Source organism: Sphingomonas profundi, from assembly GCF_009739515.1.
Classification (GTDB): Bacteria; Pseudomonadota; Alphaproteobacteria; order Sphingomonadales; family Sphingomonadaceae; genus Alterirhizorhabdus; species Alterirhizorhabdus profundi.
Window position 1 is genome coordinate 2,580,336 of record NZ_CP046535.1, and the last position, 224,007, is coordinate 2,804,342.

Annotated in this window: 219 protein-coding genes and 2 pseudogenes (2 of these 221 running past the window's edge); 100 read left to right on the top strand and 121 right to left on the bottom strand. The window is 71.1% G+C overall.

The window, feature by feature from the left end:
• On the top strand, window positions 1–1,122 hold the 3' portion of the coding sequence (locus GNT64_RS12280; protein WP_156679781.1) for a bifunctional metallophosphatase/5'-nucleotidase. 657 nt of this gene lie to the left of the window's left edge; the window shows 1,122 of its 1,779 coding nt (coding positions 658–1,779); its start codon lies off the left edge, out of view; it ends in the stop codon at window positions 1,120–1,122.
• 10 nt (window positions 1,123–1,132) lie between these two features.
• Here GNT64_RS12280 and GNT64_RS12285 read toward each other — a convergent pair whose 3' ends face one another.
• A complete protein-coding gene (locus GNT64_RS12285; protein ID WP_156679782.1) occupies window positions 1,133–1,663 on the bottom strand; it encodes a phosphoribosyltransferase in 531 nt (176 codons plus the stop codon).
• Window positions 1,664–1,779: 116 nt separating this feature from the next.
• Between GNT64_RS12285 and GNT64_RS12290 the strand changes: the two genes are divergently transcribed.
• The 18 genes and pseudogenes from GNT64_RS12290 (at window position 1,780) to GNT64_RS12370 (ending at window position 20,620) form a co-directional block, all read left to right on the top strand.
• Entirely contained in the window at window positions 1,780–1,953 is a 174-nt protein-coding gene (locus tag GNT64_RS12290) for a hypothetical protein (RefSeq protein ID WP_156679783.1), read from the top strand.
• The gene (locus GNT64_RS12295; RefSeq protein WP_231638982.1) at window positions 1,950–3,314 is read left to right on the top strand and encodes an AtzE family amidohydrolase; all 1,365 of its coding nucleotides are present in this window, start codon (window positions 1,950–1,952) and stop codon (window positions 3,312–3,314) included. Before GNT64_RS12290 ends, GNT64_RS12295 begins: the two co-directional genes overlap by 4 nt.
• Before the next feature lie 167 nt (window positions 3,315–3,481).
• Window positions 3,482–4,819: an NCS2 family permease gene (locus tag GNT64_RS12300; protein WP_156679784.1), complete on the top strand. Its 1,338-nt coding sequence runs from the start codon at window positions 3,482–3,484 to the stop codon at window positions 4,817–4,819.
• A 9-nt stretch (window positions 4,820–4,828) separates the two neighbouring features.
• Complete coding sequence (locus GNT64_RS12305; RefSeq protein ID WP_156679785.1) at window positions 4,829–6,409, top strand: gamma-glutamyltransferase family protein; 1,581 nt, start codon at window positions 4,829–4,831, stop codon at window positions 6,407–6,409.
• The gene (locus GNT64_RS12310) at window positions 6,406–7,704 is read left to right on the top strand and encodes an allantoate amidohydrolase (RefSeq protein ID WP_422396590.1); all 1,299 of its coding nucleotides are present in this window, start codon (window positions 6,406–6,408) and stop codon (window positions 7,702–7,704) included. The genes GNT64_RS12305 and GNT64_RS12310 overlap by 4 nt, the downstream gene beginning before the upstream one ends.
• A gap of 37 nt (window positions 7,705–7,741) precedes the next feature.
• Complete coding sequence (locus GNT64_RS12315; protein ID WP_156681599.1) at window positions 7,742–8,920, top strand: pyridoxal-phosphate-dependent aminotransferase family protein; 1,179 nt, start codon at window positions 7,742–7,744, stop codon at window positions 8,918–8,920.
• Window positions 8,921–8,945: 25 nt separating this feature from the next.
• Window positions 8,946–9,815, top strand: coding sequence for an allantoinase PuuE (gene puuE / locus GNT64_RS12320; RefSeq protein WP_197276972.1), 870 nt, complete (start codon window positions 8,946–8,948; stop codon window positions 9,813–9,815).
• On the top strand, window positions 9,812–10,192 hold the full coding sequence (hpxZ, locus tag GNT64_RS12325; protein ID WP_156679788.1) for an oxalurate catabolism protein HpxZ: 381 nt from the start codon (window positions 9,812–9,814) through the stop codon (window positions 10,190–10,192). The genes puuE and hpxZ overlap by 4 nt, the downstream gene beginning before the upstream one ends.
• An 8-nt stretch (window positions 10,193–10,200) precedes the next feature.
• Window positions 10,201–10,689, top strand: coding sequence for a 2-oxo-4-hydroxy-4-carboxy-5-ureidoimidazoline decarboxylase (gene uraD / locus GNT64_RS12330; RefSeq protein WP_197277406.1), 489 nt, complete (start codon window positions 10,201–10,203; stop codon window positions 10,687–10,689).
• Entirely contained in the window at window positions 10,686–12,152 is a 1,467-nt protein-coding gene (locus tag GNT64_RS12335) for an FAD/NAD(P)-binding protein (RefSeq protein ID WP_277873224.1), read from the top strand. The genes uraD and GNT64_RS12335 overlap by 4 nt, the downstream gene beginning before the upstream one ends.
• Window positions 12,149–12,481, top strand: coding sequence for a hydroxyisourate hydrolase (gene uraH / locus GNT64_RS12340; protein WP_156679790.1), 333 nt, complete (start codon window positions 12,149–12,151; stop codon window positions 12,479–12,481). Before GNT64_RS12335 ends, uraH begins: the two co-directional genes overlap by 4 nt.
• On the top strand, window positions 12,481–13,992 hold the full coding sequence (gene xdhA / locus GNT64_RS12345; protein WP_156679791.1) for a xanthine dehydrogenase small subunit: 1,512 nt from the start codon (window positions 12,481–12,483) through the stop codon (window positions 13,990–13,992). The genes uraH and xdhA overlap by 1 nt, the downstream gene beginning before the upstream one ends.
• 100 nt (window positions 13,993–14,092) lie before the next feature.
• Window positions 14,093–14,308: pseudogene (locus tag GNT64_RS21915) on the top strand (hypothetical protein); the annotation flags it as partial.
• Between the two features lie 59 nt (window positions 14,309–14,367).
• A complete protein-coding gene (gene xdhB / locus GNT64_RS12350) occupies window positions 14,368–16,320 on the top strand; it encodes a xanthine dehydrogenase molybdopterin binding subunit (RefSeq protein WP_231638983.1) in 1,953 nt (650 codons plus the stop codon).
• A gap of 52 nt (window positions 16,321–16,372) precedes the next feature.
• The gene (gene xdhC / locus GNT64_RS12355) at window positions 16,373–17,335 is read left to right on the top strand and encodes a xanthine dehydrogenase accessory protein XdhC (protein WP_156679792.1); all 963 of its coding nucleotides are present in this window, start codon (window positions 16,373–16,375) and stop codon (window positions 17,333–17,335) included.
• Window positions 17,332–18,621: a guanine deaminase gene (guaD, locus tag GNT64_RS12360; protein ID WP_156679793.1), complete on the top strand. Its 1,290-nt coding sequence runs from the start codon at window positions 17,332–17,334 to the stop codon at window positions 18,619–18,621. Before xdhC ends, guaD begins: the two co-directional genes overlap by 4 nt.
• Before the next feature lie 2 nt (window positions 18,622–18,623).
• Window positions 18,624–19,634 (top strand): adenosine deaminase, encoded by a 1,011-nt coding sequence (locus GNT64_RS12365; protein ID WP_156679794.1) that lies wholly within the window; start codon window positions 18,624–18,626, stop codon window positions 19,632–19,634.
• Window positions 19,631–20,620, top strand: a complete 990-nt coding sequence (locus tag GNT64_RS12370) for a bile acid:sodium symporter family protein (RefSeq protein ID WP_156679795.1) — start codon at window positions 19,631–19,633, stop codon at window positions 20,618–20,620. Before GNT64_RS12365 ends, GNT64_RS12370 begins: the two co-directional genes overlap by 4 nt.
• Here the strand turns inward: GNT64_RS12370 and GNT64_RS12375 are convergent.
• Complete coding sequence (locus tag GNT64_RS12375) at window positions 20,562–21,257, bottom strand: TetR/AcrR family transcriptional regulator (protein ID WP_156679796.1); 696 nt, start codon at window positions 21,255–21,257, stop codon at window positions 20,562–20,564. The two genes, GNT64_RS12370 and GNT64_RS12375, sit on opposite strands and share 59 nt — an antisense overlap.
• Before the next feature lie 152 nt (window positions 21,258–21,409).
• Here GNT64_RS12375 and GNT64_RS12380 point away from each other — a divergent pair, with 152 nt between their 5' ends.
• Window positions 21,410–23,713: a TonB-dependent receptor gene (locus tag GNT64_RS12380; RefSeq protein WP_231638984.1), complete on the top strand. Its 2,304-nt coding sequence runs from the start codon at window positions 21,410–21,412 to the stop codon at window positions 23,711–23,713.
• A gap of 40 nt (window positions 23,714–23,753) precedes the next feature.
• Here the strand turns inward: GNT64_RS12380 and GNT64_RS12385 are convergent, their stop codons facing one another.
• Entirely contained in the window at window positions 23,754–24,968 is a 1,215-nt protein-coding gene (locus tag GNT64_RS12385; protein ID WP_231639541.1) for a NupC/NupG family nucleoside CNT transporter, read from the bottom strand.
• Window positions 24,969–25,152: 184 nt separating this feature from the next.
• On the opposite strand from GNT64_RS12385, the gene GNT64_RS12390 reads away from it, so the two are divergent.
• Window positions 25,153–25,806 (top strand): queuosine precursor transporter, encoded by a 654-nt coding sequence (locus GNT64_RS12390; RefSeq protein ID WP_156679798.1) that lies wholly within the window; start codon window positions 25,153–25,155, stop codon window positions 25,804–25,806.
• Between the two features lie 53 nt (window positions 25,807–25,859).
• Here GNT64_RS12390 and GNT64_RS12395 read toward each other — a convergent pair whose 3' ends face one another.
• The 3 genes from GNT64_RS12395 to GNT64_RS12405 are packed head-to-tail and all read right to left on the bottom strand — an operon-like array spanning window position 25,860 to window position 30,083.
• Complete coding sequence (locus GNT64_RS12395; RefSeq protein ID WP_156679799.1) at window positions 25,860–27,194, bottom strand: aromatic ring-hydroxylating oxygenase subunit alpha; 1,335 nt, start codon at window positions 27,192–27,194, stop codon at window positions 25,860–25,862.
• Entirely contained in the window at window positions 27,191–27,646 is a 456-nt protein-coding gene (locus tag GNT64_RS12400; protein WP_156679800.1) for a nuclear transport factor 2 family protein, read from the bottom strand. Before GNT64_RS12400 ends, GNT64_RS12395 begins: the two co-directional genes overlap by 4 nt.
• A gap of 55 nt (window positions 27,647–27,701) precedes the next feature.
• Window positions 27,702–30,083 (bottom strand): TonB-dependent receptor, encoded by a 2,382-nt coding sequence (locus GNT64_RS12405; RefSeq protein WP_231638985.1) that lies wholly within the window; start codon window positions 30,081–30,083, stop codon window positions 27,702–27,704.
• 177 nt (window positions 30,084–30,260) lie between these two features.
• On the opposite strand from GNT64_RS12405, the gene GNT64_RS12410 reads away from it, so the two are divergent.
• Window positions 30,261–30,833 carry a TetR/AcrR family transcriptional regulator gene (locus tag GNT64_RS12410; RefSeq protein ID WP_156679801.1) on the top strand — a complete coding sequence of 191 codons (573 nt, stop codon included), beginning with the start codon at window positions 30,261–30,263 and terminating at the stop codon, window positions 30,831–30,833.
• Between the two features lie 22 nt (window positions 30,834–30,855).
• Here the strand turns inward: GNT64_RS12410 and GNT64_RS12415 are convergent, their stop codons facing one another.
• Window positions 30,856–32,265 carry an aromatic ring-hydroxylating oxygenase subunit alpha gene (locus GNT64_RS12415; RefSeq protein WP_197276973.1) on the bottom strand — a complete coding sequence of 470 codons (1,410 nt, stop codon included), beginning with the start codon at window positions 32,263–32,265 and terminating at the stop codon, window positions 30,856–30,858.
• A 116-nt stretch (window positions 32,266–32,381) separates the two neighbouring features.
• On the opposite strand from GNT64_RS12415, the gene GNT64_RS12420 reads away from it, so the two are divergent.
• Window positions 32,382–33,266, top strand: coding sequence for an ROK family protein (locus GNT64_RS12420; RefSeq protein WP_231638986.1), 885 nt, complete (start codon window positions 32,382–32,384; stop codon window positions 33,264–33,266).
• 167 nt (window positions 33,267–33,433) lie between these two features.
• On the opposite strand, the gene GNT64_RS12425 is transcribed toward GNT64_RS12420, so the two are convergent.
• Together GNT64_RS12425 and GNT64_RS12430 are read right to left on the bottom strand one after the other, a co-directional pair.
• Window positions 33,434–36,226, bottom strand: a complete 2,793-nt coding sequence (locus GNT64_RS12425) for a TonB-dependent receptor domain-containing protein (RefSeq protein ID WP_156679802.1) — start codon at window positions 36,224–36,226, stop codon at window positions 33,434–33,436.
• A gap of 78 nt (window positions 36,227–36,304) precedes the next feature.
• Window positions 36,305–37,855, bottom strand: coding sequence for a hypothetical protein (locus tag GNT64_RS12430; RefSeq protein WP_156679803.1), 1,551 nt, complete (start codon window positions 37,853–37,855; stop codon window positions 36,305–36,307).
• A 348-nt stretch (window positions 37,856–38,203) separates the two neighbouring features.
• Here GNT64_RS12430 and GNT64_RS12435 point away from each other — a divergent pair, with 348 nt between their 5' ends.
• Window positions 38,204–38,980 (top strand): hypothetical protein, encoded by a 777-nt coding sequence (locus tag GNT64_RS12435; RefSeq protein WP_156679804.1) that lies wholly within the window; start codon window positions 38,204–38,206, stop codon window positions 38,978–38,980.
• 6 nt (window positions 38,981–38,986) lie between these two features.
• Here GNT64_RS12435 and GNT64_RS12440 read toward each other — a convergent pair whose 3' ends face one another.
• Window positions 38,987–39,748: an SDR family NAD(P)-dependent oxidoreductase gene (locus GNT64_RS12440; RefSeq protein WP_197276974.1), complete on the bottom strand. Its 762-nt coding sequence runs from the start codon at window positions 39,746–39,748 to the stop codon at window positions 38,987–38,989.
• A 113-nt stretch (window positions 39,749–39,861) separates the two neighbouring features.
• On the opposite strand from GNT64_RS12440, the gene GNT64_RS12445 reads away from it, so the two are divergent.
• Complete coding sequence (locus GNT64_RS12445) at window positions 39,862–41,376, top strand: acetyl-CoA acetyltransferase (protein WP_197276975.1); 1,515 nt, start codon at window positions 39,862–39,864, stop codon at window positions 41,374–41,376.
• Window positions 41,377–41,407: 31 nt separating this feature from the next.
• Complete coding sequence (locus GNT64_RS12450; RefSeq protein WP_156679805.1) at window positions 41,408–42,169, top strand: SDR family NAD(P)-dependent oxidoreductase; 762 nt, start codon at window positions 41,408–41,410, stop codon at window positions 42,167–42,169.
• A gap of 46 nt (window positions 42,170–42,215) precedes the next feature.
• On the opposite strand, the gene GNT64_RS12455 is transcribed toward GNT64_RS12450, so the two are convergent.
• The 5 genes from GNT64_RS12455 to GNT64_RS12475 all read right to left on the bottom strand — a co-directional run bounded on the left by GNT64_RS12455 (window position 42,216) and on the right by GNT64_RS12475 (window position 46,533).
• Window positions 42,216–42,776: a manganese efflux pump MntP gene (locus tag GNT64_RS12455; protein WP_156679806.1), complete on the bottom strand. Its 561-nt coding sequence runs from the start codon at window positions 42,774–42,776 to the stop codon at window positions 42,216–42,218.
• Entirely contained in the window at window positions 42,773–43,477 is a 705-nt protein-coding gene (locus tag GNT64_RS12460; protein WP_156679807.1) for an NAD-dependent deacylase, read from the bottom strand. The genes GNT64_RS12455 and GNT64_RS12460 overlap by 4 nt, the downstream gene beginning before the upstream one ends.
• Window positions 43,478–43,531: 54 nt before the next feature.
• On the bottom strand, window positions 43,532–44,299 hold the full coding sequence (locus tag GNT64_RS12465; protein ID WP_156679808.1) for a hypothetical protein: 768 nt from the start codon (window positions 44,297–44,299) through the stop codon (window positions 43,532–43,534).
• A 190-nt stretch (window positions 44,300–44,489) separates the two neighbouring features.
• Complete coding sequence (locus tag GNT64_RS12470; protein ID WP_156679809.1) at window positions 44,490–45,944, bottom strand: AMP nucleosidase; 1,455 nt, start codon at window positions 45,942–45,944, stop codon at window positions 44,490–44,492.
• Window positions 45,945–46,023: 79 nt separating this feature from the next.
• A complete protein-coding gene (locus GNT64_RS12475) occupies window positions 46,024–46,533 on the bottom strand; it encodes a Crp/Fnr family transcriptional regulator (protein ID WP_156679810.1) in 510 nt (169 codons plus the stop codon).
• Window positions 46,534–46,674: 141 nt separating this feature from the next.
• Here GNT64_RS12475 and GNT64_RS12480 point away from each other — a divergent pair, with 141 nt between their 5' ends.
• Entirely contained in the window at window positions 46,675–47,511 is an 837-nt protein-coding gene (locus tag GNT64_RS12480; protein WP_156679811.1) for an AIM24 family protein, read from the top strand.
• Window positions 47,512–47,563: 52 nt separating this feature from the next.
• Here GNT64_RS12480 and GNT64_RS12485 read toward each other — a convergent pair whose 3' ends face one another.
• The 5 genes from GNT64_RS12485 to GNT64_RS12505 all read right to left on the bottom strand — a co-directional run bounded on the left by GNT64_RS12485 (window position 47,564) and on the right by GNT64_RS12505 (window position 52,355).
• The gene (locus GNT64_RS12485) at window positions 47,564–48,463 is read right to left on the bottom strand and encodes an iron-containing redox enzyme family protein (RefSeq protein WP_156679812.1); all 900 of its coding nucleotides are present in this window, start codon (window positions 48,461–48,463) and stop codon (window positions 47,564–47,566) included.
• Between the two features lie 98 nt (window positions 48,464–48,561).
• Entirely contained in the window at window positions 48,562–49,098 is a 537-nt protein-coding gene (locus GNT64_RS12490) for a peroxiredoxin (protein ID WP_156679813.1), read from the bottom strand.
• A gap of 105 nt (window positions 49,099–49,203) precedes the next feature.
• The gene (locus GNT64_RS12495; RefSeq protein WP_156679814.1) at window positions 49,204–49,959 is read right to left on the bottom strand and encodes an ABC transporter ATP-binding protein; all 756 of its coding nucleotides are present in this window, start codon (window positions 49,957–49,959) and stop codon (window positions 49,204–49,206) included.
• Window positions 49,956–50,756, bottom strand: coding sequence for an MlaE family ABC transporter permease (locus GNT64_RS12500; protein ID WP_156679815.1), 801 nt, complete (start codon window positions 50,754–50,756; stop codon window positions 49,956–49,958). Before GNT64_RS12500 ends, GNT64_RS12495 begins: the two co-directional genes overlap by 4 nt.
• 87 nt (window positions 50,757–50,843) lie before the next feature.
• A complete protein-coding gene (locus tag GNT64_RS12505; RefSeq protein ID WP_156679816.1) occupies window positions 50,844–52,355 on the bottom strand; it encodes a replicative DNA helicase in 1,512 nt (503 codons plus the stop codon).
• Window positions 52,356–52,541: 186 nt separating this feature from the next.
• Between GNT64_RS12505 and GNT64_RS12510 the strand changes: the two genes are divergently transcribed.
• Genes GNT64_RS12510 through dcd form a run of 3 tightly spaced genes read left to right on the top strand, consistent with a single transcriptional unit; the run spans window position 52,542 to window position 54,064 of the window.
• Entirely contained in the window at window positions 52,542–53,024 is a 483-nt protein-coding gene (locus GNT64_RS12510) for a UPF0262 family protein (RefSeq protein ID WP_156679817.1), read from the top strand.
• Window positions 53,017–53,478: a cytidine deaminase gene (locus GNT64_RS12515; RefSeq protein WP_231638987.1), complete on the top strand. Its 462-nt coding sequence runs from the start codon at window positions 53,017–53,019 to the stop codon at window positions 53,476–53,478. The genes GNT64_RS12510 and GNT64_RS12515 overlap by 8 nt, the downstream gene beginning before the upstream one ends.
• Before the next feature lie 31 nt (window positions 53,479–53,509).
• The gene (dcd, locus tag GNT64_RS12520; protein ID WP_156679818.1) at window positions 53,510–54,064 is read left to right on the top strand and encodes a dCTP deaminase; all 555 of its coding nucleotides are present in this window, start codon (window positions 53,510–53,512) and stop codon (window positions 54,062–54,064) included.
• 15 nt (window positions 54,065–54,079) lie between these two features.
• Here the strand turns inward: dcd and GNT64_RS12525 are convergent, their stop codons facing one another.
• The 5 genes from GNT64_RS12525 to GNT64_RS21920 form a co-directional block, all read right to left on the bottom strand.
• On the bottom strand, window positions 54,080–54,436 hold the full coding sequence (locus tag GNT64_RS12525; RefSeq protein WP_156679819.1) for a tetratricopeptide repeat protein: 357 nt from the start codon (window positions 54,434–54,436) through the stop codon (window positions 54,080–54,082).
• Window positions 54,437–54,531: 95 nt separating this feature from the next.
• Entirely contained in the window at window positions 54,532–56,766 is a 2,235-nt protein-coding gene (locus GNT64_RS12530) for a ribonuclease R family protein (RefSeq protein WP_156679820.1), read from the bottom strand.
• Between the two features lie 66 nt (window positions 56,767–56,832).
• The gene (locus GNT64_RS12535; protein ID WP_156679821.1) at window positions 56,833–57,231 is read right to left on the bottom strand and encodes a PilZ domain-containing protein; all 399 of its coding nucleotides are present in this window, start codon (window positions 57,229–57,231) and stop codon (window positions 56,833–56,835) included.
• A gap of 75 nt (window positions 57,232–57,306) precedes the next feature.
• Complete coding sequence (gene dksA, locus GNT64_RS12540; RefSeq protein ID WP_156679822.1) at window positions 57,307–57,762, bottom strand: RNA polymerase-binding protein DksA; 456 nt, start codon at window positions 57,760–57,762, stop codon at window positions 57,307–57,309.
• A gap of 702 nt (window positions 57,763–58,464) precedes the next feature.
• Window positions 58,465–58,932 (bottom strand): hypothetical protein, encoded by a 468-nt coding sequence (locus GNT64_RS21920; protein ID WP_231638988.1) that lies wholly within the window; start codon window positions 58,930–58,932, stop codon window positions 58,465–58,467.
• A gap of 13 nt (window positions 58,933–58,945) precedes the next feature.
• Here GNT64_RS21920 and GNT64_RS21925 point away from each other — a divergent pair, with 13 nt between their 5' ends.
• Window positions 58,946–59,047 (top strand): PEP-CTERM sorting domain-containing protein, encoded by a 102-nt coding sequence (locus GNT64_RS21925; RefSeq protein ID WP_231638989.1) that lies wholly within the window; start codon window positions 58,946–58,948, stop codon window positions 59,045–59,047.
• A 180-nt stretch (window positions 59,048–59,227) separates the two neighbouring features.
• Here GNT64_RS21925 and GNT64_RS12550 read toward each other — a convergent pair whose 3' ends face one another.
• Window positions 59,228–59,842: a hypothetical protein gene (locus tag GNT64_RS12550; protein ID WP_156679824.1), complete on the bottom strand. Its 615-nt coding sequence runs from the start codon at window positions 59,840–59,842 to the stop codon at window positions 59,228–59,230.
• A 131-nt stretch (window positions 59,843–59,973) separates the two neighbouring features.
• Entirely contained in the window at window positions 59,974–60,417 is a 444-nt protein-coding gene (locus tag GNT64_RS12555; RefSeq protein WP_156679825.1) for a host attachment family protein, read from the bottom strand.
• Between the two features lie 93 nt (window positions 60,418–60,510).
• Here GNT64_RS12555 and serS point away from each other — a divergent pair, with 93 nt between their 5' ends.
• The 4 genes from serS to rimO all read left to right on the top strand — a co-directional run bounded on the left by serS (window position 60,511) and on the right by rimO (window position 65,219).
• Window positions 60,511–61,797, top strand: a complete 1,287-nt coding sequence (gene serS, locus GNT64_RS12560) for a serine--tRNA ligase (RefSeq protein ID WP_156679826.1) — start codon at window positions 60,511–60,513, stop codon at window positions 61,795–61,797.
• Window positions 61,797–62,561 carry a 5'/3'-nucleotidase SurE gene (gene surE, locus GNT64_RS12565; RefSeq protein WP_156679827.1) on the top strand — a complete coding sequence of 255 codons (765 nt, stop codon included), beginning with the start codon at window positions 61,797–61,799 and terminating at the stop codon, window positions 62,559–62,561. The genes serS and surE overlap by 1 nt, the downstream gene beginning before the upstream one ends.
• 125 nt (window positions 62,562–62,686) lie before the next feature.
• The gene (locus tag GNT64_RS12570; protein ID WP_156679828.1) at window positions 62,687–63,805 is read left to right on the top strand and encodes a M23 family metallopeptidase; all 1,119 of its coding nucleotides are present in this window, start codon (window positions 62,687–62,689) and stop codon (window positions 63,803–63,805) included.
• 61 nt (window positions 63,806–63,866) lie between these two features.
• A complete protein-coding gene (rimO, locus tag GNT64_RS12575) occupies window positions 63,867–65,219 on the top strand; it encodes a 30S ribosomal protein S12 methylthiotransferase RimO (protein ID WP_156679829.1) in 1,353 nt (450 codons plus the stop codon).
• Between the two features lie 202 nt (window positions 65,220–65,421).
• On the opposite strand, the gene GNT64_RS12580 is transcribed toward rimO, so the two are convergent.
• Window positions 65,422–66,405 (bottom strand): SGNH/GDSL hydrolase family protein, encoded by a 984-nt coding sequence (locus GNT64_RS12580; protein WP_197276976.1) that lies wholly within the window; start codon window positions 66,403–66,405, stop codon window positions 65,422–65,424.
• 229 nt (window positions 66,406–66,634) lie between these two features.
• Between GNT64_RS12580 and GNT64_RS12585 the strand changes: the two genes are divergently transcribed.
• The 4 genes from GNT64_RS12585 (at window position 66,635) to argC (ending at window position 70,270) form a co-directional block, all read left to right on the top strand.
• Window positions 66,635–68,017: a leucyl aminopeptidase family protein gene (locus GNT64_RS12585; protein ID WP_156679831.1), complete on the top strand. Its 1,383-nt coding sequence runs from the start codon at window positions 66,635–66,637 to the stop codon at window positions 68,015–68,017.
• A gap of 147 nt (window positions 68,018–68,164) precedes the next feature.
• On the top strand, window positions 68,165–68,497 hold the full coding sequence (locus GNT64_RS12590) for a MarR family transcriptional regulator (protein WP_156679832.1): 333 nt from the start codon (window positions 68,165–68,167) through the stop codon (window positions 68,495–68,497).
• Complete coding sequence (locus tag GNT64_RS12595) at window positions 68,445–69,341, top strand: C40 family peptidase (RefSeq protein WP_156679833.1); 897 nt, start codon at window positions 68,445–68,447, stop codon at window positions 69,339–69,341. Before GNT64_RS12590 ends, GNT64_RS12595 begins: the two co-directional genes overlap by 53 nt.
• Window positions 69,338–70,270 (top strand): N-acetyl-gamma-glutamyl-phosphate reductase, encoded by a 933-nt coding sequence (gene argC, locus GNT64_RS12600; protein ID WP_156679834.1) that lies wholly within the window; start codon window positions 69,338–69,340, stop codon window positions 70,268–70,270. Before GNT64_RS12595 ends, argC begins: the two co-directional genes overlap by 4 nt.
• A 17-nt stretch (window positions 70,271–70,287) precedes the next feature.
• On the opposite strand, the gene GNT64_RS12605 is transcribed toward argC, so the two are convergent.
• From GNT64_RS12605 to GNT64_RS12620, 4 genes are all read right to left on the bottom strand, one after another.
• Window positions 70,288–71,052, bottom strand: coding sequence for an SDR family NAD(P)-dependent oxidoreductase (locus GNT64_RS12605; protein WP_156679835.1), 765 nt, complete (start codon window positions 71,050–71,052; stop codon window positions 70,288–70,290).
• Complete coding sequence (locus GNT64_RS12610) at window positions 71,049–71,621, bottom strand: VOC family protein (protein WP_156679836.1); 573 nt, start codon at window positions 71,619–71,621, stop codon at window positions 71,049–71,051. Before GNT64_RS12610 ends, GNT64_RS12605 begins: the two co-directional genes overlap by 4 nt.
• A gap of 22 nt (window positions 71,622–71,643) precedes the next feature.
• A complete protein-coding gene (locus tag GNT64_RS12615) occupies window positions 71,644–72,438 on the bottom strand; it encodes an SDR family NAD(P)-dependent oxidoreductase (protein WP_156679837.1) in 795 nt (264 codons plus the stop codon).
• Between the two features lie 106 nt (window positions 72,439–72,544).
• The gene (locus tag GNT64_RS12620; RefSeq protein WP_156679838.1) at window positions 72,545–73,177 is read right to left on the bottom strand and encodes a TetR/AcrR family transcriptional regulator; all 633 of its coding nucleotides are present in this window, start codon (window positions 73,175–73,177) and stop codon (window positions 72,545–72,547) included.
• 134 nt (window positions 73,178–73,311) lie between these two features.
• Here GNT64_RS12620 and GNT64_RS12625 point away from each other — a divergent pair, with 134 nt between their 5' ends.
• From GNT64_RS12625 to GNT64_RS12665, 9 genes are all read left to right on the top strand, one after another.
• Window positions 73,312–73,797 carry a VOC family protein gene (locus GNT64_RS12625; protein ID WP_156679839.1) on the top strand — a complete coding sequence of 162 codons (486 nt, stop codon included), beginning with the start codon at window positions 73,312–73,314 and terminating at the stop codon, window positions 73,795–73,797.
• A gap of 23 nt (window positions 73,798–73,820) precedes the next feature.
• A complete protein-coding gene (locus GNT64_RS12630; protein WP_156679840.1) occupies window positions 73,821–75,533 on the top strand; it encodes an N-acyl-D-amino-acid deacylase family protein in 1,713 nt (570 codons plus the stop codon).
• A gap of 22 nt (window positions 75,534–75,555) precedes the next feature.
• The gene (locus tag GNT64_RS12635) at window positions 75,556–76,563 is read left to right on the top strand and encodes a threonine ammonia-lyase (RefSeq protein WP_231638990.1); all 1,008 of its coding nucleotides are present in this window, start codon (window positions 75,556–75,558) and stop codon (window positions 76,561–76,563) included.
• 83 nt (window positions 76,564–76,646) lie between these two features.
• Window positions 76,647–77,756: a PepSY-associated TM helix domain-containing protein gene (locus tag GNT64_RS12640; RefSeq protein WP_156679841.1), complete on the top strand. Its 1,110-nt coding sequence runs from the start codon at window positions 76,647–76,649 to the stop codon at window positions 77,754–77,756.
• Window positions 77,753–77,950, top strand: coding sequence for a hypothetical protein (locus tag GNT64_RS12645; protein ID WP_156679842.1), 198 nt, complete (start codon window positions 77,753–77,755; stop codon window positions 77,948–77,950). The genes GNT64_RS12640 and GNT64_RS12645 overlap by 4 nt, the downstream gene beginning before the upstream one ends.
• Window positions 77,947–78,468, top strand: coding sequence for a 2'-5' RNA ligase family protein (locus GNT64_RS12650; protein WP_156679843.1), 522 nt, complete (start codon window positions 77,947–77,949; stop codon window positions 78,466–78,468). The genes GNT64_RS12645 and GNT64_RS12650 overlap by 4 nt, the downstream gene beginning before the upstream one ends.
• Before the next feature lie 47 nt (window positions 78,469–78,515).
• On the top strand, window positions 78,516–79,661 hold the full coding sequence (locus GNT64_RS12655) for a right-handed parallel beta-helix repeat-containing protein (RefSeq protein WP_197276977.1): 1,146 nt from the start codon (window positions 78,516–78,518) through the stop codon (window positions 79,659–79,661).
• Between the two features lie 59 nt (window positions 79,662–79,720).
• Window positions 79,721–81,772, top strand: a complete 2,052-nt coding sequence (locus GNT64_RS12660) for a DUF4214 domain-containing protein (protein ID WP_197276978.1) — start codon at window positions 79,721–79,723, stop codon at window positions 81,770–81,772.
• Between the two features lie 27 nt (window positions 81,773–81,799).
• Window positions 81,800–82,459 (top strand): glutathione S-transferase family protein, encoded by a 660-nt coding sequence (locus tag GNT64_RS12665; RefSeq protein WP_156679845.1) that lies wholly within the window; start codon window positions 81,800–81,802, stop codon window positions 82,457–82,459.
• Between the two features lie 54 nt (window positions 82,460–82,513).
• Here the strand turns inward: GNT64_RS12665 and GNT64_RS12670 are convergent, their stop codons facing one another.
• The gene (locus GNT64_RS12670; protein WP_156679846.1) at window positions 82,514–83,473 is read right to left on the bottom strand and encodes a cation diffusion facilitator family transporter; all 960 of its coding nucleotides are present in this window, start codon (window positions 83,471–83,473) and stop codon (window positions 82,514–82,516) included.
• Between the two features lie 134 nt (window positions 83,474–83,607).
• Here GNT64_RS12670 and GNT64_RS12675 point away from each other — a divergent pair, with 134 nt between their 5' ends.
• The 5 genes from GNT64_RS12675 (at window position 83,608) to GNT64_RS12695 (ending at window position 88,855) form a co-directional block, all read left to right on the top strand.
• A complete protein-coding gene (locus tag GNT64_RS12675; RefSeq protein WP_156679847.1) occupies window positions 83,608–85,002 on the top strand; it encodes an MFS transporter in 1,395 nt (464 codons plus the stop codon).
• Window positions 85,003–85,059: 57 nt separating this feature from the next.
• Window positions 85,060–85,881 (top strand): alpha/beta fold hydrolase, encoded by an 822-nt coding sequence (locus GNT64_RS12680; protein WP_156679848.1) that lies wholly within the window; start codon window positions 85,060–85,062, stop codon window positions 85,879–85,881.
• Window positions 85,882–85,943: 62 nt separating this feature from the next.
• Entirely contained in the window at window positions 85,944–87,221 is a 1,278-nt protein-coding gene (locus GNT64_RS12685) for an MFS transporter (RefSeq protein WP_156679849.1), read from the top strand.
• Window positions 87,218–88,135, top strand: coding sequence for a cysteine synthase A (gene cysK, locus GNT64_RS12690; RefSeq protein WP_156679850.1), 918 nt, complete (start codon window positions 87,218–87,220; stop codon window positions 88,133–88,135). The genes GNT64_RS12685 and cysK overlap by 4 nt, the downstream gene beginning before the upstream one ends.
• A gap of 126 nt (window positions 88,136–88,261) precedes the next feature.
• Complete coding sequence (locus GNT64_RS12695) at window positions 88,262–88,855, top strand: hypothetical protein (RefSeq protein WP_156679851.1); 594 nt, start codon at window positions 88,262–88,264, stop codon at window positions 88,853–88,855.
• An 87-nt stretch (window positions 88,856–88,942) separates the two neighbouring features.
• Here GNT64_RS12695 and GNT64_RS12700 read toward each other — a convergent pair whose 3' ends face one another.
• The 6 genes from GNT64_RS12700 to GNT64_RS12725 form a co-directional block, all read right to left on the bottom strand.
• Window positions 88,943–89,407: a hypothetical protein gene (locus GNT64_RS12700; RefSeq protein WP_156679852.1), complete on the bottom strand. Its 465-nt coding sequence runs from the start codon at window positions 89,405–89,407 to the stop codon at window positions 88,943–88,945.
• Between the two features lie 152 nt (window positions 89,408–89,559).
• Window positions 89,560–91,353, bottom strand: a complete 1,794-nt coding sequence (locus GNT64_RS12705) for an acyl-CoA dehydrogenase C-terminal domain-containing protein (protein WP_156679853.1) — start codon at window positions 91,351–91,353, stop codon at window positions 89,560–89,562.
• A 49-nt stretch (window positions 91,354–91,402) separates the two neighbouring features.
• Window positions 91,403–91,834 carry a MerR family transcriptional regulator gene (locus GNT64_RS12710; RefSeq protein WP_197276979.1) on the bottom strand — a complete coding sequence of 144 codons (432 nt, stop codon included), beginning with the start codon at window positions 91,832–91,834 and terminating at the stop codon, window positions 91,403–91,405.
• A 78-nt stretch (window positions 91,835–91,912) separates the two neighbouring features.
• On the bottom strand, window positions 91,913–92,278 hold the full coding sequence (gene hisI / locus GNT64_RS12715) for a phosphoribosyl-AMP cyclohydrolase (protein WP_156679854.1): 366 nt from the start codon (window positions 92,276–92,278) through the stop codon (window positions 91,913–91,915).
• 45 nt (window positions 92,279–92,323) lie between these two features.
• Window positions 92,324–92,494: a hypothetical protein gene (locus tag GNT64_RS12720; protein ID WP_156679855.1), complete on the bottom strand. Its 171-nt coding sequence runs from the start codon at window positions 92,492–92,494 to the stop codon at window positions 92,324–92,326.
• A 54-nt stretch (window positions 92,495–92,548) separates the two neighbouring features.
• The gene (locus GNT64_RS12725; RefSeq protein WP_156679856.1) at window positions 92,549–92,797 is read right to left on the bottom strand and encodes a DUF7218 family protein; all 249 of its coding nucleotides are present in this window, start codon (window positions 92,795–92,797) and stop codon (window positions 92,549–92,551) included.
• 168 nt (window positions 92,798–92,965) lie between these two features.
• Between GNT64_RS12725 and purF the strand changes: the two genes are divergently transcribed.
• From purF to GNT64_RS12740, 3 genes are read left to right on the top strand one after another with little or no spacing between them, the layout of a single operon-like run.
• Window positions 92,966–94,441, top strand: a complete 1,476-nt coding sequence (gene purF, locus GNT64_RS12730; protein WP_156679857.1) for an amidophosphoribosyltransferase — start codon at window positions 92,966–92,968, stop codon at window positions 94,439–94,441.
• Between the two features lie 21 nt (window positions 94,442–94,462).
• Window positions 94,463–95,206, top strand: coding sequence for an SDR family NAD(P)-dependent oxidoreductase (locus tag GNT64_RS12735; RefSeq protein WP_156679858.1), 744 nt, complete (start codon window positions 94,463–94,465; stop codon window positions 95,204–95,206).
• A complete protein-coding gene (locus GNT64_RS12740) occupies window positions 95,203–95,382 on the top strand; it encodes a DUF2256 domain-containing protein (protein WP_156681611.1) in 180 nt (59 codons plus the stop codon). The genes GNT64_RS12735 and GNT64_RS12740 overlap by 4 nt, the downstream gene beginning before the upstream one ends.
• Window positions 95,383–95,399: 17 nt before the next feature.
• Here the strand turns inward: GNT64_RS12740 and GNT64_RS12745 are convergent, their stop codons facing one another.
• The 6 genes from GNT64_RS12745 to GNT64_RS12770 form a co-directional block, all read right to left on the bottom strand.
• Complete coding sequence (locus GNT64_RS12745) at window positions 95,400–96,701, bottom strand: SAM-dependent methyltransferase (RefSeq protein ID WP_156679859.1); 1,302 nt, start codon at window positions 96,699–96,701, stop codon at window positions 95,400–95,402.
• Between the two features lie 62 nt (window positions 96,702–96,763).
• Entirely contained in the window at window positions 96,764–98,134 is a 1,371-nt protein-coding gene (locus GNT64_RS12750) for a cryptochrome/photolyase family protein (RefSeq protein ID WP_156679860.1), read from the bottom strand.
• Window positions 98,135–98,149: 15 nt separating this feature from the next.
• Window positions 98,150–98,590, bottom strand: a complete 441-nt coding sequence (locus GNT64_RS12755; protein ID WP_156679861.1) for a hypothetical protein — start codon at window positions 98,588–98,590, stop codon at window positions 98,150–98,152.
• On the bottom strand, window positions 98,587–99,621 hold the full coding sequence (locus tag GNT64_RS12760; protein WP_156679862.1) for a 2-oxoacid:ferredoxin oxidoreductase subunit beta: 1,035 nt from the start codon (window positions 99,619–99,621) through the stop codon (window positions 98,587–98,589). The genes GNT64_RS12755 and GNT64_RS12760 overlap by 4 nt, the downstream gene beginning before the upstream one ends.
• Complete coding sequence (locus GNT64_RS12765; protein ID WP_156679863.1) at window positions 99,618–101,618, bottom strand: 2-oxoacid:acceptor oxidoreductase subunit alpha; 2,001 nt, start codon at window positions 101,616–101,618, stop codon at window positions 99,618–99,620. The genes GNT64_RS12760 and GNT64_RS12765 overlap by 4 nt, the downstream gene beginning before the upstream one ends.
• A 122-nt stretch (window positions 101,619–101,740) precedes the next feature.
• Window positions 101,741–102,568: an ATP-binding protein gene (locus tag GNT64_RS12770; RefSeq protein ID WP_231638991.1), complete on the bottom strand. Its 828-nt coding sequence runs from the start codon at window positions 102,566–102,568 to the stop codon at window positions 101,741–101,743.
• A 50-nt stretch (window positions 102,569–102,618) separates the two neighbouring features.
• On the opposite strand from GNT64_RS12770, the gene GNT64_RS12775 reads away from it, so the two are divergent.
• Window positions 102,619–103,941 carry an amidohydrolase gene (locus GNT64_RS12775; protein WP_156679865.1) on the top strand — a complete coding sequence of 441 codons (1,323 nt, stop codon included), beginning with the start codon at window positions 102,619–102,621 and terminating at the stop codon, window positions 103,939–103,941.
• 17 nt (window positions 103,942–103,958) lie between these two features.
• Here GNT64_RS12775 and GNT64_RS12780 read toward each other — a convergent pair whose 3' ends face one another.
• The gene (locus tag GNT64_RS12780) at window positions 103,959–104,321 is read right to left on the bottom strand and encodes a response regulator (protein ID WP_156679866.1); all 363 of its coding nucleotides are present in this window, start codon (window positions 104,319–104,321) and stop codon (window positions 103,959–103,961) included.
• Window positions 104,318–106,291 (bottom strand): sensor histidine kinase, encoded by a 1,974-nt coding sequence (locus GNT64_RS12785; protein WP_156679867.1) that lies wholly within the window; start codon window positions 106,289–106,291, stop codon window positions 104,318–104,320. Before GNT64_RS12785 ends, GNT64_RS12780 begins: the two co-directional genes overlap by 4 nt.
• Window positions 106,292–106,515: 224 nt before the next feature.
• Here GNT64_RS12785 and GNT64_RS12790 point away from each other — a divergent pair, with 224 nt between their 5' ends.
• The gene (locus GNT64_RS12790; protein ID WP_156679868.1) at window positions 106,516–107,907 is read left to right on the top strand and encodes a helix-turn-helix domain-containing protein; all 1,392 of its coding nucleotides are present in this window, start codon (window positions 106,516–106,518) and stop codon (window positions 107,905–107,907) included.
• Window positions 107,908–107,985: 78 nt separating this feature from the next.
• On the opposite strand, the gene proC is transcribed toward GNT64_RS12790, so the two are convergent.
• The 5 genes from proC to GNT64_RS12815 all read right to left on the bottom strand — a co-directional run bounded on the left by proC (window position 107,986) and on the right by GNT64_RS12815 (window position 111,230).
• Window positions 107,986–108,813 carry a pyrroline-5-carboxylate reductase gene (proC, locus tag GNT64_RS12795; protein WP_277873226.1) on the bottom strand — a complete coding sequence of 276 codons (828 nt, stop codon included), beginning with the start codon at window positions 108,811–108,813 and terminating at the stop codon, window positions 107,986–107,988.
• Entirely contained in the window at window positions 108,810–109,319 is a 510-nt protein-coding gene (locus GNT64_RS12800) for a type III secretion system chaperone family protein (RefSeq protein WP_156679869.1), read from the bottom strand. Before GNT64_RS12800 ends, proC begins: the two co-directional genes overlap by 4 nt.
• 105 nt (window positions 109,320–109,424) lie before the next feature.
• Window positions 109,425–109,754: an accessory factor UbiK family protein gene (locus GNT64_RS12805; protein ID WP_156679870.1), complete on the bottom strand. Its 330-nt coding sequence runs from the start codon at window positions 109,752–109,754 to the stop codon at window positions 109,425–109,427.
• A 25-nt stretch (window positions 109,755–109,779) separates the two neighbouring features.
• A complete protein-coding gene (locus GNT64_RS12810) occupies window positions 109,780–110,334 on the bottom strand; it encodes a TspO/MBR family protein (protein ID WP_156681613.1) in 555 nt (184 codons plus the stop codon).
• A 110-nt stretch (window positions 110,335–110,444) separates the two neighbouring features.
• Entirely contained in the window at window positions 110,445–111,230 is a 786-nt protein-coding gene (locus GNT64_RS12815; RefSeq protein ID WP_197276980.1) for a TlyA family RNA methyltransferase, read from the bottom strand.
• A gap of 134 nt (window positions 111,231–111,364) precedes the next feature.
• On the opposite strand from GNT64_RS12815, the gene GNT64_RS12820 reads away from it, so the two are divergent.
• On the top strand, window positions 111,365–112,012 hold the full coding sequence (locus GNT64_RS12820; protein ID WP_231638992.1) for an RBBP9/YdeN family alpha/beta hydrolase: 648 nt from the start codon (window positions 111,365–111,367) through the stop codon (window positions 112,010–112,012).
• A 25-nt stretch (window positions 112,013–112,037) separates the two neighbouring features.
• Here the strand turns inward: GNT64_RS12820 and GNT64_RS12825 are convergent, their stop codons facing one another.
• The 4 genes from GNT64_RS12825 to GNT64_RS12840 form a co-directional block, all read right to left on the bottom strand.
• Window positions 112,038–112,448: a GFA family protein gene (locus tag GNT64_RS12825; RefSeq protein WP_156679872.1), complete on the bottom strand. Its 411-nt coding sequence runs from the start codon at window positions 112,446–112,448 to the stop codon at window positions 112,038–112,040.
• Between the two features lie 38 nt (window positions 112,449–112,486).
• Window positions 112,487–114,406 (bottom strand): 1-deoxy-D-xylulose-5-phosphate synthase, encoded by a 1,920-nt coding sequence (gene dxs, locus GNT64_RS12830; RefSeq protein WP_156679873.1) that lies wholly within the window; start codon window positions 114,404–114,406, stop codon window positions 112,487–112,489.
• Between the two features lie 66 nt (window positions 114,407–114,472).
• Window positions 114,473–114,940: a Fur family transcriptional regulator gene (locus tag GNT64_RS12835; RefSeq protein ID WP_156679874.1), complete on the bottom strand. Its 468-nt coding sequence runs from the start codon at window positions 114,938–114,940 to the stop codon at window positions 114,473–114,475.
• 47 nt (window positions 114,941–114,987) lie between these two features.
• On the bottom strand, window positions 114,988–115,371 hold the full coding sequence (locus GNT64_RS12840; RefSeq protein ID WP_231638993.1) for a MerC domain-containing protein: 384 nt from the start codon (window positions 115,369–115,371) through the stop codon (window positions 114,988–114,990).
• Window positions 115,372–115,518: 147 nt separating this feature from the next.
• On the opposite strand from GNT64_RS12840, the gene GNT64_RS12845 reads away from it, so the two are divergent.
• From GNT64_RS12845 to GNT64_RS21935, 5 genes are all read left to right on the top strand, one after another.
• Window positions 115,519–116,553 carry a COX15/CtaA family protein gene (locus tag GNT64_RS12845; RefSeq protein ID WP_156679875.1) on the top strand — a complete coding sequence of 345 codons (1,035 nt, stop codon included), beginning with the start codon at window positions 115,519–115,521 and terminating at the stop codon, window positions 116,551–116,553.
• Window positions 116,554–116,735: 182 nt separating this feature from the next.
• Window positions 116,736–117,215: a 50S ribosomal protein L13 gene (rplM, locus tag GNT64_RS12850; protein ID WP_156679876.1), complete on the top strand. Its 480-nt coding sequence runs from the start codon at window positions 116,736–116,738 to the stop codon at window positions 117,213–117,215.
• Window positions 117,215–117,775, top strand: coding sequence for a 30S ribosomal protein S9 (gene rpsI, locus GNT64_RS12855; RefSeq protein ID WP_156679877.1), 561 nt, complete (start codon window positions 117,215–117,217; stop codon window positions 117,773–117,775). Before rplM ends, rpsI begins: the two co-directional genes overlap by 1 nt.
• A 169-nt stretch (window positions 117,776–117,944) precedes the next feature.
• Complete coding sequence (locus GNT64_RS21930; protein WP_231638994.1) at window positions 117,945–118,175, top strand: hypothetical protein; 231 nt, start codon at window positions 117,945–117,947, stop codon at window positions 118,173–118,175.
• A gap of 30 nt (window positions 118,176–118,205) precedes the next feature.
• Window positions 118,206–118,472, top strand: a complete 267-nt coding sequence (locus tag GNT64_RS21935) for a DUF2306 domain-containing protein (RefSeq protein ID WP_231638995.1) — start codon at window positions 118,206–118,208, stop codon at window positions 118,470–118,472.
• Window positions 118,473–118,479: 7 nt separating this feature from the next.
• Here the strand turns inward: GNT64_RS21935 and GNT64_RS12865 are convergent, their stop codons facing one another.
• Entirely contained in the window at window positions 118,480–119,223 is a 744-nt protein-coding gene (locus tag GNT64_RS12865; protein WP_156679878.1) for a metallophosphoesterase family protein, read from the bottom strand.
• Window positions 119,224–119,259: 36 nt separating this feature from the next.
• Complete coding sequence (locus tag GNT64_RS12870; protein ID WP_156679879.1) at window positions 119,260–120,120, bottom strand: sugar phosphate isomerase/epimerase family protein; 861 nt, start codon at window positions 120,118–120,120, stop codon at window positions 119,260–119,262.
• Between the two features lie 147 nt (window positions 120,121–120,267).
• Here GNT64_RS12870 and GNT64_RS12875 point away from each other — a divergent pair, with 147 nt between their 5' ends.
• Together GNT64_RS12875 and GNT64_RS12880 are read left to right on the top strand one after the other, a co-directional pair.
• A complete protein-coding gene (locus GNT64_RS12875) occupies window positions 120,268–120,612 on the top strand; it encodes a putative quinol monooxygenase (protein ID WP_197276981.1) in 345 nt (114 codons plus the stop codon).
• Between the two features lie 191 nt (window positions 120,613–120,803).
• The gene (locus tag GNT64_RS12880; RefSeq protein WP_231638996.1) at window positions 120,804–121,418 is read left to right on the top strand and encodes an OmpA family protein; all 615 of its coding nucleotides are present in this window, start codon (window positions 120,804–120,806) and stop codon (window positions 121,416–121,418) included.
• 225 nt (window positions 121,419–121,643) lie between these two features.
• Here GNT64_RS12880 and uvrA read toward each other — a convergent pair whose 3' ends face one another.
• Window positions 121,644–124,643 (bottom strand): excinuclease ABC subunit UvrA, encoded by a 3,000-nt coding sequence (gene uvrA, locus GNT64_RS12885; RefSeq protein ID WP_231638997.1) that lies wholly within the window; start codon window positions 124,641–124,643, stop codon window positions 121,644–121,646.
• A gap of 280 nt (window positions 124,644–124,923) precedes the next feature.
• On the opposite strand from uvrA, the gene GNT64_RS12890 reads away from it, so the two are divergent.
• The 5 genes from GNT64_RS12890 (at window position 124,924) to GNT64_RS12910 (ending at window position 128,425) form a co-directional block, all read left to right on the top strand.
• Window positions 124,924–125,115, top strand: a complete 192-nt coding sequence (locus GNT64_RS12890) for a hypothetical protein (RefSeq protein ID WP_156679882.1) — start codon at window positions 124,924–124,926, stop codon at window positions 125,113–125,115.
• A gap of 78 nt (window positions 125,116–125,193) precedes the next feature.
• Complete coding sequence (locus GNT64_RS12895; RefSeq protein WP_156679883.1) at window positions 125,194–126,096, top strand: alpha/beta hydrolase; 903 nt, start codon at window positions 125,194–125,196, stop codon at window positions 126,094–126,096.
• Window positions 126,097–126,174: 78 nt separating this feature from the next.
• On the top strand, window positions 126,175–126,954 hold the full coding sequence (locus GNT64_RS12900) for a transglutaminase-like domain-containing protein (RefSeq protein WP_156679884.1): 780 nt from the start codon (window positions 126,175–126,177) through the stop codon (window positions 126,952–126,954).
• Window positions 126,955–127,143: 189 nt separating this feature from the next.
• Complete coding sequence (locus GNT64_RS12905; RefSeq protein ID WP_156679885.1) at window positions 127,144–127,509, top strand: UrcA family protein; 366 nt, start codon at window positions 127,144–127,146, stop codon at window positions 127,507–127,509.
• Window positions 127,510–127,600: 91 nt separating this feature from the next.
• Window positions 127,601–128,425 carry a glycosyltransferase family A protein gene (locus GNT64_RS12910; protein WP_156679886.1) on the top strand — a complete coding sequence of 275 codons (825 nt, stop codon included), beginning with the start codon at window positions 127,601–127,603 and terminating at the stop codon, window positions 128,423–128,425.
• A gap of 95 nt (window positions 128,426–128,520) precedes the next feature.
• Here the strand turns inward: GNT64_RS12910 and GNT64_RS12915 are convergent, their stop codons facing one another.
• The 3 genes and pseudogenes from GNT64_RS12915 to GNT64_RS12925 form a co-directional block, all read right to left on the bottom strand.
• The gene (locus tag GNT64_RS12915) at window positions 128,521–128,943 is read right to left on the bottom strand and encodes a GFA family protein (RefSeq protein WP_156679887.1); all 423 of its coding nucleotides are present in this window, start codon (window positions 128,941–128,943) and stop codon (window positions 128,521–128,523) included.
• Window positions 128,944–128,984: 41 nt separating this feature from the next.
• A complete protein-coding gene (locus GNT64_RS12920; protein WP_156679888.1) occupies window positions 128,985–129,752 on the bottom strand; it encodes a LytR/AlgR family response regulator transcription factor in 768 nt (255 codons plus the stop codon).
• Window positions 129,742–130,479, bottom strand: a pseudogene (locus GNT64_RS12925) (sensor histidine kinase); the annotation flags it as partial. The gene GNT64_RS12920 and the pseudogene GNT64_RS12925, both read right to left, overlap by 11 nt.
• A 1,088-nt stretch (window positions 130,480–131,567) precedes the next feature.
• On the opposite strand from GNT64_RS12925, the gene GNT64_RS12930 reads away from it, so the two are divergent.
• Together GNT64_RS12930 and GNT64_RS12935 are read left to right on the top strand one after the other, a co-directional pair.
• A complete protein-coding gene (locus GNT64_RS12930) occupies window positions 131,568–131,822 on the top strand; it encodes a hypothetical protein (RefSeq protein WP_156679889.1) in 255 nt (84 codons plus the stop codon).
• Window positions 131,823–132,018: 196 nt separating this feature from the next.
• Window positions 132,019–132,564, top strand: coding sequence for a hypothetical protein (locus tag GNT64_RS12935; RefSeq protein WP_156679890.1), 546 nt, complete (start codon window positions 132,019–132,021; stop codon window positions 132,562–132,564).
• Window positions 132,565–132,575: 11 nt separating this feature from the next.
• Here the strand turns inward: GNT64_RS12935 and GNT64_RS12940 are convergent, their stop codons facing one another.
• The 5 genes from GNT64_RS12940 to GNT64_RS12955 all read right to left on the bottom strand — a co-directional run bounded on the left by GNT64_RS12940 (window position 132,576) and on the right by GNT64_RS12955 (window position 139,136).
• On the bottom strand, window positions 132,576–135,767 hold the full coding sequence (locus GNT64_RS12940) for a helicase-related protein (protein ID WP_156679891.1): 3,192 nt from the start codon (window positions 135,765–135,767) through the stop codon (window positions 132,576–132,578).
• Between the two features lie 205 nt (window positions 135,768–135,972).
• Entirely contained in the window at window positions 135,973–137,289 is a 1,317-nt protein-coding gene (locus tag GNT64_RS12945; RefSeq protein WP_156679892.1) for a methyltransferase family protein, read from the bottom strand.
• Window positions 137,290–137,406: 117 nt separating this feature from the next.
• The gene (locus GNT64_RS12950) at window positions 137,407–138,033 is read right to left on the bottom strand and encodes a sigma-70 family RNA polymerase sigma factor (RefSeq protein WP_156679893.1); all 627 of its coding nucleotides are present in this window, start codon (window positions 138,031–138,033) and stop codon (window positions 137,407–137,409) included.
• Between the two features lie 107 nt (window positions 138,034–138,140).
• Complete coding sequence (locus GNT64_RS21555) at window positions 138,141–138,278, bottom strand: hypothetical protein (protein ID WP_197276982.1); 138 nt, start codon at window positions 138,276–138,278, stop codon at window positions 138,141–138,143.
• A gap of 60 nt (window positions 138,279–138,338) precedes the next feature.
• Window positions 138,339–139,136 carry a response regulator gene (locus GNT64_RS12955; RefSeq protein WP_156679894.1) on the bottom strand — a complete coding sequence of 266 codons (798 nt, stop codon included), beginning with the start codon at window positions 139,134–139,136 and terminating at the stop codon, window positions 138,339–138,341.
• Between the two features lie 353 nt (window positions 139,137–139,489).
• Here GNT64_RS12955 and GNT64_RS12960 point away from each other — a divergent pair, with 353 nt between their 5' ends.
• From GNT64_RS12960 to GNT64_RS12970, 3 genes are all read left to right on the top strand, one after another.
• Window positions 139,490–139,669 carry a NepR family anti-sigma factor gene (locus GNT64_RS12960; RefSeq protein WP_156679895.1) on the top strand — a complete coding sequence of 60 codons (180 nt, stop codon included), beginning with the start codon at window positions 139,490–139,492 and terminating at the stop codon, window positions 139,667–139,669.
• Window positions 139,670–139,684: 15 nt separating this feature from the next.
• Window positions 139,685–141,307 (top strand): sensor histidine kinase, encoded by a 1,623-nt coding sequence (locus GNT64_RS12965; RefSeq protein ID WP_156679896.1) that lies wholly within the window; start codon window positions 139,685–139,687, stop codon window positions 141,305–141,307.
• Between the two features lie 306 nt (window positions 141,308–141,613).
• Window positions 141,614–141,751 carry an entericidin A/B family lipoprotein gene (locus tag GNT64_RS12970; RefSeq protein ID WP_156679897.1) on the top strand — a complete coding sequence of 46 codons (138 nt, stop codon included), beginning with the start codon at window positions 141,614–141,616 and terminating at the stop codon, window positions 141,749–141,751.
• An 83-nt stretch (window positions 141,752–141,834) separates the two neighbouring features.
• Here GNT64_RS12970 and tatC read toward each other — a convergent pair whose 3' ends face one another.
• The 22 genes from tatC to GNT64_RS13080 form a co-directional block, all read right to left on the bottom strand.
• Window positions 141,835–142,602, bottom strand: a complete 768-nt coding sequence (tatC, locus tag GNT64_RS12975; protein ID WP_156679898.1) for a twin-arginine translocase subunit TatC — start codon at window positions 142,600–142,602, stop codon at window positions 141,835–141,837.
• A complete protein-coding gene (gene tatB / locus GNT64_RS12980) occupies window positions 142,599–143,018 on the bottom strand; it encodes a Sec-independent protein translocase protein TatB (protein WP_156679899.1) in 420 nt (139 codons plus the stop codon). The genes tatC and tatB overlap by 4 nt, the downstream gene beginning before the upstream one ends.
• A 35-nt stretch (window positions 143,019–143,053) precedes the next feature.
• Complete coding sequence (locus tag GNT64_RS12985; RefSeq protein WP_156679900.1) at window positions 143,054–143,308, bottom strand: twin-arginine translocase TatA/TatE family subunit; 255 nt, start codon at window positions 143,306–143,308, stop codon at window positions 143,054–143,056.
• A gap of 45 nt (window positions 143,309–143,353) precedes the next feature.
• Window positions 143,354–143,959, bottom strand: a complete 606-nt coding sequence (gene scpB / locus GNT64_RS12990) for an SMC-Scp complex subunit ScpB (protein WP_156679901.1) — start codon at window positions 143,957–143,959, stop codon at window positions 143,354–143,356.
• Window positions 143,956–144,687, bottom strand: a complete 732-nt coding sequence (locus GNT64_RS12995; protein ID WP_156679902.1) for a segregation and condensation protein A — start codon at window positions 144,685–144,687, stop codon at window positions 143,956–143,958. The genes scpB and GNT64_RS12995 overlap by 4 nt, the downstream gene beginning before the upstream one ends.
• Window positions 144,688–144,822: 135 nt before the next feature.
• Window positions 144,823–145,830, bottom strand: a complete 1,008-nt coding sequence (gene nagZ, locus GNT64_RS13000; RefSeq protein WP_156679903.1) for a beta-N-acetylhexosaminidase — start codon at window positions 145,828–145,830, stop codon at window positions 144,823–144,825.
• Window positions 145,831–145,917: 87 nt separating this feature from the next.
• The gene (locus GNT64_RS13005; RefSeq protein ID WP_156679904.1) at window positions 145,918–146,757 is read right to left on the bottom strand and encodes an SPOR domain-containing protein; all 840 of its coding nucleotides are present in this window, start codon (window positions 146,755–146,757) and stop codon (window positions 145,918–145,920) included.
• Complete coding sequence (gene argS / locus GNT64_RS13010; RefSeq protein ID WP_156679905.1) at window positions 146,757–148,478, bottom strand: arginine--tRNA ligase; 1,722 nt, start codon at window positions 148,476–148,478, stop codon at window positions 146,757–146,759. Before argS ends, GNT64_RS13005 begins: the two co-directional genes overlap by 1 nt.
• 82 nt (window positions 148,479–148,560) lie before the next feature.
• Window positions 148,561–149,484, bottom strand: coding sequence for a DMT family transporter (locus GNT64_RS13015; protein WP_156679906.1), 924 nt, complete (start codon window positions 149,482–149,484; stop codon window positions 148,561–148,563).
• A 4-nt stretch (window positions 149,485–149,488) separates the two neighbouring features.
• Window positions 149,489–150,490 carry a threonine aldolase family protein gene (locus GNT64_RS13020; protein WP_156681617.1) on the bottom strand — a complete coding sequence of 334 codons (1,002 nt, stop codon included), beginning with the start codon at window positions 150,488–150,490 and terminating at the stop codon, window positions 149,489–149,491.
• Between the two features lie 99 nt (window positions 150,491–150,589).
• Window positions 150,590–150,883: a hypothetical protein gene (locus GNT64_RS13025; RefSeq protein WP_156679907.1), complete on the bottom strand. Its 294-nt coding sequence runs from the start codon at window positions 150,881–150,883 to the stop codon at window positions 150,590–150,592.
• A 125-nt stretch (window positions 150,884–151,008) separates the two neighbouring features.
• Window positions 151,009–151,545, bottom strand: a complete 537-nt coding sequence (gene ssb / locus GNT64_RS13030; RefSeq protein WP_156679908.1) for a single-stranded DNA-binding protein — start codon at window positions 151,543–151,545, stop codon at window positions 151,009–151,011.
• 9 nt (window positions 151,546–151,554) lie between these two features.
• Window positions 151,555–153,411: a ferrous iron transporter B gene (gene feoB / locus GNT64_RS13035; protein WP_156679909.1), complete on the bottom strand. Its 1,857-nt coding sequence runs from the start codon at window positions 153,409–153,411 to the stop codon at window positions 151,555–151,557.
• A complete protein-coding gene (locus GNT64_RS13040; RefSeq protein WP_156679910.1) occupies window positions 153,408–153,653 on the bottom strand; it encodes a FeoA family protein in 246 nt (81 codons plus the stop codon). The genes feoB and GNT64_RS13040 overlap by 4 nt, the downstream gene beginning before the upstream one ends.
• 64 nt (window positions 153,654–153,717) lie before the next feature.
• Complete coding sequence (locus GNT64_RS13045; protein ID WP_156679911.1) at window positions 153,718–154,386, bottom strand: COQ9 family protein; 669 nt, start codon at window positions 154,384–154,386, stop codon at window positions 153,718–153,720.
• A gap of 49 nt (window positions 154,387–154,435) precedes the next feature.
• A complete protein-coding gene (locus GNT64_RS13050) occupies window positions 154,436–155,359 on the bottom strand; it encodes a DMT family transporter (protein WP_156679912.1) in 924 nt (307 codons plus the stop codon).
• Window positions 155,340–155,762 carry a 6,7-dimethyl-8-ribityllumazine synthase gene (ribH, locus tag GNT64_RS13055; RefSeq protein WP_156679913.1) on the bottom strand — a complete coding sequence of 141 codons (423 nt, stop codon included), beginning with the start codon at window positions 155,760–155,762 and terminating at the stop codon, window positions 155,340–155,342. Before ribH ends, GNT64_RS13050 begins: the two co-directional genes overlap by 20 nt.
• The gene (ribB, locus tag GNT64_RS13060) at window positions 155,762–156,928 is read right to left on the bottom strand and encodes a 3,4-dihydroxy-2-butanone-4-phosphate synthase (protein WP_156679914.1); all 1,167 of its coding nucleotides are present in this window, start codon (window positions 156,926–156,928) and stop codon (window positions 155,762–155,764) included. The genes ribH and ribB overlap by 1 nt, the downstream gene beginning before the upstream one ends.
• Window positions 156,912–157,541, bottom strand: coding sequence for a riboflavin synthase (locus GNT64_RS13065; protein ID WP_156679915.1), 630 nt, complete (start codon window positions 157,539–157,541; stop codon window positions 156,912–156,914). Before GNT64_RS13065 ends, ribB begins: the two co-directional genes overlap by 17 nt.
• 12 nt (window positions 157,542–157,553) lie before the next feature.
• Window positions 157,554–158,501: a bifunctional diaminohydroxyphosphoribosylaminopyrimidine deaminase/5-amino-6-(5-phosphoribosylamino)uracil reductase RibD gene (gene ribD / locus GNT64_RS13070; RefSeq protein ID WP_156681618.1), complete on the bottom strand. Its 948-nt coding sequence runs from the start codon at window positions 158,499–158,501 to the stop codon at window positions 157,554–157,556.
• A 59-nt stretch (window positions 158,502–158,560) separates the two neighbouring features.
• Window positions 158,561–158,881: a hypothetical protein gene (locus GNT64_RS13075; protein ID WP_156679916.1), complete on the bottom strand. Its 321-nt coding sequence runs from the start codon at window positions 158,879–158,881 to the stop codon at window positions 158,561–158,563.
• 79 nt (window positions 158,882–158,960) lie between these two features.
• On the bottom strand, window positions 158,961–160,292 hold the full coding sequence (locus tag GNT64_RS13080; RefSeq protein WP_156679917.1) for a glutamate--tRNA ligase: 1,332 nt from the start codon (window positions 160,290–160,292) through the stop codon (window positions 158,961–158,963).
• A 157-nt stretch (window positions 160,293–160,449) separates the two neighbouring features.
• Here GNT64_RS13080 and GNT64_RS13085 point away from each other — a divergent pair, with 157 nt between their 5' ends.
• Both GNT64_RS13085 and hisN read left to right on the top strand, forming a co-directional pair.
• A complete protein-coding gene (locus GNT64_RS13085; RefSeq protein WP_156679918.1) occupies window positions 160,450–161,385 on the top strand; it encodes a ribose-phosphate pyrophosphokinase in 936 nt (311 codons plus the stop codon).
• A 177-nt stretch (window positions 161,386–161,562) separates the two neighbouring features.
• Window positions 161,563–162,327, top strand: coding sequence for a histidinol-phosphatase (gene hisN, locus GNT64_RS13090; protein WP_156679919.1), 765 nt, complete (start codon window positions 161,563–161,565; stop codon window positions 162,325–162,327).
• A gap of 27 nt (window positions 162,328–162,354) precedes the next feature.
• On the opposite strand, the gene GNT64_RS13095 is transcribed toward hisN, so the two are convergent.
• The 3 genes from GNT64_RS13095 to GNT64_RS13105 are packed head-to-tail and all read right to left on the bottom strand — an operon-like array spanning window position 162,355 to window position 165,804.
• On the bottom strand, window positions 162,355–163,083 hold the full coding sequence (locus GNT64_RS13095; protein ID WP_156679920.1) for a ParA family protein: 729 nt from the start codon (window positions 163,081–163,083) through the stop codon (window positions 162,355–162,357).
• Window positions 163,084–163,123: 40 nt separating this feature from the next.
• On the bottom strand, window positions 163,124–164,599 hold the full coding sequence (locus tag GNT64_RS13100; protein WP_156679921.1) for a CYTH and CHAD domain-containing protein: 1,476 nt from the start codon (window positions 164,597–164,599) through the stop codon (window positions 163,124–163,126).
• Between the two features lie 53 nt (window positions 164,600–164,652).
• Complete coding sequence (locus GNT64_RS13105; RefSeq protein ID WP_156679922.1) at window positions 164,653–165,804, bottom strand: glycerophosphodiester phosphodiesterase; 1,152 nt, start codon at window positions 165,802–165,804, stop codon at window positions 164,653–164,655.
• Window positions 165,805–165,917: 113 nt separating this feature from the next.
• Here GNT64_RS13105 and GNT64_RS13110 point away from each other — a divergent pair, with 113 nt between their 5' ends.
• Together GNT64_RS13110 and GNT64_RS13115 are read left to right on the top strand one after the other, a co-directional pair.
• The gene (locus tag GNT64_RS13110; RefSeq protein ID WP_156679923.1) at window positions 165,918–166,124 is read left to right on the top strand and encodes a TOBE domain-containing protein; all 207 of its coding nucleotides are present in this window, start codon (window positions 165,918–165,920) and stop codon (window positions 166,122–166,124) included.
• A 110-nt stretch (window positions 166,125–166,234) separates the two neighbouring features.
• Window positions 166,235–168,640 (top strand): TonB-dependent receptor, encoded by a 2,406-nt coding sequence (locus GNT64_RS13115; protein ID WP_231638998.1) that lies wholly within the window; start codon window positions 166,235–166,237, stop codon window positions 168,638–168,640.
• 45 nt (window positions 168,641–168,685) lie between these two features.
• Here GNT64_RS13115 and GNT64_RS13120 read toward each other — a convergent pair whose 3' ends face one another.
• From GNT64_RS13120 to hpnI, 5 genes are read right to left on the bottom strand one after another with little or no spacing between them, the layout of a single operon-like run.
• Window positions 168,686–169,681 (bottom strand): aldo/keto reductase, encoded by a 996-nt coding sequence (locus tag GNT64_RS13120; protein ID WP_231638999.1) that lies wholly within the window; start codon window positions 169,679–169,681, stop codon window positions 168,686–168,688.
• Window positions 169,682–169,734: 53 nt separating this feature from the next.
• The gene (locus GNT64_RS13125) at window positions 169,735–170,715 is read right to left on the bottom strand and encodes a lysylphosphatidylglycerol synthase domain-containing protein (protein WP_156679924.1); all 981 of its coding nucleotides are present in this window, start codon (window positions 170,713–170,715) and stop codon (window positions 169,735–169,737) included.
• Window positions 170,712–171,563, bottom strand: a complete 852-nt coding sequence (gene hpnK / locus GNT64_RS13130) for a hopanoid biosynthesis-associated protein HpnK (protein ID WP_156679925.1) — start codon at window positions 171,561–171,563, stop codon at window positions 170,712–170,714. Before hpnK ends, GNT64_RS13125 begins: the two co-directional genes overlap by 4 nt.
• A 10-nt stretch (window positions 171,564–171,573) precedes the next feature.
• On the bottom strand, window positions 171,574–173,019 hold the full coding sequence (gene hpnJ, locus GNT64_RS13135; RefSeq protein ID WP_197276983.1) for a hopanoid biosynthesis associated radical SAM protein HpnJ: 1,446 nt from the start codon (window positions 173,017–173,019) through the stop codon (window positions 171,574–171,576).
• On the bottom strand, window positions 173,016–174,188 hold the full coding sequence (gene hpnI, locus GNT64_RS13140) for a bacteriohopanetetrol glucosamine biosynthesis glycosyltransferase HpnI (RefSeq protein ID WP_231639000.1): 1,173 nt from the start codon (window positions 174,186–174,188) through the stop codon (window positions 173,016–173,018). Before hpnI ends, hpnJ begins: the two co-directional genes overlap by 4 nt.
• 197 nt (window positions 174,189–174,385) lie before the next feature.
• Between hpnI and hpnA the strand changes: the two genes are divergently transcribed.
• From hpnA to GNT64_RS13175, 7 genes are read left to right on the top strand one after another with little or no spacing between them, the layout of a single operon-like run.
• The gene (hpnA, locus tag GNT64_RS13145; RefSeq protein ID WP_156679926.1) at window positions 174,386–175,387 is read left to right on the top strand and encodes a hopanoid-associated sugar epimerase; all 1,002 of its coding nucleotides are present in this window, start codon (window positions 174,386–174,388) and stop codon (window positions 175,385–175,387) included.
• Window positions 175,357–176,511, top strand: a complete 1,155-nt coding sequence (locus GNT64_RS13150) for a glycosyltransferase (protein ID WP_231639001.1) — start codon at window positions 175,357–175,359, stop codon at window positions 176,509–176,511. Before hpnA ends, GNT64_RS13150 begins: the two co-directional genes overlap by 31 nt.
• Window positions 176,511–177,347, top strand: coding sequence for a squalene synthase HpnC (gene hpnC, locus GNT64_RS13155; RefSeq protein WP_156679927.1), 837 nt, complete (start codon window positions 176,511–176,513; stop codon window positions 177,345–177,347). Before GNT64_RS13150 ends, hpnC begins: the two co-directional genes overlap by 1 nt.
• Window positions 177,344–178,183 (top strand): presqualene diphosphate synthase HpnD, encoded by an 840-nt coding sequence (gene hpnD / locus GNT64_RS13160; protein WP_156679928.1) that lies wholly within the window; start codon window positions 177,344–177,346, stop codon window positions 178,181–178,183. Before hpnC ends, hpnD begins: the two co-directional genes overlap by 4 nt.
• Complete coding sequence (hpnE, locus tag GNT64_RS13165) at window positions 178,180–179,445, top strand: hydroxysqualene dehydroxylase HpnE (RefSeq protein WP_231639002.1); 1,266 nt, start codon at window positions 178,180–178,182, stop codon at window positions 179,443–179,445. The genes hpnD and hpnE overlap by 4 nt, the downstream gene beginning before the upstream one ends.
• Window positions 179,446–179,455: 10 nt before the next feature.
• Window positions 179,456–181,411 (top strand): squalene--hopene cyclase, encoded by a 1,956-nt coding sequence (gene shc, locus GNT64_RS13170; protein ID WP_156679929.1) that lies wholly within the window; start codon window positions 179,456–179,458, stop codon window positions 181,409–181,411.
• On the top strand, window positions 181,408–182,100 hold the full coding sequence (locus GNT64_RS13175) for a phosphorylase family protein (RefSeq protein WP_156679930.1): 693 nt from the start codon (window positions 181,408–181,410) through the stop codon (window positions 182,098–182,100). Before shc ends, GNT64_RS13175 begins: the two co-directional genes overlap by 4 nt.
• On the opposite strand, the gene hpnH is transcribed toward GNT64_RS13175, so the two are convergent.
• Window positions 182,020–183,165 carry an adenosyl-hopene transferase HpnH gene (gene hpnH / locus GNT64_RS13180; RefSeq protein ID WP_156679931.1) on the bottom strand — a complete coding sequence of 382 codons (1,146 nt, stop codon included), beginning with the start codon at window positions 183,163–183,165 and terminating at the stop codon, window positions 182,020–182,022. The two genes, GNT64_RS13175 and hpnH, sit on opposite strands and share 81 nt — an antisense overlap.
• A gap of 9 nt (window positions 183,166–183,174) precedes the next feature.
• Window positions 183,175–184,128 (bottom strand): 4-hydroxy-3-methylbut-2-enyl diphosphate reductase, encoded by a 954-nt coding sequence (gene ispH / locus GNT64_RS13185; RefSeq protein WP_231639544.1) that lies wholly within the window; start codon window positions 184,126–184,128, stop codon window positions 183,175–183,177.
• Window positions 184,129–184,418: 290 nt separating this feature from the next.
• On the opposite strand from ispH, the gene GNT64_RS13190 reads away from it, so the two are divergent.
• From GNT64_RS13190 to GNT64_RS13200, 3 genes are all read left to right on the top strand, one after another.
• Window positions 184,419–184,982 carry an ABC transporter substrate-binding protein gene (locus GNT64_RS13190; RefSeq protein WP_231639003.1) on the top strand — a complete coding sequence of 188 codons (564 nt, stop codon included), beginning with the start codon at window positions 184,419–184,421 and terminating at the stop codon, window positions 184,980–184,982.
• Window positions 184,979–186,022: an MlaA family lipoprotein gene (locus tag GNT64_RS22175; RefSeq protein ID WP_156679933.1), complete on the top strand. Its 1,044-nt coding sequence runs from the start codon at window positions 184,979–184,981 to the stop codon at window positions 186,020–186,022. The genes GNT64_RS13190 and GNT64_RS22175 overlap by 4 nt, the downstream gene beginning before the upstream one ends.
• Before the next feature lie 87 nt (window positions 186,023–186,109).
• Entirely contained in the window at window positions 186,110–186,592 is a 483-nt protein-coding gene (locus GNT64_RS13200; RefSeq protein ID WP_156679934.1) for a DUF4232 domain-containing protein, read from the top strand.
• Here GNT64_RS13200 and GNT64_RS13205 read toward each other — a convergent pair.
• From GNT64_RS13205 to GNT64_RS13215, 3 genes are read right to left on the bottom strand one after another with little or no spacing between them, the layout of a single operon-like run.
• Entirely contained in the window at window positions 186,585–189,185 is a 2,601-nt protein-coding gene (locus GNT64_RS13205; RefSeq protein WP_156679935.1) for an MMPL family transporter, read from the bottom strand. The genes GNT64_RS13200 and GNT64_RS13205 overlap by 8 nt on opposite strands.
• Window positions 189,182–189,679: a DUF2141 domain-containing protein gene (locus tag GNT64_RS13210; RefSeq protein WP_156679936.1), complete on the bottom strand. Its 498-nt coding sequence runs from the start codon at window positions 189,677–189,679 to the stop codon at window positions 189,182–189,184. Before GNT64_RS13210 ends, GNT64_RS13205 begins: the two co-directional genes overlap by 4 nt.
• A 48-nt stretch (window positions 189,680–189,727) precedes the next feature.
• Complete coding sequence (locus GNT64_RS13215; protein ID WP_197276984.1) at window positions 189,728–191,617, bottom strand: AsmA family protein; 1,890 nt, start codon at window positions 191,615–191,617, stop codon at window positions 189,728–189,730.
• Between the two features lie 172 nt (window positions 191,618–191,789).
• Between GNT64_RS13215 and GNT64_RS13220 the strand changes: the two genes are divergently transcribed.
• A complete protein-coding gene (locus tag GNT64_RS13220) occupies window positions 191,790–193,391 on the top strand; it encodes a Na+/H+ antiporter (protein ID WP_231639004.1) in 1,602 nt (533 codons plus the stop codon).
• A 24-nt stretch (window positions 193,392–193,415) separates the two neighbouring features.
• Here GNT64_RS13220 and GNT64_RS13225 read toward each other — a convergent pair whose 3' ends face one another.
• The 9 genes from GNT64_RS13225 to GNT64_RS13265 form a co-directional block, all read right to left on the bottom strand.
• Window positions 193,416–196,154 (bottom strand): tetratricopeptide repeat protein, encoded by a 2,739-nt coding sequence (locus tag GNT64_RS13225; RefSeq protein WP_156679939.1) that lies wholly within the window; start codon window positions 196,152–196,154, stop codon window positions 193,416–193,418.
• Window positions 196,151–197,656 carry a CHAT domain-containing protein gene (locus GNT64_RS13230; protein WP_156679940.1) on the bottom strand — a complete coding sequence of 502 codons (1,506 nt, stop codon included), beginning with the start codon at window positions 197,654–197,656 and terminating at the stop codon, window positions 196,151–196,153. The genes GNT64_RS13225 and GNT64_RS13230 overlap by 4 nt, the downstream gene beginning before the upstream one ends.
• 7 nt (window positions 197,657–197,663) lie before the next feature.
• The gene (locus tag GNT64_RS13235) at window positions 197,664–198,734 is read right to left on the bottom strand and encodes a hypothetical protein (RefSeq protein WP_156679941.1); all 1,071 of its coding nucleotides are present in this window, start codon (window positions 198,732–198,734) and stop codon (window positions 197,664–197,666) included.
• Between the two features lie 87 nt (window positions 198,735–198,821).
• Window positions 198,822–199,967: an alkene reductase gene (locus GNT64_RS13240; protein WP_156679942.1), complete on the bottom strand. Its 1,146-nt coding sequence runs from the start codon at window positions 199,965–199,967 to the stop codon at window positions 198,822–198,824.
• Complete coding sequence (locus GNT64_RS13245; RefSeq protein ID WP_156679943.1) at window positions 199,964–200,539, bottom strand: nuclear transport factor 2 family protein; 576 nt, start codon at window positions 200,537–200,539, stop codon at window positions 199,964–199,966. Before GNT64_RS13245 ends, GNT64_RS13240 begins: the two co-directional genes overlap by 4 nt.
• Window positions 200,536–201,060, bottom strand: a complete 525-nt coding sequence (locus GNT64_RS13250) for a nuclear transport factor 2 family protein (protein WP_156679944.1) — start codon at window positions 201,058–201,060, stop codon at window positions 200,536–200,538. The genes GNT64_RS13245 and GNT64_RS13250 overlap by 4 nt, the downstream gene beginning before the upstream one ends.
• Window positions 201,057–202,286, bottom strand: a complete 1,230-nt coding sequence (locus tag GNT64_RS13255; protein ID WP_156679945.1) for a cytochrome P450 — start codon at window positions 202,284–202,286, stop codon at window positions 201,057–201,059. The genes GNT64_RS13250 and GNT64_RS13255 overlap by 4 nt, the downstream gene beginning before the upstream one ends.
• A gap of 13 nt (window positions 202,287–202,299) precedes the next feature.
• Window positions 202,300–204,759: a TonB-dependent receptor gene (locus tag GNT64_RS13260; protein WP_156679946.1), complete on the bottom strand. Its 2,460-nt coding sequence runs from the start codon at window positions 204,757–204,759 to the stop codon at window positions 202,300–202,302.
• 46 nt (window positions 204,760–204,805) lie between these two features.
• Window positions 204,806–206,269, bottom strand: a complete 1,464-nt coding sequence (locus GNT64_RS13265) for an aromatic ring-hydroxylating oxygenase subunit alpha (RefSeq protein WP_197276985.1) — start codon at window positions 206,267–206,269, stop codon at window positions 204,806–204,808.
• 155 nt (window positions 206,270–206,424) lie between these two features.
• Here GNT64_RS13265 and GNT64_RS13270 point away from each other — a divergent pair, with 155 nt between their 5' ends.
• On the top strand, window positions 206,425–207,099 hold the full coding sequence (locus tag GNT64_RS13270; protein WP_197276986.1) for a TetR/AcrR family transcriptional regulator: 675 nt from the start codon (window positions 206,425–206,427) through the stop codon (window positions 207,097–207,099).
• Window positions 207,100–207,126: 27 nt separating this feature from the next.
• Here the strand turns inward: GNT64_RS13270 and GNT64_RS13275 are convergent, their stop codons facing one another.
• The 4 genes from GNT64_RS13275 to GNT64_RS13290 all read right to left on the bottom strand — a co-directional run bounded on the left by GNT64_RS13275 (window position 207,127) and on the right by GNT64_RS13290 (window position 210,811).
• A complete protein-coding gene (locus GNT64_RS13275) occupies window positions 207,127–207,540 on the bottom strand; it encodes a GFA family protein (protein ID WP_156679949.1) in 414 nt (137 codons plus the stop codon).
• A gap of 10 nt (window positions 207,541–207,550) precedes the next feature.
• Complete coding sequence (locus tag GNT64_RS13280; RefSeq protein WP_156679950.1) at window positions 207,551–208,375, bottom strand: SDR family NAD(P)-dependent oxidoreductase; 825 nt, start codon at window positions 208,373–208,375, stop codon at window positions 207,551–207,553.
• Between the two features lie 26 nt (window positions 208,376–208,401).
• Window positions 208,402–208,950 (bottom strand): nuclear transport factor 2 family protein, encoded by a 549-nt coding sequence (locus tag GNT64_RS13285; protein WP_156679951.1) that lies wholly within the window; start codon window positions 208,948–208,950, stop codon window positions 208,402–208,404.
• A 109-nt stretch (window positions 208,951–209,059) separates the two neighbouring features.
• Window positions 209,060–210,811 carry an acyl-CoA dehydrogenase gene (locus GNT64_RS13290; protein ID WP_156679952.1) on the bottom strand — a complete coding sequence of 584 codons (1,752 nt, stop codon included), beginning with the start codon at window positions 210,809–210,811 and terminating at the stop codon, window positions 209,060–209,062.
• A gap of 124 nt (window positions 210,812–210,935) precedes the next feature.
• Between GNT64_RS13290 and GNT64_RS13295 the strand changes: the two genes are divergently transcribed.
• Together GNT64_RS13295 and GNT64_RS13300 are read left to right on the top strand one after the other, a co-directional pair.
• Window positions 210,936–211,607 (top strand): glutathione S-transferase family protein, encoded by a 672-nt coding sequence (locus GNT64_RS13295; protein WP_156679953.1) that lies wholly within the window; start codon window positions 210,936–210,938, stop codon window positions 211,605–211,607.
• A gap of 205 nt (window positions 211,608–211,812) precedes the next feature.
• Window positions 211,813–212,550 (top strand): Crp/Fnr family transcriptional regulator, encoded by a 738-nt coding sequence (locus tag GNT64_RS13300; protein ID WP_156679954.1) that lies wholly within the window; start codon window positions 211,813–211,815, stop codon window positions 212,548–212,550.
• A 16-nt stretch (window positions 212,551–212,566) separates the two neighbouring features.
• Here the strand turns inward: GNT64_RS13300 and GNT64_RS13305 are convergent, their stop codons facing one another.
• The gene (locus tag GNT64_RS13305; protein ID WP_156679955.1) at window positions 212,567–214,192 is read right to left on the bottom strand and encodes an NAD(P)/FAD-dependent oxidoreductase; all 1,626 of its coding nucleotides are present in this window, start codon (window positions 214,190–214,192) and stop codon (window positions 212,567–212,569) included.
• A gap of 9 nt (window positions 214,193–214,201) precedes the next feature.
• Window positions 214,202–215,071 (bottom strand): oxygen-dependent tRNA uridine(34) hydroxylase TrhO, encoded by an 870-nt coding sequence (gene trhO, locus GNT64_RS13310; RefSeq protein ID WP_231639005.1) that lies wholly within the window; start codon window positions 215,069–215,071, stop codon window positions 214,202–214,204.
• Between the two features lie 300 nt (window positions 215,072–215,371).
• On the opposite strand from trhO, the gene GNT64_RS13315 reads away from it, so the two are divergent.
• Complete coding sequence (locus GNT64_RS13315; RefSeq protein ID WP_156679956.1) at window positions 215,372–216,913, top strand: cation:proton antiporter; 1,542 nt, start codon at window positions 215,372–215,374, stop codon at window positions 216,911–216,913.
• A 12-nt stretch (window positions 216,914–216,925) separates the two neighbouring features.
• On the opposite strand, the gene GNT64_RS13320 is transcribed toward GNT64_RS13315, so the two are convergent.
• Entirely contained in the window at window positions 216,926–217,333 is a 408-nt protein-coding gene (locus GNT64_RS13320) for a hypothetical protein (RefSeq protein WP_156679957.1), read from the bottom strand.
• Window positions 217,334–217,438: 105 nt separating this feature from the next.
• Between GNT64_RS13320 and GNT64_RS13325 the strand changes: the two genes are divergently transcribed.
• The 5 genes from GNT64_RS13325 to GNT64_RS13345 are packed head-to-tail and all read left to right on the top strand — an operon-like array spanning window position 217,439 to window position 219,837.
• Window positions 217,439–217,834 carry an ArsR/SmtB family transcription factor gene (locus GNT64_RS13325; protein ID WP_197276987.1) on the top strand — a complete coding sequence of 132 codons (396 nt, stop codon included), beginning with the start codon at window positions 217,439–217,441 and terminating at the stop codon, window positions 217,832–217,834.
• Window positions 217,831–218,295 carry an SRPBCC family protein gene (locus tag GNT64_RS13330; protein ID WP_156679958.1) on the top strand — a complete coding sequence of 155 codons (465 nt, stop codon included), beginning with the start codon at window positions 217,831–217,833 and terminating at the stop codon, window positions 218,293–218,295. Before GNT64_RS13325 ends, GNT64_RS13330 begins: the two co-directional genes overlap by 4 nt.
• Window positions 218,285–218,662 (top strand): VOC family protein, encoded by a 378-nt coding sequence (locus GNT64_RS13335; RefSeq protein ID WP_156679959.1) that lies wholly within the window; start codon window positions 218,285–218,287, stop codon window positions 218,660–218,662. Before GNT64_RS13330 ends, GNT64_RS13335 begins: the two co-directional genes overlap by 11 nt.
• A gap of 25 nt (window positions 218,663–218,687) precedes the next feature.
• A complete protein-coding gene (locus GNT64_RS13340; RefSeq protein ID WP_156679960.1) occupies window positions 218,688–219,035 on the top strand; it encodes a DUF1428 domain-containing protein in 348 nt (115 codons plus the stop codon).
• A 25-nt stretch (window positions 219,036–219,060) separates the two neighbouring features.
• Entirely contained in the window at window positions 219,061–219,837 is a 777-nt protein-coding gene (locus GNT64_RS13345; RefSeq protein WP_156679961.1) for a VOC family protein, read from the top strand.
• A gap of 19 nt (window positions 219,838–219,856) precedes the next feature.
• Here GNT64_RS13345 and GNT64_RS13350 read toward each other — a convergent pair whose 3' ends face one another.
• The 3 genes from GNT64_RS13350 to GNT64_RS13360 form a co-directional block, all read right to left on the bottom strand.
• The gene (locus tag GNT64_RS13350; RefSeq protein WP_156679962.1) at window positions 219,857–221,863 is read right to left on the bottom strand and encodes a DNA/RNA non-specific endonuclease; all 2,007 of its coding nucleotides are present in this window, start codon (window positions 221,861–221,863) and stop codon (window positions 219,857–219,859) included.
• 85 nt (window positions 221,864–221,948) lie between these two features.
• The gene (locus GNT64_RS13355) at window positions 221,949–222,344 is read right to left on the bottom strand and encodes a response regulator (protein ID WP_156679963.1); all 396 of its coding nucleotides are present in this window, start codon (window positions 222,342–222,344) and stop codon (window positions 221,949–221,951) included.
• A protein-coding gene (locus GNT64_RS13360) for an ATP-binding protein (RefSeq protein WP_156679964.1) crosses the window boundary here: on the bottom strand, window positions 222,344–224,007 show its 3' portion. The gene runs 832 nt beyond the window's last position; the window shows 1,664 of its 2,496 coding nt (coding positions 833–2,496); its start codon lies off the right edge, out of view — the gene reads right to left on this strand; its stop codon occupies window positions 222,344–222,346. The genes GNT64_RS13355 and GNT64_RS13360 overlap by 1 nt, the downstream gene beginning before the upstream one ends.

The following is a 224,007-nucleotide window of genomic DNA, read 5'->3' on the forward strand; positions in this document are numbered from 1 at the left end:
GGCATCGCCGGCCTCACCTTCGCCGACGAGGCGGAGACGGCCAACGCGCTCGTCCCCGGCCTGAAGGCGCAAGAAGTGGATGCGATCGTGCTGCTGATCCACCAGGGCGGCCAGACGAGCGTCGGCTATGACGACAAGAGCTGCGCCGACCTTTCCGGCGATATCCTGCCGATCCTGGCGAAGCTCGATCCCGCCTTCGATCTCGTCGTCTCCGGCCACACCCACAAATCCTATGTGTGCGATTACGGCCGGATCGATCCGACGCGGCCGTTCCTGCTGACCAGCGCCGGCCAATATGGCACCCTGGTGACGGACATCCTGCTGCGCATCGATCCCGCCGCCCATCGCGTCGTGGCCAGGCAGGCGGATAATGTGATCGTGCAGGGGGAAGGCTTTGGCAGCGGCGCGGCGGCCGTGCCGGTCAGCCCGCTCTACCCGCGCTTCCCCGCCTCGCCGCCGCTCGCGGCGCTGGCCGCCACCTATGCGCAGGCCGCCGCGCCGCTGACCGGGCGGGCGCTCGGCCGTCTCTCCGGTCCGGCCCTGCGCGCGCCCACCGCCTCGCGCGAATCGGTGCTCGGCGATCTGGTCGCCGACACCTATCTCGCCGCGACGAACACGGCCGCCACCGGCCGCGCCGATCTCGCCTTCACCAATCCCGGCGGCGTGCGGGCGGATCTCGTCCCGGCGGCGGACGGCACCGTCACCTACGGGCAGCTCTTCACCGTGCTACCCTTCGCCAACACGCTGGTGGTGCGCAGCTATACCGGCCGCCAGATCCGCGCCGCGCTGGAACAGCAGTTCAGCGGCACCCACAGCCCGGCGGCGCCCTACGTGCTGCTGCCGTCCGCCAACATGCGCTACGCCTATGATCTCTCCCGGCCGGAAGGGCAGCGCATCCTGGACGCGACCGTCTCGGGCAGGCCGCTGGACGATGCGGCGCGCTACCGCGTCACGGTCAACAACTTCCTCGCCGGCGGCGGAGACGGCTTCGCGGCGCTGGCGGAGGGCACGGACAGCGTCGGCGGGCCGATCGATCTCGATGCGTTCGAGGCCTATCTCGCCGGCGACCGGGTGGTCGCGCTGCCCGTGACGGACCGGATCGCCAACCGCACCCCGCAATGAGGCGGCGCGATCAGGCGAGCCGCTCCGGCACCTCCAGCGCCTCCTCGATCAGCGTGCCGCTCGGCGCGACCGACTCCCACGGAAAGACGTACCAGTCCTTGTCCACCTCGCGATCGATCGTGCGCGAGCAATAGTCCACCGTCGCCCGCGAGCGGCTGTTGTTGATGAGCACGGCGATGCGCTGGTTGGCGGGCACCCCGCCATGGCCGACGATGGCGTCGCGCAGGTACATCAGGGTCGCGCCGCTGTCGTTGATATCGTCGACGAACAGGATGCGCCGGTCGGCCCGGCTCATGGTGGCCAGCTTGGCGAGCAGTTCGTCCGAGAAGCCGGCCACCTTCGAGGAATAGTCCACCGACAGCATCGATATGCCGGTGCGGTGGGAGAGGTAGGCGCCCGGCACCAGCCCGCCCCGGCCGATGCCGACGATGAAGTCCGGCCGCCAGTCGTCCGCCTCCAGCCGCGCGGCGATCGCCTGCACGTCCGCGACGAACCGCTCATAGGCGATGTAGGTGAGCACCGGCGTTTCGGGAGCGGTCATCGGCGGAAATCCTTGGCTGGCAGCCGATCCGATACTCCGCCGCGGCGGCACCCGGCAACCTTGCAACCGCGCGGCCGCCGGCTATCATCGAGGTCGCTTGCGGACGGAGGGGTGCCATGGCGGGGGACGAACCGGCGCCCGACGATCCGGCCACCATCATCGCGGCGGCGCAGCTCGGCATCGCTCTGCCGGCGGAGTGCGTCGCCGGCGTGCGGCAGAACCTGGCGGTGCTGGCCGCGCACTGGGCCGATCTGCGCCGCTGCATCGACGCGGACCCTTCCGAAACGTGACGCGAGCCGCCGTGGATCAGGCGCCGGAAAGCGTCGTCGCCATCGCCGCCGCCGTGCGGACGGGCGCGATCTCGGCGGTGGCGGTGGCGCGGCGGGCGCTCGCGCGGATCGCGGCGCTTGATCCGCCGGTCAACGCCGTCACCCGCACCCTCGCCGCGCGCGCGCTGGCGGAGGCGGCGGCGGTGGACGCGCGGATCGGCGCCGGCCGCGATCCCGGTCCGCTCGCGGGCGTGCCCTACGGCGTCAAGGATCTGTTCGACGTGGCGGGGCAGCCGACCACCGCCGGCGCCGGCATGCGCCGCGATGCGCCGCCGGCGGCGGCCGATGCGGAGGCGATCCGCCGCCTCGCCGCCGCCGGCGCGGTGCTGGTCGCCACCCTGAACATGGACGAATATGCCTATGGCTTCGCGACGGACAATGCCGCGTGGGGCCTCACCCGCAACCCGCACGATCGCACGCGCCTGTCGGGCGGCTCGTCCGGCGGATCGGCGGCGGCGGTGGCGGCGGGGATGCTGCCGTTCAGCCTGGGCTCCGACACCAACGGATCGATCCGCGTGCCGGCCAGCCTCTGCGGTCTCTACGGGCTGAAGCCCACCCACGGCGCGCTGCCGATGGCGGGCGTGTTCCCGTTCGTCGCCAGCTTCGACGATATCGGCCCGTTCGCCACCAGCCTGGACGATCTGGCGATGGTGCACGGCGTGCTGGCGGGCGAGGCGACGCCGCCGGCGGCGATGCCGGCCGTGGCGCTGCTCGGCGGCTGGTTCGTCGCCGATATCGTGCCGGATCTGGCGGCGGCGCTGGCGGCGATCGGCGAGGCGCTCGGCGGCATCCCCACGGTGGAGCTGCCGCAGGTCGCCGCCGCCCGCTCCGCCGCCTTCCTGATGACGGCGGCGGAGGGCGGCGCGCGCCACCTGCCCGAACTCCGCCGCCGCGCCCTCGCCTTCGATCCGGCCACGCGGGACCGGCTAATCGCCGGCGCCGCGCTGCCCGCCGCCGCATGGTTCGACGCGCAGCGTTTTCGCGAGGGGTTCCGCGCGCGCTGCCTGGATCTGCTGGCCGCGCACCCGGTGCTGATCGCGCCCGCCACCGGCTGCCCCGCGCCGATGATCGCCGATCCCGTGGTACAACTGGACGGCAGGCCGTCGCCGGCGCGCGCCAGCCTGGGCCGCTACACGCAGCCGATCAGCTTCGTCGGCCTGCCCGCTCTCTCCGTGCCGCTCAGGCGCGCCGGCCGCCTGCCGATCGGCGTGCAGCTGATCGCGGCGCCGGGGCGAGAGGCGCAGCTCTACGCCGTCGCGCGGCGGCTGGAGGGGCTCGGCCTGGTCGGCTTCGGTCCGCCACCCCAAGTAAGCGGAACATGAATTGTCGGGCCGCGCGCGATATGTGATAAGCGGCCGTCAAAGCCCAGCATAGGGCCACCAGCAGGAGGAGGTAGGCGATCGCAGGGGGCGTACCCGATGGCGTTGTATCTCCATGTCAGCTTCCGGGGTTCCACCCCGCACGTCCGCCGATATCGCAGCGGGGCCGCGTGACGGCGCCCGTCTCGTCCCTGCTCGAACGACGCTTCGCCCTCGCCGCGCGCGGCACCGACGTGCGGACGGAGGCGCTGGCCGGCACCACCACCTTCCTGACGATGGCCTATATCGTGCTGGTGAACCCGGCGATCCTGGGCCAGGCCGGCCTGCCGGTCGCCGCCGTCGCCGCCGCCACCTGCTTCGCCGCCGCCTTCGCCAGCATCCTGATGGGGCTTGTCGCCAACGTGCCGCTGGCGCTGGCGCCTGGCATGGGGTTGAACGCCTATTTCAGCTTCACCGTCGTGCAGCAGATGGGGGTGCCGTGGCCGGTGGCGCTGGGCTGCGTGTTCATCTCCGGCGTCTGCTTCCTGCTGCTCACCCTGGCGGGGGTGCGGCAGATGATCGTGGCGGCCATCCCGCCGCACCTGTTCGCCGCCGTGGCGGGCGGTATCGGCCTGTTCATCGGCTTCATCGGCCTGAAGAATGCCGGCATCGTCGTCTCGAACAGCGCCACCAGCGTGGCGCTCGGCGATCTGCGCGCGCCGGGGCCGCTGCTCGCGATGTTCGGCCTCGCCGTGATCGCGGGGCTCAGCATCTGGCGGGTGCGCGGCGCCACCCTGATCGGCATCGTGCTGACGACCGCCGTCGGCTGGATCCTGGGTCAGGTGACGGTGGCGCCCGTCGCCTACAGCCTCTCGGCGCTGACGCAGACGGCGTTCAAGCTCGATCTGCCGGGCGTGTTCGGGCTTACCGGCACGCACGGCCTGGGCCTGTTCGAGATCCTGTTCGTGTTCCTGTTCGTCGATCTGTTCGACAATATCGGCACCCTGGTGGCGGTGACGAAGCGCGCCGGGCTGATGGACGCGGCCGGCCGCATCCCGGGCCTCAACCGCATCCTCTACACCGATGCGGCGGCGACGATGGTGGGCGCGCTGGCCGGCACCAGCACCGTGACCAGCTATGTCGAGAGCGCGGCCGGCGTGCAGGCGGGCGGCCGCACCGGGCTGACGGCGATCGTCACCGGCCTGCTGTTCCTGCTGACGATGTTCGTGGCGCCCTATGCGGCCCTCGTGCCGCTCGCCGCCACGGCGCCCGCGCTGATCCTGGTCGGCGGGCTGATGATGGCGCCGCTGGTGGAGGTGGACTGGGACGATACGTTCACCGCCCTGCCCGCTTTCCTCACGGTCGCGATCATCCCGCTCAGCTTCTCGATCGCCAACGGCCTCGCCTTCGGCATCACGGCGCACGCCGTGCTGAAGCTGGCGCGCGGGCGGGTGGAGCGCGGCGATACGCTGCTGATGATCCTGGCGGCGCTGTTCGTCGTCCGCTTCGCCTATCTCGCGGCGGGGTGAGGCGCGCCGATGCTGCATACCCCAAGGTCGCTGCGCGGCATGGTCACGGCGCCGCACCATCTGGCGGCGCAGGCCGGGCGGGACGTGCTGGCCGATGGCGGCAGCGCGGTGGAGGCGTGCGTCGCCGTCGCCGCGGCACTCGCCGTGGTCTATCCGCACATGACCGGCATCGGCGGCGACGGCTTCTGGCTGGTGGCCGAGCCGGACGGGCGGACATGGGCGGTGGACGCCTGCGGCGGCGCCGCGGCGGCCGCGACGATCGACCTCTATGCCGGCCGCGCGGCGATCCCGTGGCGCGGCCCGCTGGCGGCGAACACCGTGGCAGGCGCGGTCTCGGGCTGGGCCGCCGCGCTGGCCGCGGGCGGCGCCATCCTGCCGCTCGGCCGCCTGCTGCGCGACGCGATCCACCATGCCGAGGCCGGGGTGCCGGTGACGGCCGGCGGCGCGGCGCTGGCCCGCGCGAAAGGCCCGGAGCTGCGCCACCTGCCGGGCGCCTACGCCGCCACGTTCGAGCCGGACGGCAGGCCGCTGGACGAGGGCGCGATCCTGCGCCAGCCGGCGCTGGCCGCAACGCTGCGGCGACTGGCGGCGGATGGCCTGAACGATTTCTACACAGGCTCGCTCGCCCGATCGATCGCGGCCGATCTCGCCGCGCTCGGCAGCCCGGTGAGGGCGGACGACCTCGCCCGCCACCGCGCGCTGGCGGTGCCGCCGCTCTCCGTGCCGATCGCCGGCGCGCGGCTGTTCAACCTGCCGCCGCCGACGCAGGGGCTCGCCTCGCTGCTGATCCTCGCTGTGTTCGATCGGCTGGGCGTGACGGAGGGTGAGGGCTTCGCCCACGTCCACGGCCTCGTCGAGGCGACGAAGCAGGCGTTCCTGATCCGCGACGCGCACTGCCACGATCCGGCGCACGGCACGCTCGATCCGCAGGCGCTGCTGGACGATCCGGCGGCGCTGGATGCGCTCGCCGCCCGCATCGATCCGGCCCGCGCGCTGCCGTGGCCGCAGCCCTCCGCTTCGGGCGACACCACCTGGTTCGGCGCGGTGGACCGGCAGGGGCAGGTCGTCAGCTGCATCCAGAGCACCTATTTCGAGTTCGGCTCCGGCCTCGTCCTGCCGGAAACCGGCATCGTCTGGCAGAATCGCGGCGCCTCCTTCCGCCTCGCGGCCGGCGGCTGGAACCCGCTGCGGCCCGGCGCCCGGCCGTTCCATACGCTGAACCCGGCGCTCGCCCGCTTCGATGATGGCCGCGTCATGGCCTATGGCACGATGGGCGGCGAGGGCCAGCCGCAGACGCAGGCGGCCCTCTTCACCCGCTACGCGCGCTTCGCCATGCCGCTGCAGCAGGCGATCACCGCGCCGCGCTGGCTGCTCGGCCGCACCTGGGGGGAGGAGAGCACGAGCCTGAAGATCGAGGACCGCTTCCCGCCCGCGCTCCTCGATCGGCTGCGCGACGCCGGGCATGTGGTGGAGCCGCTGCCCGCCTTCACCGCCACGATGGGCCATGCCGGCGCGCTGGTGCGCCACCCCGGCGGGCTGATCGAGGGCGCGACCGATCCGCGCGGCGACGGCATGGTGGCGGCGTGGTGACGACGCATGGCCCGGGGGGCGCCCGTGCCGTTGCCCGCTGCGACGCGCTTGGCCTGGCGCCGTACAGCGACGCGGCCGACGGCCTCTACCGCGCCTATCTCACGCCCGCCCACCGCGCCGCGCTGGATCGCACGGGCGCGTGGATGGTCGAGGCGGGCATGACCGTGCGGCTAGATCCCGCCGCCAACCTGATCGGCCGCTACGAGGGAACGGCGGAGGCGCCCGCCCTGCTGATCGGCAGCCACATCGACAGCGTGCGCGACGCCGGCCGCTACGACGGCCCGCTTGGGCTCATGCTCGGCATCGAATGTGTCGCGGCGCTCGCGGAACAGGGCCGGCGCATGCCCTTCCCGATCGAGGTGATCGCCTTTGGCGACGAGGAGGGCAGCCGCTTCCCGGCCGCGATGCTGACGAGCCGGGCGGTTGCCGGCACGCTGCCGCTGGCGGCGCTCGCCATCGCCGACGCGGAAGGGGTCGATCTCGGTGACGCCTTGCGCATGTTTGACGCCAGCCACGAGAGCCTGTGCGGCGGATCCGGCATCGCATCGCAGTGGCCGCTCGGCATCGGCAACTATCTCGCCGCCGCCCGCGCGCCGGGCTCCACCCTCGCCTATCTGGAAGCGCATATCGAGCAGGGGCCGGTGCTGGAGGCGGCGGGGCTCGCCGTCGGCACCGTTACCGGCATCGCCGCGCAGCGGCGCTACGCCGTCGTCGTCACCGGCACGGCCGGCCATGCCGGCACCATATCCATGCCGCTGCGCCGCGACGCGCTGGCCGCCGCCGCCGAGATGGTGCTGGCGGCCGAGCGGATCGCCCGCGCCGCCGCCTCCGATCTCGTCGCCACGGTCGGCCGGCTGGAGGCGCTGCCCGGCGCCGCCAACGTGATCCCCGGCCGCGTCGCCTTCACGCTGGACGTGCGCGCCGGCGACGCCCCCCGCCGCGACGCCGCCGCCGCCGCGATCCTGGCCGAGATCCACGCCATCGCGGCGCGGCGCGGCGTGGTGGCGACCGCCGATCGCGTCCACGATCTGCCGCCGAGCCCGTGCGACCCCGGCCTCATGGACCTGCTCGACGCGGCCACGCAAGCCGCCGGGCAGCCGGTGCGCCGGCTCGTCTCGGGCGCGGGGCACGATGCGATGGCGATGGCGTCGCTCTGCCCCACCGCCATGCTGTTCGTCCGCTGCGCCGGCGGCGTCAGCCACAATCCGGCCGAGGCGGTCGACCCCGCCGACGCGGACATCGCCCTCGCCGTGATGCGCGGCTTCATCGATCGACTGGGAGAGACCCTTGCCTGACCTCTACGGCGAGATCGATCCGCCGCAGCGGCTGCTGATGGGGCCGGGGCCGGTCAACGCCCACCCCCGCGTGCTGCGCGCGATGGCGGCCGATCTGCTCGGCCAGTTCGATCCGGAGATGACCGGCTACATGAACGAGGTGATGGCGCTCTATCGCCCGATCTTCGGCACGGACAATCGCTGGACCTTTCTGGTCGACGGCACCGCCCGCGCCGGTATCGAGGCGGCGCTCGTCAGCCTTGCCGCTCCGGGCGACCGCGTGCTGGTGGTGAAATTCGGCCGCTTCGGCCTGCTGCTGACCGAAATCCTCGAACGCCTCGGCGCCGTCGTCGAGACGGTGGAGGCGCCCTGGGGCGAGACGGTGCCGCTGGACGCCATTGCCGAGGCGATCGCGCGCACCGGGCCGAAGGTGGTCGCCTGCGTCCACGGCGACACCTCCACCACGATGGCGCAGCCGCTCGACGGGCTCGGCGCGCTGTGCCGCGCGGCCGGCACCTATCTCTACGTCGATGCAACCGCCACGATCGGCGGCATGGCGGTCGCCGCCGACCGCTGGGAGGCGGACATCGTGACCGGCGGCCTCCAGAAATGCCTCGGTGGCCCGTCCGGCTCGGCGCCGATCACCCTCTCGGCACGGGCGGCGGAACACATCGCCGGCCGCCGCCACGTCGAGCAGGGCATCCGCCGCGCCGACATCGCGGACGGGGCGGGCGCGCGCATCGGCTCCAACTATTTCGATCTGGCGATGATCATGGATTATTGGGGCGAGAAGCGCCTCAACCACCACACCGAGGCGACGACGATGCTCTACGGCGCGCGCGAATGCGCCCGCGTGGTGCTGGCCGAGGGGCTGGAGCGGCGCTTCGCCCGCCACGCCGCCGCCGGCCGCGCTGTCACCGCCGGGGTGCGGGCGATGGGGCTGACTGTGTTCGGCGACGACCGCTTCCGCATGACCAACGTCACCGGCATCCTGATCCCGAAAGGGGTGGATGGCGAGCGTGTCCGCACCGCCATGCGCGAGCATTTCGAGATCGAGATCGGCAGCGCCTTCGGCCCGCTGCAGGGGCGGATCTGGCGGATCGGGGCGATGGGCTACAATGCGATGAAGCACAAGGTGCTGCTGACGCTCGGCGCGCTGGAGGCGGTGCTGCGCGCCGAGGGCTACCGCTTCCCCGCCGGCGCCGGCGTGGATGCGGCGCTGGAGGCGTGGTCGTGACCTCCGCGCGCCGGGGAGGAACCGCGTGAGCCGCGATCTCGTCGGCTACGGCGCCGCGCCGCCCGATCCGCGCTGGCCCGGCGGCGCCCGCGTCGCCGTGCAGTTCGTCGTCAACTATGAGGAGGGGGCCGAGAACTCGATCCTCAACGGCGATGCCGGGTCGGAGGCGTTCCTCTCCGAGATGGTCGGCGCCGCCGCGCACGCCGGCCAGCGCGCGATGGCGATGGAGAGCCTCTACGAATATGGCGCCCGCGCCGGCTTCTGGCGGCTGCACCGCATCCTGCGCGACGTGCCCGTCACCGTGTTCGGCGTGGCGCGGGCGCTGGCGATGAACCCGCCGGCCGTCGCCGCGATGCAGTCGGCCGGGTGGGAGATCGCCAGCCACGGCCTGCGCTGGATCGACTATCAGCACGTGCCGGAGGAGACCGAGCGCGCCCACATCGCCGAGGCGATCGCGCTGCACGCCCGCGTCACCGGCGCCCGGCCGCTCGGCTGGTATCAGGGCCGCACCTCGCCGAACACGGCGCGCCTCGTCGCGGCGGAGGGCGGCTTCGTCTACGATGCGGACAGCTATGCCGACGACCTGCCCTACCATGCCCCCTCCGGCCAGCTGATCGTGCCCTACTCGCTCGACGCCAACGACATGAAGTTCGTCGCGCTGAACGGCTTCGCCGAACCCGACCAGTTCTTCCGCTACCTGCGCGACACGTTCGACCAGCTGGCGGAGGAAGGCGGGCGGATGATGTCGATCGGCCTGCACGGCCGCATCGCCGGGCGGCCGGCGCGGGCGCGGGCGGTGGCCCGCTTCCTCGATCACGTCCGGGCGAGCGGGCAGGCGTGGCTCGCCCGCCGCATCGATATCGCGCGCCACTGGCTGGAGGTTCATCCCGCATGACCGTGAACGATCCGGATGTCGTGGCGGAGGTCGCCGCCGCCTTCCGCGCCTATGAGGCGGCGCTGATGGCGGACGATGTGCGGGCGCTGGACGCGCTGTTCCACGATGCGGCGGCGACGGTGCGCTACGGCGTGGGCGAGGTGCTCTACGGCGCGGACGAGATCCGCGCCTTCCGCGTGGGCCGCGGCGGATCGCCCCAGCGCCGTCTCGGCCGGCTGGCGATCGCCGCCTACGGCCGCGATCTTGCCACCGCCAATGTGGAGTTCTTCCGCGCGGGCGGCGATCGGCGCGGCCGCCAGAGCCAGACGTGGGTGCGCTTTCCGGGCGGCTGGAAGATTGTCTCGGCCCACGTCTCGATCGAGGGGAGCGGATCGTGACGCCGGACATGCTGGACGAGATCAACGCCCTGCCCGCCGCGGCGTTCGTCGCCCGCTATCGCGACCTGTTCGAACATTCGCCGTGGGTGGTGGAGCGCGCCGCCGCCCTGCGCCCGCTCGCCGACCTCCATGCCGGGCTGACGCGGGTGGTCCGCGATGCCGCGCTCGACGAGCAGCTGGCGCTGATCCGCGCCCATCCCGAGCTGGCCGGCAAGGCGGCGGTGGACGGCACCCTCACCGATGCCTCGGCGGCCGAGCAGGCGTCAGCCGGGCTCGATCGCATGAGCCCGGAGGAATATACCCGCTTCCACGCGCTGAACGCGGCCTATGCGGCGCGCTTCGGCTTCCCGTTCATCATCTGCGTGCGCCAGTCGACCAAGGTGGGCATCCTGGCCGCCATGGCGCGGCGGCTGGAGCAGGACCGCGATGCCGAGATCGCGACCGCGCTGCGCGAGATCGGCCAGATCGTCCGCCTGCGGCTGGAGGCCATGTCATGACGCCCGCCCCTTGCTCCGATCCGGTGCCGGATCCGGCCGCCGCCATCGGCCTCGACGCGCTCGGCCATCAGGTGGCGCACGATCTCGCCCGGCTCGATCACGGCAAGCCGGACTGGACGCGCCCGCACGACCATCCCGACGGTCACGTCCACGACGTGGTGATCGTCGGCGGCGGGCAGAGCGGCCTCGGCGCCGCCTTCGGCCTGCTGCGGGAGCGGATCGGCAACATCCTGGTGCTGGACGAGAATCCGGCCGGCTACGAAGGCCCGTGGGATACCTATGCGCGGATGATGACCCTGCGCACGCCCAAGGAGCTCACGGCGATCGACCTCGGCATCCCCTCCCTCACCTTCCGCGCCTATTGGGAGGCGCGGCACGGCGCGGCGGGCTGGGCCGCGCTCGGCAAGATCCCGCGGGCGGACTGGATGGCCTATCTGCGCTGGTATCGCCACGTGCTGGGCCTGCCGGTGCGCAACGACGCGCGCGTCACCCTGGTGGAGCCGCTGGCCGGCGGGCCGTACCGGCTGCACCTGGCAGACGGCACGGCGCTGCTCGCCCGCAAGGTGGTGCTCGCCACCGGCATACAGGGCGGCGGCCAGTGGCACACGCCGCCGGAGATCGCCGCCAGGCTGCCGCGTCGGCGCTACGCCCACACGTCCGAGGCGATCGACTATGCGCGCCTCGCCGGCCGGCGCATCGCCATCCTCGGCGCCGGCGCCTCATCGTTCGACAACGCGCAGGCGGCGCTGGCGCAGGGCGTGGCGCAGGCGCACGTCTTCGTTCGCCGTGCCGCGCTGCCCCGGGTGAACCCGATCCGCTTCATGGAAGCGTCCGGCATGATCGCCCGTTTCGCCACGCTGGACGACGATGCCAAATACGCGCTGATGGCGAGCTTCTTCGCGCGCAACCAGCCGCCCACCAACGATACCTTCGCCCGCGCCGCCGCCTATCCCGGCTTCCGCCTGCATCTGGGCGCGCCGTGGCTGGACGTGGCGGAGACGGCCGACGGCGTGGCGATCACCACGCCGCACGGCACCGCCACCTATGATTTCCTGGTGCTCTCCACCGGCCTCGTCACCGATCCGGCGCTGCGCCCCGAACTGCGGCTGGTGGCGGATGCGATCGCCCGCTGGGGGGATCGTCACGCGGCCGATCCGGCCATCACCAACCCGCTGATCGACGCGCACCCCTATCTCGGCCCGAACTTCCAGCTGCTGCCGCGCGACCCGGCCGATGCGGCCCGGCTGGAGGGGCTGTTCGCGTTCAACTATTCCGGCCTCATCAGCCTCGGCCTCTCCGCCTCCGCCCTCTCCGGCCTGAAGCATGCGATCCCGAAGCTGGTCGCCGGGGTCGCCGATCAGCTGTTCCTCGACGATCGCGCCGCGCTGATCGCCGACTATCTCGCTTATGCCGAGCCCGAGTTCGTCGGCGAGTGGCACCCGGCGGCGGAGGCGGCGGCATGACGAGCCTCTCCACCCACGTCCTCGATCTCGCTCATGGCTGCCCGGCGGCGGGGATGGCGGTGCGCCTGCTGCGCGATGGCGCGACGATCGCCGAGGGCGGCACGGACGGGGACGGGCGCTGGCCGGCGCTCGCCCGGGTTCCGGTCGCGGCCGGCCGCTACGCGCTGACATTCGCCGTGGCCGACTATTTTCGCGACCGCGGCGTCGCGCTGCCCGATCCGCCGTTCCTCGATCGCGTCACGATCGATTTCGCGATGGCGGGGGACGGCCACTATCATGTGCCGCTGCTCGTCTCGCCGTTCGGCTATTCCACCTACCGGGGCAGCTGATGGCGACCGTCCGCTTCCTCCTCGATGGCGAGACGATCGCGCTCGACGATCCCGATCCCACCGGCACCGTGCTCGATCTGCTGCGCTACCGCCTGCGCCGCACCGGCACCAAGGAGGGCTGCGCGGAGGGGGATTGCGGCGCCTGCACCGTGCTGGTCGGCGCGCTTGACGGCGATCGCGTGGCGTGGCGCGCGGTGAACGCCTGCATCCTGTTCCTGCCGATGCTGCACGGCAAGGCGCTGATGACGGTGGAGAGCCTGGGCGGCACCCACGCGGTGCAGCGCGAGCTGGTCGCCCGGCACGGCTCGCAGTGCGGCTTCTGCACGCCGGGCTTCGTCATGTCGCTCTACGGCCGCAGCATCGGCGCGTGCGGCACGCGGGGGCTGGCGCTGGCGGACGTGCTCTCCGGCAATCTCTGCCGCTGCACCGGCTACGGCCCGATCCTGGACGCCGGCGCGGCGGTGCCGCCGGAGGTGCCGGACGACGGCGCGCTGGCGGCGCACCTAAAGGCCCTCGCCACCCTCTCTGTCGAGCGCGGTCGAGACACGCCCCTCGACTGCGCTCGGGACACGGGAGAGCCCCTCGACTGCGCTCGGGACATGGAGGAGACCCGCGACCTCGCTCCTGACGCGGGAGGGCGCACATTCCACATCCCCGCCACGGCGGACGAGCTCGCCGCGCTGCTGCTGGCCTTTCCCGACGCGCGGATCGTCGCCGGCGCCACCGATGTCGGCCTGTGGGTGACGAAGCAGCACCGCATCCTCGATCGCACGATCTTCATCGCCGACATCGCCGATCTGGGCCGCGTCGCGGAGAGCGCGGACGGCGTCCGCATCGGCGCGACGGTGCGCTATGCGGAGGCGTCGGCGCCGCTCGCCCGGCTGCACCCCGATCTCGGCGAGCTCGTCCGCCGCATCGCCGGCACGCAGGTGCGCAATGCCGGCACGATCGGCGGCAACATCGCCAACGGCTCGCCGATCGGGGACATGCCGCCCGCGCTCATCGCGCTCGGCGCCACGCTCACCCTGCGGCACGGCGACGCGCGGCGGACAATGCCGCTGGAGGATTATTTCATCGGCTACGGCGTGCAGGATCGCCGGCCCGGCGAGTTCGTCGAGAGCGTGTTCGTGCCGCGCCCGGCGGCCGCCACCCGCATCGCCGTCACCAAGCTCTCCAAGCGGTTCGACAGCGACATATCGGCGGTGTGCGGCGCCTTCGCCGTCTCGATCGAGGGCGGCGTCGTCACCGCCGCCCGCATCGCCTTCGGCGGCATGGCCGGCACGCCGGCGCGCGCGCCGCGTTGCGAGGCGGCGCTGGTCGACCAGCCGTGGAGCGAGGCGACGATCGACGCGGCCGCCGCCGCCCTCGCGCTGGATTACGCGCCGCTCACCGACGTGCGCGGGTCCAGCGGCTATCGGCTGGCGGCGGCGGCCAATCTGCTGCGCCGGCTGTGGCTGGCGGACGCGGACGAGCCGCTCTCCGTCCTTTCGCCGGAGCTGATCGATGGCTGATCGCGACGCCGCCGGCTTCTCCACCCGCGCCGTCCGCGCATCGCTGCCGCACGACAGCGCGCAGGGCCACGTCGCCGGCACGGCGCGCTACGTGGACGACATGCCGGAACCGGCCGACCTGCTGCACCTGGCGTTCGGCCAGAGCGCGCAGGCCCACGCCCGCATCGTCTCGCTCGATCTCGCGCCCGTCCGCGCCGCCGCCGGCGTGGTGGCGGTGTTCGCCGCCGCCGACATACCGGGCCGGAACGACGTCAGCCCCGTCGCCGGCGACGACCGGCTGTTCGCGGAAGGCGAGGTGGTGTGCGTCGGCCAGTCGCTGTTCGTCGTCGCCGCCACCTCCGCCGCGGCCGCCCGGCGCGCGGCGCGGCTGGCGCGGTGGACTATGATCCCCTCCCCGCCTTCATCACGATCGCGCAGGCCCGCGCCGCCGGATCGCTGCTGGAAGACAGCCAGCGCATGGCGCGCGGCGACGCCGCCGCCGCGCTGGCCGCCGCGCCGCACCGGATCGCCGGCACGCTGGAGATGGGCGGCCAGGAGCATTTCTACCTCGAAGGGCAGGTCGCGCTCGCCACGCCGGGCGAGGAGGGGCAGATCCACATCCTCTCCTCCACCCAGCATCCGAGCGAGGTGCAGCACCTCGTCGCCAACCTGCTGGGGCTGGGCCACGCCGACGTGACGGTGGAGGTGCGCCGCATGGGCGGCGCCTTCGGCGGCAAGGAGACGCAGGCCGCGCTCTACGCCGCCGCCGCCGCGCTGGTCGCGGCGAAGACGGGCCGCCCCGCCAAGATCCGCGCCGACCGCGACGACGACATGGTGATGACCGGCAAGCGCCACGACTTCGCCGTGGAGTATGACGTGGGGTTCGACGGCGACGGCCACGTCGCCGGCATCCGCATCGAACTCGCCTCGCGCTGCGGCGCGACCGCCGATCTCAGCCATGCGATCAACGATCGGGCGATGTTCCACGCGGACAATTGCTACCATCTGCCGGCGGTCGAGATCGTCTCCCACCGCCTGCGCACGCACACCGTGTCGAACACCGCCTTCCGCGGCTTCGGCGGCCCGCAGGGGATGCTCGCAATCGAGCGGGTGATGGACGCCATCGCCGCTCATCTGGGACGCGATCCGCTCGCCGTGCGGCAGGCCAACCTCTACGGGCCGGGGCGGGACGTGACGCCCTACGACATGGTCGTGGAGGACAATGTCGCCCCCGCCCTGATCGCGGATCTGGTCGCGCAGACCGATTACGCCGCGCGGGTACAGCGGGTGGCGGCGTTCAACGCCGCGCATCGCGTGCTGAAGAAGGGGTTGGCGCTCACGCCGGTGAAGTTCGGCATCAGCTTCACGACCACCCACCTCAACCAGGCCGGCGCGCTGGTCCACCTCTATACCGATGGCTCGATCGCGCTGAACCATGGCGGTACGGAGATGGGGCAGGGCCTGAACATCAAGGTGGCGCAGGTGGTGGCGGACGTGTTCGCGGTGGACGTCGCCCGCGTGCGGATCACCTCCACCCGCACGGACAAGGTGCCGAACACGTCGGCGACGGCCGCCTCCTCCGGCGCGGACCTGAACGGCATGGCGGCGTTCAACGCGGCGGAGACGCTGCGCTGCCGCCTGGTCGCCTTCGCCGCGCGCGTGCACGGCGTGGCCGAGGATCGCGTGCGCTTCACGGCCGAAGGCGTGGCGATCGGCGACGATCTCGTGCCGTTCGGCGCGCTGTGCCGGCAGGCGCAGATGGGGCGCATCTCGCTTTCGGCGACCGGCTACTACACCACGCCGAAGATCGCCTACGATCGCGCGGCCCACAAGGGCCGGCCGTTCTACTATTTCGCCTATGGCGCGGCGCTGGCCGAGGTGGTGATCGATACGCTGACCGGCGAGCACCGGGTGCTGGCGGTGGACATCCTTCACGATGTCGGCCGCTCGCTGAACCCGGCCATCGATCTGGGCCAGATCGAGGGCGGCTTCGTGCAGGGCATGGGCTGGCTGACGACCGAGGAACTCGTGTTCGACGAGACCGGCCGGCTGCTCACCCACGCGCCCTCCACCTACAAGATCCCGACGGCGGGGGACCGGCCCGCCCGCATGGACATCCGCCTGTGGCAGCCGGGCCGCAATGCCGAGCCGACGATCCATCGCTCGAAGGCGGTCGGTGAGCCGCCGTTCATGCTGGCGATCGCGGTGTTCTCGGCACTCACCCAGGCGGTGGCCGCGGCGGCACCCGGCCGGGGCCTGCCGCACCTCGACGCACCCGCCACGCCGGAGCGGATCCTGGCGGCCGTGACGGACCTGCGCGGCCGGGCGGCGGGCGGCGATCGTGGCTAGCGGCACCGCTCCCACCGCGCGTCGGGATTCCTGTCTCTCCCGCCCCGAGATCATGCCGCTCGCGGAGAGAGGCAGAGGCACGAGCCCTCGCTGGAACGACGGCGGGACGGGCGCGGAGCTACAGGCCGAGTGGGCCGCCACCGCCCTCGCCGCGCTCGCCGGCGGCCCCGCCGCCCTCGTCACGGTGCTCGCGACGGAGGGGTCGGCGCCGCGCGGTGCGGGCACGCGGATGGTGGTCGCGGCGGGCGGCGCGGCGGGCACGATCGGCGGCGGACGGCTGGAGCAGCAGGCGATCGCGCAGGCGGTCGCAATGCTCGACCAGCCGGCGGGCGCGTGGCGCGTGCAGGATTATCCGCTCGGGCCGCTGCTGGGCCAGTGCTGCGGCGGGCGGGTGCGGCTGCTGGTCGAGCGGCTCGATCCGGCCCGCGCCGGGTGGCTGCGCGCGGCGACGCCGGGCGCGCGCATCGTCCACCGTTTCGCCGAGAGCCACATCGACCGGCACGGCGGCGAGGCGCCGGCGGCGGCCGTGCGCGGCGACCGGCCGGCGCCGGGCGACCGGATCGGCGAGCGGCTCGATCCGCCCGGCCGGCCGCTGCTGCTGTTCGGCGCCGGCCATGTCGGCCGCGCGATCGCGGCGAAGGCGGCCGGCCTGCCCCTCGCCCTCGCCTGGTTCGATACGCGGGCGGAGGCGGCGGCGTGGCCCGGCGTGGCCCTTGTCGCGGAGGCGGACGCACCGGCCTGCGCCCGCGCCGCGCCGGTCGACGCCGCGATCCTGATCCTCACCCACGATCACGCGCTCGATTACCGCCTCGCCGCCGCCGCGCTCGGCGGGCCGGCGCGGTTCGTCGGGCTGATCGGCTCGGCCACCAAGCGCGCGCGCTTCACCGCGCGGCTGGCGCGCGACGGCATCGACGCCGCGCGGCTCACCTGCCCGATCGGCCTGCCCGGCATCGTCGGCAAGGCGCCGGAGGTGATCGCCGTCGCCACGCTCGCCCAGCTGCTGGCGCTCGCATGATCCGCGCGTTCCGGGGCGAGATCCTCGCCGTGCCGCGCGATCCGCTAAGGGACGGGCCGGAGGCGATCGTCCACCATGCGGACGGGCTGCTGCTGGTGGAGGACGGCATCGTCGCCGCCTGCGGCCCGTTCGCCGACCTGGCCGATCGGGTCGCCCGCACGGCCGTAACGCCGCTCGCCGGCCTGATCGTGCCCGGCTTCGTCGACACGCATGTCCACTATCCGCAGGTGGGCGCGATCGCGGCGCATGGCGGGCAGCTGCTCGACTGGCTGGATCGCCACATCTTCCCCGCCGAGACGGCGTTCGCCGACCGCGCGCACGCCGATGCCGCCGCCGCCTTCTTCCTCGATCGGCTGCTCGATCACGGCACCACCACCGCCCTCGTCTTCCCCACCGTGCACGAGGGATCGGTCGACGCGCTGTTCGATGCGGCGCTGGCGCGCGGCATGCGGATCGTCTCCGGCAAGGTGCTGATGGACCTCGGCCCGCCCGGCCTGCGCGATACCGCCAGCGGCGGACGGGCGGAGAGCGAGGCGCTGATCGCACGGTGGCGCGGGCGCGGGCGGATCGGCTACGCCGTCACGCCGCGCTTCGCCCTCACCTCCACCGACGCGCAGCTTGAGGCGGCCGGCGCGCTGCTCGCCGCCCACCCGCAGGCGCTGCTGCACACCCATCTGGCCGAGAACCACGCCGAGATCGCCGCCGTGGCGCGGCGCTTCACCACCGCCGCCGACTATCTCGACGTCTATGATCGCTTCGGCCTCGTCGGCCCGCGCTCGGTGTTCGCCCACTGCGTCCATCTCGGCGACCGCGCGCTCGGCCGCATGGCGCAGGCGGGCGCCGGGATCGCCTGCTGCCCCACGTCGAACCTGTTCCTCGGCTCCGGCCTGTTCGATCTGGCGCGGGCGGATTCGTTCGGTGTCGGCGTCGGCATCGGCAGCGATGTCGGCGCCGGCACCACCCTCTCGATCCTCGGCACGCTGGGCGAGCTCTACAAGGTGTGCCAGCTGCGCGGGCAGAACCTCGATCCGTTCCGCGCGCTGCACCTCGCCACGGCCGGCGGCGCCGCGATCCTGGGGCTCGCGGACCGGATCGGCGGACTTCTCGCCGGGCAGGAAGCGGACTTCGTGGTGCTCGATCCCGCCGCCACGCCGCTGCTCGCCCGGCGCACCGCCGGCCGTCCGCTGGCAGAGCGGCTGTTCGCCCTCCAGATCCTCGGGGATGACCGCGCCGTCGCGGCGACCTATGTGGCGGGCGAGCGCGTGGCGCCCCCCGCCGGAGCATGAGCATGATCGATCCCGCCACCTTCGCCGCCGGCCTGCCCAAGGCCGAGCTGCACCTGCACATCGAAGGCTCGCTGGAGCCGGAGCTGATGTTCGCGCTGGCGAAGCGCAACGGCGTGGCGATCCCCTTCGCCTCGGTGGAGGAGGTGCGCGCCGCCTACGAATTCTCGAATCTCCAGGATTTCCTCGACATCTACTATCGCGGCGCCGACGTGCTGCGGACGGAGCGGGACTTCACCGATCTCGCCACCGCCTATTTTAATCGCGCGGCGGCGGACACCGTGCGCCACGCCGAGATTTTCTTCGATCCGCAGACGCATACCGATCGCGGCGTGCCGATGGCCGCGGTGATCGAGGGGCTGCTGGCCGCGATGGCGCAGGCGGAGGCGGCGCACGGCCTCACCTCCCGGCTGATCCTGTGCTTCCTGCGCCACCTGGACGAGGAGGCCGCCTTCGCCACCCTGACCGCTGCCGGCCCGTGGCTCGACCGTATCGCGGCGGTGGGGCTCGATTCGTCGGAGGTGGGCAACCCGCCCGAGAAGTTCGCCCGCGTGTTCGCCCGCGCCGGCGATATGGGGCTGCGCCGCGTCGCCCATGCCGGTGAGGAGGGGCCGCCCGCCTATGTCGCGCAGGCCCTGGATACGCTGCGCATCGATCGGCTGGATCACGGCAACCGGGCGATGGAGGATCCGCTGCTCGTCGCCCGGCTCGCCCGCTCCGGCATGGCGCTCACCGTGTGCCCGCTGTCCAACCTGAAGCTGTGCGTGGTCGACCGCATCGACGCGCACCCGATCCGCGCGATGCTGCGCGCGGGGCTGCGCGCCACGATCAATTCCGACGATCCGGCCTATTTCGGCGGCTATGTGAACGACAATTTTCGCGCGATCGCGCCGCAGCTGACGCGCGACGATCTGATCGCGCTCGCCCGCAACAGCTTCCTCGGCTCGTTCCTCGACGATGCGGCGGTGGCCGATCACCTGGCGGGGCTGGATGCCTATGCGGCGGCGCACGCATGATCGCCCGCCTGCGCACGATCCTCGATCCCTTCATCCTCGCTCTGCTGGGCACGGTGCTGCTCGCCTCGCTGCTGCCGGCGCGCGGCCAGGCGGCGGTGGCGGCGGGGTGGATCGCCGATGCCGGCATCGTGCTGCTGTTCTTCCTGCACGGCGCCAAGCTGTCGCGCGAGGCGATCGTCGGCGGCGCGCGCAACTGGCGGCTGCATCTCACCGTGTTCGCCGTCACCTTCGGCCTGTTCCCGCTGATCGGCGTCGGCGCCTCGTCGCTGCCCTTCCTCTCGCCCACGATCGCCACGGGCCTGCTGTTCGTCACCCTGCTGCCGTCCACCGTGCAATCCTCGATCGCCTTCACCGCCGTCGCGCGGGGCAACGTGGCGGCGGCGGTGTGCAGCGCCTCCTTCTCCAACCTGGCCGGCATCTTCGTGACGCCGCTGCTGGTGGCGCTGACGATCCACAGCGTGCAGGGCGGGGCCGGCCTGTCGTTCGATGCGGCGCGGACGATCGCGCTGCAGCTGCTGCTGCCGTTCGTGCTCGGCCACCTCTGCCGGCCGCTGATCGGCGGCTTCGTCGCCCGCCACAAGGCGATGACGATGCTGGTCGATCGCGGCTCGATCCTGATCGTCGTCTACACCGCGTTCGGCGCGGCGGTGGTGGAGGGGCTGTGGCACAGGCTGTCGCCGCAGCAGATCGGTCTTATCGCCATCCTGTGCCTCGTCATCCTGGCGATGGTGCTGTTCGCCACCTGGGCGCTGGGCCGCGTGCTGGGCTTCCCGCGCGAGGATGCGATCGTGCTGCTGTTCTGCGGATCGAAGAAGAGCCTCGCCTCCGGCGTGCCGATGGCGGGCGTGCTGTTTCCGGCGGCGCAGGTTGGCCCGATCATCCTGCCGCTGATGCTGTTCCACCAGTTCCAGCTGATCGCCTGCGCCGTCATCGCCCGCCACTATGCGGCGCAGGCGGATGCGGCGCCGGTGCCGCAGGCGGCGTGAGGAAGGCGCGCAGCAGCGCGACGCAATGCTCCAGCCGCCCGGCCCGCCACGCGGCGCTGCGCATGTCCGTCTCCAGCAGCAGCGAGAGCGACCAGGCGTTGGCCAGGTGGAAGCGGCTGAGCGCCGTGACCGTCACGTACAGCTGCACCGGATCGATGCCGGCGCGGAACACGCCCTGCCGCTCTCCCTCGGCGATGATGCGCGCCAGCACCGCCCGCAGCCGCGTCGCCGCCTCCGGCACGCGGGTGGACTGGCGGAGGAAGCGGCCGCGCATCATGTTCTCTGCGCGCAGCAGCCCCTCGAAATTCGGGTTCTTCTCGAAATAGCCGAAGGTGAAGCGCAGCAGCTGCTCGACGCAGCCGAGCGGATCGGCGAGATCGAACTCCAGCGCGGCCTCGCGCGCGCGCAGATCGTCGTAGGCGGCCTCCAGCACCGCCAGGTAGAGCGCCTTCTTGTCGCCGAAATGATGGTAGAGCAGGCGGATGTTGCAGCCGGCCCGCGCGGCGATCCGCTCCGTCCGCGCGCCGGAGAAGCCGTTCTGGCCGAACTCCCGCGTGGCGGCACGCAGGATCGTCGCGCGCGTCCGCCCGGCATCGCGCTTGCGCACGGGCTTGGCGGCGGGCGGCTCGATCGACATGGCGATCGTGCGATAGGAACCGCCGCGCCCGCCCGCAAGTAAGGCGTTGCTTACCTCTTGTTCGCAGGTGCGAAGAGGCATAGCATCCCTCAACCCCGCCATAAGGGGAGCCATTTTCGCAGAGAGGAGACGAACAGCAAAAGGGGAAGAACATGCTGCGTCTCACCGATTTCCGCCGCTCCACGGGCATGCTCGTCGGGCTATCGAGCCTCGCCACCGCGCTGGCGGCGTCACCCGCCCACGCGCAGACCGCCAGCCCGTTGGCGGCCGCCGCCAACGGCGACACGATCGGCGACATCGTCGTCACCGCCTCCCGCCGCGAGGAATTTTCGCGCGACGTGCCGATCGCCGTCACCGCTTTGTCGGGCGAGAATCTCGCCGCCGCCAACTCCAGCGGCCTCGACATCCGCTTCCTCTCCGCCCGCACGCCCAGCCTGCTGATCGAGAGCTCGTTCGGCCGCACCTTTCCGCGCTTCTACATACGCGGCCTGGGCAATACCGATTTCGACCCGAACGTCGCTCAGCCGGTGGCGATCTACTATGACGACGTCGTCCTGGAGAACCCGTTCCTCAAATCCTTTCCGGTGTTCGACGTCAGCGCCGTGCAGGTGCTGCGCGGGCCGCAGGGCACGCTGTTCGGCCGCAACTCGCCGGCCGGCGTCGTCAAGATCGACAGCGTGAAGCCCAGCGACACGTTCAACGGCTACGGCACCGTCAGCTACGGCACGTTCGATACGGTGAACGCGGAGGCGGCGGTGGGCGGCCCCGTGGCCAACGGCCTGACCTTCCGTCTCTCCGGCATCCTCCAGCGCCGCAGCGACTGGGTGACGAACGACAGCACCTCGACCAACGACCGCTCGCCGGACAAGCTGGAGGGCTATCGCGACACGGCCGGCCGCTTCCAGCTCGGCTATGAGAGCGGCGACTTCAAGGCGCTGTTCAACATCCACGGCCGCGACGAGCGGGGCACCGCCCGCCTGTTCCGCGCCGCCTCGCTGGTACCGGGCACCAACCGCTTCAAGCCCGATTTCGACGTGAAGCACGTCACCCTCGATGCCGACAACGATCAGCGGCTGAAGAGCTGGGGCACCAACCTGCACCTGGAATATGCGCTGGACGGTATCGGCACGCTCTACTCCGTGACGGGTTATGAGCGGCTGAAGATCTTCACCACCAGCGATATCGACGGCGGCGATCGCTACGCCTTCTTCACCACCCCGCCCAACGCCCTGCCCACCGGCGTGGCGGAGTTCCCGGTGGAGACCGGCAACCGCACCCGGCCGAAGGAATTCAGCCAGGAACTGCGCTTCGCCACCGAGGACATGAACGGCCTGCGCCTGCAGGCGGGCGCCTATTATTTCAAGCAGAAGCTCTATTATGAGGAGTATGACAACCAGCCCGGCTCCACCTCGCCGGCCGGATCGATCGCGGACGGCACCGTCTACGGCCTCGTCACCCACGACAATACGAACGAGAATTACGGCGTGTTCGGTTCCGCCGAATATCAGGCGACCGAGGCGCTCTCGCTGCGCGCCGGCGTGCGCTACTCCCACGACAAGAAGCACGATTTTACCAATCGCGTCACCAACCCGTCGGAGAACGTCTTCCCGCCGATGACCTTCGACGTGCGGGTCAGCGACAGCAACGTCTCGTTCGATGCCAGCGCCACCTACAAGCTGAGCGAGGAGGTGAACGTTTACGCCCGCGTCGCCACCGGCTATCAGGGGCCGGCGATCGAGGATCGCGTCACCTTCGACAGCAGCACCTCCACCGCCCCGTCCGAGAAGGCGCTGTCGGGCGAGATCGGCATCAAGACGAGCCTGTTCGACAAGAAGGCTAGGTTCGACCTGACCGGCTACTGGTATCGCGTGAAGGACTTCCAGCAGACCTCCGTCGGCGGCGGTGCCAACACCGCCAACCTCATCTCGATCGACAAGGTGGAGGGCTATGGCGTGGAGGTGGATTTCGAGGCGCGACCGATCGAGCGTCTCCAGATCACCGCCGGCGGCAGCTACAACCATACCGAGATCAAGGATCCGGGCCTGGACGTGGGCGTGTGCGGCGGCGGCTGCACCGTGCTCGATCCGCTCGCGGCGAACGGCAACGCGCTGATAAACGGCAACCCGCTGCCGCAGGCGCAGAAGTGGATCGCCACCGGCTCCGTCCGCTACGGCGTGCCGATCGGCGAGGACAATGAGGTGTTCGCGATGGGCGATCTGGCCTTCCGCAGCTCGGCCAACATCTTCCTCTACGATTCGATCGAGTTCAGGACGCGGCCGTTCACCGAGCTGGGCGCCCGCGTGGGCTTCCGCACCGCCAGCCAGTTCGAGATCGCCGGCTTCGTGCGCAACGTGCTGGACCAGATCCGCGTGACGAGCGCGGTCGATTTCAACAACATCACGACGATGGTCAACGAACCGCGCACCTTCGGCATTTCGATAAGCAAGCGCTTCTGAACCGAAGATCCTCCCCGGAACGGGGAGGATCAGAAGGAACTCACCCCGCCAGCAGCAGGCCCGCCAGCGCCGCGCTGAGCAGGTTGGAGAGCGATGCCGCGACCAGCGCCTTCAGGCCCAGCTTCGCGATCATCGGCCGCTGGTTGGGCGCGAGGCTGCCCGTGACCGCCATCTGGATCGCGATCGACGAGAAGTTGGCGAAGCCGCACAGCGCGAAGGTGACGATCGCCACCGTCGCCTCCGACAGGCCGGCCTGCGCCTTGCCCAGGCTGATGAAGGCGACGAACTCGTTCAGCACCAGCTTCTCGCCGAACAGCCCGCCGGCGACGCCGATCTCGTTCGCCGGCACGTTGATCAGGTACATCAGCGGCGCGAACACCATGCCGACGATGCGCTGGAAGGTGAGCCCCTCGATGCCGAACCAGGCACCCGCGCCGGAGAGCAGGCCGTTCGCCAGCGCCACCAGCGCCACGAAGGCCAGCACCATCGCGCCCACCGCCACCGCCAGCTTCACCCCGGTCTGCGCGCCCTGGCTGGCCGCCATGATGATGTTGGCCGGCCGCTCCGCCTCGTCGATGCCGGCGGCGATCGATACGGGCGGCTCCTGCGGCGGCGCATCGTCCGGCAGCGGCTCGTCCGGCATCATCAGCTTGGCCATCAGCAGCCCGCCGGGCGCCGCCATGAAGCTCGCCGCGATCAGATAGTCCACGCGGATGCCCATCGCCGCATAGGCCGCCAGGATCGTGCCGGCGACGCCCGCCATGCCGGACGTCATCACCGCGAACAGCTGCGGCGGCGTCAGGCTGGCGAGATAGGGGCGGATCACCAGCGGCGATTCGCTCTGCCCGACGAAGATGTTGGCCGCCGCGCACAGCGATTCCACCTTCGACACGCCGGTGATCCGCTGCAGCGCGCCGCCGATCCATCGCACCACCAGCGGCATGACGCCCAGATAATAGAGGATCGAGATGAGGGCCGCGAAGAAGATGATCGTCGGCAGCGCCTGCAACGCGAAATTCTGCCCGAGCGGATCCTGCGCCAGCCGGCCGAACAGGAAATCGGTGCCCACCCGCGAGTAGCCGAGCAGGCTGGAAACGGCCGCCGCCAGCCCGGCCAGCGCATGGCGCCCGGCCGGCACGTAGAGCACGATTACGGCGATCGTCACCTGCAGGGCGAAGGCCGATCCCACCACGCGCGGGCGGATCGCCCGCCGGTTGGACGACAGCAGCAGCGCGATGCCGAGGATCACCGCCATGCCGACGATGCCGGTCAGCAGCCGCGTCACGCGCGATGCTCCGCCGCGTGGCCGTCGCCCGGGGGAGGCGCGCATGATCGGTTCGGCAAGTCGGGTCTCCCGCAGGTTCGGGCCGACTAAGGCAAATCGGCGGGCGCCCGGCAATCCCATTTCCTCGTGGGCGCACATTCGGCTACGAAGGGCGATGCAGAACCCACACGCTCCGGCGGCCCCTCCCCTCCTCGCGCGCTCGCTGTTCGTGTTCGGGATCCTCTATGGCGGCCTCGTCTGCATCGCCGGCGTGCTGGGCAACAAGCTCGTCGCGCTCGGCCCGCTGGCGGTGGAGGCGGGGATCTTCGCCTTCCTGCTGCTCGTCGTCACGTCCAGCGCCATCGCCGAGATGTGGGGGCGGGAGACGGCCAACCGGCTCGTGCTGTTCGGCTTCGTGCCGCTCATCGCCTCCATGATCCTGATCCGCATCGTGCTGGTGCTGCCGCCGGCGCCGTTCTGGGAGGCGGAGAAGCGCGTCGCCTTCGACATGATCCTCGGCCAGTCCTCCCGCATGATGATCGCCGGGCTGATCGCCTACGGCACGTCGCAGCTGCTCAACGTCTTCATCTTCACCCGGATGAAGCGCGGTCGCGGCGCGATGCTGTGGCTGCGCGCACTGGTGGCGGGCGTGCTCAGCCAGGCGGTGGATACGATGCTGTTCATCACCATCGCCTTCTACGGGGTCGAGCCGGTCGCGCTGATCCTGCCCGGACAGCTGATCGCGAAGATCACGCTCTCCACCCTGATGGTGCCGCCGCTGATCTACCTGTTCGTGGCGATCGGCCGCCGGCTGGACCGGACCGCCTGAACCCGCTCGCGCGAAGGCGAAGGCACGGCTGAGGGGACACGTCCCGGCCGGCGCTAGGCGCCCGCCATCGCGCGATCCAGCACGTGATGGAACCAGGCGACGCGGAACTCCTGGTCGGAAAGTTCGCCGCCGGCATAGCCGCGGGAGCGCCAGCCCTGCTGCTGGGTGCGCATCGTGTCGACGTCGCCGTCCAGCAGCGCGCCCAGGCTGCGCTCGCCATAATCCACCGTCTCCACCGGCACGTCCTCGCGCCCCTCGGCGCTGCCGGCGGCGGTCGAGATCGCGCCGAAGGCATCGTTGCCGAAGGCGTAGTAGTGCACGTCATAGTGGCAGCGGTTCGGATCGTCGGCGTGCGGGCGCAGCCGGTGGAACAGCAGGCCGTCCGCCAGCAGGCCGGCGGCGAAGTTCGGGAACAGCACATAATGGTGGCTGTCGGTCAGCTGGCTGTCGCTCATCGCGGCATAGTGGTCGTGCCCCCGCGCCGGACCGAGCCGGCGCTTCGCCTCCTGCAACGCCGCCCGCGTGTCGCGCGGGCGATCGGCGAAGGCGGCGGGATCGAGGCCCCACCGCATGAGCTCGGCGGCAAGCTGCGGGCCGATCACCGGCCGGCCGCTGTCGATATGCCGGGTAGAGGGCAGGCCGGCCTTCATCCGCAGGCGGGTATGGCCCTCGTCGAACACGTCGCATTCTATGTCGCGGAAATCATCCTCCAGGAAATCGAGGAACGGCGCGTGCACGGTCGCGAAATGGTAGACCTCGCTGAAATTGTCGATCAGTCCCTTCCAGTTGCTCGGCAGGTTCACCGTCAGCGCCTGCACGCGCACCATCTGCTCGATCGGATAGGGCTGCCAATCGTCCCACACTTGCCCCAGCGCCTCGCGCAGGCTCGGCGCCTCCGCATCCATGTTGACGAAGACGAAGCTCTTGAACGTCTCGCAGCGCAGCTCCGCCAGCCGCAGCCGTCCGCACGGCGATCCCTGCGAGAAATCGCCCTCGTCCTGCACCGCCTCCAGCGTACCGTCTATGCCCCAGCGCCAGCTGTGATAGTCGCAGGTGAAACTCGGCTGGCTGCCCTCGCGGTGGCGCACCAGCCGGTTCCCGCGATGCTGGCAGACATTGTAGAAGGCGCGCACGCCGCCATCCTGCTGCCGCACGACGAGGATGCTCTCGCGGCCGATCTCGAACGTGTAATAGTCGCCGGCCTCGGGTATCTCGCCGGTGCGTCCGGTGACGAGCCAGTGCCGCGCGAACACCCGCTCGAACTCGCGCTCGGCATAGTCGCGCGAGACGTAGCGATCGCGGGTGAGCGCGCCGGCCTTGCGCCGGGGGAAGACCTCGCGCACGAAATGCTCCGCGCGCGAGGCGGGCCGGCTGGTCGCGATCGTCATGCCGCCATCTCCCCGTGATCCTCCAGCGGCATCAGCCGCCAGGTACGCACCGCGAACAGCCAGCGCCCGTCTTCGCGGACCATTTCGTCGTCGTAGCGGCCGCGCAGCCGCACGGTGCGGCCGGTGCCGTCGTCGAACGCCTCGATCGAGGTGGAGCGCGCCGTGGCGCGATCCCCGTCGATCGCCATGCCGCCCAGGATCGAGACGAAGGAAAAGGCCCACGGTGCGTCCGCCGGGCCGTGATACTGGGCCATCATCCCGATCCAGGCGGAGACGATGGTGGACTTGCCGGCCAGCTCCACCCCGGTGCCCAGATCCGGCATGGACCAGCGCGCATCCTCCGCCCACAAGGCGGCCCACGCCGCGGCGTCGCGCCGGGTGACGGCGTCGGCATAGCTCTCGATCAGCTCGCGGACGAGCAGCCTGTCCTCGCCCGGGCCGGTGAACGCCATCGCTCCGCTCCCGAAGGCGGGCGCCCCGCTCTGGCCGAGGCGCCCGGTGACGATCCTAGAAGTGCACCTTCGCCGTCACGCCATATTCGCGCGGCGGCGCATAGTTGACGAGGCCCAGAGTGCCCGGCGCATCGAACACGCTGGCGATGTAGCGGTTGTCCAGCAGGTTGCGGCCCCACACGCCGATCGACCAGAAGCTGTCGGTCGGCGTCCAGTCGATATTGCCGTCGACCAGGTGGGTCGGCTGGATCTTCGATCGGGGCGTGTCGTTCACCGCCGTCAGGAACTTGGACGACACGTAGCTGTAGGCCAGGTGGAAGGCCGCCTTGCCCGGCCCGACGTCCGCCTCGTAGGTGAAGCCCGCCGTGGCGGACCATTTCGGCGCGTTCTGCAGCGCGAAGCCCTTCAGGCTGCGGGTCTGCGCCATGTTGCCGCCGGCCGTGTTCGAATCGAAGAAGTCGAACTTCTTGTACTTGGCGTCGAGATAGGCGAGCGAGCCGTTCAGGGTCAGCCCTTCGAACGGCAGCGCCGTCGCCTCGAACTCGAAGCCCTTGATCTCGGCCTTGGCGGCATTGATGATGCGGTTGCCCTGCACGAAGGTGCCCGCCGCATCGGTGGTGAAGTAGATGGTCGCGATCTGGATGTCGCGATAATTGGTGTAGAAGCCCGCCAGGTTCAGGCGCAGGTGGCGGTCGAGCAGGTCGGTCTTGATGCCGGCCTCGAACGTGTCGACATGCTCCGGATCATAAGGCAGCGCATCGGCCGGCAGGCCGATGCGGCCGGTGAAGCCGCCCGACTTGAAGCCGCGCGCCCACGATCCGTACAGCAGCGTGCCGTCGATCACCTTATAGTCGACGCCCAGCTTCCAGCCGACATTGTTCCACGATTTCTTGCCGCGCGGCGGCGCGACGGTGCTGATCGGCACGTTGCCGGTCGCGTCGAAATCGGTCATCCCGCTCAGGTTGATCGAGGTCGCCGTCGAGACGAGCATCTTCGTCTGCTCGTAGGTGTAGCGCACGCCCGCCTGCAACCGAAGCTTGTCGGTGACGTCATAGTAGCTCTGGACGAAGCCGGAGATCGAGTAATTGTCCTGATCCTGGTTGTTGCGCTGGAACAGGCCGGGTGCGGCGAACTGGATGCGGAAGTCCTGCTGATGCGTATAGTGGGTGTCGAGGAAGAAGGCGCCGTAGATCACCCGCAGGCTGTCGGTGATGTCGGCCGCGCTGCGCAGCTCCTGGCTGAACTGGCGGCCGCGCGTCAGGCGGCGGGTATCGTCCTGGAATTTCGGCGTGCCGTCCTGGTCGGTGAACTCGAAGACGCGGAAATGCTTGTAGCCGGTGATCGATGTGATGTCGCCGATCGGCGTGTCGCGCAGGTTCATCGTCAGGGTGGCGCGATAGGTGTCCATGTTGCTGGTGTCGGGCACCCCGTCCGATGCGGAGCGATACTTGTCGGGCGCGTTGCACGGCCGGCCCGCCGGCAGGCAGGGGGACTGGTACATCGGCTCGATCGCGTTCGGGAAGACCGTGCCGGCCGGGATGTACTGCGCGTCGCCGGGCACGTCGCCCGCCACCACCACCGGCGCGCCGTTGCGCGCGCGATCATATTCGCCGATCAGCGTCGCGTCGAAGTTCGGCGACGGCGTGAGCTTCAGATAGCCGCGATAGATGGTGACGTTGCGGCTGCCCAGATCCGATCCGTCGACGATGTTGCGCACCCAGCCGTCCCGCTCGTTGTGCGAGACGACGAGCTTGCCGGCCAGCACGTCCTTCACCAGCGGCACGTCCAGCGTGCCGGCGATGTCGAAGCGCTTGTAGTTGCCGTAGCTCGCCTCCACCTTGCCGCCGAGCTCGCCGGTGGGCTGTTCAGTGACGATGTTGACGACGCCGCCGGTCGTGTTCGCGCCGAACAGCGTGCCCTGCGGCCCGCGCAGCACCTCGATGCGGCTGATGTCGTAGAGATCGACGAGGGCGCCCATGCTGAAATATTGCGGCACGCCGTCATACACGATGGAAACGGTGTTGCCGGCATAGGGGTCGGGCTCGATCACGCCGATGCCGCGGATGGTGATGGCGGCGGTGTTGGGCGTGTTCGAGAAGTTGTTGATCTGGATGTTGGGCACGGTGCCCTGCAATCCCTGCAGGGTCGCGGCGTGCAGGCTGCTGACGGCGGCGCCGGACACGGCGGTGACGGAGATCGGCACGTTCTGCAGATTCTCGGAGCGCTTCTGCGCCGTCACGATGATGTCGGCCAGGCCGCCGCTATTGTCCTCGGCCGCGGCGCCAGGTGTAGCGGGCGGCGGCGCGGTCGCCTCTGCCGGTGCCGGCGGCACGGTGGTGTCCGACGCGGTGGGCGTCTGCGCGTTCGCCGCCGCCGCGATCGTCAGCAGCGAGGCGCCGCCGAGCGCGTACATCAATCCCATGTGACGAATAGCCATCTTCATCCTCCCGTTCTCACCCGTTTTCGGGCTTGTCCCCACAGTCCACCGACAAGCTTATACGATCGTCCTACTTGGGATACTGATGTTTGTGCCAGCCGCAGCGGCCGCCGGCAGTTGCCTCGCCGCCGGCCGCTTCCTAAGAAGCCGCTCCCCGTTCCTCGCCCGCGAAGGCCGATGCCGAAGATCGTCGACCATGCCCTGCGCCGCGAGACCGTGGCGGAAATCGTGATGGAACTCATCGCCGAGGTGGGGCTGGAAGGCGTGAACGTGCGCGAGATCGCCCGTCGCGCGCAGTGCAGCACCGCGATCATCTCGCACTATTTCGCCAACAAGCACGATCTGATGCTGTTCGCCTATCGCCGCGCGCTGGCCGATACGATCGACGATGTCGAGCGGCGCATCGCCGCCGACGAGCCGATCCGCGCGTGCCTGGAGCCGATGCTGCCGATCGGCGAGGGCGGCGTGCGCGGCTGGAAGGTGTGGCTCTCCTTCTGGGGCAAGGCGCTGAGCGACGAGGAGTTCCGCCACGAGCAGGAGCAGCGCAGCCGCGAGGCGCTGGCGCTCGTCGCGCGCGTCCTCGCCTGCCACCGGCGGCCGGGCGACGACCGCGCGACCGAGCCGCTCGCCCGGCTGCTGCTCGTCACGATCGTCGGGCTGGCGACGCAGGCGACCTACGATCCGGGGCGCTGGCCGGCGGCGGTGCAGCGCGCGACGCTCGACGAACAGATCGCCGCCCTGGGGCTGTAGCCGCACCGGCCGCGCCCGCCGCTCAGCTCGCCGCCAGCGGCGTGCCCTGGATGCCGAGATACTTGTCCAGCGTCTGGTGGATGTGGCGGATGCGCACTTCCTGATAGTTGGCGAGCGTCGCCGTCTTCTTGCGCGAAGCGCCCATGCCCTCCTGCATCCAGCCCATGTTGCCGGTATCCTGATCGTAGATCTCGCCGAGCGAGGGATCGACGCCGGGCACGCTGGTATAGCTGTCGTCGATGCCGATCCGCACCGGCGCGTAGGGCGCCGGCCGATCGCCCTTGGGCAGCGGCGCCAGCAGCAGCAGATCGAACAGCGCCTTCGTCGGGTCCATGCCCAGCGGCCGGAAGCGGTAGATGATCGGGAAGGAGGGGGCGAGGAAGAAGTGGCCGTTCGGGAACACGAAGTAGCCGACCGTGTCGATCACCTCCGATGTGCTGCGGTCGTCGAAATTCTTGCCGCCGTCGCGCAGCACGCCCTTGAAGTAATCGGCCATCACCTTGCGGGCGGAGCCGCCCTCTGCCACCGTCAGCGCATCGCCGAGCGCCTGGCGATCGCCGAGCACCATCGTGTCGAGGATCTCCTGCTGGCTCACGCCGTCGCCCGCCGTCGGGCTGGCCACGCCGGCCAGGCTGAACAGCCGGTTCACATGATCGCTGAACACGTCATACTGCGTGTTGATGTCGCCGGTGCCCTTCTGCAGCTGCGAGTGGGTGACGGGCGTGTGATAGGATTCCAGGAACGCCTCGGACGCCACCTTCCAGTTGCACGGCAGCTCCTTCTGGATGTGCAGCGCGACGTAGCGGTCCTGCAGTTCGGCGTGCGCGGCATGATCGGGCAGCGGCGCCAGATACTCCTCCAGCGGCATCGCATCCTCGTCCATGTTGACGAAGACGAAGCCGCCCCAGGTGCCGACCTTCGCCTCGGGCAGGCGGAATTTGTCGGCATCGACGTGGGGGAAATCCCACTCGCACGGCAGCTTGCTCAACTCGCCTTCCAGGTTCCACGTCCAGCCGTGGAACGGGCAGGCCATCTGCGGCGACCAGCCCTCGGTGAAGCTGGGCTTCAGCTTGGTGCCGCGATGCAGGCACGCATTATAGTAAGCGCGGATGTCGCCGGCATCATCCCGCGTGATGATCAGCGAGTAGGGGCCGACATCGTAGACATAATAGTCGCCGGACTCGGGAATATGCTCCTCGCGGCAGGCCCACTGCCACGTGCGCGGCCACATCCGGTCCATTTCCGCCTTGAAGAAGTCGGCGTCGGTGTAGCGGCCATAGGGTATGTCACCGTCGCCGAGGAAGCGGTACGCGTCCAGCTGGTAGGATGCCGGCTGCAACGACGCGTCGGCATCGGCGCGCAGCACCTCCTGCACGCTCGGCGCCGGGCACCGCGCCTGTCCGGGCTTCATCGACGGGATCGGTGCGTTCACTGGGTCTCTCCGACGGGGCTTTTTTCTGACATGCGTTTTTAATCGGCCCGGCTGAACTGGCGATATGGAGAGGATTGCGAGTCGCGGGCGCGCCCGATCCGCCGGATACGAAGGGGATGAGGATGCTGGCGGCGATCGAGGCGGGCGGCACCAAGTTCGTCTGCGGGGTAGGCGACGCGGCGGGATCGCGCGAGACGGCGCGGATCGCCACGCGCGATCCCGATGCGACCCTGGCCGATGTCGTCGCCTTCCTCGCGCGGGCGGTCGATCGCCACGGGCCGATCGCGGCGATCGGCATCGGCAGCTTCGGCCCGCTCCAGCTCGATCCCGCCGCGCCGGATTTCGGGCGCATCACCACCACGCCGAAGCCCGGCTGGCAGGGTGCCGACATGCCCGCGCGGCTGCGCGCGGCGCTGGGCGTGCCGGTGGCGATCGATACCGACGTGAACGCCGCGGCGCTGGCCGAGGCGGCACATGGCGCCGGGCGCGGCGCCCGCTCGCTCGCCTACGTCACCGTCGGCACCGGCATCGGCGTGGGCCTGGCGATGGACGGGCGACCGGTGCATGGGCTCGGCCATCCGGAGGCCGGCCATCTGCTGCTCCGCCGGCACGCCGATCATGGCGACTTCGCCGGCATCTGCCCCTATCATGGCGACTGCCTGGAGGGGCTGGCGAGCGGACCCGCGATCATCGCCGCGTGGGGCGGGTCGCTCGCGACGCTGCCGGCCGGGCACCCGGCCTGGACGGTGCAGGCCGACTATCTCGGCCAGCTCTGCGCGACGCTGATCCTCGTCGCCGCGCCCGAGCATATCGTGCTCGGCGGCGGCGTCCTCTCGCAGCCGAGCCTGCTGGACGCCGCGCGGGCGCGCACGCGCGAGCGGCTGGCCGGCTACTGCGCCGCGTGGACGGACGAGGCCTTCGCCACCCGCATCACCGCGCCCGGCTGCACCGAACCGCCCGGCCTCACCGGCGCCTACATGCTGGCCGCGGCGATCGCCTGACGACCTCGGCCCGACCTGCCGCCTCTGCCCTACCTGCTGGTCGAAACGATCGCTGATCGCCTCTGCCGAACATGCTGTCGAGGCGATCGTCTGATCGCCTCCAGGAAAAAACGGGCGGGGCATCGCTGCCCCGCCCGTCCCTCATTTCAGCGATGCGGCGGTCCGCTTCAGAACTTCACCGTCGCACCCAGCGAGAAGACGCGACCCAGATCGTAGCGATTGATGTTCACCCGCGTGCCGTTGGCCGACTGGAACTCGTTGTAGCGCTGGCGCGTCAGGTTGCGGCCCTCGGCCTTCACCTCGATCGCGCCGCCGAACAGCGGCACCTCCTGTCGCAGCACCAGATCGATGCGCAGGCCGGGCTTCTCCTTGATGTCCGGCTGGCGCGCATTGCCCTGGATCGGGCCGCGATTGGTGACGCGCGGGCTGGCATAGTTGATCAGCAGCGTCTGCTGGGAGAGCGTGTCGGTATCCTCCAGGCTGAACTGCAGGTTGGCGATGTGATCGGACTGGCCGGTCAGCGGCGCGCCGTTGCGGTACAGCAGGTTCGCAGCGACGGCCGTGAGGTCCGGCCCCACGATCATGCTGTCGTCCACCTTCAGCTTGGATTGGGTGTAGGTGTAGTTCGCCGACAGCGCGATGCGTCGCGTCGCGAAGAACTGACCACCCATCTTGTCGAGCGGGACATATTTCACGAGCTCGACCTCGCCGCCGTACAGATCGGCCTTCGGCGCGTTGGCGAAGCCGGTGCGCAGCCCGCCGCCGCCGGTGATGAACGCCACCTGCTCGATCGGGTTCTTGATGCGCTTGTAGAAGCCGGCGGCCGACAGCCGCTCGCCGCGGCCGAAATAATATTCGTAGCGGCCCTCGGCGTTGATGAGGGTGCTGTCGACCAGGAACGGGTTGCCGCTGAACTGGCGATCCGATTCGAAATCCTGGTAGACCTGCTCCGCCAGCTCGCGGAACTGCGGGCGCGCGATCGTCTTCGATCCCGCGACGCGCAGCTGCATGTCCTCCGCGAAGTTCCAGGTGATCGTGCCCGCCGGCAGGAAATAGTCGTTGTTCAGGCGGGTGTTGCTCACCGTGCCGATCGGCGTAACGGCCTGCTTGGCCTTTTCGTAGCGGACGCCCGCCGTGGCGCGCAGCCCGGTCGTGATCTCGCCCTCGATCTGGCCGTAGCCGGCATGCACTTCCAGCGAGGCATCGTAGGCGGCGGCGCCCTGCCCGCTGTTCGCGTCGCTCAGGCGGATGTCGTAGGTGTAGACGTTATAGTCGCTGACCAGATAGTCCGGCCGCTCCTGCGCCACCGCCAGCGGCACGCCCGATCCGTTGCCGGCGATGTAGTTGAAGATGTAGCGCGATGCGTTGCGCTCTGTCTTGTTATAGGCGTAGCCGCCGCTCAGCTTGATGTCGCGGTCGGACGGCACCTTGTAGCCGAGGTCCAGCGCGCCGGCGTAGACATCCTCGTTCAGGTCGCTGAACGCCACCGAGGCGGACTGGCCGCCGCGCTGGGCGAGGGTGTTCACATAGTCCCTGGCGGTCTGGTCGTAGGTGTAGGTGAACTCGCGCTCGTACGGGCTCTCGCGCTGCGAGTTGGCGTAGCCGCCGCGCGCGTCGACCGAGAGGTCGCCGAACCTGAACTCGCCGACCAGTTGCGTGTCGATCAGCTGCCGCTCAAACCAGTAGGTGTTCTGCTGGATGATCGGCGGCGTGCCGTAGAAGTCGGGGTTGGGCACCGGATCGAAATTGGCGCCGGTATTGTAGCCGACCGAGAGGCGGCCCTGCTTCACGGTGTCGCGGATGTAGAGGTTGGTCCAGCGGATCTTGTGCTCGCCAAGCTCCAGGCCGAAGCCGAGCAGGCCGCTCACCACCGCGCGCATGTCGGTGATCACGGTGCGGAAGTCGCGCTGCAGGCTCGCCAGGCCGGGATCGTTCGAGACCTGCTGGCTCGCGTCGCGCGTGCGCCAGCTATTGCCGAAGCTGGCCGAGGCGATGACGCCGAAGCGGCTGTCAGAGCCGATGTCCCACGATTTGCCGGCGCTCATGTCAGCCGAGAAGTTCGGCGGCAGATCGCTGTTGCGCTGGAGCAGGGTCGTGTCCGCGTTCGTCAGGTTCGCCGCGAGGAAGCGCAGGTCGGCGGCGGAGAAGTTGCTGCCGGTGACGATCGGGTTGCCGCTCTTGATCGCGGCCTTCAGGCCCTTTGGCACGTCGCGCGTGCCGTCGTCGAAGCCGGAATAGTCGGAGCGGCTGCCATAATAGGTGTAGCCGAGCTTGCCGGTCGTCTCCGTATCGACGCCGACGGAGGCGCCGAAGTTGAAGAACGCCTCCTTCGGGATGGACGGGGTGGTGAGGTTGATCACGCCGCCGCCGAACTCGCCCGGATAGTTGGCCGAGTAGCTCTTCTGCACCAGCGTGCTGGCGATGACGCTGGTCGGGAAGATATCCAGCGGGATCACGCGCTTCAGCGGCTCGGGGCTGGGCAGCGGCAGGCCGTTCAGCAGCGCGGAGGAGTAGCGGTCACCCAGGCCGCGCACGTAGACGAAGCCGTTGCCGACGACGCTGAGGCCGGTCACGCGGGTGAGCGCGCCGGCGATGTCGCCCTCGCCGGTCCGCGCGATGTCGGCGGTGGAGAGCACGTTCACCACCTGGGGCGTGGCGCGGATGGTGTTCGGGATGAAGCGGCCGCGCACGACGATGTCGGCGGAATTCGTGTCGGCGCCGGGGGTCGAGATCTCGACCTGCTCCTCGGTCTGCGCCTCGGCCGCCGGCGTATCGGCGGACGGCTCGCTGCCACCTTGCTGCGCGGAGGCGCCGGGCGCGCCCGAGCGGGCCGACGTGGTGGGAGCGGCGGTGGCGGCGCCCGGGCCGGCCGTGGGATTGGCCTGCGCATAGGCGGCCGTCGGCGCGAGCGCGGTGCCGGCCAGCAGGCACAGCCGCCAAAGCCCCTTGTGATCGATCATCGATAATCCCCCTTGACGCTGACGAAACCGGGCGGCGGTGCGGCTCCCCCGCGCCGCCGCCCGCTCACGATCGACCGATCAGTTCGTCGGCGCGGTTGCGCAGTTGCGGCTGGTGGTGGCGAAGGTCGCGGCCACCGAGTTGCAGGTCCAGCCGGACCACCAGGTGTCGCTCGTGTCGCGCACGGCGCCGATATAGGTGGTGTTGACCATGAAGCTGCCGAGCGTGGAGGCGTTGAACGGCACCACGTTGCGCTCCGACGGGCCGTCAATGTAGCCGTTGGTCAGGCTCGGCGTGAAGCTGGCGCTGTTGTTGGTGCCGGCGGCGAAGATCGAGTTGACCGTGGCGACCGAGACGTTGCCGTCGTCGCGATAGGCGGTCGGGCAGGCGAGCACGACCGAGTTGAACTTCGGGATGCCGGCCTCGTCCAGCGCCGTATCCACCGTCGCGCGGGTGGTGGTGCCGTTCGTCTCGTCGATGTCGAGGCAGTTGGTCGGGCCGACGACGACGCCGTTCACCGCCGTATAGTCGGTGCCGCCGCGCAGCAGGATGGCGTTCAGGCCCTGCGTGGTGGAACGCTGGATGAAGGTGAAGTTGGCGAGGCGGGTGTTCTGGCGCGGCAGCGCCTCCTCGTTGCCGTTCGAGTCGGCCTCGATCATCGAGTCGCCGTTCGTCGCGTCGCGCTGTGCTGCGATGACGAACTGGATGAAGCCCTTGTAGCCGAGATCGGTGTCGAGGCCGTCATCGTCCGCGCCGGTAATGACGATGTACTTCATGTTCACCCGGCCGCCGAAGATCTCGATGCCGTCGTCGGAGCTGTTGTGCGACTGGATGTGATCGATCGTGGTGCCGCTGCCGACGCCGCCGAGGGTGAGCGCCTGCAGCTCGTTGCCCGGCGCGATCGCGAAACCGGAATAGTTGATCTGCACATATTGCAGCGTGCCGCTCGAATCGTCGGCGGTGGCGCCGCCGTAGAGCGAGCCGGTCGTGCCCTCGACGACCTGCTGGCAGCCGACGCTGCCGCCGGCGACGGCCGTGTTGCAATCGCTGATCGGCGCGCGGCCGAGCAGGATGATGCCGCCCCAGAGGCCCTGGCTGCTCTCGGTGGTGGTGCCCTCGATGTTGGCGCGGGCGGTGAAGACGATCGGCTGCGTGGCGGTGCCGATCGCGTTCAGGCGCGAACCGCGGTTCACGACGAGATAATCGTTGCCGGACGACGCGAAGATGATCGTGCCGGGCTGCACCGTGAGCGTCACGCGCTGGCCGCCGGCGGCCGCGCCGTCGCCGCCGATGTCGGTGCCGACGTTGACCGGGCCGGACAGCGAGTAGCGCACGCCCGGCAGGTTCTGGATGGTGTAGTCGGCCGTGACGCGGCCGGAAATTTCGCAGTTACGGAAGTTGGTGGCGATGATGCCGCGATCCACCGTGCCCGTCGGGCAGCTGGCGGCCGGGGTCGGCGTCGTCGGCGTGGTCGGGGTCGTGGGGGTGGTCGGCGTCGTCGGGGTGGTCGGCGTCGTCGGCGTCGGCGTGACGATCACGCCCTCGCCCGGCGAGGCGACATCATCGGCGCCGCAGCCGGCGAGCGCGAGCGAAGCGCTTCCGAGCAGCAGCAGGTGACGCAGATGTTTCATAGATGCCCCCAATGTGACGGATATCGCGCGACGCTCTCCCGCATCGCCTCTCGCGCCAACTAACGAGCCATTGTGATGCTTTTTTTACACCACGACGCAATTCGACGAGCCGAGCGGGACAGGTTCACGGCCATTATCAGGGCTATAGTGGCCGCACGCCAACCTTTACTCATGCAGCAGATATGTGTCGCCATTGTTACAGCGGAGACAGGGTTGCCGCGGGAGATGTGCGGGACGATTTTCGGCCTCGCGAAGCCGGTACTCGGCGGCTGCCACCACCCGCGAGATTAGGCTTTCGTTAACCCTTCTTGTTCACGATCCCGGAGGAACAGTGGAGGCGCGCGGGACATGGCACGGGGACATTTCGGCATCGGCGCGAGGGCGGGTGCGCTGGCCATCGCGGCCATGCTCGCCGGCTGCGCCACGCGGCCGGTCGTCGCGCCGCTCGCCGTCGCCACCGTGCCGCCGCCGCGCGCCGCCAGGCCGCAGCCGCCCGCCGGCGCATCGGCCGAGCAGGCGATCCCGCCGCTGGATCAGGACGGCACCTATCGCACGATCAACCGCGCCATCAGCAGCGCCGCGACGATCTGGCACGTCCGCTCCGCGCTGAACGTGGCGGCGCTCGGCTGCCGCGGCGCCGGAGAGGCGGCGCTGATCGCCGACTATAACCAGCTGCTCGCGTCCAAGCGTGCGGTGCTGAAGGCCGCCTTCGCCGCGACCGAGGCCGAATCGCGCAAGGCCGGCGGCGACTGGCGCGACGCGCACGATCGCGAGATGACGCAGACCTATAATTTCTTCGCGCAGCCGCCCGCCAAGGAGCGATTCTGCGCGGTCGCGGCGGTGGTCGCGGCCGAGGCGGCAGCCGTGCCGCCGGACGGGTTCGCCGCCTTCTCCGGGCCGGCGCTGGCACGGCTGGAGGAGCCGTTCACGGACTTTTACCGCGCCTATGAGAGCTACCGCCGCGATCTCGCCGCGTGGGAGGCGGGCGATCGCGCCATCGCCGCGCAGCCCGCGCCCGCCGCGACGACGCTGGCCTACGCGCCGGTGGAGACGATCATCGCGTGGGCTCCGGCCGCCGATACGGGCGACCGCCGCCTCGCCTCTGCCGCGCCCGTGAGGCGCTGACCGCGCTCAGTGCGCCGTCCAGCCGCCGTCGACCGGCAGGGCCACGCCCGTGATGAAGGAGGCGCGCGGCGAGGCCAGCCACAGCATGGCGTCGGCCACCTCCTCCGCCCGCCCCAGCCGCCCGATCGGGTGCAGCCCGAGCATGACGGGGCGCGCATCCGGATCCTCCGTCGCCTCGCGGGTCAGCGGCGTTTCGATCACCCCGGGGCAGACCGCGTTCACGCGTATGCCCTTGGCCGAATATTCCAGCGCCGCCGTCTTCGTCAGCCCGATGACGCCGTGCTTGGACGCAACATAGGCGGCCGACGTCGGCATCGACACCAGCCCCAACGCCGACGAGGTGTTGACGATCGCTCCGCCGCCGCGTGCCAGCATCAGCGGGATCTCGCGGCGCATGCACAGCCACACGCCCCTGAGGTTGATCGACATCAGCAGGTCGTAATCCTCGTCCGGCACGTCGGCGATGGGCTGCAGCGGCACGCCGATGCCGGCATTGTTGAGCGCGATGTCCAGCCCGCCGAAGCAATCGGAAATGGCGGCCATCAGCGCATCCACCGAGCCGGCGTCGCTCACGTCCGCCGCGATCGCCTGCGCCTCGCCGCCGTCGGCGCGGATCGTGGCGGCGGCGTCCTCCGCCATCTCGGCGCTCCGGTCGCACACGATCACGCGCGCGCCTTCCGCCGCGAAGCGCAGCGCCGCAGCCCGGCCGATGCCGGACGCTCCGCCCGTCACCAGCACGATCTTTCCGTCCAGCATCAGGTCCATCATCGTCTCCTCCGTCTTATGCTCGCAACCGCCGCACCCCCGCCACAACTGGCGCTTTCGTGAGCGACGGGGGGCGGCCGCGCGTATTACGGTCGCTACGAAACGGCGGGGAGGACATGGTGGCGGACAAGGTGGAGAGCGACGATCGGGTGCCGGTGCTGATCGCGCTCGGCGAGATCAGCGATCGCAATCCCGATCCGGAGGCCGCTTTCGACTCCCTCGGCCTGATGATGGAGGCGCTGAAGGCGGCCGAGCGGGATGCCGGCACGCCGATCCTCGACCGGCTAGACTGGCTGGGCGTGGAGGACCAGATCTCCTTCCCCGATCCTGCGCTGCACGAGACGCTGGCCGAGCGTCTGCCGGCACTGCCGCCGATACGGGTCAAGACCTTCGAGGCGAGCGGCGACGGGCCGATCCAGCTGATCGCCGATGCCGCCAACCTGATCGGCGAGGGCAGGATCAGGCTAGGCGCGGCCGTGGGCGCGGAGGCGCTGCGCACCGCCGCCAAGCGCGCGCAGGCGGCGGCCGCCGCCGGCAATCCGCCGCCGCCCAGCGCGATCGCCGCCAGTGCCGCCGCCGGCGCCACGCCGATGGCGCGCAAGCACAAGCTGTTCACGCCGACCGACGTCTATCCGCTCTACGAGAACGCCACCCGCGCCGCCTGGGGCCAGACGCTGGCCGAGGGTCAGGCCGAATCGGCGACGATCTGGTCGAACTCGTCCAAGGTGGCGGCGGCGAATCCCTCCGCCTGGCTGCGCACCCCGGTGGAGCCGGCGGCGATCGCCGAGCCGACCGCCGACAACCGCCTCATCAGCTTTCCCTATACCAAGCTGATGGTGGCCAACGCATCGGTGAACCAGGGCTGCGCCGTGATCATCGCCAGCCTCTCGATGGCGCGCGAACTCGGCGTGCCGGAGGAGAGGATCGTCTATGTCGGCGCCAGCGCCGCCGCGCACGAGCCGGACGACTTCCTCATGCGCGACAGCTTCGCCCGCGCGACCAGCCTGGAGACGACGCTGACGACGGCGCTGGACCGCAACGGCCTCGGCAAGGAGGATCTTGCCCATGTCGAGCTCTACAGCTGCTTCCCGGTGGTGCCGAAGATGGCCCGCCGCGTGCTCGGCTGGCCGGCGGAGAAGCCGACTACCGTCTATGGCGGCCTCACCTTCGGCGGCGGCCCGATCGGCAACTGCATGATGCACGCCGTCGCCCGCATGATCGTGAACCTGCGCGGCACGGACGGGCACGGCCTGATCGTCGCCAATGGCGGCTATGCCACGCACAGCCACAGCATCGTGCTCACCCGCCGGCCGGTGCCGGCCGGCACCTTCCCGCTCGACTATGACGTGCAGGCGGAGGCAGAGGCGAAGCGCGAGCCCGTGCCCGCCCTGCTCGACGATTATGAGGGCGAGGGCGTGATCGAAACCTATTCGATCCCGTTCGATCGCCACGGCAAGGCGGCGCGGGCCACGATCGTCGCCCGCAATCCGGCCGGCGAACGCTTCCTCGCGACCGTGCCGGCCGAGGACGAGGCGGCGATCGCCTTCCTCACCTCCGGCGCGGCGGAACCCGTCGGCACCGCCGGGCGGGCCACGCGCGACGCGTCCGGCGGCGTGCGCTGGACGATGTAACCACTATTGTTCTCGACAGGAGACTTCCCCCATGGATCTCGGACTTTCCGGCCGCAAGGCCATCCTCGTCGGCGCCAGCCACGGCATCGGCCTCGCCACCGCCCGCGTGCTTGCGGCCGAAGGCTGCGCGATCGCGCTCTGCTCCCGCTCGCAGGAGAGCGTGGATGCGGCGGTGAAGGCGCTGTCCGGCGGCGGCGCCACTGTGATCGGCGGCGCGGTGGACGCGTCGGACGCGGACGCCCATGGCGGCTGGATCGCGCAGGCGGCCGAGCAGCTCGGCGGCTGCGACATCTTCATCCCGTTCACCTCCACCAACACCGGGGTGGACGACGAGGCCGGCTGGCGCGCCGTGTTCGAGGCGGACACGCTGCCGCTGGTGCGCGGCGTCGCCGCCGCGCTGCCCGCGCTCAAACAATCCGATGCCGGCGCGATCGTCACCCTCTCCTCCACCGCCGCGCTGGAGGAGTTCATGGGTCCGGGCGCCTACAATGCGCTGAAGGCCGCGACGATCAACTATTCCGCCGCGCTGGCGCAGAAGCTGGCGCCGGAAGGCATCAGGGTGAACTGCATCACGCCCGGGCCGGTGGAGATGGAGGGCCGCGCGTGGGACAATATCAAGTCCGCCATGCCCGATTTCTACAAGGGCATTCTCGGCCAGATCCCGATGGGCCGGATGGGCCAGGGCGAAGAGATCGCCCGCGCGATCGCATTCGTCGCCTCGCCCGCCTGCCGCTTCATGACGGGGGCCAATCTGGTGATCGACGGCGGCTTCACCAAGCGGGTGAACTTCTGACCGGCTGACCCTGCCCGCCCCGGACCGCGCCGACGCGGTTCGGGGCTCAGCCGAGCCAGCCCATGTGCTGCGCCAGAATGCGGCAGCCCAGGCCGATCAGCACGAGGCCGCCGGCAATCTCCGCCGGCTTGCCGATGCGCGCGCCGATGCGCGCGCCCAGCAGGGCGCCGGCGAAGCACAGCACCGCCGTCACGATGCCGATCACGGCCACGGCCAGCGCCACCGGCGATCCGATCGTCGGCAGGGTCACGCCGGCGGCGGCGGCATCGATGCTGGTCGCGATCGCCGCCATCAGCAGCGCGCCGCCGCCCAGCGGCGCGGCCGGCGGCGCGTCGGCCTCCTCGGGCGCAAGCCCCTCGCGCACCATCTTCAGCCCGATCGCGCCCAGCAGCACGAAGGCGATCCAGTGGTCGACCGCCTCGATCAGCCCGGCGAACGCGATGCCCAGCGCCCAGCCCGCCAGCGGCATCACCGCCTGCGCCACGCCGAAGGCCAGCGCCAGCCGCGCCGCGCCGCGCATGCCCGGCCGCACCGACGCACCCTGCGCCAGCGACACGGCGAAGGCATCCATCGCCAGGGCGAGCGCCAGCAGCAGCAGGGTGATCATCGGGCGAGCATCTCGTCGACCCAGGCCGGCACCAGCGCGCCGGCTGGCCCGCTGCGCGTCTCCTCGAACCACGCGCTGCCGGCGGACGGCTCCAGGTTCAGCTCCAGCGTCGCCGCGCCGCACGCCCGCGCCTGCTGCACGAAGCCGGCCGCCGGATAGACCGCGCCGGACGTGCCGATCGAGACGAACAGATCGGCGCGGCCCAGCGCCGCCTCGATCCGCTCCATCTGATAGGGTATCTCGCCGAACCACACGATGTCCGGCCGCAGCGTGCCGGCGGCCGCGCAGGCGGGGCAGGCCGGTCCGTCGCCGAGATCGCCCGACCAGCGGCTGCGCGCGCCGCAGGCGAGGCACAGGGCGGACATCAGCTCGCCATGCATGTGCAGCAGCCGGGTGGCGCCCGCCCGCTCGTGCAGGTCGTCCACATTCTGCGTCACGATCAGCAGCTCGCCGGGCCACGCCGCATCCAGCCGGGCGAGCGCCAGATGCGCAAAATTGGGCACGACCGCAGCCAGCGCGGCGCGCCGCTGATCGTAGAAGGACTGCACCAGCGCCCGATCCCGCCGGAACGCCTGCGGCGTGCAGACATCCTCCACGCGATGGCCCTCCCACAAGCCGTCCGGCCCGCGAAAGGTGGCGAGGCCGCTCTCGGCGGAGATGCCGGCGCCGGTGAGGATCAGGATGTTGCGGATGTCGCCCATGCCGCTAGCATAGCGGCGGCGCGCGGCGGCCGCCACCACGGTGGCCCCCCCCGGTCAGCGGCGCGTGAGCCAGCGGCGCAGGCGGCTCCGCTCGTGCGGGTTGCCGAAATGGTAGAGCAGGGTGGCGCGCAGGCCGGCAGGGTCGGACGCGGCATTGGCGTGCAGGCTGCGATAGCCCCAGAAGATGTAGACGGAACCCGGCGTCATCGCCAGCCGCACCGCCGCCGCGCGGCCGGCGCGGATGCGTCGCCAGAGAAGGCGCTGCACGATCGCGCGATCGTGCAGCGCCTTCTCGATCGCGTTCAGCGCGTAGCTGCGGCGGAACGGGCGGCGGTTCGGCAGCAGGATCAGGTCGCCCGCAGCACCGCGCGCCGGCACCGCCAGCGGGATCAGGATCGTCACGGCGAAGGAGTCGTAGTGCAGGTAATTGGCGTGATGCCGCGCCGTGCGCCCCTTCAGGCAGCGCAGCACCTGATGCACATGGCCGCTGGCCGGCGCCTGCCCCGTCGCGGCCCGGTGGAGCCCCCGCAGCATCCCGGCGAAAGCGGGATCGGCGTGGATGTCGGAGAGCAGGTGGCCGGCGCCGGGGATGCGGCCGTCGCGGGCGACATATTCGCCGCCGTTCCGCGCCACCGCCGCCTCGGCATGGCGCCGCGCCTCGGCGATCCAGGCGTCGGGCACCGCGCCTTCCAGCCGGCAGACGCCGGTCGCGTCCACCTCGCGGGCGATGCGGGCGATGGCTGCGGCATCGAAGGCGGGAAAGCGGACGCCGGGCGGCGGATCGATCGCCGATGGCTCCGGGTCGATCTCCGGTCCGCGCATGCCGCCATCCATGATCGCCACCCAAGACCTCGCATGAGCCGCGCCGATCCGCCGCGCCGACATGATTGCTGGATTATTGCTGCTGTAGACCGGCTCTTACAGGGCGACCGGCGGCAGTGTGAGCCTGTTCGGGTCCATCCCCGATCAATTAAGCGCAATGACGTGACGACGACGCGGAAACGGAGCGTCTTCAGCGGAAGGGCGGCTCGTTGAACGCGCGCAGCTTCCGGCTGTGCAGCCGCTCCCCCTCCTGCCGCAGCAGCTCGCACGTCTCCAGCCCCACCCGCAGGTGGCCGCCGATCGCCTCCTCGTAGAAGCGGTTGGCCTGGCCGGGCAGCTTCAGCTCGCCGTGCAGCGGCTTGTCGGACACGCAGAGGAGGGTGCCGTAGGGCACGCGGAAGCGATAGCCCTGCGCCGCGATCGTCGCCGATTCCATGTCTATGCCCACGGCGCGCGACAGGCTGAAGCGCAGGGCGGACTTGGAATAGCGCAGCTCCCAGTTGCGGTCGTCGGTCGTCACCACCGTGCCGGTGCGCAGGCGGCGCTTGAAATCGTCCGGATTGCCGCCGCCGAGCACCGCCTCCGCCGCCCGCGCCATCGCCACCTGCACCTCGGCGATGGCCGGCACCGGGATCTCCGGCGGCAGCACATCGTCCAGCACATGGTCGTCGCGCAGATAGGCGTGGGCCAGCACATAGTCGCCGATGCGCTGGCTGGGGCGAAGGCCGCCGCAGTGGCCGATCATCAGCCACGCCTCCGGCCGCAGCACGGCGAGATGGTCGCAGATCGTCTTCGCGTTGGACGGGCCGACGCCGATGTTGACCAGGGTGATGCCGCTGCGATCGGGCGCGACCAGGTGATAGGCCGGCATCTGGTGCTTGCGCCACGCGCTGTCCGCGATCATCCGCGCCGGATCGGCCGTACCCGGCGTCACATAGACGCCGCCCGCGCCGGACAAGGCGGTGAAGCGGCCGCCTTCCCGCCCCAGCTCGGCGCAGGCCCAGGCGACGAACTCGTCGACATAGCGGTGGTAGTTGGTGAACAGGATGTAGCGCTGCACATGCTCGGGCGGCGTGCCCGTATAATGTTTCAGCCGGGCCAGCGAGAAATCGGTGCGCAGCCCGTCGAACAGCGCCAGCGGCCGGTCGCCGCCGGGATCGGGCAGGAACAGCCCGTCGGCGATCTCGTCGCCGATCTCGGACAGCTCTGTCGCCGGGAAGTGCCGCGCCAGCTCGGTCGGCGGCACGCCGTCCAGCGCGCTCGCCTCGATCCCGTCCAGCACATAGGGGAACGGGATCTGCTGGTCGCTGACACCGGCCTCCACCGTCACGCCGTAGCCGTTCACCAGCAGGTCGATCTGCTCGGCCAGATAGTCGGCGAACATCGCCGGGCGCGTCACTGTCGTCACGTAGCGGCCGGGGCGGGAGAGACGCGCGAAGGAGCGGCCCGGCATCAGCAGGTCCGCCTCGCCGCGGTGGACGATGCGCAGCTCGGGATAGCAGAAGCGGCGGTCGGTCCGCGCCTCCGGTCCCGGCACGCTGCCGTCGCGGGCGTAGGCGACGATGCCGCCGCGCAGCGCCTCCACCGACTGGCGGAAGATATCGTCCAGCTGCGCGACGATGGTCCGGCCGATATCCTTCGTCATGCACCCGATCCCGTCCTGCCGCGCGGCCCTTCGCACTTGCACCATGAAGCCGAGAAGCGGCGCGGGTTCAAGCGCCCCGTCAGTCGCCCTTGCGCAGCAGCATCGAGACGAGGGTACGAAACCGATCGCCGGGGCCGGGCGGGCTTCCCGCATCGGCATCGCCCTCCAGCTCGTGCGCCGGGCGGAGCGCGGCCGTGGTGCGCCGCAGCCGCTCCGACAGGACGAACGCGATCGCGCGATAGAAGCGCGCGGCGAACACCGGCTCGCGCTCGAACCGCTGCTCCAGCGCGTTGCGCGGGATCATCAGCACCTCCGTCCGCGCATCGGCCCTCACCGTCACGGACGGCGGCGTGCGATCGATGAACGACATCTCGCCGATGACCTGCCCCTCGTTCAGCGTGGCGACGCGGCTGTTGTCCGCCCGCAGCACCACCAGGCTGCCGCCCACGACGAAGAACAGGTCGTCGATCGGCCGCTTCGCCTCCACCAGCCGCTCGCCGGTCTTCAGGGTGCGCAGGCTGCCGACGGAGAGCAGCCACACCATGTCGGCGTCGCTCAGCCCGGCCAGGATGGAGTGCACCTCGCGCATGATCGCCCTTCCCCCGCAACGCCGCCCGCCGCCACCTGTCTAGAGGACGTGCGCCGGATCGGACAAGCGGCGCGCGCGGCGGGGTGGCGCGCGCCGCGCCGGCTGCGGTAGAAGGCCGCTTCCCAGCAGGAGCCCGCGATCATGCCAACCCCGAGTCCCTGGCAGCACCACCGCAGTGCCGGCATCGCCGACGACATCGATTTCGAGATAAAGGGGCAGGAGCTCCAGTTCCTCGAGATCGAGCTCGATCCCGGCGAGAGCGCCGTCGCCGAGGCGGGCGCGCTGGTGTGGAAGGAAGCGAGCATCGGCATGACGACGGTGTTCGGCGACGGCAGCGGCGGCAGCGGCGACGGCTTCATGGGCAAGCTGCTCGGCGCCGGCAAGCGGCTGGTGACGGGCGAGAGCCTGTTCACCACCGTGTTCACCCACAATGGCCGGGGCAAGGCGCGGGTCGCCTTCGCGTCGCCCACCCCCGGCGCGATCCTGCCGCTGCGCCTCGCCGATCTGGGCGGCCGGCTGATCTGCCAGAAGGACAGCTTCCTCGCCGCCGCCAAGGGCGTGTCGATCGGTGTCCACTTCCAGCGGCGGGTGATGACCGGCCTGTTCGGCGGCGAGGGCTTCATCATGCAGAAGCTGGAGGGGGACGGCTGGGTGTTCGTCCAGATGGGCGGCACCGTGGTGGAGCGGGAGCTGGCCGCCGGCGAGGAACTGCACGTCGATACCGGCTGCCTCGCCGCCTACACGGCGGGCGTCGAGTTCGATCTCGTCACCGCCGGCGGCGTGCGCAGCGTGCTGTTCGGCGGCGAAGGGCTGTTCTTCGCGCGGCTGACGGGGCCGGGCAAGGTGTGGATCCAGTCGCTCCCCTTCTCCCGCCTGGCCGGGCGGATGCTGGCCGCCGCCGGCAGCCGCGGCGGGCAGAACCGCGGCGAGGGATCGGTCCTCGGCAATCTCGGCGACTTCATCGGCGGCAACGACTGAGGCGGGTCCGCTCCAACCCCGCCGACGATCGGCGGCGGGGACGATCGCGTTACTACCCCCACAGCTCCGCGCGATAGCGATCGAAGCAGCGCTCGCCGCAGCGCAGGCGGATCAGGGCGCCTTCCGCCATCGCCGTCGCCCGGCGCGGATCCTCGCGGACGAGCGGGATCAGCGCCTCGCGGTTCCAGTCCTCGCTATGCTTCACGTCCAGCACCGCGTGGAGGTCGAAGTAGCGCCGCTCGCGATCGTTCAGGCCGATGCGGCGCAGGCCGGCGGCGGTGGCGGCGGAGCGGCCGGGCGCGGTCAGCTCGATCACGCCGAGCGCACCCACGGAATGCCACGCGTAGCGGCGGTTGGCGGCCATCGCCGTCATCGCATTGGCTAGCGCCAGGCTCTCCCACACCGTATTCTCGATGACCGGCTCGACCTCCATCGTCTCGACCAGCGCGTCGAGCATCGGACCATGCATTCCCTTCGGATTGCCGCGTCCCATCTCGTCCCAGTAGTTGCGGGCCAGTTCCAGCTTGGCCTGCACCGGCAGCTTCACCTGCGTCATCGCGACCAGATCGTCGAAGCCGGCCTCGCCGGCCGCCTCCTGCTCGAAGAACCAGCGCAGCTGTGCGCGCGTCGCGGTCTCGGCCAGCCACGGGAACAGCGGATCGCCCTGCCCCGGGCCGATCACCTTCAGATGCTCGAACCAGGCGACGAAGCCCTCGGCGTCGGTCGGCGCAGCGGCGGCTTCCTCGGCCACGTCGGCGCGCAGTTCCTCCACGAACCCACCCTGCAGCCGCTCCATCCGCATGTCGCGGTCGAGCAGCTTCTGCCAGTCCGCGGTGGGGAATTGCGGACGAAGGCGCTCCCGGTTCCAGTGGGCCAGACCGCGCTGGAAGCTGTCGGTCAGGAATTGCGAAGCGCGGTCCGATCGCGCCTCGGTAAGAGGTCGGGTAGCCATGCGGGAATGTTCCTGTCGGGGTGACGTTGCCTGACAGTAGAACCCCACGGAGTGGAGGGGGGTTCCGGCGCGGCCGCTCCCGCCGCGCCGGACCTAACCTACTTTGGGTTGTTTTTGAGCCACTCCAGCACATTGCCGGGCGCGCTCACGCCGTAGGGATCCTCGTCGCTGCCCTCGTCGTTGATCCCCGGTTCCTCGAACCAGGCGACGATCTCGCCGTCGTCCACCACCATCGCGTACCGCCACGAACGGTCGCCGAAGCCCAGATGGTCCTTGTTGATCAGCATGCCCATGCGGCGCGTGAAATCGCCCGATCCGTCCGGCAGCAGCTTCGTCTTGGTCAGGCCCAGCGTCTTGCCCCACTGGAACATCACGAAGGCGTCGTTGACGGAGAGGCAGTAGACCTCCTCCGCGCCGGCGGCGCGCAGCTCGTCATATTCGCGCTCATAGGCCGGGCACTGCTCGGTCGAACAGGTCGGCGTGAAGGCGCCGGGCAGCGCGAACACCACCGAACGCTTCCCCTTGAACAGGTCGGCGGTGTGCACGTCCTGCCAGCGGAAGGGATTTGGGCCTTCAACCGTCTCGTCGCGAACACGGGTCTTCAACACTACGTTCGGGGTCTCACGTCCCAGCATGACTGTCTCCTCGGCTGCTCTCTCGAGGGCGGAGATAGGGTGCGCGTCCCGGCATCGCCAACGCGAAAAAGCGGTCACATTGATCGGCCGGGCCGCGTGATCGCTCTAGGTGATCGGTCCCTCCGCCCGCCCCTGAACGAACTGGTCGACATAGGGATTGCCCGAATCGTAGAGCCGGTCGCGCGGGCCGCGCCAGATGATCCTGCCCTGGTACAGCATTGCCACGCGGTGGGCGATCTTGCGGGCGGAGGCCATGTCGTGCGTGATCGTCAGCGCCGTCACGCCGAGATCGTCGACCAGGCTGACGATCAGGTCGTTGATCACGTCCGCGCGGATCGGGTCCAGCCCGGTCGTCGGCTCGTCGAAGAAGATGATCTCGGGCCGTGGCGCGATCGCGCGGGCCAGCGCCACGCGCTTCTGCATGCCGCCGGAAAGCTCGCTCGGCCGCAGATTGAGGATGCGCGCATCCAGCCCCACCCGCTCCAGATTCTCCTCGGCCACCTTGCGCATCCGCGCCGGCTCGCGGTTGCGGCCCTGCGTGAGGCCGAACGTCACGTTGCGCCACACCGGCAGCGAATCGAACAGCGCGCTGCCCTGGAACAGCAGGCCGAACTTCGCCCGGTGTCGCGCCATCTCAGCCGATTTCGCGCCGACCACCTCCAGCCCGTCGACCAGGATCGAGCCGCGATCCGGCGTGACGAGGCCCAGGATGCACTTCAGCGTCACCGACTTGCCGGATCCGGACTGGCCGATGATCGCTACCGACTCACCGGGCTCGATCGCCAGGTTCACCCCGTCCAGCACGCGGTTGCCGCCGAACGTCTTGGCGACGTCGATCATCTCGATCTTGTTGCCGCTCATCCGAAGGCCATCACGGTGATGAGGAGGTTGGAAAGCAGGATCAGGATGAACGCGTTCACCACCGCGCTGCGGGTGGCGTCGCCAACGCCCGCCGCGCCGCCATCGGCGTTGAAGCCGTGGAAGCAGCCCATCAGCGCGATGAAGAAGCCGAACACGCCCGCCTTCACCAGCGCCATCGCCACGTCGTCCGCCTCGATGAACTTGCGCGACACGGTGAGATAGTTCGACGCGTTGAAATCCAGCTTGTGGACGGAGATCAGATACCCGCCGAAGATGCCGATGCAGTTGGCGATCAGCACCAATATGGGCAGCGCGATCACGGCGGCGAACAGGCGCGGGGCGATCAGGTAGCGATAGGGATCGGTGCGCAGGGTCGTCATCGCGTCCAGCTGCTCGGTCACGCGCATGGTGCCGAGTTCGGCCGCCATCGCGGAGGAGACGCGGCCCGCCACCATCAGGCCCACCAGCACCGGCCCAAGCTCCCGCACGATGCCCATCACCACGATGGCCGGCACGGTCGATTGCGCGTTGAAGCGCGATCCGGCGGTGAACGTCTGCTGCGCCAGCGCCGCGCCGGTGAAGATCGCCGTCAGCCCCACCACCGGCAGCGAGAACCATCCGATATGGGCGATCTGCTCGAACAGCTTGCCGGGGTAGTAAGGCGGGCTCAGCGCCCGGCGCACGGTGGTGAAGGCGAAGATCGTCACCCGCCCGATCGCGGCGAACACCCGCACCAGCACGCCGCCGATGCCGGCGAAGAAGGCGAACAGCGCCACTCCGATACGCGAACCTGTCATGTCCATCGGCGCAGATAGCGGGCGCCGCGCCCGGTCAGCAACTCATATTGCGCGCGGCCGGCCCGGCCGGCGGATCGTCCTGCCCGATCAGCGCGTCGGCAGATAGCTGTCGTCGGCCAGATCGGAGAAGCGGGTGAACTTGCTCTCGAACTTCAGTGTCACGGTGCCGGTGGCGCCGTGGCGCTGCTTGGCGATCACCACCTCTGCCAGCCCGTGCGCCTCGGCCATCTGGCGCTGCCAGTCCTCGAAGGCGGCGACGGTGGCCACGTCGTCGCCCGCATCGCGCGAGGCTTCCTTCGGCTTCTGGAAGTTGATGTAATATTCCTCGCGATAGACGAACATCACGATGTCGGCGTCCTGCTCGATCGATCCGGATTCGCGCAGGTCGGAGAGCTGGGGTCGCTTGTTCTCGCGGCTCTCCACCTGCCGGCTCAGCTGGGAAAGCGCGATCACCGGCACGTGCAGCTCCTTGGCCAGCTGCTTCAGGCCGCGGCTGATCTCCGATATCTCCTGCACGCGATTGCCGTCGGAGGCCTTGCCCGATCCCTGCAGCAGCTGGAGGTAATCGACCACCACCAGATCGATCCCGCGCTGCCGCTTCAGCCGCCGCGCGCGGGTGCGCAGCGCCGCGATCGTCAGGCCGGGCGTGTCGTCGATGTAGAGCGGCAGCGTCTCCAGCTCGGCGGCGGCGCGGGCCAGATCGCGGAAATCCTGCTGGCTGATCTTGCCCATGCGCAGATTTTCGGAGCTGATGCGCGACTGTTCGGAGAGGATGCGGGTGGCCAGCTGATCGGCCGACATTTCCAGGCTGAAGAAGGCGACGCCGGCCCCCGCCGACTTCGCCGGATCGATCCCGTCCTCCTTGTCGCGCACCGCGCGGCGGGCGGCGTTGAAGGCGATGTTGGTGGCGAGCGAGGTCTTGCCCATGCCGGGCCGCCCCGCCAGGATCAGCAGGTCGGATCGGTGCAGGCCGCCCATCTTGCCGTTCAGGCTCTCGAACCCGGTGGTGATGCCGGAGAGGTGGCCGCCCGAGTTCAGCGCCCGCTCGGCCTGCTGCACGGCGGCGCGCGCGGCCTGCACGAAGGTCTTCATGCTCCCCTGCTCGCCGCCCTCCTCGGCGACGCGATAGAGCGCGACCTCGGCCTCCTCGATCTGCGTCTTCGGGTCCACCGCCTCGCTGGTGTCGATCGCCTTCTCCACCATGCCGCGGCCGACGCCGATCAGGGCGCGCAGCAGCGCCAGCTCGTAGATCTGGGTGGCGAAGTCGCGCGCGCCGATCAGGCCCGATCCGCTGCTCGTCAGCTGCACCAGATAGGCCGATCCGCCCAGCGCGCGCATGCCCTCGTCGGCGTCGAACATCGGCCGCAGCGTCACCGGGTTGGCGATCATGTTGCGATCCGCCAGGCGCAGGATCGCCTCGTAGACGCGGCCGTGCAGCGGCTCGTGAAAATGCTCGGCGCGCAGCCGCACCTGCACGTCCTCGACGATGCGGTTGTCGATCATCAGCGCGCCCAGCAGCGCCGCCTCGGCCTCGACGTTGCACGGCAGGGTCGTCGCCTCGTCGGGCGCGGGCGGCATGATTCGGATCGCTTCGGCCATCCCGCCCTCATCGGCCCTGCGCCGCCCGCCGGCAACCGCCTGACGCCCCACCGCTGTGGACGGAGCGGTGGACCGTTCGGGAAGAACATGGCCGCATCGGCGCGATCGGCGGCCGATACCCCTCCGCGCCCGCCGCGCCTCGCCTGCTAGAGTTTGTCGCCCGCGTGCGGTAACAGGCGCCGAACCATGGCCGATCCGCGCATCATCGCCGTCGATCTCGACGAGAAGACGATCATCTGGCGCAACGCCGATGTGGAGCAGGAACGGCGCATCGCCGTGTTCGATCTGCTGGAAGGCAACGTCTTCCGGCCGCTGCGCGCCTATCCGCAGGATTATGCCGGCCCCTACCGCATCCGCCTGCGCGTAGAGGATGGCCGCCTGGCGATCGAGATTTCCAGCGACGACGGGCAGCTGCTGGAGACGCTGGTGCTGGGGCTCGCCCGCTTCCGCCGGCCGATCAAGGATTATTTCGCGATCTGCGACAGCTATTTCAGCGCCGTGCGCCAATCCTCCCCACAGCAGATAGAGACGATCGACATGGCCCGACGCGGCATCCACAACGAGGCGGCCGATCTGTTGAAGGAACGGCTGGAGGGCAAGATCGAGCTCGATTTCGATACCGCCCGGCGGCTGTTCACCCTCATCTGCGTGCTGCACATCCGTGGCTGAGGACGCAGTGGAGCGGGTCGCCGGCGCGATCCTGATCGAGGCGGCGCTGGCGGCGGCGGCGCGCGCCTACGCGCCCTATTCGCGGTTCGGCGTGGGCGCGGCGCTGCTGCTGGACGACGGATCGATCGTCGCCGGCGCCAATTTCGAGAATGCGAGCTACGGCCTGTCGCTCTGCGCCGAGACGGTCGCGCTCGCCGCCGCCAACACCGCCGGGCGGCTGGCCGACGTGGTGGCGATCGGCATCGTCGGCGGCGCGATCGGCCCCGGCGGCACGCTGACCGGCGAGGAGCCGGTGCGCCCGTGCGGCCGCTGCCGCCAGATCCTCACGGAAGCGGCACAGCTCGGCGGGCGCGACATCGTCGTGCACTGCGCCTCGGCCGACGGCCGCGCCAAGGAGCGGCACATGCTATCGGACCTGCTGCCCTTCGCCTTCGGCCCGGACGACCTGCGCTAGTCGCCGCCGAAACCTCTCTCAGGAAGACGCCATGTCCATCATGTCAGATCGCTGGATTCGCGAGCAGGCGCTCGGCTGCGGCATGATCGAGCCGTTCGTCGAGGCGCAGCGCAACGAGGGCTGCATCAGCTACGGCCTGTCCTCCTACGGCTACGACGCGCGCGTGGCGGACGAGTTCAAGATCTTCACCAACGTCGATTCCGCGACGGTGGACCCCAAGAACTTCGCCGCCAACAGCTTCGTCGACCGGCGCACGGAGTGCTGCGTCATCCCGCCGAACAGCTTCGCGCTGGCCCGCACCGTGGAATATTTCCGCGTGCCGCGCGACGTGCTGGTGATCTGCCTGGGCAAATCCACCTATGCGCGCTGCGGCATCATCGTGAACGTCACCCCGCTGGAGCCGGGCTGGGAGGGCCATGTGACGCTCGAATTCTCGAACACCACGCCGCTGCCGGCCAAGGTCTACGCCAATGAGGGCGCCTGCCAGTTCCTGTTCCTGCGGGGCAACGAGCCCTGCGAGGTTACGTATGCGGACCGCGCCGGCAAATATATGGGCCAGCGCGGCGTCACCCTCCCGCGGCTTTGACGGCCGCCGCCGCGCTCAGCGCGCGGCGTAGCTCGTCAGGCGTCTCAGGCCGCGCTGGGCCAGATCGTGCGACCAGGCCGGGCTGCCGTCGGCAAGCTCCATCCGCTCGTTCGGCGCGGCCAGCACCTCGCGGTACATCGCCGCCGCGTTCGCGCCGCGTCCGTCGCGCGCGTAGAGGTGGGCGAGGTTGATCAGCACGGCGGGATCGTTGGAGCCATGCTCCACCCGCGCCGTCAGCCGCGTCTCGGCGGCGGCATATCGTCCGTTGCTGATCGCGGCATAGGCATCGGGATCGACCGGATCGATCACGCCCGCATGCGCGCCCGCAAGGGGCGCGAGTATCAGACCTCCGGCAACAAGAAACTTCAGCATCGTCCTCTCCGATTCGCTTGGGTTCGGACGACTGAGATTACGCTTTTATGACGATCCCGCGACACAAAAGTGAAGCAGGCAAAAAATATCGCGGATCATCGCTTTCGTCCCTGATGGCGGATGCCCGCCGGTCGTCCGCGCCGGCCGACGATCGGCCGCCCCTTGCCGCGCATCGGCCGTCGCACGGGCAGGTGGTTCGCGCCTTCCGGCAGCTCGAAGCGCAGCGATCCGCTGATCGGATCGGCCTCGACCAGGCGCAGCTTCAGCCGCTGGCCGATCGTGAAGGCGTCACCGCTCTCCTCGCCGGTCAGGCTGTGGCCGGTCTCGTCATGGTGGAAGCGCTCGGCGCCCAGGGTGGAGACGGGCACCAGTCCGTCGCCGCCCAGCCCCTCCACCGTGGCGAAGAAGCCGAACGCCTTCACCCCGGTGATCCGCGTATCCAGCACCTCGCCCACCTTGGTGGAGAGGAACGCCGCCACGTAGCGGTCGATCGTGTCGCGCTCCGCCTCCATCGCGCGTCGTTCCGCCTGGGAGATCAGCTCCCCCAGCCGTTCCATGCCGGCCGCGTCATCCGCGGTCAGCGCCGTCGCGGCCGCCGCCGGATCCAGACCGTAGGCGCCCACCAGCGCACGGTGCACCAGCAGGTCGGCATAGCGGCGGATGGGGCTGGTGAAATGCGCGTAGCTGCCCAGCGCCAGGCCGAAATGGCCGGCATTGCCCGGCCCGTAATAGGCCTGCGTCTGCGATCGCAGCACCTGCTCCATCACCCGCGGCCGCGCCTCGTCGTCGGTCTCCAGCTTCGCCAATATGTGGTTGAACGTCGCCGACCGCACCACCTGCCCCAGCGCGAACTCGATGCCGAAGGTCTTCAGATACTCCTTCAGCGCGACCAGCTTCTCGCGGCTCGGCGGCTCGTGCACGCGGTACATCACCGGCGCCTTCCTCGCCTCCAGCGCCTTGGCGGCGGCGACGTTGGCGGCGATCATGTAATCCTCGATCAGCCGGTGCGCGTCCAGCCGCTCGCGCGGCGCGACGGAGAGGATGCGGCCCTTCTCGTCCAGCACCACCCGCCGCTCCGGCAGGTCGAGGTCCAGCGGCTGGCGCGCGTCCCGCGCCTTCGCCAGCGCCGCCCAGCAGTCCCACAGCGGGCGCAGCACCTCCGCGACCATCGGCGCGCCGTCGCCCGCGTCGATCGCGGCCTGCGCATCCTCATAGGCGATGTTCGCCGCCAGCCGCACCCTGGCCCGGCTGAAGCGCCACGCCGTCAGCGCGCCCGCGGCCGAGATCGTCAGGTGGCAGGCGAGCGCCGCCCGGTCCCGCCCCTCCTTCAGAGAGCACATGTCGGCGCTCAGCGTCTCGGGCAGCATCGGCACCACGCGGTCGGGAAAATACACGCTGTTGCCGCGCCGGCGCGCCTCCCGGTCCAGCCGACCGCCGGGGCGGACGTAGAAGGAGACGTCGGCGATCGCCACGATCGCGCGGAAGCCGCCGGGGTTCGCCGGATCGTCGTCGCGCATCGCCCACACCGCGTCGTCATGGTCGCGCGCGTCGGCCGGATCGATCGCCACGATCGGCAGGTGCGTCAGATCCTCCCGGTCGCTCAGCGCCAGGCCGGCCACCCGCTCCGCCTCGGCGATCACCTCCTCGGCGAAATGATCGGGGATGCCGTGCTTGTGGATCGCGATCAGGCTGAAGCTGCGCGGCTGGAACGGATCGCCCAGGATCTCGCTCACCTTCACCGTCATGCGCGGCGGCCGGCCGGTCTTCTCGGCCAGCACCAGGTCGCCCGGCCCGGCCGTGGCCGCGTCCGACACCGGCCAGTCGCGCTTCTCGCGCTTGTCGACCGGCTTCAGCCAGAGGCGGTCGCCCTCCGCGTGCAGCACGCCGAGCACCAGCTCCTCGCCCCGCGCCAGCTTCTTCAGCGGATGCGCCAGCCAGCCGCGCCCCGCCTCCTCGGTGCGCGCAAGGATGCGGTCGCCGGGGCCTAGCGCGGTGCGGCGGCCCTTCTCCACCACCCGCAGGCGGGGCGGCGGCGTGTCGGCGTGCCAGATCTCCGGCACCGCGACCGGCTGGTCGCCCTCCACGTCGACGATGCGCAGCACCGTCACCTTCGGCACGCCGCCCATCTTGTGGAAGGCGCGACCGGGGGCGCTGTCGATCAGCCCCTCGTCGGCCATGTCCTTCAGCAGCGCCTTCAGCTCGATCTTCTCGTTGCCGAGCAGGCCGAAGGCGCGAGCGATCTCGCGCTTGCCGGCGGGCGCGTCGGCCTTGGCGATGAAGTCCAGGATCTGCTCGCGGCTGGGCAGTCCGGTCTGGTGTGTCTTGGGCATCAGCGGGACATAGGCGGCCCCCGCCCCGCCGTCACCTCTCCCGCAGGCTTCGGGCGCGGGGCCCGATCAGTCGCCGAACAGCCGGCGCGGGCGGGCCGTGCGCGGCGGCGGCGGGGGTGCGGCGACTGGCTTCGTCCGCTGCGCCACCGTCTTGCGCGCCTGTCGCGGATCGATCGCGCGGTCGAAGGCGATGCCGGTGCGATCCTCCATCCGCCAGGCGACTTGGCCGGCCACCGCGCCGATGCCGCGCAGCTCGATCTGCACGCGATCGCCGACGGCGAAGGGCTCGCCCACCTCGGCCATCATGCCGCCGGCGGAAAGGTTGCGCACGCGCGTGACATGGGCCGCCTCGTCGCCATGTCGGCTGAGAATGGCCTGCAGGAACAGGCTGTCACGCGCGCCGGTGCGCGTTTCCGGCGGCGTGCCGGCCTCGCCAAGCGGCCGATGCGGCCCACTGTCTTCCACGGCAAACGTCCCCGCAGCGCATGATGAATCCCGGCGGGACGCTACGTGATGAACTCTGGCGAAACGATTAACGCGCTACTCCTCGCGCGAGACCTTCTCGTGCCGCTCGTGCCGCTCCTGCGCCTCGACCGTCATCGTCGCGATCGGCCGCGCCTCCAGCCGGGCGAGCGCGATCGGTTCGCCGGTCACTTCGCAATAGCCATATTCGCCCTCGTCGATGCGCCGGATCGCCGCCTCGATCTTGGAGATCAGCTTGCGCTGGCGATCGCGCGTGCGCAGCTCGATCGACCAGTCCGTCTCGCTGGAGGCGCGATCGGTGATGTCGGGCTCGCGCATCGTGTCGGTCTGCAGCTGGACCAGCGTCTCGCGCGATTCCCGCAGGATGGAATCCTTCCAGCTGAGCAGCTTGTCCCGAAAGTAGGCCTGCTGCCTGGGGTTCATGAACTCCTCGCCCGGCTCGGCCTGATATCCCCCGGCGGATGGTGGCTCGTCGATCGATTTGCCGGGCTTCGAGTTAAACGCCGTAGCCATGTCGCCTCCGCTCGCCAGAGCCCGCTACATCCGGGCCGCGCCCCTGCGCGCGCCTATAGCCAGACGCACTTGGCCAGACAAGCGGGGCATGGCAGGGGTTAACCACCTGATCGGATGCGACTCGCGAACGACGGTCGGCCCGTCGCGAACGGAAGGGAGCGGTCGGCGAACGCTACGACCGGCAAGCTTTGCCGGCGCTTCCGTTCCGATCTGGCACATTCACCATTTCCGTCAATTCCGGCGAACGCCCTTTGCGCGTGAACAGGGTGATTTCGTGGTTAACGACCTTGCGATTAACGGCTTATTCTGCCTTTCGTATCAACTCAGCCGGGGCAGCGATCGGGCGGGGCCGCTTCATTCGGGGGCGCCCGGCCCGGCACGATCGGCAACGATGCAATAAGAGTGAAGCGCTATGTCGGTTAGGATGGCTCTCGCGAAACTTTGCGCATGTGCGTGCGGCGGCGCCATCATCGGCGGCGGCGCGGTGCACGTGGCGGAGCGGCCGCGTCCGCGCCCGGTCATGGCCAAGCTCGTGAAGGCCAGGGCGCAGCCGGTCCGCGTCGCGCATCGCGTGGTGCGCCGGCGCACCGTCACCACCACCACCTGCGCGCCCGGCAGCGTCACCACCGTCTCGATTCCCGCGCCGGCGCCGCAATATGCCGCGATCCCGGCGCCCTATCCGGAAATCGGGCCCGGCGGCGGCTATGGCGGCGGCCCGGTGGTGATCGGCGGCAGCGCCGGCGGCGGCTTCGGCGGCGGCGGCTTCTTCGGCGGGTTCTTCGGCGGCGGCGGCGGCGTAGGCGGCTCGGGCGGCGTGTTCATCACGTCCACCAGCAGCGGCGGCTCCACCTCCAGCGCCAGCGGCGGATCGAGCACCTCCACCGGCGGGTCGAGCACCTCCACGGGCGGGTCGAGCACGTCGACGAGCAGCGGCGCCACCTCCACCAGCAGCGGCGCGACCAGCACCTCCACCTCCAGCGGCGCCACCAGCAGCTCGACGTCGAGCGGCGCGACCAGCACGTCCACGTCGAGCGGGGCGACCAGCACCTCCACATCCAGCGGCGCAACGAGCAGCAGCACCTCCAGCAGCACCAGCACGTCCAGCAGCACCAGCAGCTCGACGAGCAGCAGCACGTCCTCGTCGACCGGCGGCAGCACCAGCAGCGGCACCGATCCGGAACCCGTGCCCGCGCCGCCGATGGTGATCCTGTTCGGCGCGGCGGCCGGCGCGCTCGTGCTGCGCCAGCGGCTGGCCCGCAAGGCGACCACGCCCGACAAGGGCTGAAAGCCGCGCAGGCCGTACCTTTCGGCCCGCCGTTCGATCGCCTGAAGCCCAGGCGTTCCGGCGGATAAAGCCCGATCGGCTACGGCAGCTTCGTCACCGCCGGATCAGGCACACCGATCGCGGACATGACAAAGGCGGGCCGGACGATCGTCCGGCCCGCCTTCCTTATGCTATCGCCGATCAGCGCGACGCGGCGGCGGGCGCAGGCGTGCTGGCGGCGGCCGCCGCCTCGATCTGCGCCTTGGTCATGCTCACGATCAGGCCGTCGCCCTGCGCGGCGAAGGCGGAGAGCGGCAGTTTCACCTGCACCTTGGTCGTGTCGAGCAGCGCATATTCGCCCTCGACGGACTTGATCGTGCCGACCGAGCCGCCCGACGTGTCCTTCACGCTGGCGCCGGCCGTCACCGAGGCGGCGGTCTTGGCGGCAGCGGCGGTGGCGGCGGCGTCCACCTGATCCTTGGTCATGTTTATCACCGGCCCGTTCGGCCCCATCGCGAACGAGGTCAGCGGCAGGCCGACATTGTTCTTGCCGGTGGCGAGCACGGCCACCTGGCCCTCGACCTTGTCAACCGTGCCGACGACGCCGCCGGCGGTATCGTACACCGTCTGGCCGGCGGCGACCTTGGTGGGCGCGGCGGCAGCGGCACCGGCGGCAGGCGCGGTGGCGGCAGCGGCCGGCGCGGTCGCGCTCGGGGCGGTCGTGGCCGTCGCGCCGGCACCCGGCGTCGCCTGGGCGAGCACGGGCGCGCCCACGATCATCATCGCCGCAGCGGCAAGGGGAGTGAAAGTGCGCATGATCTGACTCCAATCTGGTTGTGACACCGAAATGTCCTCGGGAAGTTCAACGCAGTCAGCCTGAACGGTTCCCGACGCGGACGGCGAAACGCGCCGAACGGGGGACGAGCCGCGCCTCGCCGGCCATAATATCAGTCGGCCGCGGCGAGGATCTTCTCGATCTGGTCGACCGGATGGCTCGTCAGATCCTTGGCGAGCTCGCCCTCGATCCGGTCGCTCACCTCCTTGTGATAATGTTTGCGCAGCTCGCCCAGGGTGCGTGGCGGCGCGACGACGATCAGCTTCTCGAAGTCGCCGCCCAGCGCGCGGCGCTTCAGCAGCGCGGCCGTCTCGGCGGCAAAGCGATCCTCCTCCTGCTGGTGGAAGTCCACCTCGCCCATCGCGCTGCCGCTCGCGCCGTGGGTGGAGGAGGCGCGGCCGGCAGCGTCCGTCTTCTGGTCGCGATCGGCCGGATTGTCCTGCTCCTCGGCGTGGACGACGGTGAGATTGAGGTGCGTCGCGTCGCCCTCGTTGCGGAAGAACAGCATCTTGCGGCCGTCGACCACGACGACGAAGCTGTTGTGGGAAACGCGCATATATCTCTCCTTATTCTGCGGCGTGTCGCGGGGGTGAACGCGCCGCCGGTTGCGGGGTTGCCTGCCGCGCCGGCGGCCGTATAGCCGGGCGCCATGCACGACATCCGCCTGATCCGGGACGATCCCGCCGCCTTCGACGCCGGTCTTGGCAGGCGCGGATCGGCGCCGCTCTCGTCCGAAATCCTCGGGCTGGACACCCGCCGGCGGGAGATCGCGACCGAGCTGCAGGTGGCGCAGGCGCGGCGCAACGAAGCCTCCCGCTCGATCGGCCAGGCAAAGGCCACGAAGGACGAGGCGAGCGCGCAGGCGCTGATGGCGGAGGTCGCGGCGATCAAGGGGCGCATGCCCGTGCTGGAGGCGGAGGAAGCCGTGACGGCGGCCGATCTCGAACGGCGCCTCGCCGCCCTGCCCAACCTGCCCGCCGCCGACGTGCCGGAGGGCGCCGACGAGGAGGAGAATGTCGAGGTCGCCCGCTGGGGCACGCCGCGCGACTTCGCCTTCCCCACGCGCGAACATCCCGACTTCGCCGGTCCGCTCGGCCTGGATTTCGAGGCGGCGGCGGCGATGTCCGGCGCGCGCTTCGCCGTGCTGCGCGGCGGCATGGCGCGGCTCAACCGCGCGCTGGGCGCCTTCATGCTCGATCGCCAGACGGCCGCCGGCTATACGGAGGTCGTGCCGCCACTGCTGGTGCGCGACGCGGCCCTGTTCGGCACCGGCCAGCTGCCGAAGTTCGAGGAAGACCTGTTCCGCACGACCGACGGCCGCTTCCTGATCCCCACCGCCGAAGTAAGCCTCACCAACCTCGTGCGCGAGCAGATCGTCGAAGAGGCGACGCTGCCGCTGCGCTTCACCGCGCTCACCCCCTGCTTCCGCTCGGAGGCCGGGGCCGCCGGTCGCGATACGCGCGGGCTGATCCGCCAGCACCAGTTCGAGAAGGTGGAGCTCGTCGCGATCGCCACGCCCGAACAGTCCGAGGGCGAGCATGAAAAGATGGTCGCCGCCGCCGAGGCGATCCTGCGGGCGCTGGAGCTGCCCTATCGCCGCATGCTGCTCTGCGCCGGCGACATGGGCTTCTCGGCCCGCAAGACGTTCGATCTGGAGGTCTGGCTGCCCGGCCAGCAGCGCTATCGGGAGATCAGCAGCGTCTCCAACTGCGGCGATTTCCAGGCCCGCCGCATGGAGGCGCGCTGCCGCGTGGCGGGCGGGAAGGGCACCCGCTTCGTCCACACGCTGAACGGTTCCGGCCTCGCCGTTGGCCGTGCCTTGGTGGCGGTGCTGGAAAATTATCAGGAGGCGGACGGCTCGGTTCGCATTCCCGACGCACTGCGCCCGTACATGGGCGACATAGACCGCCTTACGGCCGGGCCGGAGCAAGCCTGATGCGCATCCTGCTGACCAATGACGACGGCATCCACGCCACCGGCCTGAAGGTGCTGGAGGCGATCGCCCGCACCCTCTCCGACGACGTCACCGTCGTCGCCCCGGCGGAGGAGATGTCCGGCGCCGGCCACTCGCTCACGCTCACCCGGCCCGTGCGCCTGCGCCGGCACGGCGATCGCCGCTTCTCGGTCAGCGGCACGCCGACCGATTCGGTGATGATGGCGGTGGCCGAGGTGATGCGGGATGCGAAGCCCGACCTGATCCTCTCCGGCATCAACCGCGGCGCCAATCTGGCCGAGGACGTGACCTATTCGGGCACCGTATCGGCCGCGATGGAAGGCACGCTCGCCGGCATCCGATCGATCGCGCTGAGCCAGGTCTACGCCCGGCGCGGCATGGGCGATGCCGTCACGTTCGAGGCGGCCGAGGCGTGGGGCGCCCGCGTGCTGGCGCCGCTGCTGGACGAGCCGTGGGTGCCGGGCACGCTGACCAACATCAACTTCCCGCCGGTGCCGGCCGATCAGGTGCGCGGCATCAAGGTCGTCCAGCAGGGCCTGCGCGACTATGGCCGGCTGGAGATCGTGAAGGGCGACGATCCGCGCGGCTTCCCTTATTACTGGTTCTCGCTGGGCGGCACGGTGGACCGTATCCCCGGCGAGACGGATCTGGAGGCGATCGCCGACGGCTATGTCTCGGTGACGCCGCTGCACCTCGATCTCACCCACGGCCCATCGCTGGCGCGTCTCGCCGCGCGCTATGTCTGAAAGCCGGCGCGGCCGCGCCGAGCCGGGCCTGATGGTCGCCGTGGCCGCGACGATCCGGGTCTGATGGCCGGCCGGTCGCACCCGGCCGCTGGCGCGGCGACGCCGATCTGGTAGGAGCAGGCGAGATGCCGCAGCAGCGCCCTCCCGCCCGCTTGCTCCCGCCGCTCGCCGCCGCGGCGCTCGGCGCGCTGGCGCTGGCCGGCTGCATCCCCGGCAACCGCCCCGATCCGGCGCCCGCGCCCGCCCTCGATCCCGCCTCGCCGCCGCCCGCGCCGGAGAGCGCCGCCCCGGACATACCGCCGCAGCCGCCGGTCGAGGTGCCGTCCGCCGCCGCGCCGCCGCCGTTCAAGATCACCGCCGTCGTGCCGAACGCGCGGGAGAGTGCGGCCGGCACCTACAAGGTGATTGCGGGCGACACGCTGCGCCGCATCTCCGACCGCACCGGCGCGGGATCGGAGGCGATCGCCCGCGCCAACGGCCTCGTGCCGCCGTTCACGATCAAGGCGGGGCAGACGCTGAGGATCCCGGCCGGCCGCTGGCACCGCGTGGCCGCGGGCGAGACCGGCATCGCCATCGCCCGCGCCTATGGCGTGGAATGGTCGCGCATCGTCGCCGCCAACGGGCTGGAGGAGCCGTATATCCTGCGCACCGGCCAACGCCTGATGCTGCCGAGCGCGGCGGAGGTGGCAGCGATGTCGGTGGAGGCGCGCGCCGCCGCCTTCCAGCTCGATATCGGCGACATCATCTCCGGTGGCGAGCCGGCGCTCGTCGCCGGCGCCCGGCCGGTCAAGCCGCGGCCGGCCGCACCCGGGGCCGCGCCGCTGCCGCCCACCAGCGCTGTCGCCGCCGCCTCCCGCTTCGACGGCCGCTTCGCCTGGCCGCTCACCGGGCCGATCCTCACTCGCTTCGGCCCCTATGGCAGCGGGCGGCGCAGCGACGGGATCAACATCGCCGTGGCCATGGACACGCCGATCCGCGCGGCGGCCGATGGCGTTGTGCTCTACGCCGGCACCGACATCGCGGTCTATGGCGGCCTCATCCTGATCCGCCACAGCGACAAGTGGACGACGGCCTACGGCCATGCCGGCGAGCTGCTGGTCGCGCGCGGGCAGGCGGTGAAGAAGGGGCAGGTGATCGCCCGCGCCGGCGAGTCCGGATCGGCGGAGACGCCGCAGCTGCATTTCGAGATCCGCCAGGGGCGCAAGCCGGTCGATCCCGTGCAATATCTGCCCCGGCGCGGCTGAGGCGGGCGGCACGGCGGCGACTCGCATTTGCGCGCCCGATCCACTATGTGCGCGCGCTCCCATGGCAACGATACTCCCCTCCCCGCCCAAGGTCGGCATGGTCTCGCTCGGCTGTCCGAAGAATCTCGTCGACAGCGAGCGGATCCTCACGCGGCTGCGCGCCGACGGCTACCGCATGTCGCCCGATTATGCGGGGGCGGACGTGGTGCTGGTGAACACCTGCGGCTTCCTCGATTCCGCCAAGGAGGAGAGCCTGGAGGCGATTGGCGAGGCCATGGCCGAGAATGGCCGCGTGATCGTCACCGGCTGCATGGGGCAGGAGGCGGAGGCGATCCGCGCCCGCTTCCCGCACGTCCTGGCCGTCACGGGCGCGCATCAGTATGAGGAGGTGGTCGGCGCCGTGCGCACCGCCGCGCCGATGCCGCCGTCCGCCTATCTCGATCTCGTGCCCACCGCCCGCGCGGGCGAGGGCGACCTGAAGCTCACGCCGCGCCACTACAGCTATCTCAAGATCTCCGAGGGCTGCAACCATCGCTGCGCCTTCTGCATCATCCCGTCGTTGCGCGGCGATCTCGTGAGCCGCCGGCCCGATGCGATCCTGCGCGAGGCCGAGAAGCTGGTCGCGGCCGGCACGCGGGAACTGCTCGTCATCAGCCAGGACACGTCAGCCTACGGCCTGGACCTGCGCCACGCCAGCGACTGGCAGTGGAAGGGGGCGCCGGTCCGCGCGCACATGACCGATCTGGCGCGCGAGCTGGGCCGGCTCGGCGCGTGGGTGCGGCTGCACTATGTCTACCCCTATCCGCACGTCGATCGGGTGATCCCGCTGATGGCCGAGGGGCTGGTGCTGCCCTATCTCGACATCCCGTTCCAGCATGCCGCCCCTGGCGTGCTGCGCGCGATGAAGCGCCCGGCGAACGAGGCGCGCGTGCTGGAGCGGCTGGCCGCGTGGCGCGCGATCTGCCCCGATATCGCCATCCGCTCCACCTTCGTCGTCGGCTTTCCGGGGGAGACCGAGGCGGACTTCGAGTATCTGCTCCAGTGGCTGGACGAGGCGCAACTCGACCGCGTCGGCGCCTTCCGCTTCGAGCCCGTCGCCGGCGCCGCCGCCAACGCGCTGCCCGGCCACGTGCCGGACGAGGTGAAGGAGGAACGCTACGCCCGCATCATGGCGCGCACCGCCGCCATCTCCGCCGCCAAGCTGGCCGCCAGGATCGGCCGCACGCTGGACGTGATCGTCGACGAGGTGGACGAGGACGGCGGCGCCAACGCCCGCTCGACGGCCGACGCGCCGGAGATCGACGGCACCGTCTTCCTGCGCGACGCCGCCGGCCTGAAGCCCGGCGACATCGTGCCGGTCGTCATCGAGGATGCCGACGAGCACGACCTCTACGGCGTCCCGGTGGCGGCATAGACGGCGCTACGGCGTATCGACACTCAGCTTTGCACGTCCGCCCATTCTGAGGAGGGGCTGAGCAGAGGCGAAGATCCGTCTCGAAGGACCCTTCGAGACGCCATTTCGACATGCTCAATGGCTCCTCAGGGTAAGCGGTTTGGATAGTGCGGGAAGAAGTCGGCTTCCTCCGCTCGATGTCGATCCGCCCTATAACGCCGCGTCAGGCGAGCGCCGCGCGCCGCTCCCACGCGGCTTTCCGCCGCAGCAGCGATCCGATCATGCCGAAGCCCAGCACCAGCTGGAGCCACACCGCCGGTTCCGGCACGCTGCTGATCCCCAACTGCGCGCCGATCTCGTTGGCCAGCGCGACATGCACCGGCGCGGTTGGATGGGTGCCGTCAAAGCTGAAATAGCCGGTGCAGTCCGGCGGTCCGCTGCCCGTCAGCTGTCCGGGGATGCACGGCGTCGTGAAATTGACGTCGGCGGGCAGGCCGAAGGCGGCGGGATCGGCCTGCAACCGACCGAAGAAATCGAAGAAGTCGAAGCGATAGAGCGAGGCGGTGAGCGTCGGCGTGAGCGCATCCAGCCCCAGATCGAGCTTCGCCTGCAGCGCCCTGCCCTCCGCCTCCAGTGGGTTGGGCACGCCCGCGATCAGGATGCGCGTCGCGCCACCCGAGTTCAGCGTGCTGATCGTGTTGACGATGTTCGAGACGTAGAGGTCGCTATACGCATCCGTGCTGAGGCCGTAGGTGTCGCCGCTCTGGATGGCGTTGACGTCGTTGTTGCCGAAGTTGAGGACGTAGAGCCCGTTCGGATCGATCGCGCCGCCGGTCCGGCCCGTATAGATGCCGAACTGGCTGTTCAGCCCGGGCACGTTGTAGCCGAGCAGCGTCGTGTCGCCGGCGGCGCGCGCCCCGCCCACCGCATAATTGTCCCCGCCGCCGTCCAGATAGGCGACGGAGGTGTGGCCGGTGATCCGCTGGCTGAGGATATCGGTGTAGACCGGGCCGTTGGTGAAGCGGCCGTCGAAATAGCCCAGCCCTTCCTGCGCGACCGCGCCGTTCGTTCCGATATAGGCGTTGCCGGCATCGACCAGGCTGTCGCCGAACACGTAGAGCGCGGTCGGCCGGCTCGCCGCGGCGGCTGGCGCCACGTTGACCAGCCCGACGGCGGCGACAGCGGCGACGAACAGCGGCTTCATCATGACGGCTTCCCCCTTGCGATATATGGTAAATAGCATCGCGGCGCCGCCCCGGCCAAGGATAATCCCTGCCGCCGCGCGTCGAATGACGATCCCCCTCGTTCTTTTCCTGTCGGCACCGCGACGGCGCGTCGGCCGCCGATCGTCGCGCCGGGTTTACGCCCCCATTTCGCGCGTGAATGCGTTGGTCCGGTCCGCTAACCCGGCGGGATCGCACAGCATAAGGCGCCGCATGACCGACTTCTCCTCGCTGCTCCAGCCCGATCGCGGCCAGCCCGCCCACCTGATCCAGGCGGTTCGCGCCGATGCGTTCGACACGTGGCTCGCGGACCAGCCGGAGCGGTCTCGCGCCACCGTCGCGGCCACGCGCTTCCGCGGCAAGGCGGGCGAGTTCGCGCTGCTGCCGGGCGCCAAGCCGGAGGAATGGTCCGCCGCGATCGGCGTGCCGGCGGAGGCCGGGCCGTGGACCCTGGCGGAGGCGGTGGCGCGGCTGCCGGAAGGGCTGTTCCGGCTGGCCGACGGCGATCCCGGCGCGGCCGCGCTCGGCTGGCTGCTCGCCCATCACCGCTTCGACCGCTATCGGCGCGATCCCGAGCCGATCCCCCAGCGCGTGCTGCTGACCGGCGATCCCGCGCGGATCGAGGAGACCGTGCGGCTCGCCGAGGCGGTGGCGCTGGTGCGCGATCTCGTCGACACGCCCGCCGCCGACATGGGGCCGGCGGAGCTTGCCGCCGCCGCCGAGGAGGTGGTCAACGCGTGCGGCGCCAGCTTCGGCGTGGTGCAGGGCGATGCGCTGGGCGAGGGCTATCCGATGATCGCCGCCGTCGGCCGGGCCGCCACCCGCGCCCGCGCGCCGCGCCTGATCGAGCTGAGCTGGGGCGATCCCGCAGCACCCCGCGTCACCCTGGTCGGCAAGGGCGTGTGCTTCGATTCCGGCGGGCTGGACATCAAGCCATCCGCCGGCATGCTGCTGATGAAGAAGGACATGGGCGGCGCCGCCCACGCGCTGGCGCTGGCCCGGCTCATCATGCAGGCGCGGCTGCCGGTGCGGCTGCACCTGCTCATCCCGGCGGTGGAGAATGCCGTCTCCGCCGATGCCTTCCGCCCCGGCGACGTCCTCGCCAGCCGCCACGGCCTGTCGGTGGAGATCGGCAACACCGATGCCGAGGGGCGGCTGATCCTGGCCGACGCCCTCACCCGCGCGGTGGAGGACGAACCGGCGCTGCTGATCGATTTCGCCACCCTCACCGGCGCGGCGCGGGTGGCGCTGGGCCCCGATCTGCCGGCCCTGTTCTGCAACGACGATGCGTTGGCCGGCGACCTGCTGCGCGCCGGCGAGGCGGCGGGCGACCCGCTGTGGCGCATGCCGCTGTGGGCCGGCTATCGCGACATGCTGAAATCGACGATCGCCGACATCAACAATGCGGGGGAAGGCGGGCTGGCCGGCGCGATCACGGCCGCGCTGTTCCTCCAGGATTTCGTGCCGGAGGGGGTGGCGTGGGCGCATGTCGACACCTTCGCCTGGCGGCCCGTCGCCCGTCCCGGCCGGCCCAAGGGCGGCGACGCGCTGGGCCTGCGCGCCGCCTGGCAGATGCTGCACACGCGCTTCGGCTGATCGGCTGCGCGGTCGATAATACGACCGATCGGCGGCCGGCATGAAACGAAGGGCTGCTACGCGTGTTGTTACGGTAAGGAAGCAAATGCTTCCGCCCCGAGAGATGGCGAGGCATTTACCGTGCTCCCACGCGCATTATCCCAGTGGATGGAGACGCTTGTCGGTTACGTCCGCTCGGGTCGCCCTGATCTTACGAATCGCCAGATGGCGCTGCTGCTGGCCGTCTATCTCACGCCCGGCCCGCATACCGTGCGCGGGCTGGCGCACCTGCTCGGCGTGTCCAAACCGGTCATCACGCGTGCCTTGAACACGCTGGGCTCGCTCGGCTATCTGCGCCGCGAACGGGACGAGTCCGACCGGCGCAACATCTTCGTCGCGCAGACGGACAGGGGGGCGGATTTCCTTGCGGGCTTCGGGAATCTCATCGATGGCGAGCCGCAGCCGGCCAACGACAGGACGCGTCACGTCGCCGTCGGCTGAGCGCTTCCAGCTTTCCGGCCCCTCGGTCCACCTCGATCCGCGCACGCACGCGGTGCGTCGCGACATCGCCGACATCAGCCTCGCCGACCGGGTCTTCGCGCCGCACTACGCCGCACCCGAACGATGCGCCTGCGCCGCGACGGCCGCGATGCTGCGGGCGGCGCCCCATGATGACGCGGTCGCCGTCTCGCAGATCGCCCGGGGCGAGGGTTTCGCCGTCGTCGATCAGTCGGGCGGCTGGGCGTGGGGCTATGGCGATCATGACGGCTATGTCGGCTATGTGCGGGCCGATGCGCTCGGGCCGACCGCACCCGCCAGCCACTTCGTCGCCGTCGCCGCCGCGCCGCTATTCGCCCGCGCGGACATCAAGGCGCCCGTCCGCGCCACCTTGGGCATCGGCGCGCGCATCGCCGGCGGGCAGAGCGGCGACTTCATAGAGACGGAGGCCGGCTTCGCCCACCGCCGCCACCTGATCGCCGCCGGCGCGCGCGAGGCGGACTGGGTGGCCGTCGCCGAGCGGCTGCTCGGCGCGCCCTATCTGTGGGGCGGGCGCGGCGACGGCGGGATCGACTGCTCCGGCCTCGTCCAGCGCGCGCTGGGCCTGGCCGGCATCGCCTGCCCGCGCGACAGCGACCAGCAGCGCGCGCTGGGCGGGGAGATCGCGGCCGGCGACACGCTGCGGCGCGGCGACATCATCCTGTTCACCGGCCATGTCGGCCTGATGGTGGATGGCGATCGGCTGATCCACGCCAACGCCTTCTGGATGGCGGTGACGGTCGAGCCGCTCGCCGCCGTCGTCGCGCGCGGCGCCGCGATCGTCGCCCGGCGGAGGATATCGGCATGACCGCAAAGGTGTTCATCGACGGCGCCGCCGGCACCACCGGCATCGAGATCCACGAGCGGCTGGCCGGCCGTCGCGACATCACGCTGATCGCCATCGCCGACGATCGGCGCAAGGATCCCGCTGCTCGCGCGGAGGCGCTGAACGCTGCCGACGCGGTGATCCTCTGCCTGCCGGACGATGCCGCGCGCGAGGCCGTATCGCTGATCGCGAACGATCGCACGCGCGTGATCGACGCCTCCACCGCCCACCGCACCGATCCGCGCTGGACCTACGGCTTCGCCGAGGTCGCGCCCGGCCGGCGCGACGAGCTGGCGCGCGCCACGCGGGTATCGAACCCCGGCTGCTATCCCACCGGCTTCCTCGCCCTCGTCGCACCACTGGTGCGCGCCGGCATCGTGCCGCCCGCCTTGCCGCTGAGCGTGAACGCCACCTCCGGCTATTCGGGTGGCGGCAAGGCGATGATCGCGGAGTTCGAGGCGCCGGGCGCCGACGACGCGGCCACCGGCTTCCGCATCTACGCCCTCGCCCTCGGCCACAAGCATGTGCCGGAGATGCAGGCCCATGCCGGGCTGGCGCATCCGCCGCTGTTCATGCCGGCGGTGGCGCGCAGCTATCGCGGCATGCTGGTAGAGGTGCCGCTGCACCTTTCGCTGCTGAACGGCACCGCCGGCGATATCCGCGCGGCGCTGGCCGATGCCTATGCCGGCAGCCGGATCGTGCGTCTGGCCGGGGCCGACCCCACGCTGCTGACCCTGGAGCAGTGCGCCGGCACCGACCGCCTCGACCTGTTCGTCTTCGCCAACGAGGCGCTCGGCCAGGTGCGGCTGGTCGCCGCGCTCGACAATCTCGGCAAGGGGGCTGGCGGCGCGGCGGTGCAGAACCTCAACCTCGTGATGGGGCTGGAGGAGACGGAGGGGCTGCGCCTCTAGGCGCTCCCCACCCGCCGTCAGTGCGCCGTCCAGCCGCCGTCCAGGCTGATCGCGGCGCCGTGCATGTAGGGCGACATGTCCGATGCCATGAACACCACCGTGCCGACGATCTCCTCCGGCGTCGCCACGCGGCCGGCCGGCATGCGGCTCATCAGCGTCGCATTCTGGGGCGCGGCGGGATCGAAGCCGGCCATCATCGGCGTCAGCACGATGCCGGGAGAGATGGCGTTCACGCGGATGCCGTGCCGCGCATAATCCACCGCCGCCGCGCGCGTATAGCCCAGGATCGCGTGCTTGGCGGCCGTATAGTGGGCGGACAGGCCCAGCGCGAGGTGGCTCTGCGCGGAGGCGTTGTTGACGATCGATCCGCCACCGCCCTGCCGCATCATCTGCGCGATCTCATATTTCAGGCACAGGAACATGCTGCGGATGTTGGCCGCCATGCTCCGCTCGAAATCCTCCTCCGAGAGGTCGGCGAGCGGGCCGAAGCCGTGGAAGGCGCCGGCATTGTTGAACGCCACGTCCAGCCGGCCGAACCGTTCCACCGCCGTGGCGACCAGCGCCTCGACATCGGCCGCCTGCGACACGTCGGCGCGCACGAACAGCCCCTCGCCGCCGGCCTCGCGGATCAGGCGCTCGGTCTCGCCGCCCTCGTCCTCGCGACGGCCGCAGAGCACCACGCGGGCGCCCTCCTTGGCGAAGCCCAGCGCCACGGCGCGGCCCATGCCGCTGCCGCCGCCCGTCACGATGGCGACCTTGCCGTCCAGCAGCGGCCCGCTCATGCCGCCGCTTCCGTCTTCAGCGGCAGCATGTCGGCGCGCTGATAGGTGCGGATGGCGTCCAGCTCCACCAGCGGATCGCCGGTGCCGTCCCACGCCTCGTGCGCGCGGCGCCACACGGCGAACAGGCCCATGATGTGCGGCGGATCGCCGTGGATCTCGGTGAAGCCGCCGTTCAGCGCGCGCGTGTCGAAATAGGCGGCGTTCACCTCGTCGGCGTATAATTCGGTCGCTAGTTCATAGCCCAGGTTCAGCCAGCGCTGCCGCTCCGCCGCGAAGTCGGAGACGAGATAGGCGATGTGGTGGAAGCCCTCCTCGCCGGCCGCGTACATGTCGCGATAGATTGACGGCTTGTCGTCATGCTGCTGGATGAACTGGATCATCATGTCGCCCAGATAGCCGAAGGCATAGGAGACGTCGGCCTCCACGTCCTGCCCGCGATAGCTGAACTCCTCGGTCTTGTGGTGGCGCACCATGAAGAAGGGGCCGGCGCCGAACGCCTCCGCCCACTGGCGGCAGCTGGCGTCGATGTCGTTGACGAACCAGGCTTGCTGGAAGAGGTCGCGCTTCATCGGAATATCTCCTCGGGCGGGATCAGGGCAGCGTGTGCATGCCGCCTTCGAGCATGAAGGTGGAGCCGGTGATGTAGTCGGAGCCCGGCCCGGACAGGAACACGGCCAGCGGCCCGGCATCCCGCTCCGGATCGCCAAGGCGGCGCATCGGGATCTTCTCCTTCAGCGCCTCCACGAAGTCCGGCCGCGCCGTCTTCCACGCGTCGAACGCGCGCGTCTCCAGCGCCGGGTTGATGATGTTCACGTTGATGCCGTGCTGCCCCCACTCGCGCGCGGCGGTGCGCGATATCGCGCGGATCGCCTCCTTGGTGGCGTTGTAGCAGGTGTTGCCCTCAAAACCGATCTGGCCGGAGCTTGAGGCGAAGTTGATGATCTTGCCGTATTTCTGCGCCTTCATGTGCGGGAACACCGCCTTCATGAACCACAGGGAGGCGGTGGCGCCGGTGCGGAACGTATATTCCCACTCGTCCTCGTCGGTATCCTCCACCGCCATGAACACGGTGGAGGCGCGCGGCGCGGCCTCCGTGCCGAAGCCCTGCGCGTTGCTGATCATGATGTGCACGGTGCCGTAGGTGTCCACCGCCTGCTGCACGCACGCATAGACCTGGTCGCGCTGGCCGACGTCGCAGGCCACGCCGATCGCCTCGCCGCCCTCGGCGCGGATCTCGTCCGCCACCGCGTCCACCGTGGAGCGCGTGCGCGAGGCGACGACCACCTTCGCCCCCTCCCGCGCCAGCGCCAGCGCCATGCCGCGGCCGATGCCGCGCCCGGCGCCGGTGACGATAGCCACCTTGCCGTCGAGAGTCCTCGCCTCCATCACCCGCTCCTATGTGCCGCCGTTTAGATTATGCGCTTGTTGTATAAACAAGCGGCCGCCGGTCAACCGCGCCGCGGCCTCTCACTTGTGGCAGGTGGGGCGGGGCTCAGCCCTCGGCGCGCCGGCGGCGGGCAGGTGCCTCCGCCATGCGCGGCCACGCCCGCTTCATCACGTCTAGCTCGGTCGCCAGCATCGCGCGCTGCTTGGCCGGCGGCCACGCCGCCGGCTGCATCACCACGAAGCTCGCCAGCCCGTTGACGAACATCTGCAGCCGATCGGCGTGGAAGGCGAGATCGAGATGGTCGGGCAGCTCGCCGCCGGCCTGCGCGCGCTCCAGGATGCGCAGGAACAGGCCGCGCGTGCCTTCCGTGCCGGCGATCCGCTCGGCGGCCAGGCCGGCATCCGCCGTCGCCTTGCCCCAGAAGCCGAACCAGGCCTGCCAGTCCGCCAGATTGGCCGGGTTGATCGGCAGCAGCGTCTCGAAGCAGCTCTGCAGATCGGCGCCGTCGGCGAAGGCGGCCTCGATCATGGCGATCGCCCGGCTGCGGATCGTGCCGTAGGTGAAGGCCATCAGATCGCGCTTGTCGCGGAAGTAATGCGAGACGATGGTCGAGCTGAAGCCCGCCTCCCGCGCCACCGCGCGCACCGTCACCGCCTCCAGCCCGCCGGCCGCCACCATGCGCCGCACCACGCCCGCGATCAGGCTGCGGCGTTCATCATGGTCGACGATCAGCGGCATGCGTCGATATTCCCCCCGGGGCTGCGCGCACGCTGCCGCGCGGAGCGAAGGCCCGCGCCTAGCCGAAAGCAGAGTGAGGCGGAAGGCGGCTGCGCGTCTATCGATGCCGCGACAACGGATGGAGAGCGGGCGACATGATCCACGGTATCCACCACGTCGCGATCCACACCGCCGATCTCGACCGGCTGGCCGCCTTCTACCGGGCCGCCTTCGGCTTCGTGCCGGCCACGGACGAGATCCGCTGGGCGAACGAACCCGCGATCGACGGCGCCATCGGCGTGCCGGGCTCCGCCGCGCGGGCGCTGATGCTGCGCGCCGGCACCTGCCATGTCGAGCTGTTCGAATATGCCGCCCCGCCGCCGCGCGAGGGCGCGCCGCTGCGCCCCAATGATCGCGGCTACACCCACTTCTGCGTCGACGTGAGCGACATCGCCGCGGAATATGACCGGCTGGCCGCGCTCGGCATGCGCTTCGCGCAGGATCGGCCGGCCGATTTCGGGCAGATCAAGGCCGTCTACGGCTACGATCCGGACGGCAACGTGATCGAGATACAGGAGGTCGCGGCCGATCATGATTTCGCCCTTGGCCGGCTGACGGCGCTCGACACGACGGCGGCCTGACGCCCGCCCCGAAGGAGAGTTGCATGTACGATCTCGTCATCCGCGGCGGCACCGTGATCGACGGCACCGGCGCGCCCGGCTTCCGCGCCGACGTGGCGGTGGCGGGCGATCGCATCGCCGCGATCGGCACGCTGGACGCGCCCGCCGCGCGCGAGATCGACGCCACCGGCCTGCTGGTGACGCCCGGCTGGGTGGACATCCACACCCATTATGACGGCCAGGCGACGTGGGACATGCTGCTCGACCCGTCGTTCAGCTCCGGCGTGACGACCGCGATCCTCGGCAATTGCGGCGTCGGCTTCGCCCCCGTCCGCCCCGGCAGCGAGGATCGGCTGATCGAGCTGATGGACGGCGTGGAGGAGATACCGGGGTCGGCGCTCAGCGCCGGCCTCGCCTGGAACTGGGAGAGTTTCCCCGATTTCCTCGACGTGCTGGACAGCCGGCCGCGCAGCTTCGACATCGGCGCGCTGCTGCCGCACGGCCCGCTGCGGCTCTACGTGCTCGGCGACAAGGTGGGCACCGACACGCCGGCCGACGCCGCCGAGGTGGCGGAGATTGCGCGGCTGGCGGACGAGGCGATGGCCGCCGGCGCGTTCGGCCTCTCAAGCTCGCGCACGCCCGTGCACCGCACCTCGCGCGGCGCGATGACGCCCGACTATGACGCCGACGAGGCCGAGCTGACGGCGCTGGCCGAGGTGGTCGCGCGGCGCGGCGGCATCATGGAGTTCGCCCCCGAGGGCCTCGTCGGCGAGGATCTGGACGGGCTGAAGCGCGAGATGGCGCTCTACGATCGCATGGTCGCGCGCACCGGCGTCAACGTCCACATGCTCGTCCTCCAGCCGAACCTCTATCCGGATTACTGGCGCGAGCAGCTCGACTGGGCGGAGCGGATCACCGCGTCCGGCAAGGCGCGCGCCTTCGCGCAGGTCAGCGGGCGCAGCATCGGCGCGCTGCTGAGCTTCTTCGGCACCCACCCGTTCATGGAGCGGCCGGGCTTCCGCGCGGTGAAGGCGCTGCCGCGCGACGCGTGGCTCGATGCGCTCGCCCGGCCCGAGGTGAAGGCCGGCATCCTGGCCGAGACGGATCCCGAAGGCAGCTTCGGCGCCTTCCTGAACGCGCATTGGAACCGCTGCTACGATCTGGGTGAGGAGGGCGATTACGAGCCGGACGAGAGCCGCAACATCGTCGCCCTCGCCGCCGCGCGCGGCACCACCGTGCAGTCCGCCGCCTACGACATGATGCTGGAGACGAGCCGCCATCCGCGCCTGCTGCTGGCCATCAACAATTACGACGACAGCGGGCTGGAGCATCTGCGCGCGCTGATGGAGCGGCCCGGCGCGGTGCTGGGCGCGTCCGATGCGGGCGCGCACGTGATGACGATCTGCGACGGATCGATGAACAGCTTCATGCTGATCCACTGGGGCCGCGATCGCCGGCGCGGGCCTACCCTGCCGGTGGAGACGATCGTGCGGATGATGACCAGCGACACCGCCGGATCGATCGGCATCGGGGATCGCGGCCGCATCGCCGTGGGCCTGCGCGCCGACCTGAACGTCATCGATTTCGAGCGGCTGGCGCTGAGCCCGCCGGCCGTCGTCGACGATCTGCCCACGGGCGCCAGCCGGCTGCTGCAGCAGGTTTCCGGCTATCGCGCCACGATCGTCGCCGGGCAGGTGACGCGCGAGCACGACCGGCCGACCGGCGCGATGCCCGGCCGGCTGCTGCGCCGGCAGTGACGACGCCGGCGATGACGGCGCGGTGGTGACTGCGGGCGCTGGCGGCCTGGCGATAGATGCGGGCGACGTGCGGGATGCCGCCCGCCTGATCCTGGGCGCGGCCGTGCTGACGCCGCTGCTCGAATATGCGCCGCTCAACGATCGGCTCGGCCACCGCGTGCTGGTGAAGTTCGAGGGCGCGCAGCATACCGGATCGTTCAAGTTCCGCGGCGCCTACAACCGCCTCGCCCGCCTCTCCCCGGCGGAGCGGCGCGCCGGCGTGGTCGCCTGGTCGTCCGGCAACCACGCACAGGGGGTGGCGGCAGCGGCACGGCTGCTCGGCATGCCTGCCACGATCGTGATGCCGGCCGACGCGCCCGCCGTGAAGCGCGCCAACACCCGCGCGCTCGGCGCCGCGATCGTGCCCTACGATCGGCTGACCGGATCGCGTGAGGAGATCGCGACGGCGCTGGCGCGGGATCGCGGCGCCACCCTCGTCCCCTCGTTCGACGATCCCTGCGTCATCGCCGGGCAGGGCACGATCGGGCTGGAGATACTGGCGCAGGCCGACGCGGCCGGCGCGCGGATCGGCCGCGTGCTGGTGTGCTGCGGCGGCGGCGGCCTCGTCGCCGGCATCGCCACCGCGATCAAGGCACAGGCGCCCGCCATCGCGATCCACCCGGTCGAGCCGGCCGCCTTCGACGACACCGCCCGCTCGCTCGCCAGCGGCCGGCGCGAGACGGTGCCCGCCGATGCCCGCTCGATCTGCGATGCGCTGCTGGCGCCGAGCCCCGGCGCCCTCACCTTCCCGATCAACCGCGCTCTGCTCTCGGCCGGCCTCACCGTCACCGATGCGGAGGTGAAGGCGGCGATGCGCTACGCCTTTTCAACCTGCAAGCTGGTGACGGAGCCCGGCGGCGCCGTTGCGCTGGCCGCCGCCCTCCACGGCAAGGCACCCCCGGCGGACGGCGCGACGGTGATCGTCATCTCCGGCGCCAATGTCGATCCCGCGGAGTTCGCCGCGATCCTGGGCGAGAACGACGGCATGTAGCGAGTATGCCGCGGGACTCGGCATCCGCCACCCCGCCCGCTAACACGCCCGCATGCACCTGCCGCCCGCCGACCGCTGACCCGATGCGCACGTCGACGATCCGCGCTTGGACGGCGGTCCACAAATATACCAGCCTGGCCTGCACCGCCTTCCTGCTGATGCTCTGCCTCACCGGCCTGCCGCTGATCTTCCACGACGAGATCGACGCGCTTACCACCGCGCCGCATCCGCTCGCCGCCGTGCCGGCCGGCACGCCGCCGCTCCCGCTCGACCGGCTGCTCGCCCGCGCTCTGGCGGCCCGGCCGGGCGAGGTGGCGCTCTACCTCAGCTTCGATACCGATCGGCCGGTGGTGAACGTCACCAGCGCGCCCGCCGCCGATGCGGCGGCGGCGGCCATGCACTTCCAGTCGCTCGATCGGCGCACCGGCGCGGTGCTGCCGCCGCGCGCGGCCGGCGGCGTCACGCAGTTCCTGCTGCGGCTGCATACCGACATGTTCCTCGGCCTGCCCGGCATGCTGTTCCTGGGCGGCATGGGCCTGCTGTTCGTCGCGGCGATCGTGTCCGGCGTGGTGCTCTACGTGCCGTTCACCGCGCGGCTGCCGTTCGGCCGGGTGCGCTTCGGCCGCCGCCCGCGCGTGCGGTGGACCGATCTGCACAATCTGCTCGGCATCGCCACCGCCATGTGGGCGGCGGTCGTCGGCCTCACCGGCACGATCAACACGCTGAGCGGGCAGATGACCGATCTGTGGAAGGCGGATCAGCTCGCCGCGATCACGGCCATGGGCGGCAAGCCGCTGCCGCGCGCTTTCTCGTCGGTGGATGCGGCGGTCGATCGGGCGATGGCGGCGGCGCCGGGCATGCGGCCGCAGTTCGTCGCCTTTCCCGGCGCCGCCTTCTCCAGCGATCGCCATTATGCGATCTTCCTGCAGGGGCGCACGCCGCTGACTCAGCGGCTGCTGGTGCCGGCGCTGGTCGATGCAGGCAGTGGCCGGCTCGATGCGCTGCGGCCGATGCCGTGGTACATGCAGGCGCTGCTCCTCTCCCAGCCGCTCCACTTCGGCGACTATGGTGGCCTCGCGATGAAGATCCTCTGGGCGCTGCTCGATCTGCTGACGATCGTCGTGCTGGCGAGCGGCCTGTGGCTCTGGGCCACGCGCCCGGCGCGGCCGCGCGCGGCGGCGGTGGCGGCATGAGGGAGGCCGCCGGCCCGCGCCGCCCGACCGCAGCGATCCTCGCCGTGCCGGCCGTGCTGGCGCTGGCGACCGCCGCCGGCCTCGCCCTTGGCCTCGCCGGCGACGGCGGCGCGTGGGATGCCGCCGCCGCGATAGGCCTCGGCCTGTCGCCGGTCGCGATCCTGTGGGCGCTGCTGCGCTCGCGCGGGGCATGACGGCGGTGGAGGCGCCCGCCCCGCTCATCGTCTCGGCCATGTTCGGGCGCGCCGACTTCCTGTGGCTCGACGGCATGCGCCGCGCCCACTTCCCGCCGGAACGCAACCAGATCGACGCCCATCTCACCCTGTTCCACCATCTGCCGCCCAGCCTAGAAGGGGAGATCGCCGCCCGCCTCGCCGCCGCCACGCGCGGCGTGCCCCCGCCGGAGGCGACGGTCGACGGGATCATGATGCTGGGCCGGGGCGTGGCGCTGCGCGTCCGCAGCCCGGCGCTGGCGGCGATCCGCGCCGATCTGGCGCAGGCCTTCGCCGGCTGCCTGACGCCGCAGGACCAGGCCGGCTGGCGCCCCCACGTCACGATCCAGAACAAGGTCTCGCCGGCAGAGGCGAAGGCGCTGCACGCGGCCCTCTCCGCCGGCTTCGCCGCGCGCCCGCTGGCCCTGGTCGGCCTCGCCAGCTTCTTCTATCGCGGCGGCCCGTGGCAGCGCATCGCCGCGCACCGCTTCTCGGGCTGAGCCGCCGCACGGTTGCCGCCGGCCGCCGCACCGCCTAACCCGATCGGATGATCGCCGCCCTGACAATCGCCGCCGCCGCCGCTGCCGGCGTCTGCCCCGCGCTGGATGCCGTCGCCGGCAAGCCGACCGATGCCGCGCCCGTGCTGATGGCGTGCATCGCCCGCTCGGCCCCCGGCGGCACGATCGCGCTCAAGCCCGGCCGCTACGCAATCCGTTCGCCGCTCACGATCGACAAGCCGGTGACGCTGATCTCGCGCGGGCTCGCCGCCGCCGCTCCCGCCTGCCGTTCCGCCGGGGATGCGCGGTGCGCCGTGCTGGCGATCGGCCGGATGTCGCTCGCCCTGCCGCACATCACGATCCCGATCGAGGTGCGCGCGCCGAACGTCACCATCTCCCACCTGGCGATCCTCGGCTGGACGCCCGATCCTGCGTACGGCGCCAAGGTCTGCGGCGACAATCGCACGCGGCCCTTGGGCGGCGCCATGCGGGCGAGCGCCGCCGGCTTCACCCTCAACCGCTCGCTGATCCGGGGCGCCGGCTGCTACACCGCGCTGGAGGTGACGACGGCGGCCGACCGCCCGACGCTCACCGGCAACATCATCGGCCCGAACGGCGATCACAATCCGGGCGGCTCGTTCTCGGACGGCATGACCGTGCACGACACCAGCCACGCCACGATCACCGGCAACAGCTTCATCGACAATACCGACGTGCAGCTGATCCTGGGCGGCTGTCGCCAGTGCCGCGTCACCGGCAACCGCTTCCGTCACGGCGGCAGCTTCAAGGGCGCGTCGTTCGCCGAGCTGATGATCCACGCCTGGCCCACCACCAGCGGCCGCTACGACGGCACGGTGGTGAGCGGCAATGATGTGGACTGCGGCCCGGCGCGGCGCTGCGGCTACGGCATCATGATCGGCGCCAGCCCGTGGTACAAGGCGCCCACCTCCGGCGGCGAGGTGTCCGGCAACCGCGTGGCCAACGCCCGCCTCGGCATCAACGTGGACGGGCTGACCGGCCCCATGACGATCCGCGACAATCGCATCGTCACCTCGGGCGGCACCTACGATTCCGCCTGCGGCCGCAAGGCGTGGCCGGCGCTGAACATCGCGCCCAGCTCGCGCGCCTTCGCACGCGGGATCAGCGGCGGCGGCATCGAGACGAGCGGGTGCCTGCTCAACAGCACTCCGGACTGATCACCCCTTTCGCAAGCCGCGCGCGCCGCCTACGATAAGCCGGGTTGCGGGGCGTGGGGGTGCGTGCGGTGGCGTATGATGCGTTGAACGCGGACGAGCGTGGCGGCACCACGCTCAACGGCAAGCCATCCTTCACGATCGATCAGGCCGCCGACCAGCTCACCCGCGCGGGCCGCAGCTGGAGCAGCGATCTCGGTCAGGCGGCCACCGTCACCTACGCCTTCCGCGCCACCGCGCCGGCGGAGATCCCGGCGGACGCGCACGGTTTCCAGCGGTTCGGCGATCGCCAGATCGCGGCGGCGGAACAGGCGCTGACGCGCTGGGCGGAAGTGGCCAACATCCGCTTCGTGCGCGTCAACCCGACCGGCTATTCCGACGACGCGACCATCCTGTTCGGCAACTACACGTCCGGCGCCGACGACTCGACGGCCTTCGCCGTGCTGCCGGGCAACGCCGCCGCCACATCGGCCACCGGCGACGTGTGGGTGAACATCACCGACAGCCCGAACAATAACGTGCTTCTGGGCGATACGGCCGACTACGGTTTCCTCACCCTGCTCCACGAGATCGGCCACGCGATCGGCCTGCTCCACCCGTCAGACTATGATTCCGACGACGCGACCGATCCCACCTACGCCGGCTCCGCCAGCTACGGGCAGGACAGCATCGAATATACGGTGATGAGCTATTTCGACGCGGAGGATACCGGCGCGCGCATACCCAGATACGGGCTGGTTCCGGGCGGGCCGCTGATCGATGACATCGCGGCCGCCCAGCGGCTCTACGGCGCCAACTATGCGACGAACGCCGGTGACACGGTCTATGGCTACAATCCCGGCTCCCCGTCCGCTGCGGGTAGACCGGCCACCTATCTGCAGAGCCGCGACGGAACGCAGCCGGTGTGGGGCACGATCTGGGACGGGGGCGGCATCGACACGCTCAATTTCGCCCTGTCGGACTACGATCAGAAGATCGATCTTCGCGCCGGCAGCTTCAGCAACGTGTACGGCGGCATCGGTACGCTCTCGATCGCGCCGGGCGTTACGATCGAGAACGCCTTCGGCGGTTTTTACAACGATACGCTGATCGGCAACGATGCGGCGAACAGCCTGCGCGGATATGCCGGCAACGATCGGCTGTACGGCGGCGCCGGCAACGACACGCTGACCGGCGACAGCGACAGCGACCTGCTGGACGGCGGACCCGGCATCGATCGCGCGACCTACTACGATTTCAGGCAGCGGTACGGCGTCGCCATGTCCGCCGGCGCCGGCACGGTTGACGGCGGAGAGTACGCCCTCGGGCCAGAGCCCGGCACCGACACGCTCGTTTCCGTGGAGACGATTAGCTTTCGGGACGGCACGCTGACGTTCGACCCGGACAGCGCCTCGGCCAAGGTCTCCCGCCTCTATGACAGCGTTCTCGGGCGCCAGCCCGATCCCGCCGGCAACGATCGCTGGGTGGACGCGATCGAGGATGGCGGCCGCTCGCTCCTCTCCGTCACCGATGCCTTCCTGCACAGCGCGGAGTTCCTCGCCGCGACCGGCAATCTCTCCACCCCCGGCTTCGTCGACTTCCTCTACAACCGCGTCCTGCACCGTGCCGCCGATCCGGCGGGACGCGACAACTGGATCTTCGCGCTCGATCACGGCGCGGACCGCGCGGCCATCCTGAGCGGCTTCTCCGAATCGCAGGAGCATCGCAACATCACCGCCGCCAACGATGCGCGCGGCTACTTCGTCGCCGTTGACGCCTATGAGGCCGTGGCGCTGCTGTATGACAGCCTTGGCCGCCAGCCCGATTACGGCGGACTCATCGCCTGGTCGGAGAGCATCCGCGCCGGCACCACCGTGGCGCAGGTGGCGACCGCCTTCGCCGCCTCGGCGGAGTTCCGCAACAACACCGCCGCGCTCGATAATGGCGGGTTCGTCGACTATCTCTACACCACCACGCTCGATCGCCTGCCCGATCCGGGCGGCCGCGCGGCATGGGTCGGCGCGCTGAACGGCGGCGCCACGCGCGGCGATCTGCTGTTCGCCTTCTCGCAGAGCGACGAGCATTTCAACATGCTCGCCGGTTCCTTCGTAGACGGCATCGATCTGGTCGTCTGATCGGGTGCCGCGCCCCGGAGATCGCCCATGACCGCCGTCATCACCGCCTTCGCCAGCTCGCCCGATCGCGGTCGCGGCCTGGCGCGGGACATGCGGGTGCGCTGGGCGCTGGAGGAGACGGGCGTGCCCTACGAGGTCCGCCTCCTCTCCTTCGCCGACATGAAGATGCCCGAGCATCGCGCGCGCCATCCCTTCGGGCAGATCCCCACCTATGAGGAGGGCGACGTCACCCTGTTCGAATCGGGCGCGATCGTGCTGCACCTTGCCCGGCGCCATAAAGGCCTGCTGCCGGACGACGCCGCCGCGCAGGCACGCGCGATCGCCTGGCTGTTCGCCGCGCTCAACACGGTGGAGCCACCGATCGTCGACCGCGAGGTGGCGACGCTGCTGGAGCAAGGGGAGAGCTGGTACGCCCGGCGCCTGCCCGCGCTGGAGGCGCGCATCGGCACCCGGCTGGACGATCTCTCCGCCGCCCTCGGCGATGCCGAGTGGCTCGATGGGGCGTTCAGCGCCGGCGATCTGATGATGGTGTCCGTGCTGCTGCGGCTACTGGGATCGGGCATACTCGGCGGCTATCCGCGCCTCTCCGCCTACGTTGCCCGCGGCGAGGCGCGCCCCGCCTACCGCCGCGCCTTCGCCGCGCAGCTGGAGGTCTTCACCGCCGCGCAGGAGGCAGGCCAGGCGTGAGGGCACGCGGAGCCGTGTCAAACCACCTGCCCGTACCCGGTCAGGTCCGGTCACTCATTCCGTCGTCTCGCCGCCCAGCGGCACGTTCGTCGCATCCTCGCGCTTCTCCGGGCGGATGTAGATGGATCGCAGCTCCGGCATGGCGGCGCGCAGTTCGGCCTCGATCCCCTCGATCAGCGTCTCGGCCTTGCCCATCGGCAGGCTGTCCTCGAAATCGGCGCTGATCGCCACGAACACCGTGTCCGGCGAGGTGTGGATCGTGCGGACATGGTTGACGTGCGTGATCTCCGGCCGGGCCGCCACCGCCGCGCGCACCCGCTCCACCACCGCCGGATCCGCCCGCTCGCCGATCAGCAGACCCTTGGATTCGCGCGCCAGCACCACCGCCACGGCCGCCAGGATCAGCCCGATCGCGATCGAGGCGTAGCCGTCCAGCCGCGGATCGCCCCACCAGTGGCTGGCCCACACGCCGATGGCCGCCACCACCAGGCCGATCAGCGCCGCCGAATCCTCGAACAGCACGATGAAGCCGGCCGGATCCTTCGATTGGTGGATCGCCTGCCACCAGCCGCTGTCGCCGCGCGTCTTGTCGAACTCGCGGATGGCGATGAACCAGGACGAGCCTTCCAGCAGCACCGCGACGCCCAGCACGATATAGTTCACCAGCGGATCGCTCAGCGGCTCCGGCGCGACGATGTGGAGATAGCCTTCGTAGATGGACACGCCGGCGCCCACCGCGAAGATCAGGATCGCGACGACGAACGCCCAGAAATACAGCTCCCGCCCGTAGCCGAACGGCCGCGTCGCATCGGGCGGCCGCGCGGCGCGCCGCTGGCCGTAGAGCAGCAGCAGCTGGTTGCCGCTGTCCACCAGCGAGTGCACGCCTTCCGTCAGCATCGACGAGGAGCCGGTGATCGCCGCGGCGACGAACTTGGCGACGGCGATGCCCAGGTTCGCCGCCAGCGCGCCGAACAGGACGATATTGCCCTTGATCCCGCCTTTCGCCTCCGCCATGCCGCCCGCCTCTTTCGTCCGCCGGAGGCGGCATGCGCGCCGCGAGGATCGCAGCGGATACGCCCGCCCGGGCCGCGGGTTCCATCGGCCGAACATGCGCGCGGAACCCCGGCCGCGCAGGAGCTGCCACCGCCATGACCGACGGCCTCGCCATCCCCCGCCGCTACACCGCCATCGCCGCCGTCTCGTTCGGCACCGCGCTGGTGGTGATAGACGGCGCCATCGCCACCGTGGCCCTGCCCACCATCGCGCGCGATCTGGCGGTGGACGCCAGCGCCGCCGTGCTGGTGGTGACGGTCTACCAGCTGATCCTGGTGATGACGCTGCTGCCCTTCTCCACGCTGGGCGACCGGCTGGGCCACCGCACGCTCTACCAATATGGCCAGGCGCTGTTCACCGGCGCGACGATCCTGTGCTTCTTCGCCAAGAGCCTGCCGTTCCTGCTGATCGTCCGCGCCGCGCAGGCGATCGGCGCGGCGGCGGCGCTCAGCGTGTCGTCGGCGATGATCCGCTCGATCTATCCGGCGCGGCAGCTCGGGCGCGGGCTGGGGCTGAACTCGGTCGTGGTCTCCAGCGCGGCGGCGCTCGCGCCCACCCTCGGCGGCCTGATCCTGGGGGTCGCGCCGTGGCCGTGGGTATTCGCCTCGGCCGTGCCGTTCGCGCTCGTCTCGCTGCTGCTGGGCCGCGCGCTGCCCGATCCGGAACCCCGGCAGGAGCCGTTCGACATGCTCGGCGCAGTCCTCTGCGCCGCCATGTTCGGGCTCGTCATCTCGGGGCTGGAGGCGTGCGTCCACGGCGATTCGCCGGTCGTCTCGGCGGCGATCGTGGCGACCGGGATCGCCGTCGGCATCGTGTTCGTGCGGCGCGAGCGGCAGGAGCCGCGGCCGATCATGCCGGTCGATCTGCTCGCCTCGCCGGTGATGGCGCTCTCCGTGATCGGCGCGCTGACCGCTTTCGTCGCCTCGATGACCCTGCTGCTGTCGCTGCCGTTCCGGCTGGAGCATGAATATGGCTTCGCCCCGTCGGAGATCGGCGCGATCATCGCGCCGTGGCCGCTCACCACGATGGTGGTGGCGCCGCTGGCCGGCACCCTGTCCGACAGGTGGCCCGCCGGTCTGCTCGGCGGCATCGGCATGGGGCTGGCGACGATCGGCCTGCTCACCTTCACGATCCTGCCGGCAGAGCCGCTCTACATCGACCTCGCCTGGCGCATGGCGCTGACGGGCGCGGGCTTCGGCCTGTTCCTCTCGCCCAACGCCCGCCTCATCGTCGGCTCGGCACCGCGCGAGCGGGCGGCGGCGGCGGGCGGGCTGATCTCCACCAACCGCATGATCGGGCAGACGCTGGGTGCCACGCTGGTCGCCGCCCTGCTGGCGCTGAACCTGGGCGGCGGCAGGACGCCGGCGCTGATCGCGGCCGGCCTCGCCTTCGTCGCCGGCCTGTGCAGCCTCGCCCGGCTGCGACCGGCGCTGCGCCACCCGCCGGCGGAGGAGATCGCCGACGTGCAGCCCGCCCAGCAGTTGAAGTAGGGAGCCGCCGGCGGCGGCGCGCGTTCTGCGGGCGCCATTCACGGCAGGAGTCATCCGATGCCCTACATCAAGTCATCCGACGGGACAGACCTCTACGTCAAGGATTGGGGCTCCGGCCGGCCCGTGATCCTGCTGCACGGCTGGCCGCTGAACGCCGATTCCTGGGACGACCAGTCGCTCGGCCTGGCCGAGGCCGGCTACCGCGTGATCGCTTATGATCGCCGCGGCTTCGGCCGCTCCGGCCAGCCGTTCGACGGCTACGACTATGATACCTTCGCCGACGATCTCGCCACCGTGATCGAGGCGACGGGTGCCCGCGACGCGGCGCTGATCGGCTTCTCGATGGGCGGCGGCGAGGTGGCGCGCTACATGTCGCGCCACGGCGGCAAGGGCGTCGTCCAGGCCGGGCTCGTCTCCTCCGTGGTGCCCTATGTGCTGCAGGACGACAGCAATCCGGACGGCGTGCCCGGCGCCCAGCTCGATCAGATCAAGGACGGGCTGCGGAAGGACCGGCCGCACTTCCTCGCCGGCTTCGCGCAGGATTTCTACGGCGTCGGCTGGATCTCCAGCCCGGTCAGCCAGGAGGTGCTGGACTGGTCGCTGATGATGGCGATGCAGGCGGGGCTGAGGGGCACAGTCGCCTGCGTCGACGCGTTCGGCCGCACCGACTTCCGGCCCGATCTGCCGGCCTTCACCGTGCCCACGCTGATCGTCCACGGCACCGCCGACAAGACGGTGCCGATCGACGCCAGCGCCCGCGCCGCCGCCCGTGGCATCGGCCAGGCGACCCTGATCGAATATGACGGCAGCCCCCACGGCCTGCTCGCCACAGACAAGGATCGCGTGACGGCGGACCTGATCGACTTCCTCAACGGCTGATAAGAAAAGCTGTTGTGAAGCGCGGTTGCCGCGCCATGCCGTCCCGGCCTAGACGGGGCGGCATGGCGCGGCCCCCTTCCCCCTTCTCCTTCCCCGATTTCCGCGCCTACTGGCTGGCCCGCGCATCGGCCACGGTGGCGCAGATGGCGATGGTCGTCATCATCGGCTGGCAGGTCTACGATATCGCCCGGCGCACGATGGCGCCCAAGGAGGCGGCCTTCCAGCTCGGCCTGATCGGCGTCGTCCAGTTCGTGCCGCTGCTGCTGCTCACACTCGTCGTCGGCTGGACGGCGGACCGGATCGACCGCCGCTGGATCGCGCGCGCCGCCGTGCTGCTGGAGGCGGGCTGCGCCGGATCGCTTGCCTGGATGGCCTGGACGGATTCCACCACCCTGCCGGCGCTGTTCCTCATCGCCGCCCTGCTCGGCGTGGCGCGCGCCTTCGCCAGCCCGGCGCTGCAGGCGCTCTCGCCCAACCTGGTGCCCAAGGAGATCCTGCCGACCGCGATCGCGATGAGCTCGCTCGCGTGGCAGGGCGGCTCGGTGGTCGGCCCGCCGCTGGGCGGGTTTCTCTATGCCACCGGCCACTTCCTGCCCTATGCGGTCAGCACCGGCCTGTTCCTCTGCGCCTTCGCCTGCCTGATGATGATCGGGCCGATCCCGCCGACCAGCCTCGATCGCGCGGCCAATCCGTGGCGGCAGATGATCGACGGCCTCCATTATGTCCGCGAGAACCGGCTCGTCCTCGGCGCCATCTCGCTCGATCTGTTCGCCGTGCTGCTCGGCGGCGCCACCGCCATGCTGCCGATCTTCGCGCGGGACATATTGATGGTCGGGTCCGGCGGGCTCGGCCTGCTGCGCCTGGCCCCGGCGCTGGGCGCGGTCGGCATGGGGCTGTGGTTCAGCCGCAAGCCGCTCGCAACCGACGTCGGCGTGAAGATGCTGTGGGCGGTGGCCGTGTTCGGCCTCGTCACCATCCTGTTCGGCCTGTCGCGCTGGCTGCCGCTGTCGCTCGCCTGCCTGGCGGTGCTGGGTGCGGCGGACATGCTCTCGGTCTATGTCCGCCAGTCGCTGATCCAGCTTTACACGCCGGATCAGATGCGCGGCCGCGTGGGTGCCGTCTCCACCCTCTTCGTCTCCGGCTCGAACGAGCTGGGGGAGGCGGAATCGGGCTTCCTCGCCGCCCTCGTCGGCCCGGTCGCGGCGGTGGTGGCGGGCGGGCTCGGCGCGATCCTGGTCACGTTCCTGTGGTCGCGCTGGTTCCCCGAACTCCGCAACGCGCGTACCTTCACGCCACCCAAGACCCTCGAAGACGCACCCGTGCAGGAGAAAGCGACATGAAGGCGTCCAGCATTCTCGCGACGATCGGCAACACGCCGCACATCCGCATGTCCCGCCTGTTCGGCGATGCGGAGGTGTGGATCAAGTCGGAGCGGTCGAATCCCGGCGGATCGATCAAGGATCGCATCGCCTTGGCGATGATCGAGGAGGCGGAGGCCAGCGGCAAGCTCCAGCCCGGCGGGACGATTATCGAGCCGACCAGCGGTAACACCGGCATCGGCCTCGCCCTCGTCGCCGCCGTGAAGGGCTATCGCCTGATCCTGGTGATGCCGGAGAGCATGTCGCTGGAACGGCGGCGGCTGATGCTGGCCTATGGCGCCAGCTTCGATCTCACCCCGCGCGAGAAGGGCATGAAGGGCGCGATCGAGCGGGCGATCGAGCTCGCCGGGCAGACGCCGGGCGCATGGATCCCCCAGCAGTTCGAGAATCCGGCCAACATCGCCGTGCATGTCGAGACCACCGCGCAGGAAATACTGGCCGACTTCGCCGACCAGCCGATCGACCTGCTCGTCACCGGCGTGGGCACCGGCGGCCACATCACCGGCGTGGCGCAGGTGCTGAAGCAGGCGTGGCCGGCGCTGAAGGTGTTCGCGGTGGAGCCGACGCTGTCGCCGGTGATCTCCGGTGGCCAGCCGGCGCCGCACCCGATCCAGGGCATCGGCGCCGGCTTCATCCCGGCCAACCTCCACACCCAGCTGCTCGACGGCGTGATCCAGGTCGATCCCGCCGACGCCAAGGAGATGGCCCGCCGCGCGGCGCGCGAGGAAGGCATGCTCGTCGGCATCTCCTCCGGCGCCACACTGTCGGCCATCGCCCAGAAGCTGGCGGAGACCGGCGGCAGCCCGCGCGTGCTCGGCTTCAACTACGATACCGGCGAGCGGTATCTCTCCGTACCGGATTTCCTGCCGGAATAATCACGCTTTCCGCTTTCCTGTGCTCTGCGGCACTGCCGGCCGATTCGATCGCCCCTATCAGACTGGCATGGAACGACAGGATGCCCGGCCGGGCGCCTGCCTCCACCGGATCTCAGGGAGCATGCCGTGAACAGGATCGTGATCGCCATCGTCGCCGCCGTCGCCGCCACGGGCACCGCCCGCGCGCAGGACATGAACGCCTATTTCGCACAGCAGAACGCCATGATGCAGCAGCAGATGGCGGCGATGCAGAACCAGATCGTCAGCCGCAACATGAGCGATCCGCGCATCGTCGCCATGTTCCGCCAGGCGCAGCGGCAGGGCTATCGCGGCAGCCTCGATCAGTTCGCCTACGGCTATGCCGCCACCGGCGGCTACACGGCGGAAGGCCAGCGCCGCTACCAGCAGAACGAGGCGCGCAACCAGGCGGCCGAGGCGGCGGCGGCGCGCGGCTATCAGCAGTCGGTGCAGAATTACGGCAACGCCATCGCCGAGCGCAACGCCCACGCCGCGCAGAACCAGTATGACGCCGGCCTCAGCCTCCAGGGCCGCCAGCGCTACGCCGATGCGGCGGCCGGCGTGCAGACCGAGCGCAGCTACATGGCGCAGGGCGACACCGGCTACGATTACCGCACCAACCGCGTCTACCGCCAGGACGCCTACGGCAATTACTATAGCTGCGGCGCGGACGGTTGCCTGCCGATCGGCCCGGCCCGCTGAGGCCGGCCGGCCCAGCCGCGGCTCCGCCAGATTCCCCGGAGGGCGGGGAAGCGGCGGCGCCGGGCGGCCCGGTCGGCAGGACAGCCGCTACGGCTGTACGGGATCGGCCAGCCCCAGCGCCCGTGCGATCGCGGCGTTCGGATGATCGGTCGCGCAGCCGCCGCCGGCGGTGCCGGCCGCGCCATGCTCCGCATAATAATCGGGCGCGTCGGCACATTCCGCCTCCGACGGGGAAGCGGCGATCGCGGCATCGATGCGGCCGGTGAAATAGTCGAGCGTCTCGGCCGCCATCGGCTTCGTCTCGCGCCCGTCGACGCTCCACGCGCCGCCGTCGCCCGGCGAGAGGTCGGTGATCGTGCGCGTCACGCCGGCCGGCCCGCGCCTCGCCTCGTACACGGTCGCGCCGCGCCCCTTGGGCTGCACGGCGGTGAAGCGGATCGCCCCCGCCTCCAGCGCCCCGGCCCCCGCCGCCGCCTGCACCGCCCGCACGGTGGCTGAAGGCGGCCCGGCCACCGCCGGCGCCACCAGGCCGAGCAGCAGAGCGACAGCCATTCCTCCCCGGAACGGGGAATGGGATCGGCGCAGCCGGCGAAGGGCGAGCGTGGCCGCATGTTCAACCGGAGGCTGCGCTACGCCGCCCGCCCCCTCCACCATCCTGCGGATGGTCCCCCTCCCCGTGCCGGGGAGGAATGACGGCAGGGTCTTCAGAACGCCTCCACCGGCAGCGCCATCAGGCTCTCGGCGCCGCCTTCTATCTTGCGGCGCAGCGCGCCCGCGTCCGGCAGGATGCGCTCGGCGAAGAAGCGCGCCGTCACCTGCTTGGCCTCGTGGAAGGCGCGGTCGCCTTCGCCGGCGGCGATCGCGGCACCGCTCGCGCCCGCCATCTTCAGCCACATCCAGCCCAAGGTCACGATGCCCATAAGCGTCATGTAGCTGTAGGCGGCGGCGCCGGCATTGTTCGGGTTGGCCATGCCGTTCTGCATGAGCCACATCGAGGCGCCCTGCAACTCGCCGACCGCCTTCTCCAGCCGGCCCGCCAGATCGCCGGTGGCGGCGTCGCCTTTCGCCGCGGCGATGTCGGCGGCGATCAGGCCGAACAGCGCCATCACCGCGCGACCGCCATTCTGCCCCAGCTTGCGGCCGACGAGGTCCATCGCCTGCACGCCGTTGGTGCCCTCGTAGATCTGGGCGATGCGCGCGTCGCGGACATATTGCTCCATGCCCCACTCGCGGATGTAGCCGTGTCCGCCATAGACCTGCTGCGCCTTCGTGGCGACGTCGTAGCCGATATCGGTGACATAGCCCTTGATCACCGGCGTCAGCAGCGAGATCAGGTCGTCCGCCGCCTGCCGCTCCTCCGGAGTCTCGGCGTGATGCGAGAGATCGACCTGCAACCCGCCCCACAGGCAGAGCGCACGCGATCCCTCCAGCAGCGCCTTGGCCTCCATCAGCATGCGCCGCACGTCGGGATGGACGAACAGCGTATCGGCCTTCTCGGCCGGATCGGCCGGGCCGGTCAGGGCGCGGCCCTGGCGCCGGTCCTTCGCATAGTGCACGGCGTTCTGATAGGCGACCTCGCCCACCGCCAGACCCTGCAGGCCCACGCCAAGCCGCGCCACGTTCATCATGATGAACATCGCCGCCAGGCCCTTATTCTCCTCGCCGACGAGGAAGCCGGTCGCGCCGTCATAGTTCATCACGCAGGTGGCGTTGCCGTGGATGCCCATCTTCTCCTCGATCGCGCCGCAGGATACGGCGTTGCGGGCACCCGCCGCGCCATCCCCGTCCAGCAGGAACTTGGGCACGATGAACAGCGATATGCCCTTCACATTGTCCGGCGCGCCGGCGATCTTGGCGAGGACCAGGTGGATGATGTTGCTCGTCAGATCATGCTCGCCGGCCGAGATGAAGATCTTGGTGCCGGTGATCGCGTAGCTGCCGTCCTCGGCCGGCACCGCGCGCGTGCGGATCAGGCCCAGATCGGTCCCGCAGTGCGGCTCCGTCAGGTTCATCGTGCCGGCCCACTCGCCAGACACCATCTTCGGCACATAGGCCGCCTGCTGCTCGGCCGATCCCTTGGCCATGATCGATGCGATCGCCCCGTGGGTCAGGCCGCTGTACATCGCGAAGCCCATGTTCGCGCTGATCAGATATTCCGAGAAGGCGGTGGAGACGACGTGCGGCATGCCCTGCCCGCCCTCAGCCTCGCCGGCCGAGAGCGTCGGCCAGCCGGCCTCGCAGAAGGCGCGATAGGCCTCCAGGAAACCCGGCGGTGTCGTCACCGTGCCGTCGGCGTGGCGGGTGCAGCCCTCGCGGTCGCCGATCTGGTTCAGCGGAAACAGTTGCTCCTCGCAGAAGCGCGCGCCTTCCGTCAGCACCGCCTCCACCACGTCCGGCGTGGCGTTGGCGAAGCAGGCGAGGTTGGCGTGGGCGTTCACCCCCAGCACGCTGTCGATGATGTAGCGGGTGTCGCGCACCGGCGCGTGGTAGATCGGCATGATCCTGCTCTCCCGGAAACCGTGTGGATGGCCGAAGCCCGTCGGATTTCTACTTGTGCGTCGCCTTGCGCTCCGCCTCGCTCAGCAGCGCCACGAAGTCGTCCAGTTCGGTGATCGCCGCATCGATGTCGGCGCGCTGGCGCTTGAGATAGTCGATGCGGGCGACGCACTTCTCGATCGTCACGTGCCGTTGCGTCCAGCGATCGTCGCCGAGATCGTAGAGGTCGATCATCTCGCGTATGTCGGCCAGGCTGAACCCCACCCGCTTGCCGCGCAGGATCCAGGCGAGCCGCGCGCGATCGCGGCGGGAGTAGACGCGGGAGAGGCCCACGCGCTCCGGCGCGATCAGCCCCTCATCCTCGTAGAAGCGCAGCGCGCGCGCCGTGACGCCGAACTCGCCCGAGAGATCGGAGATGGTGAAGCTTTCCCGGTCCTGCTCGTCGTGCATGTGGATCAAGGCATGGCCGAGGATCGTGGTCATGGCCGGACGCTACTTTACGCTCACGTCAACGTCAATATTGCACGTCATGCTGCGCAGCGAAACGGGCGGGCGGCCGCGTCATCGCTCGTCCACGAGGGTCCCGTCGCCGTCGATGCGGCGATAGAAGCAGCTGCGCGCGCCGGTGTGGCAGGCCGGCCCGGCCGCCTCGGCGCGCAGCCAGATCGCATCCTGATCGCAGTCGATCCGCATCTCCACCACGCGCAGCACGTTGCCGGAGGTCTCGCCCTTGCGCCACAAGCGTCCGCGCGACCGCGACCAGAAATGCGCCTCGCCGCTCTCGATCGTCCGGGCGATCGCCTCGGCGTTCAGATGCGCAACCATCAGCAGTTCGCCGGTCGAAGCGTCCGTCACCACGCCGGTGACGAGTCCGGCGGCGTCGAAGCGTGGGCGAAGGGCGGTGCCGTTCTCGCGATCCTGATCCATGCCCCCGGTGCTAAGGCCGGTGCCGCACGCGATCAAGGCGACCGATCAGCCCTTCGCCGCCTCGTCCTGATCGGGATGGCCCTTCGATTGCGTGTCCGCCGCGTCGATCTCCTCGGCGGTGCCGAGCTTCGGATCGCGAGCGGGCGCATTGACGCGCGCATCCCGGTTCACGCCGGTCAGGTCGGAATGGGGTCCACTGGGCGGGGGCTTGGCCATGACGATGTCCTCTCTGCTGGCCTTCTGAACGGACGGCTCCGGCGCGGGTTGCCTTCAATGGTCGCGAATCGCCTTTGCCAATTCCGCCTTGCCCATCTTCGATCGTCCGGCGATGCCGATCCGCCGTGCCTCGTCGTAGAGCTCGCGCCTGCTGCGCGCCTCCAGCTCCGTGCCCTTGTGCTCCAGCGTGCCGGCCGCCTTTGCGTTGGCGATGCGCGCGGCCTTCTCCTTCGATTCGCCCTTCTTGCGCAGCTCCTCGTAGAGCGCGTCGTCCTTGATCTGCGGCCCATGGTCCCGCGCCATCGCCCATCTCCACCCATGCCGATCGTGCCGGAACGCGGCACTTTGACCGATTATGCCGGAACGCGGCACTTTGCGCCCGGCTCCGCCGGCAATCGTTACAAAGGGGCGACAAAGCCGGGTGCCTTGCCTATATGCCCGGCCATCAGACACCGCGGTCGGGACCACGCGATGCTCACCACCGATCCATTCGACCGCGACCTCGGCGGGGACACGCTGCGCGAGGAGTGCGGCGTCTTCGGCATCTGGGGCGCCGATACCGCCGCCGCCATGGTGGCGCTCGGGCTCCACGCGCTCCAGCATCGCGGGCAGGAGGCGGCCGGAATCACCAGCTGGGACGGGCGCCAGTTCCACACCCACCGCGCGATGGGCCACGTCGCCGGCAATTTCGATCGGGACGAGGTGATTCGCGGGCTGCCGGGCCGCGTCGCCGTCGGCCATGTCCGCTACTCCACCACCGGCGAGACGGCGCTGCGCAACGTGCAGCCGCTGTTCGCGGAACTCTCGTCCGGCGGCTTCGCCGTCAGCCACAACGGCAACATCTCGAACGCGATGAAGCTGCGGCGGGAACTGGTGCGGCGCGGATCGATCTTCCAGTCCACCTCCGATACCGAGACGATCATCCACCTGGTCGCCACCTCCAGCTACCGCACGCTGCTCGATCGCTTCATCGATGCGCTGAAGCGGGTGGAGGGCGCCTACTCGCTCGTCTGCCTCACGCCCGAGGGCATGATCGCCTGCCGCGATCCGCTGGGCATCCGGCCGCTGGTGATGGGCCGCGTCGGCGATTCGTACATCTTCGCCTCGGAGACGGTCGCGCTCGACGTGGTCGGCGCCACCTTCCTGCGCGAGGTGGATCCGGGCGAGCTTGTTATCCTCTCCGAACAGGGCCTTCGTTCGATCCGCCCGTTCGCGCCGGTGCGGCCCCGACCCTGCATCTTCGAGCATGTCTACTTCTCCCGGCCCGATTCGATCGCCGGCGGCACCTCGGTCTATTCGGTGCGCAAGGCGATCGGCGCGGAACTGGCGCGCGAGAATCCGGTGGAGGCCGATCTCGTCGTGCCCGTGCCCGATTCCGGCACGCCGGCGGCGATCGGCTATGCACAGGCCAGCGGCATCCCGTTCGAGCTCGGCATCATCCGCTCGCACTATGTCGGCCGCACCTTCATCCAGCCCGGCGATCAGGTGCGACATTTGGGCGTGAAGCTGAAGCACAACGCCAATCGCCCGCTGATCGACGGCCAGCGCGTGGTGCTGATCGACGATTCGATCGTGCGCGGCACCACCAGCGTGAAGATCCTGCAGATGCTGCGCGATGCCGGCGCGGCGGAGGTCCACCTGCGCATCGCCTCCCCGCCCACGCGCCACAGCTGCTTCTACGGCGTCGACACGCCGGAGCGGGCCAAGCTGCTCGCCGCGCAGATGACGGTGGCGGAGATGGCGAACTATATCGGCGCGGACAGCCTGGCCTTCGTCTCGGTCGACGGCCTCTACCGCGCGCTCGGCGCGGAGCACGGGCGCGACGAGATGCAGCCGCAGCATTGCGACGCCTGCTTCACCGGCGACTATCCGACCCACCTGACCGATCAGGAGGAGGTCGCCCCCGCCGACCAGCTGTCGATGCTCGACGAACGCGTGGTGGTCTGAAGCGCCAGGGATCGAAACGGAATGTCCGAACAGAAGCTGCTCTCCGGGCGCCTCGCGCTCGTCACCGGCGCCTCGCGCGGCATCGGCGCGGCGACCGCGCTGGCGCTGGGCCAAGCGGGCGCGCATGTGGTGCTGACGGCGCGCACCGCCGGCGGGCTGGAGGAGGTGGAGCAGCGGATTCACGAGGCCGGCGGCACCGCCACCATTGCGCCGCTCGACCTGGCCGAGAACGATTCCATCGCCCGCCTCGCCACCGCTGTCGCCGGCCGCTGGCAGTCGCTCGACCTGCTGGTGCTGAACGCGGCGATGCTCGGCACGCTCACGCCGGTGCCGGCGATCGACCCGAAGGAGTTCGCCCGCCTCTTCACCCTCAACGTCACCGCGCAGCAGGCGATGATCGCCGCCTTCGATCCGATGCTGCGCGCCAGCGACGATGCCCGCATCGTCGGCCTCACATCCTCCGTCGCGCAGAAGCCGCGCGCTTACTGGGGGGCCTATGGCGCCTCGAAGGCCGCGTTCGAGACGCTGCTGCTGAGCTATGCGGAGGAGATGAAGGCGATCAGCAGGGTGCGCGTCGCCATCGTCGATCCCGGCGCCACCGCCACCGCCATGCGCGCCCGCGCCTATCCCGGCGAGGATGCCGGCACGATCCAGACGCCGGATGCCGCCGCCGCCGCCATCCTGCGCTTCATCGCCGAGCCCTTCGCCACCGGCTTCCGCCTGCGCGTCGCGGGCTCGGCGCGCGATCAGGTCGAGGCGGTCTGAGGAGCGGGGCGACGACCCACAAGAAACTGAATCTGCCCACGAAGGACTGCGCCAGCTGCCACCGCCCGTTCGCCTGGCGCAAGAAGTGGGCGCGGGACTGGGAGCAGGTGAGATACTGCTCGGACCGCTGCCGCGCCGCCGGCGCGAAGACCGATCCGAACGCGGCCGATCGATAACAAGGTACGGCGCCTGGTCACGTCCGCGTCAGCGTCACCTGCGCCACGTCGATGCCGCCGCCCCGGAAGCCGCCCTCGCAGTACATCAGGTAATAGCGCCACAACCGCGCGAAGGCCGGGTCGAAGCCGGGCGGCAGCCGCCCCTCCTCGTCCGCCATGTCGTAGGCGTCGCGCCAGCGGCGGAGCGTCTCGGCATAATGGAGGCCGAAGCGATGCGGCTCGCTCCACGCGAGGCCCGCCGCCTCCGCCGCCGCGCGGAAGCGGCTCTCCGATACCAGCATGCCGCCGGGAAAGACGTAGGTCTGGATGAAGTCGGCGCTGGCGGCGTAGCGTTCGAAGATCGCGTCGTCGATCGTGATGAACTGGATCGCGGCGCGCCCGCCCGGCTTCAGCGCGCGGGCGATCGCCTGCATGTAGGCCGGCCAATATTCCGCGCCCACCGCCTCCACCATCTCGACGCTGGCCACCGCATCGTAGGTGCCGGCGACATCGCGATAATCCGCCAGCTCGATGCCCACCCGGCCGGAAAGGCCCGCCGCCGCCATCCGCGCATCGGCATAGGCCTGCTGCGACTCCGACAGCGTGATGCCGACCACCTCGACACCGAAATCGCGCGCCGCCACCTCGGCCAGGCCGCCCCAGCCGCAGCCGATCTCCAGCAGCCGCTGGCCGGGCCGCAGGTCCAGCCGGGCGAGCAGCGCCTTTACCTTGCGCGCCTGCGCCACCTCCAGGCTCTCGCGCGGGCCGATCGGCTCGGCGAACAGCGCGCTGGAATAGGCCATGCCGCGATCAAGCCAGGCGGCGTAGAAATCGTTGCCCAGATCGTAGTGGAAACGGATGTTGCGCTTAGCCCGCGTCCGGCTGTTGCGGCGGAAGGCATGAGCGGCGCGGTTCACCATCCGGCCCCAGCCCTTGGCGCGCGCGGTGCCGCCCAGGGTCCGCCGGTTGAGCATGAACAGGGCGAACAAGGCCACCGGATCGGGGCTGGTCCACTCACCCTCGGCCCAGGCGCGATACCAGCCGACCGAACCCGTCGTCATCAGCCGCAGCAGCGCCCGCCAGCTGACGAGATCGACGATCACCGCCGGCCCCGGCCCGCGCCCGCCCAGCAGCCGCCGCGTCCCGTCCGGCAGGGTCGCCTCCAGCGCGCCATGCTCCAGCCCGCGATCGATCCGGTCCAGCAGCGAGTGGAAGCCCGGCGCGATCAGGCGGGACAGCCAGCCCGCCCCGGTCGCGAAGCCGCGATCGGCGGTGAGCAGGTGCCGCCCGCGCGACACGCCGGCGGGGGGAGGTGGGGGCGACGAGGTGTGCACGTCCATCGCCTGTTACCTGTGTCCGATCGCGCCGATTCGCAATGGCCAGCGCGACGGCCCGATCGCCATCACACCCGCTTCGCCGCCGCCAGCGCCCGCTCCCGCGCCTCGCGATGGCCGATCAGCGGCGCGGGGTAGGCGGCAGGCGCCAGGCCGGCGCCGTGCGGATCGTGGATCGCCGCGTCCGGCACGTCGGCCAGTTCCGGCACCCAGGTGCGGATGTAATCGCCGGCGTCGAACTTGGGGGATTGCACCAGCGGCGCCATCATCCGGCCGAACGGATTGGAATCGATGCCGGTGCCCGCCACCCACTGCCAGTTCACGCTGTTGTTGCCGTAATCGGCGTCCACCAGCGTGTCCCAGTACCAGCGCTCGCCGCGGCGCCAGTCGATCAGCAGATGCTTGATGACGAAGGAGGCGGCGATCATCCGCACGCGATTGTGCATCCAGCCCGTCGCCCACAGCTGGCGCATCCCGGCATCGACGATCGGATAGCCGGTGCGGCCCTTCGTCCAGGCGTTGAAGTCGGCGTCGGCCGCCTTGCCGGTGCGCCACGGCATCGCATCATAGGCGGCGCGGCCGTTGCGATCGCCATAGTCGCCATATTGGTCGATGATATTGCCGGTGAAGTCCCGCCAGGCGAGTTCGCGCAGGAACGGGCCCGCGTGGCCCCGGTCCGCCGCGGCGGCCCGGTGCCACACCGTCGCCGGCGAGATTTCGCCATGGTGCAGGTGCGGCGAGAGGCGCGACGTGCCCGTCTGCGACGGCAGGTTCCGCGCGACGCCATAGTCGGCGAGGGCAGGCAGGAAGCGGTCGAGCTCCGCCGTCGCGCCCGCCTCGCCCGGCGTCCACTCGGCAAAGCCGCCGGCCCAGTCCGGCTTCGTCGGCAGCAGCGCCCAGTCCGCCAGCCGGTCCGATGCCGGCGGGCGCGCGACCGCCTCGATCCGCTTCGGCGCGGGCAGCGGCGCCGGGGGCGGCATCTGCTGCTCCAGCGCGCGCCAGAAGGCGGTGAACATGCGATAGCGGCCGCCCGTGCCGGTCAGCACGCGCTCCGGCGGCAGCAGCCGCGTGCCGTCGTGCAGGCAGAGGTCGAGCCGCCCGGCCACCGCCGCCTCGGCCGCCCGCCACCACGGTTCGAGATGGTGGAGCGCGTGGACGCGGCGGGCGCCCACCTCCGCCGCCAGCCGCGCGATCTCGTCGGCGCTGTCGCCGCGCCGCAGGATCAGGGGAACGCCCTTCGCCTTCAGCGCCTCCGCCAGAGCGGTCAGGCTGTGGTGCAGCCACCAGCGCTGCGCGCCGCCGATCCGCCAGTCACCGGGCGCCGCATCGTCCAGCACGTAGACCGGCACCACCGGCCCCTCGCCGGCGGCGGCGACCAGCGCCACCTGGTCCGCCAGCCGCAGATCCTGGCGGAACCAGAGCAGGACGGGATCGGCCACGCAGCCGTCTGCGGATCAGGGCGCCGGGCGCGGCGGCGGGGGCGGCCCCGGCGGCGCGGGCGGCGGGCCGCCGGCACCGAACACCGCCTTGGCGAAGATCGGGCGATCGGCGGCCGGCAGCGCCTTCAGGGTGGTGACGATCCGCTCCTCGCTGCGCGACCGGGCCGACGCTTCCATCAGCGAGGATTCGCGCAGCAGAGCGGCGAACGCGTCGACGTCGAACGGGGTGGCGGCCGCCGCCTCCGCCAGCTTCGCGCGCATCGCCTGCCGCTTCGCGAGCAGCGCCTTGGCATCGGGATCGGGCGCGCTCTGCCGGCGCAGCACCGCGACTCCGGCATCGGACATGCCGAGCGCCTTCATCGCCGCCGCGCCGCGCGGCTGGCCCGGCGGCGTCGGCGGCGTGGCCTGGGCGACAGCCGGCGCGGCGGCCACCAGCGCGAGGACGGTTGCGATCATGAGGCGTGCGGCTCCTTCTCGACCTGCCAGGTCTGGCCCTTGGAGATCAACGCCTGGAGGTCCGGCTTCTTTCCCGCCGCCGCCGCCGCATTCTGCTCGACGACGGCACGGTCGAAGGTGGGGCGCGGATGATCGTAGATCACGCCAAGCGCCACCGGCATCCCGTCTGCCGGGCCGAGATCGATCAGCATCTGGGCGATGCCGTGGTTCGTGCGATCGTGCACGATCACGCCGGCGGCCTGCCAGTCGCCGTCCGCCACGTCCACCACGTGCAGCTTCAGGTCGGCGCGGTCCAGGGTCAGCCCCTTCGCGCCGCCGGCGAACAGGATCGGCTTGTTATGCTCCAGCCAGATCTGCATCTCGGCCGCGTTCTTCTTCTCGGTGAAGGGGGCGAACACGTCGTCATTGTAGACGATGCAATTCTGGTAGATCTCGACGAAGCTCGCGCCCTTGTGGGCGTGCGCCGCCTTCAGCACGGCGGGCAGGTTCTTGTGCGTGTCGATCGCCCGGGCGATGAACCGCGCGCCCGATCCCAGCGCGAACGCGCAGGCGCTGGCCGGCCGGTCGACCGATCCGAACGGGGTGGAGGGCGATCGCGTGCCGACGCGGCTGGTGGGCGAATATTGCCCCTTGGTCAGCCCGTATATCTCGTTGTTGAACAGCAGGATCTGGCAATCGAGATTGCGCCTGAGCAGGTGCATCGTGTGGTTGCCGCCGATCGACAGCGCGTCGCCGTCGCCGGTGATGATCCACACGTCCAGTTCCGGATTGGCCAGCTTCACGCCCGTCGCCACCGCCGGCGCGCGGCCGTGGATGGTGTGGAAGCCGTACGTCTCCATATAATAAGGGAAGCGGCTGGAGCAGCCGATGCCGCTGACGAACACGACATTCTCGGGCCGCACGCCCAGTTCCGGCATCGTCCGCTGCACGGCCTTCAGCACGGCATAGTCGCCGCAGCCGGGGCACCAGCGCACCTCCTGGTCGGTCTCCCAATCCTTCGGCGTCGTCTTGATCGCGGTCATGTCGTTCATGAGCGGGGTTCCGGGCTGCGGTTCGAGCCGACGTGGATGCCGGCGGTTTCCAGATCTTCGGCGCCCACCGGGTTCGGCAGCTGCCCGGCCGATGCCGGCACCTCGCCCTCCCCGCCATGGGCGGAGCCGAGCGCGGCGGCGATCGCATCCTCGATCTCGGCGATGCGGAAGGGCTGGCCGCTGACCTTCGTGAGCGGCCGCGCGTCGACCAGATACTGGTCACGCAGCACCGTCTTCAGCTGGCCGGTGTTCATTTCCGGCACGATCACCTTGTCGTAGCCGCGCAGCAGCGCGCCCAGGTTGCGCGGCAGCGGCCAGACGTGGCGGATGTGGATGTGGGCCACGTCCATCCCGCGCGCGCGGGCGCGCCGCACCGCCTGGTGGATCGGCCCGAAGGTCGATCCCCAGCCGACGATCGCCAGCCGCCCGCGGGTCTCGCCCAGCTCCACCGCCTGTTCCGGGATATGGTCGGCGATGCCGTTCACCTTGCCGGCGCGCAGGTCGGTCATCGCCTGGTGGTTGGCCGGCGAGTAATCGAGGTGGCCGGTATCCACCTGCTTCTCGATCCCGCCGATGCGGTGCAGCAGGCCCGGCGTGCCCGGCTTCACCCACGGCCGCGCCAGCTTCGCGTCGCGCGCATAGGGCTTGAAGCCGCCTTCCGGCACCGCATCCAGATACCGCACCGGGAAGGGCGCGTAGGTGCTCATGTCGGGCACCTTCCACGGCTCGGCGGCATTGGCGATGTAGCCGTCCGTCAGCAGCATCACCGGCGTCATGAACTGCGTGGCGAGCCGCACCGCCTCGATCGCGCAGTCGAATGCGTCGGCCGGCGACCGGGCGGCGATCACCGGCATCGGCGCGTCGCCGTTGCGGCCGTAGACGGCCTGGTAGAGATCGGACTGCTCGGTCTTGGTCGGCAGGCCCGTCGAAGGCCCGCCACGCTGCGAATTGACGATCACCAGCGGCAGCTCGGTCATGATCGCCAGCCCCATCGCCTCGCCCTTCAGCGCGATGCCGGGGCCGGAGGAGGAGGTGACGCCGAGCTGCCCGGCATAGGAGGCGCCGATCGCACTCGCGATCGCGGCGATCTCGTCCTCCGCCTGGAAGGTGGTGACGCCATATTCCTTGAGGCGGGAGAGATGGTGCAGGATCGCCGAGGCCGGCGTGATCGGATAGCCGCCGAAGAACATCTTCACGCCGGCCAGCTGCGCGCCCGCCACCAGCCCGTCCGATATCGCCTCCGCCCCCGTCACCGTGCGGTAGAGGCCGGGTTCGGAAGGGGCGGCCGGCACGTGGTGCTGGCGCACGTCGGCGGACATCTCGGCCGTGTCGCCAAAGGCGTGGCCGGCGTTCAGCGCGGCGATGTTGGCCTCCGCCAGCACCGGCGCCTTGGCGAACTTTGCCTTCAGCCAGTCGACGATCGGCCCGCGATCGCGATCGAACATCCACAGCGCCAGGCCCAGCGTCCACATGTTCTTGCAGCGCAGCGCCTCCTTGTTGCCGAGGCCGAACGGCTTCACCGCGTCCATCGTCAGCTGGGAGATGTTGAGCGTCATCAGCCGCCACTTCGCGAGGCTGCCGTCGGCGAGCGGGCTCACCTGATACTGCGCCTTGGCCAGGTTGCGGGCGCCGAACTCGCCCTCGTCGGCGATGATGAGGCCGCCGGGCTTCAGCGCGCCGACATTCGTCTTCAGCGCCGCCGGGTTCATCGCGATCAGCACGTCGGGCGCATCGCCCGCCGTCTCGATCGCCGTCGATCCGAAGTTGATCTGGAAGGCGGAGACGCCGAACAGCGTGCCCTGCGGCGCGCGGATTTCGGCCGGAAAGTCGGGGAAGGTCGCCAGATCGTTGCCCGCCAGCGCCGTGGAAAGGGTGAACTGCCCGCCCGTCAGCTGCATCCCGTCACCCGAATCGCCGGCGAAGCGCACCACGATCGCCTCGGGCGCCGGATCGGCATGGGCTTCGGCGGGGGTCAATTCGTGAACGGCAGAGGCCATCGCAGGTGCAACCTTTTCAGTATGCCGGTTTCCCTAGACCCGCCGCGATACCCCCTCAAAGAAGAAAATGTCGGCGGCGGAGAGCGTTCGCTTCGCCCGGCAAGGCACGCGGCGCCACGGATCTACAGCGCCCGGCCCTCGCGCCCGGCCAGCTCCACCACATATTGCCACGCCACCCGGCCGGATCGGCTGCCGCGCTGCGTCGCCCAGGCGATCGCCTCCTTCTCGTCGAACGGCAGGCCCAGCTTCGCCGCATAGCCCGCCACCATCGCCACGTAGGTCGACTGGTCGCACACGTGGAAGCCCAGGCTCAGGCCGAAGCGGTCGGCCAGCGCCAGCTTGTCGTCCACCACGTCGCGCGGGTTGATCGGGTCGTCCTGCTCGGCGAGGCTGCGGGAGACGATGTGGCGGCGATTGGCCGTCACGTACAGCCGCGCATTGCCGGGCCGCGCCTCCGCTCCGCCTTCCAGCAGCGATCGCAGCAGGCGCGGCGCGGCGCTCCCCTCCTCGAAGCCGAGATCGTCGACGAACAGGACGTAGGCGCGATCCGCCCCGGCGATCAGCGCGAACAATGCGGGCAGTTGCTCCAGATGCTCCGCCGCCACCTCGATCAGCGCGATGCAATAGCCCTCGGCCTGCAAAGCGCCGACGCTGGCCTTCACCAGCGCGGACTTGCCGGCGCCGCGCGCGCCCCACAGCAGCACGTCATGCGCGGCGTGGCCTTGGGCCAGCCGGCGGCCATTCTCCAGCAGCGCCGCCTTCTGCGCCTCCACCCCGCTCAGCAGCGACAGCGGCAGCGGCGCAAAGGCCCGCGCCGCCGCCAGCCCGCCCGCGCGCCACACATAGGCCGGGTGCGCCGCCGGATCGGCCGGCACGGGCGGCGCCGGCGCCAGCCGCTCCAGCGCCTCGGCGATGCGCGCCAGCACATCCTTCTTGGTTTCCGCGCTCACCCCTTCTCCTCTCCCCTTGCCCGGCAGGTGCAATCTGTCAGTCTGGCGCGATGCACAAGCCGCTCCTCGCTCTCGCCGCCGCGTTCGCCGCAGCCCCTGTGCTCGCCGCGGCGCCATCGCCGACGCCGCTCACCCAGGCGGTGCGCGGCGACATGCCCGGCCTGCTCGCCATCTACCGCGATCTCCACGCCCATCCCGAGCTGGGCTTCGCCGAGACGCGCAGCGCCGCCATCCTCGCCGCAGAGGCGCGCAAGGCCGGCTTCACCGTCACCACCGGCGTCGGCGGGACAGGCGTCGTCGCGGTCATGCGGAACGGCCCCGGCCCGGTGCTGCTGCTGCGCGCGGACATGGACGCGCTGCCCGTGGTGGAGCAGACCGGCCTGCCTTATGCCAGCACGGCCAAGGCGGTGGCGGCCGGCGGCGTGGAGACGGGCGTGATGCACGCCTGCGGCCACGATACGCACATGACGACGTGGATCGGCACCGCCCGCCGGCTGGCGGCGATGAAGGACAAGTGGTCCGGCACGCTGGTGATGATCGGCCAGCCCGCCGAGGAGATCGGTGGCGGCGCCAAGGCGATGCTGGAGGACGGGCTCTACACGCGCTTTCCCAAGCCGTCGGTCGTGATCGCCTTCCACGATTCCGCCTCGCTGCCGGCCGGCACGATCGGCTATGCCGACGGCTACGCGATGGCCAACGTCGACTCGGTCGACATCCTGGTGAAGGGTGTCGGCGGCCACGGCGCCTACCCGCATCTCACCAAGGATCCGGTCGTGCTGGCGGCGCGCATCGTCGGCACCCTGCAGACGCTGGTCTCGCGCGAGACGGCGCCCGTCGACAGCGCCGTCGTCACCGTCGGCAGCTTCCATGCCGGGTCCAAGCACAACATCATCCCGGATGAGGCCCGGCTGCAGCTCACCGTGCGCAGCTATGCGCCGGAGGTGCGGCAGCATCTGCTGGACGGCATCGCCCGGATCGCGCGGGGCGAGGCGATCGCCGCCGGCATGCCGGAAGACAGGATGCCCGTCGTCACCCCCGCCCTCACCTACACGCCCGCAACCCGCAACACCCAGCCGCTGACCGATCGCATCGTCGCCGTCTTCCGCCAGCGTTTCGGCGAGAACAAGGTCGAGCAGGTGAAGGCCGAGATGGGCGGCGAGGATTTCAGCCGCTACGCGCTCGCCGATCCCTCGATCCAGAGCCTGCTGTTCCGCGTCGGCGGCGTGCCCCAGGCGAAATGGATGGCGGCCGGTGGCGACCCGACCAAGCTGCCCTCGCTGCACAGCCCCTATTGGGCGCCCGATGCCGAGCCGACGATCGCCACCGCGACGGAGGCGATGACGATCGCCGCGCTCACCATATTGAAGAAGTAGGTAAGAGGGTTGGCCGCTCAGCGGGCCAGCCGGCCCAGCGCGCAGGCGAGGTCGATCGCGCGGTACGGCTTCTTCACCACCTCCACCCCGCTGAAGTCGCTGCCCGGCCCGGCGCTGCCATAGCCGGTGGTGAAGACGAAGGGGGTGCCCGCCGCGTGCAGCGCCGCCGCCACGGGCAGGCTCGTCTCGCCGTTCAGGTTGATGTCCAGCATCGCCACGTCGAAGCCGCCCGCCGCCGCCAGCGCCGTCGCCTGTTCCAGCGTGGCGGCGCTGCCGGCGACAATGCAGCCCATCTCCTCGATGATGTCCTCCGCCGTCATCGCGATGATCGGCTCGTCCTCCACGATCAGCACGCGGGTGCCGGCGCGCGGCCCCGTCATGCCGCGATCCCCGCCGCGGGTGCCGGCAGCGGCGCCTCGATGAGGCAGGAGAAGCCGGTGGCGGGAAAGTCGATCGCCACCTTGGCGGCCAGATCCTTGGCCAGCACCCGCTCCACCATCCGCAGGCCGAAGCCGCGTCGGGCGGGCGGCGCGACCGGCGGGCCGCCACGCTCGTGCCAGCCGATCGCCAGGCGGCCGCCGGGCAGGCGATCCCAGTGGACGTCCACCGCGCCCGCCTCGCCCGCCAGCGCGCCGTAGCGGATCGCGTTCGTCGCAAGCTCGTGGAAGGCCATGACCAGCGATACGGCGAGCTTGGGGGCCAGCGCCACCGCCGGCCCGCCGATCGCCACCCGATCGCGCTCCGGCGCCAGCGGCAGCACGGCCGCGCCCACGATCTCCTGCAGGGTCGCCCCCTCCCACTTCTCACGCGTCAGCAGGTCGTGGGCGGAGGCGAGGGCCGCCAGCCGCGCCTGGAAGCCGGCCTGCGATTCCTCCACCGGCCGATCGCCCTTGAAGCTCTGCATCGCCAGCGCCTGCACCAGCGCCAGCATGTTCTTAACCCGGTGGTTCAGCTCGTTGATCAGGCGGCGCTGGCTCTCCTCGTGCGCGTGCCGCTCCGTCACGTCGCGGGCGATCGCGTGCAGGCCCGTCGGCTGACCGGCATCGTCGATCGCCAGGCTGGAATTGATGTCCCAGCGCATGCTGGCGCCGTCTTTGCCGATCACCGGCACCTCGTAGCGGGTGGTGCCGCCCGCCGCGAGCTTGCGGCGCAGCATCCCGCTGGTCCGCGCCAGATCGTCGGGCGCCACGAACTCCGCGATCGATCGGCCGGTCAGCGCGTCCGGCGGCACCCCCAGCGCGGCGCCGGCGGCGGGGTTGGCGGCGGTGATCGTCTGCGTCAGATCGGCGGTGAAGATGATGTCGTTCGCCTGCTCGAAGATCAGGCGGTAGCGCCCCTCGCTCTCGCGCAGCGACCGGGCGCTCCGCGCGCGACCGCGCTCCTCCCAGATCCGCTCGGCGACGCTGGAGAGCAGGGTCTCGTGATGGTTCGTCCAGCAGCGCGGCGCATCGTCGTGCACGAAGATGGCGGCGGCATATTGGCCGCCCTTCAGCACCGGCACCACCAGCCCGGCGCGGATGCCCGCCGCGCGGTAGCGTTCCGCCACGGGCCGGCCCGCCACCCGCCGGTCCTCCAGCGCATCGTCCACCGCGAAGACGGCGCCCGTGCTCAGCGCGTCGTGCAGGTCCACGCCGAACGCGCCCAGCGCGTGGGTGCCGCGCAGCTCGGCCACGTCCGCGTCGCGCCGCCAGTTGTGCGTCACGGTGTAGGTGCCGGCGGCGAGATCCATCTCGGCATAGCCGGCGCGCGCGCAGCCCAGGTGCGCGCCCAGCGCATCGACCGCCGCCGCCGCGATCGCATCGGCATCGTCGATCGCGCGCAGCCGGTCCGCCAGCGGCAGCAGCAGCGCGTGGCGCTGCCGCTCGAACACGCGGTCCGTCACTTCGTGGCCCTGGTTCAGGATGCCGGCGACACGGCCGTCGTCGCCGGTAATCGGGGTGAAGCTGTAATCCCAGTAGCTCTCCTCCAGCCGACCGGATCGCGTCATCGGCAGATGCTGGTCGGCAGTGGAATAGCCCCGGCCGGACGCGATCACGTCCGCGAACTGCGGGCCGACGATCGGCCAGATATCTGGCCACACCAGATGCGCCGGCTGGCCCAGCGCATGCGGGTGGCGCTTGCCGGGGATTGGCGACCAGCCGTCATTATAGAGCAGGTGTAGCCCCGGGCCCCAGTAGATCGCGATCGGAAAGCTGGAGTTCAGGCAGATGCCGAGGGAGAGGTGCAGGGCGTGCGGCCATCGCTCCGGCGGGCCGAGGGGCGTCGCGGCCCAGTCATGGCCGCGAATCCGCTCGCCCATGTCGCCGCCGCCGCTCGCGAACCAGCCGGGCTCACGCATGTCGCGGTTCATGCATGCATCCCTTCCCCCCTTCGAACACGATACGCGACCTGATCACAGCCAGCCGAGCCCGTAACCTATGCTAATGGCGATCGTTCCGCCCGAGTGAGGATGCCGGACAATCGCGCCGGGGTGTTACCGAAATCCACCACATTCGCGCTTTCGGCCACCTGATCGGTCTGCCGGCTTGTGGCGCTGTAAAGTTCCTGACACGCTGCGGCCGGCGGGGGGTAGAGATGGCCGAACGGAAGATCTTCGCCGGCCACCGCGTGCGCCGGCTGCGCCGCACCGCCGGCCTCACCCAGGCCGCCATGGCGGAACGCATCGCGGTCTCGCCCAGCTACCTGAACCTGATCGAGCGCAACCAGCGCCCGCTCACCGCCGCGCTGATGCTGCGGCTGGCCGACCTGTTCGATTTCGATCCGCGCAGCCTGGCCGCGGAGGAGCCCGGCGGCGGCGCCGATGCGCTGCGCCGCCGCCTCGCCGATCCGCTGTTCGCCGATCTGCCGATCGACCGCGCCGAGGTGGAGGAGTGGCTCGCCGCCGCGCCCGGCGGCGCCGAGGCGTTCGCCCGCGCCTTCGATCGCCTGCGCGAGGGCGGCGCGCCCGCCGCCGCCGGCGAGGACGAAGCGATCGCCGCCGTGCGCCGCGAGATCGAGCGCTGGCGCAACCACTTCGCCGATCTGGACGCCGCCGCCGAGACGCTGGCCGATACGCTGCGACTGGACGATGCCGACATCTACGGCGCCATCGCCGAGCGGCTGCGCGTTAAGCACCGCCTGGTCATCCGCATCCTGCCGATCGACGTCATGCCCGATCGCCTCCGCCGGCTCGATCTGCACGCCCGCCAGCTCCAGCTCTCGGAGATGCTCGATCCCGCCTCGCGCAGCTTCCAGGCCGCGTTCCAGCTCGCCCAGCTGGAGGCGAAGGCCGAGGTGGAGGCGCTGGTCGCCGGCGCAGCCTTCGGCGAGCGGGTGGCCGAGCGGCTCTACCGCCGCCATCTCCACTCCTATTTCGCCGCCGCGCTGATGATGCCCTATGGTCGCTTCCTGCGCGCCTGCGAGCGGACCGGCTACGATCTCGATCTGCTCCAGCGCCGCTTCAACGCCGGGTTCGAGATGGTGGCCCACCGGCTGACGACGCTGAGCCGGGTCGGCGCGCGCGGCCTGCCCTTCTTCATGCTGCGCATCGATCGCGCCGGCCAGTCGTCCAAGCGGTTCGCCGGTGCGTCGGCGGCGCGGCTGGTGGAATCGACGGGGCGCTGCCCGCTGTGGCGGGTGCACCACGCCTTCGATCGCCCGGGCGAGCTGGTCCGCCAGCTCGTCGAGCTGGAGGATGGCGGCCGCTGGTTCACCCTCGCGCGCACCGTCCGCCCGCAATCCCGCTCGCCGAACGGCATCCGCGCCGAGTTCGCCGTGGCGCTGGGCCTCGCCGCCGATCACGCGGCCCCGCTCACCGATGCGCGCGGGCTCGATCTGAAGGTGGGGCCGGCGGCGCCGATCGGCCTCGGCTGCCGCCACTGCACGCGCATCGACTGCCCGCAGCGCGCCGCCCCGCCGATCGGCCGCCCGCTGCTGCTGAACGACCGCGAGCGCGGCCTGACCCCCTTCACCTTCGCCACCGACTGATCGCGCTACTCCCTTTCGAGGAAAAGGAGAGACATGGGCTCCAGCCCGCGCTGGAGCGACGGCAGGCGGGTGGCGTCCCTACCGCGCCGCCGCCGCCAGCTCGGCGTTGCGCCGGGCGGAGGCGGCCAGCGTCCGCCGCATCAGCGCCATGATAGCCCCGTCCGCGTCCAGCACGTTCAGCCCCTCGCGCGTGCTGCCGCCGGGGCTCGCCACGCGATCGGCGAGGGTCGCGGGCGGCTCGTCTGCGCCGGCCGCCATCGTCGCCGATCCGGCGACCGTCGCCAGCGCCAGCCGCGCCGCCTGATCGGCCGGCAGGCCCAGTTCCTCGCCCGCCGCGGCCATCGCCTCGACGAAGCGGAACAGGAAGGCCGGGCCGCAGCCGGACAGCGCCGTCACCGCGTCGAACAAGCCCTCCTCGTCGATCCACTCGACGTCGCCCAGCGGCGCGACCAGCCCGGTCGCCACCTCCCGCACGTCCCGCGTCAGGCGCGGCGAGTAGAGCGCCGTCACGCCCCGGCCGATCGCCGCCGGCAGGTTCGGCATGCAGCGCACGATCGTCTCCGGCGCAGCGAAACGCGCCTTCAGCGAAGCGATCTCCACCCCGGCCAGGATCGAGACGAGCAGCGTCTCCGCCGCCAGCATCGGCGCCAGCGCCGGCGCCACGCGATCGAGCAGCTGGGGCTTCACCGCCAGCACCAGCACCGCCGGCGCCGCGCCGTCGGGCGGTGGCGCCGGCAGCGCCAGCACGCCGGCCGGCATATCCGCAGCACCCGGATCTATCACCACGATCGTGCGCGGATCGCGCCCCGCCGCGATCCAGCCGCGCAGCATCGCTCCGCCCATGTTGCCGGCGCCGACCAGCCAGACCGGGCCGTCGCGGACCGGACCGCCGGCCGCCCCGCTCACGCCTCGCCCTGCGTCTCGATCAGGGCGGCGGCGATCGCCTCCTGCGGCGTCTTGTCGGCCCACAGGACGAACTGGAAGACGGGGTAGAAGCGCTCGCACTCGTCGATCGCCGCCTCCACCAGCGTCTCGGCCTGGTCGATCGACAGCACCGGCTCGGCGCTGCTGTCCAGCAGCGCCGCGTGGCGGAACAGCAGCATGCCGGAAGACGCCCACATCTCGAAGTGGCCGATCCACAACTGCTCGTTGATCAGGCCCAGCGTCTCGTAGATCGCCGCGCGCTTGTCGGCCGGCACGCGCACGTCGGGCAGCGCCAGGAACTGCAGCACGCGATCCTCGTCGCGCCAGACCGCGCGCAGCTCATATTGCGTCCAGCTGCCCTGGAAGTTGGCGACGATCTCCTCGTCGCCGTTGCGCTCGTGGGTCCAGCCGTGGGCGCTGAAATAATGTTCGAGCATCTCGATCGGCGCGCTCGCGTCCCGCCCCTGCTCGAAATCGTCGACCGTCATCCTCGCCCTCTCGCGGCCCGTTCCAGCGCCTGCCTTCCTATAGTGTTGCGTCGCTTGCAAGCGGGCGGCGGCCGGCGCGGCCACGAATGACGTGGATTAATGTGGTTACTCCGGGAAATCGACGCCGCTTCCCTCCGCAGCCGGGCCGCCAGCGGGCGCGTGGGGCGTGGGATCGTCGGTCGTCGGCGCATGATCGCCGCTCTTCTCCAGCGCGTCGAGCCGGCGGCGCAGCGCGTCGGCCTCGTCGCGCGCGGCGGCGGCCATCGCCTTCACCGCCTCGAACTCGTCGCGGCCGATGAAGTCGAGGCCGCCGATCCACTCGCGCGCCTTGGCGCGGGCGTTCGCCTCGGCCTCGCGGCCCATGCCGGCGAACGTGCCGGCGGCGCCGTTCACCATCTTCACCAGATCGTCGAAGAAGCGATTGTCGGACTGCATCGAATGTCTCTCCGGGAAGGGCGCGTCAGGGCATGATCTGGGTGCGCGCGGTGCCGGGCGCAAGCGCCTCCGCATCCGGGTTCATCCGGTCGATCGTGAGGTTCAGCGCGCCGGCGAACAGCAGCCACGCCAGATAGGGCAGCATCAGCGTGCCGGCGACCGGGCGGATGCGGGCGAACGCCAGGGTCGTGGCGGCGGCGAGCACGATCAGCACGATCATCAGGATCAGCGCGGCGGAGACCTGGTGGCCGGCGAAGAACAGCGGCGACCAGGCGAGGTTCAGCGCCAGCTGCGCCACGAACAGGCCGATCGCCAGGCCGCGCCGGCGGGCGCCGCGCGCCGCCACGATCATCGCGAAGGCGAAGCCGATCAGGAGGTAGAGGATCGTCCAGGCGGCGCCGAAGGCCCAGCCGGGCGGCATGAACGCCGGCTTGGCGAGCGCCGCGAACCACGGATTGCCGAACCCGGAGCCGGACAGCCGGCCGGAGAGGATGCCGAGCATCAGCACCAGCGGCACGATGACGATCGCCCAGCGCAGGAAGGCCATGCGCAGCTGCTGCTTGGAAGCGACCTGGCCCAATCCGCGCATCACGATCCCGATTCCAGCCATTTCCGGCGATTCGCGCCCTACTGCCCGTTATGCAGCGACGCTGTCCAGCGATAGGACAAGCGGGCGGGAAGTTTGCGGCCTCAACCGGCGCGCGCTGGGCCGTCGCCGGCGCGATGCGCGGCGATCAGATACTCCACATTGCCCTCCGGGCCGGTGATCGGGCTCTCCACGATCCCCTCGACCCGCCATCCGGCGGCCGTCAGCCACGCCGCCGCCTCATCGCACACGCGATCCCGCACCGCCTGATCGCGCACCACGCCGCCCTTGCCGATCTCGTTGCGCGCCGCCTCGAACTGCGGCTTCACCAGCGCCATCAGCCGGCCGTCCGCCTTGGCAAAACCCAGCGGCGTCGCCAGCACCTTGGCCAGGCCGATGAAGCTGGCGTCGCACACGATCAGGTCCACCGCCTCGGGCACGTGCGCCGCCGTCAGGTGGCGGGCGTTGGTCTGCTCGTGCACGATCACGCGATCGTCCGATCGCAGCCGCCAGGCGAGCTGGTTGGTGCCCGAATCCACGGCGTAGACGCGCGCGGCGCCGTTCGTCAGCAGCACGTCGGTGAAGCCGCCGGTGGAGGAGCCCACGTCGATCGCCACCGCGCCCGCCACCGTCCAGCCGAAATGCGCCAGCCCGTGGGCCAGCTTCACGCCGCCGCGCGACACCCACGGATGATCGCGCCCGCGCACCTCGATCGGCGCCTCGGCCGGCAGCGCCTGCCCGGCCTTGTCGATCCGGCGATCGCCGCTGAAGACGAGGCCAGCCAGGATCAGCGCCTGCCCCCGCGCGCGGCTTTCCACCAGCCCGCGATCGACGAGCAGCTGGTCCGCCCGACTGCCCTTCAGCGCCCCCTTGGATGATGCCTTCGCCATGGCCCGCCATGCCCGATCGGCCTGCCTCATTAAAGCCGCAATCGGGCGTGAAGCCTCTTGTTAATCGCTCAGATAGACATAATCTCCGGTCCACGACTCGCAGCTTCGCGAGGCGATCGATCGGGAGACGGTGCGTGGCGCAGGCAGTTTCCGATTTCAGCGGCCGGCGGCCGCTCATCCTCACGGTTCCGGGCCTCGGCGGCTCCGGTCCGGCGCACTGGCAGAGCCTGTGGGAATCGTCGCGCGGCGATACCGCGCGCGTCGATCTCGGCATGTGGGACAGCCCGCACCGCAACGTGTGGGTGACGAAGCTGGATCAGGCGATCCGCACCGCGAAGGCGCCGATCATCCTCGCCGCGCACAGCCTGGGCTGCCTCGCCGTGGCGTGGTGGGCGGAACTGGCCGGGCAGCCGTGGGGCTGGCCGGTCGCCGGCGCGCTGCTGGTGGCCCCGCCCGACGTGGACCGGGCGGGCGCCTGCGCCGCCATCCGGGGCTTCGCGCCGTCGCCGCGCGTGTCGCTGCCCTTTCCCTCGATCCTGGTCGCCAGCGACGACGATCCCTATGCCAGCGTGCAGCGCAGCTTCGACATGGCGCGGGACTGGGGCAGCCACCATGTCGAGATCGGCGCGCACGGCCACATCAATGCCGAGAGCGGCATCGGCCTGTGGCACGAGGGGCAGGCGCTGCTCGATCGCCTGATCGGCGCGGCGGAAGGGCCGATGGCGCATGGTGCGGCGCTGGCCGAGGTGCAGGCGATGATCGCCACCGAGGCGCGGCCGTAGCCCAGAGGCGCGCCGCGGCGCCGCCTCAATCCTCGTAGCGACCCGCCGGATCGCGATCGCGCTCGTATCGGTGCGCCAGCGGGAAGGGCGGCAGCCAGGCTTCGCGGCGCACCGTCCAGCTCTCATAGGTCGGCACCAGCAGGTCGGGCGCGTCCAATATGCCGAGCGCCACCTCGATCTCGTCGGCGCTGCGCGCGAAGACGGAGGAGCCGCAGCGCGGGCAGAAGGCGCGACCGGCATAGTCGCGCGTCTCGCCGGTGATCGTCACCGCCTCCTGCGGAAAGATGGCGGTGGCCTGGAACAGCGCGCCATGATGCTTGCGGCAGTCCAGGCAGTGACACAGGCCGACGCGGTACGGCGGCCCGGATGCGGCGATCCGCACGTCGCCGCACAGGCACCCGCCCGTCACCCGCCGCTGGTCCGTCTGCCGATCCATGTCGCGCCCCTCCTCGTCCGATCGGGCGGCGGACCGTCTCAGGCCCGCGCCTCCGCTACCCCCACGCTGTTGCGGCGCAGCGCCGCCAGCACCGCGTCGACGATGGCATCCGCGTCCAGCCCGGCGTCGGCATATTGCCGTTCGGGCTTGTCATGGTCCTGGAAGACGTCCGGCAGGCGCAGGGTGCGCAGCTTCAGGCCGCCGTCGATCAGCCCCTCGTCGCTGGCGAGCGTCAGCACATGCGCGCCCAGGCCGCCGATCGAACCCTCCTCCACCGTCACCGCCACCTCGTGGGTGGAGAGCAGCCGCCGGATCAGCGCCATGTCGAGCGGCTTGGCGAAGCGCAGATCGGCCACGGTGGTGGACAGGCCCTGCGCCTCCAGCCGGTCGGCCGCCTTGCACGCATCCTCCAGCCGGGTGCCCAAGGAGAGAATCGCCACCGTCTTGCCCTCGCGCACGATGCGGCCGCGGCCGATCTCCAGCCGCTCGGGCGTGGGGATCGCCACGCCGGTGCCGTTGCCGCGCGGATAGCGCACGGCGATCGGGCCGTCGTCGTGCAGCGCCATGGTGTGCACCATGTGGGTCAGCTCCGCCTCGTCGGCGGCGGCCATCACCACGAAATTGGGCAGCGTCGCCAGATAGGTCACGTCGAAGCTGCCGGCGTGGGTCGCGCCGTCCGCCCCCACCAGCCCGGCGCGATCTATCGCGAAGCGGACCGGCAGGTTCTGGATCGCCACGTCGTGCACCACCTGATCGTAGGCGCGCTGGAGGAAGGTGGAGTAGATCGCGCAGAACGGCCGGTGCCCCTGCGCCGCCAGCCCGGCCGCGAAGGTCACGGCATGCTGTTCCGCGATGCCCACGTCGAAGGTGCGATCGGGAAAGGCCCTGGCGAACTTGTCCAGCCCCGTGCCGCTCGGCATCGCCGCCGTGATCGCGCAGATGGTGTCGTCGCGCCGCGCCTCGGCGACCAGCGCGTCGGCGAACACGCCGGTGTAGCTCGGCGGCCCCGGCGGCGCCTTGGCCTGCACGCCGGAGACGACGTCGAACTTCTGCACGCCGTGATACTTGTCCGCCGCCGCCTCGGCCGGGGCATAGCCCTTGCCCTTCTGCGTCACCACATGGACCAGGATCGGTCCCTCGGCGGCGTCGCGCACATTCTCCAGGATCGGGATCAGATGCTCCAGATTGTGCCCGTCGATCGGCCCGACATAGTAGAAGCCGAGCTCCTCGAAGAGCGTGCCGCCCATCGTCAGCCCGCGGGCGAACTCGTCGGTCTTGCGGGCGGCGTCGTGCAGCGGCCGGGGCAGCCGCCGCGCCACCTTCTTGGCCAGATCGCGCAGCGACAGGAACGGGCCGGACGAGACGATCCGCGCCAGATAGGCGGATAGGCCCCCCACCGGCGGCGCGATCGACATGTCGTTGTCATTCAGGATCACGACCAGCCGGTTGCCCGCCTGCTCGGCATTGTTCATCGCCTCATAGGCCATGCCGGCGGACATCGCGCCGTCGCCGATCACCGCGATGGCCTTGCCGGGCCGGTCGGCCAGCTTGTTAGCCACCGCGAAGCCGAGCGCCGCCGAGATGGAGGTGCTGCTGTGCGCCGCGCCGAACGGATCATATTCGCTCTCGGACCGCTTGGTGAAGCCGGATAGGCCGCCGCCCTGCCGCAGCGTGCGCATCCTGTCCCGCCGGCCGGTCAGGATCTTGTGCGGGTAGGCCTGGTGGCCGACATCCCAGATCAACACGTCGCGCGGCGTATCGAACACGTAGTGCAGCGCCACGGAGAGCTCGACCACGCCGAGCCCGGCGCCGAGATGGCCGCCCGTGACTGCGACGGAGGAGATCATCTCGCGCCGCACCTCGTCGGCCAGCTGCGCCAGCTGGTCCGGCTTCAGCGCGCGCAGCGCGTGCGGATCGGCGACATGATCGAGCAGCGGGGTATCGGGCAGATCGGCCATGGGAACGGAAAATCCTTTCGCCTCACGCCCTAGACCAAAGCGGGCAGTGGGTAAAATAGCGGCGCCTCAGACCCCGGCACACGCCTCGCACAGGCCGCGCACCTCCACGATCGGGCGGCGGGCGGCGAACCCGCCCTTCTCGGCTACCGAGCGGACACGCGCGGTGATCGAGTCGTCGTCGATGTGCGTCACCTGCCCGCAGGCGTCGCACACCAGGAAGATGCAATCGTGCCGGCAATCGGGATGGGCGTTGGCGATATAGGCGTTGGCGCTCTCCACCCGGCGGGCGAGGTTGGTCGCGACGAACAGGTCGAGGATGCGGTAGACGCTGTTCGCCGCCACCCGCCGCCCCTCGGCGCGCGATACGGCCTCCGCTATATCGTAGGCGGAGGCGGCGCGATCGAACCCGGCCAGCGCGTCGAACACGGCGGCGCGCATCGCCGTCCACTGCTCGCCGGCGCGCTCCATGGCGCCGCGCGCGGCCACCTCCAGCGAGTGGCCCTGGTGCAGGGTATGGACGTGGGCGTGGGCCATCCGCGTCAGTTAAGGCACCCGCGCGTCCGCCACAAGCGGACGCCGCCTCAGCCGAGCGCGCGCCGGTTCAGATGATGGCCCAGCGCCACCAGGCCGACGCCGACGATCGTCAGCACCGTCTCGCCCGGGCCGTGATGCACCGTCAGCGCCGCGGCCATCAGCATTAGGCCGCCGCCGCCGATCGCGGCGGGCAGCACAGCGCGATGCCGCAGCCACCCGCGCCCCAGCGCCAGCGCCGCCAGCACGATCGCAAGGGCCAGCCCAACCTCGTGGATCAGCGGATGCAGCAGCAGCCCGCCGGCCGAGGCGAGCAGGGTCAGCACCACCGAGGTGGCGAGGCAGTGGACGAGGCACACGCCGGAAAGGCCGATCGCAACGCGGTCCAGCCACGATGTCTCCGCCTTGCGCTCGATCAGCTTGGCCTGCGCCACGTCAGCATCTCCCGTTCGCCGCCGCTTATGACAAAGCCGGCGCGAGGATACAACATATCATTGGCGGATCGGTTGCGCGCGCGGCCTTGGATCGCGGCAATCGGCCGGAGATTGCCGTTCCGTCCGCGAAGGCGTAGGCGCGCCGGCATGCCCCGCCCCGTCGCCGCCCCGCGCCCCCGCGCCATCGCCCGCTGGCTGCTGATCGTGGCCGCCATGGTGTTCGCCATGGTCGTGGTCGGGGGCATCACCCGCCTCACCGAATCGGGTCTCTCGATGACGCGGTGGGAGCCGATTTCCGGCGCGGTGCCTCCGCTGAACGACGCGCAGTGGCAGGCGGAGTTCGCCGCCTACAAGGCGACGCCCGAATATCGGAAGATCAATCGCGGCATGGATCTGGCCGAGTTCAAGGGCATCTTCTTCTGGGAGTATCTCCACCGGCTGATCGGCCGCACGATCGGCCTGGTCTTCGCGCTGCCGCTGCTCTGGTTCTGGTGGCGCCGGGCGATCCTGCGCGGCTACGGGCCGCGGCTGGTGGCGCTGCTGGCGCTGGGCGGCCTGCAAGGCGCGATCGGCTGGTGGATGGTCGCCTCGGGCTTGGTCGACCGGCCGGACGTGAGCCATCTGCGCCTCGCCACCCACCTGATCGCCGCCCTGTTCATCTTCGCGGGCACGATCTGGACGGCGCTGGACCTGTTCGCCCTGGCGCGCGATTCCGCCGCGCGGCCGGCGCGGCTGCGGCCGGTGGCGATCGTCACGCTGCTGCTGCTCGCCACGCAGATCATGCTCGGCGCGTTCACCGCCGGCCTGGATGCCGGCTACGCCTTTTCCAGCTGGCCGCTGATGGGCGACAGCCTGTTCCCGGCCGGCGGCTGGCGGCAGGGCTGGTCCGCCCTCCAGAACCTGATCGACAATCCCGTCGTCGTGCAGTTCGTCCACCGCTGGTTCGCCTGGGTCGCGGCGACGGGCGCCGTCCTGCTGGCGCTGCGCGCGCGGGCGGCGGGCGCCACCGGGGCGGCCCACGCGATCTTGACCGCCGTCACGCTCCAGATCCTGCTCGGCATCGCCACCCTGCTCAGCGGCGTCGCGATCCCGATCGCGGTGGCCCATCAGGCGACGGCGGCGCTGCTGCTGGCGGCGATGGTCACGGCCGCGCACCGCATCGGCCGCACGGCCCCGCGCTGAGGCCGCAGCCGCTGCGGTTAAGGGCATCGATCGGCTCGCCAGAGACCTCGAAACTTCTGTGGTATTCCAGTACCACTCGCGAAAGTGGCGTTTTGCTTGACGATTCGGCCCGTCATCTGCATTAGCGCCCCGTCAGCGCCGCCCGTTCGGGTGGCGCGCTTTCGTTTCGAAGGGTCCGAGCCATGAAAGCGCTCATGAAGACCACCAAGTCGGCGACGCCGTCGACGGTGGAGAAGAAGTGGCACCTGATCGATGCCGACGGCCTCGTCGTCGGCCGCGTCGCCTCGATCATCGCCAACATCCTGCGCGGCAAGCACAAGCCGAGCTTCACGCCGCACATCGACTGCGGCGACAACGTGATCGTCATCAACGCGGACAAGGTGCGCTTCACCGGCCGCAAGATGCAGGACAAGCGCTACTACAAGCACACCGGCTATGCCGGCGGCATCAAGGAGATAAGCCCGGCCAAGGTGCTGGAGGGCCGCTTTCCCGAGCGCGTGCTGGAGAAGGCCGTGGAGCGCATGATCCCGCGCGGCCCGCTGGGCCGCCAGCAGATGCGCAACCTGCGCGTGTTCGGCGGCGCGGAGCATGATCATGCCGCGCAGAACCCCGAAATCCTCGATGTCGCGGCCATGAACCGCAAGAACAAGGTGGGCGCCTGATGTCCGACAATCGCCAGTCCCTCAGCGATCTCGCATCGCTGACCAACACCCCGGCCCCGGCCGCGGCACCGGTGACAGACTCCTATTCCACCACCGATGGCGACGACGCGACCGCCGCCTATGAGGCGCCGGTTCTGCCGACGATGCCGCTGCGCCAGCAGGAGATCGACGCGCAGGGCCGCGCCTACGCCACCGGCCGCCGCAAGGATGCCGTCGCCCGTGTGTGGCTGAAGCCCGGCACCGGCAAGATCACGATCAACGGCCGCGATCAGGAGGTGTATTTCGCCCGCCCGACGCTGCGCCTCGTCATCAACCAGCCATTCGGCGTCGCCGAGCGTGACGGCCAGTATGACGTGATCTGCACGGTCAAGGGCGGCGGTCTATCGGGCCAGGCCGGCGCGGTGAAGCATGGCATCAGCCAGGCGCTGACCCGCTACGAGCCGGCGCTGCGCGCGCCGGTGAAGGCCGCCGGCTTCCTCACCCGCGATCCCCGCGCGGTGGAGCGCAAGAAGTACGGCCGCGCCAAGGCTCGCCGCAGCTTCCAGTTCTCGAAGCGCTGATCCGCATCCTCATCCCGGAGCCGATCCGGGGTACATGGATGGACGACGAGAGAAAAAGGGCGGTTCCGCATCGGCGGGGCCGCCTTTCTCTTGTCGTCCGCGGCTTGCAGTCCCGCGATGCCGCGCTGCATGATCGCGCAGTGGAAACCCGCCCGCATGGAGCAGCACCATGGCGACGATGATCGATCCCGCCCCGCTTACGCCGGCGCCCGCGCGCGACCCGGCCTTCGCGCCCGATCTGTTCGAGCGGCTGCTCGCTATCGCTTCGGCGGCGCTGCTGGCCGCGATGGTGGCGGCCGTCGCGCGCGGGCACGATCGCTGGGCGGAGGCGGGGCCGATGGTGTGGCTGCACCTCGCCACGATCGCCGTCGCCCTGGCGCTCACCCCCGTGATGCTGTAGCGCCCGCGCGGGGACCGGCCGCATCGCCTGATGGGCCGGGTATGGGCGGCGAGCCTGCTGCTCACCGCGATCCTCAGCTTCGCCATTCGCGGGGTGAACCACGGACGGTTCAGCTTCATCCACCTCCTGTCGCTATGGATGCTCTATCTGGTGCCGAAGATCGTCTGGTCCGCCCGCACCCACAACATCCGCGTCCACCGCAGCAGCGTGCGCGGAACGGTGTTCGGCGCGCTGCTGATCGCCGGCTTCTTCACTTTTCCGTTCAACCGCATGCTCGGCGGCTGGCTGTTCGGCTGAGGCGCGCTCAGGCGGCCGCCCGCTGCCGCACGCGCACGTGCAGGGCGCCGTCCGCTATCGTCAGTTCGTTGAACGAAGGCTCGGTCGTGCGCGTCCGCTCGGAGAGCGTGCCCGCCCCGATCAGCCGCAGCGGCGCGCCCGCGCCCGTCCACGCAATGTCGAACGGATCATGGACATGGCCGCTCAGCACCGCGTCCGCGCCGGCGCGCGTCAGGCGATGCAGCGCCTCGATCCCGCGCAGCGTCTCGCCATGGCCCTCGCTCACCCCCTCGTCGGTCAGCGGATGGTGGCAGGTGACGAGCGCGATGCGATCGGCCGGGCAGGCGCGCAGCAGCGCCTCGGCCTCGCGCAGGCTGCGCCTGCTCACCACCCCCCACGACCAGTTGAGCCGCCACTGCGCCCGCGCCGTCGTCTTCAGCGGCACCAGCCACACGCCCGGCAGATCCAGCGGCCGCTCGATCGCGCGCTCGATCCGGTCGTAGCGGCGATAGGGATAGAAGAAGCGGGCGATCGGATTGTGATAGGGGATGTCGTGATTGCCCGGCTCCACCGTCACCGGCACGCCGAGCGACGCCAGCCACGCCGCCGCCGCCGCATATTCGTGCGATCGCGCCCGCATCGTCAGGTCGCCGGTGATGATCACCGCGTCCGGCTTCTCCTCGGCCACGCGCGCGGTGAACCACGCGATCGCCTGCTCGTCCTCCCGCCCGAAATGCAGGTCGGAGACGTGGAAGAGTCGCGTGCTGCCCATGCCGCCTGAAAGCCGCGCGGGGCCGCGTGGTTCCGTTCAGCCGAGCGCCCGCGCCAGGCTGCCCCGCGCCGCCGCGCAGGATGCCCGCGCCGCCTCCTCCACGCTCAGCGCGCGGTGCGCGTGGGAGAGGATCTCCACGCCGTAGCGGCCGGCATAGCCGGTCGCGGCGATCGCCTGCAGAAAGCCGTCGAGATCGAACTCGCCCTCGCCGCACAGCGCGCGGCGATCGATCGTGTCCTCCAGATAGGAGCCGACCTGCTCCAGCCGCCCGTCGTCCAGCTCGACATGGTTGACGATGCCGGGCGCCAGCGCCGCGATCTCGGCGAAGGGGATGGCGCCGCGGGTCATGTGGAAGCTGTCGATCAGCAGGCCGCCATTCGCCCGGCCGGCGCCCGCCACGATCGCCCGCCCGGTCGCCACGTCGGGGATGCTCGTCTCCGGCATCACCTCGATCGTGATGGCGGTGCCGGCCGCGCGGGCATCGTCGCACAGGCCGGCGAAGCTCTCGATCACCTGCGGCAGCGGCCACTGCGTGCCGTCCAGCGTGCCCGTCACCTTCACGTGCACCGCTTCCAGCGCCTCGGCGGACGCCAGGATCGCGCGCCGCTCGGCATCGGCCGCCACGCGCCGGGCGCCGTCGGTGAACCAGTCGCCCAGCACCTCGATCTCGCAGAACAGGCCGTTGGCGCGCAGGATCGCGGCGATCCCGGCATGGCCGCCGGCCGGCAGCATCGCCGCGATATCCTCCTGCAGCAGGCCGATGCCCTGGTAGCCGCCGGCGGCCGCCGCCTCCGCCCGCCGCGCGAGCGGAACGGGGCTCACCATGCTGCCCTCCAGCGGGCGGACGGCGCCGGCCAGGGTGAAGTAGCTCGCGATCAGTGCCGGCGGCGCGCCCATCGTTCGTCCCTTCTGCGATCTCGGTCCGTCGTCGGCCTTGCCGCCGCCGCCGGCCACTCGCGCTTTGGCTAGCGGCCTGTGCAAATCGTCAGCATGTTCGGGGGGCGGCCGGCGCTACCAAGGCGGCCCCAAGCAACGGAGGCTCGCATGACCATTCTGATCGCCGGCTGGCTCGATTTCCCGCCCGAGACCGCCCGCTCGATGATCGAGGCCGCCGATCCGCTGATCCGCGCCGCGCTGGACGAGCCCGGCTGCCGCGCTTATTCCTGGGCGCTCGATCCGACGAAGGCCGGCCGCATCCACGTGTTCGAGGAGTGGGCGAGCGAAGCCGACCTCCAGTTCCACTTCGACAATGCGCCGTACAAGCAGATGGGCGATCATCTGCGCGCCGGCGGGATGAGCGATTTCTCCGTGAAGAAGTATCGCAGCGATCTGGCCGAGCCGGTCTACGACGATCAGGGCGTGCCCCGCTCCGACTTCTTCACCGCCTGACAGGGCCGGCGCCTGCGCGGTCGCGGTGGCGGCCGTCACAGGCTATGATCTGGATCACAGGCCGCGAGGCGATCTCCGTCTATCCCGAGTCCCGCGTCGCGGCAGGCGGCGGGGCTCCGGCTCCGCCGGGATCACACACCTTCGCGGGCTGCGGCACCGGCTCCATGCCGGGTTGTCGGATGGAGACGGCGATGTGGCGGGTGATCGGATGTTGGGTGGCCGTGGCGACCTTGGTGCTGATGAGCCCGTCCATGGCGCACTCGGCAGCCGATGAGCCCACGACGCCGGTCGACACGCCCGACGCGATCGTCTGCCAGCTGCTCGCCGGCTGTCCGTCGTCCGATCCGGCGGCGGCGGCTCCCGCGCCGCGCGGCGGCCGCGTCGCGCGCACACGCGGCTTCTCGTTCCGCGACAAGGGCGATGGCGGAGACGTGGTGGACGAGCAGCCGGCGGCGGCACCCGCCGCCACCGGCCGCTACGATCTGCGCATCGGCTTCATGTTCGCCTCCGCCGAGCTGACGCAGGACGATCGCGCCCGCACCGCCGCCTTCGCGCTGGCGCTGCGCGATCCGCGCATCGTGGATCGCCGCGTGCGGATCGAGGGGCATACCGATTCGATCGGCGGCGACGCCGCGAACCTCGATCTCTCGCGCCGCCGCGCCCGCGCGGTGGGCGACGCGCTCGTCGCCGCCGGGGTCGACGGTTCGCGGCTGGACCTGGAGGGCTATGGCGCGCGCCGCCCGCTGCCCGGCGTCCCCGCCGAATCTGGCGCCAACCGCCGGGTGATCGCCGCCCTTTCGCGCTAGGGCATAGCGACGTTCAGCTTTTGCATGCCCGCTCATCCTGAGGAGGGGCTGAGCGGAGGCGAAGACCCGTCTCGAAGGACCATCCATGTCCTTCGACACGCCGTTTCGACAAGCTCAATGGCTCCTCAGGCTGAGCGGTCTGCATGAATTGCGAGTAAGAACCGGCTTCATCCGCTCGAGGTCGCTCCCGTCCGGGTCGGCGCGACGCCGGCGAACCGCCGCCGATCAGCCCGCGGCCTTCGCCTTCCGTGCGGCCCCGCGCTTCGCTACGGTCGCCTTCGCCGGTGCCGATGTCTCCCTCACCGTCAGCAGCGGCTTCAGATAGGCGCCCGTATAGCTGCGCGGTTCCTGCGCCACCTGCTCCGGCGTGCCCGTCGCCACGATCTCGCCGCCCTTGTCGCCGCCTTCCGGGCCCAGGTCGATCAGCCAGTCGGCGGTCTTGATCACCTCCAGATTATGCTCGATCACCACCACGCTGTTGCCCTGCTCCACGAGCGCGTGCAGCACCTCCAGCAGCTTGCGGACGTCCTCGAAGTGCAGGCCGGTGGTCGGCTCGTCGAGGATGTAGAGGGTGTTGCCGGTCGCCCGGCGTGACAGCTCCTTGGCCAGCTTCACCCGCTGCGCCTCGCCGCCGGACAGGGTGGTCGCCTGCTGGCCCACCTTGACGTAGCCGAGACCGACCTCCGCCAGCATCGCCATCTTGTCGCGGATTGGCGGCACCGCCTTGAAGAACTCGACGGCGTCCTCCACCGTCATGTCGAGCACGTCTGCGATGCTCCTGTCGCGAAACTTCACCTCCAGCGTCTCGCGATTGTAGCGGGCGCCGTGGCACACGTCGCAGGTGACGTAGACGTCGGGCAGGAAGTGCATCTCGATCTTCAGCACGCCGTCGCCCTGGCACGCCTCGCACCGCCCGCCCTTCACGTTGAAGCTGAACCGCCCCGGCTTGTAGCCGCGCGCCTGCGATTCCGGCAGACCGGCGAACCAGTCGCGGATCTGGGTGAAGCTGCCCGTGTAGGTCGCCGGGTTCGATCGCGGCGTGCGGCCGATCGGCGACTGGTCGATATCGATCACCTTGTCGAGATATTGCAGCCCCTCGATCGTCTCGTGGTGCCCGGCCAGCATCCGCGCGCCGTTCAGCGTGCGCGCGGCGGTGGCGTACAGCGTATCGATGGTGAAGGTGGACTTGCCCGATCCCGACACGCCGGTGATGCAGGTGAAGGTGCCGAGCGGGATCGAGGCGGAGACGTTCTTCAGATTGTTGGCGGTGGCGCCCTTCACCGTCAGCAGGCGGCCATTGCCCTTGCGGCGCGCCCTGGGCAGCGGCACGGCCCGCCTGCCGGTGAGATAGTCTGCGGTCAGGCTGTCCTCGTTGACCAGGATTTCCGCCAGCGTGCCCTGCGCCACCACCTGCCCGCCGCGCACGCCGGCGCCCGGCCCCATGTCGATCACATAGTCGGCGGTGCGGATCGCATCCTCGTCATGCTCGACCACGATCACCGTGTTGCCCAGGTCGCGCAGCCGCTTCAGCGTCACGATCAGCCGGTCGTTGTCGCGCTGGTGCAGGCCGATCGAGGGCTCGTCCAGCACGTAGAGCACGCCCGACAGGCCGGAGCCGATCTGCGACGCCAGGCGGATGCGCTGGCTCTCGCCGCCGGAAAGGGTGCCGCTGGTGCGATCGAGGTTCAGATAGTCGAGCCCGACATTGTCGAGGAAGCCCAGCCGCTCGACGATCTCCTTCAGGATGCGCTCGGCGATCGCGCGCTGCTGATCGTTCAGATGGTTCGGCATGTCGCGGAAGAAGGCCAGCGCGGGGCCGACCGCGCGGCGGGTGGACATCGAAATGTCCTCGCCGGCGATCTTCACCGCCAGCGCCTCCGGCTTCAGGCGCGCGCCGCCGCACACCTCGCACGGCGCGGAGGACTGGTACTTGGCCAGCTCCTCGCGCATCCACGCGCTCTCGGTGGAGAGCATGCGGCGTTCCAGATTGCCGATCACGCCCTCGAACGGCTTCTTCACCTCGTAGCTCTTCTTGCCGTCGATGAACTTCAGGGCGACGGGCACGCCCCTGGTGCCGTGCAGGATCGTGGCGACATGCTCGGGCGCCAGCATGTTCCACGCCACGTCGAGCGAGAAGCCGAAGTGGCGGGCGAGGCTGGCGAGCACCTGCATGTAGTAAGGCGACGGCGGGTTCGATTTGGCCCACGGCACCACGGCACCCTTGGCGATCGACAGATGCTCGTTCGGCACGACGAGCTGCGGATCGAAGTACAGCTTCTCGCCAAGGCCGTCGCACGCCGGGCACGCCCCCTGCGGCGCGTTGAACGAGAACAGGCGGGGCTCGATCTCGGCGATGCTGAAGCCGGAGACGGGGCAGGCGAACTTCTCGCTAAAGGTGATGCGGTTGGCGGGCACGGCGCCCACGCCGGCCGCGGCCGATCCCTTGGCGGCGCCCTTCTTGCTGGTGCCGGCGGGCGCCGCCTCCGCCTCGCGGCCGGGCACCACGCCCTCGGCCAGATCGACATAGGCGAGACCCTCGGCCAGCTTCAGCGCCGTCTCGAAGCTCTGCGCGAGCCGCGTCTCGATATCGGCGCGCACGACGAGGCGATCGACGACCACCTCGATGTCGTGCTTGTACTTCTTGTCGAGCGCCGGCGCCTCCTCGATCTCGTGGAACTCGCCGTCGATGCGCACGCGCGTGAAGCCGGCGCGCTGCCACTCCGCAAGCTCCTTGCGATACTCGCCCTTGCGGCCGCGCACGGCGGGCGCCAGCAGGTAGAAGCGCGTGCCCTCCGGCAGCTGCATCACCCGGTCGACCATCTGCGACACGGTCTGCGCGCTGATCGGCAGGCCGGTGGCGGGCGAGTAGGGCACCCCCACGCGCGCCCACAGCAGGCGCATATAATCGTAGATCTCGGTAACGGTCGCCACCGTGGAGCGCGGGTTGCGGCTGGTCGTCTTCTGCTCGATCGAGATGGCGGGGCTCAAGCCCTCGATATGATCGACGTCGGGCTTCTGCATCAGCTCCAGGAACTGGCGCGCATAGGCGGACAGCGACTCGACATAGCGGCGCTGCCCCTCGGCATAGATGGTATCGAAGGCGAGGCTCGACTTGCCGGAGCCGGAGAGGCCGGTGATGACGACCAGGCTGTCGCGCGGGATGTCGACCGACACGTCCTTCAGATTATGCTCGCGTGCGCCGCGCACGCTGATGTGGGTCAGCATCGGGCGGCCCCCGGTATCGGATCGTGGTTCGGCATGGCGCCCTCTGTTCCAGATTTGTTCGGCTCGGGCAAGCGGCCCCGCGCACGCCGATATAGGGTGGCGGCGGCCGCTGCCTAGCGCGCGGCGCGGGCGACATCGGCCCGCCCGGTGCCGACCGTCGCCGCGGCGTTTGCCGGCATGGCGCTAAACATCGCGGCTTGGGCGCCGTAATCCGGTGCAGGCGGATCGGGGCGGCACGCGGCGGCAGTCGTCCGCCGATCCCGTTGCCGGAGGACTTGTCTTGGCCATGCGTACCCCCGATGCCGCCGCCCTCGAAGCGATGCTGGTCCAGGCGCTCGCCACCAGCGACCGGCTGGACTACGACATGGTCGGCGCGCACGTGGCGACCGCGCTCGATGCGTTGCGCCGCGAGGCGGCCCGGCCGCGCCGGGCGGCCTTTGCCGAGCTGCCGTTCCCGGTGCTGGAGGGCTGATCGGCCCTCCCCGTTGTCTTTTCGCCTGTGCGGCGCGGGCGGCGCGCTGTATCGCCCCTGCCTCACTTTCCGCCAGGGATGACGATGCGGCTGGGCCAGAGGATCGGACAGGCGCTGCTCGCCGCGCTGGCAACGGCCGGCTGCTCGCCGCTGCGCACCTTCGACGCGCTGGTGCCGAAGGATGGCGGCACCATGCGGATCGCCGCCGATCTGCCTTACGGCGCCGATCCCCGCCAGCGGCTCGACGTCTATGCGCCGCGCCGACCCGGGGCGTCGCCGCTGGCGACGATCGTCTTCTTCTACGGCGGCTCGTGGAGTTCCGGCACCCGCCGCGGCTACGGCTTCGCCGCGCGGGCGCTGGCATCGCGCGGGTTCGTCGTCGTCGTGCCCGATTACCGGCTGGTGCCGGCGGTGCGCTTTCCCGCCTTCCTCGCCGATTGCGCCGCGTCGGTGCGCTGGGCGCGGGCGAACGTGGCGCGCTACGGCGGGGATCGCGCGCGCATCGTGCTCGTCGGCCACTCGGCGGGCGCCTACAACGCGGCCATGCTCGCGCTCGATCCGCAGTGGCTCGGGGATGCGCGGGGGGCGGTGCGCGGCTTCGTCGGCCTTGCCGGCCCCTATGATTTCCTGCCGCTCGAAGGCCCGATCACCACCGCGACCTTCGGCGCGTGGCCGGTGCCGGAGGAGACCCAGCCGATCCGCTTCGCCGGCGCAGGCGATCCGCCGGCGCTGCTGCTCAGCGGCGCGGAGGATCGCACGGTGCTGCCGCGCAACGGCCGCGCCCTCGGCCATGTGCTCCAGGCCGCCGGCGTGCCCGTGGAGGTACGTGAATATCCGCGCCTGGGCCATGTCGGCATGGTCACGGCGCTGGCCCGCCCGCTGCGCGGCAAGGCGCCCGTCCTCGCCGACATCGCCGCCTTCGCCCACCGCGTGACGCAGGGCGCGCCCGCCTCCTCGCGCCCGCCCGCAGCGCGGCCGTAATTTCTCCGCGGGCGGCTGGAACGCGGGCGGCGCAGGGCGGTTCGGGGCGCATCGTCGAACAGCGTGGGGGAACGGGATATGCGGCTGAGCATAGAGGCGGTGCTTGACTATCAGATGGCGGAGCCGGTGGACGTGCTGCTCACGATCGAGGCGGCGCCGCTGCCCGATCAGATCCTGATCTCCGATTCGCTGACGATCGACGGCAGCGGCCCCCTGCGCCCGGTGCCCGGCGAGGAGAGCATCGGCCGCCGCACCTGGATGCACGCGCACGGATCGTGGCGCGCCACCTACAAGGGCGTGTTCGACGTGACGCGCGACGTGCCGGACCTGAGCACGCTCAAGCTGGCCCACCGCCACGATCTGCCGGCGCTGGTGATCCCCTATCTGTGGCCGAGCCGCTACTGCGAGAGCGACCAGTTCAACGACTTCGTCGAGGACGAGTTCGGCCGCTACAGCGGCGGCGCCAAGGTGCAGGCCATCGCCGACTGGGTGCACGATCACCTGAAATACATCGCGGGATCAAGCGACGCGACGACCACTGCCAAGGACACGTTCGTCACCCGCCACGGCGTGTGCCGCGACTATGCGCATCTGATGACCACCCTCACGCGCGCCGCCGGCATCCCGGCGCGCGTCGTCTCGGCCTATGCGTGGCAGCTCGATCCGCCGGATTTCCACGCGGTGGTGGAGGTGTGGCTGGAAAATGGCTGGCAGCTGGTCGATGCGACGCGGCTGGCGCCGGTAGAGGGGCTGGTGCGGATGGCGGTGGGCCGCGACGCGCTGGACATCGCCTTCATGACCGTGTTCGGCGCATGCCAGCTCGTCGAGCAGCGCGTGTCGGTTGAGCGGATCGACTGAAGTCTCGCCGCGACGTTCGTCGAACAGATCAGGTCGTTCGTCGCCGATCATGTCGCATGTGGAGGCTATTGGCGGCCCCGTCGAAGAACAGACGCACGAACGACGCGAATCCGTAAAGGAAATCCCGGACAGCGGCGGCGGATCGCTCCCGCAGTCGAGAACGGGATTTCATCAACGGAGGATTTCATCATGATCGCCACCATCCGCACCCTCGCCGTATCTGCCGCCGCCACCCTCGCTGCCGTTGCCGGCATCCCTGCCCACGCCGCCGATCTCGGCGATCAGCGCAGCGTCGAGATCCGCCACGGCGATCTCGATCTCACCTCCGCGCAGGGCAGCGCCGCGCTGCAGCGGCGTGTTCGCCTCGCGGTGCGCTCGGTCTGCGGCACCGCCGACACGCGCGATCTCGCCGCCCAGCAGCGCATGGCGGCCTGCCGCGCCCAGGCGAACGCCGCCGCCCGCCCGCGCGTCGATCTGGCGATCGCCAGCGCCCGCTCGGCCACGCAGCTCGCGCAGAATGTCGGCGCGCCTTCGCTCCACGCCGCCGCGCACTGATCCCCGCCGCGGACCATCCCCGAAGCCGACGCTCCGGGGATGGTCCGCACGCTTCCGCGCATGCACGATCCGGCCTATGCCGGCGCCCGACATGCCCGAGACCCCGCCGACCGACGCGCCGATCGCCGCCGCGGCCCCCGCCCGCACCGCGCCCGTCGCGATCACGGCACCGGACGGCGGATCGCAGGAGGGGGTGCTCACCCTGCCGGACGGCTGGGGCGCCGCCCCACCGCTCGTCAGCTGCACCATGATCAGCCGCGGCCGCATCTTCCCCGCCGCGCTGGCGATCGAGTGCTACCGCCGCCAGACCTATCCGAACCGCGAGCTGGTGATCGTCACCGCCGCGACGGACGGCGCGCTCGCCGCCCACGTCGCCGCCCTCGGCGATCCCACGATCCGCATCGACAGCGTGGCGGAGATGCCGCTCGGCGAGCTGCGCAACGCCGCCGTGGCCCGCTCGCGCGGTGGCATCCTGTGCACCTGGGACGACGACGATCTCAGCGATCCGCAGCGCATCGCCTTCGCCGTCGCCGCGCTCGCCCCGGCCAGGGCCGCCGCCTCGCTGCTGCTGCGCACCCTGCTGTGGTGGCCGGCGCGCGGGCGCCTCGCCATTACCCGCCGCTACGGCTGGGAGATGACCCTGGCGGCGCGGCGGGCGGCGCTGCCCATCTTTCCCGCGATCGGCCCGGGCGAGGACACGACCGTCGTCAACCTGATGCGCGGCCTCCACCCGCTGGTGCTGATCGATCGCCCGATCGACTATCTCCGCGTCGTCGGCACGAACATCTGCCCCGTCGATCACTTCGAATGGCTGTTCGACACCGCGACGGAGACGTTCGCGGACGAGGCCTATGAGGCGACCCTGGCGACGCTCGACCGGCGGATGCCCGTCGCGGCCTATCGCGCCGGGCTATAGGCGATCGCCGAACAGCCCGGACCATGCTGAACGCGTTTCAGCACGACGGCACGGAAGGTCGGAAGCGATCGGCCATGGCAGCCGCCCACCGCCGCTCACGCCAAGCCCGCATCCTCGCCGATGATGGAAGCGGGCCGCACATAGCCGAACGGGCCTTCGCCGGCCCAGCCCCGCCCGTCGGGGAAGCGCAGCTCGATGCCGGCGAGGTCGCGCTCGTCGGCCAGCCGCATGTTGACGCCCATCACCCCGTTGCCGAACTTCGCCACGGCGCCGGCGGTGAGGGTGAAGTGGGTAGTCGAGCCGCACCGGCCGCAGAAGCCGATCTCCGCGCCGGGATCGTCCTTGTCCGCCCGGGTATAGCCGCGCGCCGCGCCCTCGACCGCCACGTCCGCCGGCTGGAAATAGCCCCAGCGCGCGCCCGTTTTGCTGCACAGGGTGCAGTTGCACTCGTGGATATAGTCGGGTCGCCGGTCGATCCGCACGCGGATCAGGCCGCAGTGGCAAGCGAGCGTCAGCATGTGCCTGCCCCTATCATCACCGCCACCTGGCCGATAGCCGCCTATCGGCCGGCCATCTCCTTGGCCGCCGCTAGATAGGTCCGGCCGATCCGCACCTCGCCGCCGTCGCGCAGGTCGGCATGCCACACGCCCAGGCCGTCGTGGCGCAGCTTGGCGATGAAATCGCGGCGGACCAGGGTGGAGCGGTGGAGGCGGATGAACAATTGCGGGTCCAGCCGCCGCTCCAGCTCGCTGATCGTCTGGTGCAGCAGGAAGCTGCGCTGGCCGATATGCAGCCGCATATAGTCGCGCTCGGCGTCGATCCGGTCGATGTCGATGGCGGCGAGGCGGATCATCTCGGATCGGTGCGGCACCCAGAACTCGTCGGCGTGGGGGCTGGGCGCCGCGGCCGGCTGCGGCGGCGGCGCCGCGCGCAGCCGCTCGCCGACGCGCGCGACGGATCGCTCCAGCCGCTCGGCGGAGACCGGCTTCAGCAGATAGTCGACCGCCGCGACGTCGAAGGCGGCGACGGCGAACTGATCGAACGCGGTGCAGAAGATGATCGCCGGCCGCCCGCCGCCCTCGCCCCGCTCGGCGCGCGCGGCGAGCGCCGTCGCCACGCCCAGCCCGTCGAGCCCCGGCATCGCGATGTCGAGCAGCAGCAGGTCCGGCTGTAGAGCATCGACGAGGCGCAGCGCCGCCTCCCCGTCGCTCGCCGTGCCGACCAGATCGATGCCCGGCGTCCGCGCGCAGAGGATCTGGAGACGCTCGACGGCGAGCGGCTCGTCGTCCACCACCAGCGTGCGGAGCGGCGCCGGCTCAGCAGTCACGCCGCACCAGCGGCAGGAGGAGCGTCACGCCGAAGCCGCCGCCGGGCAGCGGTCCCCAGTCGCACGCGCAGGCTTCGCCATAACGGGCGGCGAGGCGATCGCGCACGTTGCGCAGCCCCACGCCGGTGCCGGGCGGGGCATCCTCGTCCGGCAGCATCGTGTCGCCGTCATCCTCCACCGTCAGCCGCAACACCGATCCCTGCTCCTTTGCGCGGATGCGGATGGTAATTGGCCGACGCGCGCGGGACACGCCATATTTCACCGCATTCTCGACGAGCGGCTGCAGGATCAGGCCCGGCACGCAGGCGTTCTCGAGCTCCGGCGGAACGGCGATGTCCACCACCAGCCGCTCGGGAAAGCGCACCGCCTCGATGTCCAGATAGAGGCGCTGGAGGCGGATCTCCTCGTCCAGCCGCATGTCGTCGGTGGGATCGCCGGTCAGGCTCGTGCGGAAGAAGGTGCTGAGGTTCATGATCATCCGCTCGGCCGCCTCCGCCTTGCCGATCATGACGAGCGACGAGAGCGAGTTGAGCGTGTTGAACAGGAAGTGCGGATTCACCTGGTAGCGCAGCGCGCGCAGCTCGGCGGACTGGGCGGCGGCGCGGAAGCGGGCGGCGCGGCGCTCGGCCACGCGGGTCTCGGCGGCGTAGCACATCGCCAGGTACAGGGCGGCCCAGGCGGCGATGAAAAAATAGCCGTTGGCGGCATTGTCGGCGATCGCCTGGATCGGCGTCATGCTGTGGCCGTCGCTGCCGCCGCCCACCTGCACCATGATGCGGCGATTGGCGTCCAGCGTCACCGGCGGCAGCGGCACGGCGGCGGCGGCCCGCGCCGCCGCGGCGGCGCGCCGCGCCTCGCGCGCGGCGACCACCGCCTCGGCACGCGCCGCCGCCACGGCCTCGGCAGCCTCGGCGGCAGCTTCCGATCCGCCCGCCGCCGTGACGCCGGCCTGCGCGCGGCGGGCCTCGGCGATGGCCGCGACGGCATCCTGCACGGCCTCCGCCGCGTCCGTCGCGTCGGCGACGCTGTCGTCGGCATCGTCCAGGCCGCGCGCGGCGGCGCGCCGCGCCTCGCGGATCGCCGCGCCGGCATCTCGGCTCGCCGAGGCGACGATCGCCTCGATATCGGGCAGCCGCGGATTGGCCCTCGTATCGACGGTGACGACCGGCTCGCTGCGCCGGCCGTCGGCATCCTCGACATGCACGCTGATCGCGCGGCGCGGGCGGGAGCGGCGGGCGGCGCGGGCGCCGCCGGCGCCGCCTGGCCGGGGGGGCGGCGGCGGAGCGGCCGGCGCGGTGCCGCGCGGCGCGTCAATCACGACCATCTTGGTCGTCTTGCGCGCCTTGGCCGCCTCCTCCCGCTCCGTGACCGCGCGGAAGGCGAGGAAGTTGGCGGTGGAGTAGAGCACGGCCGCCGGCACCGCCAGCACCGCGGCGATGGCGACGCTGAGGCCGAGCGAGCGGCGGGGGATGCGGCGCAGGACGAGATAGAGCAGCAGCGTGGCGGCCGCGCTGGCGACCGTCACGATCAGGCGCCGGCCCAGCATGTCCCACTGGTCGCCCATCTCGAGCACCGTCGAGCGCACGGTCACGATCGCGAAGTAGAAGGTCCAGAAGCCGAGGATCGAGAGCAAGGCGACGCGCGGGCTCAGCGTGGCCGCGCCGGCGTCTTCGGTGGTGGCGTTCATCCGCCCGGTATAGCCATGCCGCGACGGCGCGGGAGTCCGCCGGTCGAACGTCATCGCGATTTGATCGAATCGCGCCCGGAACGGTGCCCGGCGCGCCGCGTTTCCCCAGAAACACAGGAGACGATATCATGGCCGACAACGACCGGACCGACGATGACGATCGCGCCACTCCCAATGTGCGCGACGCGCATGATGCGGAGGACGACAAGCGGCTGAAGTTCGATCCCGGCGATCAGGACGCCAAGCTGGACGTGGCGCTGGACGAGAGCTTTCCGACCTCCGACGCCCCGTCGAACACGCAGCCCGGCAAGGGCAAGGATCCGGCGCCCTCCTCCGGCTATGACGAGGATGCCGAGCGCGAGCGGATGAACGCCAAGGAATAGGCGTATCGCGGTCGCGAAACACCGTCCGTCTCATTTTTGCGCGCGTCATGCCTGCGGCGCGTGACATCCATGTTGCAATGCAAAAGGAAAAATGCTCCGCTTCGGTCTGCCGGCGATAACGGCGCGGTTAAGCGCTTCGAAACCAGTTTGGGTGCTTGATCGTCAGGTGAGGCAATCCGATTTCGGGGAGTTTCCGATGGGCACCCAGGCGAGACCGGCGGACGGCGCGATGACGCTGGCGGAAATGAAGGAGTTCGCGGCGTTCCCCGGCGCCACGCAGCGCTACATCCGGCGCTCGCTGGACGTGGGGCTAGAGCGCGAGGACGCGCTGACGCGCTGGTCTCGCGACGTGATCGAGGCCGCGAGCATCCGTGCCCAGCGCCGCGTGTACGAGCGGCTCGACCATGTCCGCGAACTGGTGCCGGACGATAGCGGGCTGGATGCGGTGGAGCCGTTCCTGGCGCCGCTGGTGACGATGACGGCTTTCGATCTGGGACAGGATCGGCTGGCGAGCTTCGGCTCCTACCGCTTCCTCTATGAGCGGCTGATCGGCGCCAACGTGCGGCCGTGGCTGCCCGGCGCCTTCTGTGCCGCCGCCGCCTTGCCGCACCTCCACCCGGAGAAGAGGCGCGTGCTGCTGCAATCGATCAGCGAGGCGGCGGCGACGGCGCCCGGCTGGTCCAATCGCGAGCCGAGCTTCTTTCCCGAATGGGTGGAAAAGGTGGAGATGCGGGCGAACTGAGGCGGCCCGCCTCAGCCGTCGCCCATCCCTTCCAGCAGCGTCGCCACCTGCGCCAGGCGCGCCTCGTTCGCATCCGTTTCCGTCCGCAGCAGCAGACGGTCGCCTTTCGCCTCCAGCCCGTCCGTCGCGCCGGCGAAGCCGGATCGCGGGGTCAGCGCGATCGCGGCCGGGCCGGCGACGACGCGATCGATCATGGCCGCGGCCGCCAGCAGGCGGATGCGGGCGATCGCCATCAGGGTGCGCGCCTCGGCCGGAAGCGTGCCGAAACGGTCTTCCATCTCCTCCTCCAGCGCATCCAGCGCCGCCGGCGTCGCTGCCCGCGCCAGCCGGACATACAGGTTCAGGCGCAGCTCCACCTCCGGGATCCACGCTTCCGGCAGCGATCCGGCGAGGCCCAGCGACAGTCCCGGAGTCCAGCGGTCGGCCGCCTCGCCGCGCGCCGCGCGCAGCGCCTGGCCCAGCAGATGCTGGTAGAGATCGACGCCGATCAGCTTCATGTGCCCGGCCTGCTCGTCGCCCAGCAGGTCGCCGGCGCCGCGCATGTCCAGATCGCGCGCGCTGATCGCGAAGCCGGCACCCAGCCGGTCCAGCGCCTCCAGCGTGCGCAGCCGCTTCAGGGTCGCGGGCTTGATCGCGTCGGCCGGATCGGTCAGCAGCAGCACCTGCCCGCGCCGCGCCGCGCGCCCCACGCGGCCGCGCAGCTGGTGCAGCTGCGACAGGCCGAAGCGGTCCGCCCGCCACACGATCATCGTATTGGCGCGCGGTACGTCCAGCCCCGCCTCGATGATGTTGGTGGCCAGCAGCACGTCGCCCTCGCCCTCGGCAAAGCCCACCATCGCCGCGTCGATCTCGGCGGCGGACATCTTGCCGTGCGCCTCCCGCACCGCCAGTTCGGGCACCAGCCCGCGCAGCATCTCGGCCAGCTTCGCCATGTCCTCGATGCGCGGCACCACGACGAAGCTCTGCCCGCCGCGCGCCTGCTCGCGCAGCAGCGCCATGCGCACCAGCGCCGGATCGTACAGCCCCACGCTCGTGCGGATCGGCTGCCGCACGGCGGGGGGCGTGGCGATCACCGACAGCTCCTGCAGGCCCACCAGCGCCGTCTGCAGCGTGCGCGGGATCGGCGTCGCGGTCAGCGTCAGCACGTGGCAGGCATCGCTCAGCGTGCGCAGCTTCAGCTTGTCGGCGGCGCCGAACCGCTGCTCCTCGTCGATCACGACCAGGCCGAGCGCGGCGAAGCGCACGCCCTTGGCGGCGATCGCGCTGGTGCCGATGACGATGCGGACGGAGCCGTCGGCCAGCCCCGCCTTCGCCGCCTTGGCCTCCGCCGGGGTGGAGAGGCGCGAGAGGCCGGCGATGGCGATGTCCAGCCCCTCGAAGCGGCGGCGGAACGTCTCCAGATGCTGGCGGACGAGCACGGTCGTCGGCGCCACGATGGCGACCTGCCGCCCGGCAAGCGCCGCGATCGCGGCCGCGCGCAGCGCCACCTCGGTCTTGCCGTAACCGACATCGCCGACGACCAGCCGGTCCATCGGCCGGCCGGAGGCGAGATCGGCGCGAACCGCTTCGATCGCGCGCAGCTGGTCGCGCGTCTCGGTGAACGGGAAGCGGCCGGCGAACCGCTCATAGTCGGCCACCGGCGGATCGAGCACCGGCGCCTTGCGGGTCGCACGCTCGGCGGCGAGCGCGCTCAGCCCCTTGGCGCTCTCCGCCACCGCCGCGGCGATATCGCCGCGCCGTTTCTGCCAGCCCGATCCGTCCAGCCGATCGAGCGAGACGGCATCGGCATCGGCGCCGTAGCGCCAGATCCGGTCCGCTTCCTCCACCGGCACCAGCCGCTGGCCGTCCTTGGCATATTCGATGCGGATGGCGTCGCTGGTCACGTCGCCTGCCGTCACCGGCTCGATCCCGCGCAGCACGCCGATGCCGAAATCCTCGTGGATCACCACGTCGCCCAGCCGGAAGTCGGTCGCCTCGCCGGACAGCGGATCGATCGTCGCCACCGTCCCCTCGTCGCCCGCCCGCGCACCGAGCAGATCGGCCGCCGCTATCGCCAGCAGCCCCGGCGCGCGCCAGCCGCGCTCGATCGGCGCGGCGATCGCCAGCAGCGCGCCCGGCGGCGCAGCCTCCACCGCCTGCCAGTCCTCCACCAACTGCGGCGCCTCGCCCAGCGGCTTGCCGATGCGGCGGGAAAGGAAGCGCAGGTCGCGCGGGCCGGCGGCCAGCACCACCCGGTCGCCCTGCTCGCGGGCGGCGCGGATGGCCTTGGCGACGGCGCGGACCGGCTGGCGCGCCTCGACGAACCGCTCGCCGGCTTCCTCGTCGCCCGCCGCCACGTCGATCCGCTCCCGCCCGGCCAGCGCCTGCTCCCAGCGCGCGGCATCGGCCAGCGCCGTCTTCAGCGGCGGGCGCTTGTGGGCGCGGCGGGTGCGTGCGCCATCCTCGGCCAGCGCGATGAAGCGATCGCGCCGCTCGGTCGCGCCGGGATCGATCGCGATCGCGGCGCCCGGCACGTGATCGAACAGCGTCGTGTCTCCCACCGCCGGCTCGCACGCGGCGCCCACCTCGATCCGCTCGATCGCCTCGCCGCCGCGCTGGGTGACGGCATCATAAGCGCGGATCGCCGCGATGGCGCCGTCCGCCGTCTCTATCCGCAAGGGCGCCAACGCGTCGGCGGGAAACAGATCGACCACCGTGCCACGGATCGCCATCTCGCCATGCTCGTCGACGCGATCGTCGAGGAAGTAGCCGATCGCCTCCAGCCGCTCGCGCAGGCCCGTGGGATCGATCGGGTCGCCGGCCGCGATCGCCAGCGGCGCACCGGCGAAGCTCTCCGGCGCGGGATGCAGCATCGCCGCCGCCTCGGCCGTGGAGATGAGGGCGACGCGGCCGCCGTCACGCGCCGCCAGCCTGCGGAACGCGGCGACGCGGCGGCCGATATTCGCCGGAGTGGCGGGAACGTCCTCGCCGGGCAGACCGTCCGCCTGCGGCAGCAGCACGACCGCCGCCTGGGGCGCCATCGCTTCCAGCGCGGCCGCCACGGCTTCCGCACGCTGGCCGCTCTCGGCCACGTAGATCAGGTCGCCGTCCGCAAGCGCGAGCGCCAATCGCGCGGCGACCATGCCGCTCGCCGCCGGCACAACCTTGTCGTCCTCGACCGGCGATGTCGTCTCCGTCGCCGGCCCGTCAATGTCCGCAAGCATCTGTTTCTCCCCGCTCAGGCCCGGTCAACGCGGGTTCGCGGGGCGCCGTTCCGGCGGATATCAGATCACGTGGAACAGCAGCAGGCCGATGACGACGACGCCGGGGACGCCCAGCAACCACAGGATCAGGCCCTTGCCCATCATCATCTCTCCAGCGTCGTGATGACGCGGGTGTGTAACGAAAGATGTCTCGGGCCGTTCCGCCCTACTCGGCCGGCTGCGGGGTGGCGCCTGCCCCGCCTTTCAGCCAGCGCAGCAGGCGCGGCAGCGGCGCGTTCCGCTCCATCCAGGCGGCATAGGCGCGATAGGCGGGGTCCGCGCCCAGGTGGCGCTCCTCCGTCCGCGCGCGCCAGTAGTAGACGGCGTTCACCGCCGCCAGGATCGCGGTGTTCCGCACCATGTCGGTCAGGCTGCCGGTCGTCACCAGGAACGGCATGGACGAGAGCCACCAGAACAGGTTCTTCGAGAGGTAGGCGGGATGCTTGCTCCACCGATACGGCCCGTGCGTCAGGATGCCGCGGTGGGTGAGGTTGGAGAAGCGCAGGCCGAACGCCACCGTCGCCCACGCGTAGATCGCCGTCAGCGCCACCAGCACGGCGCCCGCCACCGCCAGCGCCAGCGGCTGCCCGGCGAGCCACGCCGGCCACTCCTGCGTGCCCACATGATAGTTCAGCGGCCCGCCCGGCCCCATCATGATGAACGGCGGGTAGCAGATCAGCGCCGCCGCCCAGCCCGCCGCATAGGGGTTGGCGCTGCGGATATGCGCATCCAGCGGCTTGCAGGTCAGCAGATAGCCGACGGTCGCCACCGTCACGTCGATCAGGAACATCACCGCGATCAGCCAGCGGGTGAGCGCCACCGGATCGGTGAGTGCGGCGGCGACGTCCCAATTCACCACATCCGCATAGTTGCCGGGCACGATCGAGATCATGAAGGCGGTGAAGAAGCCCTTCACCGCCCACTGGCGGGCATGTTCGGCCAACGCCGCGCGGTCCACCGCACCCGTGCCGAGCAGCAGACTGCCGAACGCGTAGGCGCCATCGCGCGGCTCGATCAGCCGGCGGTCGAGCCACATCACGTAGGGGATGGACACCGCGACCAGCACCGGCGCCGTCCACTGGAACGCGCCCATCGCGAACAGATAGGCACCCTCCCAGTACCAGCGCCCGCAGGCGTAGACGATCGCGATCAGGCACCAGGTGGACCAGAGCCCGGCAAGCTTGGCGAGGCTGATGTCCAGCGTGTCGCGCAGTGGACGCGGTGGCGCGTCCCAATCGATCCCGGTCGTGGGATTGCGGTGAACCCGGTCGATCAGCAGCGACCAGAGCATCATCGGCACGCCGCACGCCAGCACCGCGACCAGCGCCGACAACGCACCGCCCATGCCGAACTGACGCGCCACCAGAATCCAGACGGTCAGGCCGCAGAGGCCGGCGAGACCGACCGCGCCGCTGACGGCCGAGCGTGGACGCGGATCGCCCGCTTTCGCCTGCTCCCCTGTCTCTCTTGGCTCGTCCGTCATCACACCCCTTATCCGCCAACGCTATACGCGAATGGTGGTCAAGCGGTGAAGACGGGAGAAACGAACGCCGGGCATCGCCCCTGCCGCAAGACATGGCCGATTCCGGACGAGCCGCGATCAGCGACCGCGGCTGAGCTCGTCCACCTCGCCCATGATCGTCTGGAGGGCGGTACGGCCGGTGGTCGGCACCTGATCCCGCCGCGAGGGCAGCTTGCCCTCGCTGAGCAGCGCCTCAAGCGCCACCCGGCCGCGCGCGACCCGGCTCTTGATCGTGCCGACGGCGCAGCCGCAAATCTCCGCCGCTTCCTCATAGGCGAAACCGCCGGCACCGACGAGGATCAGCGCCTCGCGCTGCGGCTGCGGCAGATGGAGCAGCGCGCGCTGCATGTCGCCCAGTTCCACATGGCGATCCTGGCTGGCCGGCGCGGCGAGCAGCTTGGACGCCGTCAATTCGTCCCACTCGCCTTTGAAGCGGGCGCGGCGCATCTGCGAGAGGAACAGGTTGCGCAGGATGATGAAGGTCCATGCCCGCATGTTCGTACCGGCCTGGAACCGCTTGCGCGCCGCCCACGCCTTCAGCAGCGTCTCCTGCACCAGATCGTCGGCCAGATCGCGGTTGCCCGAGAGCGAACGGCCGAAGGCGCGCAGATGGGGGATGACCCGACCCAGCTCGACCTTGAACTCGTCGTCGGAAAGAGGGACCGGCTCGACGAAGTCTGCGGTCCGCGCCTGATCGTCCTGCATCAATGCATCCCATTAGCGCCGCGCGTGGCGAGGCCGGCAAGCCAACAGATAGGGCTTTGATCGGCGTTTGCGAGCGGCGCGCCTCCCTCGGGCGGATTAAAAATGCGTCAGCGCCAGACGAACAGCAGGACGGCGAACAGCACCACGATCAGGAACAGCGAGATCGGCAGGACATAGCGGGTGACGTGCGTCGACGCGCCGCCACGGGCCTGCCGCCGGTTGAGATGAACCTCTTCGTCGGCCATGACATGAACCTTTCTCGTTGTTCTTCCGTCACAAACGTTGCGGTACGCGGCGGGTTCCGCTCAGGCCGGGATCGTCTGGAGATCGAAGAACAGCGCCTGCGCGATCGCGGCCTTCACCGTGGAGCGCTGGAACGGCTTGGTGATGAGGAAGGTCGGCTCCGGCCGCTCGCCCGTCAGCAGCCGTTCGGGGAAGGCGGTGATGAAGATCACGGGCACGGAGAATTCGGCCAGGATGTCCTTCACCGCGTCGATGCCCGAACTGTCGTCGGCCAGCTGGATGTCGGCGAGCACTAGGCCCGGCCGCTGCGCCATCGCCTGCGCCACCGCCTCGTCCCGCGTCACCGCCACGCCCGTCACGCTGTGGCCCAGATCGCGCACGATGGTTTCGAGGTCCATCGCGATGATCGGCTCGTCCTCGATGATCAGCACGTCGGCGCGGGTCTGGCGCTCGATCTCGGCCAGCGCGTCGGCCACCAGCGTGTCGACCTCCGTCGCCGAGGCATCGATCAGGTAGCCGGCATCTTCCGACGTGAAGCCCTCCATCGCCGTCAGCAGCAGCGCCTGACGCGAGAGCGGCGTGATCTGCGAGAGGCGGGCCTGGGCGATCGACTCGCTGTCGCCCTCCTCCACGCCGGCGTCGCGCGCATCATTGTCGTTGGTGGAGGACCAGATGCGCTGGAACGTGCCGTACAGGCCCAGCCGGGCGTCCACGTCGCGCGGGAAATCGCCGGGCGCGGCGACGATCGCCTCCAGCGCGGCACGCACATAGGCGTCGCCATGCGCCTGGCTGCCGGTGAGCGCCCGCGCGTAGCGACGCAGGAAGGGAAGATGCGGGGCGAGTTCCTGGCCGAGCGACATGATGATGCGATACTCCCTGGTGGCGACCAGCCGGGTGGCCGACCGCCTAGATGATTAGCGGAGAGCCCGAAGGCAAGCGTGGATGCAGAACCCCCCGGCGGCCCCTGTCGCGCGCGAACCGGCACCGCCGATCGCGACGAGATGTTGCGCGCGTGAGTGGGAACCAACGTCTCAGTTTTTTGTTTCGTTACGCCGAAGGCCATTTTGCAGGCCGGGCTGCTTTGCGACCTCGGGCCGTCCGCCCTTTGGGCGCGAAGATCCTGGCCTGTTCGGTTCGACAGGATTTCTGGGGGGGACGGTGGCGGCCGGTCGCGGGTCGCCACGCGTCACGGTAGCGCAAGGGGATCGGCGAGTTGGTTGCGAAAGACGAGAGAAAAGGTCCGGCGCGCGCACCGGCGCCGCGGCGCAATCGGACGAGCGGCGAGGGGGCCGGCGGCGGCAATGTCGGCAGCGCGCTGCGCTCCGTCTATGACGAGACCGTCAGCGAGAACATCCCCGGCGAGATGCTGGATCTTCTCAACAAGCTCAGCTGAGGACTGGGGCATGTCGTGACCCCCGATCCGGTCCTCTGCCAGACTGCCACGGCCGCGCCGGCCGGCATGATCGCAACCGTCTTCGGGCGTCTCTCCACCGGCATCAAGATGCTGCTCATCCTCTCGGCGGCGCTGCTGCCGCTGGGTATGATCGCCGTGTTCGCCTCGATCGAATCGGCCAAGACCAACCGCCTAACGCGCGAGGCCGAGGTGCGCCTGATCGCGGCGGACGGCGCCCGCCGCATCGGTGACGCGGTATCCGCCGCCGCCAGCGGGCTGCGCATGGGCTTCGCGGCCGGCCTTCCCTCCGCCACCGTCGATGCCTGCCGCCGCACGCTGGGCATGATTGCGGCGGGCAAGCCCTATGCCATCAGCCTTGGCCTGTTCGATCCGCGCGGTCGCCTGATCTGCGCCACGCCCGGCCTGCTCCGTTTCCCCGCGATGACGCCCGCCGCTGGCATCGGCACGGAGGTGCGGGCCGTGAACGGGCCGGAGCTGCTGCGCTTCAGCACGGTGCTGCCGGACGGCCTGCTCGCCGTCGGCGAACTGCCGCGCGCCACCCTTGCCGAACTGCTGGCGGCGCCGCGCGGCCCGGCCGCGTTCGGCGCGCGGCTGCGGGAGGGCGATGCCATCGTCGAGCTCTCCGATGTCAGGCGGACCGGCGAGCCGCTGGGCCAGACCGTGACGGTCGCCGTGCCCGTCGCCAACGGCCAGCTCTCGCTGGAGCTGAGCAGCCCCGCCATGCCGATCCGCGCGATCGAGGCGCTGATGATCCTGCTGCCGATCCTGATGTGGCTGGCGGCCGCGCTGATCGGCTGGCTGGTGATGGACCGGCTCGTCCTGAAGCCGCTCGGCCAGTTGCAGCGCGCGATCACCGCCTATGGCGCGGGCGGCGGCGGCCCGCTCGCTTTGCCGGTGCTGACCACGCCTTCCACCGAGATCCGCGCTCTCGGCCAGGCGTTCGCCGCCGTCACGCGCACCCTCACCGAGCATGAGGCGGAGCTGGAGAGCGGCCTCGCCCGGCAGACCCGCCTCACGCGCGAGGTGCACCACCGGGTGAAGAACAATCTCCAGGTCGTCTCCAGCCTGATTAACCTGCACAGCCGCGGCGTGCGCGATCCGGACGTGGGCGCGGCCTATGCCTCGATCCAGCGCCGGGTGGACGCGCTCGCCGTGGTCCACCGCAACCATTATGCCGAGCTTGAGGAGAATCGCGGGGTCGGCCTGCGGCCGCTGCTCGGCGAACTCGCCTCCAACCTGCGCGCCACCGCCGCGCCGGACGCGGCGCAGCTCTCGATCACGCTGGAGCTGGCGCCGCTCTTCGCCTCGCAGGATGTCGCCGTGCCGGTCGCGTTCCTCGTCACCGAGCTGGTCGAGCTGGCGATGAACTGCGATCCCCGCGGCGGCGTGGCGATCCGCCTCCATCCCACCGATCGGCCGGACCGCGCGGTGCTGACGGTGATCGCCCCCGGCCTTGCCGAAGAGGCATGCCGCACCCATCCCGCGCGGGACCGCTCCGCCCGCGTGGTCGAAGGCCTTTCCCGCCAGCTTCGCGCGCCGCTGGAGCGGGACGAGGTGGCCGGCCGCTACGCGATCGAGATCAGCGTCGTGCCGCCGCTGGCGCCGCAGCCCGCCTGATCGCCACGCCTGAGAAGCCGGCCGATCGCCGAGAATCTCGGCGACGATCCGGAACCAATGCCTGCCCCGCCGGTTATCAACACCGGACAGCGACCTTATGCCCCCCCGCTCTCGCTGTCCCACATCAGGGTCCGGAACCGCCGCTCCTCCCCCGACGGCGTTCCGGACCCAACTTGTTTTCGGGGCACCGTCAGACAATTGGATGTGGTGCCGGAACAAATTTTACCTCGCGTCATTCTCTACCCGGTTCCCCCGGACGACATGGTCGTCCGGCACGGGACATCGGTTCGACAAGGGAGCAACGATATGGTCCGGAAAATCTTCACGCTGGCACTGGTCGCGGGCGGCCTGCTGACTGCGGCGTGCAACACGGTGGAAGGCGCTGGCAAGGACGTGTCCTCGGCCGGCGACGCCGTCGCCGGTGCGGCCGACCGCTCGAAGTAAGTTCGCGCACGTGAATGAAAGGAGGCCTCGCCGGGCGACCGGCGGGGCCTTCTGCCGTCAGGACGCCGTCACTCAGGACGCCGTCACTGGGGCGCGATCTCCGTCGATCGCTCGCGCGCGCGGCGGCGTTCGGTGAACCAGATCGCGATCAGCGCCAGCTCGTACAGCAGCACCAGCGGCACCGCCAGCAGCAGCTGGGAGAACACGTCCGGCGGCGTCAGCACGGCGGCGATGGCGAAGGCGCCGACGATCGCGTAGCGCCGCCCGGCCTTCAGCTGCGCCCGCGTGACGATGCCCGCCCGCTCCAGCAGCATCAGCAGCACCGGCAGCAGGAAGGCCACGCCGAAACCGAACAGGAACTTCGTGACGAACGACAGGTAATTGCCGACCGCCGGCAGCGCCATCTGCTCGATGCCGCCGAGATTGCCCTGGTAGCCGAGCAGGAAATGCAGCGCGAGCGGCATGGCGACATAATAAGCCAGCGCCGCGCCCATCAGGAACAGCACCGGCGTCATCAGCAGGAACGGCAGGAAGGCCCGCTTCTCCTTGGCGTAGAGGCCCGGCGCCACGAACTGCCACAGCTGGCTCGCCATGATCGGGAAGGCGAGCATGATGGCGGCGAAGAACGCCACCTTGATCTCGGCGAAGAACGCCTCGAAGATATCGGTGTAGATGATCCGCCCCTGGCCGGCGCGCAGCAGCGGCTGGACGAGAAAGGCGAAGATCGGCCGCGCGAAATAGAGGCAGAGGGCAAAGGCGCCGCCCAGCGCGGCGAAGCTCCACAACAGCCGCCGGCGGAGCTCGATCAGATGCTCCATCAGCGGCGCGCGGGTGTCGTCGAGATCCTTCATGGCTTGGCGGGTGCCGCGTCCGGGGCGTCGTCCCGTGGCGGCAGCGGCGTCATCGCCGCGCCGCCATGCGGATCGACGGCGCCGCGCTCGCCCTCCTCCTCGTCCGGCTCGACCGGAGGATAGGGCGTGCGGGGCACCGGCTTCCACTCGGCGCCATCGGGATTCTCGGCGGCGGGCACGATCGGATGCTCACGCATGATCCGCTCATTCTCGGCGCGCCACTTCTTCTCCATCTCGTCGAGCTCGGCCTGGCGCACCATCTCGTCGAAGCCGGAGCGGAAGTGGCGGGCGACGCCGCGCGCGCGGCCCACCCACTGGCCCACCACGCGCATCACGCGCGGCAGATCCTTCGGGCCGATGACGATCAGCGCGACCAGCGCGACCAGCAGCAATTCGGTCGGCGCGATATCCAGCATCGGGCGGTCGGCAGTCCGGACGGAGGAACGGGCGATCAGCTGGCGGGGCGATCGTCCGACATCGGCCGCAGCTCGCGCTCGGCGCTCGGCTCGATCGGCGGCTGCGCCTGCAGGCGCGTGGCGGGGCGCGCCGGCGGCTCCGCCTCATGATCGTCGTCCGACATGCCCTTCTTGAAGCTCTTGAGCCCCTTCGCGACGTCACCCATCATGTCAGAGAAACGGCCCTTGCCGAACAGCAGCAGCACGATGATGCCGACGATAAGCCAATGCCAGAGGCTGAGGCCACCCATGATGAATCTCCCAAGTCAGCCGGTCAACGCGGCTGAGAGCGCCACTTAGTCGTTCGCGTCGTCCTTTTCCACCTCGGACTTGCCATCCTCCCCGGCCAGCGCGGCCTCGATCGCCAGATCGACGGGATCGAGCAGGCCGGCGGCGCGCAGATCCTCGATGCCGGGCAGGTCGCGGCGGCTGGCGAGGCCGAAATGGGCGAGGAAGCCCTGCGTCGTGGCGTAGACCAGCGGCCGCCCCGGCACCTCGCGCCGGCCGGCCGGCCGCACCCAGCCCGCCTCCATCAGCACGTCCAGCGTGCCCTTCGATATCTGCACGCCGCGGATCGCCTCTATCTCCGCGCGGCTGACCGGCTCGTGATAGGCGATGATCGCCAGCGTCTCCACGCCGGCGCGGCTCAGCCGGCGCGGCTCCTCGCGCTCGCGGCGCAGGATGTGGGCGAGGTCGGCGGCCGTCTGGAAGTGCCAGCGCCCGCCCCGCTCGACCAGGTTCACGCCGCGCCCGGCGTAGAGCCCCGCCACATGCGCCAGCGCCTCGGCGATGCCGTCGCGCCGGCCAATCGCGGTGGCGAGTTCCGCCACCGTCATCGGCGCCTCCGCCGCGAACAGCGCCGCCTCGATCGCACGGCCGAGATCGTCCGGCTCGGCGGTCATGCGCGGCGCAGCATCAGCGGCGCGAAGGGTGCCGCCTGCGCCAGCTCCACCCGGCCCTGCTTGGCGAGTTCCAATGCGGCGAGAAAGCTGGAGGCGAGCGCCGACCGGCGATAGTCGGCATCGCCGCCCGCGGGCAAAAAGGCCTCCAGCGCGGACCAGTCGACGCGGCGGCCGATCAGCGCCTCCACCCGGCGGATCGCCTCGTCCAGGCTCATCACCGGCCGGCGGCTGACGACATGCACCGCCGGTGCACGGCGCGCGCGGATGGCGCCATAGGCCGCGATCAGCTCGTAGAGATCGGCATCCCAGGCGGGGCGGCGCACCAGCTTCAGCCCCTCCGGCGCGCCGCGCGCGAACACGTCCCGCCCCAGCCGGTCGCGCGCGACGAGGCGGGCGCCGGCCTCGCGCATCGCATCGAGCCGTTGGAGGCGCACCTGCAGGCGCAGCGCCAACTCCTCCGGGCTCGGATCGGCGGCCGGGTCCCTTGGCAGCAGCAGGCCGGACTTGAGAAGGGCGAGCCACGCCGCCATCACCAGATAATCAGCGGCGATCTCCAGCTTCAGGGTGCGCGCATCCTCAATGAAGGCGAGATATTGCTCCACCAGCGCCAGGATCGATATCTCGCGCAGATCCACCTTCTGCGCGCGGGCGAGCGTGAGCAGCAGGTCGAGCGGCCCCTCCCACCCGTCCAGCTCAAGGGTGAGCGTATCGGGCGTGTCGGCCGTCATACCGCCATGCACCCGTCATTCCGGCCCGCCGACTGCCTGCACGGCAGGCGCCCGCGATGGGCTCCGGCCGGAAGGCGAAGCGACACCGTCCGAGCAGAGAGAGTTCGGCTCCAGCCTGCGCCGGAGCGATGCGGGTTACGCGCCACAGGCCAGCAGCGCGTCCCGCCGCTCCGCAGCCTCGGCATAATCCACCGGCGCCCGCCCGGCGACGGTCGCCATCGCGCGGTGCAGCCGCTCGCGCGCAGCCGCCCCGATCTCGCCGACCGCGCCGGCCACCGCCGCCATCTCGGCCATGTCGCCCGAGCAGTGGAGCGCGATGTCGCAGCCCGCCGCCAGCACGCCCGTCGCCCGCGCGCCGAAATCGCCGGCCAGCGCGTGCATGCCCAGATCGTCCGACATCAGCAGGCCGTCAAAGCCAATGGGCCCGCGAATCACCTCGCCGATCACGGTGGCGGAGAGGCTGGCGCACGCCTGCGCGTCCCACGCCGGATAGACGACGTGCGCCGTCATCGCCATCGGCGCGCCGGCCAGGCTGCGGAACGGGGCGAGGTCGCGTTCCAGCGCGGCCGCGTCGGCATCCACCACCGGCAGCTCGACATGGCTGTCGGCCCTGGCGCGGCCGTGACCGGGGATGTGCTTGACGACGCCGACGACGCCGCCGTCGCGCAGGCCCTCGATCGTCGCGCGGCCCAGCGCGGCGACGCGCAACGGCTCCGATCCGAAGGCGCGGTCGCCGATGATGTCGTGGCCGGCGGGATCGCGCACGTCGAGCAGCGGCAGGCAGTCCACCGTCACGCCCACCTCCGCCAGCAGGGCCGCGATCGCCTGCGCGTTGGCGCGCGCCGCCTCGATCGCAGTCATGGGCGCGATGTCGTAGAGCCGGTCGAACGCTTCGGCCCGCGGCAGGGCCGGCCACTCCGGCGGCGTCATCCGCGCGACTCGGCCGCCCTCCTGATCGATCAGGATCGGCAGGTCGTCGCGGCCAGAAAGGGCGCGCAGATCGTCGGTCAGCGCCCTCATCTGCGCACGGTCGATGCAGTTGCGGCGGAACAGGATGTAGCCGGCGGGCGCGTGCGCGGCGAAGAAGGCGCGCTCGTCGGGCGTCAGCGCGGGGCCGGCCAGGCCGAGGAACAGGGGCTTCACGGCGACAGTCTCCCGATAGCGTCTCGCCGCCTATAGGCCCGCTCTGCCGCCTTCGTCATGCCGATCCCGCACCGGCACCGGGTCGGCTCAGCCGACGACGGTGCAGGCTTCCTTGGCGGAGGTGAGCGCGCGGCACACGGCCGACGCCTTCGTGCCGCTGCCGCCGGTGGCGCGCAGGCGATAGAGCTTCTTGCCGCCGACTTCCGCCAGGGTGACGCTGTGCGACAGCGATCGCAGCGCGGGGAAGCGGCCGGACAGGTCGGACCAGGCCGACTGCGCCTTTGCCGCCGTGCTGAACGCGCCGAGCTGCACGGCCGGGCCGCCGCCGGTGGCGGGCTTGGCCGCCTCCGGCTTCTTCGCCACCTCGACAGGCTTCGCGACCGGCTTCGGCGTGGGTGCGGAAACCGGGGTCGCCGGCTTGGTGACGGGGGCCGCCGGCTTCGCCGCCGTCGGCTTGGGCGTCGCCGTGTCCACGGCGGTGGAGGCGGGCACCGGCACGGTCCTCACCGGCTCGGCGCTCGCCGTCTTCGTCGCGGGCGGCGTGCGGGCGCCGGCCGCCACCGGCGCCTCGGGCTGCTTGGAGATGTCGATCGCGGCATCCACCGGCGTGCCCTGGCTCGCGGCATAGGTGGCGTCGCCCTCGCCCGCCACGTTCATGCCGCCCGGCTCGTTCGGCGCGACCTTATAGTCGCCCTTGGGCGCGGTGATGAGATCGCCGTCGCCGCCGGCCACCTGCGCCGGGGTGCCGGGCTGGCGCAGCCAGAACAGGCCGCCGACGATCAGGCCCAGCGCCAGCAACGCGACGACCACGGCGGCGATCAGCTTGCCCGGCGCGACGCCCGGCTCCGGCTGCTCGTCCTCGACGGGTTCGAGCCACGGCAGCCGATCCTCCTCGCCGCCGATGCGCCCCCGATCGATATCGGTCATCAGTTCATCTCCTCGGCGGCCGCCACGCCCATGATCTTCAGGCCGTTGCGGATGATTTGCCCGATCGAATCGGCCAATGCCAGCCGCGCGGACGTGGTTTCGGCATCGTTAACCATCAAAAATCTGCGGGCGGGATCATCGTTGCCGCGATTCCACGCCGCGTGGAACGCCGCCGCCAGATCGGAGAGGTAGAAGGCGATGCGGTGCGGCTCGTGATTCGCCGCCGCCGCCTCCACGATGCGCGGGAATTGCGCGGCGAGCTTCACCAGCCCCAGCTCCTCGGCGTCGAGCAAGGCGAGGTTCGGCGCGGACGCGATCGCCAGCCCGGCCTCGGCCGTCCGCCGGTGCAGCGATCGGATGCGGGCATGGGCATATTGCACGTAGAACACCGGATTGTCCTTCGACGCCTCAACCACCTTGGCGAAGTCGAAGTCCATCTGCGCATCCGCCTTGCGGGTCAGCATGGTGAAGCGGACGACATCCTTGCCCACCTCCCGCACCACATCGGCCAGGGTGACGAACGAGCCGGACCGCTTGGACATCTTCACCGGCTCGCCGCCGCGCAGCAGCCGCACCATCTGCACCAGCTTCACGTCGAACGGTTTCGCCACCAGCGCCTGCACCGCCGCCTGGATGCGCTTCACGGTGCCGGCATGGTCCGCGCCCCAGATGTCGATCAGCTGGTCCGCGGTGGCCGCCTTCTGCGCGTGATAGGCCAGATCGGTGCCGAAATAGGTGAGGCCGCCGTCAGACTTCATCACCGGCCGGTCGCTGTCGTCGCCGAAGGCGGTGGCGCGGAACAGCGTCATCTCCACCGGCTCCCAGTCGTCGGGCAGCTCGCCCTTCGGCGGCTCCAGCGTGCCCTGGTAGATCAGCCCCTCGCCGCGCAGCCGATCGAACGCCGCCGCCACCTTTCCGGACCGCTGCACCTCCGCCTCCGACGAGAAGACGTCGTGGTGGATGCCGAGCAAGGCCAGGTCGGCGCGGATCAGGTCCATCATCGCCGCCACCGCCCGCGTGCGGAACAGGCCGAGCCACGCCTCCTCCGGCGCGGCGACGTAGCGGTCGCCATATTCGGCGGCCAGGGCGGCGCCGATCGGCACCAGATAGTCGCCCGGGTAGAGCCCCTCCGGGATCGTCACCGTCTCGCCCAGCGCCTCGCGGTAGCGCAGGTGAACGGAGCGGGCGAGCGTATCCACCTGCCCGCCGGCGTCGTTGACATAATATTCGCGGGTCACTGCGTAGCCGGCATGTTCCAGCACGCTCGCCAGCGCATCGCCCACCACGGCGCCGCGGCAGTGGCCCATATGCATCGGCCCGGTGGGGTTGGCGGAGACATATTCCACGTTCACCGCCACGCCCTGACCCAGCGCGGACCGGCCATACTCCCCGCCGGCGGCCAGGATCGCGGCAAGCTCGCCATGCCATGCGTCCTGCGTCAGCCGCACGTTGATGAAGCCGGGGCCGGCCACCTCGGCGCTCTCGATCTCGGGCAACTCCGCGAGGCGCGGCGCGATCAGCGCGGCCAGCGCGCGCGGGTTGGTCTTCGCCGCCTTCGCCAGCACCATGGCCGCGTTGGTCGCCAGATCGCCGTGCGCCGGGTCGCGCGGCGGCTCCACGGCCACGTTGCGGCGATCGATCCCGCCGGGCAGGTCTCCCCCGGCTTCGAGCGCGTCGAGGATGGCGCCGATGCGATCGGCGAAGCGGGCGTAGAGGGTCAAAGCGGTGTCCCGGTGCTGGTGATCGGGCGCCTCTACCGGAAAGCGCCCCGCCGCGTCCAATCCGGCGATCGGCGATCCGCCGTCACGCCACCCGCGCGCGCAGCGCCACGACCAGGCCGGCGATCACCAGCGCCACGCCCGCCGCCGCCGGCCAGCCCCACACATAATGTTCGAACAGGGTGGAGAGCGTCATCGCCAGCACCGGCACCAGCACGCTGGAATAGGCCGCCCGCCCCGGCCCGATCGCCTGGATCACGCCCAGATAGAGCGGAAAGGCCAGTGCCGAGGCCGCGATACCGAGATAGAGCAGGCCGGCGACATAGGCCGGGCTGGCATCGAACACCGGCGGCCCGGCCGTGCCCCACGCGAACAGCGCATTCCCCAGCGCGCCATACACCATCGCCCAGGCCAGCAGGGTGGCGGTGGGCAGGCGGCGGGCGCGGCCGGAGCCCTGCATCACGTTGGCGATCGAGGCGAACAGCACCGCCACCAGCGTGAGGCCGATGCCGATCATCACCGCGCGCGATCCTTCCGCCGCCACCGCCAGCTCGTGCCAGAACAGCAGCGCCAGGCCCACCACCGCCACCAGCGATCCGGCGAAGAAGCGGCGCGACACGCCGTGGCCCAGGAACAGCCAGCCCAGCACCGTATTGGGCACCACCAGCAGAGCGAAGACGACCGCGACCAGGCCGGAGGTCATGTGCTGCTCGGCCGCGTAGACGAAGTTGAAGTTCACGCCGAACAGGCACAGGCCGATGCCGGCGGCAAAGCCGTGCTCGCGTAGCGGCAGCCGCAGCGGCGCGCCGCTGACCAGCGCGTAGCCGAACATCGCGACCGCTGCGATCGCGAAGCGGTAGGCGATCGACCAGCAGGGCGGCACCACCCCCAGCTGGTGCCGGATCACGAGCCAGGTGGAGCTCCAGATCAGCGTGACGATCGTGAAGGGCACCAGCACGCGCAGCTGCGCGGCACGGCTGAGCGGCGGTTCCGTGACGACGGCGGCCATCCGCCTACAGCCCCGCGATCGCGGCGCAGAGCGCGGCGATGTCCGCCTCCGTCTGGTTCCATGAAACGACGAAGCGCGCCTCGCCCTCCGCCCAGTCGTGGAAGGCGAAGCCGCGCGCGCGCAACCCCGCCGCCTCCGTGGCCGACAGGCGCAGGAACACCTCGTTCGCCTCCACCCGGTGGATCAGCCGGGCGCCCGCCGCCGCCGCGATGCGCGCGGCGCCGGCATTGGCCGCGCGCGCATTGGCGAGCCAGAGGTCGTCGGCCAGCAGCGCGTGGATCTGCGCGGCCAGGAAGCGCCCCTTGGAAAGCAGGTGCCCCGCCCGCTTGCGCCGCTCGGCCGTGCCGGCGGCGAGCGCGGGATCGAAGAAGACGAGCGCCTCGGCCGACATGCCGCCATTTTTGACGAAGCCGAAGCTCAGCACGTCCACCCCCGCGCGCCACGTCAGCTCCGCCGGCGTGCAGCCGAGATGGACGAGCGCGTTGGCGAAGCGGGCGCCGTCCATGTGCAGCCGCAGGTCGCGCGCGCGGCAGAGCGCGCCGAGCGCCGCCACCTCCGCCACCGTGTAGACGCGACCATATTCGGTCGCGTTGGTGATGGAGAGCGCCGCCGGCTGCACGCGGTGCACGTCGCGCGCGATCGAATCGATCAGCGCCGTCACGCCGGCGGGGTCCAGCCGCGCGCCCTCGCCCGCCACTGTCAGCAGCTTGGCGCCGTGGGTGTAGAATTCGGGCGCGCCGCACTCGTCATTCTGGATGTGGGCGTCGCCGTGGCAGATCACGCCGCGCCAGGGCGGGCAGAGGGCGGCGAGCGCCAGCGCGTTGGCGGCGGTGCCTGTCGCGATCCAGAAGGCCGAGACGCTCGTCTCGAACAGGTCGGACAGGCGGGCGTCCAGCGCGCGGCTGGCGGCATCGCCGTCATAGGCGATGTCGACGCCGTTGGCCTCGGCGATCGCGGCGAGCACGGCCGGCGAGACCGGGGCGGCATTGTCCGAGAAGAAGCGCATCGTCGGCATGTGCGGCGCGCGCCCGGCAAGGTCAATCAGCGCGCCGCGACCGGAAGATCGATCGCGGGCGGCGTGGTGCGCCGCCCGCGATCGCGCAGGTCACTTCAGCTTGCGGACGTCGGCCTTGCTCAGGCTGGTGACGAGGCCCTTGTCGCTGGCCGAGATCGTCGTGACGGGCACCGAGACGAAGCGGGAATCGACGATCACGCTGGCCCAGCCCGGCGCGCCGTCGCGCGTCGGGATCACGCGCTCGACGCGGCCGATCCGCTTGGCGTCGGCCGACCACAGGAAGGCGCCGGTCTTGACCGTCGACGCGGTTGCCGCCTCCTGCGCATGAGCGGCGAGCGGCGCCATGGCGAGGAGAAGTGCGGTGCAGCTTGAAAGAATGCGCATGAGAACGGCCCTCCGTTGAAAGACCATGCTGCAATGCACAACGAGCATAACTGTATCAAGGCGTACAGGTTGCAAAGCGGCGACCTGCGGTTGCGCCGCCCGCAATCGTCAGGCAGTCGTGACCATCAGAACGGAACGTCGTCGTCCAGGTCGCTGTCGAACGCCGGCGAGGGCTTGGCCGCACCCCGCCCGCCGCCTGCGAAGCTGGATCCGCCGCGCGCGCCGCCGCCGGCGGATCCGCGCTCCTCGTCGAAGCCGCGATCGTCGCCGCCGCTCCAGCCCTCATTGCCGCCACGGCCGCCGCCGCCCTCGCGTCCGTCAAGCATCACCAGCTTGGCGTCGAAGCCCTGCAGCACCACCTCGGTGGAATAGCGTTCCTGGCCGGACTGATCCTGCCACTTGCGCGTCTGCAACTGGCCCTCGAGGTAGATCTTGCTACCCTTGCGCAGATACCGCTCGGCCGTGTTGGCCAGCCCCTCGTTGAAGATCGCGACCGAGTGCCACTCGGTCTTCTCCTTGCGCTCGCCGGAATTGCGGTCCTTCCACGATTCCGATGTCGCGATGCGCAGGTTCACCACCTTGCCGCCGTTCTGGAAGCTGCGCGATTCGGGATCGCGGCCCAGATTGCCGACCAGGATCACCTTGTTGACGCTGCCTGCCACCTGTCTCTCCTAGAGTCCGAGCGCGGTGGCTAACCAGAAAGTGGCGCCCGCAGCAAGGTAGGCGAGCGCGAAGAGGTAGCCCAGGGCGAAAAGCGGCCACCGCCAGCCGTTCGTCTCCCGCCGGATCACCGCGATCGTCGACAGGCATTGCGGGGCGAAGACGAACCACATCAGGAAGGCCAGCGCCGTGGGCAGCGACCAGCGCCCCTGCAAGCGGCCGACCAGCGAGCGTTCGGTCTGCACGTCGTCCCCGCCCTCGATCGAGTAGACGGTGGCGAGCGAGGAGACCGCCACCTCGCGCGCCGCCATCGCCGGGATGATCGCCAGCGACATCTCGTGGTTGAAGCCGATCGGCCGCAGCACCACGGCCAGCCCGTCGGCGATGCGCCCCGCCACCGAATAGCGCACTTGGCTCACCCCCGGCGGCGCCTGCGGGAAGGAGAGGAGCGCCCACAGCAGCACGGTGGCGCCCATGATGATCGTGCCCGCCCGGCGCAGGAAGATCCACGCGCGCTGCATCAGCCCGATCGCCACGTCGCGCCACACCGGCAGCTGGTATTTCGGCAGCTCCATCATGAAGCCGCCGTTCGCCCCGCGGGCGATCGTGCGGCGGAAGACGAGCGCCGCCAGCATCGCGCCGACGATGCCGATCACGTACAGGCCGAACAGCACCAGCCCCTGCAGGCCGATGCCCGGCCCCACCGTGCGCGGCGGGATGAAGGCGGCGATGATGACGGCGTAGACCGGCAGCCGCGCCGAGCAGGTCATCAGCGGCGCGATCAGGATCGTCGTCAGCCGGTCCTTCGGGTCGTCGATCGTGCGCGTGGCCATGATGCCGGGAATGGCGCACGCAAAGGACGAGAGCAGCGGGATGAAGGCCCGGCCGGAGAGGCCGACGCCGGCCATCAGCCGATCCATCATGAAGGCCGCGCGCACCATGTAGCCCGATGCTTCCAGCACCAGGATGAAGAAGAACAGGATCAGGATCTGCGGCAGGAACACCACCACCGATCCCACGCCGGCGACGATCCCGTCCACCAGCAGCGAGCGGAGGAAGCCCGCCGGCAGGGCGGCGTCGATCGTGTCGGTCAGCCAGACGAAGCTCTGCTCGATCCACGCGATCGGCGCCTCGGACCAGGCGAACACCGCCTGGAACATCACGAACAGCAGGGTGGCGAGCAGCAGCGGGCCGAGCACCGGATGCAGGGCGATGCCGTCCGCCAGGTGCGACCAGCGGCGCTGCACGCTCTCCTCGCGCGTGGCCGCCACGGCGATCTGGCGGGCGCGCCGCTGGAGGACGACGATGTCGTGCACCGGCGGCTGGCCGCCGCGGATCGGGGTGGCGCCGCCGCCGCCGACCAGCCGCGCCAAAGCGGTGCGCAGATCCTCGATGCCGCGGCGGCGCACGGCGACGGTCGGCACCACCGGCACGCCCAGCTCGCGCGACAGCGCCTCCGGATCGATCGTCAGGCCGTCGCGCTCGGCCATGTCGATCATGTTCAGCGCGACGACCACCGGCAGGCCGAGCGCGATCAGCTGCAGGGTGAAGCGCAGGTGGTTGTCCAGGTTGGTCGCGTCCACCACCACCAGCAGCGCCGATGGCAGCCGCTCGCCCGCCTGGCGGCCGAACAGCACGTCGCGCGTCACCGCCTCGTCCGGGCTCGCCGGATCGAGGCTGTAGGTGCCGGGCAGGTCGACGAGCTCCACCGGGCGGCCGTCCGCCAGCGCCATCCGGCCGGATTTGCGCTCCACCGTGACGCCGGGATAATTGCCCACCTTCTGGCGGGCGCCGGTCAGCGCATTGAACAGCGCGCTCTTGCCGGCATTCGGGTTGCCGACCAGCGCCACCATCGGCGAGAGGTTCACCCTGCGGCGGCCGGTTCGACGTGGATCGCGGCGGCGAGCACGCGGCGCAGCGCGATCGTCATGCGGCCGACGCGGCAGGCGATCGGATCACGGCCGATCGGGCCGACGTGCAGCGCCTCGATCGGCACGCCATGATCGAATCCCAGCTCGCGCAGCCGGCGCGCCTCGGCCGGGCGCATCGCCGCCCAATCGATGTTCGCAACGGTCGCTACGCGCCGCAGCGGCAACTCATCCAGACGCACGCTCTTATCCAGTCCCAAAGTTTGCGACTGATTATCAATAAGTGCGGGCTTTTACCAGTGCCCGTCAGGCGACGCGGTAGCGCAGCCGGCCGAGCAGCCGCGCCGGGCTGAACGTGCGATCGGCGGAGGGGCGCAGCTGCGCCTTCAGGCTCTCGAACCGCATCACCTGGTCGATCCGCCGGGCCAGGAAGGCGCGGGTCTCGGCCAGCCCCTCGCTCTCGTCGTCGAGAAAGGCGAGCACCGTCGCACCGTAGACGGCGGCCAGGGTCGCGCGCTTGCTATAGTGGCTGAAGTCCGTCGCACGATCGCCGGCCAGCCGCCACATCGCGTCCGCCGCGCGCCAGCCCAGCCGGGCGCCGGCGGCGGCGTTGGTCGGCAGCGCGAGGATGGCGAGGGCGCGGCGCAGCGCCTCCCGATCAGGCGCCACCACCTCGATCCGCGCCATCACCAGCGCGGCGATCTTCTCGCGGATGCGCATCGCCGCCAGCCGCTCCGGCGGCAGTGCTGCGGCCATCGCACGATCGACCGCGCCGAACCACGCATCGATCATCGCCATCGCCCCGCCGGGAAAGGCGAGCGTGGCGAGGTCGGCCGGCAGCCGCGCCTCGGCGGCGGCCGAAGCGAGCGCCGCCTGGCTCCACCCGTCGAAGGCGGCGTGATGCGGGATGATCGGCGCCAGCGCGGCGCGCACCTCGTCCAGCGTGGGGTCTTCGGGAAGGCGATCGTCGGTCATGCCGCCAGCATAGGCGCCGTCGCCGGTCTGGCCAAGCGGGGCGACGCCGTCACGCGCCGGCCGGTGCCGCGCGACCGGGCCGGCGGACCAGGATCAGCGCCGCCGCGATCGCCGCCGCGCCGATGCCGTCGGCCACGGTCAGCCGCTCGCCATAGGCGATCCAGCCGATCGCCGCCGCCACCACCGGCTGCGTCAGCAGGCCGAGCCCGACGACGATCGGCGAGAGATGGCCCATGGCGTAGATGATGAGGCCCTGCCCGATCACCTGGCTGCCGAGCGCCAGCAGCAGCAGCGGCGTCCAGTCGCGCGGCCAGACGTTCCCCTCCAGCCCGATCGCCAGCGGCAGCAGCGGCAGCAGCGCGACCAACGTGACGAGGGCCAGCGCCGAGAGGGCCGGCACGGATCCGCGCACGCGGTCCATCGCGATCAGATAGACGGTGTAGAGCAGGCCGGCGGCGATCGACAGCGCATCGCCGAGCACGTTCTGGCGGGACAGCTCGAACGATCGGCCGAGCAGCAGGCCGATGCCGATCACCGCCAGCGTCAGCGCCGCGACGCGCGGACCATCGGGCCGCCGGCGCAGCGCGATCAGGCCGTACACCGCGAAGAAGATGCTGGCGGTGTTGGCGAACAGCGCGGCATTGGTCAGCCGCGTGTGGAGGATGCCCACATGCCACGCGGCGAGATCGGCGGCAAAGGCGAGCGCCGCCACGACGATCGCCAGCCACATCGCGCGCGGCCGGGCGAACAGGCGCGTGCCGTCCCGCCGGGCGAGCAGCAGCAGCACCGGCGCGGCGATCGCCAGCCGCCAGAACGCCGAGGACGTCGGCCCGACATCGGAGAGGCGCACCAGCCACGGCCCGCAGGCGAGGCAGATATTCGCAAGGATCAGCCCGGCGAGCGCGCCCCGCGCGCGGGCGGGGGTGGGTTGGGGCGTGGGGGTGCGGCCGGGTTCAGCCGGCGAAGCGGGCACGCAAGCTCATCATCGCCAGTGCCGCGCGTGCCGCCTCGCCGCCCTTGTCCTTCTCCGTCGGCCGCGCGCGGGCGAGTGCCTGCGCCTCGTTCTCCACGGTGAGGATGCCGTTGCCGATGGCGAGACCGTCAAGCGTAAGCGCCATCAGCCCGCGCGCGCTCTCGTTCGATACGATCTCGAAATGATAGGTCTCGCCGCGGATCACCACGCCGATCGCGACGAAACCGTCGTAGCGCCCGCTCTCCGCCGCCAGCGCCACCGCCGCCGGTATCTCCAGCGCGCCGGGCACCGTCACGATCTCGGCCGAGTGGCCCGCCTCCTCGATCGCGGCGCGCGCGCCGGCGATCAGCAGATCGTTCAGATGGTCGTAGAAGCGCGCCTCGACGATCAGCAGCCGCGCCATCAGCGATCCTCCGCCACGATCCGTCGCTCGCCGACGATGTTCAGGCCGTAGCCGGCCAGCGCCACCAGCGTATGATGCGAATTGGTCAACAGCACCATGTCGTGGATGCCCAGTTCCGCCAGGATCTGCGCGCCGATGCCATAGTCGCGCAGCTCGTTCATGTCGTCCTCGTCCAGCGGGGCGCCGTCCGCCCGCGCCTTCATCACGGTCGACAGCCACTTCGGCGCGCGCCGGTTGATGACCACGACGACGCCGGCCGACGCCTCGCCGATCATCCGCATCGCATCCTGCAACAGGTCCGTCCGATCGCCGATCTCGCCCAGCGTATCGGCGAACATGTTCATCGTGTGCATGCGCACCAGGGTCGGCTCGTCCGGGTTGATCCGGCCCTTCACCAGCGCCAGCGTCTCCGTGTCGATCGCCTTGTTGCGATAGGTTATCGCGCGCCAGGTGCCGCCGTAGCGGCTGTAAAAGCTGGTCTCGGCGACCTTCTCGACATTATGGTCGTGGCGCCGGCGATAGGCGATCAGGTCGCGGATCGTGCCGATCTTCAGATTGTGGCGCTGGGCGAAGGCGACGAGATCGTCGAGCCGCGCCATCGTGCCGTCGTCGTTCATGATCTCGCAGATCACGCCTGAGGGATTGAGGCCGGCCAGCCGCGCCACGTCCACCGCCGCCTCGGTGTGGCCGGCGCGCACCAGCACGCCGCCGGGCCGGGCGACCAGCGGAAAGACGTGGCCCGGCGTCACGATGTGCTCCGGCCCCTTCGAGGCATCGACCGCGACGGAAATCGTGCGCGCCCGATCGCCGGCGGAAATGCCCGTCGTCACGCCGTCGCGCGCCTCGATCGAGACGGTGAAGGCCGTCTCGTGGCGGGTGCCGTTGGCGCGGCTCATCAGCTGCAGGCCCAGCTGGTCGACGCGATCCTTGGCGAGCGCCAGGCAGATCAGCCCGCGCCCGTGCGTCGCCATGAAGTTGATCGCATCCGGTGTCGCCATCTGCGCGGGGATGACGAGATCGCCCTCATTCTCGCGATCCTCGTCGTCCACCAGGATGAACATGCGGCCGTTGCGCGCCTGATCGATGATCTCCTCCGGCGAGGAGAGGAAGCCGTGGCGCAGGCGCGCGGTCGGCAGGGTGTCGCCGGGCTTAGTGCTGGAGGACATTGCGAAGCTGCTCCATGCGGCCGAGATAACGCGCCAGCACGTCGATCTCGATGTTGAGCGGACGGCCCACGGCGAGATCGGCGAACGTCGTCATCTCCGCGGTGTGGGGGATGATGTTGATCGCGAAGTGGACCGATCCGTCCGGCTGGTCCATCACCTCGTTCACGGTGAGCGATATTCCGTCCAGCGTGATCGATCCCTTGGCGGCGAGATAGGGGGCGAGGATGCCCGGCGCCGAGATGCCGACGCGCTGCGAGTCGCCCTCGGCACACAGCCCGATCACCGCGCCGATGCCGTCGACATGGCCGGTGACGATGTGGCCGCCGAGTTCGTCGCCCACTCTCAGCGCCCGCTCCAGGTTCAGCCGCGCGCCTTCCGACCACAACCCGGCGGCGGTGCGGGACAGCGTCTCGGCCGAGATGTCGACGGCGAACCAGCCCGGTGCGCCGGCCGCGCTCTTGTCCACCACCGTCAGGCACACGCCCGAGCAGGCGATGGAGGCGCCGAGATCCACGCCGGCCATGTCGTACCCGCAGGCGATCCGCGCGCGCAGGTCGCCGCGCTGCTCGATCGCCTCGATCGTGCCGATATCGGTGATGATGCCGGTGAACATGGATGCGCGCCCTCAGTCTCGCCGGCGCTCGTAGACTTCGAGCCGGTCGCTGCCAAGCGCCCGCGCATCGGCGAGCGTCCAGCGGCCGTGCGCGTCGGCGAGGGTGGCGAGGCCGATGTCGCCCAGCGCCGGCCGGCCGGCCCCGATCAGGATCGGCGCGCGGTAGAGGAGCAACCGATCGACGAGACCGGCGGCCAGGAAGGCGGCGGCGGCGGCCGCCCCGCCCTCCACCAGCACCGTGGATGCCTCCGTCGCGGCGACCGCGCGCGGATCCGCCAGCGCCGTCCAGCCCGCCGGCGCGGCTCCGCGCGTCAGCACCGCGCGCGCCGGCGAGCGTGCCTCCAGCCCGGCGAGGCGGACGTCGAGCGACGGCCAATCGGCCTCCAGCGTGCCGCGCCCCACGACGATCAGGTCGGCGCGGGCGCGTTCGAGGTGGCCGTGGGCGCGGGCGGCGGCGCCGGTGATCCAGCGGCTCTCGCCGGAGGCCAGCGCGATGCCGCCGTCCAGCGAGGTGGCGAGCTTCAGGGTCACGTGCGGGCGGCCGTGGCGGCGGCGCATCAGGAAGCCCGCCATCGGCCGCGCCGCCGCGGCGCCGCACGCCCCTTCCGACACCGCGATGCCGGCCGCGCGCAGCCGGGCGATGCCGGCGCCGTCGGTGCGCGGATCGGGATCGCGGCAGGCGATCACCACCCGCGCCGGCCGCGCCGCCACCAGCAGGTCGGCACAGCTCGGCCCGCGCAGGGAGGCGTGAGCGCAGGGCTCCAGGGTGACGTAGACGTCCGCGCCGGCGGCGGCCGCGCCGGCCTGCGCCAGCGCCACGGCCTCGGCATGCGGCCGCCCGCCCGGCGCCGTGCAGCCGCGGCCGACCACGCGCCCGCCGGCCACGATCACGCAGCCGACGGAAGGATTTACGCCGGTCAGCCCCACGCCGCGCTGGGCCATCGCGATGGCGGCGCCCAAGTGGCGGTCGTCTGCGTAGCGATCGTCTGCGCGGCGATCATCCCCGCCCGGCACGACCCTCACTCGATCCCGAGATCGTTCGCGAGCTTCTTGAACTGGCGCTGGCGCTCGGCGCGATAGGCGTCCAGCTTCTTCTGATCGGCGATGTTCTGCTTCACGATCTCGGCATCGCTACGGTCCGCCGGCCAGCTCTGCACGTAGATCATCTGCGGCTTCGGCGGATCGCGCTTCGAATCGACGTAGAAGCCCAGCAGGGTCAGCGCCGGCATCGCCACCGCCAGCGCCATGCCGACGAAGCGATAGCGATGCTTCTCGCCCAGAAAGGCCTTGAAGTCGCGCCACACGGCACGTGGACCGGACGGTCTTGGAAGGGCACCCATCGGCCGAAGATAGGGGCGGCACGGCCCGCGCGCCAGCCCCGCGCCCCGGCCGACCACGTCCGGCCGGCGGCCGCCGCCGTCAGCCGGCGCGCAGGCGGGCGAGCGCGCGGTCGCGGCCGATCAGCGGCAGCAGCGCCGCCATGTCCGGCCCGTGATCGCGGCCGGTCAGCGCCAGGCGCAGCGGCAGGAACAGGGCGCGTCCCTTCCGCCCCGTCTCGTCCTTCAGCAGGGTGGTGAGCGCCGGCCAAGGATCGGCATCCCACTCGATCCCCTCGGCAACGCGCGCGGCGGTCGCCAGGAAGGCCCGGTCAGCCTCGGCGGGCGGCGGCGCGGCGATCGGCCCGTCGATCACCGCCGCCCAGTCCGCCACCTCCGCCAGGGTGGCGATGTTCGGGCGGATCGCGTGCCACGCGTCGGCGTCCACGCCCGGCGGCAGGCGATCGGCGACATCCTCGAAGTGCAGGCGGTGGAGGATGCGGGTGTTCAGCGCCCTCAGTTCCTCCGGATCGAAGCGCGCCGGCGCCCGGCCGAAGCGCGCGAAATCGAAGCCGTGCAGCAGCGCCTCCGCCGTCGCCACCGGCTCCACCGGATCGCTCGTGCCCAGCCGCGCCAGCAGCGCCAGCAGCGCCAGCGGCTCGATCCCCTCCGCCCGGAACGCATCGCAGCCGAGCGCGCCGAGCCGCTTGGAGAGCTTGCCCTCCGCCCCCACCAGCAGCGCCTCGTGCGCGAAGGCCGGGGGCTCGGCGCCCAGGGCGGCGAACATCTGGAGCTGCAGGCCGGTGTTCGTCACATGATCCTCGCCGCGCACGACGTGGGTGACGCCCATGTCCACGTCGTCGATCGCCGAGGGCAGCAGGTACAGCCAGCTGCCGTCCGCCCGGCGGATCACCGGATCGGAGAGCAGGGCGGGATCGAGCCGCTGCTCGCCACGGATCAGATCGTGCCAGGCGATCGGCGCCGCGTGATCCAGCCGGAAGCGCCAGTGCGGGCGCACTCCTTCGGCGGCGAGACGCGCATGGTCCGCCTCCTCCAGCCGCAGCGCCGCGCGATCGTAGACCGGCGGCAGGCCGCGCCCGGCGGCGATCCGGCGCTTCACCTCCAGCTCCTGCGCGCTCTCATAGGCCGGGTAGACGCGGCCGGCGGCGCGCAGCGCCTGGAACCGCGCCTCGTAGAGCGCGCCGCGATCGGACTGGCGCACCGTCTCGTCCGGCTCCAGCCCCAGCCAGGCGAGGTCGGCGCGGATCGCATCGGCGAAGGCCTCGGTCGATCGCTCTGCGTCGGTATCGTCCAGCCGCAGCAGGAAGCGGCCGCCCTGCTGGCGCGCGTGCAGCCAGTTGTGCAGCGCCGCGCGGATGTTGCCGACATGGAGGCGGCCGGTGGGCGACGGCGCGAAGCGGGTGACGACGGACATGGCGATGGCGCATAGCATCGCCGCCCCGCGCCCGCATCCACGCTTCGTCGGCTTTCGCCGCCCGCCCCCTTTCGCCGGGCGGCGGGCGTGACTAAGAGGCCCGCAAGTTCGAACGCGCAAGGGCCGCCGCCTGCGCGCGAGCACGGGGGCGCGCGCGATGAAACTTCTCACCGGCAATTCCAATCTGCCGCTGGCGCAGGCCATCGCCTCCTACCTGGAGATCCCGCTGACCGAGGCGAGCGTGCGCCGCTTCGCCGACGAGGAGGTGTTCGTCGAGATCCACGAGAATGTCCGCGGCGAGGACGTGTTCGTGCTGCAATCGACCGGCTATCCGGCGAACGACAACCTCATGGAGCTGCTGATCTGCATCGATGCGCTGAAGCGCTCGTCGGCGCGGCGGATCACGGCGGTGGTGCCCTATTTCGGCTATGCCCGGCAGGATCGGAAGCCCGGCCCGCGCACGCCGATCTCGGCCAAGCTCGTCGCCAACCTCATCACCGTGGCGGGGGCTGACCGGGTGCTGTCGATGGATCTTCACGCCGGCCAGATCCAGGGCTTCTTCGATATCCCGACGGACAATCTCTACGCCGCGCCGGTGATGTCGGCCGATATCCAGGCGCGCTTCTCCGGCCGCAACCTGATGGTCGTCTCGCCCGACGTGGGCGGTGTGGTGCGCGCCCGCGCGCTGGCCAAGCGGCTGGACAACGCGCCCCTCGCCATCGTCGACAAAAGGCGCGAGCGGCCCGGCGAATCGGAGGTGATGAACATCATCGGCGACGTCTCCGGCCGCTTCTGCATCCTCGTCGACGATATCGTCGATTCGGCCGGCACCCTGTGCAATGCCGGCGCGGCGCTGCGCGAGGCGGGGGCGGAGGACGTGGTCGCCTATTGCAGCCACGGCGTCCTCTCCGGCGGGGCGGTGGCGCGGGTGGAGGGATCGACCCTCACCGAGCTCGTCATCACCGATTCGATCGGCCCGCCCGACGCGGTGGCCGGCGCCGACAAGATCCGCCTGCTGACGATCGCCCCGCTGCTGGCGGAAGCGATCAAGCGCATCGCCGACGAATCCTCCGTCTCGTCGCTGTTCGATTAGACCATTTCCTCCCCGGCACGGGGAGGGGGACCGCGCGCAGCGTGGTGGAGGGGGCGTGCGGCCGAGGCTGCCGTTGCGTGTGCCGCGCTCCCCCTCCACCATCCTGCGGATGGTCCCCCTCCCCGTTCCGGGGAGGATCGGGTTGCGATCCGCCGCCGGGCGCGCGATGAGGCGCGCATGACCGATGCCGACATCGCCCTCGCCCACCGCCTCGCCGATGCGGCCGGGGCGGCGATCCGCCCGTTCTTCCGCGCCGCCTTCGCGATGGAGGCGAAGGCCGATGCCTCGCCCGTCACCCAGGCCGATCGCGCCGCGGAGGCGGCGATCCGCGCGATCCTGGCGGCGGAGCGTCCGGCCGACGGCATCGTCGGCGAGGAATATGGCAGCGAGCGCGAGGATGCGGAGCGCGTGTGGGTGCTCGATCCGATCGACGGCACGCGCAGCTTCATCGCCGGCCGGCCGATTTTCGGCACGCTGATCGCGCTGATGGAAGGCGGCCGGCCGGTGCTCGGCGTGATCGATCAGCCGATCGGCGGCGAGCGCTGGATCGGCGCCCACGGCCGGCCGACCCTGCTGAACGGCGCGCCCGCCCGCGCCCGCGCCTGCGCCCGCCTGGCCGACGCCCATCTGGCGACGACCGGGCCGCGCTACTTCGCCGCCGGGCAGGCCGCCGCCTTCGATCGCGTCGGCGATGCCGCGCGCGACATATTGTGGGGCGGGGACTGCTACAATTACGCCCTGCTCGCCTCCGGCCACCTGGATCTGGTGATCGAGGCGGGGCTGAAGCTCTACGATCTGGCGGCGCTGGTGCCGGTGGTGGAGGGCGCCGGCGGGCGCATGCGCGACTGGCGCGGCGCGCCGCTCGATGCCGCCAGCGACGGCCGCGTGATCGCCGCCGGCGACGCCGCCGTCATGGACGAGGCGCTCGCTTTGCTGGAGTAGTGCCGCCGCCCGCGCGACGCCCGTCGGTCAGCCCGCCAGCTTCCGCTCGATCGCGGTCCACAGCTTCGCCACCGACGCCGCGGCGGGGGAGCGCGGCGCATAGGCGCCGAGAGGCGCGCGGCGATCGGCCATCTGCTCCACGGCACTCGCCATCGGGATCGCCGGGCAGCCGGGATCGGCCGCCATCGCCTCGCGATGGGCGGAGCGGCGGCGGTCGACGAGGTTGAACACCGGGAAGATCGGCGGCCCGCCCTTGTGATGCCGATCGAGATGGTCGCGCACCTCGGCATAGGCGCGGCGGGAGAGGGTGGAGGGGATCATCGGCAGCAGGATCAGGGCGGCGCCGCGGATGATCTGCTCGCTGGTGGCGCCCAGCCCCGGCGGGCAGTCGAGGATGACATGGTCGTAGTGCCGCTCCAGCTGCCCGGTCAGGCGCAGCAGCCGCTTCTTGCGGTCCAGCCCCTCGAATACGGCATCCAGAGTGCGCAGCGATGCGTCGGCCGGCAGCAGATCGAGCAGGGGGATGCCGGTCGGCACGATAAGATCCTCGGGCGTCACGTCCCGCTCGATCACCGCGCGCGCCTCGTCCCGCGCCTTGCGGCCGCCGGCCAGGATGAAGCTGGATGCGGCCTGCCCGTCCAGATCCCACAGCAGCGTGCGCCGGCGGGAGAGCGTGGCAGAAGCCCAGGCGAGGTTGACGGCGAGCGTCGTCTTCCCCACGCCGCCCTTCATGCTGTAGATCGCGATCACGGCCATCGGGCGAAATCATCCAGCTGCGGGGCTGGGCCGCCTGCCCTCACCGCCAGAACCTCTTCTCGTCGATCAGCCCCTCATAGGCCGCTTCCGCATCGGCCAGCAGCCGCTTGGGCGGCTTCGGCTTGCCGCCGGTCAGCAGCCGCTCGCCGCCCTCGATCCCGAGGCCGGCGAACAGCGTGCGCGCCGTGGCGAGATCGTTGAGCTCGCCCAGCGCCTCCTGCAGCCGCGCGACCTGATCCAGAAAGCGTTCGCGCCGCCGCACCGCCTTCTTGCCCGGGAACAGATCGGCGAAGAACTCGCCGGCGTAGCGCAGCTTCTTGCCCAGGATCCGCACCTCGTGGCGCGAAGCCTCGTCCTGCTCCGCCAGATCGCGCCCGCGCTTCCTGATCCGCCGGCGCAGGCGATCGAGCATGTTGCCGGCGAACAGTGTCGCCGGCGTCGTGCGCAGCTCGGCCGTCTCGGGGTCGTCGCGCCAGGCGCCGGCCACGATCCACTCGGCCAGGTCGAGCATCAGGCCGCGCATGCGATCGGAGTCCAGCGCCGCGACCAGCGTGGCCGCATGATCCTCGCGCGCCGCGCGCAGCCGCCCGGCCGTGTCGGCGTCGTCGATGCGGGGGATCAGCACGTCGATGTTGCGCACCTCGCCGAGCAGGCCGGAGATCCAGCGCAACTCGCCGCGCAGCCGCTCGAACGCGGCGTCCGCCAGCATCGGCCGGAAGATCGAGAGCGCCGAGCGCAGCCGCCGCAGCGCCACGCGGGACTGGTGGAGCGGCTCGGCCCGGCCGGTGGCGAGCAGGCGATCCTCGTTCAGGCGGAAGTGGCGCAGGCAGGCGAAGGCGATCGCCTCGAACAGGGCGGCCGCGTCCATGCCCTCCTCCAGCCGGATCGGCTCGCTCCTGATCGCCTTGGCGTCCTGCCCGCGCAGCAGCGCGTAGCCGCGCTCGCTCTTGCTCTGCACGCCCAGCCGCACCGGCGCGCGCGCGCCGATGCGACGGGCGAGGGCGAACAGGGCGCCGCGATCGCCGTCCATCAGCTCCAGCTCGATCTCGGAGATCGCCGCCGTCCGCTCGCCGGCCAGGATGCGGCCGCGATCGGCGACCAGCTCGATGCGGCTGCCGGCCACATCCCGCTCGGCGATCGTGCGCGTTACCTCCGTCACGAACACGGGCGCCAGATCGGCCGGCTGGTCCGCGCCCAGCGCGGTGGTGAGCGCGATCGTGATGTCGTCCAGCTGCGGCACGTCGCCGGGTATGTCGCGCTCCCACTCCTCGCGGGCGAACAGGCTGGCGGCGCCGGCGCCCTCCGCTTTCACCGTCTGGATGCGGCGATCGCCGATGCGGCGCACGCGCAGCGACAGGCCGGCCGCCTCCAGCGCCCGCGCGCCCGTATCGTGGTAGGTCGAGCTCTGCTCGCGCGTCCGCACCTCGCCGCCGAACAGGTCCGGATCGGCGAGGACCGCCTGGATCGCCCCGGCCGATGCGGAGAGCTTCAGCTCTGTCTCGGTGGCGGCGTTCATTCTTCGGGCTCCCGCATGATGTGCGGCGTGTTAGTCGCAAATCCGTAACATGGCTAGATCGACGCCGTCCCGTCCACCGCCGCGCGGCCCAGCGCCGGGTCGTCGGTGAAGAAGCCGTCCAGCCCGGCGGCCAGATAGCGGCGGATCTCGGCCACCGATCCGGCCGGGTTGCGCGCATTCTCCGGCCCGCCGTCGCGGAAGTCGGCGGCGAGGAAGCGGTTTTCCGGCCGGAAGGTCCATACCCGCACCAGCAGGCCGGCGGCGTGGGCGTCCGCCACCAGCCGGGTCGGCGCGGCGAGGCGCCCGTCCGGGCCGAGCGGGATCACGCCGCGCGTGGAGGGCGCGACGACATCGGCATAAGTCGCGATCTCGCGCAGGCCGGCCGCCGTCGTCATCGCGCCGTAGGTCAGGCGCCCGCGCGGCGCGATGTCGGCCGGCGTCGCGGCGGCATCGTCGATCAGCTGGAGCAGCCGCACATTGGCCGGCCGGCCGATCCTGCGCCGCAGATAGCGCAGGTTGCCCGTCTCGAACGACTGCACCTCCACCGCCGCCGTCCGCGTATAGGCGTGGGCGGCGAGCGCGGCGAGGAAGCGGTCCTCTAGCGGCAGGCCGATGCCGGCGAAGTAGGTGGAATGTTTCAGCTCCGGCACCAGGCCGATCGGGCGGCCGCGCGCCGCCGCCTCGGCCGCGGTGAAATCGACGATCTCGTCGAAGGTCAGCAGCTGGAACTGGCCGTCATAGCCCCGGCTCTCCGGCCGCACCGGGCCGAGCCGCTCGATCGCCCGCAGCGTTTTCAGCTCGGCCAGGGTGAAGTCCTCGGTGAACCAGCCGGTCTGCTCGGTGCCGTCGATCGTCTTCGTCGTGCGGCGCGCGGCGAAGCCGACGCGGCCGGCCACGTCGGTCGTCTCGGCGATGTTGTTCTCGTGCCGGGCGATCAGCACGCCGTCCTTGGTGGCGACGAGGTCCGGCTCGATGAAGTCGGCGCCGTCGGCGATGGCCTTGGCATAGGCGCCCAGCGTATGCTCCGGCCGCAGGGCGGAGCAGCCGCGATGGGCGAACACCAGCGGCTTGCGCGCCGGCGCGACCGGGGCCGCGCCGCGCGCCGCCGCCGCCATGCCGATCAGCGCGGCACCCCCGCCCAGCAGCGCGGCCCGCCGCGTCGCCCCGCCGGTGCGGCCGCCGCCCGCCTGCTCACCCTCGTCCATCGAATCCTCCGCGTCGCCCGGTCGGCGCCACAGTCACCCTGTCAGCGCGATGCGTCACATTTAAGTCCGCGCGGGTCGGCACTATGGCGGCCCGCACCAGCAGGAGACAAGACATGAAGATCAGCGCGCGCAACCAGATATCCGGCACGATCGCCGCCATCCATCCCGGCGCCGTCAACGGCACGGTGAAGGTGGATATCGGCGGCGGCGTGATCGTCACCGCCAGCATCACCGAGGAGGCGATCGCCGATCTCGCGCTGGTCGAGGGCGACGCCGTGACGGTGCTGATCAAGGCGAGCGACGTGCTGATCGGCAAGTAGGCCCGCGCCCCGGCGCGGGGCGGCTTTCCATTCCTTGATGCCTCTGTATACGGTCAGATATCACGACTCGCCGGGCGGCAAAGGCTGCCGGCAACAGGGGGATATGATCGATGCGGGCACCGTTCGGGGCGATGATGGCGCTCGTCTGCTGCATGCCGGGCGCGGCGCTGGCGGCCGCGCAGGTGCCGGACCAGGCGCCCGACTCGGCCGCCGCCACCCGCCCCACGCGCGCCGATGCCGATGAGGATGCGGACGCGCTGCCGACGATCACCGTCACCGCCCGCCGCCGGGCGGAGGATGCGCAGGCCGTGCCGGGCTCGCTCTCGGTGGTGGGCGGCGCGCTGCTCGAACGCTCCTACACCGTCAACACGGCGCTGCTCAGCCAGCTGGTGCCGAGCCTGAACTACAGCTCCGCCAACCCGCGCAACACCGCCTTCACCATCCGCGGCCTCGGCAGCAGCGTGGTGGCGGTGAGCCAGGCGAATGACGGGCTGGAGCCGGGCGTCGGCTTCTACATCGATCAGGTCTACCACGCCCGCCCAGCGACCGCCGCGTTCGACTTCACCGACATCGAGCAGATCGAGGTGCTGCGCGGGCCGCAGGGCACGCTGTTCGGCAAGAACACCACGGCCGGCGCGATCAACATCACCAGCCGCCTGCCCACCTTCGAGCCGGAGGCGCGCGAGGAACTTTCGGTCGGCGAGAGGAAGCTGGTGCAGGCCAAGGCGTCCGTCTCCGGCCCGCTGGTCGGCGACACCATCGCCTTCCGCCTCTCCGGCCTAGCCACCCGGCGCGATGGCATCATCCGCAACGTGCACACCGGCGAGGATCTGAACGGCATCGGCAACCAGGCGGTGCGCGGGCAGTTGCTGTTCCGCCCGTCGGAGGCGTTCCAGCTGCGCCTGACCGCCGATTTCACCAACTTCCAGGCGGATTGCTGCGCGCAGGTGTATCTGCGCGTGGGCCAGAGCCTGCGCCCGGCCGCGCGGCAATATCCGGCGCTCGCCGCCGGCCAGCGCTACGCTCCGCCTAGCCTGAACGCCTATGACCGCCTGACCGACATAGACGTGCCGGTGGGCGTCGACACCAACGAGGGCGGCGTCTCCGCCATCGCCGACTGGAATCTGGGCGCCGCCACGCTCACCTCCGTCAGCGCGTGGCGCTTCTGGAACTGGGATGCGGCCAACGATCGCGACTATACCGGCCTGCCGATCCAGATCGAGCAGCACATCCCCTCCCGCCAGGATCAGTACAGCCAGGAACTGCGCCTCGCCTCGAACGGCGGCCGTGCGATCACCTACGTGGCCGGCCTCTATTTCTTCCGCCAGAAGATCGTCGGCCATCCGATCAGCATCTACGGTCCGCTTGGCGCCTACTGGCTGATCGGGCCGACCACCGGCGCCAACGCCACGGCGGTGCCGGGCAACCTGCTGGACGGCTACGGCACGAACGGGCGCACCAATTTCGAGACGAACAGCTATGCCGCCTTCGGCGAGGTGAACTGGCACGTCACCCCGCGCCTGACCGCGACGGGCGGCCTGCGCTACACCTACGAGCGCAAGCATGGCGAGTATGACACGTTCGTGTTCGGCGGCCTCGCCACCACCAACACCGCCCTCATCAACGCCAAGCTCTCTATCCTGCGGCCGCAGAGCTATGCGGCGAAGGACCGCGACGGCAGCCTCTCCGGCCGGGCGAACCTCAGCTACCAGCTCACCGACGGCATCCTCGGCTATGCGAGCTTTGCGCGCGGCTTCAAGTCGGGCGGCATCAACATGTCCGGCCTGCCGCTGAACGCGCAGAATCAGCCGACCCTCTCCACCGCCGTCGTCGATCCGGAGCGCAACACCACCTACGAGGTGGGCCTGAAGACGCGCCTGTTCGATCGCCGGCTGATCCTGAACCTCGCCGGCTTCTACACCGAGGTGCGGGATTTCCAGGCGACTATCGTCGACAGCACACAGACGGTGGCGTTGCGCGGCTATCTGTCGAACATCCCCAAGGTGACGGTGAAGGGTATCGAGGCAGATGCCACCGCGCTCGTCGCGCGCAACCTCACCGTGCGCGGCTCGCTCGCCTACGCGCACGGCGAGTATAGCGACTATCCGGCCGGCCCCTGCCCGCTGGAACGGCAGGGCACGGCGACGACGGCGTGCGACCTGACCGGCCAGCGCCTCTCCGGCCTGCCGCGCTGGGCCGGCACCGTGGGGCTGGACTATGCGCTGCCGGTGACGGCGCGCGGCGCGGTCGTGCTCCACAGCGACACCAGCGTGCGCAGCGGCTACTATGGCGATCCGTCGCTCTCCCGCTTCACCTTCATCAGGGGCTACAGCATCACCAACGCAACGATCGGCTATCGATCGGACGATGGCTGGGAGGTCTCCGTCTTCGCCCGCAACCTGTTCGACAAGGACTATATCCAGAATCTGACGATCCAGGCCGGCAATTCCGGTCTGATTCTCGGCACGCCGAGCGAACCGAGGATCATCGGCGTGACCTTGCGCGCGTGGCAGTAGGCACGAGGGCGGGAGCGGCGAACGACCCGCGACCCGCCTGACGGCTCAGCGATCGACCATCGCCATCATTTTCTCGCCGTAACGATCGCCGGAAACGGCGTCCGGGCGCAGCGCCTCGTCCAGCCGGGCGATATCGGCCGGGGCAAGCGCCACGTCGGCGGCGGCGACGTTCTGCTCCAGATTGGTCCGGCGCTTGGTGCCGGGGATCGGCACGATATCGTCGCCGCGCGCCAGCAGCCACGCCAGCGCCACCTGCCCGGCCGTCGCGCCGCGCTCCGCCGCGATCGCCTGCACCACGGCCGCGGCGCGCATGTTGCTGGCGAACGCCTCACCCTGGAAGCGGGGATCGTTGCGGCGGAAATCGTCGTCCGGATACTCGTCGGCCGGCTTCGCGGTGCCGGTGAGAAAACCGCGGCCAAGCGGGCTGAACGGCACCAGACCGATGCCCAGCTCACGCAGCAGCGGCAGGATCTCCGGCTCCAGATTGCGCTCCCACAGCGAATATTCGCTCTGCAGGGCGCTCACCGGCTGCACCGCGTGCGCGCGGCGGATGTTGGCGGCGCCGGCTTCGGAAAGGCCGAACCAGCGCACCTTCCCCTCCGCGATCAGATCCGCCACGGCCCCGGCGACATCCTCGATCGGCACCGCCGGGTCCACGCGGTGCTGGTAGAACAGGTCGATATGGTCGGTCCGCAGCCGCTTCAGCGATGCCTCCGCCACCGCGCGGATGTGATCGGGGCGGCTGTTCACGCCGGCAACCTTGCCGTCCTCGATGTCGAAGCCGAACTTGGTGGCGATCGTCACCTTCTCCCGCCGGTCGGCGAAGGCGCGGCCCAGCAGGTCCTCGTTCGCGAACGGCCCGTACACCTCGGCCGTGTCGAACAGGGTGACGCCCAGCTCGATCGCCCGGTGCAGCGTGGCGATCGACTCGCCCTCGTCCGCCGCCCCATAGGATTGGCTCATGCCCATGCAGCCGAGGCCGATCGCGCCGACCTCCAGACCCTGCCGCCCCAGCTTGCGCGTACCCGGCATCGTCCTCATCTCCCTTGCGGTTCGCCAGGCAGATGGGGGCTCGCAGCCGCGTCGCCAAGGCCTCAGGCGCGGCGGGTGACGGCGCGCGCCTCGGCCAGCTGCCACAGGATCAGGGTGGGCACCGCGATGGCGATGTCGCGCGCCCGCTTGGCCAGCGCCAGCGCCATCGCCGATTCCAGCGGCAGGCCCAGCAGCGGCGCGATCAGCGCATAGCCCGCCTCCTGCACGCCGATGCCGCCCGGCACCGCGAAGGCGACGCTGCGGAGGGTGAAGATCAGGCTCTCGATCGCCAGCACGGTGGCGATCGGGCAGGCGATGCCCATCAGCCTGAGCGCCACCCACGCGCCGCCCGCACTCGCCACCCAGCCGAGCAGGTTGAGCGCGAAGGAGAGGAGGACGCGGCCGCGCCGGGCATAGGTGGCGCGCAGCTCCGCATCGATCTCGGCGGTGGCGCCGGTCGCGCCCGGCAGCAGGTGGCGGGCGATGCCGCCGGCGATCGGCAGCATCCACCGCTGCGCCGCCACCAGCAGGGCGACGATCGCCACCAGCGCGGCCAGCGCCGCCAGCGCCGGGCCGCGCACCGCCGCCAGGTGACGTGTGCCGACCAGCATGACGCCGACGAAGCCGAAGCCGTAGAGCGTGAACAGCAGCTGGCTCGCCAGCTCCGTCGTCGTGTCGGCGATCTGCGAAGCGTAGACGCGCCAGCGGCCGATGCCGGCGGCGGTCAGCATCCGCGTGCTGATGATGATGCCGCCGATCTGCGAGAAGGGCAGCAGATCGGACGCCGCCTCGCGCAGCAGCCGGCCGCCGGTGAACAGGCCGATGCGCCCCCACCCCTCGCCCCGGATCGCCGCCAGCCACGCCGCGCCGAGGATCGCGAACACGCCCAGCGACCAGGCGCAGTAGAGCGCGAAGCCCGCCACCCCCAGCCGCGCCACGATCGCCAGCACGTCGCCGATCCCGGCCGCGCCGAACGACCAGATCGCGGCGGCGAGGCCGGCGATCGTGGCGAGCAGCAGGCCGGGACGGACGAAACGGCTCAGGCGCCTTCCCCCGCGCTATCGGCGAAATCGGCGAAGCGGCCGGTCGCCACGCCGCGCGCTGCCAGCCGCGCGGCCATCGCGGGATCGGTGAGCGCGGCCAGCTCGGCGCGGCAGGCATAGCCCGGCGCGTGGCCGGGATAGTCGTCGGCTGTCGCGGGGTGGGCGTAGATCTCGCTCAGGCCCGCCGGCAGGTGATCGATCAGCCCGCCCAGGCGGCGCGCGTCCATCGCCCCGCTCCAGGCGAGGCCGAATACCTGATCCGGCACCGTCATGCCCGCCCGGCGCATCCCCCGGCCGATGCGCCGCGCCCACGGCGCCGCCACGTCGCGGCCGGGCACGCGCTCGATCCGGCGCAGCACGCCGCGCGGCTCGATCGGCGCGCGCACCGCCGCCATGCCGAACCGTCGGCCGAAGCGCAGGATCGTCGCGGCGATGGTCGGGTGCAGGTGGAAATGCTTGTGCGCGTTGACATGGTCCAGCGGCAGGCCGGTGGCGGCGAAGGCGGCGAACTGCGCCTCGATCTCCGCCGCCAGCTGCGCCCGCGCCGCCGGATCGAGGAAGATGCGGATGGCCGATCGCACCATGTCGTCGCGGAACCGCCCGTCACGGCCGACCAGCGCCGGCACGCGTGCCGCCGGCAGCACCGGCCGCCCGTCGACCAGCACCAGGTGCAGGCCGACCCCCAGCGCCGGCATCGTCCGCGCCCGCGCGACGGCATCGTCCACCGCCGCGCCCGCCACCATCAGGCTGGCGGCGGTGAGGATGCCGTGGCGATGCGCCTGCTCGACCGCTTCGTTGACCGCGACGGCGGCGCCGAAATCGTCGGCGGTGACGATCAGCCGCCTCACGCCGCCGGGATCACGCCGCCTCTTTCCGCCGGCGCAGGAAGTCGAAGAACTCCACGCCCTCGCGCAGGCGGCGCTTCATCATGTCGAAGTCGCGCACCATCTCGCCCACGATCGCGCCGATCTTGCGCGGGCGGAAGTAGAAGCGCTTGTAGAACTCCTCCACCTTGTCGAAGATCACCTTCGCCGGCAGGTGCGGATAGCTGAGCTGGGCGATCTGGTTGCCGCCGTCGGTCAGCAGGTGGTCGGTGCCGTCGAACCAGTCATTCTCCACCGCCTGCTTGAACAGGAAGGTGCCGGGATAGGGCGCCGCCAGGCTCACCTGAATGGTGTGCGGGTTGATCTCCTTGGCGTACTCGATCGTCTCCTCGATCGTCTCCAGCGTCTCGCCGGGCAAGCCCAGGATGAAGGTGCCGTGGATGACGATGCCGAGCGCGTGGCAATCCTTGGTAAACTGCCTCGCGACGTCCACGCGCAGGCCCTTCTTGATGTTGTGCAGGATCTTCTGGTTGCCGCTCTCATAGCCGACGAGCAGCAGCCGCAGGCCGTTCTCGCGCAGCACCTTCAGCGTGGCGTGCGGCACGTTGGCCTTGGCGTTGCAGCTCCACGAGACGCCGAAGCCCGGCCGGCCGAAGCCCAGCGCCCCAAGGGCGCGCGCAAGCTCCTCCACCCGCGGGCCGTTGTCGGTCAGCGTGTCGTCGTCGAAGAAGATCTCCTTCACCTGCGGCATCTCGGCGAGGACGTACTTCACCTCCTCGATCACGTGGCCGATCGATCGGGTGCGGTAGTTGTGGCCGCCCACCGTCTGCGGCCAAAGGCAGAAGGTGCAGCGGCTCTTGCAGCCGCGCCCGGTGTAGAAGCTCACGTAGGGATGCTTCAGATAGCCGCCGAAATATTTCTCGATCGTCAGGTCGCGCTTGTAGATCGGGCTGACGAACGGCAGCGAATCCATGTCCTCGATCACGGCGCGGTCGCGATTGTGGACGATCGCGCCGTCGGCGTCGCGCCAGCTGATGCCCTGCACCTCGGCCAGCGGCATGCCGTCCGCCACGTCCTTGATCGTGAAGTCGAACTCGTTGCGCGCGACGAAGTCGATCGCGGCCGATGCTTCCAGCGCCTTCTGCGATTCCACCGCCACCTTGGCGCCGATCATGCCGATCATCAGCCGGGGGTTGCGCGCTTTCAGCAGCTCGGCGGTCCGCACGTCCTGCCCGAAGGAGGGGGTGGAGGTGTGCAGGATCACGAGGTCGCGATCGTCCGCCTCATGCTTGATGTCGTCCCACGAGAGATCGTGGGCGGGCGCGTCGATCAGCTTCGATCCCTCGACCAGCGCGGCCGGCTGCGCCAGCCAGGTGGGATACCAGAAGGACTTCACCTCCCGCTTCATCTGGTAGCGGGCGCCGGCGCCGCCGTCATAGCCGTCGAAGGAGGGCGCCTGCAGGAAAAGGGTACGCATCATCGCGGAATCTCCGGATCGGCCGAGATGCGGCCGTTCGGCATCATTCTAAGCCGGTCGCCGCGCCAATCAATCGAGCGCGCGAAGAAGCTGGCGATGAAAATCGCCAGGCCGAAGGCATCGCGCAGCGGCAGCAGCAGCGGCGTGGCGGTGGCCGCCCCGGCCGCGCGGTCCACCGCCATCACCACGGCGATGCGGGCGACGAGCGCCGCCAGGACGGTCGCCAGAGCCGCCGGACCGGGCGCCAGCGCCGCGCCCAGCATCGCGAGCGGCAGCGGGAAGCCGATCAGCGATCCGGCGTAGCCCGCCGGCGCCAGCCCGCGCACGGTGGCCGCCCAGCGCAGTTCGTGCCGCCACAGCTCACCCGCCGTGCGCTCGGCAGACGCGTGGGTGACGAGCATGGGGGGAACCGCCACCGTCAACCCCTGCGCCCGCACCGCCGCGCCGATCGCATGGTCGTCGGCCAGCACGTCGGCGAAGCGGGCGAAGCCGCCGATGCGGTCCAGCGTCTCGCGGCGCAGGGCGATCGTCGATCCCATGCAGGGCCGCGCCAGCCCCGCCACGATGCCGAACAGCGCGCCGGGCAGGAACTGGTAGCTGAGCCCGGCGGCCCCCAGCCGGGACCAGAAGCCGGCATCCCCGCGCCCGCGATAGAGGCACGTCACCGCCCCCACCCCCGGCGCGGCCAGCGCGGCGCAGACCCGCGGCAGGTAATCGGCGCCGGCGACGATATCGCTGTCGCTGAGGATCAGGATCGGATACGCCGCCCGTGGCATCATGTTGACGAGGTTCGCCACCTTGCCGTTCGCGCCGTGGCGCGCGGGCGAGACGACGAGGTCGATCGCGGCGCCCGGCATCGCGCGCCGCACCTGCGCCACCGCGGCGACGGCGGGATCGTCCGCCCGCGCGACGCCGCAGAGCATCTGCGCCGCCCCACCCCCGAGAAAGCTCGCGAGATTTTCGGCCAGGCGCGGCTCGGCGCCGTGCAGCGGCTTCAGCAGCGTCACGGGCTCGGCCGGCGCGATCGCGGGCGCAGTGGGCCGGAAGAAGCGGCGGACCAGGATGGCGCAGGCCAGCATGTAGAGGCTGCCGATCCCCGCCAGCGCCAGCAGCACGCCGCCGAGCATCGAAGCGCCGAGCACCGAACCGATCCTGTCGAGCATCGCCGCCATGGCCGGAGCCTTAGAGCGGTTTGGAGGCAGGTGGAATCACCTGCCGGCTCGGAAACCGCGACAAACGAGGAATCCGGCGCGGTGATCCGGTGCGATCGGATCGTGAACCGCCCTGCCGGCGGCGGGCCGCGAAAGCAGCGGCTTTCCCGATCGCGCGCCACCGTATAGGGCGCCCGTAAGGTCGAGCGCGGGGCACGATGGAGCGGCAGGCGGATCTTGTGCTGGTCACGGGCGTGTCGGGCTTCGTCGGCTCGGCCGTGGCGCGCGCCCTCGCCGCCGGGGGCTGGCGCGTGCGCGGTATGGTCCGCGCCTCCAGCCCGCGCGGCAACCTGGCCGATTTCCCCGGCGAGCTGGCCGAGGGCGACCTGCGCGACGAGGCGGCCGTCGACCGCGCGATGCAGGGCGCGCGGCACCTGTTCCACGTCGCCGCCGACTATCGCCTGTGGGCGCCCGATCCGGAGGAGATCGTCGCCAACAACGTGGCGACGACGCGCATCGCCATGGCGGCGGCGCTGCGCGCCGGCGTGGAGCGCGTCGTCTATACCAGCAGCGTCGCCACGATCCTGCCCGATCCCGCAAGGCCCGCCGACGAGACCCGCGCCGGCGACGAGGATCAGGTGGTCGGCGCGTACAAGCGCAGCAAGGTTGCCGCCGAGCGGTTGGTGGAGCGGATGGTGCGGCAGGACGGGCTGCCGGCCGTGATCGTCAACCCCTCCACCCCGATCGGCCCGCGCGACATCCGGCCGACGCCCACCGGCCGCATCGTGATAGAGGCGGCGAGCGGGCGCATGCCGGCCTTCGTCGACGGCGGCCTCAACCTCGTCCATGTCGACGATGTCGCGCGCGGCCACCTGCTGGCGCTGGCGCGGGGCCGCATCGGCGATCGCTACATCCTGGGCGGGCAGGATGCGAGCCTGGCGACGATGCTGGCGGCGGTGGCGCGGATCGTCGGCCGGCGCGCGCCCACCGTGCGACTGCCGCGCGCGCCGCTCTACCCGCTCGCCTGGGCGAACGAGCGCATCGCCCGCGTCACCGGGCGGGAGCCGTTCCTGACGCTCGACGGCCTGCGCATGGCGCGGCACGCGATGTTCTACAGCTCGGCCAAGGCGGAGCGCGATCTCGGCTATGCGGCGCGACCCTATGGGGACGCGCTGGCCGAGGCGATCGGGTGGTTCGCGGCGCGGGGCATGCTGCGGTGATCGGCCTGCTGCTCGCCGCATTGCCGCTGGCCATCTGGCTCTGCCTGCTGGCCGGCCACGGCGGCTTCTGGCTGGCGCGGGAGCGGGACACGACCGTGCCGCCGGCGCCGGCCGCGTGGCCGGACGTCGTCGCCGTGGTGCCGGCGCGCGACGAGGCGGCGGTGATCGGCGAGACGATCGCCAGCCTTGCCGCGCAGGATTATCCCGGCCGCTTCCGCATCGTGCTGGTGGACGACGGCAGCGGCGACGGCACCGCCGCCATCGCCCGCGCCGCCGCGGGGGCGGAGCGGCTGGAGATCCTCCGCGGCGCGCCGCTGCCGGCCGAATGGACGGGCAAGCTGTGGGCGGTGCACCAGGGCATCGCCGCCGCCGGATCGCCGCGCTACCTGTGGCTCACCGATGCCGATATCGCCCACGCGCCCGATACGCTGCGCACGCTGGTCGCTCGCGCGGAGGCGGGCGGGCTGGCGCTGGTCTCGCTGATGGCGCGGCTGCGCTGCGTCAGCCTGGCCGAGCGGGCGCTGGTGCCGGCCTTCGTCTTCTTCTTCCAGATGCTCTATCCGTTCGCGCGGGTGAACCGGCCGGGCGGGGTCGCCGCGGCGGCGGGCGGCTGCATGCTGGCGCGGGCGGACGCGCTGGCGCGGGCCGGCGGCATCGGCGCGGTCCGCTCCGCCCTGATCGACGATTGCGCGGTGGGTGCGATGATGAAGCGGCAGGGGCCGATCTGGTTGGGCCTCACCGATCGGTCGCGCAGCATCCGCCCCTATGACGACGCCGGCGCGGTGGCGGCGATGATCTCGCGCTCCGCCTACGCCCAGCTGCGCTACTCGCCGCTGCTGCTGGCCGGCACGATCGCCGGGCTGGCGCTCGTCTATCTCGCGCCGCCGCTGCTCGCCCTGTTCGGCCATGGCGCGGCGCGGCTGTGCGGGGCGGTGGCGTGGGCGCTGCTGGCGCTGGCCTTCCAGCCGATGCTGCGCTTCTACCGCCGGTCGCCGTTGTGGGGCGTGGCACTGCCGGCGATCGCCGCCTTCTACGCCGGCTGCACCGTGCGCGCGGCGTGGCAGCATGTGCGCGGCCGCGGCGGCATGTGGAAGGGCCGCGCGCAGGCGGCGGTGGGCCGCTGATGGCGAGCGCCGCCGATCTCGGCTCCGGCAAGGGCCATCGCGACGAGAATTTTCCCGTCGCCAGCGTGCTGCTGAAGCCCGCCTGCCGCGCGCCGATCATGGCGTTCTACCGCTTCGCCCGCGCCGCCGACGACATCGCCGACCACCCCACCGCCAGCGCCGACGACAAGCTGCGCCACCTGGCCGCGATGCGCGCCGGGCTGGCCGGGTCGGGCGAGGGCGCGGCGGCGGCGCTCGCCCGGACGATGGCGGAACGCGGCCTCGATCCCGCCCACGCCAACGATCTGCTCGACGCGTTCGAACGCGACGTCACCGTCCGCCGCTATGCCGACTGGGAAGGCCTGATCGGCTATTGCCGCCTGTCCGCCATGCCCGTCGGCCGCTTCGTGCTGGACGTGCACGGCGAGGACCGGCGGACGTGGCCCGCCTCCGACGCGCTCTGCGCCGCCCTCCAGATCGTCAACCACCTCCAGGATTGCGGGGCGGACTATCGCGCGCTCGATCGCGTCTACATCCCTGCCGACTCGCTGGCGGCGCACGGCGCCCGCGTCGAGGATCTCGCCGCACCCGCCGCCGGCGCGCCGCTGCGCGCCACGATCGCGGCGCTCGCCCGGCGCACGCTGGGGCTGCTGGCCGAGAGTGCCGGCTTCGCCGCGATGATCCGCGACCGGCGCCTCTCCGCCGAGGTGGCGATCATCCACCGCCTGGCCGAGAGCCTCGCCAAGCGCCTGATGGCGCGCGATCCGCTGAGCCAGCGCGTCCACCACGGCAAGGCGGAGGCGGCCCTGCTCGCCGCCGGCGCGGCCGCCGCCAACCTGTTCGCGAGGCGCCGATGAACCCCAAGGCGACTCCCGGCGCATTGCAGGCCCAGGTGGCCGGCAGTTCCTTCTACGCCGGCATGCGCGTGCTGCCGAAGGCGGAGCGCGAGGCGATGTACGCGATCTACGCCTTCTGCCGCGCGGTGGACGACATCGCCGACGACCAGGTCGGCGACCGCGCCTCCCGCGCCGCCGCGCTGGAGATCTGGCGCGACGACATCGATTCGCTCTACGCCGGCGGCCCGCCCGGCCAGGCCGCGCTGGTGGCGCAGGCGGTGTCCCGCTTCGAACTGGCCCGCGCCGATTTCCACGCGGTGATCGACGGCATGGCGATGGACGTCGTCGGCGACATACGCTGGCCGCCGGCCGCCACGCTCGATCTCTACTGCGATCGCGTGGCGTCGGCCGTGGGGCGCCTCTCGGTGCGGGTGTTCGGCATGGAGGAGGCGCCCGGCCTCGCTCTCGCTCATCATCTCGGCCGCGCGCTGCAGCTCACCAACATCCTGCGCGACATAGACGAGGATGCCGCGATCGGCCGCGTCTATCTGCCGTGGGAGCCGATCGTCGCCGCCGGCATCGCCATCACCGTGCCGCTGGAGGTGATCGCCGATCCGCGCATAGACGATGTCGCCCGCACCGTCGCCCGGCAGGCGCAGGCGCATTATGCCGAGGCGCAGGCGATCCTGGCGACGCGCCCACGCGGCCACCTGATCGCGCCGCGACTGATGGCCGCCGCCTACGCCAAGGTGCTCGCCCGCATGTCGGCGGAGGGGTGGCGGGCGCCGCGACGGCGGGTGCGCGTCTCCAAGCTGGCGCTGCTGTGGACGGTGCTGCGGCTGAGCCTGACGCGTTGAGCCCCGGCGCCACCGTGCGGCGGGTGACGATCGTGGGCGCGGGGCTGGCCGGCCTCGCCGCCGCGGTCGCGCTGCGCCGGGCGGGCGTCGCCGTCGCGATCGCCGATGCGGCGGCGCAGGCGGGCGGGCGCTGCCGATCGTATCACGATCCCCAGCTTGGGCTCACGATCGACAACGGCAATCATCTCGTTCTCTCCGGCAACGCCGCCGTCGCGCGGTTCCGCGCCGCGATCGGCGCCACGGCACCGCTCGCTGGGCCGGACCATGCCGACTTCGCCTTCCACGATCTCGCCGCCGACACCCGCTGGACGGTGCGGATCAACGACGGCCCGATGCCGTGGTGGGTGCTGCGCGCCGGCCGCCGCGTGCCCGGCACCACCGCGCGCGACTATCTGCCGCTCGCCCGCCTGCTGCGACACGGCGAGGGGCGGATCGGCGACCGGATCCCGACAGACGGCCCGCTGTGGCGCCGCTTCGTCGAGCCGATCCTGCTCGCCGCGCTGAACACGGCGCCGGCGGACGGCTCCGCCAGGCTCGCCGGGGCGGTGCTGCGGGAGACGATCGCGCGCGGCGGCCGGGCGATGCGGCCGCGCCTCGCCACCCCCACGCTGGACGCCGCCTTCGTCGATCCGGCGCTGCGCTGGCTGGCGGCGAACGACGCAACCGTCGCGACCGGGCGGCGGCTGCGGGCGCTGCGCGTCGCCGGCGACCGGATCGACGCGCTCGACTGGGGCGCGGGCGCGGAGCCGCTCGCACCCGACGAGGCGGTGGTGCTGGCGGTGCCGGCGTGGATCGCCGCCGGGATGGTGCCCGGCCTCACCGTGCCCACCCGGCATCGCGCGATCGTCAACGGCCACTTCGCCTGCACGGCCCCGCCCGGCACGCCGGCGATGCTCGGCCTGCTCGGCGGCACGGCCGAGTGGCTGTTCGCCTTTCCCAATCGCCTCTCCGTCACCGTCAGCGCCGCCGATGCGCTGGTGGACGCCGATCGCGAATCGCTGGCCCGGCGCTTCTGGGCCGACATCTGCCGCGCGCTCGGCACCGACGCGCCGATGCCGCGCTGGCAGATCGTGAAGGAGAAGCGCGCCACCTTCGCCGCCACGCCGGAACAGGATGCGCTGCGCCCGCCTACCGCCACCCGCTTCCGCAACCTGTTCCTGGCCGGGGACTGGACGGACACCGGCCTGCCCGCCACGATCGAGGGCGCGCTCCGCTCCGGCGAGGCGGCGGCGCGCTTGGCGTGCGGCGGCGCGCTGGCGTAAGGAGCGGCCGATGCACCTGCCGCTCGATCCCGCCGCCGGCGAGGCCATCGCCGCCCCCGCCCCCGCCGCGGTGGAGGCGGCGGTGGCGCGCGCGGCGGCGGCGCTGGCCGGCGCTCAGCAGGCGGACGGCCACTGGGTGTTCGAACTGGAGGCCGATGCGACCATCCCGGCCGAATATGTCCTGCTGCGCCACTATCTCGGCGAGCCGGTGGATGCCGCGCTGGAGGCGCGGATCAGCCGCTACATCCGCCGCATCCAGTCCGCCGCGCATCACGGCTGGTCGCTGTTCCACGATGGCGCCTTCGATGTCAGCGCCTCGGTAAAGGCCTATTATGCGCTGAAGATGATCGGCGATCCGGTGGAGGCGCCGCACATGGCCCGCGCCCGCGCCGCGATCCTGGCGGCGGGCGGGGCCGCGGCCACCAACGTGTTCACCCGCATCCAGCTCGCGCTGTTCGGCGCCGGCCCGTGGTCGGCGGTGCCGACGATGCCGCCGGAGCTGATCCTGATCGGCCGCTGGTTCCCGATCCATCTCTCCCGCATGTCCTACTGGGCGCGCACGGTGGTGGTGCCGCTGCTGGTGCTGGCTGCGCTGAAGCCCGTCGCGCGCAACCCGCTCGGCCACAAAGTGGATGAACTTTATACCGGCCGCCCGATCCGCCCCGGCAGCAAGGCGGCCGATACGAAGCGGCTGTGGACGATCGGCTTCGGCGCGCTCGATCGCGTGCTGAAGGCGGGCGACGGGCTGTGGCCGCGGCGGCTGCGGGCGAAGGCGATCGCCGCCTGCGAGGCGTTCGTGCTGGAGCGGCTGAACGGCGCGGACGGCCTGGGCGCGATCTATCCGGCGATGGCGAACAGCGTGATGATGTTCGATGCGCTGGGCTACCCGGCCGATCATCCCGCCCGCGCCATCGCCCGCGAATCGGTCGAGCGGCTGCTCGTCCACCGCGACGACGAGACCTACTGCCAGCCCTGCGTCTCGCCGGTGTGGGACACCGCCCTCGCCGCCCACGCCATGCTGGAGGTGGGCACCGAGGCGGCCGAGGCGCAGGCCGCCCGCGCGCTCGGCTGGCTGTCGCCGCGGCAGGTGCTGGACGTGGCCGGCGACTGGGCGGAGCAGCGACCGGACGTGCGGCCCGGCGGCTGGGCCTTCCAATATGGCAACGCGCATTATCCCGATCTGGACGATACCGCCGTGGTGGTGATGGCGATGGACCGCGCCGCCGTGGCCGATCGTACGCCGATCGATCGCGGCGTCGAGTGGACGGTTGGCCTGCAGAGCCGCAACGGCGGCTGGGGCGCGTTCGACGCCGACAACGATCACCATTACCTCAACAACCTGCCCTTCGCCGATCACGGCGCGCTGCTCGATCCGCCGACCGCCGACGTCAGCGCGCGCTGCGTCTCGATGCTGGCCCAGCTCGGCGAGACGGAGAGCCCGCGCATGACGGCCGCGCTCGACTATCTGGCGCGCGAGCAGGAGGCGGACGGCAGCTGGTTCGGCCGCTGGGGGGTCAACTACATCTACGGCACATGGTCGGTGCTGTGCGCGCTGAACGCCGCCGGCCTGCCGCCCGCGCACCCGATGGTGGCGCGGGCCACCGGCTGGCTGCGGGCAATCCAGAATCCGGATGGCGGCTGGGGCGAGGATTGCGACAGCTACGCGCTCGATCGCACCGGCCACCGCCCCGCCCCCTCCACCGCCTCGCAGACGGCGTGGGCGCTGCTCGGCCTGATGGCGGCCGGGCTGGTCGACGATCCGGCGGTCGCGCGCGGCATCGCGTGGCTGGCGGCGCACCAGGCGGCGGACGGGCTGTGGGGGCAGGAACATTATACCGGCGGCGGCTTCCCGCGCGTGTTCTACCTGCGCTACCACGGCTATCCGAAATATTTCCCGCTGTGGGCGCTGGCCCGCTACCGCAACCTCACCCGCTCGAACAGCGCGCATGTGGCGCACGGCATGTGAGGCTGATCGTCGCTTGCGGGCTGACGCGCGAGGCGAGCCTGATCGCGCGGCCGGGCGGCGATGTCACGGCGGTGGCCGGCGGCGGCGACGCGGACCGGCTGGAGGCGGCGCTGGACGCGCTAGCGCGGGCCGGCCCGGCGCTGATCCTCTCCAGCGGGCTGGCCGGCGCGCTCGATCCGGCGCTGCGGGCGGGCGACGTGGTGCTGGACGGCGACGCGACGGTGGTGGCGGCGATGCGCCGCCGGCTCGTCCACCCTCCCGCCGCGAATAGGATGGCGGCGCCCCTCATCGCATCCATCGCCGGCAGCGACACGATCCTCGCCACCGCCGCGCAGAAGCGCGCGCTGCGCGCCGCCACCGGGGCGGTCGCGGTGGACATGGAGAGCCACGTCGCCCGCCGCGTCGCCGCCCGCCACGGCCGGCCCTTCGCCGCGCTGCGCACCATATCGGATCGGGCGGACGAGAGCCTGCCGCCGGCCGCCCTGATCGGCATGAGACCCGATGGCGGCATGGCGCCGGGCGCGGTGCTCGCCTCGCTGGCGCGGCACCCGGCGCAGCTGCCCGCGCTGATCCGCACCGGCATCGGCGCGGATCGGGCGTTCCGCGCGCTAGGCCGCGCGCACCACGCGCTTGGCGGCCTTCGGATCGAGCTTGCCGATCTTGGCGAGTTCCGCCTCGACATGGCTTGAATAGACCTGCTCGGCCGGGCGCTGGCCGGCCAGGCTGATGTCGGGCGCCATCGGCCCGTCCGTGCGCACGCCGCCGCGGGCGATGCGCATCAGCTTCAGCGGATGGCGGATCGAATCGGTCGCGGCCGTGCCCTCGAAGCCGCAGTGGACCATGCAGTCGGCGCATTTCTCATATTTGCCGACGCCGTAGCTGTCCCACTCGGTGCCCTCCATCAGCTCGGCAAAGGTCTCCACATAGCCTTCGCCGACGAGGTAGCAGGGCTTCTGCCAGCCGAACACGGTGCGCAGCGGCATCGACCACGGCGTGCACTCGTAGGTCTGGTTGCCGGCGAGGAAATCGAGGAACAGGGGCGAGTTGGTGAAGGTCCACGCCTTGCCGCCCCGGCCGCGCGCGAACACGTCGCGGAAGAACTGCTTGGTCTTGGTGCGGTTCAGGAAGTGCGCCTGATCCGGCGCCCGCTCATAGGCGTAGCCGGGCGAGATGGTGATCTCCACGCCCATCGCCTCCATCTCGTCGAAGAAGCCGGCCAAGCGGGCGGGATCGGCGCCGTCGAACACGGTGCAGTTGATCTGCACGCGGAAGCCCTTGTCCTTCGCCAGCGCGATCGCCTCCTTGGCGACGTCGTACACGCCGTCCTGGCAGACCGATCTGTCGTGCATCGCCTGATCGCCGTCCAGGTGGATCGACCAGGTGAAGAAGGGCGACGGCCGATAGTCGTCGATCTTCTTCTTCAGCAGCAGCGCGTTGGTGCAGAGGATCACGAACTTCTTGCGCGCGATATAGCCCTCGACGATCCTGGGCATGTCCCGGTGCAGCAGCGGCTCGCCGCCGGCGATCGACACGGCCGGCGCGCCGCACTCGTCGATCGCCGCCATGCACTGGTCGAAGCTCAGCCGCTGGTTCAGGATGGGATCGGGATAGTCGATCTTGCCGCAGCCCTTGCAGGCGAGGTTGCAGCGCAGCAGCGGCTCCAGCATCAGCACCAGCGGGTAGCGCCCGCCCTTGATGTGCTGGCGGACGGTGTAGGCGCCGATCCGCGCCACCTGGCTCAGGGGAAGTGTCATGGCCTGCTCCTACTCCGCCGCGGCGCGCGAGGCCATATCGGCGTGTCGCAGTTCGGCCGGCAGGCTGAACTCGACATTCTCCTCCACCCCGTCCAGCTGCGTCACCTCCACGGCGCGCAGCCGGCGCAGGGCCGCGATCACGCTCTCGACCAGCTCGTCGGGCGCCGACGCGCCGGCGGTGAGGCCCACGGTCGCCACCCCCTCCAGCCACGCCGGATCCACGCCGTCGCCATCGTCGACCAGATAGCTCGGCACGCCCATCTCGGTGCCGATCTCGCGCAGCCGGCTGGAGTTGGAGCTGTTGCGCGCGCCCACCACGATCAGCAGGTCGCTCACCTCGGCCAGCGCGCGCACGGCGGTCTGCCGGTTCTGCGTCGCGTAGCAGATCTCCGACACGTCCGGCCCGGCGACGTCGGCGAAGCGCGCGTGCAGCGCCGCGATGACGGTGCGGGTATCGTCCACGCTGAGGGTGGTCTGGGTGACGTAGGCGATCGGCGTGGCCGGATCGAGCGCCAGCGCCGCCACGTCCTCCGCCGTGGAGACGAGGTGCACCGCCGCGTCGATCTGCCCCATCGTGCCGATCACCTCGGCATGGCCGGCATGGCCGATCAGCACCACGGCGCGCCCGGCCCTGGCATAGCGCCGCCCCTGCACATGCACCTTGGTGACGAGCGGGCAGGTGGCGTCGATCGTCGGCAGGTCGCGCCCGCGCGCCTCCGCCACCACCTCGCGCGACACGCCGTGGGCGCTGAAGATGGTGCGCGCGCCGGCCGGAATCTCCGCCAGCTCCTCGACGAACACCGCGCCCTTGCGCCGCAGCCGATCGACGACGTGGCGATTGTGGACGATCTCGTGCCGCACGTAGACGGGCGCGCCGTACAGATCGAGCGCGCGCTCGACGATGTCGATGGCGCGCACCACCCCGGCGCAGAAGCCGCGCGGCTGGGCCAGGACGATGCGCAGGGATGTGCTGCCGCTGGCGGCGGCGGACGGGTCGGCCAGATGGGTCACGGGTTCTCCCTCGAAATGCTCCGTGCCTGTACGCGACCCTGATTTCCGCGCGGCGACACCTGATTAGCCGCGCCGGCGCGGTTCAAAAAGCCGAAATGTTGCTCCACGCCGGTCAGGCCGCGCCGAAGCGGCTTATCCCGCCGGGCTGGACCGCACGACCGGCCGGCGGTATGCGCCCTGCACCGCAGCAAGCGAGCCCCATCATGCGTCTGTCCCGTTGCGGCCTCCTTATCGCCCTCGCCTTGCCGCTGGCACCGGCCGTGGCGCAGGCCGGCGACCCCGCGCGGGCGCCGGTGCAGGCGCTGTGCGACGCGCTGATCGCCGCGATGAAGGGCGGCGCCAAGGCGGGGCCGCGCGGCCGCATGACGGTGATCGCGCCGGTGGTCGACCGCAGCTTCGATCTGCCGCTGATGACGCGGCTGGTGGTGGGCGCCGGCTGGACGACGATCGCGCCGGCGGACCAGGCCGCGCTGGTCGCCGCCTTCCGCCGCATGACGATCGCGCAATATGCCGACAATTTCGATTCGTTCGACGGCCAGCGCTTCACGATCGATCCCAAGGTGTCCGCCCGCGGGGCCGACCGGCTGGTGCGCACCACGCTGTCCGGTACGGGCGGCCAGCCGGTCGCGATCGCCTATCGGCTGCGCCAGGGGGCCGGCGGCTGGAAGATCATCGACGTGTTCTATCGCGACTCGATCAGCCAGCTCGCCACCCGCCGCGCCGATTTCGCCCGCGTGCTGCAGACCGGCGGGGCCAGGGCGCTGGTCGATCATGTCGAGGCGCTCGCCGCAAAGGCCGGCGGGTGAGCGCCATCGCCCTGCTCCCCGCCGTCGCGCTGGCGCTGGCGGCGCCGGGGGCAGCGACGGACGGCGCGCCCGGCGCCGGGGCCGCTGCGCCCGATCCGGCCGCATCCACTCCCGCAGCCGAGCGGGCGTCGGCAGTGGACGCTGCGGAAGCGGTTTCACCTCCGCAGGCTCCGCCGGAAGCTCCTGGCCGCGCCGCGCGGACGCCCGGCGATCCGCTGGAAGGCTTCAACCGCTTCATGTTCCGCGTCTTCCGCGGGCTGGACAAGGCCGTGATCCGGCCGCTCGCGATGGGGTACAAGACGGTGGTGCCGAAGGTGCTCCGCTCTGGCCTACGCCACGCGTTCAGCAATCTGGGCGAGCCGGTCGTCTTCCTCAACGACATGCTCCAGCTGCGGCCCGGTCGCGCGCTGCGCACCTTCGGCCGCTTCGCGATCAACAGCACGCTGGGCGTGGGCGGGCTGATCGACGTCGCCACGCCGGAGAAGCTGCCCCACCGACCGAACGGCTTTGGCGACACGCTGGGCTTCTACGGGGTGAAGCCCGGCCCCTACCTGTTCATCCCGCTGCTGGGGCCGAGCACGCTGCGCGACCTGGCCGGCGGCACGGGCGACGGCCTGGTGCTGCCCACGGCGGTGGGATCGCCTTTCACCCGCACCGATTACCGCGTCGGCCGGGCGATCGTTACCGGGCTGGACCAGCGCGCCGAATCGGATACCGAGCTGACGACCCTGTTCGACACCGCGCTGGATCCCTACGCCACCCTGCGCTCCGTCTACCTCCAGAGCCGCACGGCGGAGATCGCCGCCCTGAAGGCGCCCGGCCGCAACCTGCCGGGCGAGGCCGCCGCCCCCGACGACCCCCTGGCCGATCCGCTCACCGATCCGCTGACGGACCCGGCGGCAGAGGCGGCACCACCGGCCGCCCCCGCCGCCGATCCAATGGCTGATCCGCTGGCCGATCCCGCGCCGCCGGTGGCGGACAGCCCGGCCGCGACCGGATCGGACGCGCCGGCCGCGGCGCCGGGCCTCACCCGCAACTGAACAGACCGAGGCGACAGGCCGGCCAAAGGAGAAGGCACCTTTTCCGCTGCCGCCGGTTCTCCGCCCGTATTTCATCCGGAGGGTTCCATGCTGCCGATCATCGCCTTCGCGGCCGCCCTCGCGGCACTGCCGGCCTGCGCGGCCGACCAGCTGTCGCTCGGCTTCGATGCGGAGAATGGCGCGTTCAACGGCATGTCGCACGGCGGGGCGCTGCTGGTGATCCGCAACGTCGGCACGCGGCCGTGTCGCCTGGCCGCGCTGCCGCGCCTCACCTTCAACGATGGCGCCGGCAAGCCGCTGCCGATCGTGCGCCGCGCGCCGCCGGGCATGCACCCCGGCCCGGCCGTGCCGCCGGTGGGCATCGCGGCGGGCGCCGAAGTCACCGCGCCGCTGCGCTGGGTATCGGGCGAGGTGTACGACAAGAGCCGCTGCTTGACGCCGGCTTCGGCCGCCGTCGCCATCGGCTCCGGCACCACGCAGACCGCCTTTTCCGCCCGCATCTGCGGGCCGGCGGGCAGCGACGCGACGTTCGATCAGCCGCCGCTGAAGCCCGATCCGGTGCTCAGGTAGCGTTCCTGCCCCGCCGCGGCGGGCCGAGCAGCGCCGGCTCGAACACGAGCGCGCACACCAGCGTCCACGCCAGCGAGATCATCAGGATCTTGCCCATGCTGGCGGTGCCGGGATGGGCCGAGAGCCACAGGCTGCCGAACGCGGTGCCCGTGGCCAGCGCACTGAACAGCACGGCGCGGGCGAGGCTCGATTGCAGCAGCCCGGTCGTCCCCGCGCGCCAGGCCATGACGAAGTAGATGTGGAACGCCACGCCGATGCCGAACAGCAGCGGAAAGGCGATGATGTTGGCGAAGTTCAGCGGCTGGCCGATCAGCACGCACGTGCCCAGCGTGAGGAAGATCGAGAGCACCACCGGCGCCAGCGTGAACGCCACCTCCCGCGCGTTCCGCAGCACCGCGAACAGCAGCAGGCTGACGAGCGCAAAGGCGATCAGGCCGGCCTGCACGAAGGCGCCCGCCACCGTATCCGCCGCCGCCTGCGTCGCCACCGGCAGGCCCGAGATCGCCGGCGTCACCGTGGCGACGGCGGCGCGGAAGCGGCGGATCGTGCGATTGTCGTTGCCGTCGCCGCGCGGCTGCACCTGCAGGCGCATGCGGCCGTCCGGCGCGATCCAGTCGCGCGCGATCTCCGGCGGCAGCGTGGCGCGGGTGACGGGCGCCGCCTGCAACGCCAGCCGCGCCTGATCGAGCATCACGCCGAGCGGCACGACGATCGCCGCGGCCGCCTTGGCGCGCATGGCCGGCGGAGCGGCGGCGAGACGATCGAGCGCCGTCGCCAGCCGCAGCGCGCCCGCGCCAGCCGCGCCCCCCGCCGGGCCGCCGATCGCCCGCAACCGCCGCGCCGTACGGGCCAGCGCGGCGGCCGTCTCGCCATCACCGGGCGGCGGGGCGACGTCGAACGGGTTCAGCGAGAGATCGAGCAGCAGCGCGGCATCGGCGATGGCGGCGAGCTTGGCCGGCTGGTCCTGCGGCACGAAACTGTCGAGCGAGACGACCCGCGCCACCTCCGGCAGGGCGGCCAGCCGGCGCGACAGCGCCGCCCCCTCCGCCGGGCCGGCGGCCAGCACGTCGATGGTGTTGGGCGTGCGATCCGGATCGCGGGTCAGATCGGCCAGCGCGCGCATCGCCGGCGCGCGGGCGTCGCGCAGGTGCAGCGGGTTGAAATCGAACACCACCCACGGCAGCAGCGCGATGCTGCCCGCCATCGCCAGCGCGAAGGCCCACAGCACGGCGCCGCGCCGCCGTTCCAGCAGGCGATCGGCCGGGGCGAGCGCGGCGAAGCCCACCTCGCGCGCCGGCCGGCGCGGCGGCATCAGCATCACCAAAGCGGGCAGCAGCGTGACGCTGAAGGCCAGTGCCACCACCATGCCCAGCCCGGCGATCACGCCCAGTTCGGCGATGCCCACATAGGCAGTCGGCAGGAACGCGCCGAAGCCCAGGAACACCGCCGCCGCCGCCAGCAGCAGCGGCGCGCCCAGCGCCTCCGCCGCGCGCGCCATCGCCGGCGCCGGGGCGGCGCCCGCCGCCCGCTCGGCATTGAAGCGCACGCACAGCTGGATGCCGAAATCGACGCCCAGGCCGACGAACAGCGGGATGAACGCCACCGAGATCAGGTTCAGCCGCCCCACCGCCACCAGCCCCACCGCCGTGGTGACGACGAGGCCGACCAGGATCGTGCCCATGATCGCCGCCACCAGCCGGGCCGATCGGGTGGCGAACCACAGGGTCAGGAGCATCGCCGCGAGCATCGCCGCGCCCACCGCGCCGATATTCTCCTGCAGGGTCGCGAACTCCTCGTCCGCCAGCGGCACCTCGCCGGTCAGCCGCACGCGCGTGCCGTGCGCCGCATCCAGCCGCAGCCCGACCGCCGCGGCCCGCACCGCAGCGCCCGCCGCCTCCCCCGGCATCAGCGCGCCATGATCGAGGACGGGCTGGACGAGGACCAGCCGGCGGCGCGGCGCGCGCGCCCCGGCGCCATCGCCGGCGAGCAGGTTCTGCCACGAGAAGAAAGCGGGCCGGCCGGCCAAGGTGCGCTCGATCGTGTCGCTCAGCGCGGCCATCGGCCGGGCGATGCGGTCGAGCGGCGTGGCGCCAGCCTCGACGCCGTCGAGCATCGTCGCCAGCGCGCCCGTCACCCCGCGCAGGCTGGGATCGGCGGCGAGCGGGCCGAGCAGGGGCTGCGCCTCGATCAGCGCGGCGGTGGCGGCGCGCACCTCCGCCCGCGATCCGTAGAGCAGCCCCTCGCGCGCGAAGAAGTCGCCGCCGTCCGGCCGGCGGACCAGGCGGAAATGCGCGCGATCGGGCGCGAGCGCCGCCGCCAGCCGCGCCGCGCCGTCCTCGGCCAGTTCCGGCGTGGCGCCGTCGACGATCACCAGCATCGCATCGCGCAGCTGCGGGAAGGCGGTCTCCATCGCCCGCTCCTGCCGCCGCCACTCGACATCGGGCGAGATCAGGGCGGCGGTGTCCGTCGTCATCGCGAAGCGGCCGATGGCGATCGCCAGCGCGGCGCAGGCGATCAGCCCGCAGAGCGCCACCGTCCACCACGGCCGGCGGATGCCCGCCGCCACGCAGGCGGGAACGATGCGGCCGATCATCGCGGCGCCGGCGGGCCGGACGGGCCGGAGAAGTAGCGCATCCGCACGTCGATCGTCTGGCTGCCGGGGCGCACGTCGATGGCCGCGTCGGCGAACTTGGGCGGGCCGAAGCGGATCGGCGCGTCGTTCGAGAAGCCGACGCCCTCCTTCGGGATGCCGAACAGGCCGCGGTCCACCCGGCCGTTGCCATTCTCGTCGTGGGAGAGCTGCACGGCGTACCGGCCGGGCGGCACGCCGGCGATCGTCACGATCGTGGTGCCGGGCACCGCCGGCGCCTCGACGGATCGGCCGCAGCCATCCTTCAGGAACGTGCGCTCGGGGCAGAGATCGGCGTGCACGCGGCCGGCCGCGCTGCGCACGTTGCCGACGTGGATCACCAGGGTGCCCTCCCACGGCGCCGCCGCCGAGAGGAGGCAGAGAGCCAGCGGCGCCAGCGCGATGCGGCACGCGCCCGCCCGGTGCCTTTTCCATGCCGGCTGCTGCGATCGTCTCATCCGGCGGCTCCTAGCGGACCGCGGCGACGACGCCAAACGGCGCCGCGATCAGCGGAGGGCGGCGGCGCTCAGCGCCGCGCAGTTGGCGTGCGAGGGCGCCGCCTGCGCCTCCGCCTGCCGGCCGGTGCGCAGGCCCCGCACCAGGAAGCCGATGCGATCGAGGATGCCGGCCTTGCCCTTGCGCTCGGCACGCGGCGGGCGGATGTCGAGCGACGGGTCGGAGAGTGTGCCGATCAGCCGCACCGGCGCGGTCGACTGGATCGGGCCGGGATCGATGGCGTGGCCCGCGAGCGAGAGGGCGATGCTCTCGTCCGCCAGCAGGATGCGGCCGCTGCCGTCGGCGCGCGCGATCTCCGTGTCCAGCACCAGCGGGCGCGGCACCAGCCGGCCGCCCGAAACGGCGAAGTCGGCGACGAGGCAGCGGACCGTCGCCCGCGCGCCATCATTGCCGCCGATCGCGACACCCACGCTCTTCAGCAGATCGCCGCCGAGATAGATCATGTAGTCGCGCCGCGCGGTGCCGCCCGTCACGGCCAGGCCGACCCTGCCGGCCGATCGCGCCAGCGCCGCGCGCACGTCGTCGCCGCGCCCGGTCAGGCGCACCCGCGCCGCCAGCGGCCCGGCGATCTCGCCGGCGGGCAGCAGCAGCCGCTCGATCCGCGCGCCGGCGAGGCGGAGGTCGAGGGAGAGGCGCGGCGGGCCGGCGCGGTGATCCACCACGGCGTGCCCGGTCAGCCGGCCGCTGCGCAGGCCCGCGTCGATCGGATCGAGCCGCAGCAGGCGGTGGTCTAGCGTCGCAGTGGCCGCAAGGCTCTGGAAGGCGGACGGCGTGGAGGAGAGCAGCCGCCGCGCGTTCAGCCTGACACGGCCGTCCAGCTTGCCGAGATGGTCCAGCGCGATGCGCGTCGCCGGGACCACGCGCGGGCCGGTTCGCGCGCGCCGCGCCGCCCCTTCCGCGCGCTGCTCCGCCGAGGAGAAATCGTCGAAGTCGAGCTGGCGCGCATCTACCGTGCCGTTCAGGATCGTACGGCCGGCCTTGTTCGCCACGGTGAGATCGGCGGCGAGGATGCTGTGGCCCACCGTGCCGGCCAGCCCCTTGACCTGCCAGGCGGGTGCGTCGCGCCGGATCGTGGCCGTCACGGCGAATGGCCGGGTGGGGAAGAGCCCGGCCTGCAGGATGTCGTCGAGATAGGAGAGGTCGGTGCCGCCGGCGTCGATCCGCGCGGTGAAGCGGGCGAAGTCGAACGGCCGGTCCGGCCGCACCGTGGCGGCCAAGCGGGCCAGCGGCGATCGTACCGCCACCGCCACAGGTCCGGCCTCGTCGCGCGCGCGCAGGGCCAGCTGCAGCGGCGTGCCGCGATGCGTTCCCCGCCCGTCGATCGTCAGCCCGCGTCCCGGCGCCAACGCGATCGCGGCATCGAGGCGGATGTGGCGCTTCGCATCGATCAGCCGCGCCGTCGTGTCGCCGATAGCGAGGCTCCGGAGCGAGGGACGGGCCGGCCGCTTGTGCTTGCGGCCGGCATCGTCGTCCCAATTGGCGCGGCCGTTCGCGTCGCGCAGCAGCAGCAGGCGCGCGCCCTCTATCTCCACCGCGCGCGGGCGGAAGCGGCCGATCAGCAGCGGCAGCGCGGCGAAGCGGATGCGGGCGCGGGCGATCCGCGCCAGCGGCGCCGTGCCGAAGCCGGCCGGCTGGCCGATCGTCAGCCCTTCGAGCTCGACGGTCGGCATCAGCGACAGAAAGTCGACGCGGTGCGCCCGCGCGATCGTCACCGGCCGCCCGGCCAGGCGCGAGAGCGGCCCCGCCGCGCTTCCGGCGACGAACCCCCAGGGAAACGCCGCCAGCGCCAGCAGCAGCGCCAACACGATGCCGATCGCCCAGCCGGCGATCCGGGCGGCGCGCGGGATGGGCCGGCGGCCCGCGGGCGTTCCGCTCAGCACCGGCCGGGTATCGCGCGCTGGCCGGGCATCGGCGGTCGTCCTCCTGTTGCGCCGGCGCGGCGCGCTTCCGTCTGCCGCACAACCATCGTCCCCCTGCCGGCGGTTCCATGGCGATCGCGCGATCGGCGCTGGTCTGGCGCGCGGGCCGATGCGATGATCGGCGGCGTGGGCGGTGCGGCTGGGGGGCGATGTGCATCCGACGGAAGTGTTCGAACTCGTCATCGCCATGCTGCTGGCGATCCTGGCGCTGCATTATGCCGCGCACCGGCTATCCCTGCCGCCGGCCGTGGCGCTGCTGATCGGTGGCGGCGCGCTGGCCTTCGTGCCCGGACTGCCGGCGATCGCGCTCGATCCGGAGCTGGTGCTGGTGATCTTCCTGCCGCCGCTGCTGATGGATGGCGCGTGGTTCACCGCCATCGCCGACTTCCGCCGCCATCTGGCGGGCATCCTCTCCCTGGCGGTCGGCGCGGTGGTCTTCACCACGGCGGTGGTCGCGGTCGTCGCCCACATGCTGGTGCCGGCGCTGCCGTGGGCGGCATGCGTGGCGCTGGGCGCGATCGTCTCGCCGCCCGATGCGGTGTCGGCGCGCGCCGTGCTGCAGCGCGTGCGGCTGCCGCGCCGGCTGGCGGCGCTGCTGGAGGGCGAGAGCCTGCTGAACGACGCCACCGGCCTGGTGCTGTTCCGCTTCGCCGTCGCCGCCACGCTCACCGGCGCGTTCAGCCCCGGCGCGGCGCTGGGCAGCTTCGTGCTGCTGGTGGCGGGCGGGGTGATCGTCGGCGCGGCGATCGGCGGGCTGTGGGCGCTGCTGGTTCGGAAGCTGGGCGACGACTATCTGATCGTCGCCGCCTCGATCCTCGTCTGCTGGGCCGCCTATCTGGCCGGCGAGGCGCTCCACGTATCGGGCGTGATCGCCACGGTGACGGCCGGGCTCGTCTGCGGCTGGTATCAGCATGTGCTGTTCACCGCCAGCGTGCGGCTGCGCGGCGTCGCCTTCTGGCAGGTGATGGTCTTTCTGCTCGAAGCCTCGGTGTTCATCCTGATCGGGCTGTCGCTGCGCGGCGTGCTCGATCGCGTCGGCGGGCTCGGCGTGGTGGTCGATCGGATGGCGCTGCCGGTGCTGGCGATCGTCGCCGCGCTCACCCTCGCGCGGTTCGCCTGGGTGTTCGGCGCGGATGCGGTGCTGGCGCTGCTCGCCCGCCTCGGCCGCCGCTCCGTCGCGCCGCTCGGGCCGCGCGCGGCGACGGTGATGGGCTGGGCCGGCATGCGCGGCGTGGTGACGCTGGCCGTGGCGCTCACCCTGCCCGCCGCAATGCCGGGGCGCGACCTGATGCTCGTCACCGCCTTCGCCGCGATCCTGGTGACGGTGCTGGTGCAGGGCACCACCCTCGGCCTCGTCATCCGCCTGGTGGCCCCGCGCGAGGATGCGGCGGCGCGGCCGACGTTGGACCTGATCGAGGCCGAGCGCGCGATGCTGCGCGCGCAATATGAGGCGGTGGAGCGCGTGGCCTATGCGGCGGACGGCAGCCTGCTCCACCCCCGCCTGCTCGACAGCTACCGCCGGCGCGCGACCATATCGGCCGAGTTCAGCGGTACGGATGAGGAGCGCGAGCACGCCATCGCCTCCCACTATGACGTGATCCTCGCCGCCGTGGCGGCCGGCCGGGCCGAGCTCGTGCGGCTGCACCGCGCCCAGGCGATCGCGGACGAGACGCTGCACGATCTCGAACGCGACCTCGATCTGGAGGAGATGGGGGCGATCGCCGCGAAGGGCTGATCGCGCATCCCTCTGCCGCCGCGCTCACTCGCCGAGCAGGATGTCCTCGATCGCCTGCCGCAGGTTGCGGATCGAGCCGCCGGTTTCGACGCGCGCCCGCAGCCGGCGAAGCAGGCCCGCCTCGTCCATCGCCGCATCCGCCCATGCGACGATATCGGGCGCGCTCTGGCGCACATGCTGCATCTGCCAGCGCAGCGCATCGGGCGCGATCAGCAGGCCGGCGAAGCCCGTCAGCAGCGCCGGCAGCAGCTCGTCGATCGGCGGATCGCGGTCGTCCGCCGGCACCATGGCGTCCGGCAGCTGGCCGACCTGCCACGCCCCCGGCGGCATCGCCGGATCGGTCGAGACGCCGATCAGCGGCACGATCACGCCCATGCGGAGATGCGTCTGCTCCTGCGCGAGCGGAAAGGCGGCGGCGATGTCCGGCCCGTCGGGCGCGCGCCGCCCGTCCAGCCGCTCCATCGCGACGAGATCACCGCCGCGCTCGGCGATCGGCGGCGCCCGGTCGATCCCGGCGAGCAGGCGCGGCGCGTCTGTGGCGGGATCGATCCTGCCGGTCTCGGCCAGCAGCGCGCGCGCGTTGCGGGTGAAGGCGGCCAGCCGCAGCGGCGCCGCACCCAGCGGCTCGATCCCTTCACATCGTGCGGAGATCGCCAGCCCCTCCTCCAGGCCGAGAAAGCGCGGCAGGTGCCGCCGCACGGCCGCCTCCACCAGCGCGAGGAACGCCTCCACGTCCATGTCGGCGGGCACGCATCCGCTCTCCACCTCCGCTCCGCCGGCCTCCAGCGCCCACCAGCCGGGCGTGTCGGCCCGCTCCGGCGCGTCCGTCACGGTCACGCCGCAGAGGGTGAAGCGCGCTTCTTGGCCGATCGCCTCGCGCAGCGCCGCGATGTGGCCGGCGAAGCGTTCGCTCAGCCGCTGGCCGCCGGCGCCGTCGTCGTCGGTGACGAGCAGGGTGAGCGCCGGCTCCAGCAGGATGCGCAGGCGCGACTTGTCGGGCAGCAGCGCGCGCGCCGCCGGGCCGTAGCGGGTGACGAACTGACGGGTCGCCTCGAAGCGACGCAGATAGTCCTGATAGTCGCGCTCCTCCGGGTCGAGCGCGCGCGCACGCTCGGCCTGGGCGATCGCCTCGGCCAGCATCACGTCGGTCGACGGGTCCGCCGCGTCGATCTCCTCCAGCGCCAGGGCCAGGTTGCCGTGGAAGCGCGCGTCCGGCTCCGCCTCGGCGGCGGCGATCGCGCGGCGATACTCGTCGGCCGCCCCGGTGTGATTGCCCTGGAAGAAAGCGAGGTTGCCCAGCAGGTTGCGATAGGTGGGCTCGAACGCCGGGCCGGCCAGCGCGCGCACGGCATCGTAGAAGTCGCGGGTCGCGGCCAGATCGGCATTGGCATAGTCGATCGCGGTCTCCGCCTGCGCGCGCAGCCGGCCGACGATGCCCGGCCGCCAGTCGGGCGCGCGATCGATGCTGTGCGCCGCCTGCCGCACCAGCGCCGGCCAGTCGCCTGCCTGCTCGGCGATCACTGCCAGGCCCCAGTAGCCGTCGACCGCGCCGGGCGCGATCGCCACGACCCGCTCGAAATCGGCGGCAGCGGCGGCCGGATCGTTCAGCGCCAGATGCAGGTGGCCGCGATTGACGAACGCGTCGATCCGCTGCGGATCCAGCGCCTCCGCCCGCGCATACCAGGCGAGCGCCGCCTCGCTCACGCCGTTCGCGCCGTATGCGTCGGCGGTGCGCAGCAGCGCGTCATAGGCGTCGGCCGGCGTGCGGGCCAGCGCCGCGGCGCGATCGGCCAGTGCCGGGATTTGATCGCCGAGGCGGGGGAACAACGCGGGGTTGCCCCACGTCTCGATCTGCGCCAGCAGGCCGTAGGAAGGCCAGCTGGGGCAGCCCGCCGCCTGCGCCGCGATGGCCGCCGCGCCGTCCGCATCGCCCAGCTTCAGGCGCAGCCGGGCGCGCACGCTGTGGATCTCGGCCTGCTGCGGCGCGCGGGCGGCGGCCAGATCCAGCGCGCGCTCGGCCTCCTCCGGCGCCTTGTCCTCCAGCAGGCGGGCGCGGGCGAACAGGCAGCGCCAATCGTCCGGCGCCAGCGCCTCCGCCGCCGCCACGGCGCGCTCCGCCGCCACCGCATCGGTGCGGATCACGGCCTCGATCTCGGCCAGGATCGTCAGGATGCGGGCGCGGACGATCTCGTCCTCGGTGGCGGCCGAGCCCAGGTGGAGGAACAGCGGTAGCGCCTCGCGCCAGCGGCTGCCGTCGGCCAGCGCGATCCAGCCGGCGATCGTCGCCGGCGCGGGATCGAGGCCGGACGGCAGCGGCAGCGGCGCGCGGGCGATGGCGCCGGCGATGTCGTGGCGGAAGGTCGCGACGGCGGCGGCGATCGCCTCGTGCCACGCCACCCGCCCCGCCTCGGCATCCGCCCGCAGCATCGCCCCGATCCGCTCGATCCAGGCGCACACGGCCTGCGCCGTCCAGCGATCGCGCAGCCGGATCAGCACCGTGGCGAGCGCGTCTTGTTCGGGCAGGTCCGCCGCGATCACGGTGAGCGTATCGGCGATGGCGAACAGGGAGGCGGGCTGCTCCACCTCGGTCCGCATCACGGCCAGATGGTGCGCGGCGGTGCGCAGGTCGACGCCGGCGAGCGTCGCCTCCATCATCGCCAGCGCGAACAGCCCGGTCAGCGGATCGGCGCGCGAGAGTTGCGTGCCGGCCTCCGCCAGCGCGGCCGCGGTGGATGGCGCCAGCAGCGTTCCGGCCTCCGTCATGCCTTGCCCATCTCGTTGCGCAGGCGCGGTTCCGGCGCGGCGGCGGTGGCCTGCACCAGCACGTCGCGGCCGCAGCCCGGCACCCAGCAGATCGCGTCCATCGGGCGATTGGCATGGCCCGCCCGGCAGATGCCGTAGGTGCGCCGCCGCTCACAGCCGCAGTGGCGATCGCCCATCGCGATCAGGCCGCCGCAATCCTCCTTGAACGGGCAGGCCTGCTGGTTCAGCTGCGGCAGCGGCATGGCCGGCCGGTCCGTGCGCGCCGGCGGCGGCTCCGGCGCGGGCGATCTCACCGCGCCCGGCGTGGCGAGCACGGTCGAATCGCCGCACGCGTAGATCACGGGCGTCGCGAAGCGGCGATGGCTCCACGCCGGCGAGCGTCGGCCGAGCCGGCGGCGGGCGAGCCGCACCGCCTCGTCCACCGGCACGCCCTCGCCCACGCTGCGGTAGAAATCGGTGGTGAACCGCTCCGCATCCTCGTTGCTGATGGCATATTGCATGGCGATCACGAACGGCACGCCGGCACTGATCAGGGTCATCGCCGCTCCGCGAAACGCCTCCGCCTCCGGCGCCGACCGGCCGACGTCGCAGGCGTGCAGGAACACCAGCCGCGGCCGCCGGCGCGGCTCGAACTGGGCGCCCAGATCGGCGATCGGGTGCCATTCGGCATTGTCGACGGGCACGTCCTCCTGCGTGGCGGCGGCTCTGGCGGCCAGCAGGCGCCGCTGCTCGGCCGATCGGTGGAAGGCCAGCTCGCTCTCCAGCCCGCGATGGCGCCCGTGCAGGATCAGGTGCAGGATGTCCGGCATCCGGTCCTCCAGCGCCTGGCCCAGCTGCCGCCACTCCATTTTCTCCAGCGTGCGAACGGTCACGTCGATCCGCTCGCCAAGCTTCGCCTCGATCGTCGCCGCGGCACCCTGCGCCTTGTCGAGCACGGCGTGCGGGCTGGGGGATGCCCAGCCGACCAGTATGTCCAGCCGGTCGCGCGGCTCGCCGATGCGCGGCGGCGGCGGCGGCGTCGTGCGCACCAGCGTGGCCTTGTCGCCCAGGAAATAGCCCGGCCCGTCGCGATCGGCGACGAACATGATCTCCCACGGATAGTTGGCGAGCGGGCCGGCCGCCGCGCTGAAGGCCAGGGTGATGCGGAAGCAGGCGGTCGACTCCGCCTGCTCGCTCTCGAACCGGTTCAGCCGGTCCAGCAGCTCGTTTGCCAGCGGATGCGGCAGCGGGTCGGCGCGCCGCTCGAACGCGGCGGTCTCGACCAGGCGGCTGGCCTGGCCGCCGAGCAGGGTCTCGAACAGCACGGCGCCGAGCAAAGCGAGATCGTCCTTGTCGCCGAGGCCCGGCTCGTCCTTCTGGTCGGTGACGAGGCGGTCCATGCGGCGGACGACCCGGGCGGTGAGATCGCTGTGGCGGACAGGCGCGGTGAACACCTCGCCCGCCACCTCCAGGCGCACATTGTCCGCGCCCACCGTCAGCTTGCAGTGCGTGTCCGCCGCCATGGCGCCGTCAGGGCAGCCGCAGCAGGTCGCTGATGCTGTCCTGCACGGCGGTGCCGGGCGCGGCGGCGTCGTTCGCTACGGCCAGGCGCATCGCGTCGTCATGCACGGCGCGCAACTGCTCCAGCCGCTCGGCCATCAGCGCGCGGCCCTGCGTCCAGGTGAGATCGGGGCTGACGGCGACGGCGCTGAACATGGCGGCGAGATTGGCCTTCGCCTCGTCCCAGGCGCCGGCCGAGCTCTTGGCGGCGGCGGCCAAAGCGGCGATCCACAGCGGGTGGAACGGCAGCGCATCCAGATCGCGGCGGCCGGGCGGCGGCACCCGGGCGATCTGGTAGAGCATGAAATCGGCCTCGCGATAGGGCAGCGCCGCCTCCGCCGTCGGGCCTTTCCGGAGCACGTCGTCGATCACCCAGAACTCGTCCGGGTCCGGCGCGTCGTCCGAATCGATCAGCGCCCAGCGGCCGGTGGGGAACGCATCGCCGCTGTCCGGATCGATCGTCTGGCGCAGGCCGATCAGCGGCTTCACCCCGTTCAGCCCCATGATCCGATCGAACCCGTCCAGCACGATGCCGCCGATCCTGGTGTAAACCTCCAGCCCCAGGCCGGGGGCGAGCGCGGCGCTGGCCGATTCCACCACCTCCACCACGTCCCTGGCGACATTGTGGGTGGGCATCTGGTTGAGCACGAAGGTGAAGGTGAAGGGACCGCCGCGATAGGGATGCGGGCCGAACAGCATCATGTTCTTCAACACCGTGCCGCTCGGCAGCCCTTCCTTGGGGCTCGGCCCGACGACGACGGGCACGGTGCGGGCCTTGCCGTCGTAGAGGAACTCGGTGCTGGCGAACACGGACGGCTCGATCTCGGTGAACCAGCGGCGCTGATCGGCCAGGAACAGCTGGTTCAGCCGCACCATCACGTAATCGCGCTTGGCGACGATGTCCGCGTCGTCCGCCGCGATCGGCGGCTGCGGCGCTGGCGCCTGCGGGCGGACGTGGCCGTCGGGAATGCGGATCGGCTCGCGCGGGCGGCGCGGCTCGGACTGGATCACCGCGAGGGCGCGGTTCCAGATATCGGCCACGCTTCTGATCGCCCGCCTCGCCATCGCCCACCCCGCTTCGACTCGCGCCCGTTCAGGGTGCGGCGGCGGCGGGGCAGCGTCAACCGCTCAGCCCGTCACCTTCGGGTCGAGCGGGGTCGGCGCGGCGTCGACGTCCTGCAGGGTGGCCTCGTCGGTCACGTCGGCATAGACCGGATAGTCGGTATAGCCCTCCTCGCCCTGCGTGTAATAAGTGGCGATCTCCGGCCGGTTGAGCGGCTGGCCGGCGCGATAGCGCGCCGCCAGATCGGGGTTGGCGATGCACGCCTGGCCGTAGGCGACGATATCCGCCGTGCCCGCCGCGATCGCCGCCGCGCCGCTGGCGCGGGTGAAGCCCGCGACCACCATCGCCGGCCCGTCGAACAGCGGCCGCAGCGTGCCGTAGACGTCCCACCCCACGGCATAGTCGCCGAGCTGGAGATAGGCGATGCCGCGCGCGGAAAGCTGGCGCACGACATGGCTGTAGGTGGCGACCGGATCGTCGTCGAACACGTTGTGGAACGACCAGCCGGGCGACAGCTTCACCGCGACGAACTTCGGCCCCGCCACCTCCGCCATGGCATCGACGCAGGCGAGCAGGAAGGCGGCGCGCTTCTCGACGCTGCCGCCCCACGCATCGGTGCGCAGATTGGTGTTGGTGGAGAGGAACTGCATCGGCAGGTAGCCGCTGGCGGCGTGGATCTCCACCCCGTCCAGCCCGGCATCCAGCGCCGCCTGGGCGCACGCCTTGTATGCGTCGATCGTCTCCAGCACCTCGGCATGGCTCATCGCCCGCGGCTCCGGATAGGGTCGCTTCGGACGCGGACAGGTGACGGTATAGTGGCGCGCCAGCGGATCGGGCCGCACCGCCGAGGCGGAGACCGGCTGCCGCCCGTTCAGCATCAGCGGATCGGACAGGCGGCCGACATGCATGACCTGGGCGAAGATCGCCCCGCCCTCGCCATGCACCGCCTCCGCCACGCGGCGCCACCCGGCCACCTGCGCCGGGGTGTGGAGGCCGGGGGTGAACAGATACCCGTTACCCATGTCGCACGGGTAGACGCCCTCCGTCACGATCAGCCCCAGGCCCGCGCGCTGGCGATAATATTCCACGTTCAGGTCGGTCGGCACGCCGTCCAGAGTGGAACGCTGACGCGTCATCGGCGCCATCGCCACGCGGTTGCGGATCGTGACGCGGCCGAGATCCAGCGGGGCGAACAACGAGTCGATGGTCAACGAACGGGCTCCTTGAAGGTGAGGACGGCATAGCTGTGGTCACTGCGATCGCGCGCGACGGGCTTGGCCGCGACCTCCGGGTTGTTCGGCGTCACCGCGATCGGCGCATCCGCCTCGCCCATGCGCGGGCCGACCGGATCGATACGATCCCAGTCGTGCAGCGACTGGCGGTGGCGGATCGCCCAGACGCCGTCGATCCGCTCGAACGTGTCGACGTAGCGGCCCTGCCCGAACATGTCGTGCAGGGTGCCGTCGTCCGCCGTCATCCGCAGGGTGACGGTCCAGTAGGACTCGCTGGCGGCGCGATCGCCGTCCACCACGATCAGGATGTTCGAGATCACGTGGCGCGTCGCCACCATCGCCGCATGGACCGGCCACAGCCACGCGACGAAGCCCTCGGCGGTGCCGGCGAACAGGGGCGCGTGATCGTCCGTGCCGCCGGGATGCCAGCAGGAAAGGGCGAGGTCCGCGTCCATCCGGTCCATCGCGCGGGCGTAGCGGTGCAGCACGTCGGTGATGGCGGCACGGGCGGCAAGTTCGTCGAGCGTCGTCATCTCATCCCCCGCCTTCATGCCCCGCCCGCCTGCATGCCCTGCTCGCCCACGTCCGCCCGGGTGCGCGGGCCGCGCGCGGCGGCGCGATCGAACAGGCCGCGATCGCCCTGTTCCCACATGATCGTCAGGCCCAGCCGCGCGATCCGCCAGCCGCCGCCGGCGCGTACCACGCGATGCGTGTAGTAGCCGCCGATCAGGTGATGCCGTTCCGCGCCGTCCTCCACCAGCATGTGCCGCGCCGTCATCTGCGTGCGCAGGATCGCCTCGTCGGCGCCGAGATCGATCGCGATGTTCGTCATGCGGTGCTGCGTCGCGTCGAACGGGGCGAGCGTGGCGCGGACGGTCGCCACCCACTCGTCGGCCGGCATCGACGCGTCCACGCCGGACCAGGCGAGATCCACCTCCAGCCGGTCGGTGAAGATCGAGCGGTAGAGCGGCCAGTCCCGCCGGTCGATGCCGTAGGCGTAGCCGTTCAGCAGATCGGCGATCGCGGCGCGATCGATCAGGTCGGCGAGCGTCGCCGGAGCCGCGCCGATCATGCCGGCTGCCAGACGAGCGGCACGGCCGTGCAGGCGCCGACATTGCCGCCCTTCATCGTCACCGGCCGATCGGGATCGAGCGCGAACGGCGGCAGCCGCCGCAGCCACTCGCGCATCACCACGATCACCTCCATCCGCGCGAGCCCCGCGCCGACGCAGCGATGCGGGCCGGCGCCCATCGTGGTGTGCTTCACCGCGTTCAGCTTCCGATCGAAGCGCACCTCCTGCGGCGCGTCGAAGCTGCGCGGATCGAGATTGTGCAGCACGCTGGGCAGGTAGACGAGATCGCCCGCCTTCATCTCCACCCCGTCCACCGCCACGTCGGCCACCAGGTTGCGGCTGACGGAGACGGTGGGGTAACGCCGCATCAGCTCGTCGGCGGCGGCCGGGATCAGATCGGGCTCGGCCCGCAGCCGCGCCTGGTCGGCCGGATTGCGGGCGAGGTGCAGCGCGACCATGCCCAGCATCGCCGCCACCGTGTCGAGCCCGCCGAACAGCAGGTTGCGGCACATCCGCTTGGCCTCGTCCACCGTCCACGCCCGGCCCTGTATGGGCACGGAGAGGATGCGGCTGAACAGATCGTCGCCCGGCATCTCCAGCCGCTGTTGCAGGAACGGCCAGAGATAGTCGTCCACCGCCTGCGCCAGTTCCTCCACCGTCATCGATCCGTCCGGCCGGGTCAGCTGTTTGCCGAAGACGCGCAGCCGCGGGCGATCCTCGGTCGGCACGCCGATCAGGGTGAGGAACAGGTTGACCGGCAGCACCTCGGCAAATTCCTCGACGAACTCGCAAGTGCCGCGCCCGATCAGGCCGTCGATCAGGTCGTTCGCCAAGGCGACGACCTGCGGCTCCAGCGGGGCGATGTGGCTGCTGGCGAAGCCGCGCATCACCGCGTTGCGATACGGCCCGTGCTCCGGCGGATCGAGCTGGAGCGGGATGAAGCGCATCACGTCGCCCAGCCCCGGCGTCACCGCCAGCACCTCGCTGGAAAGGGCGGCGGCATCGCCCCACAGCTGCCGCACCGCCTCGCCGCCGGTCGCGATCCAGTGGCCGCCGTTGCGCGGTGTCCAGACGAGATCGGGGCCGCCCGGCCGTTGCAGCGCCAGCCACGCCGCGAAATAGTCTTCCTCCACCCCCGCCGGCTGGAAGATGTCGAAGTCTACGATCCGATCGGGCGGTACGTGGTCGGGTATCGCCGGCGGGGCGGCGGTGGCGAGGCTGGTCATGCGGGCCTTTCGTCTAGCGGTTGCCGAAGCGCACGGTGCCCTGGAGCAGCACCTCGCGCGGGCGGCCGATGCTGATCCAGATCTCGTCCGGGGTGCCGAACGGCTTGTCCGATCCCGCGACGCCGTAATATTTGTTGGTCAGGTTGCGGCCGATCAGCGCCAGTTCCCACGCATCATTCTCCGCATGCAGCCGCAGGCTGGCGTTGAGGCGGGCGAAGCCCTGCTGCCAGGCGACCGGATTCTGGTTCTCCTGCAGCCAGTAGCCGCTCGTATAATTCGCGTCGCCCGAGACGCCGAGCTTCACCGCCGTGGTGATCAGCGTATCGTAGCTGAAACCACCGGTGACGTTCCACTTCGGCGCGCGCACCAGCGCCGTGCCGGAGAGATCCTGCGTGTTGGCGGCGGTGCAGCCCTGCGCCAGCGTCTGCCCCGGATAGCAGGGGGCGGCCGGGAAGCTCAGATATTTGGCGCGGTTGTAGCCGGCGGCGGCGCGCAACTGGAAGTCGCGCGTGATCTGGTAGCTGCCGTCCACCTCCGCGCCGGTGGTGCGGGCCGAGGCGGCGTTGCGGATCGTGAACGAGGGCGGCGAGGGGTTGAACGAGGTGAGCTGCAGGCCGTTGAACTTGTAGCGGTAGAGCGCGGCGTTCAGCGCCAGCCGTCCGCCCATGAACGATCCCTTGGCGCCCAGCTCGCCACCCTCGGCCGATTCCGAGCGGAAGCCGAGATCCGCCGCCGTCTGCCCGAACGACAGGATCGACGGGTTCGAGAAGCCGCCCGACTTGTAGCCCGTCTTGTACGCGCCGTAGAGTGTGGTGTTGCTGGTCGGATGGTAGGAGAGCGTCGCCTCGGGCGACCAGTCGTCGTCGCTGAAGCGGCCGGACGTGAACTGCCCCTCGGTCGCGACGAGGCCGAAGGCGACCAGGTTCTGATTGACGAAGGAGTTGCCCAGGCGGACTCGCTTGCGCTCATGCGTGTAGCGCACGCCGCCGGCCAGCTCGATCTGCGGCGTGATGTTCCAGATCAGCTGGCCGAAGGCGGAATAAGCGCGCGTCTTGTTGAAGCTGAGCAGCGACCAGTTGTTATACTGGCCGTTGCGCGCATCGGCGCCGACATTGGCGATGAAGCCGTTGCCGCGCGTATCGCGCCCGCCATCCTCGAAATAGAGGCCGGCGGCGAAATCGATCGGTCCGTCGAAGCTGGAATTGGCGCGCAGCTCCTGCGTGAAGGCGTGGCTCTTGTCCAGGTTGGCGCCGAACACGGTGGGCGTGGCATCGAAGGCGAAATTGTCGAAGCTGTCATTCTTGTAGCGCCAGTAGCCCGTCACCGAGGTGAGCGCGACCGGGCCGACCTTGTAGTCGAGCGTGAGCGACGACAGCACGGCGGAGTAGCGCGTGATCGGCACGCCGCCGTTCGATTCCGGATAGCCGGCGGCCAGCACCGGGTTCAGCGCGCCCAGCGAGCGGCGGCCGTTCAGCTTGCAGTCGCCATAGGGATCCTGCACGAAGACGCCGCTCAGCAGATCCAGCGTCTGCGGGTTGCCCTGGCACTTCAGCTCCGTGCCGGATGTCTCGCCATGATCGCGCAGGCGCGATCCGAACAGCTTGAACACGGCGCTGAAATCGCTGCCCGGCCGCCACTCGATCGTGGCGCGGCCCAGTATCTCGCGCGTGCCCGGATCGCGGCCGTGCGCGGCGCCGGGAGAGGGGTTGGCCGGATCGCTGGGGATGCCGAGCGGGCCGGCGACGTTGCGGATATAGCCGGCCATCTTGCTGCCGCGCCCCGCCAGGCGGAAGCCGAGCGTATCGGTGATCGGGCCGGAGACCGCGCCCTCGACGAAGCGTTCGTCCGCCTTGAACTCGTAGCCGGCGCGGGCATAGCCCTCGAAGTCGCGCGTCGCGCCGGCGGTATGGACGGAGACGACGCCGCCCGGGCTGTTCTTGCCGAAGAACAGCGCCTGCGGGCCTTTCAGCACCTCCACCTGCTGCAGATCGAAGAAGCTCTGGGTGACGAGGCGCCCGCGGCTGATCTGCAGGCCGTCCAGGTTCAGCGCCACCGTCTGGTCGATGCCGGCGTCGAGCGCGGAGGAGCCGATGCCGCGGATGGTGAAGGAGGCGCCGGCGCCGCCGCCGCCGGACTTCGCCAGGATCACCTGCGGCACCAGCTGGCCGATCTTGCCCAGATCGGTGGCGGCGTAGCGGTTCAGGTCGCTGGCGCTGACGGCGGAGACGGCGACCGGCACCTGAAGCAGCGTCTCGTCGCGCTTGCGCGCCGTGACGATGATCTCCTCCACGCCGGTATCGGCGCGGTCGGGCGCGGCGCCGCCGGCGGCCCCCGGCTGCTGCGGCTGCGGCTGCGCCGACAATGCGTCCTGCGCCAGCGCCGGCGCGGCCATGCCGGCCAGAATGGTGGTGGCCAGCATCATCGCGGCCGGCAGCAGGCGCGCGCGCCCGCCGACGAACATACCGTTCCTCATCCCCGTTCCCCCTCTGTTGTCGTTGTCGCTCGTACGCGGCGGGCCGTCAGGCGCCCGCCCGGGCCTCCCCTTGCGCGATCATCCGGGCGATCAGCACGTGCAGCAGCCGGATGCGCATTTCCGAATAGAGCGCGAAGTGGACCAGCCCGGTGCCGGAGGCGCGAAGCCCCTCCTGCACCTGCGGCAGATTGTCCATGTCCTGCTCGAACACCGGGCCCAGTGCGCCGAGCATCGGCGAGGAGGACCAGTCCTCGTCCAGCGCCAGCCGGTGCTCCTTCACCGGCTGCGGCCGCGGCCCGTTTTTGGGCACCCGCTTCAGGATGATCACGTCCATGATCGAGGTTTCGGGATCGAGCCCGTTCGGCCGCCAGCGATAGACCACGTTGGGCGCGTAGCCGGCCCAGAAGCTCATGTGCGGAAAGACGTTGTAGAGCAGCGCGTCGATGATCTCGGCATCGGAGACCTGGGCATAATCCCACCCGTCCTCCGCGCCCAGCGCCGCCCGCGTCACCTCGCAGGTGTGCATCCGCGCCGTCACGCCCTCCTCCAGCGCATCGGGCGTGCCGACGCTCTCGCGCGCCCGCACCGGCCGCTTGGCGACCTCGCCGTCCTTGCGGGAACTCCGGCCGCCGGCGACATGGCTGCCGCCCGCCGCCGCCATCGCCTTCAAGATGTCCATGTCGCCGAACCGGCGATCGGCGAGCATCGGGCTCACCACGCCGGTGGCGGTGAACTGGCGCGTCACATGATCGCTGAGCGCGTCATACTGGCTGTTCACGTCGCCCAGGAACGGCGCCAGCTGCGGATGGGTGACGATGGTGTGGTGGCTCTCCATGAACGCCTCCGCCATCACCTTCCAGTTGCACGGCACCACCTTGGAGGTGTGCGCCGCCTTGTAGCGGTTGGCGAAATCGTAGCGGTCGAAATGGTCGGCCAGCGGCTGGAGCGTGTCCATCAGCGGTTTCGCCGCCGGATCGAAATTGACGAAGACGAAGCCGCCCCACGTCTCCACGCGCACTTCCGGCAGGCTCATGTCCATCCGCTGGAACTGCGGGAAATCCCAGCCGATCGGATTGTGCTTGAAGGCGCCCGAGCAGTGCCACGCCAGGCCGTGATACTTGCAGCGCAGGTCCACCTTGTTGCCCGGCCCGTCGGCCAGCTTGCGGCCGCGGTGCAGGCAGCTGTTGTAGAACGCCTTGATGCCGCCATCCTCCTGGCGGACGACGAGGATGTTCTTGCCGACATTCTCATAGACGAACACGTCGTTCGGGTTCGGTATGTCCTCCTCGCGGCAGGCCCACTGCCACACCTTCAGCCAGACGTGGCGGACCTCCTTCGCGAAATGATCGCGATCATAATAGTCGCTGGCGGGGATGCCCTCGTCGCCCAGGTCGCGCGTCGGCCCCTGGCGCAGATGATCGGGGATGGCGCGCGTATCGCGCTCCAAAATGTCCTCATAGGATTCTGACGGATGCCGGTCGGCGCGGAAACGCGCGGTCGTGTCGTCCACATCTCTCTCCGCAGGTTCTGCCTTCGCGAGGCCGCGAGTTTGCTGCGGCAAAACTCTCATTCCCCGCCCCGGGCGGATACCTAGCGTTTCTGATAGAAAACAGACCGATCGTTCTTTTTCATGCCGATGCTAAGGTTCGCGCTATGGACTGTCGCATGACCCATGACGCCCTCGTCACCTTGCTGCCCGACAGCCTGACCCATGACGGCAACATCGGGGAGGCGAGCTGGCAGCGGCGCAAGAGCCTGGAGACCCGCAACGTGGTGCTGGAGGCCGCGCTCGACTGCCTGTCGGACGGGGGCTATGCCGGCTGCTCGCTGCAGCTGGTGGCCGATCGCGCCGGCCTGTCGCGCGGGGCGATGCTGCATCATTATGCCGCCAAGCTGGACCTGATGGCGGCGGTGATCGAATATGCGCTCTACAAGCGGATGGAGCGGTTCCTCGATCGCATCCGCCGCCTGTCGGACGAGGAGCGCACGGCACGCTTCCACGGCATCACCGTCGCCTATGAGAGCTGCCACGAGCGGGAGTATCGCGCCTATCTGGCGCTGCACCTCGCCTCACGCACGGATGCCGATCTGCGCCCGATCTTCGTCGAGCGCGCCCGCCGCTACGACCGCGTGTGGCGCGCCGAGATCGAGAAGGTCTTTCCCGAGTGGCGCGACGCGACGCAACTGGATGCGATGAACGATTTCGTCTGGGTGGTGGTGGAAGGCGTGGCGCTCAATTCGGACATCTGGGAGGATCCGGCGCGGGCGCGCACGGTGATCGATCTCGTGGTGAACGTCGTCCAGCAGTTCCACGCCGGCGGGCTGGCGACAGAGAGGTGACGGCGCGACCGTCGGGTGCCTAGTGCCTCACTCCTGCATCAGCAGGGTGGCGTCGTCCGGCAGCGGCAGCCAGGGATGGGCGCGCTTCACCCAATAATGCGCCGTCGGCTTCAGATCCGCCACCTCGTCGAACGTGCCCGCCTTCACGAAGATGACGCCCTGCTCGCGCGCCCGCTCCGTATCGGTCAGCACCGGCGATCCGCAGCGGCCGCAGAACTGGCGGAACACCGTCTGCCCGCTGGTGCCGCGATCCTCGTAGACGGTGAGCGCGCCCGTCACCGCCAGCGCATCGCGCGCAAACACCGCCACCACCGAGAGCGCGCTGCCGGACTGGCGCTGGCAGTTGCGGCAGTGGCAGATCGCCGTGGCCAGCGGCTCCGCCGGCACGGTGTAGCGCACCTGCCCGCAGAGGCAGCCGCCGGTGCGGGTGGCGTCGCTCATCGCCTTCTCCTCACGTCGCCGTCCAGCCGGCGTCTACGGCCAGGCAGGCACCGGTCACGACCCGCGCCGCCTCGCCGGCGAAATAGAGCACCGCCGCGGCCGACTGCTCGGGCGTGATCCGCTCCTTGATGTGGTGGACGGTAAGGAAGGCGTCATAGGCCTCGTCCTCGGTGATGCCGAGCTGTCCGGCGAGCTGGCCGGCCGAGTGCGTCACCATCGGCGTATCGACGAGGCCGGGGCAGATCGCGTTCACGGTGATGCGGTGCGGCGCCAGTTCCGCCGCCATCGTCTTGGTGAGGCCGACCACGCCGTGCTTGGCCGCGCAATAATGGCCGAAGCCGGGCGCGCCCACCAGCCCGGCGGCGGACGCGACGTTGACGATCCGCCCGCCACCGGCGGCGATCAGGTGCGGCACGACGGCGCGGGTGACGCGCCACAGGCCGATCAGGTTCACCTCGATCATCGTCACGAACTGCTCGTCCGGCATCTCGTGCACCGGCCGGTTGCCGGACAGGATGCCGGCATTGTTGACGAGGATGTCGATGCGGCCGAGCTCGCCCACCGCCGCGCCGACGAAGGCATCGATCTGCGCCCGATCGCGGATGTCGCAGGTGCGCGCCACCACCCGCACCCCCAGAGCACGGATCTCGTCCGCCACCCCCTCCAGATCGGCGGTGGTCGCGAGCCGGTAGTCGACGGTGGCGAGATCCGGCGTGCCGACGTCGCAGATCGCCACGTCCGCCCCCTCGAGCGCCAGCGCGAGCGCCATCGCCCGCCCCTGCCCGCGTGCCGCGCCGGTGATGATCGCCGTGCGTCCGGCGAACTGCTGCGTCATGCCTCGCTCCTCCCCGATCCTGGCCGTCAGTTCCGGTAGACCGGATCGGAACGGTCGCGCCGGCCCCAGGTGAAATCCCAGCCGGGCACCGCGCCGAACGGCGGCGACGCATCGTCGGTGCGGGTGAGATCGAGCACCACGCGGCGATCGGCGATCTTCCACACGCCGCCGCGCCGCTCGAAGCGGTCGACGTAGCGGTTGTAGACGGTCGCGTTGCGGCCGTTCATGTCCTCGCTGAACGAGATGCAGTAGGTTTCGGTGAAGGCGGTATCGCCCTCGATCTCGCAGGCGAAGTTGCCGATGAAGTGCTGGCAGCCGCGGATATTCTCGCGCTCCCACGCGACGATCCACTCGGCAAAGGCGTGGCCCGGCCCCTTGAACATGCCGTGATCGTCGATCGCGTCGTCATGGTAGACGGAGCGCAGCAGCTCGACATCGCAGCGGTCGACGCCGCGGCAGTAGCGGGTCAGCACGTCGTAAATCTCGGCGCGGCTGAGCAGCGCGTCCAGCCGCGCATCCCTGCCCGGCGCATCGCTGCCGGGCACATCGCTCACGGGCGCAACGCTCTCCGGCATGTCGCTCTCCACCGGCGGGAGCGGCCTGGCGCCGCCTCTCCGTACCGCTTCTAGCGAGCGCGATGCGGGCGGCGGCAGCTGGCGATATGACTAGCCGGTCAGGCGCGCGTCAGGCGGCGAGCTGCGCCTCGTCCAGCGCGAACAGCAGGGTCGCGTCGGCGCGCACCGCCGGCAGCAGCCCATCCACCTGCGGCAGGATCTGCGCGGCGAAGAAGGCGGCCGTCGCGATCTTGGCTTCCAGGAAGGCGGCGTCGCCCTCGCCCGCGTCCAGCCGCGCGACCGCCACCTCCGCCTGACGGCCGAGCAGCCACGCGCCGAGCACCAGCGCGAACAGCCGGAGATAGGGGGTGGCGCCGGCCGCCGCATCGCGCTGGCCGTCGGCGACGATCGCCGCCGTCGCCTCCTCCAGCGTCGCCGCGGCGCGGGCCACCTCGCGACGGATCGGCGCGAGGCGGCCGTCGCCCCCGGCCGCGCCGAAGGCCGCGATCTCGCCGATCAGTCGGCGCACCGGCTCGCCATTCTCCAGCCGCAGCTTGCGGCCGACGAGGTCGAGCGCCTGGATGCCGTTGGTGCCCTCGTAGATCGGGGCGATGCGGGCGTCGCGCAGATGCTGGGCGGCGCCGGTCTCCTCGATATAGCCCATGCCGCCGAAGATCTGGATGCCCAGGCTCGCGACATCGACGCCCACGTCGGTGCCCCACGCCTTGCCGATCGGCGTCAGCAGATCGGCCAGCGCCTGCGCGGCGCGGCGGGCGCCCTCGTCCGGCTCGGCATGGGCGCGATCGACGGCGGCGGCGTTGTAGTAGGTGAGCGCGCGGGCGCTCTGGGTCAGCGCGCGCATCGTCATCAGCATCCGCCGCACGTCCGGGTGGGTGATGATCGGCCCGCCCTGCACCCGCTCCCGCGCGTAGCCGAGCGCGCCCTGATAGGCCCGCTCCGCCACCGCCAGGCCCTGCAGGCCCACGCCGATGCGCGCGTGGTTCATCATCGTGAACATCGCCCGCATGCCGCCATGCTCCGGCCCGACGAGCCAGCCGACGCACTTGCCCTCGTCGCCGTAGCTCATCGTGCAGGTGGGCGAGGCGTGGATGCCGAGCTTATGTTCGATCGAGGCGCAGCGCAGGTCGTTGCGCGCGCCCGGCTCGCCATCCGCGCCGGGCAGGAACTTCGGCACGACGAACAGGCTGATCCCCTTGGTGCCGGCCGGCGCGCCCGGCAGCCGCGCGAGCACCAGGTGGACGACGTTGCCGGCGAGATCATGGTCGCCCCAGGTGATGAAGATCTTCGATCCGCTGATGCGGTAGGTGCCGTCGCCGGCCGGCGTGGCGGTGGTGCGCAGCGCCCCCACGTCGGATCCGGCCTGCGGCTCGGTGAGGTTCATCGTGCCGCTCCACTCGCCCGAGATCAGCCGGGAGAGGTAGAGCGCGCGCTGCTCCTCGCTGCCGTGCGCGGAGATGGCGGAGATCGCCCCCTGCGTCAGCATCATGCATAGCGAGAAGGCCATGTTGGCGGAGGTCAGCTGCTCCTGCACGGCGGTCGCCAGCACGAAGGGCAGGCCCTGTCCGCCATAGGCCGGATCGGCGCCCACCGCGCCCCACCCGTTCGCCACATAGGCGGCATAGGCCTCGCGGAAGCCGGCCGGCAGCGTCACGCCGTCCGCAGACCAGCGCGCCCCTTCCGTGTCGCCGATGCGGTTCAGCGGCGCGAACGCCTCCGCGGCGAAGCGTCCGCCCTCGGCGAGGATCGCCTCCACCATGTCGGCCGTCGCATCCGCGAACGGCGGCAGCGCCGCGAGCCCGGGCAGGTCGGCGACGGTTTCGAGCACGAAGCCCTGTTCGGCGAGCGGCGGCGTGTACGTCATCGCTGTTCCTTACGTGAACGGAAAGACGCTTCATAGCGCATGCGGCGCGTCGATCCAGCCCGCCGTGGTCATGCCGCGGGCTGAAGCGTAGGGTTCCGGACGAGACCGTTCCGGGGAGACGCGCATGACGATCGAGGTTTCCGCCTTTCGCTGGGTGCCGCCGTTCGCCCAAGGCTTCGTCCGCGATCTGCGCGTGCGCTGGGCGCTGGAGGAAGCGGGCCTCCCCTATCGCGAGGCGCTGATCGGCCTGCGCGATCGCGAATCGGCGGAATATCGCGCCTGGCAGCCGTTCGGTCAGGTGCCGGCCTATCGCGACGGCACGGTCGAGATGTTCGAATCCGGCGCGATCGTGCTGCACATCGCCGACCAGTCGGAGGCGCTCTGCCCGCGCGACCCGGCCGGCCGGGCGCGAATGACGACGTGGGTGATCGCGGCGCTGAACTCGGTCGAGCCGCACGTCGCCAGCCTCGCGGCGATCGACACCTTTCACCGTGGCGAGGCGTGGACCACCGAGCGCCGGCCGCAGGTGGAGGAGGCGGTGTGCGGCCGACTGACGGCGCTGGCCGCGTGGCTTGGCGACCGGGATCATCTCGAAGGCCGCTTCACCGCCGGCGACCTCATCATGACGACGGTGCTGCGGGAGCTGGTAGCGAGCGGCATCCTCTCGCGCTTCCCGACATTGGACGCCTATCGCGCGCGCTGCGAGGCGCGACCCGCCTTCGTGCGGGCGATGGCGGCGCAGATGGAGACGTTCCGCGCCCACGCCCCGGCCGCGCGGACGAAAGCGAGCGACTGACCGCGCGCCCGCCGGCGCCGAGACTTGCGGCCGGCCCGCTAATTCAGGTTAGAGCGCCCCTTCCGGAGCGCGCCTAAGACGATCGTTCCGGGAAGATAATTCTTGTCTTCCAGATACCTGTGCCCGCGCGTGAACGGCATCGCCGCCGGCGCCGGGTATCGGCGGAGGATCGGCGGGGGTCGCGGCAGTATCGATGAAGGATGGGATGGAATCGGTCCTCTCGCCGATACTGCGCAAGCTTTCCCGCCGCACGGCACTGACGCAGTCGGATCGCGCGGCCTTCCTGGCCCTCCCCTTCACCGTCAAGCGGCTGAACGGCGGCAGCCACATCATGCGCGAGGGCGACGAACCCGTGGACTGTTGCGGGCTGCTCTCCGGCTATGCCTATCGCCACAAGATCGTCGGCAACGGCAGCCGCCAGATCGTCTCGATCCACATCGCCGGCGATCTGCTCGATCTGCAGAACTCCCTGCTCGGCGTGGCCGACCACAATGTGCAGATGCTGACGGCGGGCGAGGTGGCGCTGACGCCGGCGCGGGCCGTGCGCGAGCTGGCCTTCGCCCACCCGGCGATCGGCCGCGCGATGTGGATCGAGACGCTGGTCGACGGATCGATCTTCCGCGAATGGATCGCCAATGTCGGGCGGCGGGACGCGCGCTCGCGCATCGCCCACCTGCTCTGCGAGTTCGCCGTGCGGCTGCGGTCCGCCGGCCTGAGCGAGGGCAGCAGCTACGAACTGCCGATGACGCAGGAGCAGATCGCCGACGCGACCGGCCTCACCCCCATCCACGTCAATCGCACCCTCCAGGGGCTGCGGGTGAGCGGGCTGATCACCAGCAACCGCCGCACGGTGACGATCGAGGACTGGGCCGGGCTCGCCAAGGTGGGCGATTTCAGCGCGGCCTATCTGCATCCGGAGAGTGCGGGCGGCCTGGCGCTATAGGCGCGGCCGGCCAAGGCTACCGCGCCGCCAGCAGGCTCAGCGCCACCGCCTCCGCCACCTTGATGCCGTCCACCGCGGCCGAGAGGATGCCGCCGGCATAGCCCGCGCCCTCGCCCGCCGGGAACAGGCGGGCGGTGTTGAGGCTCTGGAAATCCCGCCCGCGCGTGATCCGCACCGGCGAGGAGGTGCGCGTCTCCACCCCGGTCATCACCGCGTCGGGATGATCGTAGCCGCCGATCTGCCGGCCGAACACGGGCAGCGCCTCGCGCAGCGCCGCCACCGCATAATCGGGCAGGCACCCGGCAAGGTCGGTCGGCCGGACGCCGGGCTTGTACGAGGGGACGACCTTGCCGAGCGCCTCGGAAGGGCGGCCGGCAAGGAAATCGCCGACGCGCTGGCCGGGTGCCGCATAGGTGCCGCCCCCGGCCACGAACGCGCGGGATTCCCAGTGCCGTTGCAGGGCGATGCCGGCCAGCGGATGGCCGGGATAGTCGCGTGCCGGATCGATGCCGACGACCAGACCCGAATTGGCATTGAACTCCGCGCGCGAATACTGGCTCATGCCGTTCGTCGCCACGCGCCCCTCCTCGGAGGTGGCCGCCACCACGCGGCCGCCGGGGCACATGCAGAAGCTGTAGACCGTCCGCCCGTTCGCGCAGTGGTGCGAGAGCGAGTAGGCGGCGGCGCCCAGATCCGGATGGCCGGCGCACGCGCCGAAACGGGCGCGATCGATCCACGACTGCGGATGCTCGATCCGCACGCCGATCGAGAAGGGCTTCGCTTCCACGTGCACGCCGCGATCGTGCAGCATGTGAAAGGTGTCGCGCGCGCTGTGGCCCACCGCCAGCACCACATGGTCCGCCGCCAGATAGCCGCCATCGTGGAAGTGGAGGCCGCGCACCTGCCGCGTACCGTCTGTCGCGACCGCGACGTCGATGTCCTCCACCCGCCGGCCGAAGCGATATTCGCCGCCGAGCGCCTCGATCGTGGCGCGCATGCTCTCCACCATCGTGACAAGGCGGAAGGTGCCGATGTGCGGATGCGCCTCCACCAGTATCTCTGGCGGCGCGCCGGCCTTCACGAACTCGGCGAGCACCTTGCGGCCGAGGAAGCGGGGATCCTTGATCTGGCTCCACAGCTTGCCGTCGGAGAAGGTGCCGGCGCCGCCCTCGCCGAACTGCACGTTCGATTCCGGCTCCAGCACGCCGCGCCGCCACAGGCCCCAGGTGTCCTTCGTCCGTTCCCGTACCACCTTGCCGCGATCGACGATGATCGGGCGGAAACCCATCTGCGCCAGGATCAGCCCGGCGAACAGGCCGCACGGGCCGGCGCCGATCACCACCGGGCGCGGGCCGCCCCACCCCGCCGGCGCCCGCGCGACGAAGCGATACGCCGTATCCGGGCGCGGGCGGACGTGCGGATCGCCGGCGAAGCGCGCGAGAACGGCCGCCTCGTCCGCCACCGCGGCATCCACCGAATAGACCATCTGGATCGCGGACTTGCGCCGGGCATCGTTGGCGCGGCGCACGATCTCCCACCCGGTCAGCTCGGCGGGGGCGATGCCCAGCCGGGCGACCAGCGCGGCGGGCAGCGCGTCCGCCGGGTGATCCAGCGGCAGCTTGAGTTCGGACACGCGGAGCATCGCCGCGCTCTACCCTGCCCCGCCCGGCGATGCCAACGCACCGTAGCAGGCCGGGCAGCTCACGCCCTCGCGGTAGAGCGGCGAGGCGCGGTCCGCCGCACTCACCGGGCGGCCGCACGGGCGGCAGAGCGCGTGGGTGCCGAGCGCCAGGCCGTGCGCCACCGCGACGCGGCCGTCGAACACATAGCATTCGCCGCGCCAGCGGCTCTCCGCCGCCGGCACCGTCTCCAGGTAGCGCAGGATGCCGCCCCGCAGGTGGTAGACCTCGTCCACCCCTTCCGCCTTCAGGAAGGCGGTGGCCTTTTCGCAGCGTATGCCGCCCGTGCAGAACAGAGCGAAGCGCGGCGCCGCCTCGCCTTTCGCCAGCGCCGCGCGATTGGCGCGGAACCAGGCGGGGAAATCGCGGAAGCTGGCGGTGGCCGGATCGATCGCGCCGGCGAAGCTGCCGATCGCCACCTCATAATCGTTGCGCGTATCGATCAGGATCGTGCCCGGCCGCGCGATCAGCGCGTTCCACTCGGCCGCCGGCACATAGTGGCCGACGCCCTGCAAGGGATCGACCGCCGGCTCGCCCATCGTGACGATCTCCCGCTTCAGCCGCACCTTCAGGCGATCGAACGGCGGCGTCGCGGCGCGTGACGTCTTCACCTCGACATCGGCGCAGCCCGGCAGCGCGCGGATGTGGGCGAGCGCGGCGGCGACGCCCTCGTCCGTGCCGGCGATCGTGCCGTTGATGCCTTCCGGCGCCAGCAGCAGCGTGCCGCGCACCCCCGCCGCCCGGCAGGCACGAGCGAGCGGCTCGCGCAAGCCGGCCGCGTCGGCGAACGGGGTGAAGCGGTAGAGCGCGGCGACGCGGAACGGCAGGGCGGAGGCGGGCAAGGCATGATCCAGGCGGCAGGCGGAGCGACCGGGCGATGGCGCGTCGGTGGCGGCGTGGCAAGGGACGGCGCGCGCGCCACCCAAGCGAAGGCGGCTTCGCAGGCGCCGCCAGCCGCGCTTCCGCGCCGATGGACGACCGCCGACACCGTCGACGCCATCGCCTCCGCCGCGCCGATCTTGCGCGACAGGCCGGTGCGAGCCGAGACACCGTGTCCGCGGCTCGGACTGCCGAAGGCGGCGCCGATAAACAACGGATCGGGATCGGGAACGTCGGATCGCCGATCCGGTTGACTCCTCCGGATGACCTTCTTCGAGAGCCTGCTCGCCTTGCTGCTCGGCGGGATCCTGCTGCTGCAGGTCTCGCGCCGCTTCTGCCTGCCTTATCCGGCGCTGCTCGCCGCCGCCGGCGTGGGGCTGGCCTTCGTTCCCGGCGCGCCGCAGATCCGCATCGATCCGGCGCTCGCTCTGCCCCTGTTCATCGCCCCGGCCCTGCTGGACGCCGCGTTCGACTTTCCGGCCGGCGTGGTGTGGCGGCTGTGGCGGCCGCTGTTCGCGCTGGCCGTGGTGGCGGTGCTGCTCACCGCCGCCGTGGTCGCGTGGATCGGCTGGGCCTTCGCCGGTCTGCCGATCGCGGCCGCCGTGGCGCTGGGCGCGATCGTCGCCCCGCCGGACGCCGCGGCATCGATGGCGGTGCTGAACAGCGTCTCCATGCCGCGCCGCACGCTGGCCGTGCTGAAGGGCGAGAGCCTGCTCAACGACGCGACCGCGCTGCTGCTGTTCACCGCCGCCGTCGCGGTGCAGCAGCACGGCGGCATAGACGGCACGATCGCGCTGGAGCTGGGGCTGGAGGCGCCGGGCGGCATCGCCCTGGGCGTGGGCCTGGCGTGGCTCTACCGCCGCATCGTCCGCTTCGTCGCGGGCACGCTGGGCGGCAACCTGCTGGAGTTCGTCAACACCTTCTGGGTGTGGATCATCGCAGAGAAATTGCACCTCTCCGCCGTGCTCTGCGTCGTCGCCTTCGCGATGACGATCGCGCGCACCGCCGCGCTGCGCCAGCCGCCGCGCGTGCGGCTCCACTCCTATGCAGTGTGGGAGACGGTGGTCTTCCTGCTCAACGTGCTCGCCTTCCTGCTGATGGGCATGCAGGTGCGGATCATCGTCGGCCGCATGCCGGCGGCGCGGCTGGAACATGCGCTCGGCATCGCCGGCCTCGTCATCCTCGGCGTCATCCTCGTCCGGCTGGTCTGGGTGATCGGCTACAACCGCGTGGCGAAGCGGGTGCGGCTGCTGCGCGGCGACTATGAGCCGGCGACGCTGGCGCAGGGCGTGCTGGTCGGCTGGTGCGGGATGCGCGGGCTGCTGACAGTGGCCACCGCCTTCGCCCTGCCCGGCGACTTCCCGGAACGCGACGTGATCGTGCTCACCGCCTTCGCCGTGGTGCTCGCCACCTTGGTGGTGCAGGGCGCTACGGTGATCCCGCTGATCCGCCTGCTGAAGCTGAGCGACACGGAGGATCTGGATCGCGAGCTGGCATCGGCGCGCACGGCGCTGGCGGAGGCGGCGACGGGAAGCCTGGACGGGGAGCCCGGCGACGAGGCCGAGCATCTACGCTACGCCTACCGGCTGGAGCATGCCGCCGTGGCCGACCCGCCCTCGCCAGAGCCGCTGGAGCGGCGCCGCGCGCTAGGCCTGCGGGCGATCACGGCCGAGCGCAAGCGGCTGGAGGCGCTGCGCGCCACGCACGAGGTGGGGCCGGACACCTACCAGGTGCTGCAGGAGGAGCTGGACTTCCGCGCGCTGGCGCTCACCTCCGACGACGAGCGCCAGATCGAGGCGAACTGACCGCCCGATCCGCTACCAGCTCTTGGCCTTGCCCGGCTTGGTATAAGGCACGAACTTGCCGAGCCCGACCGAGCCGGACGGGAAGCGGCTGCCGCGATCAACGAGGCGGACGATATCGATGCTGCACAGCTGCGAACTGTGCGTGTCGGTGACGAGGATGTCGTCCCAGCCGAGGAAGTTGGCGCCGCTTTCCGGCCGGTTCAGATAATAGCGGCCGCCGTTCGTCTCGTAGAGGATCGCCGTCCGGTCGATGATCCGGCTGGAGCGGATATCGCGCAGGTTGATGCAGTCGACCGGCTCGCCGGGCACGCGGCCGGCGAGCGCCTTGGCGATCTTCGCCTCCGGATCGGCGGACCTGGCGGCCATCGCCGTGCCGGCGGAGAGCAACGCGCCGGCGAGGAGCAAGGGCATGAAACGCATGAGGAATCGTCCTGACTGGAGCTGTGCCGACACCGTAGGCGATCTCCGCTGAACCTGTGCTGACCACGGCCGGGCGCACCGCGAGCGGCGCCTGCGCGCGGCCGGTTGACAGGGTCGCAGGATCGTTTCACACTTTACCAGATGGTGAACAATTACGCCTCTCCGAACCAGGATCCCGCACGGCTGGACCGGATCTTCTCGGCGCTGGCCGATCCCAGCCGGCGGGCGATGCTGGCGCGGCTGGAGGCCGAGGAAAGCCTGTCGGTCAGCGATCTCGCCCGGCCGCTGCCGATCAAGCTGCCGGCGGTGATGAAGCATCTCGACGTGCTGGCCGGCGCGGGGCTGATCCGGCGGGACAAGAGCGGCCGAACCGTCTCCGTACGGCTGGCGGCGCAGCCGATGGAGGAGGCGATGGGCTGGCTCAGCCGCTACGAACGCTTCTGGAGCGACCGGCTGGACCGCCTGACGGCGGTGGCCGAGGAGATGGAGGCGGCGCGATGAGCGACACCAGCCTCACGATCGTGCGACGGATGCGGGCCTCCCCCGACACCGTCTTCGCCGCCCTGATCCGCCCGGAGCTGATCGCCCGGTGGTGGGGGCCGGACGACGGCCCGGTGCTGCTGAGCGAGGCGGACGCGCGGGTGGGCGGCGCCTTCCGCGTGCGCTTCCGCATGCTGGACGATAGCGAGCATGAGAGCGTCGGCACCTATCTGGAGGTGGCGGCGCCGACGCGGCTGGCGATGACGTGGCGCTGGATCGGCCGCCCCGACCCGGAATCGCTGCTTGAGTTCGACCTGCGCCCAATCGCCGGCGGCACCGAGCTGACCCTCACCCACTCCCGCCTGCCCGATGCCGGGGAACGCGACGGCCACCGCCTGGGCTGGAGCGGCGCGCTCGACAAGCTAGAACGGCTGATCGCCGCTCGCTCCACCGCCGGGGAAGGAACCGACCATGCTGCGTGACATCGCCTCTTCCGCCATCGTCGCCGTCGGCGATCTGCCGCGCGCCCGCGCCTTCTACGCCGACGTGCTGGAGCTGCCGATCGTGGAGGAGAGCGGCGAGGTGATCGTCTTCGCGACCGGATCGACGCGACTGGTGGTCTACCGATCGGACGCGGCCGGCGGCAACCGCGCCAACGCGGTGGTGTGGGGCTGCGGCGACGAGATCCACGCGATCGTCGCCGCCCTCGAACGCAAGGGCGTCACGTTCGAGCATTATCCAGCGATGGAAGGGCTGACACTGGAGGGCAACGTCCATGTCGCGGGTGGCGCGACGCTCGTCTGGCTGAAGGATCCCGACGGCAACATCCTGCACCTGAACAGCTTCTAGGCAACCCTCAGCAAGGAGAGAGACGATGAACTATGTCGACGGCTTCGTTCTGGCGGTGCCGGCCGCCAAGAAAGAGGCGTATATCGCCCACGCGCAGGCCGCCCTGCCGATGTTCAAGAGCTACGGCGTGCTGCGCATGGTGGAATGCTGGGGCGACGACGTGCCCGAGGGCAAGATCACCGACTTCCGCATGGCGGTGAAGGCGGAGGAGGGCGAGGTGGTGCTGTTCTCCTGGCTGGAATGGCCGTCCAAGGAGGTGCGCGACGCCGGCGTCAAGAAGATGATGGACGATCCGGCGATGCGCGACATGGAGATGCCGTTCGACGGCAAGCGCATGATCTTCGGCGGTTTCCAGCCGATCCTCGACGCCTGACCCGCCCCGCACCGGAGGATATGCCATGCCCAATCCCCACGGCACCCACATCTGGTACGAACTGATGACGACCGATCCCGACGCCGCCGGCCGCTTCTACGCAGACGTCGTCGGCTGGGCGGCGGCGCCCTTCGGCGGCGAGGGGGCGCCCGGCTACACGATCTTCTCCACCGCGGAGACCGGCGTCGGCGGGATGATGACGCTGCCGGCCGGTGCCGCGGAAGGCGGGCTGCGGCCCGGCTGGCTGGGCTATGTGGGCGTCGACGACGTGGACGCCGCCGTCGCCGCGATCACGGCCGGCGGCGGCACGGTCCACATGCCGGCGAACGACCTGCCGGGCGTCGGCCGCATGGCGCTGGTGACCGATCCGCAGGGCGTCCTCTTCTACGTGATGCGGGGCGCCAGCGAGTCCGACAGCCGCGCGTTCGATCCCAGGGCGATCGGCCACTGTGCCTGGCACGAACTCGCCACCACGGATCAGGCCGCCGCCCTCATCTTCTACGGCGAGCAGTTCGGCTGGCGGCAGAGCGGATCGATGCCGATGGGCGACCTGGGCGACTATGTGTTCCTCGATCATGGCGGCGCGCCGATCGGCGCCGTCATGACCCGGCAGGAGGCCGGCCCGCCGCCGATGTGGAGCTATTATTTCCGCGTGCCGGACATCGACGCGGCGGCGGCGCGCATCGCCGCCGGCGGCGGCAATGTGCTGCACGGCCCGCAGGAGGTGCCGGGCGGCGACCACATCGTCGTCGCGGCCGATCCGCAGGGCGTGATGTTCCATCTGGTCGGCGCCAAGGCGTGACGCGGGCGGGGCGCCGGCCTCAGCGTCGCGGATGCCGTATGTCCGCGTAGCTGCGCAGCCGGCGCCCGCCCGCCGCCCCCTCATAGACGTCGGCGGCGCGCAGCGCGTCGGCGAAGCGCAGCCCGGTCTCCGCCTCGATCCGCGTGACCGGCACCTGGAAGTTCTCGCCCGGCTCGCTGCTATTCGGGCCGATCGGCAGCCGCTCGAACGGGATGTCGCGGGCATAGGCCTGCTGGCTCACCAGATAGGCACTGGCGAACAGCGTGCCGGCCGCATCCGTAACCGCGATCACCTTCCAAAAGTATTGCGGGATCAGGATGCCGCGATGCGCCTCGTCGTCGTCGCGCAGCAACGGGCCGGTGAACACGGAGGCGCGCACATCCTCCTCGTCGGTATTGTAGAGGATGAAGTTCTCCAGCCCCTGCCAGAGATCCTGGCCCTGGTTGAACCCCCAATATTGCGGCGAGCAGTTCGTCCAGTGGAACGTGTCGTCATTGGCCTGCTGCGCCTCCGCCGCCGTGCCCCACACCGGATCGAGCCGGCGGACGAGATGGCCGCGATCGAAATAGTTCTTCGAGGGCACGGGCTCGCTGCCGTAGAGTTCGTCGCCATTCTGCAGTTCCGGCGGGATGCGCGCGTCGTAGAACCAGCTGTCGTTGCCGCGATCCAGGTTCGTCCACCGCGCGCCATCGATGTTCACGGCGGTGTAGAAGGCGATCTTGCGCGCCGGATCGCCGTTGAACAGGATCGAGAAGTGGCGGTAGCGCAGCACGTCGTCGTCGGCCCCGGCGACCGGCGCGACCGTGCCGAAGCGGAGGGCGTCGTCCGTCAGGGTGGGCAGGGCGATCGGCACGCGCAGGAAATCGGCGTCATAGCCCTCGCGATCGTCGAAATAGTCGATCGGGTGGGTGCGGCGTGCGGGCCGCCTGGCCGCCTCCAGCACCACCGGCGCCACGGCGGCGGCCGCGACAGGGAATAGCGGCGGGCCGACGATGCTCTGGCCGGGGATCGTGCCGGCGAACGGCCTGGTCCCGCCCGCATCCTGCACCAGATCGTCGATCAGCGGACTAAGGGTGAAACCGGGCGCCGCCGCCCGCGCCTGCACGTCGGCGATCAGCCGCGAGGTGCGGACGCCCTCGTTGGCGAGCCAGCGGACACGCTCGGCCGGCAGGTCGCGGGCGATCGCCGCCGGCAGCGTCGTGCCGTCCGCCAGCAGCCAATGCTCCGCGCCGTCGATCGTCCGCCGCTGCGGCACGCCGGCATGGTGGAGGCAGACCACCTGCCACGCGTCGGTCGACACCGGCGCACCGGACGAGCCTGGCGCCGTGTCCGACGAATACCACAGGAAGTCGTCGCGCTCGCCATGATGGTCGTCGCCATATTTGACGACCTTGTTCTCGCGCAGCGAGATGCGCTTGGTGGCGGAACCCGGATGCTGGATCACCGTCACATACTGTCCCACCTCCGTCTTGCCGGTGCGGGGATCGAGGCGGAGATAGCCGAACGCGTCGATCGGCGTTGTGCCGTCCTCGCTCTGCGCGGCGATGGCGACGATCGTGTAGTCCAGCGCGTCGCGCGGGCTGCCGATCCAGCCATCCTCGGGCGTCAGGCGAAAGCGGGTGGTACGCTTCAGCCGGCCGGTGCCGTCCAGCTCGTAGCCGAACTCCACCGTGGCGCGCGCCGCATCGGCGGGGCTCGCCAGCACGTGCGCGTTGGTGAGCAGCAGGCGCGGGCCGATCAGGAAGCCGGTGCCCCAGTCGCCGCCGTCGCCGGCCACCGCCGCCACGTTGATGCGGCACACCGCGCGCGCCGCCATGAGCCCGCGCTCGAGATAGTTGGTCTCGACCAGGTCGTTGCGCCCGATCAGCGCCTCGTACACGTCGAAGTCGATGCCGGCGCCCGCCTGCGCGCGGTGGACGATCTGCTGCACGATCGCCGCGGGGTCGGCGGCGGGCGCCGGTTGCCCGCGCCCGGCCGCGATCTCCGCCCGCAGCGCCTCGTCGTCGAATCGGGACAGTTCGGTCATGGCTCGCTCCTCCGCCGCGCCGATCATCCACGCCGGCGGAGGCAGCGCCATGACGGCGCGGCCGATGCTGCCGAATTGGTGTCGATTATGCCGCGCCGCCCGCCGGCACCAGCGCGCGGATCTGCTGCGCCAGCGTGACGGGATCGAACGGCTTCAGGATCACGCCGACCGCGCCCTGCTCGATATAGCGCGCCACGTCGGCGGCGCGGCCGCGCGCCGTCATGAACAGGATCGGCACATGCGCCAGATCGGGCTGCTGGCGCAGGTGCGTCATCAAGGTCGGCCCGTCCATGCCCGGCATCATCACGTCCAGCACGATAACCTCGGGCCGCCAGCCGCCACCCGCCAGCAGGGTCAGCGCCGCCGCGCCGCCGGCCGCCAGCCGCACGCGGATGGTGGGATCCAGCCCCAGCGCCATCTCAACGATGGCGCGGATATCGTCGTCGTCGTCGACGTAGAGGATGTTGAGGATGCCGCCCATCACTGCAACTCCCGCTGCCGCACCACGCGCCGCACGGTGGCCGCGAGATCGGGCAGCGATCCGCGCGCCTTCACAAGCACCGCATCCACCCGCTGCGCCGCCTCGGCCGAGATGTCCTGCGCCGAGTAGACGATCGTCGGGATGGCGAGGCCGTCCGCGCCGACCAGCATCGGCAGCAGATCCAGCCCCGATCCGTCGGCCAGCTGCAGATCGAGGATCGCGACGTCGGGCGATTCGGTCTGCAGCAGATGGCGCGCGGTGCCGAGATCGGTGGCCTTCAGGATGCGCGCTTCCGGCTGCAGGCCGGCGGCGACCACGTCCAGCACGTCCTGATCGTCGTCGAGGTGGAGGATCGTCGGCCGCTTGCTGCCCGATCGGCCGAGTGCGGTGCGCAGCGCGGCGGCGAACCGCTCCGGCTCCAGCGGCTTCTCGATCCAGTCGACGATGTCGAGCGGGGTCGCGCCGCCGCCGATCGTCTCCGGCGCGCTGGCCGAGACGATGATGATCGGCAGGCTCACCGGCGGCACCTGATCGCGCAGCGTGCGCGCGAGCGAGAGGCCCCCCTCCCCCGGCAGCTTCAGGTCCAGCAGCAGCGCGCTGTAGCTGCGCGCCGCCAGCGCTGCGCGTGCCTCCTCGGCGCTGGCCACGCGTTCGCTGGCATAGCCCTCCTCGGCGACGAACGCCTCCAGTATCTCGGCGATCGCATCGTCGTCCTCGCAGATCAGCAGGCGCGTATCGCCCAGCACGTCGGTGCCCGCGCTGCGCCGCAGATCGATCGAGAAGGCGAAGCGGGTGCCGCCGCCGCTACGATCCTCGAACCAGATCGTCCCGTCGTGGCGCGAGACGATCTCGCGCGAGATGGCGAGGCCGAGGCCGGTGCCGACCGATCCGTCATCACGCTCCGCTCGCTCGAAACGGCCGAAGATGCGCTCGCGAAAGGCGGGCGGGATGCCCGGTCCCTCGTCGTCCACCGTCACCAGCGCCTTGCCCGCCGCCGTCACCGCGAGCCCGATCGTCACCGCTTTGCCCTGCGGCGAGGCGCGCACCGCGTTGGAGACGAGGTTCGTCACCACCTGCAGCAGCCGATCGGCATCGCCGGCCACGATCACGGCGGCGTTCGGCAGCCTGCACTCGATCCGCACGCCGGCCGCAGCGCCCAGCCCCTCGCTGCCCTCGCAGGCGCGCGCGACCACGTCGCACAGGTCGATCGGATCGCGCGCCACGTGCAGCTTGCCCGATTCGATGCGGTCGATATCGAGCATGTCGTTGATCAGGCGGATCAGCCGGCGGGAGTTGTTCTCGGCGATCTCGATCAGCCGGCGGGCGGCATCCGGCAGGGCACCGGCGGATCCGGCGCGCAGCAGCCCCAGCGCGCCCACCACCGACGTCAGCGGCGTGCGCAGCTCGTGGCTGACGGTGGACATCAGATCGTCCTTCATCCGCTCGATGCGCTTGCGCTCGGATATGTCGCGCAGCGAGGCGACGATGTGGTCGCCGCTCGGCAGGCTCATCACCCCCATCGCGACATCCACCGGGATCAGCCGGCCGTCGCGGTGGCGCACGGCGCGATCGGCGAAGAAGGAGGCGCGCAGCTGCCCGTCCACCAGCCCGACGCGCGTGTGGAAGCTGCCGTTGCCGGGCGCGATATCCAGCAGCACCGCCA

Bases quoted from the DNA above. Each gene is read 5' to 3' on its own strand.
- GNT64_RS12680 (WP_156679848.1), top strand. From the start codon at position 85,060: ATGCCCTACATCAAGTCATCCGACGGGACAGACCTCTACGTCAAGGAT.
- GNT64_RS12315 (WP_156681599.1), top strand. From the start codon at position 7,742: ATGGGGCCGGGGCCGGTCAACGCCCACCCCCGCGTGCTGCGCGCGATG.
- hpxZ (WP_156679788.1), top strand. From the start codon at position 9,812: ATGACCGTGAACGATCCGGATGTCGTGGCGGAGGTCGCCGCCGCCTTC.
- GNT64_RS12940 (WP_156679891.1), bottom strand. From the start codon at position 135,767: ATGCTTGCGGACATTGACGGGCCGGCGACGGAGACGACATCGCCGGTC.
- hpnD (WP_156679928.1), top strand. From the start codon at position 177,344: ATGAACCCCAAGGCGACTCCCGGCGCATTGCAGGCCCAGGTGGCCGGC.
- GNT64_RS12970 (WP_156679897.1), top strand. From the start codon at position 141,614: ATGGTCCGGAAAATCTTCACGCTGGCACTGGTCGCGGGCGGCCTGCTG.
- GNT64_RS12950 (WP_156679893.1), bottom strand. From the start codon at position 138,033: ATGCAGGACGATCAGGCGCGGACCGCAGACTTCGTCGAGCCGGTCCCT.
- hpnH (WP_156679931.1), bottom strand. From the start codon at position 183,165: ATGACACTTCCCCTGAGCCAGGTGGCGCGGATCGGCGCCTACACCGTC.
- cysK (WP_156679850.1), top strand. From the start codon at position 87,218: ATGAAGGCGTCCAGCATTCTCGCGACGATCGGCAACACGCCGCACATC.
- GNT64_RS12410 (WP_156679801.1), top strand. From the start codon at position 30,261: ATGCCGAAGATCGTCGACCATGCCCTGCGCCGCGAGACCGTGGCGGAA.
- rplM (WP_156679876.1), top strand. From the start codon at position 116,736: ATGAAAGCGCTCATGAAGACCACCAAGTCGGCGACGCCGTCGACGGTG.
- GNT64_RS12945 (WP_156679892.1), bottom strand. From the start codon at position 137,289: ATGACGGACGAGCCAAGAGAGACAGGGGAGCAGGCGAAAGCGGGCGAT.
- GNT64_RS12910 (WP_156679886.1), top strand. From the start codon at position 127,601: ATGCCCGAGACCCCGCCGACCGACGCGCCGATCGCCGCCGCGGCCCCC.
- GNT64_RS12835 (WP_156679874.1), bottom strand. From the start codon at position 114,940: ATGGCCCACGCCCACGTCCATACCCTGCACCAGGGCCACTCGCTGGAG.
- GNT64_RS12935 (WP_156679890.1), top strand. From the start codon at position 132,019: ATGGGCACCCAGGCGAGACCGGCGGACGGCGCGATGACGCTGGCGGAA.
- GNT64_RS13320 (WP_156679957.1), bottom strand. From the start codon at position 217,333: ATGCGTTTCATGCCCTTGCTCCTCGCCGGCGCGTTGCTCTCCGCCGGC.
- GNT64_RS12675 (WP_156679847.1), top strand. From the start codon at position 83,608: ATGACCGACGGCCTCGCCATCCCCCGCCGCTACACCGCCATCGCCGCC.
- GNT64_RS12290 (WP_156679783.1), top strand. From the start codon at position 1,780: ATGGCGGGGGACGAACCGGCGCCCGACGATCCGGCCACCATCATCGCG.
- GNT64_RS13270 (WP_197276986.1), top strand. From the start codon at position 206,425: ATGACCCATGACGCCCTCGTCACCTTGCTGCCCGACAGCCTGACCCAT.
- GNT64_RS12995 (WP_156679902.1), bottom strand. From the start codon at position 144,687: ATGACGGCCGACACGCCCGATACGCTCACCCTTGAGCTGGACGGGTGG.
- GNT64_RS12445 (WP_197276975.1), top strand. From the start codon at position 39,862: ATGGTGGCGGACAAGGTGGAGAGCGACGATCGGGTGCCGGTGCTGATC.
- GNT64_RS12985 (WP_156679900.1), bottom strand. From the start codon at position 143,308: ATGGGTGGCCTCAGCCTCTGGCATTGGCTTATCGTCGGCATCATCGTG.
- GNT64_RS13110 (WP_156679923.1), top strand. From the start codon at position 165,918: ATGAAGATCAGCGCGCGCAACCAGATATCCGGCACGATCGCCGCCATC.
- GNT64_RS12435 (WP_156679804.1), top strand. From the start codon at position 38,204: ATGGCACGGGGACATTTCGGCATCGGCGCGAGGGCGGGTGCGCTGGCC.
- GNT64_RS12780 (WP_156679866.1), bottom strand. From the start codon at position 104,321: ATGACGGGGCCGCGCGCCGGCACCCGCGTGCTGATCGTGGAGGACGAG.
- GNT64_RS13020 (WP_156681617.1), bottom strand. From the start codon at position 150,490: ATGCGCTTCTTCTCGGACAATGCCGCCCCGGTCTCGCCGGCCGTGCTC.
- GNT64_RS13025 (WP_156679907.1), bottom strand. From the start codon at position 150,883: ATGCGCATTCTTTCAAGCTGCACCGCACTTCTCCTCGCCATGGCGCCG.
- GNT64_RS13065 (WP_156679915.1), bottom strand. From the start codon at position 157,541: ATGTTCACCGGCATCATCACCGATATCGGCACGATCGAGGCGATCGAG.
- GNT64_RS12665 (WP_156679845.1), top strand. From the start codon at position 81,800: ATGACCGCCGTCATCACCGCCTTCGCCAGCTCGCCCGATCGCGGTCGC.
- GNT64_RS12505 (WP_156679816.1), bottom strand. From the start codon at position 52,355: ATGGCCGAAGCGATCCGAATCATGCCGCCCGCGCCCGACGAGGCGACG.
- GNT64_RS12630 (WP_156679840.1), top strand. From the start codon at position 73,821: ATGTACGATCTCGTCATCCGCGGCGGCACCGTGATCGACGGCACCGGC.
- GNT64_RS12915 (WP_156679887.1), bottom strand. From the start codon at position 128,943: ATGCTGACGCTCGCTTGCCACTGCGGCCTGATCCGCGTGCGGATCGAC.
- GNT64_RS13085 (WP_156679918.1), top strand. From the start codon at position 160,450: ATGAAACTTCTCACCGGCAATTCCAATCTGCCGCTGGCGCAGGCCATC.
- GNT64_RS12615 (WP_156679837.1), bottom strand. From the start codon at position 72,438: ATGGAGGCGAGGACTCTCGACGGCAAGGTGGCTATCGTCACCGGCGCC.
- GNT64_RS21555 (WP_197276982.1), bottom strand. From the start codon at position 138,278: ATGGCCGACGAAGAGGTTCATCTCAACCGGCGGCAGGCCCGTGGCGGC.
- GNT64_RS13200 (WP_156679934.1), top strand. From the start codon at position 186,110: ATGCTGCCGATCATCGCCTTCGCGGCCGCCCTCGCGGCACTGCCGGCC.
- GNT64_RS12550 (WP_156679824.1), bottom strand. From the start codon at position 59,842: ATGCGCACTTTCACTCCCCTTGCCGCTGCGGCGATGATGATCGTGGGC.
- rimO (WP_156679829.1), top strand. From the start codon at position 63,867: ATGGCAACGATACTCCCCTCCCCGCCCAAGGTCGGCATGGTCTCGCTC.
- GNT64_RS12845 (WP_156679875.1), top strand. From the start codon at position 115,519: ATGCCCCGCCCCGTCGCCGCCCCGCGCCCCCGCGCCATCGCCCGCTGG.
- GNT64_RS13095 (WP_156679920.1), bottom strand. From the start codon at position 163,083: ATGGCCGTGATCGCGATCTACAGCATGAAGGGCGGCGTGGGGAAGACG.
- GNT64_RS12390 (WP_156679798.1), top strand. From the start codon at position 25,153: ATGCAGAACCCACACGCTCCGGCGGCCCCTCCCCTCCTCGCGCGCTCG.
- GNT64_RS12705 (WP_156679853.1), bottom strand. From the start codon at position 91,353: ATGCCGATCTACCACGCGCCGGTGCGCGACACCCGCTACATCATCGAC.
- GNT64_RS12895 (WP_156679883.1), top strand. From the start codon at position 125,194: ATGACGATGCGGCTGGGCCAGAGGATCGGACAGGCGCTGCTCGCCGCG.
- xdhA (WP_156679791.1), top strand. From the start codon at position 12,481: ATGGCGACCGTCCGCTTCCTCCTCGATGGCGAGACGATCGCGCTCGAC.
- GNT64_RS12685 (WP_156679849.1), top strand. From the start codon at position 85,944: ATGGCGCGGCCCCCTTCCCCCTTCTCCTTCCCCGATTTCCGCGCCTAC.
- GNT64_RS13345 (WP_156679961.1), top strand. From the start codon at position 219,061: ATGCCCAATCCCCACGGCACCCACATCTGGTACGAACTGATGACGACC.
- GNT64_RS13275 (WP_156679949.1), bottom strand. From the start codon at position 207,540: ATGAGCGACGCCACCCGCACCGGCGGCTGCCTCTGCGGGCAGGTGCGC.
- tatC (WP_156679898.1), bottom strand. From the start codon at position 142,602: ATGAAGGATCTCGACGACACCCGCGCGCCGCTGATGGAGCATCTGATC.
- GNT64_RS13210 (WP_156679936.1), bottom strand. From the start codon at position 189,679: ATGAGACGATCGCAGCAGCCGGCATGGAAAAGGCACCGGGCGGGCGCG.
- GNT64_RS13045 (WP_156679911.1), bottom strand. From the start codon at position 154,386: ATGACCGACGATCGCCTTCCCGAAGACCCCACGCTGGACGAGGTGCGC.
- GNT64_RS12590 (WP_156679832.1), top strand. From the start codon at position 68,165: ATGGAGACGCTTGTCGGTTACGTCCGCTCGGGTCGCCCTGATCTTACG.
- GNT64_RS12745 (WP_156679859.1), bottom strand. From the start codon at position 96,701: ATGGACGTGCACACCTCGTCGCCCCCACCTCCCCCCGCCGGCGTGTCG.
- ribB (WP_156679914.1), bottom strand. From the start codon at position 156,928: ATGTCCTCCAGCACTAAGCCCGGCGACACCCTGCCGACCGCGCGCCTG.
- GNT64_RS12460 (WP_156679807.1), bottom strand. From the start codon at position 43,477: ATGGGCGACATCCGCAACATCCTGATCCTCACCGGCGCCGGCATCTCC.
- GNT64_RS12375 (WP_156679796.1), bottom strand. From the start codon at position 21,257: ATGTCGATCGAGCCGCCCGCCGCCAAGCCCGTGCGCAAGCGCGATGCC.
- GNT64_RS13330 (WP_156679958.1), top strand. From the start codon at position 217,831: ATGAGCGACACCAGCCTCACGATCGTGCGACGGATGCGGGCCTCCCCC.
- GNT64_RS13015 (WP_156679906.1), bottom strand. From the start codon at position 149,484: ATGGCCGCCGTCGTCACGGAACCGCCGCTCAGCCGTGCCGCGCAGCTG.
- GNT64_RS12585 (WP_156679831.1), top strand. From the start codon at position 66,635: ATGACCGACTTCTCCTCGCTGCTCCAGCCCGATCGCGGCCAGCCCGCC.
- GNT64_RS12305 (WP_156679785.1), top strand. From the start codon at position 4,829: ATGCTGCATACCCCAAGGTCGCTGCGCGGCATGGTCACGGCGCCGCAC.
- dksA (WP_156679822.1), bottom strand. From the start codon at position 57,762: ATGGCTACGGCGTTTAACTCGAAGCCCGGCAAATCGATCGACGAGCCA.
- GNT64_RS12605 (WP_156679835.1), bottom strand. From the start codon at position 71,052: ATGAGCGGGCCGCTGCTGGACGGCAAGGTCGCCATCGTGACGGGCGGC.
- GNT64_RS12725 (WP_156679856.1), bottom strand. From the start codon at position 92,797: ATGGCGCGGGACCATGGGCCGCAGATCAAGGACGACGCGCTCTACGAG.
- GNT64_RS13355 (WP_156679963.1), bottom strand. From the start codon at position 222,344: ATGGGCGGCATCCTCAACATCCTCTACGTCGACGACGACGACGATATC.
- tatB (WP_156679899.1), bottom strand. From the start codon at position 143,018: ATGCTGGATATCGCGCCGACCGAATTGCTGCTGGTCGCGCTGGTCGCG.
- GNT64_RS12440 (WP_197276974.1), bottom strand. From the start codon at position 39,748: ATGATGGACCTGATGCTGGACGGAAAGATCGTGCTGGTGACGGGCGGA.
- GNT64_RS13120 (WP_231638999.1), bottom strand. From the start codon at position 169,681: ATGAGGACGATGCCGGGTACGCGCAAGCTGGGGCGGCAGGGTCTGGAG.
- GNT64_RS12790 (WP_156679868.1), top strand. From the start codon at position 106,516: ATGGCCGAACGGAAGATCTTCGCCGGCCACCGCGTGCGCCGGCTGCGC.
- GNT64_RS21935 (WP_231638995.1), top strand. From the start codon at position 118,206: ATGGGCCGGGTATGGGCGGCGAGCCTGCTGCTCACCGCGATCCTCAGC.
- dxs (WP_156679873.1), bottom strand. From the start codon at position 114,406: ATGGCCGATCTGCCCGATACCCCGCTGCTCGATCATGTCGCCGATCCG.
- GNT64_RS12455 (WP_156679806.1), bottom strand. From the start codon at position 42,776: ATGATCACCCTGCTGCTGCTGGCGCTCGCCCTGGCGATGGATGCCTTC.
- GNT64_RS12485 (WP_156679812.1), bottom strand. From the start codon at position 48,463: ATGGCTACCCGACCTCTTACCGAGGCGCGATCGGACCGCGCTTCGCAA.
- dcd (WP_156679818.1), top strand. From the start codon at position 53,510: ATGTCCATCATGTCAGATCGCTGGATTCGCGAGCAGGCGCTCGGCTGC.
- GNT64_RS13305 (WP_156679955.1), bottom strand. From the start codon at position 214,192: ATGCTCCGCGTGTCCGAACTCAAGCTGCCGCTGGATCACCCGGCGGAC.
- GNT64_RS12510 (WP_156679817.1), top strand. From the start codon at position 52,542: ATGGCCGATCCGCGCATCATCGCCGTCGATCTCGACGAGAAGACGATC.
- GNT64_RS12700 (WP_156679852.1), bottom strand. From the start codon at position 89,407: ATGGCTGTCGCTCTGCTGCTCGGCCTGGTGGCGCCGGCGGTGGCCGGG.
- GNT64_RS13205 (WP_156679935.1), bottom strand. From the start codon at position 189,185: ATGATCGGCCGCATCGTTCCCGCCTGCGTGGCGGCGGGCATCCGCCGG.
- GNT64_RS12620 (WP_156679838.1), bottom strand. From the start codon at position 73,177: ATGCCGCTGATCGTCGACCATGATGAACGCCGCAGCCTGATCGCGGGC.
- GNT64_RS13075 (WP_156679916.1), bottom strand. From the start codon at position 158,881: ATGGGTGCCCTTCCAAGACCGTCCGGTCCACGTGCCGTGTGGCGCGAC.
- GNT64_RS12405 (WP_231638985.1), bottom strand. From the start codon at position 30,083: ATGGCTATTCGTCACATGGGATTGATGTACGCGCTCGGCGGCGCCTCG.
- GNT64_RS13005 (WP_156679904.1), bottom strand. From the start codon at position 146,757: ATGACCGATATCGATCGGGGGCGCATCGGCGGCGAGGAGGATCGGCTG.
- GNT64_RS12955 (WP_156679894.1), bottom strand. From the start codon at position 139,136: ATGTCGCTCGGCCAGGAACTCGCCCCGCATCTTCCCTTCCTGCGTCGC.
- hisI (WP_156679854.1), bottom strand. From the start codon at position 92,278: ATGGATCAGGATCGCGAGAACGGCACCGCCCTTCGCCCACGCTTCGAC.
- GNT64_RS12470 (WP_156679809.1), bottom strand. From the start codon at position 45,944: ATGACGAAGGATATCGGCCGGACCATCGTCGCGCAGCTGGACGATATC.
- guaD (WP_156679793.1), top strand. From the start codon at position 17,332: ATGATCCGCGCGTTCCGGGGCGAGATCCTCGCCGTGCCGCGCGATCCG.
- GNT64_RS12595 (WP_156679833.1), top strand. From the start codon at position 68,445: ATGGCGAGCCGCAGCCGGCCAACGACAGGACGCGTCACGTCGCCGTCG.
- GNT64_RS12400 (WP_156679800.1), bottom strand. From the start codon at position 27,646: ATGGCGTTCACCGGCCCGGGCGAGGACAGGCTGCTCGTCCGCGAGCTG.
- GNT64_RS13340 (WP_156679960.1), top strand. From the start codon at position 218,688: ATGAACTATGTCGACGGCTTCGTTCTGGCGGTGCCGGCCGCCAAGAAA.
- GNT64_RS12465 (WP_156679808.1), bottom strand. From the start codon at position 44,299: ATGCGCGGACCGGAGATCGACCCGGAGCCATCGGCGATCGATCCGCCG.
- GNT64_RS13295 (WP_156679953.1), top strand. From the start codon at position 210,936: ATGACGATCGAGGTTTCCGCCTTTCGCTGGGTGCCGCCGTTCGCCCAA.
- GNT64_RS12490 (WP_156679813.1), bottom strand. From the start codon at position 49,098: ATGCTGGGACGTGAGACCCCGAACGTAGTGTTGAAGACCCGTGTTCGC.
- GNT64_RS12625 (WP_156679839.1), top strand. From the start codon at position 73,312: ATGATCCACGGTATCCACCACGTCGCGATCCACACCGCCGATCTCGAC.
- GNT64_RS13290 (WP_156679952.1), bottom strand. From the start codon at position 210,811: ATGACGTACACGCCGCCGCTCGCCGAACAGGGCTTCGTGCTCGAAACC.
- uraD (WP_197277406.1), top strand. From the start codon at position 10,201: ATGCTGGACGAGATCAACGCCCTGCCCGCCGCGGCGTTCGTCGCCCGC.
- serS (WP_156679826.1), top strand. From the start codon at position 60,511: ATGCACGACATCCGCCTGATCCGGGACGATCCCGCCGCCTTCGACGCC.
- uvrA (WP_231638997.1), bottom strand. From the start codon at position 124,643: ATGCTGACCCACATCAGCGTGCGCGGCGCACGCGAGCATAATCTGAAG.
- GNT64_RS13280 (WP_156679950.1), bottom strand. From the start codon at position 208,375: ATGACGCAGCAGTTCGCCGGACGCACGGCGATCATCACCGGCGCGGCA.
- hpnI (WP_231639000.1), bottom strand. From the start codon at position 174,188: ATGGCGGCGATGCTCGACAGGATCGGTTCGGTGCTCGGCGCTTCGATG.
- GNT64_RS13080 (WP_156679917.1), bottom strand. From the start codon at position 160,292: ATGTCCGTCGTCACCCGCTTCGCGCCGTCGCCCACCGGCCGCCTCCAT.
- GNT64_RS12760 (WP_156679862.1), bottom strand. From the start codon at position 99,621: ATGAACGACATGACCGCGATCAAGACGACGCCGAAGGATTGGGAGACC.
- GNT64_RS13115 (WP_231638998.1), top strand. From the start codon at position 166,235: ATGCGGGCACCGTTCGGGGCGATGATGGCGCTCGTCTGCTGCATGCCG.
- GNT64_RS13300 (WP_156679954.1), top strand. From the start codon at position 211,813: ATGGAATCGGTCCTCTCGCCGATACTGCGCAAGCTTTCCCGCCGCACG.
- GNT64_RS12800 (WP_156679869.1), bottom strand. From the start codon at position 109,319: ATGACGGTCGACGATTTCGAGCAGGGGCGGGACGCGAGCGCGCCGATC.
- GNT64_RS12480 (WP_156679811.1), top strand. From the start codon at position 46,675: ATGCCAACCCCGAGTCCCTGGCAGCACCACCGCAGTGCCGGCATCGCC.
- rpsI (WP_156679877.1), top strand. From the start codon at position 117,215: ATGTCCGACAATCGCCAGTCCCTCAGCGATCTCGCATCGCTGACCAAC.
- GNT64_RS12285 (WP_156679782.1), bottom strand. From the start codon at position 1,663: ATGACCGCTCCCGAAACGCCGGTGCTCACCTACATCGCCTATGAGCGG.
- purF (WP_156679857.1), top strand. From the start codon at position 92,966: ATGCTCACCACCGATCCATTCGACCGCGACCTCGGCGGGGACACGCTG.
- argC (WP_156679834.1), top strand. From the start codon at position 69,338: ATGACCGCAAAGGTGTTCATCGACGGCGCCGCCGGCACCACCGGCATC.
- GNT64_RS12610 (WP_156679836.1), bottom strand. From the start codon at position 71,621: ATGAAGCGCGACCTCTTCCAGCAAGCCTGGTTCGTCAACGACATCGAC.
- GNT64_RS13335 (WP_156679959.1), top strand. From the start codon at position 218,285: ATGCTGCGTGACATCGCCTCTTCCGCCATCGTCGCCGTCGGCGATCTG.
- GNT64_RS12645 (WP_156679842.1), top strand. From the start codon at position 77,753: ATGAGGGAGGCCGCCGGCCCGCGCCGCCCGACCGCAGCGATCCTCGCC.
- GNT64_RS12570 (WP_156679828.1), top strand. From the start codon at position 62,687: ATGCCGCAGCAGCGCCCTCCCGCCCGCTTGCTCCCGCCGCTCGCCGCC.
- GNT64_RS12380 (WP_231638984.1), top strand. From the start codon at position 21,410: ATGCTGCGTCTCACCGATTTCCGCCGCTCCACGGGCATGCTCGTCGGG.
- GNT64_RS13350 (WP_156679962.1), bottom strand. From the start codon at position 221,863: ATGACCGAACTGTCCCGATTCGACGACGAGGCGCTGCGGGCGGAGATC.
- GNT64_RS13260 (WP_156679946.1), bottom strand. From the start codon at position 204,759: ATGAGGAACGGTATGTTCGTCGGCGGGCGCGCGCGCCTGCTGCCGGCC.
- GNT64_RS12825 (WP_156679872.1), bottom strand. From the start codon at position 112,448: ATGGATCGGCAGACGGACCAGCGGCGGGTGACGGGCGGGTGCCTGTGC.
- GNT64_RS12430 (WP_156679803.1), bottom strand. From the start codon at position 37,855: ATGAAACATCTGCGTCACCTGCTGCTGCTCGGAAGCGCTTCGCTCGCG.
- GNT64_RS12880 (WP_231638996.1), top strand. From the start codon at position 120,804: ATGTGGCGGGTGATCGGATGTTGGGTGGCCGTGGCGACCTTGGTGCTG.
- GNT64_RS12420 (WP_231638986.1), top strand. From the start codon at position 32,382: ATGAGGATGCTGGCGGCGATCGAGGCGGGCGGCACCAAGTTCGTCTGC.
- hpnA (WP_156679926.1), top strand. From the start codon at position 174,386: ATGGAGCGGCAGGCGGATCTTGTGCTGGTCACGGGCGTGTCGGGCTTC.
- GNT64_RS12655 (WP_197276977.1), top strand. From the start codon at position 78,516: ATGATCGCCGCCCTGACAATCGCCGCCGCCGCCGCTGCCGGCGTCTGC.
- GNT64_RS12710 (WP_197276979.1), bottom strand. From the start codon at position 91,834: ATGACCACGATCCTCGGCCATGCCTTGATCCACATGCACGACGAGCAG.
- GNT64_RS12450 (WP_156679805.1), top strand. From the start codon at position 41,408: ATGGATCTCGGACTTTCCGGCCGCAAGGCCATCCTCGTCGGCGCCAGC.
- GNT64_RS12365 (WP_156679794.1), top strand. From the start codon at position 18,624: ATGATCGATCCCGCCACCTTCGCCGCCGGCCTGCCCAAGGCCGAGCTG.
- GNT64_RS12815 (WP_197276980.1), bottom strand. From the start codon at position 111,230: ATGGCGAAGGCATCATCCAAGGGGGCGCTGAAGGGCAGTCGGGCGGAC.
- scpB (WP_156679901.1), bottom strand. From the start codon at position 143,959: ATGACCGCCGAGCCGGACGATCTCGGCCGTGCGATCGAGGCGGCGCTG.
- ribH (WP_156679913.1), bottom strand. From the start codon at position 155,762: ATGGCGCGGCTGCTGATCGTCGAGGCGCGCTTCTACGACCATCTGAAC.
- GNT64_RS12735 (WP_156679858.1), top strand. From the start codon at position 94,463: ATGTCCGAACAGAAGCTGCTCTCCGGGCGCCTCGCGCTCGTCACCGGC.
- GNT64_RS12530 (WP_156679820.1), bottom strand. From the start codon at position 56,766: ATGCCCAAGACACACCAGACCGGACTGCCCAGCCGCGAGCAGATCCTG.
- GNT64_RS12670 (WP_156679846.1), bottom strand. From the start codon at position 83,473: ATGGCGGAGGCGAAAGGCGGGATCAAGGGCAATATCGTCCTGTTCGGC.
- GNT64_RS13100 (WP_156679921.1), bottom strand. From the start codon at position 164,599: ATGAACGCCGCCACCGAGACAGAGCTGAAGCTCTCCGCATCGGCCGGG.
- GNT64_RS12525 (WP_156679819.1), bottom strand. From the start codon at position 54,436: ATGCTGAAGTTTCTTGTTGCCGGAGGTCTGATACTCGCGCCCCTTGCG.
- GNT64_RS12765 (WP_156679863.1), bottom strand. From the start codon at position 101,618: ATGGCCTCTGCCGTTCACGAATTGACCCCCGCCGAAGCCCATGCCGAT.
- GNT64_RS12720 (WP_156679855.1), bottom strand. From the start codon at position 92,494: ATGGCCAAGCCCCCGCCCAGTGGACCCCATTCCGACCTGACCGGCGTG.
- GNT64_RS12650 (WP_156679843.1), top strand. From the start codon at position 77,947: ATGACGGCGGTGGAGGCGCCCGCCCCGCTCATCGTCTCGGCCATGTTC.
- GNT64_RS12335 (WP_277873224.1), top strand. From the start codon at position 10,686: ATGACGCCCGCCCCTTGCTCCGATCCGGTGCCGGATCCGGCCGCCGCC.
- GNT64_RS12495 (WP_156679814.1), bottom strand. From the start codon at position 49,959: ATGAGCGGCAACAAGATCGAGATGATCGACGTCGCCAAGACGTTCGGC.
- GNT64_RS13105 (WP_156679922.1), bottom strand. From the start codon at position 165,804: ATGGACGAGGGTGAGCAGGCGGGCGGCGGCCGCACCGGCGGGGCGACG.
- surE (WP_156679827.1), top strand. From the start codon at position 61,797: ATGCGCATCCTGCTGACCAATGACGACGGCATCCACGCCACCGGCCTG.
- GNT64_RS12395 (WP_156679799.1), bottom strand. From the start codon at position 27,194: ATGACGATCGCGACCAGCCGGCCCGCCTCGCGCGCGGAGCATTTCGTG.
- GNT64_RS12930 (WP_156679889.1), top strand. From the start codon at position 131,568: ATGGCCGACAACGACCGGACCGACGATGACGATCGCGCCACTCCCAAT.
- GNT64_RS12640 (WP_156679841.1), top strand. From the start codon at position 76,647: ATGCGCACGTCGACGATCCGCGCTTGGACGGCGGTCCACAAATATACC.
- GNT64_RS12905 (WP_156679885.1), top strand. From the start codon at position 127,144: ATGATCGCCACCATCCGCACCCTCGCCGTATCTGCCGCCGCCACCCTC.
- xdhC (WP_156679792.1), top strand. From the start codon at position 16,373: ATGCCGCTCGCGGAGAGAGGCAGAGGCACGAGCCCTCGCTGGAACGAC.
- GNT64_RS13230 (WP_156679940.1), bottom strand. From the start codon at position 197,656: ATGGCGGCGGACACGCACTGCAAGCTGACGGTGGGCGCGGACAATGTG.
- GNT64_RS12500 (WP_156679815.1), bottom strand. From the start codon at position 50,756: ATGACAGGTTCGCGTATCGGAGTGGCGCTGTTCGCCTTCTTCGCCGGC.
- uraH (WP_156679790.1), top strand. From the start codon at position 12,149: ATGACGAGCCTCTCCACCCACGTCCTCGATCTCGCTCATGGCTGCCCG.
- GNT64_RS12580 (WP_197276976.1), bottom strand. From the start codon at position 66,405: ATGATGAAGCCGCTGTTCGTCGCCGCTGTCGCCGCCGTCGGGCTGGTC.
- GNT64_RS13225 (WP_156679939.1), bottom strand. From the start codon at position 196,154: ATGACGGAGGCCGGAACGCTGCTGGCGCCATCCACCGCGGCCGCGCTG.
- GNT64_RS13255 (WP_156679945.1), bottom strand. From the start codon at position 202,286: ATGACCAGCCTCGCCACCGCCGCCCCGCCGGCGATACCCGACCACGTA.
- GNT64_RS12785 (WP_156679867.1), bottom strand. From the start codon at position 106,291: ATGAACCGCGACATGCGTGAGCCCGGCTGGTTCGCGAGCGGCGGCGGC.
- hpnJ (WP_197276983.1), bottom strand. From the start codon at position 173,019: ATGATGCGTACCCTTTTCCTGCAGGCGCCCTCCTTCGACGGCTATGAC.
- GNT64_RS13285 (WP_156679951.1), bottom strand. From the start codon at position 208,950: ATGCCGGAGAGCGTTGCGCCCGTGAGCGATGTGCCCGGCAGCGATGCG.
- GNT64_RS12865 (WP_156679878.1), bottom strand. From the start codon at position 119,223: ATGGGCAGCACGCGACTCTTCCACGTCTCCGACCTGCATTTCGGGCGG.
- shc (WP_156679929.1), top strand. From the start codon at position 179,456: ATGCACCTGCCGCTCGATCCCGCCGCCGGCGAGGCCATCGCCGCCCCC.
- GNT64_RS12385 (WP_231639541.1), bottom strand. From the start codon at position 24,968: ATGGCGGTGATCCTCGGCATCGCGCTGCTGCTGTCGTCCAACCGGCGG.
- GNT64_RS12775 (WP_156679865.1), top strand. From the start codon at position 102,619: ATGCACAAGCCGCTCCTCGCTCTCGCCGCCGCGTTCGCCGCAGCCCCT.
- GNT64_RS13245 (WP_156679943.1), bottom strand. From the start codon at position 200,539: ATGAAGGCGGGGGATGAGATGACGACGCTCGACGAACTTGCCGCCCGT.
- GNT64_RS12900 (WP_156679884.1), top strand. From the start codon at position 126,175: ATGCGGCTGAGCATAGAGGCGGTGCTTGACTATCAGATGGCGGAGCCG.
- GNT64_RS13250 (WP_156679944.1), bottom strand. From the start codon at position 201,060: ATGATCGGCGCGGCTCCGGCGACGCTCGCCGACCTGATCGATCGCGCC.
- hisN (WP_156679919.1), top strand. From the start codon at position 161,563: ATGACCGATGCCGACATCGCCCTCGCCCACCGCCTCGCCGATGCGGCC.
- GNT64_RS12755 (WP_156679861.1), bottom strand. From the start codon at position 98,590: ATGATCGCAACCGTCCTCGCGCTGGTGGCCGCCGCGCCGGCTGTCGCC.
- GNT64_RS21930 (WP_231638994.1), top strand. From the start codon at position 117,945: ATGGCGACGATGATCGATCCCGCCCCGCTTACGCCGGCGCCCGCGCGC.
- GNT64_RS12805 (WP_156679870.1), bottom strand. From the start codon at position 109,754: ATGCAGTCCGACAATCGCTTCTTCGACGATCTGGTGAAGATGGTGAAC.
- GNT64_RS12875 (WP_197276981.1), top strand. From the start codon at position 120,268: ATGACCATTCTGATCGCCGGCTGGCTCGATTTCCCGCCCGAGACCGCC.
- GNT64_RS12370 (WP_156679795.1), top strand. From the start codon at position 19,631: ATGATCGCCCGCCTGCGCACGATCCTCGATCCCTTCATCCTCGCTCTG.
- GNT64_RS12870 (WP_156679879.1), bottom strand. From the start codon at position 120,120: ATGGGCGCGCCGCCGGCACTGATCGCGAGCTACTTCACCCTGGCCGGC.
- GNT64_RS12555 (WP_156679825.1), bottom strand. From the start codon at position 60,417: ATGCGCGTTTCCCACAACAGCTTCGTCGTCGTGGTCGACGGCCGCAAG.
- GNT64_RS12475 (WP_156679810.1), bottom strand. From the start codon at position 46,533: ATGCGCGAGGTGCACTCCATCCTGGCCGGGCTGAGCGACGCCGACATG.
- GNT64_RS13315 (WP_156679956.1), top strand. From the start codon at position 215,372: ATGACCTTCTTCGAGAGCCTGCTCGCCTTGCTGCTCGGCGGGATCCTG.
- GNT64_RS12425 (WP_156679802.1), bottom strand. From the start codon at position 36,226: ATGATCGATCACAAGGGGCTTTGGCGGCTGTGCCTGCTGGCCGGCACC.
- hpnC (WP_156679927.1), top strand. From the start codon at position 176,511: ATGGCGAGCGCCGCCGATCTCGGCTCCGGCAAGGGCCATCGCGACGAG.